Annotated in this window: 215 protein-coding genes, 4 tRNA genes and 1 other RNA gene (1 of these 220 only partly in view); 63 read left to right on the top strand and 157 right to left on the bottom strand. The window is 31.7% G+C overall.

Annotated features, from left to right (window positions below; all coding sequences use genetic code 11):
- On the bottom strand, positions 1-95 hold the 5' end (the start) of the coding sequence (locus tag B4A23_RS13905) for a VIT domain-containing protein (protein WP_291120854.1). It extends 2,842 nt beyond the left edge of the window; 95 of the gene's 2,937 nt are visible here — the first part of the coding sequence; its start codon is at positions 93-95; its stop codon lies off the left edge, out of view.
- Between the two features lie 225 nt (positions 96-320).
- On the opposite strand from B4A23_RS13905, the gene B4A23_RS13900 reads away from it, so the two are divergent.
- The gene (locus B4A23_RS13900; RefSeq protein WP_180905924.1) at positions 321-494 is read left to right on the top strand and encodes a hypothetical protein; all 174 of its coding nucleotides are present in this window, start codon (positions 321-323) and stop codon (positions 492-494) included.
- A 67-nt stretch (positions 495-561) separates the two neighbouring features.
- On the opposite strand, the gene B4A23_RS13895 is transcribed toward B4A23_RS13900, so the two are convergent.
- A complete protein-coding gene (locus B4A23_RS13895; RefSeq protein WP_038337083.1) occupies positions 562-1,536 on the bottom strand; it encodes a PhoH family protein in 975 nt (324 codons plus the stop codon).
- A gap of 76 nt (positions 1,537-1,612) precedes the next feature.
- Between B4A23_RS13895 and B4A23_RS13890 the strand changes: the two genes are divergently transcribed.
- Genes B4A23_RS13890 through gldG form a run of 4 tightly spaced genes read left to right on the top strand, consistent with a single transcriptional unit; the run spans position 1,613 to position 5,443 of the window.
- Entirely contained in the window at positions 1,613-2,455 is an 843-nt protein-coding gene (locus B4A23_RS13890) for an SAM hydrolase/SAM-dependent halogenase family protein (RefSeq protein WP_291065885.1), read from the top strand.
- Positions 2,456-2,495: 40 nt separating this feature from the next.
- Complete coding sequence (locus B4A23_RS13885) at positions 2,496-3,041, top strand: CopD family protein (RefSeq protein ID WP_038337072.1); 546 nt, start codon at positions 2,496-2,498, stop codon at positions 3,039-3,041.
- A gap of 1 nt (position 3,042) precedes the next feature.
- The gene (locus B4A23_RS13880; RefSeq protein WP_291120852.1) at positions 3,043-3,771 is read left to right on the top strand and encodes an ABC transporter permease subunit; all 729 of its coding nucleotides are present in this window, start codon (positions 3,043-3,045) and stop codon (positions 3,769-3,771) included.
- A gap of 4 nt (positions 3,772-3,775) precedes the next feature.
- The gene (gene gldG / locus B4A23_RS13875; protein WP_291120850.1) at positions 3,776-5,443 is read left to right on the top strand and encodes a gliding motility-associated ABC transporter substrate-binding protein GldG; all 1,668 of its coding nucleotides are present in this window, start codon (positions 3,776-3,778) and stop codon (positions 5,441-5,443) included.
- Positions 5,444-5,647: 204 nt separating this feature from the next.
- Here gldG and B4A23_RS13870 read toward each other — a convergent pair whose 3' ends face one another.
- Entirely contained in the window at positions 5,648-5,998 is a 351-nt protein-coding gene (locus B4A23_RS13870; RefSeq protein WP_114999046.1) for a 4Fe-4S dicluster domain-containing protein, read from the bottom strand.
- 62 nt (positions 5,999-6,060) lie between these two features.
- Here B4A23_RS13870 and B4A23_RS13865 point away from each other — a divergent pair, with 62 nt between their 5' ends.
- Positions 6,061-7,122 (top strand): acyl-CoA reductase, encoded by a 1,062-nt coding sequence (locus B4A23_RS13865; RefSeq protein ID WP_291120848.1) that lies wholly within the window; start codon positions 6,061-6,063, stop codon positions 7,120-7,122.
- A 37-nt stretch (positions 7,123-7,159) separates the two neighbouring features.
- On the opposite strand, the gene B4A23_RS13860 is transcribed toward B4A23_RS13865, so the two are convergent.
- Positions 7,160-8,173 (bottom strand): hypothetical protein, encoded by a 1,014-nt coding sequence (locus B4A23_RS13860; RefSeq protein WP_291120846.1) that lies wholly within the window; start codon positions 8,171-8,173, stop codon positions 7,160-7,162.
- A gap of 100 nt (positions 8,174-8,273) precedes the next feature.
- Positions 8,274-10,364, bottom strand: coding sequence for a TonB-dependent receptor domain-containing protein (locus B4A23_RS13855; RefSeq protein WP_291120844.1), 2,091 nt, complete (start codon positions 10,362-10,364; stop codon positions 8,274-8,276).
- Positions 10,365-10,479: 115 nt separating this feature from the next.
- Between B4A23_RS13855 and B4A23_RS13850 the strand changes: the two genes are divergently transcribed.
- Together B4A23_RS13850 and B4A23_RS13845 are read left to right on the top strand one after the other, a co-directional pair.
- On the top strand, positions 10,480-10,914 hold the full coding sequence (locus tag B4A23_RS13850) for a hypothetical protein (protein WP_291120842.1): 435 nt from the start codon (positions 10,480-10,482) through the stop codon (positions 10,912-10,914).
- 2 nt (positions 10,915-10,916) lie between these two features.
- Complete coding sequence (locus B4A23_RS13845) at positions 10,917-11,393, top strand: hypothetical protein (RefSeq protein WP_291120840.1); 477 nt, start codon at positions 10,917-10,919, stop codon at positions 11,391-11,393.
- A 54-nt stretch (positions 11,394-11,447) separates the two neighbouring features.
- On the opposite strand, the gene ftsY is transcribed toward B4A23_RS13845, so the two are convergent.
- From ftsY to B4A23_RS13815, 6 genes are all read right to left on the bottom strand, one after another.
- Positions 11,448-12,410: a signal recognition particle-docking protein FtsY gene (gene ftsY, locus B4A23_RS13840; RefSeq protein WP_114999036.1), complete on the bottom strand. Its 963-nt coding sequence runs from the start codon at positions 12,408-12,410 to the stop codon at positions 11,448-11,450.
- 124 nt (positions 12,411-12,534) lie between these two features.
- Positions 12,535-12,684 (bottom strand): DUF4295 domain-containing protein, encoded by a 150-nt coding sequence (locus B4A23_RS13835; RefSeq protein ID WP_084106961.1) that lies wholly within the window; start codon positions 12,682-12,684, stop codon positions 12,535-12,537.
- Between the two features lie 14 nt (positions 12,685-12,698).
- Positions 12,699-12,881 (bottom strand): 50S ribosomal protein L33, encoded by a 183-nt coding sequence (gene rpmG, locus B4A23_RS13830; RefSeq protein WP_038337065.1) that lies wholly within the window; start codon positions 12,879-12,881, stop codon positions 12,699-12,701.
- A gap of 11 nt (positions 12,882-12,892) precedes the next feature.
- A complete protein-coding gene (gene rpmB / locus B4A23_RS13825) occupies positions 12,893-13,129 on the bottom strand; it encodes a 50S ribosomal protein L28 (protein ID WP_038337064.1) in 237 nt (78 codons plus the stop codon).
- An 82-nt stretch (positions 13,130-13,211) separates the two neighbouring features.
- Positions 13,212-14,867, bottom strand: coding sequence for an apolipoprotein N-acyltransferase (gene lnt / locus B4A23_RS13820; RefSeq protein WP_038337063.1), 1,656 nt, complete (start codon positions 14,865-14,867; stop codon positions 13,212-13,214).
- Positions 14,868-15,009: 142 nt separating this feature from the next.
- Positions 15,010-16,653, bottom strand: coding sequence for a M1 family metallopeptidase (locus B4A23_RS13815; protein ID WP_291120838.1), 1,644 nt, complete (start codon positions 16,651-16,653; stop codon positions 15,010-15,012).
- 615 nt (positions 16,654-17,268) lie between these two features.
- Between B4A23_RS13815 and B4A23_RS13810 the strand changes: the two genes are divergently transcribed.
- The 3 genes from B4A23_RS13810 (at position 17,269) to dnaK (ending at position 20,001) form a co-directional block, all read left to right on the top strand.
- On the top strand, positions 17,269-17,595 hold the full coding sequence (locus B4A23_RS13810) for a tRNA-binding protein (protein ID WP_280045563.1): 327 nt from the start codon (positions 17,269-17,271) through the stop codon (positions 17,593-17,595).
- 11 nt (positions 17,596-17,606) lie between these two features.
- Positions 17,607-17,882 carry a hypothetical protein gene (locus B4A23_RS13805; RefSeq protein WP_286486365.1) on the top strand — a complete coding sequence of 92 codons (276 nt, stop codon included), beginning with the start codon at positions 17,607-17,609 and terminating at the stop codon, positions 17,880-17,882.
- Positions 17,883-18,099: 217 nt separating this feature from the next.
- Positions 18,100-20,001 (top strand): molecular chaperone DnaK, encoded by a 1,902-nt coding sequence (dnaK, locus tag B4A23_RS13800; RefSeq protein WP_291120835.1) that lies wholly within the window; start codon positions 18,100-18,102, stop codon positions 19,999-20,001.
- Positions 20,002-20,163: 162 nt separating this feature from the next.
- On the opposite strand, the gene B4A23_RS13795 is transcribed toward dnaK, so the two are convergent.
- A complete protein-coding gene (locus B4A23_RS13795; RefSeq protein WP_291120833.1) occupies positions 20,164-22,428 on the bottom strand; it encodes an NADP-dependent malic enzyme in 2,265 nt (754 codons plus the stop codon).
- Positions 22,429-22,676: 248 nt separating this feature from the next.
- On the opposite strand from B4A23_RS13795, the gene B4A23_RS13790 reads away from it, so the two are divergent.
- On the top strand, positions 22,677-23,279 hold the full coding sequence (locus B4A23_RS13790) for a hypothetical protein (protein ID WP_291120831.1): 603 nt from the start codon (positions 22,677-22,679) through the stop codon (positions 23,277-23,279).
- A gap of 97 nt (positions 23,280-23,376) precedes the next feature.
- Here B4A23_RS13790 and B4A23_RS13785 read toward each other — a convergent pair whose 3' ends face one another.
- The 5 genes from B4A23_RS13785 to B4A23_RS13765 all read right to left on the bottom strand — a co-directional run bounded on the left by B4A23_RS13785 (position 23,377) and on the right by B4A23_RS13765 (position 32,066).
- A complete protein-coding gene (locus B4A23_RS13785; protein WP_291120829.1) occupies positions 23,377-26,721 on the bottom strand; it encodes a T9SS type B sorting domain-containing protein in 3,345 nt (1,114 codons plus the stop codon).
- Between the two features lie 77 nt (positions 26,722-26,798).
- Entirely contained in the window at positions 26,799-28,094 is a 1,296-nt protein-coding gene (locus tag B4A23_RS13780) for a glycosyltransferase (RefSeq protein ID WP_291120827.1), read from the bottom strand.
- 7 nt (positions 28,095-28,101) lie between these two features.
- Complete coding sequence (locus B4A23_RS13775; RefSeq protein WP_291120825.1) at positions 28,102-30,747, bottom strand: YfhO family protein; 2,646 nt, start codon at positions 30,745-30,747, stop codon at positions 28,102-28,104.
- Positions 30,737-30,994, bottom strand: a complete 258-nt coding sequence (locus B4A23_RS13770; protein WP_114999023.1) for a hypothetical protein — start codon at positions 30,992-30,994, stop codon at positions 30,737-30,739. The genes B4A23_RS13775 and B4A23_RS13770 overlap by 11 nt, the downstream gene beginning before the upstream one ends.
- Before the next feature lies 1 nt (position 30,995).
- A complete protein-coding gene (locus tag B4A23_RS13765; RefSeq protein ID WP_291120823.1) occupies positions 30,996-32,066 on the bottom strand; it encodes a DUF6263 family protein in 1,071 nt (356 codons plus the stop codon).
- Between the two features lie 361 nt (positions 32,067-32,427).
- Here B4A23_RS13765 and B4A23_RS13760 point away from each other — a divergent pair, with 361 nt between their 5' ends.
- Complete coding sequence (locus tag B4A23_RS13760) at positions 32,428-34,821, top strand: TonB-dependent receptor (protein WP_291120821.1); 2,394 nt, start codon at positions 32,428-32,430, stop codon at positions 34,819-34,821.
- A 339-nt stretch (positions 34,822-35,160) separates the two neighbouring features.
- Here the strand turns inward: B4A23_RS13760 and rplQ are convergent, their stop codons facing one another.
- From rplQ to B4A23_RS13580, 36 genes are all read right to left on the bottom strand, one after another.
- Entirely contained in the window at positions 35,161-35,634 is a 474-nt protein-coding gene (gene rplQ, locus B4A23_RS13755) for a 50S ribosomal protein L17 (protein WP_291120818.1), read from the bottom strand.
- A 12-nt stretch (positions 35,635-35,646) separates the two neighbouring features.
- Positions 35,647-36,639, bottom strand: a complete 993-nt coding sequence (locus B4A23_RS13750) for a DNA-directed RNA polymerase subunit alpha (RefSeq protein ID WP_114999020.1) — start codon at positions 36,637-36,639, stop codon at positions 35,647-35,649.
- A 22-nt stretch (positions 36,640-36,661) separates the two neighbouring features.
- Entirely contained in the window at positions 36,662-37,264 is a 603-nt protein-coding gene (gene rpsD / locus B4A23_RS13745; protein ID WP_291120816.1) for a 30S ribosomal protein S4, read from the bottom strand.
- A 47-nt stretch (positions 37,265-37,311) separates the two neighbouring features.
- Positions 37,312-37,701 (bottom strand): 30S ribosomal protein S11, encoded by a 390-nt coding sequence (gene rpsK / locus B4A23_RS13740; protein ID WP_019974178.1) that lies wholly within the window; start codon positions 37,699-37,701, stop codon positions 37,312-37,314.
- Between the two features lie 11 nt (positions 37,702-37,712).
- Complete coding sequence (rpsM, locus tag B4A23_RS13735) at positions 37,713-38,090, bottom strand: 30S ribosomal protein S13 (RefSeq protein WP_038335547.1); 378 nt, start codon at positions 38,088-38,090, stop codon at positions 37,713-37,715.
- 12 nt (positions 38,091-38,102) lie between these two features.
- Positions 38,103-38,219, bottom strand: coding sequence for a type B 50S ribosomal protein L36 (gene ykgO / locus B4A23_RS13730; RefSeq protein ID WP_013598490.1), 117 nt, complete (start codon positions 38,217-38,219; stop codon positions 38,103-38,105).
- Positions 38,220-38,294: 75 nt separating this feature from the next.
- The gene (gene infA / locus B4A23_RS13725) at positions 38,295-38,510 is read right to left on the bottom strand and encodes a translation initiation factor IF-1 (RefSeq protein WP_019974180.1); all 216 of its coding nucleotides are present in this window, start codon (positions 38,508-38,510) and stop codon (positions 38,295-38,297) included.
- 22 nt (positions 38,511-38,532) lie between these two features.
- Positions 38,533-39,903 carry a preprotein translocase subunit SecY gene (gene secY, locus B4A23_RS13720; protein WP_038335544.1) on the bottom strand — a complete coding sequence of 457 codons (1,371 nt, stop codon included), beginning with the start codon at positions 39,901-39,903 and terminating at the stop codon, positions 38,533-38,535.
- Between the two features lie 15 nt (positions 39,904-39,918).
- Positions 39,919-40,374, bottom strand: coding sequence for a 50S ribosomal protein L15 (gene rplO, locus B4A23_RS13715; RefSeq protein WP_114999016.1), 456 nt, complete (start codon positions 40,372-40,374; stop codon positions 39,919-39,921).
- A 30-nt stretch (positions 40,375-40,404) separates the two neighbouring features.
- Complete coding sequence (gene rpmD / locus B4A23_RS13710) at positions 40,405-40,584, bottom strand: 50S ribosomal protein L30 (RefSeq protein ID WP_038335538.1); 180 nt, start codon at positions 40,582-40,584, stop codon at positions 40,405-40,407.
- An 11-nt stretch (positions 40,585-40,595) separates the two neighbouring features.
- Positions 40,596-41,117 (bottom strand): 30S ribosomal protein S5, encoded by a 522-nt coding sequence (gene rpsE, locus B4A23_RS13705; protein WP_114999014.1) that lies wholly within the window; start codon positions 41,115-41,117, stop codon positions 40,596-40,598.
- Positions 41,118-41,133: 16 nt separating this feature from the next.
- Complete coding sequence (gene rplR, locus B4A23_RS13700) at positions 41,134-41,487, bottom strand: 50S ribosomal protein L18 (RefSeq protein WP_180905910.1); 354 nt, start codon at positions 41,485-41,487, stop codon at positions 41,134-41,136.
- Positions 41,488-41,500: 13 nt separating this feature from the next.
- Positions 41,501-42,046 (bottom strand): 50S ribosomal protein L6, encoded by a 546-nt coding sequence (rplF, locus tag B4A23_RS13695; RefSeq protein WP_180905909.1) that lies wholly within the window; start codon positions 42,044-42,046, stop codon positions 41,501-41,503.
- 22 nt (positions 42,047-42,068) lie between these two features.
- Complete coding sequence (rpsH, locus tag B4A23_RS13690; protein ID WP_019974187.1) at positions 42,069-42,470, bottom strand: 30S ribosomal protein S8; 402 nt, start codon at positions 42,468-42,470, stop codon at positions 42,069-42,071.
- Positions 42,471-42,718: 248 nt separating this feature from the next.
- Entirely contained in the window at positions 42,719-43,315 is a 597-nt protein-coding gene (locus B4A23_RS13685; protein WP_291120813.1) for a hypothetical protein, read from the bottom strand.
- Between the two features lie 119 nt (positions 43,316-43,434).
- Positions 43,435-43,704 (bottom strand): 30S ribosomal protein S14, encoded by a 270-nt coding sequence (gene rpsN / locus B4A23_RS13680; protein ID WP_019974193.1) that lies wholly within the window; start codon positions 43,702-43,704, stop codon positions 43,435-43,437.
- Between the two features lie 6 nt (positions 43,705-43,710).
- Positions 43,711-44,274, bottom strand: coding sequence for a 50S ribosomal protein L5 (gene rplE, locus B4A23_RS13675; protein WP_038335516.1), 564 nt, complete (start codon positions 44,272-44,274; stop codon positions 43,711-43,713).
- 1 nt (position 44,275) lies between these two features.
- On the bottom strand, positions 44,276-44,590 hold the full coding sequence (rplX, locus tag B4A23_RS13670) for a 50S ribosomal protein L24 (RefSeq protein WP_038335509.1): 315 nt from the start codon (positions 44,588-44,590) through the stop codon (positions 44,276-44,278).
- A 9-nt stretch (positions 44,591-44,599) separates the two neighbouring features.
- The gene (rplN, locus tag B4A23_RS13665; RefSeq protein WP_019974196.1) at positions 44,600-44,968 is read right to left on the bottom strand and encodes a 50S ribosomal protein L14; all 369 of its coding nucleotides are present in this window, start codon (positions 44,966-44,968) and stop codon (positions 44,600-44,602) included.
- Positions 44,969-44,976: 8 nt separating this feature from the next.
- Positions 44,977-45,231, bottom strand: a complete 255-nt coding sequence (gene rpsQ / locus B4A23_RS13660; protein ID WP_019974197.1) for a 30S ribosomal protein S17 — start codon at positions 45,229-45,231, stop codon at positions 44,977-44,979.
- A gap of 16 nt (positions 45,232-45,247) precedes the next feature.
- Positions 45,248-45,436 carry a 50S ribosomal protein L29 gene (rpmC, locus tag B4A23_RS13655; protein WP_038335494.1) on the bottom strand — a complete coding sequence of 63 codons (189 nt, stop codon included), beginning with the start codon at positions 45,434-45,436 and terminating at the stop codon, positions 45,248-45,250.
- A 22-nt stretch (positions 45,437-45,458) separates the two neighbouring features.
- Entirely contained in the window at positions 45,459-45,878 is a 420-nt protein-coding gene (gene rplP, locus B4A23_RS13650; RefSeq protein WP_038335490.1) for a 50S ribosomal protein L16, read from the bottom strand.
- Positions 45,879-45,914: 36 nt separating this feature from the next.
- The gene (gene rpsC, locus B4A23_RS13645) at positions 45,915-46,637 is read right to left on the bottom strand and encodes a 30S ribosomal protein S3 (protein ID WP_286479878.1); all 723 of its coding nucleotides are present in this window, start codon (positions 46,635-46,637) and stop codon (positions 45,915-45,917) included.
- 4 nt (positions 46,638-46,641) lie between these two features.
- Positions 46,642-47,058 (bottom strand): 50S ribosomal protein L22, encoded by a 417-nt coding sequence (gene rplV, locus B4A23_RS13640; RefSeq protein ID WP_019974201.1) that lies wholly within the window; start codon positions 47,056-47,058, stop codon positions 46,642-46,644.
- Positions 47,059-47,067: 9 nt separating this feature from the next.
- Positions 47,068-47,346 carry a 30S ribosomal protein S19 gene (gene rpsS, locus B4A23_RS13635; protein WP_019974202.1) on the bottom strand — a complete coding sequence of 93 codons (279 nt, stop codon included), beginning with the start codon at positions 47,344-47,346 and terminating at the stop codon, positions 47,068-47,070.
- 3 nt (positions 47,347-47,349) lie between these two features.
- The gene (rplB, locus tag B4A23_RS13630) at positions 47,350-48,174 is read right to left on the bottom strand and encodes a 50S ribosomal protein L2 (RefSeq protein ID WP_038335472.1); all 825 of its coding nucleotides are present in this window, start codon (positions 48,172-48,174) and stop codon (positions 47,350-47,352) included.
- Between the two features lie 15 nt (positions 48,175-48,189).
- Positions 48,190-48,474 (bottom strand): 50S ribosomal protein L23, encoded by a 285-nt coding sequence (gene rplW, locus B4A23_RS13625; RefSeq protein WP_038335466.1) that lies wholly within the window; start codon positions 48,472-48,474, stop codon positions 48,190-48,192.
- Between the two features lie 10 nt (positions 48,475-48,484).
- Positions 48,485-49,114: a 50S ribosomal protein L4 gene (gene rplD, locus B4A23_RS13620; protein ID WP_038335460.1), complete on the bottom strand. Its 630-nt coding sequence runs from the start codon at positions 49,112-49,114 to the stop codon at positions 48,485-48,487.
- Positions 49,105-49,734, bottom strand: coding sequence for a 50S ribosomal protein L3 (gene rplC / locus B4A23_RS13615; RefSeq protein ID WP_026357390.1), 630 nt, complete (start codon positions 49,732-49,734; stop codon positions 49,105-49,107). The genes rplD and rplC overlap by 10 nt, the downstream gene beginning before the upstream one ends.
- A gap of 194 nt (positions 49,735-49,928) precedes the next feature.
- Positions 49,929-52,130 (bottom strand): M60 family metallopeptidase, encoded by a 2,202-nt coding sequence (locus tag B4A23_RS13610; protein WP_291120810.1) that lies wholly within the window; start codon positions 52,128-52,130, stop codon positions 49,929-49,931.
- A gap of 8 nt (positions 52,131-52,138) precedes the next feature.
- The gene (locus B4A23_RS13605; RefSeq protein ID WP_291120808.1) at positions 52,139-53,701 is read right to left on the bottom strand and encodes a hypothetical protein; all 1,563 of its coding nucleotides are present in this window, start codon (positions 53,699-53,701) and stop codon (positions 52,139-52,141) included.
- A 714-nt stretch (positions 53,702-54,415) separates the two neighbouring features.
- A complete protein-coding gene (rpsJ, locus tag B4A23_RS13600; protein ID WP_019974208.1) occupies positions 54,416-54,721 on the bottom strand; it encodes a 30S ribosomal protein S10 in 306 nt (101 codons plus the stop codon).
- Positions 54,722-54,731: 10 nt separating this feature from the next.
- Complete coding sequence (fusA, locus tag B4A23_RS13595; protein WP_180905902.1) at positions 54,732-56,855, bottom strand: elongation factor G; 2,124 nt, start codon at positions 56,853-56,855, stop codon at positions 54,732-54,734.
- Positions 56,856-56,861: 6 nt separating this feature from the next.
- Positions 56,862-57,338, bottom strand: a complete 477-nt coding sequence (gene rpsG / locus B4A23_RS13590) for a 30S ribosomal protein S7 (protein ID WP_019974210.1) — start codon at positions 57,336-57,338, stop codon at positions 56,862-56,864.
- Positions 57,339-57,350: 12 nt separating this feature from the next.
- Complete coding sequence (gene rpsL, locus B4A23_RS13585; protein ID WP_019974211.1) at positions 57,351-57,734, bottom strand: 30S ribosomal protein S12; 384 nt, start codon at positions 57,732-57,734, stop codon at positions 57,351-57,353.
- A gap of 239 nt (positions 57,735-57,973) precedes the next feature.
- Positions 57,974-60,202, bottom strand: coding sequence for a PAS domain-containing sensor histidine kinase (locus B4A23_RS13580; protein ID WP_291120806.1), 2,229 nt, complete (start codon positions 60,200-60,202; stop codon positions 57,974-57,976).
- A gap of 225 nt (positions 60,203-60,427) precedes the next feature.
- Between B4A23_RS13580 and B4A23_RS13575 the strand changes: the two genes are divergently transcribed.
- From B4A23_RS13575 to B4A23_RS13565, 3 genes are all read left to right on the top strand, one after another.
- Positions 60,428-61,072 carry a DUF47 domain-containing protein gene (locus tag B4A23_RS13575; protein ID WP_019974212.1) on the top strand — a complete coding sequence of 215 codons (645 nt, stop codon included), beginning with the start codon at positions 60,428-60,430 and terminating at the stop codon, positions 61,070-61,072.
- 22 nt (positions 61,073-61,094) lie between these two features.
- On the top strand, positions 61,095-62,201 hold the full coding sequence (locus tag B4A23_RS13570) for an inorganic phosphate transporter (RefSeq protein WP_244958006.1): 1,107 nt from the start codon (positions 61,095-61,097) through the stop codon (positions 62,199-62,201).
- 115 nt (positions 62,202-62,316) lie between these two features.
- Positions 62,317-63,414, top strand: a complete 1,098-nt coding sequence (locus B4A23_RS13565; RefSeq protein WP_114999000.1) for an inorganic phosphate transporter — start codon at positions 62,317-62,319, stop codon at positions 63,412-63,414.
- Positions 63,415-63,495: 81 nt separating this feature from the next.
- Here the strand turns inward: B4A23_RS13565 and B4A23_RS13560 are convergent, their stop codons facing one another.
- The 4 genes from B4A23_RS13560 to B4A23_RS13545 are packed head-to-tail and all read right to left on the bottom strand — an operon-like array spanning position 63,496 to position 67,478.
- The gene (locus B4A23_RS13560) at positions 63,496-65,211 is read right to left on the bottom strand and encodes a phospho-sugar mutase (RefSeq protein ID WP_291120804.1); all 1,716 of its coding nucleotides are present in this window, start codon (positions 65,209-65,211) and stop codon (positions 63,496-63,498) included.
- A gap of 9 nt (positions 65,212-65,220) precedes the next feature.
- On the bottom strand, positions 65,221-65,925 hold the full coding sequence (locus B4A23_RS13555) for a GIN domain-containing protein (protein ID WP_180905899.1): 705 nt from the start codon (positions 65,923-65,925) through the stop codon (positions 65,221-65,223).
- A gap of 17 nt (positions 65,926-65,942) precedes the next feature.
- On the bottom strand, positions 65,943-66,905 hold the full coding sequence (locus B4A23_RS13550) for a glycosyltransferase family 2 protein (RefSeq protein WP_286500947.1): 963 nt from the start codon (positions 66,903-66,905) through the stop codon (positions 65,943-65,945).
- Between the two features lie 3 nt (positions 66,906-66,908).
- Positions 66,909-67,478, bottom strand: a complete 570-nt coding sequence (locus tag B4A23_RS13545; RefSeq protein ID WP_180905897.1) for a DUF4199 family protein — start codon at positions 67,476-67,478, stop codon at positions 66,909-66,911.
- A 139-nt stretch (positions 67,479-67,617) separates the two neighbouring features.
- Between B4A23_RS13545 and B4A23_RS13540 the strand changes: the two genes are divergently transcribed.
- The 5 genes from B4A23_RS13540 to B4A23_RS13520 all read left to right on the top strand — a co-directional run bounded on the left by B4A23_RS13540 (position 67,618) and on the right by B4A23_RS13520 (position 73,046).
- The gene (locus tag B4A23_RS13540; RefSeq protein ID WP_286512221.1) at positions 67,618-68,460 is read left to right on the top strand and encodes a hypothetical protein; all 843 of its coding nucleotides are present in this window, start codon (positions 67,618-67,620) and stop codon (positions 68,458-68,460) included.
- 151 nt (positions 68,461-68,611) lie between these two features.
- An RNA gene (gene ffs, locus B4A23_RS13535) (signal recognition particle sRNA small type) lies at positions 68,612-68,710 on the top strand.
- Positions 68,711-68,791: 81 nt separating this feature from the next.
- The gene (locus tag B4A23_RS13530; RefSeq protein WP_221853939.1) at positions 68,792-70,444 is read left to right on the top strand and encodes a CTP synthase; all 1,653 of its coding nucleotides are present in this window, start codon (positions 68,792-68,794) and stop codon (positions 70,442-70,444) included.
- Positions 70,422-72,266: a membrane protein insertase YidC gene (gene yidC, locus B4A23_RS13525; RefSeq protein WP_291120800.1), complete on the top strand. Its 1,845-nt coding sequence runs from the start codon at positions 70,422-70,424 to the stop codon at positions 72,264-72,266. The genes B4A23_RS13530 and yidC overlap by 23 nt, the downstream gene beginning before the upstream one ends.
- Before the next feature lie 213 nt (positions 72,267-72,479).
- The gene (locus B4A23_RS13520) at positions 72,480-73,046 is read left to right on the top strand and encodes an acetate uptake transporter (RefSeq protein WP_291120798.1); all 567 of its coding nucleotides are present in this window, start codon (positions 72,480-72,482) and stop codon (positions 73,044-73,046) included.
- A 66-nt stretch (positions 73,047-73,112) separates the two neighbouring features.
- Here the strand turns inward: B4A23_RS13520 and B4A23_RS13515 are convergent, their stop codons facing one another.
- Complete coding sequence (locus B4A23_RS13515; protein ID WP_180905890.1) at positions 73,113-73,427, bottom strand: GlsB/YeaQ/YmgE family stress response membrane protein; 315 nt, start codon at positions 73,425-73,427, stop codon at positions 73,113-73,115.
- Between the two features lie 119 nt (positions 73,428-73,546).
- On the opposite strand from B4A23_RS13515, the gene glmM reads away from it, so the two are divergent.
- The 4 genes from glmM (at position 73,547) to B4A23_RS13495 (ending at position 78,791) form a co-directional block, all read left to right on the top strand.
- Complete coding sequence (gene glmM / locus B4A23_RS13510; protein WP_180905889.1) at positions 73,547-74,929, top strand: phosphoglucosamine mutase; 1,383 nt, start codon at positions 73,547-73,549, stop codon at positions 74,927-74,929.
- A 92-nt stretch (positions 74,930-75,021) separates the two neighbouring features.
- Positions 75,022-76,401 (top strand): tetratricopeptide repeat protein, encoded by a 1,380-nt coding sequence (locus tag B4A23_RS13505; protein WP_291120796.1) that lies wholly within the window; start codon positions 75,022-75,024, stop codon positions 76,399-76,401.
- Between the two features lie 104 nt (positions 76,402-76,505).
- Positions 76,506-77,099 carry an ACP phosphodiesterase gene (locus tag B4A23_RS13500; RefSeq protein ID WP_291120794.1) on the top strand — a complete coding sequence of 198 codons (594 nt, stop codon included), beginning with the start codon at positions 76,506-76,508 and terminating at the stop codon, positions 77,097-77,099.
- Between the two features lie 63 nt (positions 77,100-77,162).
- On the top strand, positions 77,163-78,791 hold the full coding sequence (locus B4A23_RS13495; RefSeq protein WP_291120793.1) for an acyl-CoA carboxylase subunit beta: 1,629 nt from the start codon (positions 77,163-77,165) through the stop codon (positions 78,789-78,791).
- Between the two features lie 53 nt (positions 78,792-78,844).
- Here B4A23_RS13495 and B4A23_RS13490 read toward each other — a convergent pair whose 3' ends face one another.
- The 10 genes from B4A23_RS13490 to B4A23_RS13445 are packed head-to-tail and all read right to left on the bottom strand — an operon-like array spanning position 78,845 to position 89,400.
- The gene (locus B4A23_RS13490) at positions 78,845-79,420 is read right to left on the bottom strand and encodes a sugar transferase (RefSeq protein WP_291120792.1); all 576 of its coding nucleotides are present in this window, start codon (positions 79,418-79,420) and stop codon (positions 78,845-78,847) included.
- 5 nt (positions 79,421-79,425) lie between these two features.
- Positions 79,426-81,909 (bottom strand): polysaccharide biosynthesis tyrosine autokinase, encoded by a 2,484-nt coding sequence (locus B4A23_RS13485; RefSeq protein ID WP_286486412.1) that lies wholly within the window; start codon positions 81,907-81,909, stop codon positions 79,426-79,428.
- A 2-nt stretch (positions 81,910-81,911) separates the two neighbouring features.
- Positions 81,912-82,697, bottom strand: coding sequence for a polysaccharide biosynthesis/export family protein (locus B4A23_RS13480; RefSeq protein ID WP_291120789.1), 786 nt, complete (start codon positions 82,695-82,697; stop codon positions 81,912-81,914).
- 2 nt (positions 82,698-82,699) lie between these two features.
- The gene (locus tag B4A23_RS13475) at positions 82,700-83,803 is read right to left on the bottom strand and encodes a glycosyltransferase family 4 protein (protein WP_291120786.1); all 1,104 of its coding nucleotides are present in this window, start codon (positions 83,801-83,803) and stop codon (positions 82,700-82,702) included.
- Positions 83,790-84,536 (bottom strand): glycosyltransferase family 2 protein, encoded by a 747-nt coding sequence (locus tag B4A23_RS13470; RefSeq protein WP_291120784.1) that lies wholly within the window; start codon positions 84,534-84,536, stop codon positions 83,790-83,792. The genes B4A23_RS13475 and B4A23_RS13470 overlap by 14 nt, the downstream gene beginning before the upstream one ends.
- Positions 84,527-85,645 (bottom strand): EpsG family protein, encoded by a 1,119-nt coding sequence (locus tag B4A23_RS13465; RefSeq protein WP_291120782.1) that lies wholly within the window; start codon positions 85,643-85,645, stop codon positions 84,527-84,529. Before B4A23_RS13465 ends, B4A23_RS13470 begins: the two co-directional genes overlap by 10 nt.
- A gap of 6 nt (positions 85,646-85,651) precedes the next feature.
- Positions 85,652-86,641, bottom strand: coding sequence for a glycosyltransferase family 2 protein (locus B4A23_RS13460; RefSeq protein WP_291120780.1), 990 nt, complete (start codon positions 86,639-86,641; stop codon positions 85,652-85,654).
- A complete protein-coding gene (locus B4A23_RS13455) occupies positions 86,641-87,705 on the bottom strand; it encodes a glycosyltransferase (RefSeq protein ID WP_291120778.1) in 1,065 nt (354 codons plus the stop codon). The genes B4A23_RS13460 and B4A23_RS13455 overlap by 1 nt, the downstream gene beginning before the upstream one ends.
- Positions 87,706-87,711: 6 nt before the next feature.
- The gene (locus B4A23_RS13450; protein ID WP_291120776.1) at positions 87,712-88,260 is read right to left on the bottom strand and encodes a serine O-acetyltransferase; all 549 of its coding nucleotides are present in this window, start codon (positions 88,258-88,260) and stop codon (positions 87,712-87,714) included.
- A gap of 3 nt (positions 88,261-88,263) precedes the next feature.
- On the bottom strand, positions 88,264-89,400 hold the full coding sequence (locus tag B4A23_RS13445) for a glycosyltransferase (protein ID WP_291120774.1): 1,137 nt from the start codon (positions 89,398-89,400) through the stop codon (positions 88,264-88,266).
- A 71-nt stretch (positions 89,401-89,471) separates the two neighbouring features.
- Here B4A23_RS13445 and B4A23_RS13440 point away from each other — a divergent pair, with 71 nt between their 5' ends.
- Positions 89,472-90,827 (top strand): hypothetical protein, encoded by a 1,356-nt coding sequence (locus B4A23_RS13440; protein ID WP_291120772.1) that lies wholly within the window; start codon positions 89,472-89,474, stop codon positions 90,825-90,827.
- Positions 90,828-90,831: 4 nt separating this feature from the next.
- Here B4A23_RS13440 and B4A23_RS13435 read toward each other — a convergent pair whose 3' ends face one another.
- The 6 genes from B4A23_RS13435 to B4A23_RS13410 all read right to left on the bottom strand — a co-directional run bounded on the left by B4A23_RS13435 (position 90,832) and on the right by B4A23_RS13410 (position 96,490).
- Positions 90,832-91,422: an HAD-IB family phosphatase gene (locus B4A23_RS13435; RefSeq protein ID WP_291120770.1), complete on the bottom strand. Its 591-nt coding sequence runs from the start codon at positions 91,420-91,422 to the stop codon at positions 90,832-90,834.
- Positions 91,422-92,147 (bottom strand): SDR family NAD(P)-dependent oxidoreductase, encoded by a 726-nt coding sequence (locus tag B4A23_RS13430; protein ID WP_291120768.1) that lies wholly within the window; start codon positions 92,145-92,147, stop codon positions 91,422-91,424. The genes B4A23_RS13435 and B4A23_RS13430 overlap by 1 nt, the downstream gene beginning before the upstream one ends.
- A complete protein-coding gene (locus B4A23_RS13425) occupies positions 92,144-93,466 on the bottom strand; it encodes an FAD-binding oxidoreductase (RefSeq protein WP_286486425.1) in 1,323 nt (440 codons plus the stop codon). The genes B4A23_RS13430 and B4A23_RS13425 overlap by 4 nt, the downstream gene beginning before the upstream one ends.
- A complete protein-coding gene (locus B4A23_RS13420) occupies positions 93,456-94,331 on the bottom strand; it encodes a UbiA prenyltransferase family protein (RefSeq protein ID WP_291120766.1) in 876 nt (291 codons plus the stop codon). Before B4A23_RS13420 ends, B4A23_RS13425 begins: the two co-directional genes overlap by 11 nt.
- A gap of 73 nt (positions 94,332-94,404) precedes the next feature.
- Positions 94,405-95,316 carry a glycosyltransferase family A protein gene (locus B4A23_RS13415; RefSeq protein WP_291120764.1) on the bottom strand — a complete coding sequence of 304 codons (912 nt, stop codon included), beginning with the start codon at positions 95,314-95,316 and terminating at the stop codon, positions 94,405-94,407.
- Entirely contained in the window at positions 95,303-96,490 is a 1,188-nt protein-coding gene (locus B4A23_RS13410; RefSeq protein WP_291120762.1) for a glycosyltransferase, read from the bottom strand. Before B4A23_RS13410 ends, B4A23_RS13415 begins: the two co-directional genes overlap by 14 nt.
- A 104-nt stretch (positions 96,491-96,594) precedes the next feature.
- Here B4A23_RS13410 and B4A23_RS13405 point away from each other — a divergent pair, with 104 nt between their 5' ends.
- Positions 96,595-97,110, top strand: coding sequence for a hypothetical protein (locus tag B4A23_RS13405; protein ID WP_291120760.1), 516 nt, complete (start codon positions 96,595-96,597; stop codon positions 97,108-97,110).
- A 43-nt stretch (positions 97,111-97,153) separates the two neighbouring features.
- Here B4A23_RS13405 and B4A23_RS13400 read toward each other — a convergent pair whose 3' ends face one another.
- From B4A23_RS13400 to B4A23_RS13390, 3 genes are all read right to left on the bottom strand, one after another.
- On the bottom strand, positions 97,154-97,804 hold the full coding sequence (locus B4A23_RS13400) for an alpha/beta hydrolase (protein ID WP_291120758.1): 651 nt from the start codon (positions 97,802-97,804) through the stop codon (positions 97,154-97,156).
- Between the two features lie 61 nt (positions 97,805-97,865).
- Entirely contained in the window at positions 97,866-98,630 is a 765-nt protein-coding gene (locus tag B4A23_RS13395) for a TIGR02757 family protein (protein ID WP_291120756.1), read from the bottom strand.
- Entirely contained in the window at positions 98,631-99,305 is a 675-nt protein-coding gene (locus B4A23_RS13390) for an ABC transporter ATP-binding protein (RefSeq protein WP_180905864.1), read from the bottom strand.
- A 291-nt stretch (positions 99,306-99,596) separates the two neighbouring features.
- Here B4A23_RS13390 and B4A23_RS13385 point away from each other — a divergent pair, with 291 nt between their 5' ends.
- The 3 genes from B4A23_RS13385 (at position 99,597) to B4A23_RS13375 (ending at position 104,603) form a co-directional block, all read left to right on the top strand.
- The gene (locus tag B4A23_RS13385) at positions 99,597-102,098 is read left to right on the top strand and encodes a M4 family metallopeptidase (protein WP_291120754.1); all 2,502 of its coding nucleotides are present in this window, start codon (positions 99,597-99,599) and stop codon (positions 102,096-102,098) included.
- Between the two features lie 203 nt (positions 102,099-102,301).
- A complete protein-coding gene (gene sucC, locus B4A23_RS13380; RefSeq protein WP_221853950.1) occupies positions 102,302-103,495 on the top strand; it encodes an ADP-forming succinate--CoA ligase subunit beta in 1,194 nt (397 codons plus the stop codon).
- A gap of 184 nt (positions 103,496-103,679) precedes the next feature.
- Positions 103,680-104,603, top strand: coding sequence for an alpha/beta hydrolase (locus B4A23_RS13375; protein ID WP_291120752.1), 924 nt, complete (start codon positions 103,680-103,682; stop codon positions 104,601-104,603).
- A 56-nt stretch (positions 104,604-104,659) separates the two neighbouring features.
- Here the strand turns inward: B4A23_RS13375 and B4A23_RS13370 are convergent, their stop codons facing one another.
- Positions 104,660-105,040 carry a PUR family DNA/RNA-binding protein gene (locus tag B4A23_RS13370; RefSeq protein ID WP_114998930.1) on the bottom strand — a complete coding sequence of 127 codons (381 nt, stop codon included), beginning with the start codon at positions 105,038-105,040 and terminating at the stop codon, positions 104,660-104,662.
- A 117-nt stretch (positions 105,041-105,157) separates the two neighbouring features.
- Positions 105,158-106,915, bottom strand: a complete 1,758-nt coding sequence (locus B4A23_RS13365) for an ABC transporter ATP-binding protein (protein ID WP_038331126.1) — start codon at positions 106,913-106,915, stop codon at positions 105,158-105,160.
- On the opposite strand from B4A23_RS13365, the gene nusB reads away from it, so the two are divergent.
- The 6 genes from nusB (at position 106,906) to B4A23_RS13335 (ending at position 111,844) form a co-directional block, all read left to right on the top strand.
- Positions 106,906-107,928 (top strand): transcription antitermination factor NusB, encoded by a 1,023-nt coding sequence (gene nusB, locus B4A23_RS13360; protein ID WP_260509518.1) that lies wholly within the window; start codon positions 106,906-106,908, stop codon positions 107,926-107,928. The genes B4A23_RS13365 and nusB overlap by 10 nt on opposite strands.
- A 44-nt stretch (positions 107,929-107,972) precedes the next feature.
- A complete protein-coding gene (locus B4A23_RS13355) occupies positions 107,973-108,464 on the top strand; it encodes a DUF1573 domain-containing protein (protein ID WP_114998927.1) in 492 nt (163 codons plus the stop codon).
- A gap of 24 nt (positions 108,465-108,488) precedes the next feature.
- Positions 108,489-108,845, top strand: coding sequence for a preprotein translocase subunit YajC (yajC, locus tag B4A23_RS13350; RefSeq protein WP_125350678.1), 357 nt, complete (start codon positions 108,489-108,491; stop codon positions 108,843-108,845).
- Positions 108,846-108,915: 70 nt separating this feature from the next.
- Positions 108,916-109,518, top strand: a complete 603-nt coding sequence (gene coaE, locus B4A23_RS13345; RefSeq protein WP_291120749.1) for a dephospho-CoA kinase — start codon at positions 108,916-108,918, stop codon at positions 109,516-109,518.
- A gap of 72 nt (positions 109,519-109,590) precedes the next feature.
- Complete coding sequence (locus B4A23_RS13340) at positions 109,591-111,144, top strand: sensor histidine kinase (RefSeq protein WP_038331121.1); 1,554 nt, start codon at positions 109,591-109,593, stop codon at positions 111,142-111,144.
- Between the two features lie 4 nt (positions 111,145-111,148).
- A complete protein-coding gene (locus B4A23_RS13335) occupies positions 111,149-111,844 on the top strand; it encodes a response regulator transcription factor (RefSeq protein ID WP_019974263.1) in 696 nt (231 codons plus the stop codon).
- A 59-nt stretch (positions 111,845-111,903) separates the two neighbouring features.
- Here the strand turns inward: B4A23_RS13335 and B4A23_RS13330 are convergent, their stop codons facing one another.
- The 25 genes from B4A23_RS13330 to B4A23_RS13210 form a co-directional block, all read right to left on the bottom strand.
- Positions 111,904-112,932: a glycosyltransferase family 2 protein gene (locus B4A23_RS13330; RefSeq protein WP_291120747.1), complete on the bottom strand. Its 1,029-nt coding sequence runs from the start codon at positions 112,930-112,932 to the stop codon at positions 111,904-111,906.
- A gap of 5 nt (positions 112,933-112,937) precedes the next feature.
- On the bottom strand, positions 112,938-113,906 hold the full coding sequence (locus tag B4A23_RS13325; protein ID WP_291120745.1) for a glycosyltransferase: 969 nt from the start codon (positions 113,904-113,906) through the stop codon (positions 112,938-112,940).
- The gene (locus B4A23_RS13320; RefSeq protein ID WP_291120742.1) at positions 113,899-114,459 is read right to left on the bottom strand and encodes an acyltransferase; all 561 of its coding nucleotides are present in this window, start codon (positions 114,457-114,459) and stop codon (positions 113,899-113,901) included. Before B4A23_RS13320 ends, B4A23_RS13325 begins: the two co-directional genes overlap by 8 nt.
- Before the next feature lie 56 nt (positions 114,460-114,515).
- A complete protein-coding gene (locus B4A23_RS13315) occupies positions 114,516-115,523 on the bottom strand; it encodes a hypothetical protein (RefSeq protein WP_291120740.1) in 1,008 nt (335 codons plus the stop codon).
- A gap of 2 nt (positions 115,524-115,525) precedes the next feature.
- Positions 115,526-116,389: a beta-1,6-N-acetylglucosaminyltransferase gene (locus B4A23_RS13310; protein WP_291120738.1), complete on the bottom strand. Its 864-nt coding sequence runs from the start codon at positions 116,387-116,389 to the stop codon at positions 115,526-115,528.
- 12 nt (positions 116,390-116,401) lie between these two features.
- Complete coding sequence (locus B4A23_RS13305) at positions 116,402-117,556, bottom strand: glycosyltransferase family 4 protein (RefSeq protein ID WP_291120736.1); 1,155 nt, start codon at positions 117,554-117,556, stop codon at positions 116,402-116,404.
- Positions 117,557-117,573: 17 nt separating this feature from the next.
- On the bottom strand, positions 117,574-118,428 hold the full coding sequence (locus B4A23_RS13300; RefSeq protein WP_291120734.1) for a hypothetical protein: 855 nt from the start codon (positions 118,426-118,428) through the stop codon (positions 117,574-117,576).
- Entirely contained in the window at positions 118,400-119,419 is a 1,020-nt protein-coding gene (locus B4A23_RS13295) for a glycosyltransferase family 2 protein (RefSeq protein WP_291120732.1), read from the bottom strand. The genes B4A23_RS13300 and B4A23_RS13295 overlap by 29 nt, the downstream gene beginning before the upstream one ends.
- Before the next feature lie 27 nt (positions 119,420-119,446).
- A complete protein-coding gene (locus B4A23_RS13290; RefSeq protein WP_291120730.1) occupies positions 119,447-120,430 on the bottom strand; it encodes a glycosyltransferase family 2 protein in 984 nt (327 codons plus the stop codon).
- 64 nt (positions 120,431-120,494) lie between these two features.
- Positions 120,495-121,457 (bottom strand): glycosyltransferase family 8 protein, encoded by a 963-nt coding sequence (locus tag B4A23_RS13285; RefSeq protein ID WP_291120728.1) that lies wholly within the window; start codon positions 121,455-121,457, stop codon positions 120,495-120,497.
- Between the two features lie 20 nt (positions 121,458-121,477).
- A complete protein-coding gene (gene glf, locus B4A23_RS13280) occupies positions 121,478-122,584 on the bottom strand; it encodes a UDP-galactopyranose mutase (protein ID WP_291120725.1) in 1,107 nt (368 codons plus the stop codon).
- Between the two features lie 75 nt (positions 122,585-122,659).
- Positions 122,660-123,535, bottom strand: coding sequence for a glycosyltransferase family 2 protein (locus B4A23_RS13275; RefSeq protein ID WP_291120723.1), 876 nt, complete (start codon positions 123,533-123,535; stop codon positions 122,660-122,662).
- Between the two features lie 22 nt (positions 123,536-123,557).
- Complete coding sequence (locus B4A23_RS13270) at positions 123,558-124,385, bottom strand: glycosyltransferase family 2 protein (protein ID WP_291120721.1); 828 nt, start codon at positions 124,383-124,385, stop codon at positions 123,558-123,560.
- A gap of 614 nt (positions 124,386-124,999) precedes the next feature.
- Positions 125,000-125,668: an NAD-dependent epimerase/dehydratase family protein gene (locus B4A23_RS13265; RefSeq protein ID WP_291120719.1), complete on the bottom strand. Its 669-nt coding sequence runs from the start codon at positions 125,666-125,668 to the stop codon at positions 125,000-125,002.
- A 513-nt stretch (positions 125,669-126,181) separates the two neighbouring features.
- Positions 126,182-127,273 carry a GDP-mannose 4,6-dehydratase gene (gene gmd, locus B4A23_RS13260; RefSeq protein WP_291120717.1) on the bottom strand — a complete coding sequence of 364 codons (1,092 nt, stop codon included), beginning with the start codon at positions 127,271-127,273 and terminating at the stop codon, positions 126,182-126,184.
- 29 nt (positions 127,274-127,302) lie between these two features.
- Positions 127,303-128,337 (bottom strand): glycosyltransferase family 2 protein, encoded by a 1,035-nt coding sequence (locus tag B4A23_RS13255; RefSeq protein ID WP_291120716.1) that lies wholly within the window; start codon positions 128,335-128,337, stop codon positions 127,303-127,305.
- On the bottom strand, positions 128,322-129,179 hold the full coding sequence (locus tag B4A23_RS13250; protein ID WP_291120714.1) for an alpha-1,2-fucosyltransferase: 858 nt from the start codon (positions 129,177-129,179) through the stop codon (positions 128,322-128,324). The genes B4A23_RS13255 and B4A23_RS13250 overlap by 16 nt, the downstream gene beginning before the upstream one ends.
- 3 nt (positions 129,180-129,182) lie before the next feature.
- A complete protein-coding gene (locus B4A23_RS13245; protein WP_291120712.1) occupies positions 129,183-130,361 on the bottom strand; it encodes a DegT/DnrJ/EryC1/StrS family aminotransferase in 1,179 nt (392 codons plus the stop codon).
- Positions 130,358-131,287: a GDP-L-fucose synthase family protein gene (locus B4A23_RS13240; RefSeq protein ID WP_291120710.1), complete on the bottom strand. Its 930-nt coding sequence runs from the start codon at positions 131,285-131,287 to the stop codon at positions 130,358-130,360. The genes B4A23_RS13245 and B4A23_RS13240 overlap by 4 nt, the downstream gene beginning before the upstream one ends.
- Positions 131,284-132,171 carry a glycosyltransferase family 2 protein gene (locus tag B4A23_RS13235; protein ID WP_291120708.1) on the bottom strand — a complete coding sequence of 296 codons (888 nt, stop codon included), beginning with the start codon at positions 132,169-132,171 and terminating at the stop codon, positions 131,284-131,286. The genes B4A23_RS13240 and B4A23_RS13235 overlap by 4 nt, the downstream gene beginning before the upstream one ends.
- Positions 132,164-132,895 carry a class I SAM-dependent methyltransferase gene (locus B4A23_RS13230; RefSeq protein ID WP_291120706.1) on the bottom strand — a complete coding sequence of 244 codons (732 nt, stop codon included), beginning with the start codon at positions 132,893-132,895 and terminating at the stop codon, positions 132,164-132,166. The genes B4A23_RS13235 and B4A23_RS13230 overlap by 8 nt, the downstream gene beginning before the upstream one ends.
- 4 nt (positions 132,896-132,899) lie before the next feature.
- Positions 132,900-134,144: a polysaccharide ABC transporter ATP-binding protein gene (locus B4A23_RS13225; RefSeq protein ID WP_291120704.1), complete on the bottom strand. Its 1,245-nt coding sequence runs from the start codon at positions 134,142-134,144 to the stop codon at positions 132,900-132,902.
- Between the two features lie 17 nt (positions 134,145-134,161).
- Positions 134,162-135,022, bottom strand: coding sequence for an ABC transporter permease (locus B4A23_RS13220; protein WP_291120702.1), 861 nt, complete (start codon positions 135,020-135,022; stop codon positions 134,162-134,164).
- 60 nt (positions 135,023-135,082) lie between these two features.
- Complete coding sequence (rfbB, locus tag B4A23_RS13215; protein WP_291120699.1) at positions 135,083-136,129, bottom strand: dTDP-glucose 4,6-dehydratase; 1,047 nt, start codon at positions 136,127-136,129, stop codon at positions 135,083-135,085.
- 21 nt (positions 136,130-136,150) lie between these two features.
- On the bottom strand, positions 136,151-137,317 hold the full coding sequence (locus B4A23_RS13210; RefSeq protein ID WP_291120697.1) for a nucleotide sugar dehydrogenase: 1,167 nt from the start codon (positions 137,315-137,317) through the stop codon (positions 136,151-136,153).
- A gap of 247 nt (positions 137,318-137,564) precedes the next feature.
- Between B4A23_RS13210 and panB the strand changes: the two genes are divergently transcribed.
- The 10 genes from panB to B4A23_RS13160 all read left to right on the top strand — a co-directional run bounded on the left by panB (position 137,565) and on the right by B4A23_RS13160 (position 149,344).
- The gene (gene panB, locus B4A23_RS13205; protein WP_038331097.1) at positions 137,565-138,380 is read left to right on the top strand and encodes a 3-methyl-2-oxobutanoate hydroxymethyltransferase; all 816 of its coding nucleotides are present in this window, start codon (positions 137,565-137,567) and stop codon (positions 138,378-138,380) included.
- A gap of 69 nt (positions 138,381-138,449) precedes the next feature.
- Positions 138,450-139,133 (top strand): RluA family pseudouridine synthase, encoded by a 684-nt coding sequence (locus tag B4A23_RS13200; RefSeq protein ID WP_291120695.1) that lies wholly within the window; start codon positions 138,450-138,452, stop codon positions 139,131-139,133.
- 24 nt (positions 139,134-139,157) lie between these two features.
- Positions 139,158-140,018 carry a lysophospholipid acyltransferase family protein gene (locus tag B4A23_RS13195; RefSeq protein ID WP_291120693.1) on the top strand — a complete coding sequence of 287 codons (861 nt, stop codon included), beginning with the start codon at positions 139,158-139,160 and terminating at the stop codon, positions 140,016-140,018.
- Between the two features lie 12 nt (positions 140,019-140,030).
- Positions 140,031-141,023 (top strand): glycosyltransferase family 2 protein, encoded by a 993-nt coding sequence (locus B4A23_RS13190; RefSeq protein WP_291120691.1) that lies wholly within the window; start codon positions 140,031-140,033, stop codon positions 141,021-141,023.
- Between the two features lie 106 nt (positions 141,024-141,129).
- Entirely contained in the window at positions 141,130-141,912 is a 783-nt protein-coding gene (locus tag B4A23_RS13185) for a GLPGLI family protein (RefSeq protein ID WP_291120689.1), read from the top strand.
- Between the two features lie 70 nt (positions 141,913-141,982).
- On the top strand, positions 141,983-142,768 hold the full coding sequence (locus B4A23_RS13180) for a GLPGLI family protein (RefSeq protein ID WP_291120687.1): 786 nt from the start codon (positions 141,983-141,985) through the stop codon (positions 142,766-142,768).
- A gap of 98 nt (positions 142,769-142,866) precedes the next feature.
- Entirely contained in the window at positions 142,867-143,469 is a 603-nt protein-coding gene (pncA, locus tag B4A23_RS13175; RefSeq protein WP_114998876.1) for a bifunctional nicotinamidase/pyrazinamidase, read from the top strand.
- Positions 143,470-143,607: 138 nt separating this feature from the next.
- Positions 143,608-144,384, top strand: coding sequence for a GLPGLI family protein (locus B4A23_RS13170; RefSeq protein ID WP_180905825.1), 777 nt, complete (start codon positions 143,608-143,610; stop codon positions 144,382-144,384).
- 96 nt (positions 144,385-144,480) lie between these two features.
- Positions 144,481-147,228: a TonB-dependent receptor gene (locus B4A23_RS13165; RefSeq protein ID WP_291120685.1), complete on the top strand. Its 2,748-nt coding sequence runs from the start codon at positions 144,481-144,483 to the stop codon at positions 147,226-147,228.
- 94 nt (positions 147,229-147,322) lie between these two features.
- The gene (locus B4A23_RS13160) at positions 147,323-149,344 is read left to right on the top strand and encodes a hypothetical protein (protein ID WP_291120683.1); all 2,022 of its coding nucleotides are present in this window, start codon (positions 147,323-147,325) and stop codon (positions 149,342-149,344) included.
- 40 nt (positions 149,345-149,384) lie between these two features.
- Here the strand turns inward: B4A23_RS13160 and B4A23_RS13155 are convergent, their stop codons facing one another.
- The 3 genes from B4A23_RS13155 to dapF are packed head-to-tail and all read right to left on the bottom strand — an operon-like array spanning position 149,385 to position 152,623.
- Positions 149,385-150,785: an FAD-dependent oxidoreductase gene (locus tag B4A23_RS13155; protein ID WP_291120681.1), complete on the bottom strand. Its 1,401-nt coding sequence runs from the start codon at positions 150,783-150,785 to the stop codon at positions 149,385-149,387.
- 29 nt (positions 150,786-150,814) lie between these two features.
- Positions 150,815-151,837, bottom strand: a complete 1,023-nt coding sequence (gene mltG / locus B4A23_RS13150; protein ID WP_114998867.1) for an endolytic transglycosylase MltG — start codon at positions 151,835-151,837, stop codon at positions 150,815-150,817.
- Positions 151,838-151,846: 9 nt separating this feature from the next.
- Entirely contained in the window at positions 151,847-152,623 is a 777-nt protein-coding gene (gene dapF / locus B4A23_RS13145) for a diaminopimelate epimerase (RefSeq protein ID WP_115001951.1), read from the bottom strand.
- Positions 152,624-152,784: 161 nt separating this feature from the next.
- On the opposite strand from dapF, the gene B4A23_RS13140 reads away from it, so the two are divergent.
- The 3 genes from B4A23_RS13140 (at position 152,785) to B4A23_RS13130 (ending at position 155,406) form a co-directional block, all read left to right on the top strand.
- Positions 152,785-154,302 carry a Do family serine endopeptidase gene (locus B4A23_RS13140; protein WP_291120679.1) on the top strand — a complete coding sequence of 506 codons (1,518 nt, stop codon included), beginning with the start codon at positions 152,785-152,787 and terminating at the stop codon, positions 154,300-154,302.
- 105 nt (positions 154,303-154,407) lie between these two features.
- On the top strand, positions 154,408-154,857 hold the full coding sequence (locus tag B4A23_RS13135) for a hypothetical protein (RefSeq protein ID WP_291120677.1): 450 nt from the start codon (positions 154,408-154,410) through the stop codon (positions 154,855-154,857).
- Positions 154,858-154,923: 66 nt separating this feature from the next.
- Positions 154,924-155,406, top strand: a complete 483-nt coding sequence (locus B4A23_RS13130; RefSeq protein WP_291120675.1) for a hypothetical protein — start codon at positions 154,924-154,926, stop codon at positions 155,404-155,406.
- Here B4A23_RS13130 and B4A23_RS13125 read toward each other — a convergent pair.
- Positions 155,378-155,893 (bottom strand): hypothetical protein, encoded by a 516-nt coding sequence (locus tag B4A23_RS13125; RefSeq protein WP_052217481.1) that lies wholly within the window; start codon positions 155,891-155,893, stop codon positions 155,378-155,380. The two genes, B4A23_RS13130 and B4A23_RS13125, sit on opposite strands and share 29 nt — an antisense overlap.
- Positions 155,894-155,993: 100 nt before the next feature.
- On the opposite strand from B4A23_RS13125, the gene B4A23_RS13120 reads away from it, so the two are divergent.
- Entirely contained in the window at positions 155,994-156,569 is a 576-nt protein-coding gene (locus tag B4A23_RS13120; protein ID WP_286486471.1) for a DUF3575 domain-containing protein, read from the top strand.
- A 38-nt stretch (positions 156,570-156,607) separates the two neighbouring features.
- Here the strand turns inward: B4A23_RS13120 and B4A23_RS13115 are convergent, their stop codons facing one another.
- From B4A23_RS13115 to B4A23_RS13025, 19 genes are all read right to left on the bottom strand, one after another.
- Positions 156,608-157,927 carry a dihydrolipoamide acetyltransferase family protein gene (locus B4A23_RS13115; RefSeq protein WP_291120672.1) on the bottom strand — a complete coding sequence of 440 codons (1,320 nt, stop codon included), beginning with the start codon at positions 157,925-157,927 and terminating at the stop codon, positions 156,608-156,610.
- A gap of 235 nt (positions 157,928-158,162) precedes the next feature.
- Positions 158,163-158,456, bottom strand: a complete 294-nt coding sequence (locus B4A23_RS13110; RefSeq protein WP_038331074.1) for a DUF3467 domain-containing protein — start codon at positions 158,454-158,456, stop codon at positions 158,163-158,165.
- Positions 158,456-162,733, bottom strand: a complete 4,278-nt coding sequence (rpoC, locus tag B4A23_RS13105) for a DNA-directed RNA polymerase subunit beta' (protein WP_286475027.1) — start codon at positions 162,731-162,733, stop codon at positions 158,456-158,458. Before rpoC ends, B4A23_RS13110 begins: the two co-directional genes overlap by 1 nt.
- 62 nt (positions 162,734-162,795) lie before the next feature.
- A complete protein-coding gene (gene rpoB, locus B4A23_RS13100; RefSeq protein ID WP_291059288.1) occupies positions 162,796-166,638 on the bottom strand; it encodes a DNA-directed RNA polymerase subunit beta in 3,843 nt (1,280 codons plus the stop codon).
- Between the two features lie 102 nt (positions 166,639-166,740).
- Complete coding sequence (gene rplL / locus B4A23_RS13095) at positions 166,741-167,109, bottom strand: 50S ribosomal protein L7/L12 (RefSeq protein WP_019974307.1); 369 nt, start codon at positions 167,107-167,109, stop codon at positions 166,741-166,743.
- Between the two features lie 46 nt (positions 167,110-167,155).
- Entirely contained in the window at positions 167,156-167,668 is a 513-nt protein-coding gene (gene rplJ, locus B4A23_RS13090; RefSeq protein WP_052217500.1) for a 50S ribosomal protein L10, read from the bottom strand.
- A gap of 18 nt (positions 167,669-167,686) precedes the next feature.
- Positions 167,687-168,382, bottom strand: a complete 696-nt coding sequence (rplA, locus tag B4A23_RS13085; protein WP_038331070.1) for a 50S ribosomal protein L1 — start codon at positions 168,380-168,382, stop codon at positions 167,687-167,689.
- A 17-nt stretch (positions 168,383-168,399) separates the two neighbouring features.
- Complete coding sequence (gene rplK / locus B4A23_RS13080; RefSeq protein ID WP_038331069.1) at positions 168,400-168,840, bottom strand: 50S ribosomal protein L11; 441 nt, start codon at positions 168,838-168,840, stop codon at positions 168,400-168,402.
- Positions 168,841-168,913: 73 nt separating this feature from the next.
- Positions 168,914-169,462 carry a transcription termination/antitermination protein NusG gene (nusG, locus tag B4A23_RS13075; protein ID WP_038331068.1) on the bottom strand — a complete coding sequence of 183 codons (549 nt, stop codon included), beginning with the start codon at positions 169,460-169,462 and terminating at the stop codon, positions 168,914-168,916.
- A 32-nt stretch (positions 169,463-169,494) separates the two neighbouring features.
- Positions 169,495-169,683, bottom strand: a complete 189-nt coding sequence (gene secE, locus B4A23_RS13070) for a preprotein translocase subunit SecE (protein ID WP_038331172.1) — start codon at positions 169,681-169,683, stop codon at positions 169,495-169,497.
- 15 nt (positions 169,684-169,698) lie between these two features.
- A tRNA-Trp gene (locus tag B4A23_RS13065) sits at positions 169,699-169,769 on the bottom strand.
- A 61-nt stretch (positions 169,770-169,830) separates the two neighbouring features.
- Positions 169,831-171,018, bottom strand: coding sequence for an elongation factor Tu (tuf, locus tag B4A23_RS13060; RefSeq protein WP_038331067.1), 1,188 nt, complete (start codon positions 171,016-171,018; stop codon positions 169,831-169,833).
- Positions 171,019-171,203: 185 nt separating this feature from the next.
- Positions 171,204-171,276 (bottom strand) — tRNA-Gly (locus B4A23_RS13055).
- A 73-nt stretch (positions 171,277-171,349) separates the two neighbouring features.
- Positions 171,350-171,430, bottom strand: a tRNA-Tyr gene (locus B4A23_RS13050).
- A gap of 31 nt (positions 171,431-171,461) precedes the next feature.
- Positions 171,462-171,535: transfer RNA gene (locus B4A23_RS13045), tRNA-Thr, on the bottom strand.
- 130 nt (positions 171,536-171,665) lie between these two features.
- Positions 171,666-171,965 (bottom strand): ribosome hibernation-promoting factor, HPF/YfiA family, encoded by a 300-nt coding sequence (gene hpf, locus B4A23_RS13040; RefSeq protein WP_038331066.1) that lies wholly within the window; start codon positions 171,963-171,965, stop codon positions 171,666-171,668.
- 2 nt (positions 171,966-171,967) lie between these two features.
- The gene (locus B4A23_RS13035; RefSeq protein ID WP_038331065.1) at positions 171,968-172,867 is read right to left on the bottom strand and encodes a tyrosine-type recombinase/integrase; all 900 of its coding nucleotides are present in this window, start codon (positions 172,865-172,867) and stop codon (positions 171,968-171,970) included.
- 82 nt (positions 172,868-172,949) lie between these two features.
- Positions 172,950-173,144 carry a 30S ribosomal protein S21 gene (rpsU, locus tag B4A23_RS13030; RefSeq protein WP_038331168.1) on the bottom strand — a complete coding sequence of 65 codons (195 nt, stop codon included), beginning with the start codon at positions 173,142-173,144 and terminating at the stop codon, positions 172,950-172,952.
- Between the two features lie 68 nt (positions 173,145-173,212).
- The gene (locus B4A23_RS13025) at positions 173,213-174,355 is read right to left on the bottom strand and encodes an acyl-CoA dehydrogenase family protein (protein WP_291120670.1); all 1,143 of its coding nucleotides are present in this window, start codon (positions 174,353-174,355) and stop codon (positions 173,213-173,215) included.
- 238 nt (positions 174,356-174,593) lie between these two features.
- On the opposite strand from B4A23_RS13025, the gene B4A23_RS13020 reads away from it, so the two are divergent.
- Entirely contained in the window at positions 174,594-175,238 is a 645-nt protein-coding gene (locus B4A23_RS13020; protein ID WP_180905816.1) for an OmpW/AlkL family protein, read from the top strand.
- A 98-nt stretch (positions 175,239-175,336) separates the two neighbouring features.
- On the opposite strand, the gene B4A23_RS13015 is transcribed toward B4A23_RS13020, so the two are convergent.
- From B4A23_RS13015 to B4A23_RS12995, 5 genes are all read right to left on the bottom strand, one after another.
- Positions 175,337-176,266, bottom strand: coding sequence for a cation diffusion facilitator family transporter (locus B4A23_RS13015; RefSeq protein WP_291120668.1), 930 nt, complete (start codon positions 176,264-176,266; stop codon positions 175,337-175,339).
- Between the two features lie 58 nt (positions 176,267-176,324).
- Positions 176,325-177,953, bottom strand: a complete 1,629-nt coding sequence (gene pruA, locus B4A23_RS13010) for an L-glutamate gamma-semialdehyde dehydrogenase (RefSeq protein ID WP_291120666.1) — start codon at positions 177,951-177,953, stop codon at positions 176,325-176,327.
- A 113-nt stretch (positions 177,954-178,066) separates the two neighbouring features.
- Entirely contained in the window at positions 178,067-178,786 is a 720-nt protein-coding gene (locus B4A23_RS13005; protein ID WP_282629824.1) for a DUF1003 domain-containing protein, read from the bottom strand.
- A 66-nt stretch (positions 178,787-178,852) separates the two neighbouring features.
- Positions 178,853-181,417: a hypothetical protein gene (locus tag B4A23_RS13000; protein WP_291120664.1), complete on the bottom strand. Its 2,565-nt coding sequence runs from the start codon at positions 181,415-181,417 to the stop codon at positions 178,853-178,855.
- On the bottom strand, positions 181,414-182,403 hold the full coding sequence (locus B4A23_RS12995) for a hypothetical protein (protein ID WP_291120662.1): 990 nt from the start codon (positions 182,401-182,403) through the stop codon (positions 181,414-181,416). Before B4A23_RS12995 ends, B4A23_RS13000 begins: the two co-directional genes overlap by 4 nt.
- A gap of 269 nt (positions 182,404-182,672) precedes the next feature.
- Between B4A23_RS12995 and B4A23_RS12990 the strand changes: the two genes are divergently transcribed.
- Entirely contained in the window at positions 182,673-183,032 is a 360-nt protein-coding gene (locus tag B4A23_RS12990; protein ID WP_291120660.1) for a DUF2200 domain-containing protein, read from the top strand.
- Between the two features lies 1 nt (position 183,033).
- Here the strand turns inward: B4A23_RS12990 and B4A23_RS12985 are convergent, their stop codons facing one another.
- From B4A23_RS12985 to B4A23_RS12975, 3 genes are all read right to left on the bottom strand, one after another.
- Positions 183,034-185,673, bottom strand: a complete 2,640-nt coding sequence (locus B4A23_RS12985) for a DEAD/DEAH box helicase family protein (RefSeq protein WP_291120658.1) — start codon at positions 185,671-185,673, stop codon at positions 183,034-183,036.
- Between the two features lie 22 nt (positions 185,674-185,695).
- Positions 185,696-186,946: a type IX secretion system plug protein domain-containing protein gene (locus B4A23_RS12980; protein WP_291120656.1), complete on the bottom strand. Its 1,251-nt coding sequence runs from the start codon at positions 186,944-186,946 to the stop codon at positions 185,696-185,698.
- Between the two features lie 90 nt (positions 186,947-187,036).
- Entirely contained in the window at positions 187,037-189,451 is a 2,415-nt protein-coding gene (locus B4A23_RS12975; RefSeq protein ID WP_291120654.1) for an alpha-ketoacid dehydrogenase subunit alpha/beta, read from the bottom strand.
- Positions 189,452-189,571: 120 nt separating this feature from the next.
- Here B4A23_RS12975 and B4A23_RS12970 point away from each other — a divergent pair, with 120 nt between their 5' ends.
- Both B4A23_RS12970 and B4A23_RS12965 read left to right on the top strand, forming a co-directional pair.
- Positions 189,572-192,313, top strand: coding sequence for a M16 family metallopeptidase (locus B4A23_RS12970; RefSeq protein WP_291120652.1), 2,742 nt, complete (start codon positions 189,572-189,574; stop codon positions 192,311-192,313).
- A 218-nt stretch (positions 192,314-192,531) separates the two neighbouring features.
- Complete coding sequence (locus B4A23_RS12965; protein WP_280050768.1) at positions 192,532-193,548, top strand: hypothetical protein; 1,017 nt, start codon at positions 192,532-192,534, stop codon at positions 193,546-193,548.
- Between the two features lie 74 nt (positions 193,549-193,622).
- On the opposite strand, the gene B4A23_RS12960 is transcribed toward B4A23_RS12965, so the two are convergent.
- The 5 genes from B4A23_RS12960 to B4A23_RS12940 form a co-directional block, all read right to left on the bottom strand.
- Positions 193,623-195,224: a class I SAM-dependent methyltransferase gene (locus B4A23_RS12960; protein WP_291120650.1), complete on the bottom strand. Its 1,602-nt coding sequence runs from the start codon at positions 195,222-195,224 to the stop codon at positions 193,623-193,625.
- A 129-nt stretch (positions 195,225-195,353) separates the two neighbouring features.
- Complete coding sequence (locus B4A23_RS12955; RefSeq protein ID WP_291120648.1) at positions 195,354-195,965, bottom strand: PepSY-like domain-containing protein; 612 nt, start codon at positions 195,963-195,965, stop codon at positions 195,354-195,356.
- A gap of 79 nt (positions 195,966-196,044) precedes the next feature.
- A complete protein-coding gene (locus B4A23_RS12950) occupies positions 196,045-197,433 on the bottom strand; it encodes an alpha-amylase family glycosyl hydrolase (RefSeq protein ID WP_291120646.1) in 1,389 nt (462 codons plus the stop codon).
- A 25-nt stretch (positions 197,434-197,458) separates the two neighbouring features.
- Positions 197,459-199,114: an alpha-amylase family glycosyl hydrolase gene (locus tag B4A23_RS12945; protein ID WP_291120644.1), complete on the bottom strand. Its 1,656-nt coding sequence runs from the start codon at positions 199,112-199,114 to the stop codon at positions 197,459-197,461.
- 315 nt (positions 199,115-199,429) lie between these two features.
- Entirely contained in the window at positions 199,430-201,607 is a 2,178-nt protein-coding gene (locus B4A23_RS12940) for a glycoside hydrolase family 97 protein (RefSeq protein ID WP_291120642.1), read from the bottom strand.
- Between the two features lie 131 nt (positions 201,608-201,738).
- Here B4A23_RS12940 and B4A23_RS12935 point away from each other — a divergent pair, with 131 nt between their 5' ends.
- Positions 201,739-201,870, top strand: a complete 132-nt coding sequence (locus tag B4A23_RS12935) for a hypothetical protein (RefSeq protein ID WP_286501037.1) — start codon at positions 201,739-201,741, stop codon at positions 201,868-201,870.
- Positions 201,871-201,876: 6 nt separating this feature from the next.
- Here B4A23_RS12935 and B4A23_RS12930 read toward each other — a convergent pair whose 3' ends face one another.
- The 5 genes from B4A23_RS12930 to B4A23_RS12910 all read right to left on the bottom strand — a co-directional run bounded on the left by B4A23_RS12930 (position 201,877) and on the right by B4A23_RS12910 (position 209,589).
- Positions 201,877-203,730, bottom strand: coding sequence for a glycoside hydrolase family 13 protein (locus tag B4A23_RS12930; protein WP_291120639.1), 1,854 nt, complete (start codon positions 203,728-203,730; stop codon positions 201,877-201,879).
- 343 nt (positions 203,731-204,073) lie between these two features.
- Positions 204,074-206,371: a glycoside hydrolase family 65 protein gene (locus B4A23_RS12925; protein WP_291120637.1), complete on the bottom strand. Its 2,298-nt coding sequence runs from the start codon at positions 206,369-206,371 to the stop codon at positions 204,074-204,076.
- 27 nt (positions 206,372-206,398) lie between these two features.
- Complete coding sequence (gene pgmB, locus B4A23_RS12920; RefSeq protein WP_180905799.1) at positions 206,399-207,055, bottom strand: beta-phosphoglucomutase; 657 nt, start codon at positions 207,053-207,055, stop codon at positions 206,399-206,401.
- Positions 207,056-207,060: 5 nt separating this feature from the next.
- On the bottom strand, positions 207,061-208,407 hold the full coding sequence (locus B4A23_RS12915; protein WP_291120634.1) for an MFS transporter: 1,347 nt from the start codon (positions 208,405-208,407) through the stop codon (positions 207,061-207,063).
- 162 nt (positions 208,408-208,569) lie between these two features.
- Positions 208,570-209,589, bottom strand: coding sequence for a LacI family DNA-binding transcriptional regulator (locus B4A23_RS12910; protein WP_286479187.1), 1,020 nt, complete (start codon positions 209,587-209,589; stop codon positions 208,570-208,572).
- A gap of 224 nt (positions 209,590-209,813) precedes the next feature.
- On the opposite strand from B4A23_RS12910, the gene B4A23_RS12905 reads away from it, so the two are divergent.
- From B4A23_RS12905 to B4A23_RS12885, 5 genes are all read left to right on the top strand, one after another.
- Positions 209,814-212,744 carry a SusC/RagA family TonB-linked outer membrane protein gene (locus tag B4A23_RS12905; RefSeq protein ID WP_291120631.1) on the top strand — a complete coding sequence of 977 codons (2,931 nt, stop codon included), beginning with the start codon at positions 209,814-209,816 and terminating at the stop codon, positions 212,742-212,744.
- Between the two features lie 12 nt (positions 212,745-212,756).
- The gene (locus B4A23_RS12900) at positions 212,757-214,379 is read left to right on the top strand and encodes a RagB/SusD family nutrient uptake outer membrane protein (protein WP_286512329.1); all 1,623 of its coding nucleotides are present in this window, start codon (positions 212,757-212,759) and stop codon (positions 214,377-214,379) included.
- 1 nt (position 214,380) lies between these two features.
- The gene (locus B4A23_RS12895) at positions 214,381-215,406 is read left to right on the top strand and encodes a SusE domain-containing protein (protein ID WP_286512331.1); all 1,026 of its coding nucleotides are present in this window, start codon (positions 214,381-214,383) and stop codon (positions 215,404-215,406) included.
- An 89-nt stretch (positions 215,407-215,495) separates the two neighbouring features.
- Positions 215,496-218,300, top strand: a complete 2,805-nt coding sequence (locus tag B4A23_RS12890; protein ID WP_291120627.1) for an alpha-amylase family glycosyl hydrolase — start codon at positions 215,496-215,498, stop codon at positions 218,298-218,300.
- A gap of 92 nt (positions 218,301-218,392) precedes the next feature.
- Positions 218,393-219,427, top strand: a complete 1,035-nt coding sequence (locus B4A23_RS12885) for a sialidase family protein (RefSeq protein ID WP_291120625.1) — start codon at positions 218,393-218,395, stop codon at positions 219,425-219,427.
- A 55-nt stretch (positions 219,428-219,482) separates the two neighbouring features.
- Here B4A23_RS12885 and B4A23_RS12880 read toward each other — a convergent pair whose 3' ends face one another.
- The 4 genes from B4A23_RS12880 to B4A23_RS12865 all read right to left on the bottom strand — a co-directional run bounded on the left by B4A23_RS12880 (position 219,483) and on the right by B4A23_RS12865 (position 222,437).
- Complete coding sequence (locus tag B4A23_RS12880) at positions 219,483-220,199, bottom strand: TIGR00730 family Rossman fold protein (RefSeq protein ID WP_180905791.1); 717 nt, start codon at positions 220,197-220,199, stop codon at positions 219,483-219,485.
- 70 nt (positions 220,200-220,269) lie between these two features.
- Positions 220,270-220,974: a Bax inhibitor-1/YccA family protein gene (locus B4A23_RS12875; RefSeq protein WP_052217477.1), complete on the bottom strand. Its 705-nt coding sequence runs from the start codon at positions 220,972-220,974 to the stop codon at positions 220,270-220,272.
- 67 nt (positions 220,975-221,041) lie between these two features.
- Complete coding sequence (pnuC, locus tag B4A23_RS12870; protein ID WP_291120623.1) at positions 221,042-221,725, bottom strand: nicotinamide riboside transporter PnuC; 684 nt, start codon at positions 221,723-221,725, stop codon at positions 221,042-221,044.
- An 82-nt stretch (positions 221,726-221,807) separates the two neighbouring features.
- Positions 221,808-222,437, bottom strand: a complete 630-nt coding sequence (locus B4A23_RS12865) for a 4'-phosphopantetheinyl transferase family protein (RefSeq protein WP_291120621.1) — start codon at positions 222,435-222,437, stop codon at positions 221,808-221,810.
- Between the two features lie 74 nt (positions 222,438-222,511).
- Between B4A23_RS12865 and ahcY the strand changes: the two genes are divergently transcribed.
- Positions 222,512-223,825 carry an adenosylhomocysteinase gene (gene ahcY, locus B4A23_RS12860; protein ID WP_038331025.1) on the top strand — a complete coding sequence of 438 codons (1,314 nt, stop codon included), beginning with the start codon at positions 222,512-222,514 and terminating at the stop codon, positions 223,823-223,825.
- An 86-nt stretch (positions 223,826-223,911) separates the two neighbouring features.
- Here ahcY and B4A23_RS12855 read toward each other — a convergent pair whose 3' ends face one another.
- Together B4A23_RS12855 and B4A23_RS12850 are read right to left on the bottom strand one after the other, a co-directional pair.
- On the bottom strand, positions 223,912-224,625 hold the full coding sequence (locus B4A23_RS12855; RefSeq protein ID WP_291120619.1) for a hypothetical protein: 714 nt from the start codon (positions 224,623-224,625) through the stop codon (positions 223,912-223,914).
- A gap of 58 nt (positions 224,626-224,683) precedes the next feature.
- Entirely contained in the window at positions 224,684-225,397 is a 714-nt protein-coding gene (locus tag B4A23_RS12850) for a hypothetical protein (RefSeq protein ID WP_291120617.1), read from the bottom strand.
- 146 nt (positions 225,398-225,543) lie between these two features.
- Between B4A23_RS12850 and B4A23_RS12845 the strand changes: the two genes are divergently transcribed.
- Positions 225,544-226,119, top strand: a complete 576-nt coding sequence (locus B4A23_RS12845; protein WP_291120615.1) for a hypothetical protein — start codon at positions 225,544-225,546, stop codon at positions 226,117-226,119.
- Between the two features lie 21 nt (positions 226,120-226,140).
- Here B4A23_RS12845 and B4A23_RS12840 read toward each other — a convergent pair whose 3' ends face one another.
- Positions 226,141-226,767 (bottom strand): hypothetical protein, encoded by a 627-nt coding sequence (locus B4A23_RS12840; protein WP_291120613.1) that lies wholly within the window; start codon positions 226,765-226,767, stop codon positions 226,141-226,143.
- A gap of 160 nt (positions 226,768-226,927) precedes the next feature.
- Here B4A23_RS12840 and B4A23_RS12835 point away from each other — a divergent pair, with 160 nt between their 5' ends.
- A complete protein-coding gene (locus B4A23_RS12835; RefSeq protein WP_291120611.1) occupies positions 226,928-228,253 on the top strand; it encodes a retropepsin-like aspartic protease in 1,326 nt (441 codons plus the stop codon).
- An 18-nt stretch (positions 228,254-228,271) separates the two neighbouring features.
- Here the strand turns inward: B4A23_RS12835 and B4A23_RS12830 are convergent, their stop codons facing one another.
- The 5 genes from B4A23_RS12830 to B4A23_RS12810 form a co-directional block, all read right to left on the bottom strand.
- Positions 228,272-228,862, bottom strand: a complete 591-nt coding sequence (locus B4A23_RS12830; RefSeq protein WP_291120609.1) for a hypothetical protein — start codon at positions 228,860-228,862, stop codon at positions 228,272-228,274.
- On the bottom strand, positions 228,852-229,283 hold the full coding sequence (locus tag B4A23_RS12825) for an RNA polymerase sigma factor (protein ID WP_414647093.1): 432 nt from the start codon (positions 229,281-229,283) through the stop codon (positions 228,852-228,854). The genes B4A23_RS12830 and B4A23_RS12825 overlap by 11 nt, the downstream gene beginning before the upstream one ends.
- Before the next feature lie 77 nt (positions 229,284-229,360).
- Positions 229,361-229,624: a hypothetical protein gene (locus B4A23_RS12820; RefSeq protein ID WP_291120606.1), complete on the bottom strand. Its 264-nt coding sequence runs from the start codon at positions 229,622-229,624 to the stop codon at positions 229,361-229,363.
- A gap of 72 nt (positions 229,625-229,696) precedes the next feature.
- Positions 229,697-230,176 carry a DUF2938 domain-containing protein gene (locus tag B4A23_RS12815; protein WP_291120604.1) on the bottom strand — a complete coding sequence of 160 codons (480 nt, stop codon included), beginning with the start codon at positions 230,174-230,176 and terminating at the stop codon, positions 229,697-229,699.
- Between the two features lie 80 nt (positions 230,177-230,256).
- Positions 230,257-230,664, bottom strand: a complete 408-nt coding sequence (locus B4A23_RS12810; RefSeq protein WP_291120602.1) for an NUDIX hydrolase — start codon at positions 230,662-230,664, stop codon at positions 230,257-230,259.
- Between the last annotated feature and the right edge of the window lie 22 nt (positions 230,665-230,686).

Below are 230,686 nucleotides of genomic sequence, written 5' to 3'. Positions count from 1 at the left end.
ATACGCGGAAATCCTATTCGAATATCTTGCGCATTTATTTTTGTCGAAAAAAGCATTCCAACAAAAACGAAGAAAAAAGAAAATAACTTTTTCATATTGTTTGATTTGTAAGTTAGATGCAACAAATTACAAAAAGGTTGGTTGATGAGAAAAAGTTTTGAGTTTTGAGTTTATTTTAAATTCCTCCTTTCGTCGGAATGACATTTACTTGATTCGTATTATTAAAATTATCTTTCTGAACTTGATTTTAGAATCGAATATTTTTTTACAAAAATCAGAAATAAATCATTATATTTGATTGAATTACAATTTATAATAAAATGAAAAATATATTATATATAACGGGATTAGTTTTAATATTAACTTCAATTTTATTAATCTTAGAATTTTCTGATTCTAATAGAATGAGCTTAATTGCAGGAATGATTTTGCCAATAGGATTAGCATTTAACATTTTAGGTTTTACTTTAAAAACTAATCCACTAAAAGAATAATTTAATATTCTGCCATAAATATTAAATCGAAAAGCCAATTGTTCTTAGAAACAATTGGCTTTTTGATTTATTTTTTAATATCTATTTTCTCTCGCTCTTTATCTTCACTCACTTTGTAAGCTTTCAAGACTTCGCGAACAATTTTGTGTCGAACAACATCTTTATCATCCAAATAAATAAATCCGATATCTTTTACATCTTTCAATATATTAATCGCTTCACGTAAACCAGATTTTTGTTTTGGTGGTAAATCGACCTGACCAGGATCTCCAGTAATAATAAACTTAGAATTTTTTCCCATACGCGTCAAAAACATTTTCATCTGAGCATAGGTTGTATTTTGTGCTTCATCAAGAATTACAAAAGCTCCGTCCAACGTTCGACCACGCATAAATGCTAAAGGCGCAACTTCTATTACTCCTTTTTCGGTATAAGACGAAAGCTTCTCGAACGGAATCATATCTTTCAATGCATCATACAAAGGTTGTAAATATGGATCTAATTTATCTTTCATATCACCTGGTAAAAAACCTAAATTTTCTCCAGCTTCTACGGCAGGACGCGTCATAATAATTCGGCGAACTTCTTTGTTCTTCAACGCTTGTACCGCCAACGCAACAGCCGTGTAGGTTTTTCCCGTTCCAGCAGGTCCAATTGCAAACACCATGTCTTTGTTGTAAACAGTTTGCACTAGCTTTTGTTGATTAGGCGTTTGAGGTTTGATGATTTTACCATTTACACCGTGTACAATAATTTCGTCTTCTTTTTTCATTTGAAGCATTTCATTATTATCTTCGGTCATAATGATTTCGAGTTCGCGATCAGATAGTCGATTGTATTTGTGAATATGCTGAATTACTCGTTGCATTTTTTGGTCAAATACTTTCAGAACATCTTCATTTCCAAATACTGTCAACTCTCTTCCGCGAGCAACAATCTTTAATTTTGGATAATATTCTTTGATTCTTTTTAGATGTTCATTGTTAGCACCATAAAAATCTTGAGCATTAATTTCGGCTAATTCAATATTAATTTCTGTCAAATGAGATTGTTTTTTTGGTTCACTTACACAAAAATAAAGAATAATAAACAATATATTTGCTAATTATTAGAGAATAGTGGCAATTATTACATTAACATCGGATTTTGGAGTCAAAGATTACTTTGTTTCTAGCGTTAAAGGCGCAATTCTAAAGGAATTGGCCGATGTTACAATTGTAGATATTTCGCATCATGTTAATCCTTATGATTTATCTGAAGCTGCCTATATCATTCGTAATTCTTACGAGGAATTTCCTGAAGGAACTATACATATTATTGGAATTAATGCTTTAAGTACGCCTTATCAAAAGCCGATTTGTGCATTAATCAATCATCATTATTTTATTTGTGCAGATAATGGAATTTTATCCTTGATTTGCCAAAAAAATCAACCAGAAGAAATTTACGAAATCACTGCTTATCCAGAAGGAATAGACAGTTTATTTCCAATGAAAAATTGTTTTGTACCAGTTGCGTGTCACTTGGCGCGTGGCGGAGTTCCTGCTCTTTTAGGGAACAAACGTACCGAAATGAAACAATTGAATGAGTTGAAACCAATTTATCGCGATGATAAATTTATCATAGGAAATGTGATTTATATTGATCATTTTGGGAATGTTGTAAGTAATATTTCGAAAGATTTTTTTGATGAAATTGCACAAGACAGAAAATATAAAATTTTGCTTCGTCAGAAAGATTTCTCGATGACCGATATTACTGTTATTTATGAGCATTACAACGAAGTTGTACAAGATTTTAACAAAGAAGTGCAAGCTTTTGGGCGAACATTGTGTTTGTTTAATTCGGCAGGTTTCTTAGAAGTTACTTTATACAAAAGTAATCCAACGATATCAGGAGGTGCAAATCAGTTAATGGGATTGAAGAAAAACGATACAATTACAATTGAATTTGAAAATTAACGCTGAGAAAATTTAGTATTAGAGAGTTTACAATAACTATATGACTTATAATTATTTAATATACAAAGCAATACACGTTATCTTCGTGGTAAGTTACTTTGCTGGTTTATTTTACATTGTTCGTTTGATGATTTATCATACAGAAACGCAACAAATGGAAGAACCAAAAAAATCAATTCTGCAGGATCAATACACCTACATGGAGAAAAAATTATGGAATGTAATTACCGCTCCTGCTTTGGTTATTTTGATTACAATGGGATTGAATATGCTTTACAAAAATCAAGGTTTATTGCATATGCCTTGGATGAAAAGTAAATTGGGGATGATAAGTGTTTTATTAATTTATCATTTTTGGTGCTGGCGAACGTTGAAACAAATTCAAAATAAAGTTTTCAAATACACTTCTGTTCAACTACGAATGATGAACGAATTGGCGACTATTTTATTATTTGTTATCGTGTTTGCTGTGATTCAAAAAACAGATTTTGGTCGAGATTGGTATTGGTCAATTGTCAGTTTCTTTGGTTGTGGTATACTACTTATGCTTATTGTGCGTTTAATTAATCGTAATAATAAAAAATAACATGTGGACAATCTTCAAAAAAGAGTTTTCCAATTTTTATTTAGGCTTCACCGCTTATTTAGCAACCGTAACATTTGTTATCGTTTCGGTTTTATTCCTTTGGTTTTTTGATAACGAATTCAATGTTTTCAATACAGGAAATGCTTCTTTAAGCAGTTTTTTCTTTGTTGGACCTTGGATTTTTCTATTCATGATTCCTGCTTTAACGATGAAATTAATCGCGGAAGAGCAAGCAAACGGCACATTATTGTGGTTATTTACACTACCTATAAAAAACAACCAAATTATTTGGGGCAAATATTTAGCAGTCGTTTCAGTTGTCATTTTTTGTTTGCTTTCAACTTTTTTGTTCACCATTACGTTGCAAGAATTTTTGATGCCTGAACAAGAACTAGATTACGGAACAATTTTTTCTGGCTATTTAGGACTTTTCTTTCTAGGAAGTTTATTCGCCGCAATTGGTTTATTCACTTCATCTATTACCAAAAATCAAGTAATGGCTTATGTTTTGGCGGTTTTCTTTTGCTTCATTATTTTTTATGGATTCGAAAGTTTAGCGTCATATAATTTACTTGGTTCGATGGATTTCTATGTTCAAAAAATTGGAAGTTTTACACATTACAACCAGTTTTTGAAAGGAATTATTGACACACGAGATTTACTTTACTTTTTGATTTTGATTGGAATTCTGAATCAAATTTCAATTGTTAATCTTGAAAATAAAAAATAGTGCCATGAAAAAATTAAACAAAAAACATCTAATTACTTTCATCGCATTTATCGCGCTTTTTATCATCGCTCAATTTGTTTATACGCGAATTGACATGACGAAAGACAAACGTTTTACGTTAACTTCTACAACCGAAAAATTGATAGAAAATGTAAAACAACCGCTTAAAATTGAAATTCTTTTGGGTGGAGATTTAACAGGCGATTACAGAATTTTGAAGAACGAAATTCAGTTTTTATTAGACGAACTTCGCGAAAAAAACAGCAATATTTCTTATTCTTTTGTTGATCCTGTGGATTTAGGACAAGCCGAATTAGAGCAAAATAAATTGGCTCCAGTTCCGATTAAAACCGATAAAGGAATTTTGAATGTTTATCCGTACGCAAAATTAACTTACGGCAATAAATCGACTTATATGGAGGTTTTGGTCAATAATCCTTCTACTCCATTCGAAAAGTTAGCGTTAGCTTCAACAGAAAAATTAGAATATTTATTTGCAGAAAAAATTCAGAAAGCAACCAATTTTGAGCGCAAAAGAGTTGGTTTTATCGTTCATCATGATGAATTACCAGAAGCTAATATTCAAGGATTAGGTTCTGCTTTGTCAGAAAAATATGATGTTGAAATTTATCTAAATCCAATTGCAAACAAATCGTTTACTTTACAACCTTCTGATTTGGATAGTTTGAAACGTTTTGACGCCTTAATTGTCGCTAAACCTACATTACCTTTTTCTGATATGGATAAATTGGTTTTGGATCAATATATCATGAATGGCGGAAAAATGATGATGGCCGTGGAAACTGTCGATGCTGAAATGGATTCTATTTTCCGAAGTGGAAAAATCGTTGCTTTTCCAAGAGATTTGAAGTTAAATGATTTCTTATTCAATTATGGTGTTCGTATTCATCCGGCTGTTATCAAGGATATGAATGGGGCGCAAATTGTTTTGGCTGATGGTGAAACTGCAGGAAATACAAGTTACAATTATTACAATTGGCCTTATTTTGAGTTAGGAATTAAAGGTGAAGAAAACCCAATTACAAGTTCGATCGATCCTGTTTTATTTCAATTTGCGAATCCAATCGAGTTATTAAAAAATCCAAATATTAAACAAACCGTTTTATTAAGTTCTTCTGAACAATCAAGTTTGAAACCTGCATTAAATTATATTCAATTAAACGAAGTAGAAATCGAGAATCCTGAAGAATATAAAATGGGTAAAATTCCGATGGCAGTTTTGTTAGAAGGTAATTTCAATTCGGCTTATGCTTCGCGTTATGAACGTAAGGAATTTCCGAATTTCAAACCGAAAACTACCGATGGAAAAATGATCGTCATTTCGGACGGAGATGTTTTGAAAAATGCTTTGTGGAGAGGAATCCCGATGCAATTAGGAGAAAATAAATTTTCGGTTCGCCCAGATAATCCAGATGGAAAACCGAAAACATATGCTAACCAAACATTTGTAATGAATGCGATGGATTATTTATTAGGTGATTCTGATTTCTTAGCTTTACGTAATCGTAAATTAGAAATTCCGTTGTTAAGTGAAACGACTGTTTTACAAGAAAAATCGACTTGGCAAATGATTAATTTACTTGTTCCAACTGCTATTATTGGTTTATTGGCTGGAATTGGATTTTGGATAAGAAAGAAAAGATATTCTTAAAAAAACGAATTTCGAAGCTCGAGTTTCGAGTTTCGAAAATTAATAAAATGCAATAGGGATTGAAGTGGAAATCCTTTTTTGATAACTGAGCGAAGTCGAAGTTTGAGAAAAAGATTGGAACGAAAAGCCCGCCCGAAGGGATTGCCCAAAAACTAAAAAAACCTCTCAAATTGAGAGGTTTTTATATGTAAAGTTGTGACGATTTTACTCTAAGTGCATAAACGCTTTTTTGCTCAAAAGGCGCTCCTCGCTTTCTACGTGGTTATCATCAGGCACACAACAATCCACCGGACAAACTGCCGCACATTGTGGTTCTTCGTGGAAACCTTTACATTCAGTACATTTATCGGGAACAATGTAATAAACCTCATCACTCACAGGATCTTGCACCGCATCAGCATCAAAAGTTGCGCCGTCTACGTTTACAATTGTCCCGCTAAGAGAAGTTCCATCAGAATATTTCCAATCTACCGCAGCTTCATAAATCGCGTTATTTGGACATTCTGGCTCACAAGCTCCACAATTTATACATTCATCTGTAATAATTATAGCCATTGTATCTGTTTTTTTATTTCCTACATTTGCAACTACAAAATTACATTTAATTTTCAGAAAAAATGACATTTGAACAAAGGATTTCAGCATTTAACGAATTGGGGCAGTTTTTTAATTTTATTATAAATAATGATTCAATTAAAGACACAGAACTGACAGAAAAATTCGAGAATTGGAAAGAAGAAGCTGAATATGCGGTGAGCGATGCAGAAGCCTACAACAATTGGTTTACAAAAGATAATATTACGTTAGCCTTGAAAAGTTGGGCAAAAGCTTTAACGAAAGAAAATTTATTGGCTTGGACGAAAGATTATCCATTTGCTGAAATGCCAAAAAATGTTGGAATTATAATGGCAGGAAATTTACCTTTGGTTGGTTTTCATGATTTGCTTTCTGTTGTTATCTCTGGAAATAATGCGTTGATTAAAACTTCGTCTAAAGATGATAAATTAATCAAATTAGCGATAAAATATTTGTATTCGATTGATGAAAATTTCAAATCGATTATTCAAACTGTTGAACGATTAGAAAATTTTGATGTGGTTATTGCAACAGGAAGCAATAACACAGCACGCTATTTTGAGCAATATTTTGGTAAAGTTCCTAACATTATTCGTAAAAATAGAACTTCAGTTGCTGTATTAAATGGTTCGGAAACCGATGAAGAATTGAAAAAATTGGGTGATGATATATTCATTTATTTTGGATTAGGTTGCCGAAATGTAACCAAACTTTATGTAAAAGATGAAGCGCAATTACCAAAGATATTCGAAGCTATTTTTTCTTGGGGTGATGTGATTAACCATCCTAAATATGCAAATAATTACGATTACAATCGTGCAATATTTTTGTTAGGAAAAGATGAATTTTTAGACAATAATTTTGTTCTAATGAAAAAAGATACAGCTTTACATTCTCCTATTGCAGTTGTAAATTTTGAAGTTTATGAAGATGTGAATGATGTAAAAAATTATTTGATCGAAAATGAGAATCAAATACAATGCGTGGTTGGAAACGATATGAAAGACAATTCGAATTATGTTGAATTTGGGCAAACTCAATTCCCGAAATTAACTGATTATGCCGATAATATTGATACGCTGAAATTTTTGGCGGAGTTATAAAACTAAAAAACCTTCACAAATTTGTGAAGGTTTTTTATTATTCTTTAAAATTTAGTCTTAAATCTTTATATGGATTAATAGTTTTATTAAAACCTTTGAAAGAATTTATACTAAAATCTCCTACTTTCAATTTAATATCAATTTTAACATTTGTTTCTTTACCTAAATCAACATCTAATTTCGAAAACACAGAACTTTCTTTTAATATCCATTTATCTTGATATGGTCTGAATTTATAACTTATTTCTGCTAAACCTGAATATTTATCTTTCACTTGAGTTGCCTTCGAAATAAAATCAATAACTGCAAAAGTAGACTTATCTATTGTTAATAAAACTTGCTTTGTTTCATTTTCTAAAGTAATTACATAAACTGTATTTTCTGAATATTTTGAAACCAACAATTGATTAACAGTATATTTGTTTTCAGAAATATTATTGAGTATTTGTTTTAAATTTTTCCCAATTGAAATATTTTTAAAATAATCACTTAAAACTATATAAACCTTTCTATCTCTTTTTACATCAATAATTTTATTTGGTTCTTTACTTGATTTTATCTTCAAATTATCTTTATTAAATTTAAATTCTAAATCCAAATTAATATACTCTCTTTCTAAACTATCATAATGTACATCTTGAGTAAAATCAACTAAATAATAATACTTTTCGACATTATAATTTGCTTCATAATTATCGATTACTTTTTTCAGAATATCCTCAACTTTTAAATTAGATACAAAAGCCTCTTTTAGTTCAATTACATTAATTTTTTCAAGTTTAACATTCAAATCAGCTTTCAAATCAGCTACTTTAATAATTACATCTTGATAATCTTTTTTGGAAATAATTAATTCATCTTTTCCACTAACATTTGATAAATCTACAACTACCTTCCCTTCCATATCAGAAATGAAATTCTTTGTCGAAGTTTTAAAATAAATATCCGCGTCATCAAGAGGCAAATTATCAAAATCTAAAATTTTAAGATTAATAATTTGTGCATTAAGCGATATTGAAAATAATATAAATAAAAAAAATAATTTCTTCATAAACTTTATTAATTAACTAAATATAAGTTATTTGATTTTAAACAAAAAGTATCATATCTAAAAAGAAAATGATACTTTCTGTAAATAAAATTAACTATAATTAAAATGTCGCTGCTCCTGCAGTTTCATTTTCTAATTTTCGATTGATACTTGTTTTCTTACCTGTAGCAAAATCAAAGCTCAGACCAACGACAAACATCGATTTGTTGTCCCAAATTTTTCCTACACGAGAATAATCCACATATTGTTTATCCATCGTTTTTTGCTTGTAAGTCGATGGCATTCCAATCCAATACATTCCAGTAGAAAAAGTCCAATTATTGTATTTATAACTCGCAAAAGCATGGTTCATGTTTTCTTGTGTATACAACAAAGCTCCGCCCAACGTGTAATACGGAATATTAAATTGATAATCTACACGAAAGTTTTTGTAAACAGATGATAATGCAAAATAATTTCCGATATAATCATTCTTCAAAATTCTACCATCTTTCGTTTTAAAACGCTCTGTTGCTGGAGCTACATTTACTTTAACAGTTAAAATATCTGTTCCAAAAGGTTTAATAGAACCTGTAATTTGAACACCGTAACGTTGCGAATTTTGAGCATTTTCGTACGTTAATTTATACCCTTCTACATTTCCATTAATGATATTTTGCAAATACAATTGATTAATCGGATCTTTTGTATAATGATAAAATGCATTTGTATTTAAATCAAAATATTTTGAATTGAAGGAATAAATTAAATTATTTCCAAAAGATTTCTGAATAGTTAAATACGGATTTCCTTCTTGTGTAATATTTTCCACAACCTGAATCACGTTTTTACTCAATGCCGAATTCCAAGGACTTGTTGGTTTATACGAACTCGAAAAACGTAAATTTTGATTCTTCGCTAATTCATAACCCAATACTAATTTTGGCGTAAACGTCCACGTATCTGTGTTTGTATCTTCATTCTTGTTATGAACATTCGTTAATCCAACACCTAAACGATACGACAGCTTTTTCGATTTTCCAGAATATTCAGAATAGATATATTGTTCTAAATAATTTACTTTATTATTCGAAGGACCATTTAAGTTTTCTAATTTATTATCAATCGAATTATTTGAAATTCGATAACCAGAATTTAATTTTCCTTTCTCGAAACTATGCGTATGCGCTATTTCTCCTACAATTCCTTTTTGATCAGCTTCTAAATTTGTCAAATAATTATATTGTTCCGCACCTGATAAAGTTTCCCATTCGCGCGTTTCATCAATCGATTTGGTTGTATACATTGATCCTACAACATTTAAACTTAACTCATCTTTCTTTCCTAATTTTCTCGAATAATAAAGATCTAATGTTGGTTTTGAATAATTAGAATTAGAATGTTTGTAAGTCGAATGATTCTCTAATAAACTATTTTGATAGAACAAACTTGTGCCATTCGCATAAGCAAAACTCGAACTGATATTCATATCCAACTTTGCTTGAAAAGCATATTTATCCGAATCCGAATTGGTGTATCGTAATGCAATTGTTTGATCCGTATATCCAAAATATTCGTTGCGCTGATTTTCTGTTCTATAATGAATATTATTTAAGTTATAATCATAAATATTCATCGAAGTACGATCTTTATAATCTCTTAGATAGATGTTATACTCTAATCCAAAGTTATTTTTTCCTTTCGTAAAATTCGCATAAGCAGAACCATTTATAAAACCAGTTGTAAATGCCGAAGTAAGATCCGCTCCGTACACATACCCATTTTCTGGATTTCGTGTAATCAAATTCACCACCTGATCTGCACGATTTGCATAACGCGCTGGCGGAATATCAAAATACTCAACACGAACTACATCTTGTGGTTTCACTGCACGAATTTGATTATCTGTTGCCTCAATTCCATTAATCAATAACAAAGTCGTTCCGCCTTTTGTACTCTGTATTGTATTCGAAATTGGATCAACTTGTAATTCTGGCAACGTATTCAACAAATCTTTTGCGTAGCGCGCTTTTTCCAACGCTTCTTTATCAAACGTATAAACTGCTTTGTCCGCAAACATTTTTTTGCGTTGCGATTGAACTAAAACTTCTTTTATTTCAATTGGATTATAGTCCGTTGAATCCTGCTTTTCATCTTGTCCAAAAGCAAAAATCCCTGACAATGTAACGGCAAGTACAAAAAATTTCTTCATGGTTAATTCTTCTATTAAGAGTTAGTGTATATTTATATGACGCATGAAGAACAAATAAGTTACATAAGAATTGTAATTATTTTTGATAACTTTACGCTAAACAAGATTTTTGAGTTTGAAAAAATTATTTCTTTTTATCGCACTTTTTACAAGTTTCAATTTATTATATGCGCAAGAACATGCCGAACGTTCGTTGACAGAATATCGTGTCGAAAGTTTCCAAACATCTTTAGTTGCGAAAAAAATGCTATACGATTGGTTAGGAAAATGGGACAATGTTTTGTACAACGAGAACAATCAACCGTTGTTAGTTTGGTCGAATAAAAATATCATTAATGAAGCCAATGAAACTTTTACTTTGATTGCATCGAGCGTAGAAAATGATGAAGAAATGTACGGAACTGTTCAAGTTTTGACGAGTAAGAAACAAGATGCTTTAGCGAAAGATTCTCCTTTCAGAGAATATTTGAATGAATTTCTAAAAACTATTTCGAAAAAAGAAAACAAAAGCAAAAAGTTTTATAAAGAATATATTAAGGTGATTTATTAGTTATGAATTATAAAATATTGAGCTTCTTAATGATTATTTCCATTAATATTTTTGGACAAGATAGAATTACATCAATGACTTTAGAAAACTCTGCAAGTCATATTATTCCAAGTGGAGTTAAAATTGATTTTACGAATACAACTTCTATGTTTCATCCTAAAGACACAGATAAAATAATTGTCCTTTATACTAAAAGTATGTTGAAAGGAAAAAATGAAGAAAAGAAAATTTTATTGAGTAAAAAGGATTTTGCGCAAATTGAAGATCAGATTCTTGATTTAAATTTTTCAGATTTTATTAAAAATCGAAAAACAATTTCGCTTGATGGATATACTACTAAGTTAAGTATAAACGCTAGTTATGAAGATAATCATACTATTGTTTTAGAAACATCAGATTCTCAATCGAATAAATTACATGCAGTTATTACATTAATTTTAGAAAAACTAAATATCAAAGAAAAAGATTTTTATAGATAAAAAAATCCTTCAAGTTTTCTTGAAGGATTTATATTTTTATAGAAATTAAATTTCTTAATTGTTACGTTTGAAAAAAGAATCGACAAACTCCATTTTATTGAAAGCTTGTAAATCATTGATTCCTTCACCAACACCAATGTATTTTACTGGAATCTGAAATTGATCAGAGATTCCGATTACTACTCCTCCTTTTGCTGTTCCATCTAATTTTGTAACTGCTAAAGAAGAAACTTCTGTTGCTTGTGTAAATTGTTTTGCTTGCTCAAAAGCATTTTGACCTGTAGAACCATCTAACACTAATAAAACTTCGTGAGGCGCATCTGGAATTACCTTTTGCATTACACGTTTTATTTTTGTCAACTCGTTCATCAAGTTAATTTTGTTGTGCAAACGTCCTGCTGTATCAATCAAAACAACATCTGCGTTTTGCGCAACTGCCGACTGAATGGTATCAAATGCAACCGAAGCAGGATCAGAACCCATTGCTTGTTTTACAATTGGCACACCTGCACGCTCCGACCAAATTACTAATTGATCTACAGCCGCTGCACGAAATGTATCTGCTGCACCAAGAACTACTTTAAGTCCTTGTGATTTGAACTGAGAAGCCAATTTACCAATCGTCGTTGTTTTACCAACTCCATTTACTCCAACCACCATAATAACGTATGGTACGTCTTTCTTTGGAATCGAAAAACCGTTTGTATCTTCGATATTGTTTTCGGAAAGTAAGCCTGCAATTTCTTCGCGAAGAATTAAATCTAACTCAGAAGTCGAAACATATTTATCACGTTCTACACGTTCTTCTATTCGACGAATAATTTTGATCGTTGTTTCAACACCGACATCAGAAGAAATCAATACTTCTTCTAAATCATCTAAAACCTCATCGTCTACTTTAGATTTACCTACTACAGCACGACTGATTTTATCAAATAGAGAAGTTTTAGATTTTTCTAATCCTTCATCTAATTTTTCTTTGCTTTCTTTACCTAATATCTTTTTGAACCAACTCATTAATAAGCTAAATTTCTTAAAATTTTGTACGAAGATACATAAAATATAAGGAAATAAAAAAGCCGCCCTGAAAACGAGGCAGCTCAATTAACCTTAAATATTTTTTGTTAAGGAGATGATTTGATTATTTCGTGAAGAAAGAATCTGCTTCATCAGCGTTAACTACTTTTTCAACAAATACGTAAGCTCCAGATTTTGGAGATTTTACCATTTTGATAACTTTGGTCATTTTTTTAGACCCAGTTTGTAGGGTTGCTACCGTTTTCTTTGCCATCGTCTAAAATTTTATTATTTAATCTCCTTGTGAATTGTATACTTTTTCAATACTGCGTTGTATTTTTTCAACTCAATACGATCTGGAGTATTTTTTTTGTTTTTAGTTGTGATATAACGAGACATTCCTGGCATACCACTTTCTTTATGCTCTGTACATTCTAAAATAACCTGTACTCTGTTTCCTTTTTTTGCCATGGTGTCTTAAATTATTTGATTAAACCTTCTTTACGTGCACGTTTAACAGCCTCATCAACTCCTAATTTGTTGATTGTTTTTAAACCGTGTGCAGAAACTCTTAATGTAATCCACTCACCAGTTTCTGGCATAAAAAATCTCTTTTTGAACAAATTCACTTCAAAAGTGCGTTTTGTTTTATTATTAGCATGAGAAACATTGTTTCCCACTAATCTCTTCTTACCTGTAATTTGACAAATTTTTGACATCTTATTTTGTATTGTCCTATTTTAAACGGAGTGCAAAGTAACAAATTATATATTACTTATACAACTCTTTAGGTTATTAATTTTATATTTTTTTCTTATTTTGTTTATATAACAACTTCTGCGCAAGAGTATAAGCCAAGATAATTCCCATTACCAACAGCGCTATCCTCGCGATTACATCGCCATATTTTGTATAAAACGTTAATTCACTATTCATTAAAATTGTACCATTTAAGGCACCCTGCTCTCCATATGGTAAAGACTTCATTATATCTCCTCGCTGATTAACGAAAGCCGAAATACCTGAATTTGCAGATCTAACGATAGCGCGTCTATTTTCAATAGCTCTCAAATTACCATATAATAGTAATTGACGATGACCATCGGTAGAGCCCCACCAAGAATCGTTGGTCATTGTGAATATAACATTTGCGCCTTCTCTCACATATTCTGTCGTATAGTCTCCGTAAATAGATTCGTAACATATAACCGGAGCAACAGTAGCGTTGTTTGTTTTATTCTTGAAAACAGAACGATGAGGTTGAATCCCCAACGTTTTTGTTGTGCCGCCAAAGTTAAGCATAAATTCTCCAATAATTGGCATTAAAATGTTTCGATATGGAAAAATTTCTACTCCAGGTACTAATTTACTCTTATGATAAACTTCTATAGAATCGTTTCCACTTATCTGCAAAGCCGAGTTATAAGCGTCGTACCACGTAATTCCATCTCTCATAACAGAAGCCGTTTCCGATGCTAAAGATTGCATTGGATAAATTCGCATGATAGATGCTCCTGTTACAAAATGTAAATCTTTTTTCGTTTTTGTCCATTGCTGAATGTCTTGTATAATTAAATCATCATACATATTATCAAAAATCAAAGCAGATGATCCAGGTACGGCAGTTTCTGGTGCAACAACAAATTGAGTTTTTGGTTGAATATTTTTCAATGCCAATTGTTTCAATTCGTCATAAATCTGCAAACCATCTTTCATATACTTTTCATTGTATGGATCAAGATCTGGCTGAAGAACTAACACATCAAGCGCTTTTCCTTTTTCTTCGTAATTCGCATAAATAATATAAGAAATACCAATTGGAACAGCGATTAATAATCCCGCATAAATACCTAATTTGTTTAGATATCTCATTTCTTTCTTATTAATATAAGCCGTCAAATAATAGAATACCGTAATATTAACTAACCAAATCCAAAGTGCACCTCCAAAAGTTCCTGTGTACTCGTACCATTGCACCCATTCGTAATATTTTGCAAAACCATTTCCAAGGTTAAACCAAGGCCAAGTGAGTTCCCAATTCAAGGTTAGTTTGTCAAAACTCATCCAAATCGCAGGAAGAAAAACCAATCCATACAGATTACCAGCTTTTGTTTTGACAAAATGATACAACTGAAAAACAATTGACATAAACAAGGAATTTGCCACAACAGGAATTAAATAAGCGCTCCACGAATTGTGCAAATCTCCATTCGCGTCTGTTTCTTGTGCATAATGCAACCACCAAATTACAATCGCATTCCAAATAAAGAAAGCTAAAAACGAAAGTCCAAAAATTTTACGTCCTTTTTTCTTGAATTCTGCGCGTTGCGTAATTTGATGTTCTGCTAACATCAAGGGTACAAATCCTATAAATAATAACAATGGAAAGCCGTGCGATGGCCAACCTGCTGTTAATAATAATCCTGATAAGATTGCGTATGCAATATATTTTTTCATGTCACAAATTTATAATTTCATCATTCAATAACCGATGATATTTGTTTGGAATATTTTATAAATCATTTTGGATGAGAACCTGAAACAAGTTCAGGTAGACTTTCTTTGTCATATTGAACTCATTTCAATATCTCATTCAGTTTTAATATATAATATGCGTGTCAATATAATAATTTGGATTAATTGTTACATCAATCGCTCTTGTAATCGTTGAGTTATTAATCGTTTGCCAATTAGTCGTTGGATTGATTGTTACTTCAGAATCTTTCAAACGTAACGGCATTGCAAATCCATCCACAACATTTGTATAACGATATTCAACTTTATTTCCACTTTGTTTAAGTTCTAAAGTCGGTACTTTAATTGTTCTTAAATATTGATTGAAAAAAGTATTCAAATTTAATCCAGAAAACTTCGCAATATAATTTTCAATTTGCTCTGTAGTTACAGTTTGATGATAAAATTCTTTATTTAATCCACGTAACATTTGTCTAAATTTTTCATCATTATTCATCCAAGTTCTCAACGTGTGAATCATATTTGCACCTTTATAGTACATATCACCACTACCTTCTTGGTTTACGCCATACACGCCGATAATTGGAATATCATTTTGGATTGCCTTTCTCGTTCCACGCACATATTCGCTTGCCGCATCTTTTCCATGATAAGTTTCTGTGAACAACGTTTCCGAATAAGCCGTAAACGCTTCGTGAATCCACATATCTGCCACATCTTTTTCGGTAATATTATTCCCAAACCATTCGTGACCAGCTTCGTGAACGATGATAAAATCCCATTTCAATCCCCAACCAGAACCTGATAAATCTCGACCCAAATAACCATTTGCAAATTTATTTCCGTACGCAATACCAGATTGATGTTCCATTCCCAAATGCGGCGCCTCTACAATCTTGAAAGAATCTTCGTAGAAAGGATAAGGTCCAAACCAATGTTCGAAACTTTTCAACATTAATTTTGCTTGTTCAAATTGCGATTTTGCTTTATCTATATTATAATCTAACACATAATAATCTAAATCCAATTTACCTTTTTCACCTTCAAAAGTATCTTTAAAATTGACATAATGTCCGATATATGGAATAATGTTATAATTATTGATCGGATTGACAACTTTCCATGTAGAAATTGTTTTACCATTTTTCTCTTTCTTAGAAACTAATCGTCCATTACCAACTCCAACCAAATCTTTTGGAGCTATAATTTCCAATTCCATTCCTTTATCTGGCTCATCACCTAAATAATCTTTGTTCGGAAACCAAGCACTTGCGCCCAAACCTTGTACCGCAACAGACATCCAATCGCGACCTTTTTCATCTTTTGCAAAAATCCAACCGCCGTCCCAAGGTGCTCTCACTGCAACTCGAGGATTTCCGTTATATTCTAATTCTAATTGATTTGAACTATTCTTGATATTTTTTCCGACATTAATAAAATAAACATTCCCATCACGTTTGAAATCAGAAATTTTCTTTCCATTCAATTTTACAGCCGAAACCATCATCGGATCTTGTAAATCTATCTGTAACAAATCTGATTGTTGAGGAGCAGTTTTATCAAATATAATTGTCGTTTTTCCTTTTATTGATTTTGACTGATAATCTGGTTCTACACTTACTTTATATTTTTTGACATCCCACCAATTTCGGAATTCATTATTCGTTCCACGAAGCGAATCTTGTCGCGTAAACTCTTGTTTGTTATTAAGTACTTGTGCATTTGTTGTTATCGAGATCAAGCCAAGTAATAGTACTAATTTCTTCATAGTCATTTTTAAAACATATCAAAAATAAGATTATATATTTGATAAATAAGCCAAAAAGCTATGATTACAGAAAAATTTAAAGAAAGAATAAATTATTTAAAAAATAATCACTTAATCGTTGAAGCATTGTACGAAATTTTAGATGAATTGAAATTAAAACATAGCGCTTTTACAGGTTTTACGTTTCGAGAAGAAATCGATCCAAAAGGTTTTTTATTGACTGCAGAAGGCGAAGAAAAAACTGGAATTACGATTCGTGTTCCACGCAATATCTTAGATTTTGATTTAGTATTACTTTCTAATATTTTGATGCACGAAATGGTACATGTTTTTCAGCGTTCGGGCGAAAATCAAATTGAATTGCGAGAAGAACGCGAATGGCAAGCGTATACAGAAATGATTTTTCATAAACGATTTCCAAACGTTCCACCATTGACCGATTTTTATATCAAGCAGTTTAGCGAAAAAGCTTTGACGTATTACAACCGAATGCCTGATGACTTGAAAACGAAATATGCAGATGAAAAAACGGATTTAGAAAAAATTCTACAAGCTATTTACGACAAAGAAAATAAACCAAAAGAAGAACCAAAACCCGAAAATAAGACTGAAACAATTTCTTGGCAAGATTTCGAGAAAGTTGATATGAGAATTGGAACAATTATCAGTGCAAATGATTTTCCGAAAGCAAGAAATCCTGCTTATCAATTAGAAATTGATTTTGGTCCGTTAGGAATCAAGAAAAGTTCGGCGCAAATTACGTCGCTTTATAGCAAAGAAGAATTGATTGGAAAACAAATAATGGCTGTAGTTAACTTCCCGAAAAAACAAATTGCCACTTTTATGAGCGAATGTCTCGTGATGGGCGTTTATGGAAATAATAACGATGTTATTCTTTTGAATCCCGAACGAAAAGTAGAAAACGGAAGTAAAATTGGGTAAGACTATATATTATGACAACTGCTAAAGAAATTATTAAAAAATATAAAATCAAAACTGAACTTGAAAAATCATTTTCAGACTTATTGAATTCAAATAGTTGCGAAGATTTGAATATTAATAATAAAGAGATTTCAATTAACACAGACAATATAAACTACAATAAAACTACTTTAAATTTTCACGTATTTAAAACTCCAATTTTAGAAAAAAATAATGAAGTTGGATATTACGCTCTTGAATATGATTCAAAATTCCAATTAATTGATAATTATTTTGTGATTAATTAGAATTTAACGCTGACATTTTATCAACCAATAAACTGACTTTTTTATCGATAAATAATCAAATCATTCATCATAATCTGACAACATGACATTTTAAAAATTGAGATGTCACCATTTTCTACGTTGGCACAAAGATTGACTATTCTGTTGTAGCATCATTTTTGATGATGTGTAAAAGTTTAAAATAAATCATTAATAATATAAAAAATAACTAAACAATATGAGCAAAATAATCGGAATCGACTTAGGTACAACGAACTCTTGTGTTTCTGTAATGGAAGGTAGCGAGCCAGTTGTAATTCCAAATGCAGAAGGTAAAAGAACTACTCCATCTATTGTAGCATTCGTAGAAGGAGGAGAAATTAAAGTTGGTGATTCAGCAAAACGTCAAGCTGTAACAAACCCAAAGAAAACGATTTATTCTATTAAACGTTTCATGGGAACTAAATTTAATAATGATGCAGATGAAATCGGTCGTGTTCCTTATTCAGTTGTAAAAGGAAACAATGATACACCAGCAGTTGATATTGATGGACGTAACTATACTCCACAAGAAATCTCAGCAATGATTTTACAAAAAATGAAAAAAACTGCTGAAGATTATTTAGGACAAGAAGTATCAAGAGCGGTAATTACTGTACCAGCTTATTTTAACGATGCGCAACGTCAAGCAACTAAAGAAGCTGGTGAAATTGCAGGTCTTAAAGTAGAACGTATTATCAACGAGCCTACTGCTGCTGCATTAGCTTACGGATTAGACAAAGCAAATTCAGATAAAAAAATCGTTGTTTACGATTTAGGTGGTGGTACTTTTGACGTATCTATCCTAGAATTAGGTGACGGTGTATTCGAAGTATTATCTACAAACGGTGATACTCACTTAGGAGGTGATGATTTTGATGATGCAATCATCAATTGGTTAGCTTCTGAATTCCAAGCGAAAGAAGGTGTAGATTTGAAAAAAGACGCAATGGCTTTACAACGTTTACGTGAAGCTGCTGAAAAAGCTAAAATCGAATTATCTTCTTCTGCTCAAACAGAAATTAATTTACCATACGTTACAGCTAACGAAACAGGACCAAAACACTTAGTAGAAACTTTAACTCGTTCTAAATTTGATCAGTTAACAGAAGATTTAGTACGTCGTTCTATGGAGCCTTGTAAAAAAGCGTTATCTGATGCAGGTTTATCAATCAACGATATCGACGAAGTTATCTTAGTTGGTGGATCTACACGTATGCCAAAAATCCAAGAAGAAGTAGAAAAATTCTTCGGTAAAAAACCATCTAAAGGAGTTAATCCAGACGAGGTTGTTGCAATTGGTGCAGCTATCCAAGGAGGTGTATTAACAGGTGATGTAAAAGACGTATTATTATTAGACGTTACACCATTATCTTTAGGTATCGAAACTTTAGGAGGAGTATTCACAAAATTAATCGAAGCGAATACAACAATTCCAACTAAAAAATCTGAGGTTTTCTCAACTGCAGTTGACAATCAACCAGCAGTAACATTAAGAATTGGTCAAGGAGAGCGTCCATTATTCAACGATAACAAAGAAATCGGTCGTTTTGACTTAGTAGATATTCCACCAGCACAAAGAGGTGTTCCTCAAATCGAAGTAACATTTGATATTGATGCAAATGGTATCTTAAGTGTATCTGCAAAAGATAAAGGAACTGGAAAAGAGCAATCAATCAAAATTGAAGCTTCATCTGGATTATCTGATGCTGATATCGAAAGAATGAAAAAAGAAGCGCAAGAAAACGCTGCAAAAGACGAAGAAGCAAAAAATAAAATTGAAAAAGTAAATGCTGCTGACGCATTAATTTTCCAAACAGAAAAACAATTGACTGAGTACGGAGATAAAATTCCTGCTGACAAAAAACAACCAATTGAAGAAGCTTTAGCTGAGGTTAAATCTGCTCACGCTGCTCAAGACGTTGCTGCAATTGATGCATCTATGGAAAAATTAAACACAGCTTGGAACGCTGCTTCACAAGAAATTTATGCTGCAATGAATGAAGGTCAACAAGGTGGTGCGCAAGCTCAACCAGATGCTGATCAAGGTCAAGCAAAAAATGATGGTGTTGAAGACGTAGACTTCGAAGAAGTTAAATAATAGAATTTCATTTATCAAATAGGAAAGCCTCGCAATGCGAGGCTTTTTTGTGTTTATTTTTAAATAAATAGTTTATTAAAAAAAACATCTCGATTTCATACAAAATAAAAAAATCCACCTAAAATTATTTAAGTGGATTTTTTGTATTCTAAACGTTATATTTTACTGATGTTGTTGTGCATCAATCACAGCAATAGTGACCATATTCACGATTTCGCGAACAGTACTATCCAATTGTAACAAATGAATTGGTTTTTTCATTCCGATCAAAATTGGTCCAACCGCTTCTATATTTCCTAATTCTTGTAATAATTTGTACGAAATATTCGCTGATTCAAGATTTGGAAAAACTAACGTATTCGCATGCGTTCCTGCTAATTTAGAAAACGGAAAATTACTTTGTAATTTCTCTTTATTCACTGCGAAATTTGCCTGAATATCACCATCAACAATAATTTCTGGATGATTTTTATGTAAATAATTTACCGCATTCTGAACTTTAGAAACCGTTTCTCCTTTATTTGATCCGAAGTTTGAATAAGACAACAACGCAATCTTTGGTTCAATTTTAAACTTCTTTATTGTTTCGTTAAATTGCAATGTAATGTTAACCAAATCCTCTGAAGTCGGATCTAAATTAACCGTTGTATCACCTAAGAAAACTGGTCCTTTTTCTGTCAACATCATATACATACTCGCAACTTTTTGACCTTGTTCCGCTCCAATTAATTCTAAAGCTGGACGAATCGCTTGCGAATAATTTTTCGTCATTCCCGAAATCATTGCATCTGCATAACCAAACTCAACCATACATGATCCAAAATAATTACGATCTCTCAATAACTTTTTCGCATCAGACTTCGAGATTCCTTTTCGTTGACGTTTCGAATAAATAAAATCAACGAATTGATTGTATCTATCCGAATCTTCTTCGGCGTTTGTATCAACAATTTCAACATCTTCCAAATCCAACATATAATCTTTAATCATTTGTTGAATTTTATTTTTCTTTCCTAAAATAATTGGAATAGCGATTTTTTCTTCCTTTACAATTTGCGCAGCACGAAGAATTTCAAAACGATCTCCTTCAGCAAAAACAACACGTTTTGGATTTGATTTCGCCGTTTGTGTCAAATTACGCATAATCGTACTTTCTTTTCCGATTCGCTTAATCAAAGACAATTTATATGCTTCGAAATCTGTAATTGTATTTTTTGCAACACCAGTTTCTATCGCCGCTTTTGCAACTGCAGCCGAAACCTCTGGTAACAAACGTGGATCGTTAGGTTTTGGAATAATATAATCTTTCCCAAATTTGATTGAATGATTATTGTAAGCTTGCGTTACCACTTCTGGAACTGGTTCTTTCGCCAATTCTGCAATTGCACGAACAGCAGCAATTTTCATTTCCTCATTAATTGTCGTCGAACGAACATCTAACGCTCCTCTAAAAATATATGGAAAACCAAGTACATTGTTCACCTGATTTGGATAATCAGAACGCCCAGTTCCCATAATAATATCTTGACGTGTCGCAACTGCTAAATCGTATGCTATCTCTGGATTTGGATTTGCCATTGCCAACACAATTGGATTTTCTGCCATTGTATTCAACATATCTGCTGACAAAACATCTGCCGCTGATAAACCGATAAAAACATCCGCATCTTTCACAGCATCTGCCAATGTCGAAATATCACGATCTGTTGCCCATTCTGCTTTAGAAGGATCAAGATTATCTCTGTCCGAACGAATAACACCTTTACTATCCAACATCACGATATTTTCTTTCGTTGCTCCTACAGAAATATACATTCCTGTACACGAAATTGCCGCAGCACCAGCTCCGTTCACTACAATTTTGACTTTAGAAATATCTTTTCCTTGTAATTCACATGCATTAATCAACGCAGCACCAGAAATAATAGCTGTTCCGTGTTGATCGTCGTGCATAACTGGAATATTCATTTCAGCTTTCAAACGTTTCTCAATTTCGAAACATTCAGGCGCTTTGATATCCTCTAAATTGATTCCACCAAAAGTTGGCTCTAAAGCTTTTACCGTATTGATAAATTCATCAACATTTTTTGTATCCAATTCTATATCGAAAACATCAATATCAGCAAAAATTTTGAATAGAAGACCTTTACCTTCCATCACTGGTTTTGAAGCTACTGCACCTATATCTCCCAAACCTAAAACGGCTGTTCCGTTACTAATTACAGCAACCAAATTTCCTTTTGCTGTGTACTTATAAGCATTTTCTGGATCTTTTTCAATCTCTAAACAAGGCTCCGCAACACCTGGCGAATAAGCAAGCGATAAATCACGTTGCGTATTCGTAGGTTTTGTAGGCACTACTGCAATCTTTCCTGGTTGACCCATCGAATGGTAATTCAATGCATCTTTCTTACGATTGTCATTCATTTCTCTGTGGTTTATATTTTTTCAAAATAAATTTAGGCAAAATATATTCAACCCACTTATGACAGATGTTAGATTTTTAAAATTTTAGAAAAATTTTTATCAACTTATACTATTTAGTGAATTTATTTTGTGATATTTTTATTTTTTATAAGAATTATGTATATTGTATATAAGTATTAAACGATATTTTTAAAAAATTTTCATAAATGGATGAAATCAAATTTATTCCTTTAATAGAACCTCCTATTTTGAAAGACAATCAAAATGGAAAAATTCTGCAAGAAATTTCATTCAACAATTCTATCGAATGGGATAATTATCAAAAAAATCAAATTGATAAAATTTATACTAACTTTCCTGAACACATTCAGTCTGGAATTTATCAATACAATCTTTTGGAAATATCATTAGCAAATATGGAGAAAATTATAAACCTACATCTTGCTGATACTAAAATAGTAGATTCCATTTCACTTTTTGGTGGATATGCAATTTCAATTAATAATAAAATTGAATTATTCCCGCAATGTTGTGGATTGTTAGAAGAAATTCAGCTTTGGAGAAATATTTTAAACGAAAATTTTTCTAACTTTTATCTAACAGAATGCCATCCAAGTCCTTTAATAACAAAATCTAAAAGTGATATTGTTATAATTTGTGATGATGAAAATGAATCTTTTATACCAATCAATACAAGTAAAGAAATAAGAATAGATTATAATCAAACAAAAAAAGCTTTTTTAGTCTTACTAAATGATTTAAAAGCTTATTCTAATAAGCTAAACAACTTGTCTCATAAATTTGAAATAGATAATTTATCTGATATTATTATTTGGGGTGAAAAGAGCTAAAAGAGATGTTATTGGAAACATAACTTAAATTATTAATTTATAAATAATAAATCCCACTTTTCACAATGTAGAAAGTGGGATTTTACTTCAAAAAAAATTATTTATTTTTAACGGTTATATAACCTGTAATAATTTCTTTATCATTCAATTTTATTCTGTACCAATAACTATCAGAAGGAACTGTAAAACCATTCTTTTTACCATCCCAAATATATTCGTCATTCACAACCTCATCTTTTATAATTGCTCCGTATCGATTAAAGATTTGAACAATCACATTTTTGTAACCTAAAAATTGTGCTCTCCAACTATCATTATAACCATCATTATTAGGCGAAATAAAATTAGGAATTAAGTTTACTAAAAAATCTTTTGTTACTGGAGTACAATTATCAGCCGAAATTACATAAACAGTATAATTCCCTTCTTTTAAAGGTTCAAAGACATTCGAACTTTGCCAATCTACACCATTTAATGAGTATTTATATGGTGGTGCTCCTCCTTCTACAATGATTTCTGCACGTCCATTGACAGTTTTTATCATCATGATATTTGGTAATTGAAAATGAGAAACATTAACATTGTGAACATATGGACATCCCTCTTTTGAAAGAAGTTCTACCCAATAATCTCCCAATCCAACCTCAATTGTCTGTGTTGTTTCACCTGTACTCCATTTATAATCTAAATAATTATTTCCTGCATCTAAAATAGCTTTGGTATTAGGACATATTTTCACATCTTTTAGCATTGCCGAGTATTCTGGAACAGATACAAAAGTATTAATAACAGCAATAGAAAAACATAAACCTTCCTTTTCAAATCTCACATAAAAAGTTTTATTTCTATTTACAACTTGATTAGAATTAATTGAATTTATGTTATTCTCAGCGTCATCGAAGGTTTCAAAAAACTTATAATCATAATTATAATCATTAACAAAATTTACTAAAAGATAGTCATTCAAATTGAATGTATAAACTCCATCAAAATCGTCATCACAAACATCTACATCTAAAACTTCTTGATTAAGTTTTACTTTTTCACCGAATTTAAATTCTAATGTAATAATTTCTGGTTGACAACCTTTCAATGTTTCAATCCTTACGTACACTTTTGTATCAGCTGTAAATATATTTTGAGATGAAATTGTATTCGTATTCCCGTCTAAAGCATCTTGATCATTTAAATAATATTTTACTGTAAATAATTCTCGGTTAGAAAAAATTTGTCGAATAATTTCATCAAGATTAATATTCATTTTGCTTCCACAATATGTAGTTTGATATTTAGTTAAATCAATCTGTGGAAAAGGAAAAAACTCTAATTGTATTTCGGCAATTTCTTTACATCCTGTTTTATTTTTGACAGCTACATAAACTTTCTTAATTGTAGATTCATAATGCTCAAAATCTATTATTTCATTCACTTCATTTTCTGCATCTTCTTTCGTAGGATAATAATTTTTTGTAACATCTGGATGGGAAGTGACATTTGCATCAGATAAATCAAAAATACCTTTATCATTTACATTACATGCAAATACCGTAGCATCATTAACAAAAAGTTCATTAATCAAAATTTTAACGGTTACAATCTCACTATCCTCAAATTTATCAGATCCGTAAATTATATATTTAAATTCATCATAACCTTTTTGCCCTTTATTTGGCGTATAAGTAATAATACCTTTTACAGTGTTAATTGCAACTACTCCTTTTGAAGGATTTTCTACTATCTTGGTTTCATTGAAATTAATCGTTTGGGCAGATTTTGTAAATTTTGGAGTAATATGAATTGGAGCAACTCCACATGTTTCAAATTCTAATTCTGATTCATCAGGACAAGTTCTTAATTTATATTCGTCTTTTAATGGCGGACAAGTACCTATTGTAACTTCTACTGAATAATTTCCTAATCTTGTTGGTTTAAAAGTTACCTCGGTTGCTCCTGGAATAGTAATCCCATCTTCAAACCATTGATATGTTTCGTATATATCTGGAGTGACTGTGAGCGTTACATCAGGAAAACATCCTTCTGCTACAATTTTTGGTTTCGTTGGTAATCCAGCAAAAAAACCACCATATCCTGCAGCATCACTTCCAGCTGTAATTCCTCCTGTAATTGCTTTATCTGATTTGATCGTAATATTTCCTTTGACATTAGGTATACCATATGTCACCCAATCTGTAGTACCTGTCAAATTAAAAGGACCATAATTTGAATTGGGAACTGAACCATTTACAGTAACTACAGCTCCTTTTTCAGTAATCAAATTAAGTTTTGTAGGTATTTTAGTTATTCCTCCTTGATTATTATTCGTGTAAAGAATTGGATTTTCATCAATCAAACCTATTTCATCAATTGATTTTGGTAGAAAACAATTAAGTGCTGGAATAAAATTCATTCCGCCTGTTGCTTCTGTTGATGCATTTTCTGATCCAGCTAATAATTGATAAACATAGGCTTTCTCAGTTGTTTGAATAAATAAATTATAATGATCTTTCCCTTGATTAATATATTTGTAATCTTTAACTACAAAATACTCACCTTCATTTATAGTAGCTAATGGAACTGATTCATTATTGACATAAATCTCTGTATTATCTTTAGTCGCAACCACTATTGCTCCTTCCATATTTTTACCAACAGCTCCATTTCCTTTAACTAATACGAAATCTTTTCCCAATTGTTGAACTGGAACATTTTGATCCATTAAAATATCTGAACTATTAGGAAAATCACCAGCATATTGTCCATTAAAATTACCATTTGTTACTGATATAGGTTTGTCTGATTCAATTTTAGCACCAATAAAACCTTCATAATTCACTTGATAATTTCCACCACCTTCAATAATATAGGATTCACCTTTATTCAAAGTAATATTGAATTCACTCCTTTTTACTCCATCACTAAAAATTACATTAGGATTGAATTTCGAAATTTTCACAACAGTGTTATCCTCTGTAGCTAAAACACTTGTCATAAAGTTCAAAATATCATTGTACGTCGTTATAGGAGCCATAACTGTATAAAACAAATCTCCTATTCCTGCTCTACCTTTAGACGTGATAATTTCTGCATGATTCGCAACAGAAAATCTAAGATTTGCAAAGTACGCGTAATCTGCTTCTAAATACAATCCCATTTTAACGGGTTTATATAAATCAGCAACATCCGAAGTAATTATCAAATTTCTCGGGATAACAAAATAACCTGGATTTCCTTTACTTATTGTTACATTACCTACAACCAAATTATTGTTATAGATTTTAACTTCAAAAGGCGTTGTTTTATTCGTAGATAAATATATTCTTTGGCTTGGATATGGATTTCCTGTTCTATCCATCATTGGTGCAAACCAATGTTTTGTATCAAGTTGTGCAAATGATTGGATGATATTAAGAAATAAAAATAAAATAAGTAAATACTTCTTCATGAATTATTTTTCGATTTAATCAAATATAATCCTTAAACAGAAATATTTACTATATATTGTTAAAACATAACTTTTTATTATGATAATCCTCTCACCACTTCAACCAATTTCTTCGTTAAGTTTTTGCGGTTGAATTGTTGAACTTCGGATTCTTTAGTTTCAAATTTTTGGCTGGGATTTTTCAACCATTGATTGTAAATCGAAAGAATGTATGTTTTAATTTCATTGACTTGTTGATGAGAAAAATAATCGCCCGCTTTTGTTTTTTGAAGTATTTTTTCGACATCAGCATCTGCTGGACCAACCGCTAAAATTGGATTTCCAGTTGCCATATATTCAAATAATTTCCCTGGAATAATTCCTTTCGAAGCAACATTATCAAAATTTGTTAACAACAGAATATTTGCAGAATTAATAGCATTTAACGACTCTTGATGCGAAACATACCCGTGAACAATTAAGTTATTTTGTAACCCTTGTTCAAGAATTGTTTGTTTGACATCATCAGCCAAAGAACCATAAAAATTAAGTTTAAAATCTTCTCGAAACGATTGATTTTCGTTGCCAATTTCAGCTAAAGCTTTCCACAAAGCGATTGGATTTCGAAGCATTTCCAAACCTCCAGAATACGTCAAATGAAAGTGATTTTGATCTTTTTCTGTTTGTTGTTTTACTTCTTCAAAACCATTTGTAATTACTTCTACATGTTTCGCACCAATCTTCTTGAAATTTTCTCCATCAGCATAACTTGTTGCTAAAATAACATCTGCTTTTTGCATCACTTCACGCTCTAAATCTTCGTGTTTTTTTGCAGCCCAAGAAGTTAATTTCAATTCTTTATGATAACTAATTTGAGTCCATGGATCACGAAAATCGGCTAACCATTTGAGATTTGGCATTTGTTTTTTCAACTTCAAGCCAATTAAGTGTAAACTATGAGGCGGACCAGAAGTTACAATCGTATCAATATTTTCTTTCTGTAAAAAGTCTTTTAAATATTCCGCAGAAGGATTTACCCAAAACTTGCGCGCATCTGGAATAAAGAAATTTCCTCGCACAAAAACAGACAATCTCGACATGAAAGATTGATTTTCTTTCTTCTCGAAATGTCCTCCTTTGTAAGCTTTATTTTTTGGATTCAGTTTTTCTGCCAACTGATAAGGTTCCCAAATTTTATTCTTGACGATTTTAACTTTTGGATTAATATCCTTAGTTAAGGTTTCGTCGAGAATTGGATAAGAAGGATTTTCTGGAATATAAACGTAGGTTTCATATCCAAATTCAGGAAGATATTTTGTGAATTTCAACCATCTTTGAACACCAGGACCTCCCGCAGGAGGCCAGTAATAGGTGATGATTAATATTTTTTTCATTCTAAAATTAAGCCTTTTCAGCGGCTAAGTTTAAATTCTCTTTTGTAGAACATTTTTTATATCCCAAATAAATTCCTCCAGCCACAACGATTAAAAGTAAAATATTTGAAACAATCACAATCATATTTCCAGTAGAAATAACTTGTGGTTTAAACTCCATCACGATTGTGTGATTTCCTTTTTGCACAGGAACTGCACGCAAAACATAATTCGCTTTTTCGATCGGAACTTCTTTTCCATCAACCGTTGCAGTCCATCCGTGTGGATAATAAACTTCTGAGAAAACAGCAATTTGATCTGTGTTAGAAGAAGATTTGTACGTCATTTTCATTGGTGAATAATCAACCAATTCAATCTTTGCATTAGCATCTGCCGAAACATTCAAGTTTTTATTCTCAACCAAATCTTTACGTAAAATAACTGTATGATCAATTGGTGTAGAATTTATCGCTAAAATTTCATCATTTGCATTTTCTGTCCACTTAATATTCGATGCTAACCAAGCACTTCCCAAAGCTGTAGGATTTTGCTGTACTTGCGGCTCAGTTGGACTTCCATGAATAATGTATTTCGTATTCATCATATTCAATACATTAATCAAACCTGTTTCATCTTTGATTCCGTATTTTTTCAATTGCGGATCTTGCGAAAAATAGATATCCACAACATCTTGGTATTTTCCTAATTTCGCTGCATGATAACCACCAATTGAAGGAACAAAATATGAAGTTCCAGCTTCATTAAATGTACTCAAAACTGTGTTGTATACACGGAAATGTGATTTATCTTGTTTTGAAATATTTGATAATAAGTTATTCAACGGAACTTTGTAAGCAATTTGCGCTACATTATTGTTGTTCTCTGCTTCAGTTTGCAAACGCGGCGACATTTCTGTTGGGAAAGGATTGTCAACAATGTATTTAGATACAAAATTATCTTCGTTCAAATATCTTTTATTCACCGTAAATCCATCAATAAAAGCCAACGCACCAATCGCTAAAATAACGATAATTTGTTTTTTGATAAACTTGAATAAATATGCCAACAACAAAGCCATTGTGAATAAAACAAAAATCAATGTGCGAACTGTATCCGCTTTAAACATTGCAATTCTATCTTGAATTAATGCTTCATCTAATCGTTTAATTAATCCATCCCAAAGTCCGATTGCATTTGGATTTGCTTGCTGAATTTGTCCGATTAATTGTTCGGTCATTAATTTTTCATTCTCTGACGTAAATGGAAAAATTATTCCACCGAATAAGAAGAATATAATTAGAATTCCGATTGTTGAACCACCAGCTATATAAAGCACTTTCTTTTTGAATTCATCTGATTCGTCAGAATTAAAGAAATAATACAATGTCAAAATTGCTAAGAAAGGCATTGTAAATTCGGCAATCACCAAGATTGATGATACGGCACGGAATTTATCGTACATCGGGAAATAGTCGATGAATAAGTTGGTAACGAAAGGTAAATTTTTACCCCAAGCCAAAATGAAACTTAAAATCGTTGCTCCAACTAACCATTTTTTATAGGTTGCGTATTTTCCACGCACCATAAACATTCCGATAATAAACAAGAAAACAACTACAGCTCCCTGATAAGCGGGTCCAGAAGTTCCTGGCTGATCTCCCCAATACGCACTTCTAGGCTGACTTGCCACAGCTTGAAAAACCTGCTGATTGAACTCATCTTCACCAAGGCTATACTGTGTATTTTGTAATTCGGATGTATAATTCTTTAAATCTTCTGGATTCGTTTGCGAACCACCACCCATCATATTTGGAATAAAAAGATTTAATGTTTCTAATTTTCCATAACTCCATTGTGTGATATAATCGTGATCTAATCCATTCGAATTCTTTTTCAACAACGTCATTTCAGACTTTCCACGCGTCGTTTCTTTACTGTATTCGTAAGTTGACAATAATCGATTTGCATTCAATCCTGCTGCAATAATTACAGCGACAACTACTAATGCAGATGATTTTAAGAAATCTGGTAATTCTTTTTTCTTTAAACTATCAATAAATTGAACGATTGCAAAAACCAACATCGCCAAAAACAAATAGAACGTCATTTGGATGTGATTGGCTTGTAATTGCAATCCCATAAACAAGGTTGTAAGTACAAAACCTGCAATGTATTTTTTGCGATACAATAGAAGAATTCCGGCAACCAAAGGCGCGAAATACCCAATTGTATGTAATTTTCCGTTATGTCCGGCTGCAATTAATTCGAAATAATACGAACCAAATGCAAAGAAAATTGCACCGACTAAAGCGTATTGCCACTTTTTGAAAAGCGTTAAGCCAAGTATAAAAAATCCTGTAAATAACAAGAAAATGTAATCTGCTGGACGCGGTAAAAATCTGAATGCGCCATCAATGGTTTTGATGATATCAAAACTATATTTCGCACCAGTTTGATAGGTTGGCATTCCACCAAACATCGCATCAGACCAATAGACATTTTCGCCTGTTTTCTCTTGATACGTTAACATTTCTTGCGCACTACCTTTGTAGTTGATAATATCAGGCTGAATAACAGATTTTCCCGATAAAACTGGTGAACAATACACCAATGCAATCACTGCAAAAAGCAGCAATGAGATAAGAACGTAGAGTAAATTCTTTTTATTTTTCATCCTTTTTTTCTTCGATTATTTCGTAATCCACCGTTTCGGCGTCTATATTATATTTCGGTTTGTCGAAAGATGTGTTTGGTTTCGATTCGTTGTACGAATCATTTGAGTTTTGGCTCTCATTATAAGCGTTTCTTTGCTGATTAATTGCTTCTTGAAAAACTTTTTTTACAGCAAATACTTTTCTTAAAAATCTAAAAATAGTTAAGAAAATAATACTTAAAACTAGAACCCAAAGAATTGTTTTCATTTTAGTTAACTGTTGTGACAGTTGTAACCGACTCAGTCATCGTTTGTTTTTGACCTTGCGCTTCCACTGTACGTTTTAATGTTTCCTTTTTCGTTAAATTAACTTTGTTGATCCAACCAGATTTAGTATCCAACAAAATTTTTCCATCTACATTCGCACTACTATTCGCAGACATTGTAACACCTTGTTGCGACTCATTACCTTTCAAACTTTGCGTTCCATTTACAGTAATTGTCGTATTTGCAGGCTCAACACTTGCTAAAGTTCTCTTCATTGAAATATTTCCTTTCATTGGACCTTGGTCAATTTTTTGACTATCGCTCCAAGATTCTTTAAGCGCTAAAGTTTTGTTAGGGAAAATATTCATTGTTTCTTCAAATTGAGAAGAAATTGCTTGTTTGTTTAATGAATTATCAATAATCTGCGTAAAGAATTTGAACTCTTCTGCAGAAACTTGTTTCTTCACAGAATTAAGAATTGAAGTTTTGATTCCTTCTAATCCATCAACGCTTACAACTTTTCCTTTCTGATCAACTTTCATTGTATACGTTTTCCCTGTCATCGCTTTGTAAATCGACCAAGAAACCGCAATATCTTTGTTCGCAGGTTTCGCAGCATTTGTATCATACGAAATTGATTTTCCAGATGGATCTGTCATTTTCTCGCTATATTGTTTAGATTTCACTTCTAATGTATACACACCATCTTTGAAATCTTTTACCGTATAATCAATTTGTTTTTTACTTTCGCTTGACATTTTCTGAGATTGTTTCCCATCCGAAGCCGTGTGAGTTGTTTTAATTCCCAACGTCATTGGATAAGTCTTTCCTATCTCTAAATTGTATTTGTATGCATATTTGTCATCTGCACCTTTTGTTATTGCTACAACTTCTGGCTCAGCAGGCTTTTCAGCGACTTTCAAAGAATCTGTTGTTTCCGTTTTGGCAACTGTATCGCCTTTTTCGTTCACAATTAATTCTTTTCCGTCTTTATCTTTTCCTACGACTTTATCATCTTTTTTACATGAAACAACTGCCATTGCGACAGCCATCATGAATAGTAATTTTTTCATATCAATTTTATGTTTGATAATTGGTTTATTGCCAAAATCAATCCAAAAATAAGGATTTTAGTTGATTTTTTAACATTAAGATTTTAAAACAATCATATCTAGAAAATTAGATAAATGAAAAGAATCTTAGTTTAAGAAAATTTAGATTTTATTAACAATTTGACAAATAATCTGACTCATTTTATCAAAAAACAAATCATTCAAACAAAAAAATAAATTTTCAAATAAATTAAAAATACATATACACTTGATTTTAAACTAATTAAATACTATTGTTAATTAATCTAAATAAGTTTGAATAATTCTTTCAAAAGTTTACATTTGTCGAAATTATTTTTATCTAATCTAAATAAAATATAGAATGAAAATTAAATTAAAACTACTGTTACTTTTTCTGCTAACTTCTATTTGCACATTTGCGCAAAACTACGGAATCGTAGAAGGAAAAATTGTTTCATCTGACGGATATCCAGTTGCCGGAATTACAATCAAAATTGGGAAATCCACAAATACTACAATTACAGATGAAAATGGAGAATTTCGTTTCGAGAAATTTCCAGAGGGTCAACATTCTATAACTTTAGAAGGGGAAGGACTAAAAAAACAAACAAAATCTATTGAAGTTCACACAAATGAAGTAAGCGAAATTTCATTTACATTGAACGAAAACATTACTACACTTAGCGAAGTTGTCATTAAAATAGTTGAATCTCCGAATAAAAAACAAGAAAGTATTTTATCTGGTTTGAATGTAAAAGGAATTGATTTACCGCAAAGTTTCCAGATTATTGACAATCAAGTTATAGAACAACAACAATCAATAAAACTGAGTGATGTTGTGAAAAACGTCAATGGTGTTTATGTTGGTTCTGCGCGTGGAGCGGCTCAAGAATCATTTTGGTCACGAGGTTATGATATGTCGAGCAATAACATGTTCAAAAATGGATTCAGATTCAATAATGGGTCAATTCCAGAAGTTTCATCTTTAGAAAGAGTTGAAGTTTTGAAAGGTGGAGCGGCTTTACTTTATGGTAATGTTGCACCAGGTGGAATTTTGAATATGGTTACAAAAAAACCAAAGTTTAATTTTGGTGGAGAAATCAGTATGCAAGCGGGAAGTAATGCTTTTTACAAACCATCTTTAGATATTTATGGACCAATCAATAATAGTATTGCGTATCGTTTTACTGGATCTTACGAAAATTCTGAGAGTTTTAGAAATGATGTAAAAAGAGAACGTTTTTATGTTAACCCATCTTTTTTATTCAAAATTACAGATAAAACTGAACTTGTTTTGCAAGCAGATTATTTAAATGATGATTGGACGCCAGATTTTGGAACGGCAATTATTGGAAAAGAAATTGTTGATTTACCTAGAAGTATGTATTTAGGCGCAACTTGGTCTAATGGTAAAACGAAACAAGCCAGTACAAGTGCTTTGGTTAAGCATAATTTCAACAAAGATTGGCAGCTTAATTTCAATAGCTCTTTTCAACAATATGATAGAGAATCAAAAGGAACGGAACGTATTCAACCAGATGCAAAAGGAAATTGGTCAAGACCATTAGGTCAAAACAAAAACCAAGAACAATTGTACGGTGAGCAACTTAATTTACAAGGAAATTTCAATACAGGAAAAATAAAACATCAGTTATTAACAGGTGTTGATTTTGATTATTCTAGTAGTAAAGCTTTCACTTATGTATTTGATCAAAAGAATTATGGAAGTGGAAATATATTTGACTTTGAAAATTTTGATCAAGGAGGCGCAATTCCAATGGCAAAAAACACAAAAATAGCCTCAACTAAAACAGGACGTTTTGGAGTTTATTTTCAAGATTTAATTTCTTTGACTGATCAATTAAAAGTATTGGCTGGTTTGCGTTGGTCTTGGCAAGAAGCTCAAGTGACGACAAGAGATTTAACGAAAACTCCCGTTGATGTAAAAAAAGATGGAAAACGTGTTGATGAAGCATTTTCGCCAAAAGTTGGTATCGTTTTTCAACCAATCAAAGATATGGCGATTTTTGCTAGTTACTCAAATTCATTCACACCAAACTCTGGTACAACAGTAGATTTAAAAGCAATCAAACCATCAATTATCGATCAATATGAAGTTGGTATCAAAAATGATTTCTTTAGAGGATTGTTATCTACAAATGTTACTTTGTATCAAATCAAAAATAATAATTTAGCTCAAACAGCAGAATTTAAAGCTGATGGAACTCCAAACACAGATTCAACAATAAAAGTGCTTAGTGGCGCTACAAAAAGTAAAGGAATCGAAGTTGATGTAACTGCACATCCAATTATTGGATTGAATATTATGGCTGGATATAGCTACAATGATATGCGCTATACAAAAACATCTGGTTTGAAAGGTAGTTTTGTAGAAGGTGATCGATTAACAAGAACTCCTGCAAATACTGCAAACTTAAGTTTTCATTACACATTGCAAAATGGAGCATTGAAAGGCTTTTCTATCGGTGCGCTCGCAAACTATATTGGTAAACGTATTGGAGGTTGGAATAACCAAATTGATCCTTCTCAACCAAATGGAATTTTGGATAGAGAAATTCCATTATCAGCTTACACAACGATTGATGTATCGGCTGGCTACAAATGGAAAAACTTCTCATTATTATGTAGATTATCTAATATTACAAATGAGTTGAATTACAATGTTCACGAAAATTATAGTGTAAACCCAATTGCTCCAAGACAATTGATGACTACATTAAGATATAAGTTTTAATCAACTTAAAACGGACAAATATCAAAGCCACTCTTCGGAGTGGCTTTTTTTTATAGATCCTCGACAAGCCCGGAAAGACAAACTGAAAACAAAACACCCATCATCCTCTCAAGAAAATGATATTCTGAAACGAGTTTAGAGTGACAAGAGAAACTCTAATTTATCAATACATAAAAATATTATTCAAAATAAATCAACTAATAATGTAGAAAGTAGCTTGAGTGAATAATAAACGTATTTTCAAGCTAAATGAGCTATTCAAAATAAATAATCTTGTAAGATAAAATCCACAAAAAAGCCTCCCAATTTGGGAGGCTTTTTACTATATAATCGAATAGATTATGCTTCTTCTATACTTTCAGTTTCAGCAGCTGGTGCAGCTTCTTCTGTTTTAGTACTTTTTTTACTACGACGTGTAGTTGCTTTTTTCTCTACTTTCGCGTTAGTGTAGATATCATTGAAATCTACTAACTCGATCATTGCAGTATCAGCACCGTCACCTAAACGGAATCCAGTTTTGATGATACGAGTGTATCCTCCTGGACGATTTGCAATTTTAGGAGCTACAGTTCTGAATAATTCAGTTACAGCTTCTTTATCTTGTAAGTATGAAAATACAACGCGACGGTTGTTAGTATCGTCTGTTTTAGACTTTGTCAATAAAGGCTCAACATATGTTTGTAATGCTTTAGCCTTTGCTACTGTTGTGTTAATTCTCTTGTGAGTAATCAACGCTATAGCTAAATTAGATAATAAAGCTCTTCTATGAGAGGCAGTTCTACCTAAATGGTTAAATTTTTTTCCGTGTCTCATTTTTTAATAAAATTATTCTACGTCTAACTTATATTTTGCGATGTCCATTCCAAAGTTAAGACCTTTGCTGTCCACCAATTCTTCTAACTCTGTAAGAGATTTCTTACCAAAGTTTCTGAATTTCATTAAGTCAGACTTAGCGAAAGAAACTAATTCGCCTAATGTTTCAACTTCAGCTGCTTTTAAACAATTTAATGCTCTTACTGATAAATCCATATCTACCAATTTTGTTTTCAATAATTGGCGCATATGTAATGCTTCTTCATCATAAGTTTCACCAGATGCAACTTCTTCCGCTTCTAATGTAATTCTCTCATCTGAGAATAACATAAAGTGGTGAATTAAGATTTTAGCTGCTTCAGTTAAAGCATCTTGAGGTGTTATAGAACCATCTGTTGTAATTTCAAAAACTAATTTTTCGTAGTCAGTTTTTTGTTCTACACGATAGTTTTCAATTGCGTATTTTACATTCTTAATTGGAGTGTAAATTGAGTCAATTGCTATAGTACCGATTGGCGCAGAAGCCTTTTTATTCTCATCAGCTGGTACGTATCCTCTACCTTTTTCGATTGTAAATGTAATTGTTACGTTTACTTTAGCGTCTAAGTTAGCGATAACTAATTCAGGGTTTAAAACTTGGAATCCAGAAATAAATTTCCCTAAATCACCTGCTGTTAATTGATCTTGCCCTGAGATAGTAGCAGTTACAGTTTCAGCATCTGATTCATCAATTTGTTTCTTAAAACGAACCTTTTTCAGATTTAAAATGATCTCTGTAACATCTTCCACTACTCCTGGAATAGTTGAAAATTCGTGCTCAACTCCTTCAATTTTAATTGAAGTGATCGCATATCCTTCTAATGAAGAAAGTAACACTCTACGTAGAGCATTTCCAACTGTAATCCCGTATCCTGGTTCTAATGGACGGAACTCGAATTGTCCGAATTTAGAGTCAGACTCTACTAAGATTACTTTGTCAGGTTTGATGAAATTTAAAATAGTCATTTTATTAGTCTGATTTTAAGGTTTATTTAGAATATAACTCGACGATTAATTGCTCTTTAATATCTTCTGGAATTTGAACTCTTTCTGGAGCTTTTGTGAAAGTTCCTGATTTTTGTTCGTCGTTCCAAATTAACCAATCGTACTCGCTACGTGCGTGTAAAGAGTTTGTGATTGCAGTTAAAGATTTAGATTTTTCTCTAACAGCGATTACATCACCAGCTTTTAATTGGTAAGAAGGGATGTTCACGACTTCTCCGTTTACAGTTACGTGTTTGTGAGATACTAATTGACGTGCAGCACTACGTGAGTTTGCGATACCTAAACGGTAAACTACGTTATCTAAACGAGATTCACATAATTGTAATAATACTTCACCTGTAATTCCTTTAGAAGCATTTGCTTTTTTGTATAAGTTAGCAAATTGACGCTCTAAAATACCGTAAGTATATTTTGCTTTTTGTTTTTCAGTTAACTGAATAGCGTATTCTGATTTTTTAGCTCTTCTTTTGTTAGGTCCGTGTTGCCCTGGAGGATATTTCTTTTTCTCAAAAGATTTATCGTCACCGAAAATTGGTTGTCCAAATTTTCTTGCAATTTTAGTTTTTGGTCCTGTATATCTTGCCATGATTTGTTACTATTAAATATATTAAATAATTAAATTGAGAAAAATGATTATACTCTTCTCTTTTTAGGTGGACGACATCCATTGTGTGGTAATGGAGTAACATCAACGATTTCAGAAACCTCGATACCACCGTTATGAATTGTTCTAATAGCAGATTCACGACCTTGACCTGGTCCTTTCACGAATACTTTTACTCTTCTTAATCCTGCTTCGTATGCAACTGTAGTTGCATCTTGAGCAGCTACTTGAGCAGCGTAAGGAGTGTTCTTTTTAGATCCACGGAATCCCATTTTACCTGCTGAAGACCAAGAGATAACTTCACCGTTTTTGTTAGTTAAAGTAACGATAACGTTGTTAAACGATGCTTGAATATGAGCTTGTCCAGTAGCTTCAATAACTACTTTTCTTTTCTTTACTACTTTCTGATTTTTTGCCATGATCCTATTTATTATTTAGTGGCTTTTTTCTTGTTAGCAACTGTTTTCTTTTTACCTTTTCTTGTACGTGAGTTATTTTTTGTTCTTTGACCACGTAATGGTAAACCTAATCTGTGACGAATACCTCTTTGACATCCGATATCCATTAAACGTTTGATGTTTAATTGGATTTCTGATCTTAATTCACCTTCTACTTTGAAAGTTTCATTGATCGATGCACGGATTGCGTTGATTTCTTCATCAGTCCATTCGCTAACTTTTGTATCTTCTGAAATGTTATTTTCAGCTAAGATTTTAGAAGCACTGCTTCTTCCGATCCCGTAAATGTATGTAAGTCCGATTACCCCTCTTTTGTTTTTAGGTAAATCTACACCTGAAATTCTTGCCATAATTCTAAATAATTAACCTTGTCTTTGTTTAAACTTAGGATTCTTTTTGTTGATCACATACAAACGTCCTTTACGACGCACAATTTTACAGTCAGCACTTCTCTTTTTAATGGATGCTCTAATTTTCATCTTTGTAAATTTATTTATAATCCGATAGAGTTAACGTATATACATTAACTCTATCACCAGTCGTTATTATTTCTTTTAGTATCTGTAAGATATTCTACCTTTCGTTAAATCGTAAGGAGACATCTCTATTTTAACTCTATCACCTGGTAATAATTTGATATAGTGCATACGCATTTTACCAGATATGTTACATGTTACAACATGTCCATTTTCTAATTCGACACGGAACATTGCATTTGATAATGCTTCTGTAATCGTACCGTCTTGTTCAATATGTTTTTGTTTAGCCATAAATCTTTTTAATAAAATCTTATTAGATATCTCTTGAAGTTCTACCTGAAGACATTAAACCATCGTAACGGTGATTTAATAAATATGTATTAATTTGTTGTACAGTATCTAAGATAACTCCCACCATAATTAACATTGATGTACCTCCAAAGAACATTGCTAAGCTCTGTTCTACACCTAATAATTTTACAATCGCTGGCAAAACAGCAAGCAAAGTTAGTAAAATTGCTCCAGGTAACGTAATTTTTGATAAAATTTCGTCTAAAAAATTTGCAGTTTCTTTTCCAGGACGGATTCCAGGGATGATTCCTCCGTTACGTTTTAAGTCTTCTGCCATTTGGTTTACTGGGATTGTGATCGCAGTATAGAAATAGGTGAAGATAATAATTAGTAATCCGAAGATCAAATTGTATTCCCACGTAAATGGATCTGCCATTTTCGCGAAGAATGCTTTTACTGGACTTCCTTCGTCTAGGAAATAGTTTGCCAATGTTCCTGGTAAAAACATAATTGCTTGTGCGAAGATAATAGGCATTACACCTGCTGCATTTACTTTAAGTGGAATATATGAGCGTACAGAGTCTGTAACCGATCTCATATATGAGCTACTTGAAGTTTGCGCTCTTCTTACATATTGTACTGGTACTTTACGCACCGCTGCAACAATCATAATACACATTGCAATAACTAGGATTAACCCTAACATTTCTATCAAGAAGAAAATACCGTTTGAAGGGTCTACTTCAAATGCATTAAATATTGCTTTTGGTAAGTCGGCTAGGATACCAACCATAATTAAGATTGAAATACCGTTACCTATACCTTTGTCAGTAATTTTTTCTCCCATCCACATGGCAAAGATTGTCCCTGTAATCAAAATGATTGTTGAAGGGAACCAGAACCAAAAGTTGGTTGGAGGAATTACATAGATAGCATATGATGAAGTGGGATCGTAAGGTAAAATTTGAGAAGTTACCAATGTAAGGTATGCTGGTGCTTGCACCAAACAAATCCCGATTGTTAACCATCTCGTAATTTGATTTACTTTGTTACGTCCGCTTTCTCCTTCTTTTTGTAGTTTTTGGATGTAAGGTACTGCTAATCCCATCAATTGTATAACAATCGAAGCAGAGATATAAGGCATAATTCCTAACGCAAATACGGAAGCTCTCTTAAAAGAACCTCCGGTAAAAGAGTTTAATAATCCTAAAATTCCTGAATTTGCATTTTCTTGGTCTGCAACAAAACGATTAACCTCGTTAATATCGACACCTGGAAGTGGAATATGAGAACCGAATCTATAAACCAACAATAGAAGGATAGTTACAAGTAACTTATCCTTCAATTCTTTTATGCTCCAGATATTTTTTATGGTCTGTATAAACCCTTTCATCTATAAAATATATTCTTAAGCGTTAACTAATTCTACTTTACCTCCTGCATTCACAATAGCTTCTTGAGCTGTTTGAGTGAATTTATCAGCAGTAACATTAACAGTTGCTTTTAACTCTCCACGACCTAAAATTTTCACTAAGTCATTTTTGTGAGCTAATCCTAACTGAACTAATGTTTCTTTGTTTAAAGTATCTGTAATTTTGTTGTTATCAACTAATTGTTGAATTGTATCTAAATTGATTCCAGTGTACTCAACTCTGTTGATGTTTTTGAAACCAAATTTAGGTAAACGTCTTTGTAAAGGCATTTGTCCACCTTCGAAACCGATTTTTCTTGAATAACCAGAACGAGATTTAGCACCTTTGTGTCCACGACCTGCTGTCAAACCGTTTCCACTACCTTCACCTCTACCTTTACGGAATTTATTTTGTACTGAACCAGCAGCTGGTTTTAAATTACTTAAATTCATTTTTAATAATTTTTAAAAGGTTAAAAGCGATTAAGCTCTTTCTACTACTACTAAGTGTGAGATTTTACGGATCATTCCTTCAATTTGAGGAGTTGATTCGTGCTCAACAACTTGATTCAACTTTTTCAAACCTAAAGCAACTAATGTAGCTTTTTGAGATTTATCACGGTTGATTGCACTACGTGTTTGTTTTACTCTTACTTTGCTCATTTTACTTTTTTTTAACCGTTGAATACTTTAGTTACAGAAATACCTCTTTGACGAGCAATAGTTTCTACAGAACGTAAGCTTAATAAAGCACGGAATGTAGCTTTTACTGCGTTGTGAGGGTTAGAAGAACCTTTTGATTTTGATAATACATCATGTACACCAACTGATTCTAATACCGCTCGTACTGTACCACCTGCAATTACCCCTGTACCTTTAGATGCTGGACGGATGAATACTTGCGCACCACCGAAACGAGCTTCTTGTTCGTGAGGAATTGTGTTGTTAAATAATGGGATACGTACTAAGTTTTTCTTAGCATCTTCGATAGCTTTAGCGATTGCAGAAGCTACGTCTTTAGATTTCCCTAATCCGTAACCTACTACTCCGTTTCCGTCACCTACTACTACGATTGCAGAGAAACCAAATGCTCTACCTCCTTTTGTTACTTTAGTAACACGTTGTACTCCAACTAAACGATCTTTTAAATCTAAACCTGTTGGTTTTACTCTTTCTACGTTTTTAAATCCTAACATAATTTCTTTCTCTTTTTTAGAATTTTAATCCACCTTCTCTAGCTCCTTCAGCTAAAGCTTTGATTCTACCATGATACACGAAACCGTTACGATCAAAAACTACAGTTTCAATTCCTTTTGCAACAGCTTTAGCAGCTAATGCTTTACCAACTGATGCAGAAACTTCAGATTTTGTACCTTCTACAGCAACACCTTTTTCACGAGATGATGCAGAAGCTAAAGTTACTCCATTGTTATCGTCAATAATTTGAGCGTAAATTTCTTTGTTAGAACGGTAAACTGATAAACGAGGTTTAGTTTCTGTTCCAAAAATATTTCGACGCACGCGTCTTTTTATTTTTTGTCTTTTTTCTACTTTAGATAATGCCATTTTTCAATGATTTTTATGCAGATTTACCTGCTTTTCTTCTAATAATTTCTCCTACGTATTTAATTCCTTTTCCTTTGTAAGGCTCTGGCTTACGATAAGAACGAATTTTCGCTACGATCATTCCTAATAATTGATTATCATGAGATGATAATGTAATAATAGGGTTTTTACCTTTTTCTGTTAAAGTTTCAACTTTAATTTCTGTAGGTAATTCAATAACGATATTGTGAGAGAAACCTAATGACAAATCTAATTTTTGTCCGTTGTTAGATGCTCTATAACCAACACCAACTAATTCTAATTGTTTTTTGAAACCTTCTGTTACACCAGTAATCATGTTATTGATTAATGAACGGTATAAACCATGTAAAGCTTTGTTATCTTTAGAATCGTTTGGACGAACTACAGTTAAAACTCCGTCTTCGATTGTTACATCAAATCCTTCTTTTAACTCTCTTGTCATTGTAATGTTGCTACCTTTTACAGTAACTACGTTATCTTTAAATTCAACAGTTGCTGCAGCAGGGATGTTGATATGTGCGTGTCCTATTCTTGACATAATTTCTTAATTTTTTAAAAGATTAATAAACAAAACATAAAACTTCACCACCTACATTCTCTTGACGAGCTTGTTTGTCTGTCATCACACCTTTAGAAGTTGAGATGATAGCAACACCTAAACCGTTTAATACACGAGGTAATTCTTTAGATCCTGCGTATTGACGTAAACCTGGAGTTGAAGCTCTTTTGATTTTACGGATAGCTGGCTCTTTAGTAACTTTGTCGTACTTTAAAGCGATTTTGATTGTTCCTTGAGGTTGATCTTGTCCTTCGAATTTGTAGTTCAAGATGTAACCTTGTTCAAATAAGATCTTAGTGATCTCTTTTTTAATTTTAGATGCAGGGATTTCCACTACTTTGTGTCCTGCCATCATTGCATTTCTAACGCGAGTTAGAAAATCTGAAATTGGATCTGTATACATAAATAATTCTATAGTATAGCGCGTAAGCACTACTTTTAAAATTAAACTTTTACCAAAATGCACTATGCATTTGGGTTGCAAATATATTGCATATTTTTTAATTACAAACTATTAATCTAAATAATTTATTTTTAAAGCGCTAAGCCGTAGTCAAAAAGCTTGTTTGATGAGTTATTATTGAAATTCATTTGATAAAAAATTTATTCAAAACTCATTTTTAAAATCAATTTAGAAATAATCATCTAAAATTATGATTTGGAAACGTTACGTCCAATCACAATCATTTTTAATAAATAGATGACAAAACAAGATAAAGCCAAGGAAATGATTCCAAAGAATATTAATAAGCTTCCGGCAACTTCAAACTTCTTTTTAAAATAGAAATCCCAACTATCCAATAGTTTAACTTCTGAGGGAATAATTGTTTCAATAAAATCATCCGAATCATTTTTGAGTAAATAACTATTATCGCTTGTTTTGATATAATAGTCATTTTTGATTTGCTGAATTTCTTCAACATTTGGTAATTGTTCCTGATCAGTTTCCAAGAAACAATTGTCAGAAGAATCTATAAAACTTAATTTTACATTATCATTAAGTGGAACAGACCAATAATCTCCAATTCCCACATCAACATCTTTGATTGCCGAAACAATTCCGCTACCTATAAGTGCAAAAAAATAGAGACTATAACAAAATACAAAAGGCGATAAAAGAGCAAATACAATTTTTCGTTTCTTCCGATTCTTAGAGAATGCACTAAATATTGTAAATACAAAAGCTAAAATACTTGCTACAATAAAGATGAAAATTAAATGAAATAGGATGACAAATAGTGGTCCCATAAATATATTTAGTCTGATAATATGTTGTGTAAATATAGATAAAGCATGTATTAATACACAAAAAAAAATCCTTACTCAATAAAGAGTAAGGATTTAATATTTCTAAAGCTATTGGTAAATTACCAAGACGCTTTTTTAACACCTGGGATTAACCCTTCGTTCGCCATTTCGCGGAAAGTTACACGAGAGATCCCGAAAGTTCTCATGTATCCTCTTGGACGACCTGTTAATTTACAACGGTTGTGTAAACGTACAGGAGAAGCGTTTTTAGGTAATTTTTGTAATGCTTCGTAGTCACCAGCTTCTAATAAAGCTTGACGTTTCGCAGCATATTTAGCAACTAATGCTTCTCTTTTGCGCTCACGCGCTTTCATTGATTCTTTAGCCATGACTTCTTATTTTTCTTTAGTAAATGGTAATCCGAATTTAGATAATAAAGCTTTTGCTTCTTTATCTGTGTTCGCTGAAGTTACAAAGGTAATATCTAAACCTTGAATTTTCTTGATTTTATCAATATTAATTTCTGGGAAGATAATTTGCTCTTTGATACCTAAGTTATAGTTACCTCTACCGTCGAAACCTGTAGAAGAAATACCGCTAAAATCACGTACACGTGGTAAAGCTGCAGATACTAAACGGTCTAAGAATTCGTACATTTTCTCACCACGTAAAGTTACTTTAGCCCCAATTGGCATTCCTTTACGTAATTTGAAAGCTGCTTCATCTTTCTTAGAAATTGTTCCTACTGCTTTTTGACCAGTGATTAATTCTAACTCTTCGATAGCGTAATCAACGATTTTTTTGTCAGCTGTAGCAGCACCTAAACCTTGAGATAAAACAATTTTCTCTAATTTAGGAACTTGCATAATAGATTTGTATCCGAACTCTTCTTTAAGAGCAGCTACAATCTCTTCTTTATATTTAACCTGCGGACGAGGTGTGTATGTTGTTGTACTCATCTTAGATAGCTTTTCCTGATTTTTTAGCAATTCTTACTTTTTTCCCTCCTTCTTCTTTGATCGCTACTTTCGTTGCTTTCCCAGTTTCTGGATCTACTAAAGCCAATTTACATAAATAGATTTGAGCTTCTTTTTCAACAACTCCACCTTGTGGATTTTGTGCGCTTGGCTTTACACGTTTTTTTGCAATATTAACCCCTTCAACGATAGCTTTAGCTTTGTCAGGGAATACGCGTAACACAGTACCAGTTTGACCTTTGTTAGATCCTGATAAAACGACTACTTTGTCTCCTTTTTTAATTTTTAACTTTGCCATGTTGTTCTATTATAATACCTCTGGGGCTAATGATACAATTTTCATATATTCTTTATCACGTAACTCACGAGCAACTGGACCGAATACACGAGTACCACGCATTTCTCCTTGAGTGTTCAATAATACACATGCATTATCGTCGAAACGGATATATGAACCGTCTTTTCTACGAACTTCTTTTTTAGTTCTAACTACAACAGCTTTTGATACAGCACCTTTTTTAACGTTTCCTGAAGGTGTAGCTTCTTTGATCGCAACTACGATTTTGTCACCTACTGATGCGTATCTTCTTTTAGTACCACCTAAAACGCGGATTACTAATGCTTCACGAGCTCCTGTGTTATCTGCAACTTTTAATCTAGATTCTTGTTGTAACATAACTTATCTTATTTAGCTCTTTCAATGATTTCTACTAATCTCCATCTTTTGTTTTTAGACAAAGGACGAGTCTCCATGATACGCACTGTGTCACCTTCGTTACACTCGTTATTTTCGTCGTGCGCTGTATATTTCTTCGTTTTTAAAACGAATTTCCCATAGAATGGGTGCTTTTGCTTCTTAGTTTCAGCTACAACAATGGTTTTTTCCATTTTGTTTGATGTAACTAAACCTACTCTTTCTTTTCTTAATTTTCTTTCCATCAGTTACAGATTACTGTTATGATTGTTTTTCGTTTAACACGGTATTCAAACGAGCAATTGTTCTGCGTAAGTCTCTAATACCGATTGGATTTGCTACAGGAGAAACAGCGTTTGTCAATTTTAATTGATCGTAGTTCGCTTGTTCTTCAGCTATTTTAGCTTGTAACTCCTCAACACTTAGATTTCTAATATCTGCTGCTTTCATTTTTTCTTAATTTTTGAAATTATTAATTTTGGAAATCACGTGCAACGATAAACTTAGTCTTAACAGGTAACTTCTGAGCTGCTAAACGCAATGCTTCAGTTGCAACCTCTACTGGCACACCTCCTACTTCGAATAAGATACGACCTGGTTGTACAGGAGCTACCCAATATTCTGGTGCACCTTTACCTTTACCCATACGTACCTCTGCTGGTTTCTTAGTAATTGGTTTATCTGGAAATATTTTAATCCATAATTGACCCTCTCTCTTCATGAAACGAGTTGCAGCAATACGAGCTGCCTCGATTTGACGTGCTGTAATAAACGCTTCGTCTAAAGATTTGATCCCGAAAGTCCCGTAAGCTAATTGAGTTCCTCTGTGAGAAACACCTTTCATCTTACCTTTTTGGGTTTTTCTAAACTTTACTCTTCTCGGTGATAACATATCTACTTAATTCTTTATGTTAGTTGTTAAACTAAATTATCGCTTTCTATTATTAGATCTTTCACCTCCTTTTCTGTTGTTTTCAGATTTTTTTTGTTTTTTCTGTAATCCAACTAATGGAGATAATTCTCTCTTACCATATACCTCACCTTTCATGATCCATACTTTGATCCCTAAACGACCGTAAGTTGTATGAGCTTCTGAAATGTGGTAATCAATGTCTGCACGGAATGTAGACAAAGGAATACGTCCATCTTTATAAGTTTCAGAACGTGCCATCTCTGCACCGTTTAAACGACCAGAGATTTGAACTTTGATTCCTTCTGCGTTCATTCTCATTGCTGATTGAATTGCCATTTTAATAGCACGACGGTAAGAAATACGATTCTCAATTTGACGAGCGATACTATCCCCTACTAAGATTGCATCTAATTCTGGTCTCTTAATTTCGAAGATGTTAATTTGAACCTCTTTACCAGTGATTTTCTTTAACTCTTCTTTTAATTTGTCAACTTCTTGTCCACCTTTACCAATAATGATACCTGGACGAGCAGTAGTTACAGTAACTGTAACCAATTTTAAAGTACGATCGATGTAAATACGAGAAACTCCGGCTTTAGACAAACGTGCTCTTAAATAAGTACGAATTTTTGCATCTTCTGCAATTTTATCACCGTAATCATTTCCACCGTACCAGTTAGAATCCCATCCTCTGATGATTCCTAAACGATTTCCGATTGGATTAGTTTTTTGTCCCATATTCTTAATCTTGTACTTTTTGTTTATCTTCTTTAGTTCCTAAAACCAAAGTTACATGGTTTGAACGTTTTCTGATTCTATGTGCTCTACCTTGAGGTGCAGTACGAATTCTTTTTAATTGACGTGCACTATCAACAGAGATTTCTTTTACATATAATCCAGCTTCTTCAACATCAGCTCCTTCGTTTTTGATTTGCCAGTTAGCGATAGCGCTTAATAACAATTTCTCTAAACGGATTGAAGCGTGGTTTTTAGTATATTTTAAAATACCTAAAGCTTTTTGAATTTCAACTCCACGGATAATATCTACTACTAATCTCATCTTACGAGGAGAAGTAGGAACATTATTTAATTTCGCAAAAGCTACCTGCTTGTTAGCTTCTTTGATTCTTTCGTTACTTAATCTTTTTCTAGATCCCATGGCCCTTTACTATTTTTTTCCTTTGTTTTTAGCTCCGGCATGACCTCTAAAAGTACGTGTAGGAGCGAACTCACCTAATTTATGACCTACCATGTTCTCAGTAACATAAACAGGAATAAATTGCTTTCCGTTGTGTACTGCGATTGTTTGACCAACAAAATCAGGAGAAATCATTGATGCTCTTGACCATGTTTTGATCACGTTTTTGCTACCGCTTTCTACGTTAGCAAGAACTTTCTTTTCTAATTTATAGTGGATGAATGGTCCTTTTTTTAATGAACGTGCCATAAATTATTTTTTTCTTCTTTCAACAATATATTTGTTAGACGCTTTCTTCTTGTCACGAGTTTTGTAACCTTTCGCTGGAATACCGTTACGAGAACGAGGGATACCTCCTGTCGCACGACCTTCACCACCACCCATTGGGTGATCTACAGGGTTCATAACCATTGGACGAGTTCTTGGACGACGACCTTGCCATCTAGAACGACCAGCTTTACCAGAAACTTCTAACTGATGGTCTGTGTTAGAAACAACACCTACTGTTGCTTTACACTCCACTAAAATCATTCTTGATTCACCACTTGGTAACTTAACGATAGCATATTTACCATCACGCGCAACTAATTGAGCATAAGTACCTGCACTTCTTGCCATAACTGCTCCTTGCCCTGGACGTAACTCAATACAAGAGATTACTGTACCTAATGGCATGTTTTTAAGCTTCATAGCATTACCTACTTCTGGTTCTACGTTTTCACCTGAAACAATTACTTGTCCAGCTTTCAAACCATTTTGAGCAATAATGTAACGTTTTTCACCATCTTCGTAAGATAATAAAGCGATGAATGCAGTTCTGTTTGGATCGTATTGTACAGATTCTACAGTTGCAGCACCTTCTTTATCACGTTTGAAGTCGATGATACGATATTTTTGTTTGTGTCCACCACCGATATAACGCATTGTCATTTTACCAGTGTTGTTACGTCCACCCGATTTAGATTTTCCTTCAACTAATGTCTTTTCTGGCTTAGCATTTTTATCTACTGCCGCAAATTCATTAACCACTCTAAAACGTTGTCCCGGGGTGATAGGTTTTAATTTTCTTACTGACATTTTTTAATTCTTAAATTATCCGAACAACTCTATTTCTTGACCTTCAGCTAAGCTAACGATCGCTTTTTTCAACTTATTTGTTTTTCCAGTTTGAAAACCTGTTTTTGTGTAACGAGTTTTTACTTTTGGAGCAGATACTAAAGTACTAACAGAAACTACAGATACACCGTAAGTTTTTTCTACAGCTTCTTTAATTTGAATTTTGTTAGCTTTTGTGTCTACATAAAACGAATATTGCCCTAACAACTCACTGTTATTAGTTGCTTTTTCTGAAATTACTGGTTTAATTATGATTCCCATTTTCTTCGTCTTATTTTGTTAAATTTTCTTGAACTGTTGCTAAAGAACCTTCTAAAAATACGATTTGAGAAGCATTGATTAAATCAAATACATTTAATTCCTCAGTTGTAACAACTTTAACTTTTTGTAAGTTACGAGAAGATAAATATACATTGCTATTAGATTCACCTAATACGAATAATGATTTTGTGTTCTCTAATCCTAAATCAGTTAAAACAGTTTTGAACTCTTTAGTTCTTGGTGCTTCGAAAGAAAAGTTTTCAACAACTTTGATTTCATTCTCAGCTAATTTTTGTGATAAAACTGATTTTTTAGCTAATCTCTTTTGTGCTTTGTTTAATTTGAAAGAGTAGTTTCTTGGACGTGGTCCGAAAACTCTACCTCCTCCTCTAAACACTGGAGATTTGATAGAACCAGCACGAGCTGTACCTGTTCCTTTTTGCTTTTTGATTTTACGAGTTGATCCCGCAATCTCAGCTCTTTCTTTTGCTTTGTGCGTTCCTTGGCGTTGAGCTGCTAAATATTGTTTAACTTCTAAGTACACTGTGTGTGTAGAAGGCTCAATTCCGAAAACTGCCTCGTCTAAAGATACTGTTCTTCCAGTTTCTTGACCTTTGATGTTTAATACTACTACTTCCATCTTCTAACGATTACGTATGAATTTTTAGGACCTGGGATAGCACCTTTAACAATTAAAAGATTTTTCTCAGTATCCACTTTAAGTACTTTTAAGTTCTGAACAGTAACTTGTTTACCACCCATTCTTCCAGCCATACGCATTCCTTTGAATACACGAGATGGATCTGAACCAGCACCGATAGAACCTGGAGCTCTTAAACGGTTATGTTGACCGTGTGTAGCTTGACCTACTCCACCGAAACCATGACGTTTAACAACACCTTGGAAACCTTTTCCTTTTGAAGTACCTGTAACACTTACAAATTCTCCTTCGTTGAATAACTCAACGTTAACTTCTCCTCCTAGAGTTAAAGAGTTTACGAATTCTTCTCCGTAAAACTCAACTAACTTTCTCTTTGGAGTAGTTCCTGCTTTTTTAAAGTGACCTTTTAAAGCATTAGTCGTGTTTTTTTCTTTTGCGTCATCGAAACCAAGTTGAGCAGCAACGTACCCATCTTTCTCTACGGTTCTGACTTGAGTAACCACACATGGCCCAGCCTCTACGATTGTCACAGGAATATTTTTCCCGTTCTCATCAAATAAGCTAGTCATCGCGATTTTTTTACCAATGATACCTGACATTTGATTAAAATATGTTAATAATTTGTTTAATATTTCAGAGAATGTGGGCTTTCGACCACTAGAGATCTTCTCTAAAATTAGCATGCAAATGTATGAATTAATTTATAAACAACAAAATTAGTTCTAATTATTTTTATATCAAGTTATTTCAACTTCATTTTAATTAATTTTTTTGAAATAATAAATTTCATATTCTAATTATTCTCATTTATTATTTCAATTTCAAAATTTGCTTTTGACTGAACATTGTTTGCATTTACAGATGTTCTTACACATCTTACAGAGCTAGAATGTCTACTATTTCGATTATTTCTACTTGTAACATCAGTATATTTATCAAAATTCTGGACAAACCAATATTCTGTCTTAAATCGGGCTCCAGACCCAAGTTCATCTTTTTTTGTTTCGTAACCAGCTATGTTAGAGTCGTACAATCCTGCTGGCAACATATTAAAACCTACTTTGTTTATTAACTCTTGCTCTGAATAGCTTCCTGGTCCTTTTCCCCACAAACCGTCTGTAACTTTATCTCTGTCTCCTCCACATTTTAATGAAGCTATTGTTTGAGAATCGTTCAGTTCATAATTTTGTTTTACAAAAAAAATTAAATCTTGCCAATCAGAAGAAGAAGACAAATTCCATCCAGAAGGACATACATTTTTACTAGAAGCAATAAAATAATATTTGCCATAAACTTGCCCTGTAAGATCTGTAGGAACAGCTATTGATTCTGAATCTGCGTAGTTCAAATTTGTCATAAACCAATCTTTGTTTCCATATGTTTTGTACGGATAGATTTTTCCATCTCTTGTATCTTTAAAATCCCCTGTTTTACTTTCGTAATTACAATATTTGTTTTTTGAATCTAACTCATTTGTTGGTTGCAAATCAGTGTTTGTATATGTTTTTATACCTTGTAAAGGTAGAGGTAGTACAGGTAATGGATTAGGAGTGCTATATGGAGTAACAAGATAAAAAACTTCGTCATATGAAGATGGCTGAATATTTCTTTCTTCAATTAATCTATTAATACTTTCTTTATAATATGGATTTAAGCTTTTTAACATTCCCCATTTTTCAAAAGTATATCTTAAATCGTATCCAGTTATTTCTATTAGTTTACTCAATAAATTATATTTTTTTTCATCGTCATCGCTTAAATCTAAATTTTGATTTCCTTGTTCTCTAACAATTCTAGAAAGTACTCTAAAAATATCATTTCCAAAAATAACTCTCAGTTGATCAAAAAAAGAAAACATATCATCACCACTACTTTTCCAATAATTAGGTTCTTCTTTTGGATGAGAAAGCTTATCTATCATATTATCCCAATAAGATTTATTCTTTCTAATAAATGGTGGTAAACCTAATTCTTTATCAAAAACTTCTTTTACATTAACTACATAATAATTTACACTAACCTCCCCCATACTATTTGGTTTCACATTGTTTTGTTGCATTAAGTGTCCATATTCGTGAGCAACACCCCAAGGGTTCCCATACAATTCTGTAGGACTCAGCATTTTTATTATCTGAGAATCTGAATTAGCTACCATTATACGGTAATTTACTGCATTCATTACAACACCATCTCCTAGAAATACTTTACTCTCTGTTACAAAAAGCCTATTGTCAGTACTTGGAAGATGATGCAATGGATTAGGGTCACTATCGCTAAGCCCCATTCCATCCCAAGATATTTTCATTATTCGTTCGTATAATTTTAATAAAAAATCAATATTATTAGGACTGTATTGTTTATCTCCAGGTAAAAGAAATTTCAAAATAGATACCGAAGGAAAAACAAGTATAGAATATTTATTATCTGTCATTATAGCATCAACTTCTGCTGGTGCTTCTTTCATCTGATTAATAAAATCATTTACCGTAGTTGTTCCTTGTATATATAAAGGATGTTTGATATATTCTGTTGTATTTTCGAAACTAATTCTTACTTTACCACTCGGAGTTTTGTTTTCTGAAACGTATCTTATATAAACCATCTTCCCTGTTAGCTGTGGCTTGATCGTATTCACACCTTCGTTTAACGTAAATTTAGGGAGATTCCATTCTTCGCCATCTCTTCCTGGCGTTCCTAATACAATCATAGGTTTCGCACCATCAGTTGGATTGATCAGAGTTTCAACTTTTACAGTCAACGAATTTCCTGCGGGTAAATATATTCCTGATATTGTAAAATCAGCTTGAGGAAATTGAGTTCCTAATCTTTCGCGATCAGTCCATGCACTCAATAATTGTTTTACTTCCACAATTACAGGATCTGTGATGACATTAGCCAATTCTTTATTTTTATTTACTTCAGTTATTTTTGCGTAAGAAAAATTTATAAAGAACAAACAATTAATTAATGTTATAAACTTTAGATATATTTTCATATTTAACATTAACTATTTGTTATTACTAATTTACCATCTTCTACTTTAGCGGTAAAGTTAACTGTTCCATTATATCCTCCTGAGCTACATAACAACCCTGTTGTTGTTATTTTCATCTCTTTATTAGATATTTTTTGAGAAGTAATGGTTGTAATTGCAGTACCTTTCGACGCCACTGTACCACTATCATAATCAAAACCCCAATTGCTCCCTTCTCCTGTTACAAAAAGTTTGAAAGAAATCCTTTGACCGCAACTATCTAATATTCTAACGACCGCACTTGACTCTCCTCCTGATTTTAAGTTAATTGAATTTGTTGATTGATTTGCGGCTAAAGTAACATTCATTTTATTAGAAGATATCGCTACAATATCACCATTTTCATTCGTTGCTAAACTTTCTGCGTTTTTAATATTTGTTAAGCGTAATCCAGAATTACCCTCTGTCCCACTTGTTACTTCCAATTTGTTTCCTGGATTAACCGTTCCCACTCCAACTCTACTGTCTTGTGATTTATCACCATAACTTCTAATAATCATTGTAGATGAATTAATATTATCTGTATTCCTCACTTTAAATGATAGGTATCTGTTCGAATCATCATTAGGTATATTTAAATTTGAAGCACCTACCAAACCTGCTGTGATTTCCGCTACGTTATTTCCATTTTCATGAAATCTCATTCCTCTATCTGTATCCATTCTTCCATAAGTTGTTCCAGACTTAGCTACTTGTAAACTTAAAAGATATTTACTGTCTATTCCTCTATCTCCCTCAATCGATAAATTTTTATCAGTTACTATTTTATCATTAAAGCGTGAATTCCCTATAACATTAAGTTTATAATTAGTATCAGGATTATTTGTTCCTATACCTACACGACCTCCAGCTATCATCATAGCAGCTGTTCCCGAACCTCCATTTGGTTTAGCCTCTGTAGCTGTTGTATAGAAAGCTATTGCAGATTTACCATTTTCATTGTTATCACTTCCTTTTACAGCAAATCTCATCCAAGAGTTAGCATTTTGATTATATAAGCCGAAATCATCATTAACTACTGAAGCATCTCCATTTGTAAGATTCTTAATTTTCATTGTTCCGTTGACATCTAACTGATGAATTGGATTGTCAGTATTGATTCCTACTCTTCCCATTTGATAAATATTTTGCGAACTAGTAGTACCGTTAGCTTCTGCCCCCACAATATTCCAACCTCCGAAAGCAGAAGAATTTCCTTCCATTGTTATCCATTCTTTACCATTGTAATAATAATAACCTTCTTTTGTGATTTTTTTAGTTGAGTCGACAAAGTTGTTTCCTGTCACATTATTTATATATATAATTACCCCTTCTTGATTGGTACCATATGTATTCGCAGGTAAATTTGACAACTCTTGTTTTGTTAGACGTGGAGCTTGAATTCCATAAGGTTGTGGTTCTAGAATCGAGCCATTTTTTTTAGTAGAAACATCCAATGTTGATGTAGGTTTATCTGTGTTTATGCCTATTTGTCCGTAAGAAATTGAAGATAACATTACGACTAAGACAAAACTGAATAAATTTTTCTTCATAGTTTTAAAATTAGTTAACGCAAAGAAAAAATGAAAAAAGGATTTTTCAAAATATTTTACAACATAATTTATTGAATATCAATTTATTCAACGAGTTAATTATTCAATTCTTATGAAATACAACTCATTAAAACTTGTTTATAAATGCTTATTAATTAAATAAGATTTTTATTAAAAACAACTTAGACTTCGACACAGGAAAGAGAAAATATTATTTAGGAAGCAATAATTTTTTTTATAAAAGAGTCGTCAATAACAAATGTTATCTAATGATTCTACAGAAGAAATTAGGATTTTATTACTATAGCAAATGTCAAATTTGGATAATTTTGAATTATTATTATCTAAATTATGAGAAAAAGAGAAAGTAAATAAAGGTTTAAATACTATTTAAGTAATCATGCGATATGATACTAGAAAAAAAACTTTAAACCTATACACAAAAGATAAATTGTGAACGTACTTTTTCTTGTCTTGAAATGATCGAAGATTGGCTATAAACACGAACTTCTTTTTCAAAAGTTCTTGAGAGGTCAAATTATCAACTATAAAACTATTACTAAATAAAATTTAACTTAGTTCTTAGCACAACTAATAATGGATAAGAAATAAGATAAAATTCATTTAACTTTTATCTTATTTCAATATCTATTAATAAAAAAAACCCTGAGATGTGCACGTCTCAGGGTTTATATTTATTTAAAATACAGCTAACTATACTTTAATTTCTACTTCAACACCACTAGGTAATTCTAACTTCATTAAAGCATCAACTGTTTTAGATGAAGAAGAATAAATGTCTAATAATCTTTTGTGAGCTGATAATTGAAATTGCTCACGAGATTTTTTGTTAACGTGTGGAGATCTTAAAACTGTAAAGATTCTTTTGTGAGTTGGTAATGGAATTGGTCCATTAACAACAGCTCCTGTAGCTTTTACAGTTTTTACGATTTTTTCAGCTGATTTATCAACTAAAGAATAATCGTAAGATTTTAATTTTATTCTAATTTTTTGACTCATTTTTCTTGAATTAAGCGTTACCTTTTGCTTTAGCGATTACAGCTTCAGACACGTTTGTTGGTGCTGGAGCGTAGTGATCGAATTCCATTGTAGATGTAGCACGACCAGAAGATAATGTACGTAATGAAGTTACATATCCGAACATTTCTGCTAATGGAACCATAGCTTTAATAACTTTAGCGTTATTTCTATCATCCATTCCTGATACTTGACCACGACGACGGTTTAAGTCACCTACAATGTCACCCATGTTTTCTTCTGGAGTTAAAACCTCTAACTTCATGATAGGCTCTAAGATTTGAGCACCAGCAGCTTTTGCAGCGGCTTTATAACCCATTTGAGCAGCTAACTCGAAAGATAATTGGTCAGAATCCACAGGGTGGAAAGATCCATCTTTTAAAGTAACTTTTAACGAATCCATTTCGAATCCTGCTAAAGGTCCATTCTTCATTGCAGCTTTGAAACCTTTCTCAATAGAAGGGATAAATTCTTTTGGAACGTTACCACCTTTAATTTCAGAAACGAATTCTAAACCTACTTTTCCTTCATCTGCTGGTCCCATTTCGAAAACGATATCAGCAAATTTACCACGACCACCTGATTGTTTTTTGTAAACCTCACGGTGATTAGCTGGACGAGAGAATGATTCTTTGTACTCTACTTGAGGCTCTCCTTGGTTAACCTCTACTTTAAATTCACGTTTTAAACGGTCAACGATGATATCTAAGTGTAACTCACCCATACCAGAAATAACTGTTTGACCAGAAGCCTCATCAGTTTTTACTTGGAATGTTGGATCTTCTTCAGCTAATTTAGCTAAAGCCATACCTAATTTATCAACGTCAGCTTTCGTTTTAGGCTCAACTGCGATACCAATTACTGGATCTGGGAAGTCCATAGACTCTAATACGATAGGTGCTTTTTCGTCACATAAAGTATCTCCTGTTTTGATATCTTTGAAACCTACTGCAGCTCCAATATCACCTGCTTCGATTCTCTCGATAGGCTCTTGTTTGTTAGCGTGCATTTGGAAGATACGAGAAATACGTTCTTTGTTACCAGAACGAGTATTTAACACGTAAGATCCAGCGTCTAATCCACCTGAATAAGCACGGAAGAATGCTAAACGACCTACGAATGGGTCAGTAGCAATTTTGAATGCTAATGCTGCGAATGGCTCATCAACTGAAGGCTTTCTTGTGATAGGCTCGTCAGTTTTTGGGTCAGTACCTGGAATCGCTTCTTTATCACTTGGTGATGGTAAGTAACGACATACAGCATCTAACATGAATTGTACACCTTTGTTTTTGAACGAAGATCCACAAGTCATTGGGATGATAGACATATCTAATGTTGCAGCACGTAATGCAGCGTGAACTTCTTCTTCAGTAATAGAGTTTTCGTCCTCCATGTACTTCTCTAATAAGTTCTCGTCGTACGCAGCTACTTCTTCAATTAATTGACCACGGAATTGTCTTACATCGTCAACCATATCAGCTGGGATTTCAACAACATCAAATGTAGAACCATGATTCTCATCATGCCATACAATTGCACGGTTTTTAATTAAATCTACAACTCCTTTAAAGTCTGCTTCGTCACCGATTGGTAATACGATAGGAACAGCGTTTGATCCTAACATTTCACGTACTTGACGACATACATTTAAGAAGTCAGCTCCTTGACGGTCCATTTTGTTAACGAAACCTAAACGAGGAACTTTATAGTTATCTGCTAAACGCCAGTTTGTTTCAGACTGAGGTTCAACTCCATCTACTGCTGAGAATAAGAAAACTAAACCATCTAAAACACGTAAAGAACGGTTTACCTCTACTGTAAAGTCAACGTGACCAGGAGTGTCGATAATATTAAAGTGGTATCCTTTAGCGTCTGGTAATGGTTTACCTTGTTCTGTTGGGAATGTCCAATCTACTGTTACAGCTGCAGAAGTAATTGTAATACCTCTTTCAGCCTCTTGCTCCATCCAGTCAGTTGTAGCTGATCCTTCGTGAGTTTCTCCAATTTTGTGATTCTTACCTGAATAGAATAAGATACGCTCTGTCGTTGTAGTTTTTCCTGCATCGATGTGAGCAGCAATACCAATGTTTCTTGTGTATTTTAAATCTCTTGCCATCGTGTATTAGAATCTAAAGTGAGAGAATGCTTTGTTAGCTTCTGCCATTTTGTGAGTATCTTGACGTTTTTTAACGGCAGATCCTTCTTCTTTAGCAGCTGCAATAATTTCTCCAGCTAATTTTTGAGCCATCGATTTCTCGTTTCTGTTACGAGAATATTTGATTAACCATTTCATTGCTGTTGAAATTTTACGGTCTGGACGAATTTCCATTGGAATTTGGAATGTAGCTCCACCAACACGGCGAGAACGTACTTCTACGTGAGGCATTACATTAGATAATGCTTCTTTCCAAATGTCTAATGAAGTTTTTTCTGCATCTTCTTTACGAGAATCTACGATTTCTAACGCATCATAGAAAATTTTGAATGCTACAGATTTTTTTCCGTCGTACATTAAGTTGTTTACGAAACGAGTTACTAACTGATCATTAAATTTAGGATCTGGAAGTAAAGGTCTTTTTTTAGCTCTTGTCTTTCTCATCTTACCTTAAATTTATTTTTTAGCATCTTTAGGACGTTTCGCTCCATACTTACTTCTACGTTGAGTACGTCCGTTTACTCCCGCAGTATCTAACGCTCCACGTACAATGTGGTAACGCACACCTGGTAAATCTTTAACTCTACCACCTCTAACCAATACTATCGAGTGCTCTTGAAGATTATGACCTTCACCACCGATGTACGCGTTAACTTCTTTCCCGTTTGTTAATCTAACACGAGCAACTTTACGCATTGCTGAGTTAGGTTTCTTAGGAGTTGTAGTGTAAACACGTGTACAAACACCGCGGCGTTGTGGACATGATTCCAATGCAGCCGATTTACTCTTCTTGGTTAGTTTTTTTCTACCTTTTCTAACTAATTGTTGAATTGTTGGCATACTAATTAAATTTCCTTTTAAATTTGGATTAAACCCATTTTTTGAGCATGCAAAACTACAAAATATTCTATCAAAAAAAAATATTTAGACATTTATTTTGCATTGATTTATAAAATTTTATAATTCGCTAAGTATTTTTTTACAGTATTTTAATATGAAAGAAAGATTTCACCAAGAAAATCAATAATGGTAAAATCTTTTATTTGAAAAATGATAATAATCGCGAATAATTAAAAAAATTATTTAAGAATTGGCAACTCAAAACAGAAAGTAGAACCTTTATGTAATTCTGATTTGACATAGATTTGACCATTACTTTTATTTATGATTTCAGCACAAATAAACAATCCCAAACCTAAACCATTAATTCCTTGTTCATACTCGCTACCTACTCTGAAATATTGATCAAAAACTTGGTGAATTTTATTTTGAGGAATTCCAAAACCGTTATCTTTTATTGAAACTTTTGCAGAACCATCAATCAACTCTAAATTTACTTCTACTTCTTTTGCATTTGGCGAATATTTCACTGCATTGTTAATAAGATTACTCAAAACTTGCCCTATTCTATCTCTATCACCACGTATATATCCAGCACTTTCTTTAGTCAAAATAATTGTATGTGTTTTTGTAGACATCTGCTGCTCTTCTACAATTTCAGCAACCAAATCTTCCATCAAAAAAATAGAATCTTGTAAAACCATTCGTCCACTTTGGATTTTGGTAACATCTAACAAATCTGAAATCAACTTATTCAGTTTATTGATTTGTGTTTCCATTTTCTTAACAACTTCAGCATTTTTTTCATCTCCTTGTTTTCGAAGATTTATTTCTACAGATTGTGCATACAATTTTAAACTTGTCAAAGGCGTTTTCAATTCATGACTAGCTATTCCAATAAAATCGTCTTTTTGTTTCTGTAATTGTTTGAAATCATCAATATCTGTACAAGTACCAATCCAAAGTTCGGTTTCGTCATTATCATTACAAACTCTTTTTCCACGAGCTAAATACCATTTGCTGATATTGGTAATTGGATTCACTAATTGATATTCTACTTCATAAGTAGAATCCTGACGAACTGCATCTATCCAACTATTTCGCACTTTATCAAGAGATTCTGGATGTAATAAACTCCAAAAATTCTTATCCAGATCAATATTATCATCCAATCCAAATACTTCGTACCAATTTCTATTAAAATAAGTCACAACACCATCTTTGTCTGAAGTCCAAACAAATTGAGGCATGAAATCTGCTAATATTTTAAATCGCTTCTCGTTAGCTTCTAATTTGTTTTTATATTCAATTTCATTCGACACATCATAACCTAAAGTCAAAATATATTCAACCTTATTTTCTTCATCTTTGATTGGCTGCAAAATATAATTGACATATTTTATATTTCCATTATTATCTAAAAACTGATGTTCTTTTCTTTCGATTTGCTCACCTGTCTTAAAAACCGATTGCAAATCTTTATAAATAGGTCGATCTTTTATATATGAAACTGTATCTTTTACAGTAGAACCTATTTCGACATGATGCCCCCAAATCTGATCTGTTAGACTATTAGATAATTTATACTCAAAATTTTCTCCTTCTAAAACATTTATTGAAACTGGAACATGTTCTAAAAAAGCTTTTAACAGATTCTCATTTTTTCTAAGCTTTTCACGTGTTTCGATTAAATCAGTAATATCAATTAACGAGATGATGATGGCGACTACTTCTCGATTATTATTTAATTTTGGTCGTAGTAACAAATGCAAAAACTTACTACAAAGAATATTATTATAAAAGTAATCTACTTTAAACTCCTTTTCCTCCTGCTCTACTTTATCAACATATACTTTCTTGTATAATTTCAGGAAATTTTCTGTTTCTAATTCAGGAAAAACAGTAAAAAGTCTATTACCAGAAAGTGAATTTCCTTTCCCTAAAAATTCAACCATTTTTTGATTAGCTACTTCAATTATTGGATCAATTCCAGTTAGAACAATTGTAGAAGCCAATGAATTTGAAACTATGTAATCAAAATTAGTGATAGAATTTTCTAAAGTGTTTTCATTGTAATCTTGATCAACAATCTCTTTTATAGCAACAGAAACCCCTTCTACAGAATTATTATTTGGACTAATAACAGATGAAACAATAATCTCTAAAAAATTAATTTGTCCATTATCTTCATTTTTTAAACCAACAACTTTCATTTCTTTCGAACTATTATTGTAATGATAAACTTTCGTAATCATCGAATAAATTTCGAGAAGCTGAATCTTTTCAAAAATTGATTTTGCAACGTTTCCAATAATACTATTTTGTAAACCTAAAAATTTATAAAAATTGGAATTAGCATAAGACAACAACAATTCGTTACCAGAGAAGTAAGCAAACCCAAGAGGGTTTTGATCAAGAAAATGCGTTGATACAAATTGATGATGATTTTCAGATTGTAGAGGTTTCATTTTATAGTATTACATTAATTTTAAAGTATTCGTTTTTTGTCTATCATAAATTTATCAATTTATAATGAATAAAAGTTAAAAAACTAGTTACTAAATCATTTTTCAATTTTAATTAATTTTAAGCAATTAAAATTGAAAAGATTATCAAGTTTATTTAGTGTAAACATTTATTTAATGTTAATTTTACATTAGAAAAATTAATTTTGCACTTCAAAACATTATTAAATGTCGGTAAACTCATTTTTTAAATTATTTACTCCAAAGGATAAAGTATTCTATCCTTTGTTCGAGGAGGCTTCAAAAAGTTTAATCAAATTAGCTGAATTGTTACACGAATGTGTAAACGCTCCAGTTGAGGAACGCGAAGATTACATCGCACAAATTTCTAAAATCGAAAGTAAAATTGAATATCTTACTCAAAAAACAAATTTAGAGTTAAGTAAAAACTTTATCACGCCTTTTGACAGAGAAGATATTTATCAATTAGTAAAATCTATCGATTATGTTGCAGATAATTTAAATGGTGCAGCGAATCGTATCAATATTTATCAAGTAGATAAAATTACAAAATCTATCCGCAAAATTACAGCTGTTAACTTAGAGGCTTGTCAATTAATCGGTGAAGGAATTGAGCAATTGAAAGATTTGAGAAACGTAAATCGTATTTACGAAATATGTGAACGAATCAATAAATTAGAAAATAAATCGGATCGTATTTTTGATAAAGCGGTTCAAGAAATTTTTGAGAACGAAACTGATGCCAAAAACATCATCAAATACAAGGAAGTTTTATCTTCATTAGAATCTGCAACAGATAAGTGTAAAAGTGTTGCAAATGTATTGGAAGCAGTAGCGGTAAAACACTCATAACCATAACTTAATCTAAAAGATTATGACAGAATTTTTTTCAGCGTTTTCGAGCATGCTTACGTCAACGCCAGGAATGTTATTGATTACTATTATCGTCTTAGCTTTTGTTTTTGATTATATAAATGGTTTTCACGACGCAGCAAATTCTATTGCTACCATTGTTGCTACTAAGGTTTTAACACCTTTTCAGGCTGTACTTTGGGCAGCAGCATTCAACTTTGCAGCTTACTTTATTTCGGTCTATTGGATTGGAGAATTTAAGATTGGTAATACGATTGCAAAATCGGTTAACGAGCATTTTATTACACTAGAAGTTATTTTAGCTGGAATTATCGCTGCCATTTCTTGGAACTTATTAACATGGAAGTTTGGTATTCCTTCTTCTTCTTCTCATACATTAATTGGTGGTTTTATTGGAGCTGCATTGGCTCACGCTGGCGGTTTTTCTGCTGGTGGAGAAGATGTAATTGTTTACAAAAAAGTAATTCCAATTGTTTGCTTTATCGTATTAGCACCATTAATCGGGATGATTATCGCCTCGATATTAACCATCATCACGCTTCATATTTGTAAAAGAGCCAAACCTGCAAAAGCAGAATGGTGGTTCAAGAAATTGCAATTGGTTTCTTCTGCCCTTTTCTCTTTAGGACACGGTATGAATGACGCGCAAAAAGTAATGGGTATTATTGGAGCAGCGGTTATCTTCTATCACATGAATGTCGATTTTGACCCAGCTTATGTACAAGCAGAAGATAAATTCCAATATTTCGTAGCGCATTGGATGTGGGTTCCTATTACATCGTTTGTTGTTATCGCATTAGGTACAATGGGTGGTGGATGGAAAATCATCAAAACAATGGGGTCTAAAATTACAAAAGTAACACCATTAGAAGGTGTAGTAGCTGAAACTTCAGGAGCAATGACGCTTTATATTTCTGAACATTTTGGAATTCCAGTTTCTACAACGCATACAATTACAGGTTCTATTATTGGTGTAGGTTTAACGAAACGTGTTTCTGCAGTTCGTTGGGGAGTAACAATTAGTTTACTTTGGGCGTGGGTTCTTACCATTCCAGTCTCAGCATTATTAGCTGCTTTAATCTACTACATCGTAACATTATTTGTTTAAAAAAAAACAATCAATATCATTAATATTTAGGAGCTTTTATAAGCTCCTTTTTTATTTTTGAAATAATTTTCGAAATTGATAAATGATAAGTTTAAGAAAGTTTTAAATTTGCGCCATGCAATTAACTGTATTATTTATCATTATCGGTTTAGCCATTTTATTTGATTTCTTAAATGGTTTTCACGATGCCGCAAACTCTATTGCAACCGTTGTTACTACAAAGGTTTTAACTCCAATTCAGGCTGTTATTTGGGCTGCATTCTTCAATTTTGTTGCTTTTTTCATTGCCAAATTTATCATTGGAGAATTCGGAGTTGCAGACACAATCGCTAAAATTATCAAAGAAGATGTTGTTGTCGCATTTGGCTCTAATCCATCTGTAGTTGTTATGGCAGCACTTTCTGCCGCTATTACTTGGAATATTTTAACTTGGAAATTAGGAATTCCTTCTTCCTCATCTCACACATTGATTGGAGGATTAGCTGGAGGTGCATTAGCTGCGACAGGTTATGATTTTTCTGCGATTAACAGTACAATTATCTTAACGATTATCGCTTTTATTTTGGTCGCGCCAATTATTGGTTTAGTCGCTGGTAATGTTATTTACATCATCACGCTGAATCTTTGTCGAAATGCAAAACCACATAAAGCAGATGCTTGGTTCAAGAAGTTGCAATTGGTTTCTTCTGCAATGTTGAGTATTGGTCATGGTTTGAATGATTCTCAAAAAGTAATGGGAGTAATCACATTTGCTTTACTTGCCAATCAAACTGCGATTGTTAATACTGATATGAATGATTGGATTTTGAATGATGTTTTCAACTGGAAACATTGGTTCATCACAACAAGTAGTACTGATATTCACGATTGGGTTCCGATTATGTGTTTCTCGGCAATTGCTTTAGGAACTTTAGGTGGCGGAATGAAAATCTTAAAAACGATGGGAAATAAAATTACAAAAATTACTCCTATCGAAGGTTTCACAGCGCAAACCGCTTCAGCTATTACATTATTTTTTACTGAACATATCAAAATGCCAGTTTCTACAACGCACGTGATTACGGGATCTATTATTGGTGTTGGAATGGTAAAAAGAGTTTCTGCTGTTCGTTGGGGAGTTACAATTAGTTTATTATGGGCTTGGATTTTGACAATTCCAGTTTCTGCACTTATTGCAACAGGATTTTATTATCTATTTTCAATGTTTTTCTAACATTAAGATTTAATCATATAAAAAAATGGCTGTCAAAATTGACAGCCATTTTCTATTTATTTCAATATTTATTCTAAATAATTATTTGCTAAAATCTTCTTTCAACAAATCGATTTTCGCTAACAACGCTTGTTGAACAGCTGGATAATCTTCTTTGTTAGAAAGTAGAGCATTTACAGAGAAATAATATTTAATCTTTGGTTCTGTTCCAGAAGGTCGACAAGCTACTTTACTTCCATCCTCTGTATAGAAAATCAATACATTTGACTTAGGTATTTCAATCGCTTTTTCTTCACCAGAAATCAAATCTTTGTCGATAGAAGATTGAAAATCTTTTACACGAACAACTTTAGAACCTGCTAATTCTTTTGGAGGATTCGATCTAAATTCCACCATCATTGTAGCAATTAACTCTGCACCTTCTTTTCCAGGTTTTACAATACTAATTAAATCTTCTTGATATGCTTTCCCGATTTCAAGATAGATTTCCATTAATTTATTGTACAATGAACTTCCGTTTGCTTTTTGTACAGCAGCAATTTCAGAAACCAATAAAGCTGTTGTAACAGAATCTTTATCGCGGATAAAATCTCCAACCATAAATCCGAATGATTCTTCTCCTCCTCCAACAAAACTTTCTTTGCCTTCGAATTTACGAATCATATCAGCAATCCATTTGAAACCTGTTAATCCGACTTTACAATCAACATTAAATTTAGCTGCAATATCATAGAAAATATCAGACGTTACGATTGTCGATCCAATAAATTCTTTTCCAACTAACTTACCTGCTTCTTGCCATTTTTCTAATAAATAATAAGCCAAAACAGTGTTCATTTGGTTACCATTTAATAAAACAATTTCACCTTCATTGTTACGTGTTGCAACACCTACACGATCAGCATCAGGATCAGTTCCAATCACAACATCAGCACCAATTTCATTCGCTAAAGCAACAGCCATAGTCAACGCTTCTGGTTCTTCTGGATTTGGCGATTTTACTGTTGGGAAATCTCCACTTGGAATTGCTTGCTCAGCAACTTGATGAACTTGAGTAAAACCAGCTTTTTCAAAAGCTTTTGGCGTAATTGCAACTGCAGTTCCGTGAATAGAAGTGAAAACAATTTTTATATCTTCTTTACCTTCTTGCGTAAAACTTCCATTTGCTACACAAGCAGCAATAAAAGCTTCATCAATTTCTTTTCCGATATATGTCAACAATGTATCGTTCCCTTGAAATTTGATTTCTTCGACTTTTACATTATTCACTTCGTTAATAATTTCTCCATCTTGTGGCGGAACAATTTGCGCACCATCATTCCAATAAACCTTGTAACCATTGTAAATTGGAGGATTATGAGAAGCTGTCAACACAATTCCAGCATCACAACCTAAATGACGAACTGTAAAAGATAATTCTGGCGTTGGACGAAAAGATTCGAACAAATAAACATTGATTCCATTCGCAGTCAAAACATCTGCAACCATTTTTGTAAACGTATCCGAATTGTGGCGAACATCGTAAGCTATCGCAACTTTTTTCTCTTTATTCGGAAATTGTTGATTGATATAATTTGCTAAACCTTGTGTTGCTGCACCAAGTGTATATTTGTTTAAACGATTTGTTCCAACTCCCATTATACCACGCATTCCTCCTGTTCCAAACTCAAGGTTTTTATAAAAAGAATCGTCTAATTCGGTTGGATTATTATCAATTAAATCTTGAACAGCCTTTCTTGTTTCCGCATCATAAGCGTCAGAAAGCCATAATTTAGCATTATCTAAACTTGAAGTCATTCTTATTTTTTATTTTTTTAGTACTTGGGCACGGTCGGCAATTTTTGTATCCTTATTTGGATCGCCCATAAAATTAACGATTGAGTTTCCTTTTGCAGAACCATAAAGCGTTTGGCGCGCATTGATATCTAACAAAGCATTATCATCAGTTGTGAAATTAGCTTCGTTGACTTCGTATTTGAACAAATTCAATTGTGCTTCGCCATAAGCTTTCACTTTCATAGTTCCAGCAGTTCCTTCTAACATGATATTAGATTGATCTTCCGCTTTTAAATCAAAGTTGTTTGTAATCAAAAAAGTTTGATTAATTCTTGCTTGATCCTTCGCATTCATTGTCAATTTATCGACATTCAATGTTCCAGAAGTTGTCAAAGAAGTTTGTTTATTCACATCGATTTTTTCTAAATCACGCGTCACATAAACATACAAATCATAGGCACTATAATGGTCTACATTTGATTTTTCTTTGATTGTAACCGCATTATTTTTTGCTTCAACTTCTAAATTGTCAATAATATTTTGATGCGATTCTACTTTAACTCCAGATTTATTTCCCGGAACTAAAATAACATTACAATTACATGAAACGCTCAAATCTTTGATATTATCAGCTGTATATTCTTTTTGAGCCGTTGCAGCACCTTCTCCATCAATTGATGAAGAACACGAAGTTGCAACTAAACCTAAAAATCCTAATAAAATTATTTTTTTCATAGTAGTTGGTTATTTAATTAGTTTAAATTCAATTCTTTTTGAACTAAATACAATTGTTTATCGCGATTATTACGAACAATTAACTCGCCCAAAAATCCCGCCAAAAATAATTGCGTTCCCAAAATCATAAAAACTAACGAGATATAAAAATAAGGACTATCTGTAATTAATCTGGCTGTTGTATGCGAAATATAAACTTTATATAATTTCTCGATTCCTAAATAAAATGAAGCAAAAAATCCTAAAATAAACATCAACGTTCCCAATAAACCGAAAATATGCATTGGTTTATTCCCGAATCTTGATGCAAAGAAAAGTGTAATCAAATCCAAGAAACCATTTACAAAACGATTTGCTCCAAATTTTGAAACACCATATTTTCGTGCTTGATGCTTTACCTTTTTCTCAATAATTCTCGAATACCCAGCATTTTTAGCTAAAACAGGAATATAACGGTGCATATCACCATACAGTTCAATATTTTGCGTTACTTCCCAACGATAAGCTTTCAAACCACAGTTAAAATCGTGCAATTTTACACCAGACGTTTTGCGTGCAACACCATTAAATAATTTCGAAGGAAGATTTTTTGTCAATTTATTATCTTGACGATTTTCTTTCCAACCCGAAACAATATCCGCTTTTTGGTTTTTCAGCATTTTGTATAACGACGGAATTTCCTCAGGAAAATCTTGTAAATCTGCATCCATAGTAATCACAACATCACCTTTTACTTCTTTAAAAGCAGCGCTAAGTGCTGGAGATTTACCATAATTTTTACGGAATTTAATTCCTTTCACTTCTGTATTGAAGTTGGCAATATATTCGATAATTTGCCACGAATCATCTGTACTTCCGTCATCAACGAAAATAACTTCGAATGTAAAATCATTCTGTTCACAGACTTTTTTGATTCTGTAGAATAATTCCTCTAAGGAATCTTGTTCGTTCAATAAAGGAACAACAACTGAAATATCCATATGTTAAAAAACACGTTTTTTTAAGAATTGTGAAAACATCGCTGCAATTGCGATGTAGAAAGATAAGAAAATTGAGAATAATCCGAAGAAGTTTTTCACAGTAAATAAATTAAGTGTTTTATAATCATCCGAATTTCTAAATGTTTCGATATCTTTTGCGACTTTTGGATCAGACATATTAGACGTAAAAGTATCTAACAATCCTTGTTTCAAACTATCTTGTGCCCATTCTCCGTAAGTATTGAAGAATACAAAAATAACAATCAAACTCATGATTCCTGCGAAGAAAATTGTATAGAAACCAACTTTGAAACCTTCTTTGAAAGTCATTAATTCTTCTGAAGTTTGATGATTTTTTGCTTTATTTTTCGATAAATTGAAAATTGTTAAGAAACAATATAATGCATATAAAGGTAATACAATAAAACAGCAAATCATAAAGCTGTAAGTGTAATAATCTTTTACAGAAACTGTTCCGTTTAACGAAAAATAAAAGTAAAGTGCGAAAAACAATGCTAATGTAATTGCCGTAAGCACCAAAGAGTTTTTGAAAATTTTATTAAAACTAACCATTCTGCAAAGATAATTATATCCTTTATTCTATGATACATTATTTTATATGATTTAAGGGGATATTTAATTCAATTTTTTGAAATTTATTTTTTTTTGAATATCAAAATTTGTTTATTATTGTTATTAAATAACTTACACTATGAATAACAACTCTTCTACCAACGAAAACACACCTTCTCAAAATCAAGATAACATCACAGATACTGATAATGATGCTGCATTACATAATATTGAATCATCTAAAAAGAAGAAGAAAAAAAATATTATCATAGGAATTATATCTTTCTTAGTAATGATAGGAGTTGGAACTTATTTTTACCTAGACTACAAATCTAATGATACAAAAGTTTATGTTGCGGATGATAACGAAGAAGAAAAAGTAGGAACAATTCCTGACGAATATATATACAAGAAGCACGAAATAGAATATCCAGGAGCATATAATCGTTTTTTCGTAATTGCTGAGTATAAAAACTTACCACTAAATTATCAAAATGGTATTCTAAAATTTTTATCAGAAAATGATAAAGGAGATGAAGGTTTTTCTTTTGTATCAAAAATTCCAAGTAGAGCAAAAAATATTTATTGTTTTGGGAATTTTTCTGGAGAAAACAATGTCGGAAACAATAAAGACATAGCTTTTATTGCAGAATATAATAATTACAAAACTTCTCGATTAGTTATTATGAATGCAAATGGTGATTTATTATTTACAAAAGAATATAGCAGTTTACCAATTATTAATAGTTTTAAGAAAGGTTCAAAAATATATACTGGAGAAAGAAAATTAGTAAAATCTGACTATGATGGAATAATTTTAAAAGAACCTGATACAAAATATGTGATTATTTATGATGGAAAATCTAAACAATTTGTAGAACACTATCAATATACAGAAAATGATTTACGAGAATACAATCACTATTCTGAAGAAGAAGAATGCACCGATTGTGACACTGTAGATACAACTGAATATAATTAAATAAAAAAATCTAAATTAAAGTGACAATTTTGTCACTTTAATTATTTTATAAATATTTCAAAATGAATGAGAAGTAATTCTCATTTCAATAAACTTCAAAAACTTTCCTAAAAACCCTTTTATTTTTACAAAACTTTCTTACCTTTGCATCAGGCAAGTCCTACACAACCAGCTCCTGTTGAATCCTCCAGGACGGGAACGTAGCAAAGGTATACGGTCGTAGCGGTGTGATGTAGATCGCTTGCCTATTTTTATTTCTCTAAATTTCACTCCCACTTTTTTTTACCCCATTATTTATTCGTAAATTTGCAACCATTGATTTAAAGATTCAATGGAAACAAACAAAGCACCAAAGTACATTTTCGTTACCGGAGGAGTAACATCGTCGTTAGGAAAAGGAATCGTAGCATCATCATTAGGAATGCTACTAGAAGCAAGAGGATATAGAGTAACAATTCAAAAATTGGATCCCTATATAAATGTAGACCCAGGAACACTTAATCCTTACGAGCATGGAGAATGTTACGTTACGGAAGACGGTGCAGAGACCGATTTAGATTTAGGACATTATGAGCGTTTCTTGAACCGCGCAACATCTCGTGCTAACTCAGTTACTACAGGTCGTATTTATCAAACAGTTATAGAAAAAGAACGTCGTGGAGATTATTTAGGAAAAACAGTTCAGGTTGTTCCTCATATCACAAACGAAATCAAACGTCGTATCAAATTATTAGGTAATACAGGTGATTATGATATCATCATTACTGAAATTGGAGGTACGGTTGGAGATATTGAGTCTTTACCTTATATCGAATCTATACGTCAGTTAACTTGGGAATTAGGAGAACATAATTCTTCTGTTATTCACTTAACATTAGTCCCTTATTTAGCTGCTGCGGGTGAATTAAAAACAAAACCTACTCAACATTCTGTTCGTACATTAATGGAAAATGGTATTCATGCCAATGTTTTAGTTACACGTACAGAGCGTCATTTACCAAAAGATGTAAAAGCTAAATTGGCTTTATTCTGTAATGTTCGCAAAGAAAATGTAATCGAAAGTATGGATGCAGACACAATTTATGAGGTCCCATTCTTATTACATGAACAAAATTTTGACGAAGTTGTTTTAAAAGGCTTAGATTTGCCAACTGATCAAGAACCAGATTTTACAGTTTGGAACAAATTCTTGTCAAATCATAAAAATCCTAAAAACGAAATCGAAATTGCTTTAGTTGGTAAATACGTTTCGTTACACGATTCTTATAAATCAATTACAGAGGCATTTACACATGCTGCAGCAACATGCGAAACTAATGTAAAAGTTCGTTGGGTGTATTCTGGCGATATTACAGAAGACAATGTTGGAGAGCAATTGAAAGGAGTTTCGGGAATTTTGATCGCGCCAGGTTTTGGAGATCGTGGTATTTTAGGTAAAATAATTGCTGCAAATTATGCACGAAGAAATAATATTCCAACATTAGGAATTTGTTTAGGAATGCAAATTATGGCAATCGAATTTGCGCGTAACGTTTTGGGTTACGAGAAAGCAGATTCAGCAGAAATGGATTTAACAACGCCTTATCCTGTTATCAGTTTAATGGAAGATCAAAAAGATGTTTCGGACAAAGGAGGAACAATGCGTTTAGGAAATTGGAAATGTGAATTAACTCCAAATTCAAAAATTGAGAAAATTTACAACACAACCGAAATCTTAGAACGTCATCGTCATAGATATGAATTCAACAATGATTTTTATGATGAATTTGTTGAAAACAATTTTATTCCAGTTGGTAAAAATCCTGAAACAGAATTAGTAGAAATTTTAGAACATAATCAACACCCATATTATATAGGTGTACAATTCCATCCGGAATATAAAAGTACAGTTGCTTCGCCACATCCTTTATTTATAAGTTTTATCGAAGCTTCTTTATTGAATAAACAAAATGATTTATTAAATGCAACAAGAGAAAAAATTTGATTTTAACCAAACGATTGGTTTTATTTTAATTGCAATTCTTTTTGGCGTATTCTATTTTCTAAACAAGCCTTCGGAAGCGGAGGTCGAAGCACAGAAAAAAGAATTAGTTCAAAAGCAAGAGCAAGCGAAAAAACAGGAACAATTAAATAAAACAGCTACAACACAAGCTTTTCAAACTGTAGATCCTACATTAGCAAAAGATGTTGAAGTTAGTAATGATAAATTAAAAGTTACTTTTTCGCCAAAAGGAGCTCAAATTTCTGACGTACAAATCGTTGGATATACAGCTTACAATGACAAAAAAGATGGACACAAAGATCCTTTACATTTTATAAAAGATGGATCAAGTAAGTTCAACTTATCATTCAAAACAAAACAAGGAGCTGTTCTTAATGTTTCGGATTTAGTATTTGTACCTCAAGTACAGAAAAATGCGAACAATACAATTGTGACGTTTACAGCGAATGCTCAAAATAGTCAAATTCAATACATCTATACATTAGGAGATTCTTATGGTATCGATTTCGAAGTTAAAACGCAAGGTTTATCTAACATCACTTCTGAGAAAAATGTAGATTTAGCGTGGACAATGGATGGTTTCAGTACTGAAAAAGGAAAAGATCAAGAAAAATATTGGTCACATACTTATTTTCAGTTCAAAGGAAACAAAGACATCGAATACGAATTATTTGGTTCTGACGAATGGGAAGAAGAGGAAGCTATTTCTTGGGTAGCCAACAAACAACAATTCTTCGCAACAGTTTTATCAAATGATGAAGGGTTTAAAACAACAAAAGGTGGTTCTAAAAACTCTGATAAAGAGGATTTAACTTATAGTAAACACTATCACTTAAACTCTAAATTAGAGTTGAAAAATAGTGAAATCAATTCTAAATTCACATGGGATTTTATTCCATTGGATTATAAAATGTTGAAAGATTACAACGACAAAGGATTTCAAAACTTAATTGACTTTGGTTGGGGATTATTTGGTTGGTTGAATAAATATTTCTTCTTGAACGTTTTCAAATGGTTAGCTTCTGTAGGAATCACTTACGGATGGGTAATCTTCTTGATGACAATCGTTGTAAAATTGATTTTATCTCCTATTATGTACAAACAATACCGTCAATCTGCATTGATGAAGGTTGTTCGTCCAGAGTTGAATGAAATTAACGAAAAATACAAGGATCCGAAAGATGCGATGAAGAAGCAACAAGAAACAATGGCAATTTATCGTAATGCAGGAATCAATCCATTAGCAGGATGTTTACCAGCATTATTACAAATTCCTATTTTCTATGCGTTATTCCGTTTCTTCCCGAACTTAATCGACTTGAGAGGTGTTCCTTTCTGGTTCGTAGACGATTTAACAGCATTCGATGATCTAATCAAATTACCAGAATGGGTTCCATTCCTTAATGGTCACTTAAGTGTATTCGCTTTATTATACATTGTTGCAATGATGATTTATTTTAAAGTTTCTGGATCTATGGATAACTTCCAAATGCCACAACAAGAAGGAATGCCAAACATGCAATTCATGAAATACATGATGTATGTAATGCCAGTTTTCTTCTTTGTATTCCTTAACAATTATGCTTCTGGTCTATCTTGGTATTATTTAGTATCCAATGCGATTAATATTTTCATCGTGTTATATATTAAGAAATATATGATTCACGAAGCGAAGATTCATCAAATCATCGAAACAAATAAAACAAAACCTAAAAAGACAGGTAAATTTGCTTCGAAAATGCAAGAAATGATGCAACAAGCACAAGAAATGCAAGAGCAACAAAAAAAGAACAAAAAGAAATAATCACATTATATTTCAAATTCAAAATCCGTTAATAATAATTAACGGATTTTTTATTTATTTAAGACAGTAAAAAATTTAAGTATTCAATTTATTACATACCAATATTTTATTCACTTAAAAATACTTTTATAGTGTACGTTATACACTTTTTATGAATAAATTCTTTTTTATTTATTATTTTCAGATTATTATTGTCTCAAAATAATAAATAACATGAATAATATTTACTCAATTAAAGACCAAACAGCAAATCCTGGACCTTTAGGATTATTTGGTTTTGCAATGACAACTGTTTTATTAAACATACACAATGCAGGTTTTTTCCCTGTTAATAGTATGATTATGGGAATGGGTGTTTTCTTTGGAGGTGGAGCACAATTTGTAGCTGGCGTTATGGAATGGAAAAAAGGAAACAACTTTGGTAGTATTGCATTCATGTCTTATGGCGCTTTTTGGTTAACACTTGTATTTACATGGTTAGCACCGATGTTTGATGTAGAAAAACCAGACGGAAATGCGATGGGATGTTATTTAGGAATGTGGGGAATATTTACATTAATCAACTTTTTACAAACCTTAAAAGGCAATTTAGTAGGAAAATTATTATTTGGTTCATTAACCTTATTATTCTTTTTATTGTCAGCAGGTAACTTTACAGGTAGTCAAAGCATTTTACATTTTGCTGGTTGGACAGGAATCATCTGCGGATTTATTGCTTTTTACGAAGCTTCTGCAATTATGATTAATCAGAAATACGAAAAAAACATTCTTCCTTTATAAATAGTATGAATAAAAAAAATCCTTTATCAGAGACTGATAAAGGATTTTTTTTATAATTGTAATGAATTATTTATTAAACATTGGAGCTAATAATTTTTTCCAGATAAATAATAAAATTAATGATCCTAAGATTGAAAAAATCCAATCCAATGGACTGAAAAAACTTACTTCTCCATCATGAGAAATTCCTAAAATTGTACGCATATAAGCTCCTAAATACGCACCAACAATACCTATAAGTGCAGTTACCCAAAATCCTCCCGGATCTTTACCTGGCATTATTGCTTTAGCAATTCCAGCACAAATTAAACCGAACACTAAGTATACCAAAAAGCTCCAAACTCCGGTAATACCTAACATAATAAATGAAGTTGTCATCATAATTAATACTATTTTTTATGGTTTTAAAAATTGTTAAGTAAATCTTAACTAAAATCGTTCCAAAAAGATAAGAAAAGTTTTTGTAATTTGTAAATTTGTAACACTATAAAATAAAATTTATGTCTCTAATCAAATCTATTTCAGGTTTTCGTGGAACAATCGGAGGAAAACCGGGAGATAATTTAACTCCTATAGACGCTGTTAAATTCGCAGCTGCTTATGGAACTTGGCTTAAGAATCAATCAAATCAATCAGAATATAAAGTAATTGTAGGGCGTGATGCTCGAATTTCTGGACAAATGGTTTCTCAATTAGTTTGTTCAACTTTACAAGGATTAGGAATTAATGTTGTCGATTTAGGTTTATCTACAACGCCAACTGTAGAAGTTATGGTGACACATTTACATGCAGATGGAGGAATTATTTTAACTGCTTCTCACAATCCAAAAGAATGGAATGCGTTGAAATTATTGAATGCAAAAGGAGAATTTGTTTCTGCTGCAGACGGTGCACAAATTTTAGCTTTCGCAGATAAAGATGATTATACTTTTGCAGAAGTTGATGATTTAGGTTCTTATGAAACTTTTGATGATGCAATTGATTTACATATCGAGAAAATTTTGGCTTTGCCATTAGTAAATGCAAAAGCGATTCAAGAGAAAAATTTCAAAGTTGCAATTGATGCGGTAAATTCAACTGGAGGAATTGCAATTCCTAAGTTGTTACAACGTTTAGGTGTGATTCATTACGATATGTATTGTGAGCCAAACGGGCATTTCCCACATAATCCAGAGCCTTTAAAAGAACATTTAGGTGATATTTGTAAAAAAGTAATCGACGAACAAGCTGATTTCGGAATTGTGGTAGATCCAGATGTTGACCGTTTAGCAATTATCGACGAAAAAGGTGAAATGTTTGGAGAAGAATACACTTTAGTTGCAGTCGCAGATTATGTATTATCAAAAACACCTTCAGCAACAGTTTCTAACTTATCATCTTCTCGTGCTTTACGTGATATTTCTGAAAAATATGGTCAAAAATATTCACCATCAGCAGTTGGAGAAGTGAATGTTGTAGTTGAAATGAAAAACGTTGACGCTAAAATTGGTGGAGAAGGAAACGGAGGCATTATTTATCCAGAATTGCACTACGGACGGGATTCTTTAGTAGGAATTGCTTTATTCTTGACATATTTAGCTGAACAAGATAAATCAGTTTCTGAAATTAGAGCTTCTTATCCTGCTTATTTTATGGCGAAAAAGAAAATCGAATTAACACCAGAAATCAATGTTGACGAATTGTTAGTGAAAATTCAAGAAGTTTACAAAAACGAAGAAATCAATACTGTTGATGGAGTTAAAATTGATTTCCCTACAGAATGGGTTCATTTAAGAAAGTCAAACACAGAGCCAATTATTCGTATTTATACTGAAAGTACTTCAGAAGAAAATGCAAATAAATTAGCTGATAAAATGATCGAAAGCATCAAAAATATTATCTAAAACAATCTATTTTAATTGTTTAACAAATGTGCAAAACTCTAACAATTCGTTATGATTTTTGCACATTTTATTTTGTAAATTAGTCTGATACTATGGACGAAGATTTTTTTAATAACGAGCTAATTGAAGGTTTTGAGCAAATGCTTGACAATCGTGAATATAAGTATTACGATTCGGAGGATTTGGTCGAAATTCTTGAATTCTATATTGAAGTAAATGATAGCGAATACACAAAACGTGCGCTAGATTTTGCAGAAAAAATGCATCCCGAGAATATAGATATCAAAATCAAAAGAATTGAATATTTTCTTACAATTGAGGATTTAAAAAAAGCTGCAAAACTCATCAAAGATTTAAAAGATTTAGCTGCAAACGAATTAGATTACCTTCTTGTACAAGCGCGATTTTGGGGAATGAAAAATATGCCCCGAAAAGCGATAAGTTTTTATGAAGAAGCTTTGCAAATAGACGACGAAGAAACAGATTTTATTTGCAATTGTATCGGAAATGAATATTTGAATTTAGATGAAGTTCATTCTGCGTTGATTGCTTTCAGAAAAGCATTGAAATTCAATCCAGAAAACGATTATACTTTCTACTCTATTATTCAATGCTACGAAGAAATTCATAATCCTGATGAATGCATCGAATTTTTAAAAGATTTTATTGACGACAATCCATATTCAGAAGTTTCTTGGTTGCAACTTGGTTTGTTGTACAATCACAAAAAAATGTATGACGAAGCTATAAATGCGTTAGATTACGTGCTCGCGATTAATCCTAACTCTATTGTTGGTCATGCTAACAAAGCAGTTTCATTGGAGGAATTAGGAGAATACAACAAAGCAATAGAAACACTAGAAGAAACATTAGAATTTGATGATTCGCCCGCTGTTACGCATATGAAAATTGGTGAATTGTACGAAAAGTTAGAGAAACCACAAAAAGCATTGAAAGCTTATCATATTGCAATAAAAGAAGATCCACAATTGGATAAAGTTTGGGCAAAAGCAGCTTCGCTTTATAACAAATTAGAAAATATTGAAGAAGCCGAATATTACATTCAGCGTGCAATAGAATTAAATGGCGATAGTTACGAATATTATACAGATTCAACTTACTATTTTCTGAAACAAATGAAGTTTGAGGAAGCTATAAAAAACCTTTCAAAACTTGTTGAAATGAAACCTTTAGTATTCAATACTTGGTTTGCTTACGCCGAAACTTTGATTGCCGTTGGAGAATACGAACAAGCCATTGCAGTCTTATTAACAGGCGCTTTGAAGAATTTTAATCGTGCCGAATTTTTCTATCAATTAAGCAATGTTTATTATATCACCGATCAAGATCAATTAGGAAATGAAGCGTTGCAAAATGCATTAAGTTTGGATCGAGATTTAAAAAATTCAATGATTGAATACTATCCGATTTTAGAAGAAAAAATCAATCAAATTTCTGGAAACAACGAATAAAAATATAATTCGTAAGCCATCTTTTTAGATGGCTTTTTTTCTTCACAGTAAAATAACACAGGTTTGTACAAAAAAACTTAACTTTATGAAACTAAACAAGCCTTATGAACTTTGTCGCACATCAATATTTATCCTTCGGAAATCAATCACTTCAGATTGGAAATCTGCTTGGAGAAATTGTTAAAGGAAAACAATATTTAGATTTTCCAGAAGAAATTCAGAAAGGGATTTTATTGCATCGTTCGATTGATACATTTACAGATTCTCACGAAACGGTGAAGAAAAGTTCAAGTTATTTTCACGAAACACAGCACAAATTTGCACCAATTATTATTGATGTGATTTATGATTATTTTTTGATTAAACATTGGAATAATTATTCTGAAACTCCTTTCGAAAAATTTAAAACAGATTGTTATCAATTATTTAAGGATGAATACAATTCGCTTCCAAAAAAACTACAAGAAACCATTTTTTATTTGCTAAAATATGATTGGTTCGAGAATTATTCGACCATAGAAGGCGTTCAAAAAACATTAAAAGGAATCGGAAGTCGAGCAAAATTCGAGAATAATTTACATCAAATCATTCCCGAATTTGAAAAAAATTATGCGAATCTAGAAACTGATTTTCTGTCATTTTTTCCTCAAATCCAAACGCATTGCAAGAACTTTGTATTCGTTGATTCTCAAGTCTAAATTTCATTTTAAGAATTCGATAAAATTCATTAGTTTAGGGCTGTAAACAAACAGAAAACCACAATGGATTTAACTTTTAATAAAAGAGAGGATCATAACAAATTATTACTTTCTAAACTACGCCAAAAACTGAAACAAGTTTACCTTGGCGGAGGTCAAAAAAGAATTGATGCGTTGCATAGCAAAGGAAAAATGTCTGCAAGGGAACGTATTGATTATCTTTTAGACGAAAAAAAACCGAACATAGAGATTGGTGCTTTAACAGGCGATGAAATGTACAAAGAACACGGCGGATGTCCTTCGGGAGGTGTTGTTGTGAAAATTGGTTACATTTCTGGCAAACAGTGTATTGTTGTTGCGAATGATGCAACTGTAAAGGCTGGTGCTTGGTTCCCAATTACAGGTAAAAAGAATTTGCGTGCGCAAGAAATTGCGATGGAAAATAAATTGCCAATTATTTATTTGGTAGACAGCGCAGGTGTTTATTTACCAATGCAAGATGAGATTTTTCCTGATAAAGAAATGTTTGGTCGAATTTTCCGCAATAATGCAATTATGTCATCAATGGGAATTACTCAAATTTCTGCTGTGATGGGAAGTTGTGTTGCTGGTGGAGCATATTTACCAATTATGAGCGACGAAGCGATGATTGTAGACAAAACAGGTTCTATTTTCTTGGCTGGAAGTTATTTGGTAAAAGCAGCTATTGGAGAAGATATTGACAACGAAACTTTAGGAGGAGCAACAACACATTGCGAAATCTCTGGTGTGACTGATTATAAGGCAAAAGATGATAAAGATGCTTTGGATAGAATAAAATCTATCGTTGGTAAAATTGGTGATTATGAAAAATCTGGATTTAATCGAATTGAAGCAGCTAAACCTGCTTTAGATGAGAATGAAATCTATGGTATTTTACCTGAATCTCGTGCTGAGCAGTACGATATGTATGAGATTATTAACAGAATTGTTGATAACTCAGAATTGGACGAATATAAACCTGATTATGGAAAATCAATCATCTGTACGTATGCGCGAATTGATGGTTGGGCGGTTGGAATTGTGGCTAATCAACGTAAAATTGTGAAGTCTAAAAAAGATGGGATGCAGTTTGGTGGCGTGATTTATTCAGATTCTGCGGATAAAGCAACTCGTTTTATTGCAAATTGTAACCAAAAGAAAATTCCGTTAGTTTTCTTGCAAGATGTAACTGGTTTTATGGTTGGATCTAAATCTGAACATGGTGGTATTATCAAAGATGGTGCGAAAATGGTGAATGCAGTTTCTAATTCTGTTGTTCCAAAATTCACAATCATAGTTGGTAATTCTTATGGTGCAGGAAACTATGCTATGTGTGGAAAAGCGTATGATCCAAGATTAATTGCGGCTTGGCCTTCGGCTCAATTGGCAGTTATGGGAGGCGAGCAAGCGGCGAAAGTTTTGTTACAAATAAAAGAAGCGACTTTGAAAGCGCAAGGTGTAGAAGTTGATGAAGTGAAAAAGCAAGAACTTTTGAACGAAATTACAGCAAAATACAATGATGAAACAAGTCCTTATTATGCTGCGGCACGTTTGTGGACAGATGGAATTATTGATCCTTTAGATACGCGTAAATGGATTTCGATGGGTATTGAAGCAGCAAATCATGCTCCGATTGAAAAACAATTTAATTTAGGTGTTATCCAAGTTTAGAAAAACGAAAATATTTTTAAAAATAGAAGAGAATCCTAAAATTGGATTCTCTTTTATTTTTTGAATATTGTTTGAAACATGTAAATCAAATCTTGTTGAAAACTCCAATTCTTTACATATTCTACATTAATTTTGACTTTATCTGGCCAAAGAATTTCATCATTATATTGGATTGGATCATTTACATTGGATAAAATTTCTTCTTCTTTACGATATTTTAATTGAGCAGGACCAGTAATTCCAGGTTTAACTTTCAACATCAATCTATCCTCTCCAACCAATTTATCTGCATAACCAGCAACATCTGGACGAGGACCAACAAAACTCATTTCTCCTTTTAGAATATTGAACAATTGAGGTAATTCATCTAATTTATAATCTCGAAGAATCTTTCCAATTTTGGTAATTTGATGTTGATCAGTTGTTATTGTCGATTTAGAAATTCCTTTTATTGTTCTGATTTTATAAATATTGAAAAAATTTCCATTCTTCCCTACTCTTTTTTGTGTAAAAACACCAAATTGGTTGGTATCAATAGAACTTATGATAATTAACAAAACAATTAATCCCACTAAAAATATTAGTAGGATTAATGCAAGTATATAATCAAATATGTTCTTTAAGATCATTTCAATTAAAAGAATTTACCTTTAATTCGAGAAGCTAAACGTTTTATTTTTCCGAATGATGAATTATCAAAATTCTCATCTCCCGCAAAATATCCGTAGCCGTAACCGTAACCATATCCGTAACCATATCCGTAACCGTAACCATATCCGTAACCGTAGCCAGTTTTAATTTGGAAATCGTTGAATATAATTCCTACATTCGAAACCTCACCTTCATCATATTTATTAGAAATCGCATTGATAAAGTTTTTCTCCGAATAATTGTAGCGAGTTACATACAATGTACAATCTGCATAACGCATCAAATCGTACGAATCTGTTACCAAACCAATCGGTGGTGAATCTATAATTACAAATTCATATTTCTCTTTCAATTCAGTAAATAATTGATCCATTCGTTTACTTAAAATCAACTCTGAAGGATTTGGAGGAATTGGACCTGCTGTAATAATATCTAAATTTGGTAAAATTGTACGTTGCGTAATTTGATTTAACTCTAAATCACCCGCAACATAGTCTGTAACACCTGTCTTATTATTGATGTTAAAATCATCAAAGATTTTTGGTTTACGTAAATCTAATCCAATCAGAACCGTTTTCTTATCCATAGAACCGATTGAACTCGCAATATTCATCGCGTTGAAAGTTTTTCCCTCACCTCCAATAAATGAAGTTACTAAAATCGTTTTATTATGTTCTTCAAGTCCTGGATTCTTATATAAATATTTTAGATTAGAACGAATTGATCTAAACGATTCTGAAATTCCTGATTTTGGATTATTGATTACAACTAAAGGTGAATTATCTCCCAAAGGACCAACTAAACCAATAATTGGAATATTCGTACGACTTGTAATATCTTTTAATACTCGAACTTTGAAATCTAATAATTCTTTAATCACTACATAAATCAAAGGAATTAATAAACCAATTCCCAAAGCTATTAAATAATTACGCTGCGGATTTGGATAAATAGAACCTTGTCCTTGATTTTTAGCTGGATCAATAATTGTGATATCAGATACGATAGATGCTAAAGATAAATCAGTTGTATTTAATTGATTAATTAAAGTTGAATACAATGTACTATTCAATTCAAATCCACGATTTGCTTCAACAAATTCAATTTCTTCATAAGGTAAATCTTTCGCTTTGAATTCAGATTCCGTTAACTTAGCATTAATCATGGATAGATCTGTATTCAACTTTTGTAAATGTGCATTAACTACATTCGAAATATTATTTCTTGTTTTAGCTAATCGACGATCAATTTCTCTAATCTCATCAGTGTTCGCTTTATAAACTTTTAACATTTGCTCGCGCTGATTCTCAAGACCTTCTAATTGATCTACATTCGTCATGTAATAAGACACATCAAGACCAGCAATATTAAGCGCGATTAAATTATCAACACTACTCGATTTTTTAGGCATTAAACGATGTAATGCATTGATTTTCTCTTCTACAGTTACGCGTTCTTTATCTAATTCTGTAAGTTTACTTAAAAGCTCGCCTTTCTTTGTGTCGAAATTATAAACTCCTGTTTTCTTCTGTAGCTCTTGTAAATTGTTTGTTGCACTATCTAGCTTAAGCTTTACAGCTGCAATTCGTTCTTGTAAATATTTACGTGTTTGGTAGGCTGATAAATTTCTTTCTGCTAATTCATTTTCAATTAAAACTTGAATTGAATTGTTTAAAATATCAACTGCTTCATTCAAACTTTCAGCATTTTTTGAAACAGCTATTATACTTGAAATTTTAGATGGATTTGTAACACTAAAATTCTGTACAGCTCTTCCTGTTGCATCTTTGATTGTGACTAATTTAAATGATATTGAGCTTTCAGAAAATGGTACATTTGAACGAGTCAACATGATTTTATAGTTTTTACCTACCATCCATTGATTATAATAACCAATCTTAGGTAAATTCAACTCGTCAGACTTTATAATACTATCTTTAGTAAACTGATATAAAGAACCATTTTTGTTCTCAACTTCAAAATAAAAAGAGTTATGATCTTTAGGTTTTACTTTTACATCAACATATGCAACTTGTTGATGTAATGTATCAATATGAACATGAAAAGGAGCATCTAATTTATATATATTAGATTTTTTTAAACGTCCTTCTTCTGTATAGAATATATAAGATTCTGCTCTTTTTACAACTTTCTCATTATGAATACGAGAAGTTAATGTATACGTTAACCCATCAATTTTATTTGCATTTCCTCCCCAAATAAAGTTAATAGAATTAGAGGCTAATGAATTATTAGCAGAACTATTATCTTTAATTTTAAATGTTGTATTTGCTGTATAAATTTTGTTCAGCTTCCAATTATTAAGATAATATGCCACCGCCAATGCTATTAGCATCGAAATTATATATAATGGCCAAGCATTCAATAATCTTGGTATAAGCCTTTCTACATCAATAAAGTCAGATTGTTTTTTCTTAACTTTTTGATTAATTGTTGTATCTGCCATTATTATATTTTATCAAAGAATAAATAAACTCCTAAAATTGTTGCAATTGCTCCCATTACAGTAGTAACAACAGTAAGAGGATTTAGTCCTACACCCCATACTTTTTCTTTACGAGGATTAACAACAATAATATCATTATTCTGAATCCAATAATACTCAGAATTCATAATAGATTCTTTTGTTAAATCGACATATACCTGCTTTGTCCCATCTAAATCTGTTCTAATAATTCGAACATTTTTTAAATCAGCATAGATATTATTCGTTCCTGATTGGGCAAAAGCATCTAGTAACGTTATATTCTTTTTAGGCGCTCTAAAAACTCCTTGACTTGCTTCTCCTACAATAGTATATTCTATTCCCGCTAAATTTACATCGATAAAAGTTCCCTTTTCATCATAGATTTTATAGAACTCATCTTGAACTTTCTTTCGAGCTTGTTCAATAGTAAGACCTTCTAATTTTATTTTCCCAATACGAGGTAACTCAATTGCTCCGTCTTGTCTTACATACACTCCATTTCCTCCTTGAGTATTATTACCTGAAGTAATAAAATCACTAAGAATTCCCATAGAAGCTCCTGCAGCAGACGAAATATTAATTAAAATTTGATCATTTTTTTGAATATGATATTCAGGTTTTTCAAAAGAAATCTTACCATTTGCATCTAATTTTAAATTAGTATCTGGCTGAATTAGTTGAACATCTTTTAAAGATATACATGAAAACAAATTCATGATTATCAACAAAATAAAAGTTTTGGTTAAAGTTGATTTTAAGTTAAGCATTTTTATAATGATATTTTTTTATTCTTTTTTAATATTACAGCATATCGTAAAGAGACAACAAAACTAATTGATAAAACAATAAAGATCAAAAATAGTTTATTAATTTCAATATTTCTAAAATAATACCCAATGAATATAAAAAAAATGTTAATAAGTACTAATATTATTGAAGTTTGAATATGAGTTAACCCTAATTTTAAAAACTGGTGATGAAGATGGTTTTTGTCAGCCGAAAAAGGACTTCTTTTTCTAAGAATTCGAATTGTAAAAACAGATAATGTATCTACTATTGGAATTACAAAAATAAAAAGAAGTAAAACAGGACCAGTTTTTAATCCTAAACTTGACGTTTCACTAATATATAAAAAACGAATTGCCATAAAAGTCAAAATAAATCCTATAACCATAGAACCAGTATCTCCCATGAATATTTTAAACTTTTTAGACAAATTATACCTTCCAAAACCTATTAAAACAGCTAATGTACTAACAGCTAATATTCCTATTCCATAATCAAATATTCTGTAGAATATATAAACAAAACACAAACTAATTACTATACCAATTCCTGCAGCTAAACCATCAATTCCGTCAATTAAATTGAACGCATTTATTAGTACTATAAATACAAAAATGGTTAAAATAACTCCAATAAAATAAGGAATTTCGTAGATTCCAAATAACCCTGAAAATGACTTAATCATTATACCAGAACCAAAAATAATTAATATTGTACTTATAATCTGACCATATAATTTTTTATCAGGAGCTACAACTAATAAATCATCCATTAATCCAATAAAAAATAATATTGTAATTGCGGATAAAAAGAAAGAATAGTTAACACCTAATTCGGTTGCAAATATCGAAGTAGACACAACAATTCCAAAAAACAAAGCTACACCTCCTAAAGTTGGCACTTTATTTTCATGAGAACTTCTCTCTCCAGGCACATCCATCAATTGTTTTTTATATGATATTCGTATAATTTTCGGAATAGATATTAATGTAATAAATAAAGCAGAAAAAAATGCTCCAAATATATTGACATATAAGGGAGAGATATTTAATGTATATAAATAGTCTAATAATTTAAAGTTTTCCATATTTTTTTATTCCATTAATTGCCCAAAAAAAAGTGTAATAAGACGATTTAAAAAAATTCATTTTTAAATAGTATCTATAAACATTATATTGTTTTTTTGCAATTCGTAATTTATTTCGAGAAACTGAGTTGTTTCTAATTCTATAAATAGCTAAAGATTCATTGATTGCTCTTGCATATTTTATTTTACCTAACAAATCTATCCACATTGCATGATCTTCTCGAAGTTCTACATCTGGAACCGGTATTTTTCCAATTCGTTTTGAATCATATACAGATGTTAACATCGGAATAGGACAATTATATAAAATTCGATTTCGATCTACTTTGTCTACAGCAATAAAATCTGCTAACAATGGTTTTAAATTTTCATCAACCCGCTTATAACTTGAATAAACTAACTCTTCATTATTCTCTATTAAATAATTAATTGTAGTTTCTAAAAAATTAGGCAACCATAAATCGTCACTATCTAGAAATGTTATAAATCTACCTTGTGCTTTATTCAATGCTAAATTTCTAGCATAGGCAGCTCCTTGATTTTTAGATTGAATAACTAATTTTATTCGTTTATCATTAAATGATTGAATTATTTCAACTGATTTATCTGATGAACAATCATCAACAATAATCCATTCCCAATTATTATAGCTTTGAGAATTTATTGAATCATATGTTTCTGAAATATACTTTTCCGAATTATAACAAGGCGTTATTATAGATATTAATTCCATTTCCATATCCCGTAAACAGCTTCTTTATTAAAAATTGTTTTATAATTAGCAAAATTTGATTTATGTGCTTGTTTTACTTGAAACCAAAAAATCAATAAAACAGTATAAGAAACGAAACTTAAGTAAATAAAATTTCGTTTAAACTTATCTCCATTAAAAGTATATACTAATCTACCTACTGTTAATCCCAAAAAAACTAAGTAATAACCTGGTAATCGAATTCCAAAAATTCCTTTACCTAGAAAGAAATAAAGTAAAACTCCAAAAACAAAAAGATTACGGAAATAACAATATAATTTATCTTCTACAGCATATTTGTTATAAATAATAATTGAAAGAATTGAAATAATCTTCACAAAATCACCTACTGCTACACCATCACCTTGATCATATAACTGACTTTGATAACTCTCAAATTTATCTTGCCCAATTGGCATAAAATCCATAATGATTTCTATAATTGAATTTAAACCTGTATAAAACCCTATAATTGAAAACACAACTAACCAGCCTATAAATTTTTCATCAAACTTCATTGGAGCAATCCAATAAGCAAGTAAAAAAACAATTATAGATTCATGAAATTGAAATCCAATTGTAATACAAATCAAAAACTTTATTAGGTTACGATCAATTACATAACGTATAGAATAAAGTGCAATTGCATTTGCTAATCCTTGCCTAATATGTACATGCTCTTCGAACATAAAGTTCGGCATCGCATAAATAAATAATACTAAAAAAGGAAATCCTCCGTATTTATAGAAAGTTGTTGTCTTTAGAATAAGAGAAGTTGTTGCAACTATTAATGTAAGCATCCCAAAATCAAAACCATAATCAACAAGTATTTTATTCAGGCCTAAATATCCTTTCTCCATACCTGCCATATAGGCAAAACGACCAAACTCTGACCAATTTACATAAGCCAATGCATTAAAAGTATCAAAATATGCTACCCAATCAGGGCTCAATGCGTATCCCAATCCAGCAGTTAAACACATTATCACAACAATTAATATATATAATTGTTTACTGACCTTTTTATTAGAAAACTCTAAAAAAGATGCGACAAATAGAAATGCAAATATGAATAAATAAATAAAACTCACTACCGATTAAAATTTAAGTAATAGTTGAGGATAAATCATGGCTAAATGGTAAAAAAATCTTTTTTTCAATGGTAATGAATTTAAATAGTTTTTGTCAAAACGCTTGTAGTTTTTAAGTTCTTTTTTTGTTAAGTTATTTGCCTTTAAAAAGTCATTCAAAACATTTAACATTTTACACTTCAAATTTTTATCTTTCACATAAACCAAATAAGCTAAATACGAATAATAACCTTGTATAATTTGAAAACGCTTTAACTCAGTTGCAAATGTATTGTATTTACTCTGATAAAAATAATTTGTCACCTCATTTACAGCAACAAACATATCCAAACCTTTCTCCGTATGTGTTTTTGTAATAGAATCTTGTCGTTCAAAATACTTATAAAAAGGTTGATTTATTTTAGAAATAATACTCGAATCTAAAACCAATTTCGGAATCAATTCTATATCCTCAAAATGAATTCCTTTTCTAAATAGATGATTCTCGAACAACGATTTTTTGAAGATTTTATTACAAGCAAAGCAACTCATTTCACCAAAAATGGTAAAATCTTCTGCTAAAATTATTTTTTCTGGCAATTGAGGCGATTGCGGTAAATCACGAAATTCTTTACCATTTTCATCAACTTTTACCAAATCACACAAAACAATTTCAGATTCATCTCTTTTCGCCAATTCATACATTTTCTCCAACATCGTTAAATCAATGTAATCATCAGAATCAATAAAAGCAATAAATTCTCCTTTCGCTTTATCAATTCCAAAATTTCTCGCATCACTTAATCCTCCATTTTCTTTCTGAATAGAAATTATGCGCGAATCTTTAGAAACAAATTCATCAATAATTTCTTGAGAATCATCTTTAGACCCATCATTTACAACAATCACTTCAATATCTTTCAACGTTTGATTCAATATCGAATCTAAAGATTTCGAAAGATATTTTTTGGTGTTATAAACTGGTACAATGACTGATATTTTAGGCTGAATTGACATTATATTTTATCAAAAATTGATTCGTATTGTTGAATTATTTTTTCTTTACTAAATCTTGAATGAATACTCGAAATTATTTGTTCTTCTAAATGATTCTCTTGCAAAACTTCTTTTATTTTTTTTGCAAAACCTTTCGAATCTGAAATTGGAAAAATTTCTGCATTAACACCTTCTTGAACAATTTCATTGATTCCTCCAGGACAATTATTTGCTAAACTATAAGTTCCGCAAGCTCCTGCTTCCAACAAAACATTCGGAAAACCTTCGTAACGAGAAGAAAGTACAAACAAATCTGCGTTTTTTAGGTAAACAAATGGATTTGAAACTTTTCCTTTAAACGTTACATTATTCAAACTCAATTTATCTTTTTGTTGAGCTAGCTCATCTTTAAAAGCTCCATCACCAAGAATCGTTAAATGTATATTTTCTCCTTTCAATTCATTCATCACATTTAATAAAAGATCAAAACCTTTTCGTGGTGAAAGATTTCCTATTGCTACAATATTTTTATATCTCGTGTTATATTCTATATCAATATTTTCAGCTTTCAATCGATTAATCAATTCAAAATCCACTGGATTATTGATCTTTACAATTCTATTTTCCGAAATTCTAAAATTCTCAATCAAATCATTTTTCATATCATCACTTTGCGCAATGATTTGATGAAAATTGTTATAAAATCGATAAAAGAATAGAATCTCTTTTCGTTTTACATGTTCAGAAACCACATTTGTTTCTCTTGTGATAAACTTCGTTTTAGGAAACAAAGAAATGATTGGCGATAAAAAAGCTGAAATTTCCCCCCAACCTGTAAAAACAATTTCTGGTTTTAACTTTTTAATCAATGGAATAATTTTGAAAATCGAATAACGAATACGAGAAACGTTTAATTCAATAATTTCAACATCATCTTTCAAATGATTTAAATAATAACCTTCTTTTTTGAACAACACCAATTTTGGACAGAATTTCGTTCGATCCAATTCATTACAAAGCGTTGTAATTACTCGCTCCGCACCACCTTGGTTAAGATCTGGCAATATGAAAAGTATTGTTTTCAAAAAATTTTATTCAATTCTATTATTAATATAACCTTCCGTTGCTTTTTCGTTCGAAATAATTTGCATTGGATTTCCTGTCACAATCGAATTGTCTGGCACATCTTGCGTCACATAACTGTTTGGCGCAATCAACACGTTATTTCCAATTGTAATTCCACCAACGATTACGGCATTTGTACCAACCCAAACATCATCTTTCAAAATTGGAAACCCTTTCGATTTTCCTCTATTTGTCTGACCTAAGGTAACGCCATGTGCAATATTACAATTTTTCCCTATTTTACATTTTGGATTAACGACAACGGTTCCCCAATGTCCTAAATTTAACCCTGCTCCAATTTCTGTTTTTGCAGAAATTTGATAACCATATTTAATCGAATAACGACGCAACAACAAACGATAAACTAAACCTAAAGGATGTTTAGCAGAATATTGTTGAGCTTTTCTTAAACAATAAATAAAACGAAAACCCGGACTCATAAAACCTTTCAAGAAAGGAGAATTTGTCCAATATCCAAAGTTTCGATAAAAATCTTTCTGAATAATTGTTTTCATAATTTAGTTTAAATATTTTTCAATTGAATTTACTGCATTACCCAACTCAAAAGGTAATGTTTTTCCTTCAATGATTTGTTGATATTTATGAGTAATTTCAGGATTTTGAATAAAATATTTCATTCCATCATAAATTGCTTCTTCTTCATTATCGATAATATATCCTAATTCGCCATCATTCAACATTTCTCTAACTCCCGAAACATCTGTTGCTATAATTGGCTTTTCTAAAACCATCGCTTCAAACAAAACTGTTGGGTAACCTTCGTAACGAGAGGATAAAATATAATAATCGGCTTGAACAAAATAGGGATAAGGATTTTCTTTGAAACCAATCAAATGTGCAGTTTCTTCAACTTTTAATTCTTCAACCAATTTTTTAATATTCGGAAAATCGTAACCGTCACCAACAATCCAAATTTGATGTTGAAAACCTTCGTCTAACAATTTGCGATGCGCTCTCAATAGACGATCAAATCCTTTTTGTGGAAAAACTGTTCCAATCGAAACAAATGTTGGTTGATCATTTTTTTTCTGAATCTCACAAGCTTCTAAAGCTGACTTTTTAATTTCATTGACATCAATTGGATTATAAATTCGAACCACTTTTTGTTTTTGTTCATCTGAATTTGCTAAACCTAAAAATAATTGATTAATCTTTTCTGAAATCACTAGAATTTGATCAAACTTGAAAAAGTTTTTCAATTGCACTGTTGTATATTCAGGAATATTCGACAAATCATTGTGAATCCAAACTATTTTTTTAGAAGATTTAATCGGAGAATTCAAGATTTCATCTGCCATTCCATGAATAGCCGCAAACTCTATATCGTATTTTTTATTCGGTAAAATAAATTTGTAAAGCAACTTTGGAAACGATGACAAAATCTTTTGATAAATCACTCGAAAAGCTTTTTGCGGAATATCTTGCGGGCGATTTGTCGTAATCATTTCACCTTTATTCAAATAATAGATATTAATCCAAGACGGCACATCTTTGAGATATTTACCCGAATAAAGATTTAACAACAAATCAATTTCGTATTTTTCTGGTGAAAGATTTTTGAGAAAAGTTACCAATACTTTTTCAGCACCTCCATGACGAAGTGAGCCAATACGTATTAATATTTTCTTTTTCATAGTTTAGGTTTGTGCAAAATTAATAATTTTGTGAAACCTTAAAAATAAATTACTTAAAATAACCTAAAACTATGTTAGAAAATTTTAAATCAGTTCTAAAAACAAGCCCATTCAAAATTATAGGATTATTAATTATAGGATGGATTGTGATGGTTGGATTGAATTATTTTTTAAACGAAAACCATTTTTTTACTGGTTCCAGAATTACTTTTCCAATAAGTGTCGTATATTTTTCTACTATCACTTTTCAAGGTGTCTTATTTTCAATATTTTTTTTATTAACAGGTTTATTCGCATTAAAAAATTATCATCATCTAAGTATTTTAAAATTATTTATTGCTTACATCTTGTTAATAATATTTGGAAACCTAGCTCAAGGTTCAATCCATCAAACTTTTTTAAGATCATTTCTTGATACTGATTTTCAATACTTTCATGATGTAGTTAAAATTAAAAATGGCTATACATTCATTTCAAGTTATAATGAGATACAAGATACTTTAACAATGCATGCCAAAACACATCCTCCTTTTGCTGTTTGGATACAATATATTATTTACAAAATTTTTAACGAGTCAGTACTTGGTTTAGCTATCGGAATGTCTATTCTTTCACTTTGTTCATTTTTTCCTTTGGTAAAAATTATTGATTTTTTCAAAATAGAAAACTCTAAAAGAAATATTCTTCTCTTAATTTTTGCACTTATTCCTGCTGTGAATATTTATAGTATTGTATCAATAGATGCTGTGTTTCTATTTTTTAGTTTAATTTTTTTATATGGAATGTTAATCATATCAAGATCGAATTCTATAAATATTAAAGGAATATTATTAGCATTTATAGGATTTTCTTTAGCAAATAGTATATCATTTAGTGGAACTTTTTTTGCCTGTGTTGCAGCAATATTATCAATATATCAATTAATTATTGAAAAAAATAAATACACAATCATTAACTTTATAATTGTAGGAATCTTATTTCTTTTCTATATTTTATTACTTCAATTAATACTTGATTACAACCATATTGAAGCTTTTTTCAATGCTTCAAAACTTGAAAACCCTAATGGTTTTAGAGGATTTCATCAACCAATTGTTTATCTTTTTACACGTTTAGAAAACATTAGTGAAATATTACTTTTCTTGTCTTTTGGTTTTTTCGCCTACCTATTTACCCCAAAAGTATTTAATCTTAAAAAGAATGAAATTAATTTTTATTTGCCAATAATAGCGTTCCTCTCTTTAATGCTAATGTTTTTGACAGGTGCCTATGGAACAGGAGAAACAGCAAGAGCTTGCCTTTATCTTTACCCTTATATACTTTTACTATTAATCAATGTAAAGGAAGTAAACGTTTTAAAAAACATAGCTTATATTGCTCTTTTACAAACATTCGTAATGCAATTAATAGGAGATTATTTTTGGTAAATGATTAATTAAAATATCTAAAATTAGATTTTGTAGCAATCGAAAACATTGCTTCATCACCTTTTGTGTCACCAAAAGCTATGATTTTATCATATAAAGACAAATCAATTTCTTTCTCGATTCTATTCTTTTTTTCTTGGTAATTACAATTTGGTGAAGCAAATTTCCCTGTAAAAAAGCCTTGTTCATCATATTTTGCTTTGGTACAAATTAGTCCCATTTCATAATAATCAGCAAAAGGTTGAATCCAAAAATCGACTGAAGCTGAAACGATAAATTTGTCATTATAATTACTTAATGATTTTATATATTCATCAGCTTTTGAATAAATTAATTCTTGATGATTTTTTTCGAAATAATTTTGAGCTAATTGATTAATTTCAACATAAGATTTTCCTTTCAAAAATTTCGAAATAAACATTTCTTTCACAAAACCAGCATCAATTATCTTCAATTTTGAAACGATAAATAATGGAATAAATATCAGATAATTAATAAAGTAAACTTTAGGAAAAGAGAATTTTAAAAAATCGAATAAGGTATCTTTACAAGTTAATGTTCCATCAAAATCAAAAAGGTATAAATTGCGATTCATTACATTTTCATTTTTTTGAAAATAAATTCAGGAACATTACGAATTATCATCATAATTCCCCACCATAAAAATGTCACATAAACAACATTTCTCTTTTTGACATAAGCCTTATAAATAATATTAGCCGCTTGATCTGGTTGAGCAGTTAATGGTTTTGGTGTTTCGATATCAGCTGTCATTTGTGTATCCATAAAGCCTGGAATAACCGTCATTACATGAACTTTTTTATGAAATAAATAATTTCTCAAACCATCTAAATAAGCTGTAAAGCCAGCTTTTGCAGATCCATAAATAAAATTGCTTTGACGACCACGTTCACCAGCTACAGACGACAATCCAATGATAGTTCCCGAACCTTTTGCTTCGAATTTCTGCGCAAAATGATTAATTAAGACAATTAATTTTGAATAATTTACTTCTACTATTTGTTTCGTATTCCAATCATCGTATAAACCTTCTTCCGAATTTTTTCCTAAATATCCAGCTGCACAAAACAATAATTCAGAATCGATATGAGAAATTAAAGAATAATCGTTTTCTTTTGTTAAATCGAAATGAACAATCTCGCATTTTTGCTCATATTTTGCATAAAAATGTAGTGCTAATTTCTTTGTTTTTTCGATGTTTGATGTAAATAAATAAACCATCGGAAAACGTTTACCTTCTTTCAAAACCTTTTCTACAAAAGCTATTGCTACATCAGAATTTGATCCTATTACTATCATTTTTGCTTAAATCTATTGATACGTTCGTTTTGCATCGACTCGAATTTTGGAGAATCGATATGTTGTAAATAATCTGTCAAGGCTGGATTGGACATCGCGTCTTTTGTTCGGTAAATATGTCCTCCATAATCCATCACAATTTTATCTAAACTTGCAATTAATTTCTCTAATTTATTGTTTACTTTAAAATCTAAAGCCAAGGTATATCCTTTCATTGGAAACGAATTATAGGCTTTTGGATTATTATCACCAAACAATTTCAATACGACTAAAAAAGAACCATTTCCACTAGCAGCAATTGTTTCCAAAATCTTTCGCATTCCTTCTTTTCCCGTCTCCTTTGGAATCACAAATTGATATTGAATAAATCCATTTTTCCCATAAATACGATTCCAATTATGAACAGCATCTAACGGATAAAAAAATGTTTCGTAATCCACATAATTTTTCAAATGCTTTTTACCTTGTTTATTAAAATATAACCAATTGAAAATCTTGATTGATAAAGGATTTAACGCAAAATTTGGAAAGAAAAATGGAATATTTAAGTTTAATTTCTTCTTAATTTTTAAAGGATTCTTTTTGAATTTTTGAGGTAACTCGTCTAAAGTCGCATGTTCGCCTCGCAACATAATCGACTTTCCTAAAGAAGTTCCTTTTTGTAAACAATCTAACCACGCAACATTATATGTCCAAGATTCAGAAGATTCGAATAGTTCGAAAATTTCATCTAAATTCTTTGCCTGAATTGCTTCATTTCGAATATATGCTGACTCAATTTTTTTCAACATAAATTTAGCAGAAATAACAATTCCTGTCAATCCCATTCCTCCTATTGTTGCCCAAAATAAATCTGTGTTTTCATTTCTAGAACAATGTAAAATATCTCCATTTTCGATCATTAAATCGAAATGAATTAAATGATCAGAAAAACAACCATCGATGTGATGATTTTTTCCATGAACATCTGATGCAATTGCTCCGCCAACTGTAATAAATTTGGTTCCAGGAGTGACTGAAATGAAATATCCTGCCGGAATTGAAACTTCTAAAATATCTGATAATAAAACACCAGATTCAACTTCTATAATGCCATGTTCACGATCAAAATCGATAAATTTATTCCATTTCGATGTTGAAATAATTGTATTTTGTAATGATGCATCTCCATAACAACGACCATTTCCTCTCGCAATAACTTCTTCATTTGAAAGAATTGCTTCCTGAAATTCTAAAATTGTAGTTGGTGAGACAACATTGGATTTTATAGATGGATACAGTCCCCAATTGGTAACTGGGATTAATTTTTTATTTTCCATTGTTAAAATAAATCAATAAAATATAACAGATTCCCCACATTACAATTAAAATTTGTAGAAAATGATCTTTAAAAATCAATTTAGTCGGAGATTCTGTTTTAGCATATACAAACGTCTGTTGCAAATAGCGCAAAACGGCTGCAAAAACAAAGACAAAGGTATAAATAATATAATGGTGAAATTTGGATTGTGTTTCTGGGGAAAGAATAAACATCATGTAACAAATTACAGCGACAGTACATGTTATAGCTAAGGCAGAATTAAGAAAATTGAGATTATATCCGTCTAGCGATTTTCTTGTAATACCTTCGAGTTCGGCGTTGATTAATTCCCCTCTACGTTTTCCTAAAGCTAAAATCAAAGCCAAATCAAAAACCAATAAAATCGTCCAATCTGTCACTAAAATCCCCGTCATATAACCGCCTACAAAAACTCTTAGTAAGAAACCAAATGCTATTATCATCACATCAAGAATTGCAATTTGTTTTAATTTGAATGAGTAAGCTAAATTCATAAAAAAGTAAATTCCAACAAGAATTGCAACCTGTTTATTTCCAAAAAAATAAATCAAAATTGATGTTATAATGACTAAAATAACAAATAGAATTAAAGCATTTTGCTTCGATATTTTACCACTTGCGAGTGGTCTATTTTTCTTTTCGGGATGTCTTTTATCTTTCTCTATATCAACATAATCATTGATAATATAAATACTACTCGCGACAAAAGAAAAAATTAAAAAGCCATAAAACGACTCAATAAACAAATCGATATTCAATAAATTTCCCGAAAAAAATATTGGTAAAAAAACAAATAGATTTTTCACCCATTGGTTAACACGTATAAGTTTTAAATAGTTTAGCATTTACTTTTTCAAAAATGTTCATCATTTTTAATATCTAACTTAAGATATTATTTTATAAAATTACAATTAGTCTTTACTTCAATTTTAAATATAAATACGACAACGGATAAAGCAATATCGACAACAATTTAAAGTACTTCAATCCTTTGTTTATTTCTGACAAATTTCGATGGTTGATTATCGAATAAACTTGATATCCAACCAAATTACGAATTAAAGCTTTTGGATATCCAAATAGTTTTGTTCCATAAGAATTTAGAAAAGAACGATAACCTTCCATCAAACCAAAAGTATTTTTTCCCGTCCAACGTGTATTGGAAACAGAATTAGCATCTTCTTCATCCAAATGATAATTACGAACAACTTTATTCACAAATCTAGTCTTCACTCCATCAGCATCATAGGTATTAAAAAACACTGATTGTGGAATGTAACCTTTGCTTTTATAAGGTGAATAATCAAAGTTTTTCAACAATTGTTGATAAGTCTTTGTTATAAAAATACCAAACTTATCTCCACGCACTTTATACTTGTAACGCATATCGAAAATTGACCCATCAAATCCGTTATTTGGATATTGATTTCCAACAATTTTTCCATCTGTATATTGCGACAATCCCATTACAGAAATGTATTCGTCTTGGTTTTTTATTTTCTCTACCTCATCAAATAATGTTTGTAAAGCATTCTCAGGATAAGAATCGTCTGAATCAACAATCATAAAATATTTAGAAGTCACTTTTTTTATTCCTTCAAAAACAGTAATGAATTTATGTTGATTTTCATTCCAAAAATATTCAATATTAATTAGACCTTCTGATTGGAAATTCTCAACCATTTCTTTGGTATGATCGATAGAACCATCATCCATAATAATCCATTTAAAATCTTTGAATGTCTGATTCTTTAACGAATCATACACACGTGTCAACGTATGCGCGCGATTATAAGAAGGTGTGACAATGGTAATTTTAACCTCGTTCATTCTCTAATTTGATTTGATATTGTTGTTCGAAAATCTCTGTTACTTGATTGTAGATTTTTTGAGAATCAAACTTTTTATAAGATTCTGAAGTATTTTTCTTTATTTCTGTTAATAATTCTGGCTGAGTAAAAACTTTTTTCATTGCTTCATAAATTTCTTCCTCATTATCATTAACTAAAATTCCATCAATTCCATCATCTATCATCTCTGGAATTCCTCCAACATTGGTACTAATTATTGGTTTTTCTAATGCCAAAGCTTCATTTATCACCAAAGGATACGCCTCTGATCTTGTAGGTAAAACAAAATAATCTGCATTTTTTATATATGGATAAGGATTAATTTTTGTTCCTAATAATTTAAAGGATTCATTCAAACTTAATTGATTAATTTGTTCGGTTAAATTATTTTTTTCCTCTCCATCTCCCAAAACAGCAATACTATGTTGAAAACCTTCATTTATTAATTTTTGATGAATATTAACCAAATTATGATAACCTTTTCTACTATGTAAACGTCCTACAGAACAAAAAACTGGCTTTTGAAGCCCTTCATAATCTACAGTAAATTCTAACGCTTTTCTCTTAACCTCATCCGTATGAATCGCATTATATACTACCGAACTACTTGGGTAAGTGACATTGTAAAATTCGTCAATGACATTTCTTATATGAGCCGCACAAAAAATAACGTGATCAAATTTTTTCATTTGATCTATTCTCGATTTTGCTCTTTCTTGGTTTACATCGTATGTAACATCAGTATGAAACCAAGCTATTTTTCTTGAATTTTTATCTGGAGAATTTAATACCATATCAAATTCTATGTAGCTAGAAGCAATTTCTATATCATAATTTTCTGGAACTTTTATTTTGTATAAAATTGACGGAAATTTATCATAAACTTCTAACTTCAATCGTCGCCAAACTAATTGTAATTTCTGTATAAAAGCGTTAGAACTCATCTGTTCTTTTCCTTTTTCTACAACAATTAATTTTACATCAGTAGGAATTTCTTTAATCAATTCGCCTTGATACAAGTTAAGCATCAAAGTAAAGTCGAATTTATCTTTTGGTAAGTTTCGCAACAAATCTAAAACCACTCTTGGAACTCCACCCATTTCTAATGAACGAAGCCTAAAAAGTACTTTTATTTTTCTAGGTTGATTTGACATTTGGTTAGTTTAATAAACAAAAATACAACATTGAGTTTGAATTGAATAATACAACAATCTAAAAACTCATAAAATAATTCTTAATTTTGCAGAAAAAGTAGAAAATGTTCAAAATTGGAACAAAAGTTAAAGTGATAGATGATAATATTTCGGGAACAATTACCAAATTGAAAGGTGATTTTGTTTACTTTAATGATGAGTTTGGTTTTGAATATGAGTATCATCAAGACGAAATCATCAAAGATATTGAGATTGACTATGAAGAATATCGCGACGAAGAAATCAAAGAATTTTCGAAACCAAAGTTTAAAACTTTTCGCAAATCTCATCGTCATCCGTATTTAACGCGAGAAATTGATTTGCATATCGAAAATCTGGTTGATAATTGGCGTGGTTTGGATAATGCGCAAATTATACAAACGCAATTAGATGTTGCTCGAAATGAGGTGGAACGTGCCATGTTCGAAAGTCAAATTCGATTGATTTTAATTCACGGTTACGGAAAAGGAATTCTGAAAAAAGAAATTACCGAATTATTATTTCGTTATACGAATATCGAATTCTATGACGCCTCGTTCAAGGAATATCACGGCGACGCCATAGAAGTTAAATTTATTTAAATATCTTATAATGATGAGAAGCTGAATTAAATTCAGCTTTATGTTAAAATCTTTTGATCCAATCCATCAAATCATAGTAATTTTGAGGAACAATTCCGTGTCCACTTCTGTATTCGTGGTATTCAAAATTAATATTCAAGGATTTTAAAAACTCATCACCCATACGTCCTAGTTCAATTGGTAATACAACATCTTCGGTACCATGCGAAACAAAGAAATTTAAATTCGAAAAATCTTTCGATTGATCAAAATCTCCAATAATTTTAGCTTCAGGATAACCACTTAAAATTGCAACATTTTTAATCTTTTCAGGATTATTTAGCGAAATCGCATAACTCAAAATTGCACCTTGGCTAAAACCCATCAATGTTACATTTGCTGCATCTAAATTCTCTTGATGAACAATTGCATCAATAAATTCAACCAATTTATTACGAGATTCTATTGCTTGCATTTCATCCATCCATTTTTCATTGTTCACAAAATTGATATCATACCACGCATATCCGCCATACACAATATCATGCAACGCACGCACACTTACAATATGCGCATTCTGTGGCAAATCTTGTGCAAACGAAAACAAATCTTCTTCGTTGCTTCCATAACCATGTATCAACACAAAAAGCGGCGTTTTTTCAGTCGAAACAACAGGTAAACGTTCGATATATTTTATTCCATTCAAATCTTTCATACAAACTTATTTTTAGCGAATTTAATTCTAATTTTTCTAAATAAAATTATTTTCAGTTCAGTTAAAACCCTTCGAAAACACCCAAACCAAATAAAGCAAAATCATATTTCACAGGATCATTTGCATCCATTTCTCGCAATTTTGTATCCAGTTCTTTTAATGCTTTTGCATCATTTTGTTTTCGAGTCAGAATATTTAATTTTCGTGCAACATTTCCCGAATGTACATCCAAAGGACACGAAAGAATAGAAGTTGGTATGGATTTCCAAATTCCTAAATCTACGCCTTGTTTGTCATCACGAATCATCCAACGCAAGTACATATTGATACGCTTTGCAGCCGAATTATTCAACGGATCTGAAATATGTTTAGTTGTTCGAGTTGGATGCTCTATTTCAAAAAAAGTTTGTTTGAAATTCGAGATTGATGCTTGCATCGAATCTGAAGTTTGATTTTTTACAAAAACTTGTTCCAATCCGCCATGATTTTGATAAATGTTACGAAGCGATTGCATGAAAAATTTCAAATCTTCACTATTGAATGTTCTGTGAACAAATCCATCCAAATTCTCTAAATGATTTTCAGAGAAATTCATCACAAAATCGTAAGGTGAATCTCCCATTAACTGCATCATTTTATTCGCATTATTGATAATCATTTTACGATTTCCCCACGCAATTGTTGCTGCTAAAAACCCTGCAATTTCAATATCTTCTTTCGCAGAAAATCTATGCGGAATCTGTACTGGATCAGAATCGATAAAGTCTAATGTATTATATTGAAGAACTTTTTCGTCTAAAAAATCCTTTAACTCTTTTTGATTCATTTACATTTCTGTTTGAAAAACTCCATCAGCCATCACCAATTTTCGATCGGTCATGTTTGCTAATTCTTCATTATGCGTCACAATAACAAAAGTTTGCCCAAATTCGTTTCGAAGATTGAAAAATAATTCGTGTAATTCTTCAGCATTTTTAGAATCTAAATTACCAGAAGGTTCATCAGCAAAAACAACTTTTGGTTGATTAATTAGTGCACGAGCAACTGCTACACGTTGTTGTTCTCCTCCAGAAAGTTGATTCGGTTTATGTGTCAAACGTTGCGAAAGTCCTAAATAAGACATTAACTCTTTTGCACGCTTTTCGGCTTCTGCTTTTTTTGTTTTCTTGATAAAAGCTGGAATACAAATATTTTCTATTGCATTAAATTCTGGCAACAATTGATGAAACTGAAAAATGAATCCAATGTTTTCGTTACGAAATTTAGATAAATCGCGATCGTTTAACTTCGTGATATCTTGTCCCGCAATCTGAATAGAAGTATTATATTTCTTTGGCTCAGAACTTTTTTCTAATGTTCCTAAAATTTGAAGCAAAGTTGTTTTTCCTGCTCCAGAAGCACCAACGATAGAAACGATTTCTTTTTCTGCAATCGATAAAGAAACATTTTTTAGCACTTCTAATTCACCAAATTTCTTAACAATATTTTCTGCTTTTATCATGATGTAAAGATATAAATTAAGTACTAAGTCTTAAATAAATAAAATTTTAATTCAATAAATTCATTTTATGTTCTTCTTTTTTTAAAAAAAAAGAGAAATTTAATATCTCAATAGACTTATTTACAATACATTAAATTTCTTAAAATAAGCATTTTATAGCTCAAAAAGAAAAAAAAAATTCGTTATAAAACATTTTAAACTTATTTGTTTTCTAATTATTTTATAGTGTTATAATTTATACTTTTTTTAAGTTAAATTAGTAAAATATTAACATTAAAAACACACAAAAAAATGAAAAAAAATCTATTACTTTTTAGTACCTTATCTATTCTATTTACACATATAGTAAACGCACAAGAGTCAGAAAAACTTTTTGATAAGAATGGAGAAATTTCTTTTATTAAATTATCAGATAAGCAATCTGAGAGTTTATCATCTAAAACCAATAAAAAGAAAGACATTTTTCAGAATTTATTACAACTTAATGAAAATTCTGAATTTGTATCTTTTAATTCTCATACAGATAATAGTGGTTTTGAAAGAGAACGTTTTCAATTATATTACAAAGGCATTCCTGTTGAAAACTCTATTTATATTACACATACTAAGGATAATAAATTAAAAGCATTGAATGGTAAATTCTCAAGAGTAGAAAATCTAGACACAACTCCTACTTTAAGTCCAGAAGATGCTAAAAATAAAGCATTAAATCATCTTTTAAAAAATTATCCAAGTTTAGACTCAAAAAGCATAGATTCATCTATAGAATTAGTTATTCTTGAATCTAACAAAAATCAAAATACAACTGAATATGATTTAGTTTATAAGTTGACTATAAACTCTTTTACTCCTTTAGTTTCAGGAACCTTATTCATAAATGCTAAAACAGGAGAATATGAAAAATTTGAAACAGCAATTTTTCATCAAGGTAAATATAGCCACTCTTCAATTAATGTAAATAAAATATATAATTTAGGTAAAATCACAAACCCACATTTTACTAAAAAACAACAATCTTACAATTCAGTAACTGGCACAGCAGACACTAGATTAAATGGTACTGTAAAAATAAATACAACTTTATTAAATGGAAAATATATTCTTTTAGATTCATCAAGAGGAGGTGGAATATCTACTCTTAATTTACAAAGAACTGCTGATTTAAATAAAATTATAGAGTTTACTGATGATGATAACAAATGGACAAAAGCAGAATATGATAACGTAAATAAAGATAATTCTGCATTAGATGTACATTGGGCTCTAGGGCATGTTTATGATTATTTTAAAACAGCACATAATCGCAATAGTTATGATGGTAATGGTTCTATTTTAAAAGCATATATGCATTATAGACCAGATTCAAGACCAATAGATAATGCTTACTGGAACGGAAATCTCAAAGTTATGCTTTATGGAGAAGGAAATACACTATTTAACTCAATGGGAGCTCTAGATGTAACAGCCCATGAAGTTGGTCACGGTATATCTTTTGGAACAGCTAAATTAAATTACGAAAGAGAATCCGGAGCTCTTAATGAAGGCTTTTCAGATATATGGGGAGCTGTTATAGAAAATTATGTAACAAAATTAACCCCATCAACCTCTAAAAAAACATGGACAATAGGAGAGGAAATTGGTTATAATGGTCCTTTAAGATCTATGAGTAATCCAAAACTATATAACCAACCAGATACTTATGGAGGAAATAAATGGTGGCCTACAGATAAAGTTAACTGTATTACACCTGATGTAAATAATAATGACTATTGCGGTGTTCATAGTAATAGTGGTGTATTGAATCATTGGTTTTATATTTTATCAGAAGGAAAGTCAGGTACTAATGATAAAAATTTCGCATACAATGTAATAGGAATTGGAATAGATAAAGCTGCTCAAATAGCCTATATTGCTCAAACTTCTTATTTAACACCAGATGCAACATTTGCAGATGCAAGAATAGCAGCAATTCAAGCAGCAAAAGACAAATACGGCGTAGGTGTTGAAACCAAAGCAGTAGCCGATGCTTTTGATGCTGTTGGAGTTACTGAAATCCCTAAAAACACAACATATTGTTCCGTAAAAGGAAATGTTACTTCCGGATATATTTATGGTGTAGGATTAAGAGATAAAAATGCAACAACATATAATCTATTAAACTTTGCTTCAGGTAATAATAATGGATATGGAGATTATACAAATAAAATCATTCAACTTTTAAAAGGAGGTTCTTACATATTAACAATACAAGGATTTTATAACTCAAATTATAATATAGCATATCCACATGGATATAGAGCTTGGATTGATTATAATGGAGATAATAACTTCTCTGATGATGAGATAATAGGCTCTGTAAACTCAGGAAATTCATTAAACAAATTTGACCTTCCATTCACAATACCTCAAACTGTCAAATCAGGTAACATAAGAATGAGAGTAGGAATGAAATATAATGCTACACCAACAGCGTGCGAAACAAATTCTTTCTACGGAGAGTTTGAAGATTACACTATTAGCATCCCTACAATTGGAGCTTCATTTACTTCATCTTTAGACGCTGTAAAAAGTAGCCTTTCTATTTATCCTAATCCAGTAGTTGATAATTTATACATATCTGGTACATTAAAAGGCCATACAACTTATACTATTTATAATTCTCTTGGTCAAATTATAAAATCTGGTACTATTTCATCAGAATCTATAAATGTAAGCTCATTGACAAAAGGTGTTTATAACATCGTATTAAAAAATGATGAAATATCAAACTCATTAAAATTTATTAAAAAATAATTATTATATTAATAGTGTATAAAATACCATTCAAAAATTATATAACAATTGTTTTGACTTTTTAAATCATTAATATTCGTATCTTGTAACCTTTAAATAAACAATATTAATCACTTTTTTAGCATAAGCTGATAAAATTAATATGGCAAAATTTAGAATACATCAACAATATTTTTATTTTTGTAATTGAAAAATCAAAAAAAATGAATCTTCACGAATATCAAGGAAAAGAAATTCTTAGTAAATATGGTGTAAAAGTACAACGTGGTATCGTTGCTACTACACCAGAAGAAGCTGTAGAAGCTGCTAAACAATTAACAGAACAAACTGGTACAGGTTGGCATGTCGTAAAAGCACAAGTACACGCAGGTGGTCGTGGAAAAGGTGGTGGAGTAAAACTTGCTAAAAACTTGGACGAAGTTAAGGAAAAAGCAAACGAAATCATCGGAATGCAATTAGTTACGCCTCAGACTTCGGCTGAAGGTAAAAAAGTTCATCAAGTTTTAATCGCTGAAGATGTTTATTATCCAGGTGAATCTGAAACTGAAGAATACTATGTTTCTGTATTGTTAGATCGTGCTACTGGTAAAAACATGATTATGTATTCTACTGAAGGTGGAATGGATATCGAGGAAGTTGCTGAGCACACGCCAGACAAAATCTTTACAGAAGAAATTGATCCAGCTGTAGGAATCCAAGGTTTCCAAGCGCGTAAAGTTGCTTTCAACTTAGGTTTATCAGGAAACGCTTTCAAAGATGGTGTTAAATTTATCACTGCTTTATATAATGCATACGTTGCGATTGACGCTTCTATGTTCGAGATTAACCCAGTTCTTAAAACATCTGACGATCAAATTATCGCTGTAGATGCTAAAGTATCTATCGATGACAACTCATTGTTCCGTCATCCAGATATCGCTGCTTTACGTGATACAAGAGAAGAAGATCCAACAGAAGTTGAAGCTGGTGAAGCTGGATTAAACTTCGTAAAATTAGACGGAAACGTAGGATGTATGGTTAACGGAGCTGGTTTGGCAATGGCAACTATGGATATCATCAAATTATCTGGTGGTAATCCTGCAAACTTCTTAGACGTTGGTGGTACTGCTGATGCTGAGCGTGTAGAAAAAGGTTTCCGTATTATCTTAAAAGATAAAAACGTAAAAGCTATCTTAATCAACATTTTTGGTGGTATTGTACGTTGTGACCGTGTTGCTCAAGGTATTTTAGATGCTTACAACAATATGGGTGACGAAATTAATGTGCCAATTATTGTTCGTTTACAAGGAACAAATGCAGAAATCGCTAAGAAAATGATTGATGAATCAGGTTTCGCTGTTCACTCTGCTATCACATTAAAAGATGCTGCTGATAAAGTAGAAGAATTAGTAGGTTAAGATTTAACTTATTTACAATATATTAAACCTCTCAAAGGATTTCTTTGAGAGGTTTTTTTTGTGTGATTTTATTGTCATTCTAAACTTGTTTCAGAATCTCACAAGAATAAATTCAGCTCGACATTTTGTAATTAAATAATTTTACTAAAATTGATTATTTTTGAAGCAATTAACACATTCTTAAATGAAATTATTTCTAGTTGTATTTAGTTTTCTTACAAGTTTATTAAATGCTCAAACTATTTATTCTAAATCTTATGGAGATAAAACAAATCCTGCAATTATTTATATTCATGGAGGTCCGAGAGGAAACTCTACTTTATTTGAAGGAACTACTGCTCAAAAATTAGCAAATAAAGGTTATTATGTAATTGTATATGATCGACGAGGAGAAGGAAGATCTAAAGATGAAACTGCAAATTTTACTTTTGAAGAATCTACAAAAGATCTAAATAACATCATTAAACAACATGATTTATCAAAAATTACTTTAATTGGTCATAGCTTCGGAGGAATCGTATCTACTTTTTATACCCAGAATAATCCTGAGAAAGTTGATAAATTAATACTAGTTGGCGCTTTATTTTCACAACAAAAAACGTATAATCATATTCTTAAAACTGTACACAAATTAGCTAAGAATAAAAATGACAAGGAAACTTTAGAAGAAATTGTTGAAATAAAAAAGTTAAACAAAAAGAGTGCAGAATATAGAAAGAGATGTTATGATATTGCTTCAAAATACAATTTTTTCGATATCCCTTCACCAACTAAAGAATCTGAAAAAATTAATCAAGAATATAAAGAAAGTGTATTTTCAAAAAATAATATTCGTAACGATTCAGCGCCAATCATATTTTACAAAAATGAAAAAAATGTAAATATTAATACAGAATCAATTCTAAAACATATTAAAAAAAATAATGTAAAATTATTTGCTATTTATGGAAATCAAGATGGTATTTTTTCACAGAAACAATTGAACAAGATGAAGAAAATTACTGGAGATAATAATTTTTTCCCAATAGAGAATTGCTCACATTATCCATTTGTAGATCAACAAACTATTTTTATCAATAACATTATTAATATTATGAATTCAAAATAAAAACCTCCGCTCAATAACTTGAGCGGAGGTTTCTTTTTACGCATATTTAGTAAAGTCTATATATCGTCAAAATCGATATTGGTAAAAGATTCAACTTGCGTTTCTTCTTTACTCACAACTTTATTTTTTGGATCAAAATCTTTTTGATGTCTTTCCGAAATTACCTCTTGTCCTTTTTGTGCAAAAACAAAATCGGTCGTTTCGTCTAACATATCTTTGAAACTTTCAAAATCTTCTTTGTACAAGTAGATTTTATGTTTTTTGTAATACACATTTCCATCGTCCTGCGTATTTTTTTTACTTTCTGTAATCGTCAAGTAATAATCACCTGCTCTTGTTTCGCGGACATCGAAAAAGTAAGTTCTTCTTCCAGCCCTTAATACCTTTGAAAAGACTCCTTCTGCATCCACCTTTTCTTGGTTTTCAAAATCATTCATAAGTCTAAATAGAGTTTAATTGTTAAATGTTTCCTAACAAATCTAAAAAAAATTAAGAAAACAACAACATTTTAAACAATTATTTTCTATTAATTTATTAAATCTCTATAAATAAACTTAATCTAGCAGTTGTTTATTGTACAATTCATAATAATAACCATGCTTATTTAATAATTCGCTGTTCGAACCATTTTCTAAAACATGACCATCTTCTAAAACCAAAATCTGATCAGCGCGCTTTGCAGAAGACACACGATGCGTAATAATGATGGTTGTTTTACCATTAATTTCAGAAGATAAATTATTTAAGATTTGTTCTTCAGTTTCTGTATCTACAGCTGATAAACTATCATCAAAGATTAATATTTGTGGATCATTTACCAATGCACGAGCTATAGAAACACGTTGTTTTTGACCTCCAGAAAGTGTTACGCCACGCTCACCAACAACTGTTTCGTAACGTTCTTTAAATCGATCAATATTATCATGAACAACTGCTTTCTTTGCAAAAATTTCAGCCGTTTGCTCATCTGTATCATCAGAACCAAACAAAATATTATTGGTTAGCGAATCCGAGAAAAGGAAAGCTTCTTGCGGTACATAACCAATTTCTTCTCGAATAGATTCTACATTAATATCATGAATATTTTTACCATCAATCAAAATTTCACCAGAAGTTGGTTCCAACGAACGTGCAACCAATAAAGCAATTGTCGATTTTCCTGAACCTGTTTTTCCAAGAATCGCTAAAGTTTCACCTTTATTAATTTTGAACGAAACATTATCCAACGCTTTAATTCCTGTGTTTTCGTAGATATACGTCACATTCTTAAATTCGATTGTTCCTTCTACTTCGTGATTAACTAGCTGTTTTTCTTTTACATCAGTTTCAGCATTCAAAAATTCGTTAATACGAAACATCGACGCTTCTGCACGCTGTACAACCATCGTAATCCAACCTAAAGAAGTAAATGGCCAAATTAACATATTTAGATAAAGGAAAAATTGAGCAATAGAACCAATATCCATCGTTCCCTCTATATATTTTACTCCTCCTAAATACAGAATCACCAGGTTACTCACCCCAACTACAACAACCATCAATGGTCCAAAAGCTGCCTGAATTTGAGCTAAATTAAGCGCACGTTTCTGATATTCGTCTGCTTCAACTTCGTATTTAGATTTTATAAATTCTTCTGAATTGAATGATTTTATCACGCGAATTCCAGCAAAAGTATCTTGTACAGATGACGAAATCGTAGATTGTTGTTCTTGTACGCGCTTACTTTTCTTGTTAATATTTCGGGCAACATTATAGATTAACAATGATAAAATAGGCAAAGGAGCCAATGTATAAAGCGTTAATTGCTTATCAATTTGCAACATAAAATACGCAATGATCACAACTCGCGATACCAAATCAATCGGATACATAATTCCAGGTCCAAGATACATACGCACCAATCCGACATCTTCGGTAATACGATTCATCAAATCGCCCGTTTTGTGTTTTTTGTAAAAGGACAACGATAATTTTTGATATTTATCGTAAATCACATTTTTCAAATCGAACTCAATATAACGCGATGCTACAATAATCATTTGTCGTGTACCAACCGTCAAAACTCCTCCTAAAACTTTAAAAAAGAAAAAAGCCAAACTGGCATACATCAAACCATCTTTCAAAAGATCGAGGTTATCTGTTCCTTCTTTCTTAAAATTTCGTAGCAATTCTTCAACTGTATTGATTGCTTCTCTAATATATGTAACGGAATAAACCTGCACCCAATTGGCACAAATCGTAAAAATGAAGCCCAAAAAGATTCTCCATTTATACTTCCATAAAAATTTATTTAACTTTTGTAATGATTTCACAAAACAAAATTACATTCTTTTTTTTACCTTTGCATCAATTTATTAGACGTTATATCATTGAAATTATGTTGGGAAGAAGACAACTACGCGAAAAAGTAATGCAGAATATCTATGCTTACAATAGTTTAGGAACTGAAGGCGAAGAAAGAGCGGTCGAGAAAAATATGATGAAAAGTATCGATCAAATCTACGATTTGTACATTTATCTCCTAAATTTGATTAAAGTTCAAAAGGACATTGCAGAGCATAAAATTGAACTTGCAAAATCAAAAAACTTTCCAACCCAAGAAGATTTAAATCCAAATTTAAAATTTGTTCAGAATAAAATATTCAAAATTATTGAACAAAATCTTGAATTATCTCGTTATTCAAATGACAACAAATTTTTACTTTGGGATATTTATGACTCTTATCCAAACAATATTTTTAAAAATTTGACAGAAAGCGAATTGTACAAAACGTACATGAGCAGTGACAAACATTCTTTTGAGGAAGACAAAGAATTTATCTTGAACTTTTTCGTAGAATTTATTGCTGAATATGAAGATTTGCACGATTACTTAGAAGGAATTCAAATCACGTGGGCAGACGATGTACATATTGCAAATGCGATGGTGCACACAACGATAAAATCGTTCCGTCAAAATAGTTCTCCGTTGATTTCTTTGTTCAAAGTTTACAAAGATTTAGATGACAAAAAATTTACTGAAGAATTATTCCGTAAAACTATTCGTCACCAAGTAGAAACAAGAAAAATCATTGACGAAAAAGCTCAAAACTGGGAATTAGATCGTATTGCGACAATCGATTTGATTATTTTAGAAATGGCTTTGACAGAATTTTTATATTTCTCAAATATTCCTGCAAAAGTTACAATCAACGAATATGTGGAATTAGCGAAAAGTTATTCGACAGAAAAATCGCGTGTTTTTGTTAACGGAATCTTAGATAAAACATTAAAAGAGTTAAAAGACAATAATAATTTACCAAAATACGGTAGAGGTTTATTATAATCACTATTTTTTCTTAATTTTGACTAAGACAAATAATTATAAAAATGAAAAGTAAATTATTTATTTTAGGTGCATTTGCATTATCATTCGCAATCAGCTCTTGTGGAGAGAAAAAAGCTAGCGATAATTTTACAGCAGAAGAAACAGCTCAACAAGCTGAAAATGTTGTAGATCCAGCTACAGCTCCAGTTTTAACATTAGCAGAAGCGAATCACGATTTTGGAGATGTAAAAGCTAACAATAAAGTAGAAACATATATCAAGTTCAAAAACGATGGTAAATCTCCATTAGTTATTCGCGATGCGTCTGCAACTTGTGGTTGTACTGTTCCTGAATTCCCTTCTACTCCAATTGCAGTAGGAGCTACAGATTCTATCAAAGTTGTTTACACAGCTGGAAACATGAACGGAAAACAACAAAAAACAGTAACTTTAGTAACAAACACAACAAATGGTCACGAGAAATTTGACATTTCTGCAAACGTTGTTGGAGCTACTGCAAATGATCAAAATGCGCAACAAGCATTTGGACAATAAGTATTAAATCGATAAAATATAAAAATGATTCAAACAATCTTTTTACAAGCTGGTGCACAAGGCGGAGGAATGTCTATGCTTTTGATGTTCGGAGGGATGTTCGTAATTATGTACTTTTTCATGATTCGTCCTCAACAAAAGAAAGCGAAACAAGAAAAACAATTTCAAACGGATATCAAACGTGGTGATCAAGTTGTAACAACTTCTGGAATTCACGGGAAAATCAACGAAATTTATGACGACGCTGTTATCATCGAAACTGGTGCTGGAAAAATTAAATTTGAAAAGGCTGCAATTTCTCGCGAATTAACTGCTGCACGTTATTCAAAAACGACTGACAAAGCTGAAAAATCAGAAAAAGCAGTAGAAGAAAAAAACTAAGTTTAAGGTTAACATATATTTAACTGATTGCCGAAGGAATTATTCTTCGGCATTTTTTTAACTTCAAACCATGAAAAACAACCAACCTTTTGTAGCAGGAATTACTGGCGGAATAGGATCTGGCAAAAGTACAGCAGCAAAATTCTTCGAAGAATTAGGTATTCCGGTATATAATTCTGACACAAGAGCGAAAACGATTCAGAATGAAAACTCTGAAGTAAAAGTTAAAATTATTGCGGCTTTTGGTGAAGAAGCTTACAATGAAAATGGTTTGAATAAACCATTTATGTCAAAACAAGTTTTTCAGAATAATGAAAAATTGAAGCTACTAAATTCAATTGTTCATCCAGCAGTTTTCCAAGATTTTGAAGATTGGAAAAAAGCTCAAAAATCGGACATTGTAATGAAAGAAGCTGCCATTTTAATAGAAAGTGGTAGTTACAAAGATTGCGATGTTGTGATAAGTGTAGTGGTCGATATAGAAACGCGAATTGCACGAACTATAAAAAGAGATGGTTTATCACGAGAAGAAATTCTTGCGAGAATAAACAATCAGATTTCGGACGAAGAACGAATTGCTAAATCAGATTTTATCATTGATAATAATGGCGATTTAGCTCACTTGAAAAATGAAGTGGAACAAACGTTTATCAAAATCAAAAAAATGATTTAATCGTCCAAATTTTAACAAAAAGATAGAAATTAGAAAAGATTAAACTATTTTTAATCATTCAATAAAAAATAAATGAAAAAAGGATTTTATAAAATCTTAATCGTTATCATGAGTGTTGCGCTTATAGGATTGATAATCATTCAATTCTATTGGCTAAACTTGACAATTCAGAACGGTACAGACAGTTTTAACAACAATGTGTACCAAGCGATGAATTATACAACTGAGAAAATAAATAAAAACGAATTAGAGCGTTATTATAAGAAATTTAATAATATACAATCTGATTTAAAATCAAATAAAGATAAACCGCAAGTTGTAACCAATCAAGTCATCAAAGATTCGCTTGGTGTTACGTACGCTTATGTAACGCGCTATGTGGTCGAAAAATCGATGTTGCCATCATCAGGAAAATACAATGATAGCTTAACGAAAGCGAATATTTATTCGCAAGAACGCGTTTTCAAAATAGACAAAGATTCTTCTGCAAGAGGAATTCCAAATCTGAATTTGAATTTTGAACACGCTTTACAAGACGGAACATTTACGCTGGAAAGTGCTGCGCGTTGGGATGCTGGTTCTACGCCAATCGACAAACGTGTGAATTATGCGATGTTAGATTCGATATTGAAAAACGAATTACGCAACAGAGGAATTCATCAAGCAATGCCAATTTTGGCAGTTTTGAAAAAAGATTCGACAGAAACAAATGTCAAATCAAAAGATTTCGATCGTAATAAAATAGAGTTTATGGTTCCACTATTTTTGGATAGAAAGGATCATATCGAATATTATTTGGCAGCGAATTTTGTTAACCGAAATTTAGCCATTGTTGCGCCAACAGTTCCAGTTATTTCGTTGACATTTATCTTAACCATGATTATTATTACGGTTTTCTCCTTGTCAATTTATTACATGCAATTGCAACGCAAAAGTTCAGAAATCAAGACAGATTTCATCAATAATATGACGCACGAATTCAAAACGCCTATTGCAACCATTAATATTGCGTCTGATGCATTGCGTAATGAAAAGATATTTACTGATCCCGAAAAGGTGAAATATTATGCCGATTTGATCAAACAAGAAAACAAACGTATGAATGCTCACGTTGAGATGGTCTTACGAATGTCGAAGCTTGATCGCAATCAAATGGATATGAATTTTCAGGAAGTAAATTTGAATGGCATTGTACAAAAAAGTGTTGAGCCGATAAGATTTATTGTAGAAGAAAGAAATGGTACAATATTTGAAGAATACAATGCAGAACAATCATTTGTAAAAGGAGATCCGTTCCATTTAGAGAATATCGTTATTAATGTATTGGATAATGCTCGAAAATACTCTCCAAACACACCGGAGATTAGAGTAAAAACATACAACAAAGACAACAATTTTTTAATTGAAATTTCTGATAAAGGAATGGGAATGTCGCAAAACGTTCTGAAAAAAATATTTGAACAATTTTATAGAGAAGAAACGGGAAATATACACAATGTAAAAGGTCATGGACTTGGGTTGGCTTATGTCAAAAAAATCGTTCAGCTTCACGGCGGACAAGTTTGGGCAGAAAGTTCGGCAGGAAAAGGAAGTACTTTTTTCATTAAAATTCCTCTAAAATCATAGATCAATGAGTGATAAACAACGATTACTTTTAGTAGAAGATGATCCAAGCTTCGGAAGTGTATTAAAGGATTATTTGGTTATAAACGATTTTGACGTAACGCACGCAATCGACGGTGAGGATGGTCTTGCCAAATTTAAAGAAAGTGATTATGATCTATGCATCCTTGATGTAATGATGCCTAAAAAAGATGGTTTTACATTAGGAAAAGAGATCAAAGAACTAAAAAGTGAACAACCAATTATATTTTTAACAGCGAAAAACATGCGCGAGGATGTTTTGAATGGTTACAAAATTGGAGCAGACGATTATGTCTTAAAACCATTTGATTCGGAAGTTTTATTGTACAAAATAAAGGCTGTTTTACAACGTAATTCTGGCGAAGAAGAAAAATTTGAACAAGAAGATTTCAAAATTGGTAAGTTTACGTTCAATGCAAAATTGAGACAATTAATTTACGATGGTAAATCACAAAAACTTTCGCCAAAAGAAAACGAATTATTACGTTTATTGGCAGTTTACAAAAATGATTTAATGCCTCGTGAGATTGCCTTAACACGTATTTGGCATGATGATAATTACTTTACATCACGTTCTATGGACGTATATATTGCGAAATTACGTAAGTATTTGAAGAAAGATCCAGCAGTAGAAATCGTGAATATTCACGGTGAAGGATTCCGACTTTTAATTCAGGAATAAGATTAATCTTTATAGAAAAAACCTCAATTATGTTGAGGTTTTTTTGTAGAGTTATATTTTTAATTATCGACTTCTGCTCCTAAATTTCTATATTGTTGACGAAATTTTTCAGCCCATTTAAACCATTCATCATATTGTGCATCAGGATGATTTTCTTTATCTAAAAAAGATTTGATATAATCATCAGAAAAATCTTTTGGATAATTTTGCATGGCGTCAAACTCTTTATTTAACCAAGCTTCGTTCAAAATATAATTCATTCGATTCACATCAAAATGATTTCCATACTCGTGATATGAACCTGTTGCAGATGATTTGAAAGTCGTTTTCAAAACCTCTTGATTGGTTCTTGCAAAAATTGCATTTTTATTTTTGTGACACCATGCAGCTGCATTTCTCAATTGTTGTTTCTCATCCACTTTACCTTTCGCATCTTCCCAAATCGAAAGCCAATACTCTTTTTGGTACAAACCCATTAAAATTGAGTTTAAAGACCAATATTTTAGTTTAGTTTTATTATCAACCAAACCTAATTTATATAAAATTGTAAAAAATTTGTATTTATTGTACATAAACAAATCCATTACAAACTTATTTGAAGTAAATAATTTTTGAGGTTGAGCTTGATTTAGGTCATCTGATAATTTATCTATTATCAAATTTTTGTCATCCGAATAATTTCCTAACCAACCCAACTTTAATAACGGAATAGAAAAAGATTTCATTTCGCTTACAACCTCATCAATGTTGATAGGATTGGTAAACCATACATCATCTTCCGTTACCAAAACATAATCTGACGAAGATTTAACTTCATTAAACCACAAATCTGTTGGAATTGTAAAACCATCAATTTTATTACCCTTTAAAATATTATCTTCAATAGCTTTTATTTTATCTTGATATTGACTCGAAGTAATAATTTTAGCATTTGGAAATTTTGATTTAGTAACTTCTAAATATTTTTTCGGCGTACCATCATCTAAAATTTTAATTTCAAAATTACCTTTAACACACGCATAAATTGAACTTAAACAACGCTCCAAGTAATAAGGCCGATTGAAGGATTTTATGATAATTGTAGTCATTTAGTCTATTTTTTTATCAAATACTTTTTTACAACAAATGGTAATATATTTAATAATTGATACTTTAATAAACTTTGTTTAGGATATTGAAGTTTTATTTTTCTCAAAAGTATATCTGTTTCCTCTATTGTATTGAAAATAATTGAAGATTTTAAGGCAAAAACTAAATCTTGTAAATTGTTATTATAATCCAAACTTAATATATCAATGAAATCATTTGGTTCAAATTGCGAATAACTATCAAAACCTTTTGTCACATTTTCATTGTAAAAACTTCTGATCTTTTCTACAAATAACCACCTTACAAATTTGTTTTTTTTTCTAGAAATAGACGTTTTTAGAATTCGATATTTTAATAATACCTCATTTAAATTAGCAAATTTCCTCCCCGCAAAAATCATATTGAAATACATATCATAATCTTCGCAGAAAAGAGCTTTATTACGATATCCTTTTGTTGATTCCTTTCGAAACATTATTACAGGATGATAAAGAGATATTTTCTTAGGCATTCTTTTAACAATATCATTATGATGAGGAATTGCCTTCCATATTTCTATATGTTGATCTCTTTCATCAATTAATTCTATACTTGCTCCAATAAGATCTATAGCAGGATTATCATTCAGAAAATTAATTTGCTTCTCAAATCTAGTATTAGAAGATATATCATCTGCATCCATCCGCGCAATGTATCTTCCATTAGCTTTTTCAATTCCTATATTAAGGTTTTCAATAAACCCAGCAGTTCCTTTATTTTCTAGTTTCTTTATTAAATTAATCCGAGAATCTTTAGAAGCATAATCTTCAATAATCTTTAAACTGTTATCAGTAGAACAATCTTCAATAATAATAAATTCAAAATCAGTAAATGTTTGATCAAGAATTGACTCAATTGCTTTATTTAAGTACTTTTCCGCATTATAAACTGACATTACAACAGAAACAACCGGAGTTTTACTTGCTTCACTCATTCGAAATTATTTTGTGTTCTTGCTTATTCACAATAATAGAATTTGATGGAACATCTTTATGAATAACACATCCTGCACCTATTATTACATTATCTCCAATTGTAACATCTTTTAAAATTACAACATTAGCTCCAGTCCAAACGTTATTACCAATTTTGATAAAACCTATATTAAAATCTGTTTTAGACACACTAAATGGTTCTTTTGTATATTGATGATTATGATCAAACAACTTCATTCCTTCTCCTAAAATACAATTTTCACCTATTGATATCTCTCCTAAGCAAGAAATTGTTGCTCTTGTTATATAAGTATTTTTACCAACAAAGAATTTGGCATCACTTTTTATTGTCAAATAGTTTGATTCGTTCATTGTAACGTTATCTTCTATTTCAATAATAGCCTTAGGAGAAATATCATAGTAATAATTATTTCCTAACTTAAAATCTGATGCTATTTTTGAATTAGAATTTTGTTTGAAAAGTTTGTAGGCTTGTTCTCTTTTAGCTTTTTCAATTAATTTATCAAGAAATAATAAAATTTTATAAAACATATTTTTAAAACTATTATATATAATACTAAGATAATATTAAAGATCGAATTGTATAGTTAAGAATTTTTATGCATTTCTATAAATCCTTCTGTCCATTTTTTCCACTTATCTGCAAATAATGTACTTTCATTATCTCTCAATAATTCATATATATATTCTACAGAAAAATCATTTGGGTAATTTTCATAAGAATTAAATTCATTTTTATACCATAGTTCATTTAAAATATAATTAAATTTTATCAAGTCTAAATTTTCTTCAATATTAAATGAATTAAATGATGCAGATGATCGATAAGAGGTTTCCATCACACGATTAGTCATTAATGTATACTTATAATCTCCTTTATGTTTAAAAGCCCAATCTACGGCATTTTTCAACTGTAATGATTCTATTACACGCTTATATTTATCCTTCCAAAGAAACTGTAAGTAATCTTTACGATACATCCCCATCGGAATATCATACATCACCCATAGTTGCATTATCCATCTTTTAGGTAAAAGATTAAATTTTTCTAAAATAACCCTACCACTAAAAGTATTGTTTAATAATAAGTTATAAAACTTTTTAGATCTAAATATAAAATTAGGATTATGATATGAAATAGTATTTGTAAGATTTTTATGAGGAATAATATCTGAATCTTTTTCTAAAATTCTACCCAATTTTAAGATATGAATATCATATCTTTTCATTTCCTCTATATAAAATAACATATCAAAATTATCAATAAACCAAACATCATCTTCTGTTAAGATCAGTATGTCTGAAGATTTTTCGATTGCATTAAACCATAACTCTGTCGGAATACGAATATCATGATATTGTTCAACTCCTTTTAAATGCCTATCTATTTTTTCAATTTTCTCATTTCGATAATTAGAAAATTCAAACTTTACATATGGATATTTTTCTTTTATTTTATCTAAGTATTTTTGAGGTGTTCCATCATCTAAAATGATTATTTCAATATTATTCGCATCATTTACCTTCTCGTAAATACTTTGTAAGCAACGATCTAATAAATATGGTCGATAATAGCTTTTTATAAGAATATTCATGATCATTTATTTGAATGTTTTGGAGCTATATGGCTAAATAATTGTTCCCTTAATAAAGAACTACTTTTTATTTTTCTAGCAAAAAAATAATCTTTTAAAGATATCAATTTATCAAAATCTGTCATATCCAAAAATGCAGGATACCCACCTCTACCAGAATCCCAATCATAATATCGTAGATTTTTACAAACAATACTGTTAACTAAAGGTGAGTTCAATAATATTGTTTGAAAATAAAATTCTTCAGAACAAAAAGTATATTTGAACCTAGTTAATATATTTGTATCAGGGTAATTAATAACATATTCCAAAGCATTTCTATTAAGACTCCAGTAAGTAGAACCTGCATATACCTTTTGAGGAAAACTCTTTGAATATGATCTATTAATTTTATATTTACGTTGTAATCTAACTATTATAGATAAATAATATAATTGTTTTTCAATTTTAGCATTAAAATAATCATAAAACTGAAAAGTATTTAATCTATCAAACCAAACATCATGAACATCTGTAACTTCAAAATAGTCTAAATAATTTTTTGACTGATCTAATGCTAAAAATTCTTTAACTGATTTTATAGGAAAGTCCTCTCCTGTTATCAAATGAAAAAAAGTATTTTCATTATTTTTCAAAGCTTCTTTTGATAAATGTAAAATTGCCTTTAAATGGTTAAAACCTCCCCAATTAACTTTATATTTTTTAGACACAAATACATTATCAAATCTATCCAAACCTTCTGTACTTAGATTACTTTTTTTATCAATATGAATATAAAAATTAAAATTTTCCCCAAACAATGTTATTAGTGTTGATAATGTATTAACTTCCTTATATGCTGTAATAAGTATTGCCTGTTTTTTCATAAGCATATTATATTAATCCCTAATTTTAATAAACATATCCTCCCAAATCATCATAATATTATCAAGTTGATAACGCTGAGATACTTTAATAGCCTCTTCCGACATTTCTGTTCTCAATTGCTTGTTCAATATTAATATTTTTAATTTTTCTGCAAATTCAGTTACATCAAAAGGTCTAACAAGAAATTTTTTTAACTCACTATCCCCCATCATTTGTTTTGGTCCATTTTTACATTCAAAAGCCACTGGAACCAATCCGCAAGAAAGTGCTTCTATAAGCACTAATGGAAATCCTTCGAAACGAGAACTCAAAGCAAAAATGGAATGTTCAGAAAACACTTGATTTATATCTTTTCTTGGTTCACAAAGATTGATACTGTTTCCTAAACTCAATTGTTTAATTTGTTTTATCAAGTCTTCCTCTAATTCTCCAGATCCATAAATATCTAATTTCCAATCAGGAAAATCATTATTCACTATTGCCCAGGCATCAATTAAATAATTAAATCCTTTTTGATATGTAAAACGTCCAACTGCTAATACTTTTTCTATAGAAGAATCTGTTTTAATTGGGGTAATTGTGATAGGATTTGGAATATTGATTACATTGTTAAAGTAATTACTCCATTCTTCATCATCTTGTTGAGTAAGGACAATTATTCTATCATATTTATTCAACGTTTTTTGGAAAAGCTTCGTTTGTATCTTCATCCTTATATTTCGTAAAGACCATTTTGCTTTTAACTTTTTACTAAGCGGTGTTATATCAAAATGAAAATGATATTCTAAGATTTTTTTACTACCGTCATTTATTAATGGTAAAAACTTGTGTTCTGCACCGAAATACATTGATATCGCAATATCAGTTGGATTCTTATAAAGATATTCTTCAACTTTTTGACGATAAGTTTGCATAAAGTTTCGATAGCGTTTTCTTTTTTCCCAATAATTTAGACCTTTAAGGTTTGGAGTAGGATCTTGAATATTAAAATGTACAAATTTTATCTTTTTACTAAAATCAAAAAAAATAGGATCATTAAATTGACGATAGGTAATAATGGTAACTTCATGATGGAGAACATCAGCTAAATAATTAGCTTTCACATTCAGCATTCTTTCTGTACCAGCAGAATCTTTTAGATTTGGAAAAAAATAGACAATTTTCATAGGTTTAATTCTTAGATTTATCTATAATTTTTTAAAACAGGTAAAAGTTTTTTGTATTGAAAGATATGTTTATGGTATTTTAAAATTATTGGATGAAAAATTTGAACCAAATAAAAATAAGGAATATTACTTACATTTTTTGAACCTACTTGTTCATAATAGTCATATAACTGATCCATTCTACAATAAACTTCATTATACCATTCAGTAGTTATTGGACTATAAGCTTTACATATAAACCCACAATTTCCAATTAATAAAGGTGTGTGTTTGACTAAATCAGTATGTAAACTTTTTTCAGAAGTCATTAATAAATCATAATCTTCATAATCCTTATTTTCAATAAATCTATGTTCAGCTGGAGCTAGACCTCCATTTAATAGCTCTTGATATCCAATAACATATTTATCACTATTATTAAGTTTTTCAAAAGCAGGTTTCCATGAATGCTTAAAAGGTTTAATATCTGCATATCCTCCTCCATAATGATGCATAAAATAACATCTTAAATAATCTGAACGCATCGTTAAACTTAATAGCTCATAACCTTCATGTAATGGATAATTTGGCTTTATATATTGAGGAAGTATCTCTGGTGTTATTAGTTTAACTGGTACACCTGCATTCTTTTCCAATTCAATCAATGCGTTTTTACGGTTTTCTGTCAAAGGGTTATCTCCAGTCCAAAAACAGTAAATTACTTCAGGAGCTTTTTCACCTAAAGAATTGGTTTCACAAGAATTTACCAAGAAACTATGAGGATATTTATCTTTAGAAAAAGTATAATTATATCTTCCTTGTTTAATATTCAACACACTTTGGTAAATATTTGGAAATAATTTTCTAATTTTTAAGGCTATTTGGTTGAACATAATTATTTTTTCTTAAGGTTTTAATTAAAGGTATATTTTTTATTCTGTACTTTATATAATGCCTGTAGAGAGAATATACATTAGTTTCTTGAAACATTGCTGTGTCTAAAATGCTTTTAAATCCAATTCTTAAAGATTCTATCACAGAATGATCTTTAGCCCACCAATCTAACATTTCTCTTTTTTTTATTTGAAGTTTTTCTTGCTCTAGACCAAGCATATTCAAAGTTGAAAAAATGACATTTGTACGCTCTATAAGTCCATTTTCTTTATTTTCAATTGTAGGATAACTCCTTGTTGACTGAACAGAATATCTAAAGTAATTTAATTTTTCATTTCCTCTAAAATAAACATATACATCCTCTTCTGAAAGAAGAATATTCCAAAACAACCAATCTCCTGCTTTTTTATAATTCAGAATTCTATCAATATGCTTTTTACCTAAATCTTTCTTAAAAACTACACTACTAGCATTTACAATTAAACATTTATTTAGCATAAAGTCCTTGACATAATCTATTCCTTTATAATAGTGATTATTCTTCCAAAGAGTTGGATGAGATTGCTGTGTATATTCTTCAAAAGTGTCTACAATTTCAATTCCATGTTCATCAACATAATACATATCACTATAAGCCACTGCAACATTTTCATTTTCAGAAAATATAGGAATCATTTTCTCTAAAAAAGTAACATCAGCCCAATCATCACTCTCTGCTATCCATACCAAATCTCCTTTTGCAAGTTTCAATCCTTTCTTCCACTGTTTAAAAGGACTACCATTATTTTTTTTATTATAAATTCTATGAATTATTCTAGAATCCTTATAGCTATCTAAGACTTCTATACTATTGTCTTGTGATAAATCATCTAATAAAATAACTTCAAAATTATTATACGTCTGATTAAATATAGAATCAAGTCTTTGATTTAAAAACCTAGCATGATTGTAATTCGGAACAATAACAGTAACCAATGGATTTACTAACATTTTATTTATGATTAAATTCAAATAATATTATTTTTTCCAAATAAACGAAGTATATCTAAAAATAAAGTATGGCATTATATTATAATACTTTATCATTTTACTTTGAGAAAAGTCTTTGTAGTTATCGGTCTTCTTAACAAATTTATGCCATTCTGCTAATTCTTTATTTGCCTCAGAAAAAGACATATGATGAAGAATTCTGTAATACATTTCCATTAATATTTTCAAAGATTCAATCGTAAAAGTATTTTTACTCTTTGATAAATTTGATTTGTTTTCTACATATTTTTGATAATAATATCTAATCACAGTTTCTACACTTTTTCTATTTTTTCGAATACTTTCAGGAGCAATAGTTTGTCCATCTCTTCCGATAAAGTAACGATACAGTTGCAAATTTGTGTAATATAAATCTTTTCCAAAAAATAATGGAATCGAGGCAAAAAGTGTATCAGTATAAAAAACTTTTTCAGGAAAATCAATTGCAGCCTTTCTTAATACTTCTGTTTTATAAGCCAAACGATGCATCACAAAAACATCATCTTCCAAAGTATTTATATCTTCATCAAGTTGATAGACTTGATTATTTTTTAGCTTAGGAAGTGTCTGAAGTTCTGATCGATTCTCAAAAACAAATTCCTTTACAAAATCAGTCACAATTACATCATTATTGATTGATTGCAATTCATGAACAAATTTTTCAAACTCCTTATTATCATACCAATCATCAGAGTCTAATACTTTGCAATATTTACCTTTCGCTTCTGCTATACCTCTTTTCAGAACAGAACCATAACCACCATTCTCTTTGTTAATTACAACAAATGTTTGTGAATATTTTGCTTCGTATTCTTGTGCTATTGTTAGGGAATTATCTGGGCTTCCATCAATAATCAATAGTATTTCAACTAAAGAAAATAATTCTTCTTTTATAATCAGAGAATCTAAGCACTTACGTAAATATTCTTGGGTATTATAAATAGGTATTATGAGGGTTAATAATTTATTCATGTTTAAGTTTTTAGAACGTTAATAGCATTTTCAAATTATTCTACAATGCAAAATAAAGAAATTTTTATGATGAAAAATATTTCAAAAATAATTTCCAATAAAAAGGATATTTGTATTTATCTTCTTCTAATATTTCTTCAATATATTCTTTAGGTGGCTTTACTAAATGTATCGAAAATAAAAATTTATAAAATAATCTTTTACTTATTCTAGTAGAATTCCATGGTTTTGCTTTAGATGAAAAATGATATATATAAAATTTTATATCTTGTTCATTTTTTTTCTTAAATAATCTTGAAAAACTATCTTTTAACACGTAACTATAAGTAATATTTAAATCATCTTGATAAACAGTTAAGTAATTGAATTTCTTTGAAAGTATTTTAGTTTTTCCATTACGACCTATAACTGCATTCATAAGATCCTGATCATGATTAATCGGTTTTTCAATTGTTTTTATTATTTCAATAAACTCATTCTCAATCCCTAATTCTATTATTTTTTTTACATTAAACAATGCTACTCCAGCATTAATATATTCATCTGGTTCCTTTAACTTTAAAACGTTATAAAAATAATTTTTAGAGAAATTTGGATAATCATTTTTTACATATTCACTAGAATAATCAGTTACTCCCATCAACAGACAATTATCAAAATCAATTTTTAAAAATTGTGATATATCTCTATCAATAATTAAATCACTATCCAAATAAAGTACCCTTTCGTAATCTTTAAAAAGTTTAGGTATATATAATCTATAATAAGTTGAATTATTAAGATGAGCTTCAGTATGTAGATTTTCATTTTTAATTTCATTTAAAAAAATAAAGTCTATTGAAAAGTTTTTATAACGACTTATCCATTTATTAATTATTCTCTGATTTTCATCACTAATATCTTCAGTAAGAATAAACAATTTATAAAGAATATCTTTTCTAGAATTGGAAATTATAGATGCTATTGTTACACTAGTATATTTTAAATAATTATTGTCAGTTGCAAAAACAATTGGAAATATATTCATTTGTAAAGATTGTTATTATATTAATTTTGGATTTTAACGACTTCTAAAGCTCTTGCTACTACTTGATGCATATCGTAATATTTGTATTCTGCTAATCTTCCTCCAAAAATAACATTTGGTAATTGATCTGCTAATTGTTTATATTTTTCATAAACGATTTGATTTTTTTCATCATTTATTGGATAATATGCTTCTAGACCTTTGGTCATATCTTGCGGATATTCTCTTGTAATAATAGTTTTTGGTTGCGTTCCAAAATCAAAATGCTTATGTTCTATAATTCTCGTAAACGGAATTTGGCTTTCTGTATAATTAACTACTGCATTTCCTTGGTAATTTGGTTGATCTAAAATCTCATTTTCAAACCGTAAACTTCTGTAATCCAAATGACCGAATTGATAATCAAAATATTCGTCAATTTTACCTGTGTAAACCACATTATTTGCAAGTGAATCCAAGTTTTCTTTATCTGAAAAATAATCTACATTTAGCTTTACCTCAATTCCTTCCAACATTTTTTCTACAAGAGCAGTGTAACCACCAATTGGAATTCCTTGATAAGTATCGTTAAAGTAATTATTATCAAATGTAAATCTAAAAGGTAAACGTCTTATGATGAATGCTGGAATTTCTGTAGCTGGTCTTCCCCATTGTTTTTCTGTATAACCTTTTATAAGTTTCTCGTAAATATCTTTTCCTCCTAAAACCAAAGCTTGTTCTTCCAAGTTTTTAGGTTCTGTAATATGTTTGTATTCTGCTCTTTGTTCTTCTATTTTCTCATAAGCTTCTTGCGGAGTTTTTACCCCCCAAAGCTGATAAAACGTATTCATATTAAAAGGAAGATTATACAATTCTCCTTTATAATTTGCAATCGGAGAATTAGTATATCGATTAAATTCTACAAAAGAATTGACATAATCCCAAACAACTTTATTACTTGTATGAAAAATATGAGCGCCATATTTATGCACATTGATTCCTTCAACTTTTTCAGTATAGACATTTCCCGCGATATGATTTCTTCGTTCTATCACCAAGCATTTTTTACCTTGCTTTGTCATTTCGTGCGCAAATATTGCCCCGAACAAACCACTACCTATAATTAAATAATCGTATTCTTTTTTCATAATTGTGCTATGTTATTATAAAACTACCTTTTTAACTACTTTCATATATAAAAATAATTTATTTTACAGTACTTATTAATTAAAAATCTTGTACCTATACATTAACCTTACAAACTTGTCTAAAAAAGGATATCGATTATATAAAATTTTATTCTTTTGTTTTTTATTCAAATTTTTATTGAATTGTTGAACAAGTAATTGATCTATAAACTTACTTTCATCAATTCTTGAATTCTCATTAATAGTTGAAGTCTGATTATTGTGTATTCTAAATGAAATTAGTTTTTTGTTAATAAGCCCAATATCTGTATGGATTAGAATTCTTAAATAATATTCTATATCTAACATTTGTTTTAACTCTGTAGAATATTCACCTATAGTATTATAAAGCTTTTTACTAAATAGCGAAGTAACGGGCTCACCTAAAAAATTATATGATAACTGATATTTTGAACCAAGTCGATATAAATCTTTTTTCCCAAATAAATAAAAATCGTCAAATTCTAAATTTATTCCTTTTTGTAAATCGCCAAATTTAGTCAACCAATTCTCTGTTTCTACTAAGCCAAAATCTTCACTTATAATTATTCTTTTACATAGGACAATATCTAAATTATGAGATAAAAGATAATATAGCATAATTTCAATGCAGTTAGATGCAAGTAAATCATCTTGAAATAAAAATTTTATGTATTCTCCATTTGCTTTTGCAATACTATTATTCCAATTAGATCCAATACCTGCAGGTTGATGTGAGAATATATAAACCGGAAAATTAACTTCGTCTTTAAATACTTCACATATTTCCCTAGTCTTATCCGTAGAAGAATCATCAGAAATAATGACTTCTATATTCCTATAAGTTTGTTTTTTTATAGAATCTAAAGCTTCTTGTATATACTTTTCACCATTATAGGTTGGTATACAAACGGAAACAAGTGGATTATTCATGTTTATTTATTTTTCTAAAATATTATAAATTAAATAACTTTAGTATTCGATTCATATATACAATTCTTTTACTTCCTAGTATTTTTTTTAAAAGCTCATTCTCTTTTTCTACATATTTCATTCTTTGATATAATTGTTGATAAGGTGTTTCTAAATTTTCAACAAAAAATAAAATATGTTTAACATAGATATAATTAAGTAATTCCTTCTTTTTCGTTACTTCAGAATGCAAAGTATTAGTCATCGATTTTTCCTTAATTCTGTAATAAAATAATACTTTAGAAATTCTATAACATTTTGATTTTTTATTAATAATGCTAATCCAAAACTCCCAATCTTCGTATCCGTGTATTATACTTTCATCATAACCTTTAACTTTTTCCCAACTTGATTTTCTATAAAATGCTGAACAAAAAATTAAATTCTGAATAGCAAATTCTTTTAGTGAAAACTCTGGTAATTCCCATTCTCCTGTTCTATCACCAAAAAATTCCGCTTCACAATAAATAATCGTATAACCACTGTTAAATTGTTGAGAACCTAGTTCTAAATATTGAGAACCTATTTTATCATCACAATCTAATGGTAAAATCCATTCTCCTTTAGCTTTTTCAATTCCTGCATTTCGGGCAGAAGACAAGCCTCCGTTTTCTTTTTTGAGATAGATAAAGCGTGTATCTTTTTCTACCCAATGTAGTGCAACTTCTTCTGTATTATCTGGTGAACCATCATTTACAATAATACATTCCCAATTTTGATAGGTTTGGTCTAGGACTGATTGTAGGCATTCGTCCATATAAATAGACTGATTGTAGCAAGGAACAATAACCGAAATAAGAGGTTGTTGCATGATGTGTGTATTAAGTATTTCTAATTTAGGTTGTTTACAAAGTTACTTCATTTGTAAGAATATACAAGTTATTATTTGATGATCTCTTCCATTCTATTTTTTTTAATTGTATTTATAATACAAAAGCTATTTTTTTCATTTTCATACAGATAACTTAACATTCTCCAGTTTTGAAAAAAATAATATAATGCTAATCTAGTGCATTTATTTGTTTTGCATAATGAAGTACATTTTCTTGATCAAGTATTTCATTTTAAAAATGTAAACTTTTATAATTTAGTTATCCAAATTTATAATCAAAAAAGACATCGATAGGTTCTATTTAAATTATTATCTAAACAAATTCAAAACCAACATTGCGTCACTATGTCAAACAAAAAGATACCTTTTAATACCTATTTAATTGTAAATTATTCTAGAAAAAATATTTTTCAAAAATTGAATATTGAGATCATTCAGAAGATGCTATATTAAATTGAGTTTTTCGTTTTATGTAAGAGTAATACATTTTCCCTGCTGTTCAACTAACTTACTTTATCCTCCACAAGATTCTCTTCAAAAAAATATCTTTTAAAAAGAGAAATTACAATAGCTAATTTGTTTGAAGAATCTATTTAATAATACTTTTCTATTAATTGAAATAAATAATCTTTTTTCAATTTTGTAGCAAACTTATAATCTAACTCATGTACATCTATTGAGTAATGTTCGCCTTTATTCTCTATTATTTTCTTAGTGGATTGAGCATAAATCTTTTCTAAAGCTTCTATTATTTCAGGAATATTAAAATTCTCTATGTATGCTACATTGATGATTTTATTCCAATCTTTAGAAAAGATATATTTTAAGGTAATATTTTTTACGTCTTCTACATCAATTAAATTACGTGTTGCGTGTTGATGAATAACAAGGTCTTGTTTATTCAAAATTTTTTTTGATAAATAGTTCATAAGCAAATTCGGATTTCCTCCTCTTCCAACAGCATTACTAACTCTCAAAATAAGATAATGTTTAGCTCGTTGTTTAATTAACTCTTCGATATGTAGTTTATGAAGTACATACGGTGAATTGTACTTCGAAGAATCATAAATAGAACATGTGCTGAAGTATATAAAAAGTTTTTCGGAATTATTTGCTAAAGTTTCCTCAACTAAATTTTGTTCTCGTAGAAATTCCTTCATTCTAGTTTCAGAAGAATTAGAAACGCCTGAAGCAAAAAAAACAACTTCATCCAAATCTACTTCTGTAAATAAATTTGCAATTAATCCTCTACCTATTATCATTCTAATAATTATTAATTAATTTACGAATATACAAACAAGAAACAAAGTATAAGTTAAGCCACATTTTTATAAATTATATTTTATTAATCAAACTCTTCTGTCGGAATGAAAAATTATTTCAACGACCGCTCTATTGCTTTTTAGGATATCTCATTCAAGCACGGCTTCTTTTTATTTATGCTTTAATTAATAAATCCTTTCTTGCTCTGCTGTAAGCTTTAAATTTCCTTTGCCTAGGATAACCATCAGATCCTAATTCAGAATATACTTTGCGCCATTTGTAACGTACAACTAGCCATTATTGTTAATCAGAAACATTATTTCTTTCAAAGTTTAATTCTGGTGCTCTGATTTTAAAGTAGACAAATAAATCTTGAGGTTTGATTTCATATTTTAAAATTAAGGTTTTTATGCTTAAATTATTCTTGAAATTAAGTTAGGATATTCATTTTATCAACTATATAAAGATAACAAATACAGCTATTTTCACATATATTCTTGAAAAGATCTTGACTAAAATTCCACATTATTTAATTTAATTTCATTTTCAAATAATTTGATGTCACTTTGTATCATTTCTTTACAAAGCATATTAACATCATATTTCGGAATCCAGCCTAATTGAGTATTCGCCTTAGTAGGGTCACCAATTAACAAATCTACTTCCGTTGGTCTATAATAATTAGGATCAACTTTTACGACTTCTTTACCAATTGGTAGCTGGTATTTTGAATCGGAACAAGATTTAACTAGTGCTACTTCGTGCTCTGCTTCACCTACAAAGTCTAATTCAATGCCTAATTCGGAAAAAGCCATTCTTACAAAATCTCTAATATAAGTTGTTTTTCCTGTTGCAATAACAAAATCTTCTGGCTTATCTTGTTGTAATATTAACCACATTGCTTCGATATAATCCTTCGCATGTCCCCAATCTCTTTGAGCATTTAAGTTTCCTAAGTATAGAACATCTTGTAAACCTAAAGCAATTTTGGCAGCAGCCATAGTAATTTTACGGGTTACAAAGGTCTCTCCACGACGAGGAGATTCATGATTAAATAGAATACCATTACAAGCGTACATACCGTAAGCTTCTCGATAATTAACGGTTATCCAATACGCATATATTTTTGCAGCACCATAAGGTGAACGCGGATAGAAAGGGGTTTTTTCTGATTGCGGAACTTCCTGTACTTTACCATAAAGTTCGGATGTTGAAGCTTGATAAATTCTAGTTTTATTTGTCAATCCTAAAATTCTAACAGCTTCCAAAAGTCTAAGAGTCCCTATACCATCTGTGTTTGCAACATATTCTGGCAAATCAAAACTTACTTTTACATGACTCATCGCTCCCAAATTGTAAATTTCGTCAGGTTGAATCTCCTGAATAATTCTAATAAGATTGGTAGAATCTGTTAAATCGCCATAATGAAGTTTAAAATTGACATTTTCTTCATGTAAATCACGAAATATATGATCTATTCTTTGAGTATTAAATGAGGATGCTCTTCTCTTTATACCATGTACTTGATAACCTTTATTAAGTAAGAACTCTGCCAAATAAGAACCATCTTGTCCTGTTATTCCTGTTATTAATGCTACTTTCATAGTTTATTTTGTGTAACGTATTTTTCGGATTAGCTGCATGCTTTTTTTCCAACAATAATTTTTCCAACAATTTTTAGGTTGTATGTTATACTTTTATTTTTTATTAATTCACTTTTATGCTTTAACAAAAACAAATAAAATTTAAAACTATCTTTTTCTGTTTTATCATATAATGCAAATAGGCGTTCGTGAATTATTTCTTTCAATAAGTTAACATCATAAAATTGTTTCTTTTGATTTACAATCTCTAATTCATTAGCGAATAATACTAATGACATAAACTCATTTGATTCTAATTTTCGAACAAAAGTTTGAAAAATTGCTTCACTATATTGTACAAAAAGAGGGTTTTCATCAAATCCCAAATATGTTAATTGATTTTGAATTACACGCTTTGAACCTATAGATTGTGTATCACTTTCTTTTATCGACATATTATCACCATGAAATCTATAATCCAATAGCGATTCCTTGATATTATAAAACTTTGTTATCCTCAATAATCTCGACCAAAACTCGTAATCTTCTGCTGCTTGATAGTTAACATCATATCTTAAATTTTGAATTGCTTTTTTTCTTAATAACACCGTTGGATGTCCAATAGCACAATAACCCAACATAGCTATTTTTATCTGTTCAGGATTTTCTGGATGCTCTATAACTCTATCTCGTGCACCCCCTCCAAAAAATTTAAACCAAGTACCACAAACACCAATTTCGGGATGATTATCGAGTATATTGACTTGCTTTTCAAATCTTGTTGGCAAAGCAATATCATCTTGATCCATTCTTGCAATATATTCTCCTTTACAAATATCGAGTCCTTTATTTAATGTTTTTATTAAACCTAAATTTAACTCATTTTTGACATAAACAATGCGAGAATCTGTATTAGAAAGAATAACATTTTCACTATTATCAGTAGACGCATCATTAATAATAATAAATTCAAAGTTCGAAAAAGATTGACCTAGTATACTATCAATAGCCGTCTGAAGGAACTCTGCTCCATTGTATACTGGCAATAAAACTGATATTTTAGGTAATTTTATATCCTCAACCATGATTCAGGAATTATATCATCTGATTTGTGATAGTCTACATTAAACCATTTTCGCGGGGCAATAACTATTTTTTCTTCATTTTTATTTAACCAAGCTCCCCACCAACTGAAACTGCTATTAGCAATGATATTATGCTTACAAGCACTCATCAACTTTATGTCTTCATAATTGGTAGAAGCGTCTGTAAAATCTACAAAATGAATCTCTTCTTCAATTATAATATTTTTTTTAGCCCATTCTATATCATCCGAAAAAATGAAAAATACAGGATGATCTACGAATTTTTTAATGTGTGCTATAGCCTCTTGGTAATAATTTAAATTACATGTCCCGTGTACCGAATTAGCCTCTGGATTTGTAACGTAATCGCCACGTCTAATATGCAAAGAAACAGCATTGACGATTTCTATTTTTTCTAATAATTCTTTAGTCTGAAATTGTAAAGGCGTCATTACTTCAAAGTCTTTACAGATTTCTGCTCTATATTTTGTAAAATATTTTTCTGACTGAAAATAGCCTTTTAAATATATATTTTTTGCTTTAATATCAAAAAGAGAAGCATCATAATCTAGTCCATTTTCCTGATACAGCGTATATATTTTTTGTTTTTTTGTAAATGCTTTTATTTTCTCAGAGATACTTTTGGGATCCAAGACAATGTCGTTCTTCAGTTCATTCTTCAAGATATTGAAATGCTTAAGAGAATAACTATGAAGTTTATAACTTTCAAACTGTCTTTTATCAATTAAAAAATTATCATGACGATGCAATGACATAGCTTTTGCTACAGCATATTGAAACATCTGGTTTCCCAATCCTCCAACAAGTTCTACGGCAATCATTGTTTATCTATTAAGAAGTAATTCTTCAAAAACCACAAGATCTTCCTCTAACAATTCTGGGTAATTCCCACAGTAAAAACCATTATTATGCATCATATCAGCACCAGGCATATCGTAAATCTCTTTAACATATTTTTGGTAGAATGGTTGACTTTGCATATTCCCAGCAATCATAGGTCTAATTTCTACTCCCGCATCAATAAATTTCTGAATATAATGTGTTCGTAACTCTGGTGTTTTACATACAAATGGAAATGCAAAAGTGGAAAGCACATTTATATGATCATGATTAAGTATTAAGAAATCTGGATTTTGCTTTACAACACTCTCAATTCGCAAATAATTTTGTTCACGAGACTGAATGTTTTTCTCTAAAAATTGCATTTGATATTGTCCTAGAAAACCTGTTATTTCTGTTGGTCGAAAATTGAATCCCAAATCATAAAATGTATACTTAGCTTCAAATTCTGATTGAATTCCGAATTGTGATCTCCATTTCTGTTGTTGTTTTGAATTTAGATTTCTATCCCAACCGTTAGCTCTTACAATACGTAGCATTTCTGCATATTCATCATCACTAGTGCATACCATTCCTCCTTCTATTGTACTCATATGATGTGCAACGAAAAAAGAAAAGCTAGCTCCAAGTCCAAAATTCCCAGTTTTACCTTCTGGTAATTGCGTCCCTAAAGACTCGCAATTATCTTCTATTAGGATGATATTTTTTTCTTCACATATTTCTTTAATACGTTCAATATCTCCCGTAAAACCTAATATATTTGTGATAAAAAGTGCTTGTAAATCTGTTGTTTTAAGTCTATCTAATAAGTCTTCAGAAGTTGTATTGATTACATTAGGAGTTACATCAATTACAACTGGAGTCATATTCATTTGGATGATAGGCATTGTGTTAGTAGACCAAGTTAATGCCGAAAATCCAATTTTATCACCATCTTTTAATTTGCCTAAATTTTTTAAAGCTTGTAACATCGCAAGGTTAGCACTCCCTCCACTATTGAAAAGTATGGCATGTTTGCATTCTTGATATTTTGCAAATTTTTTTTCAAACTTCTCACATTCCACGTCCATACTCAATCGATTAGCATGTAAAATAAATTCGGCCAACGCTTTTTTTGTTTCAATTTCGTTTAAAAAAGCTTTACGCATTAATGGTATTCTCATTTCTTTTTTTCTTTATAGCTATTAATAACTTCTTCTATGCCTTGCTCTAGGGAAATTAAAGGTTCAAAACCGGTTTTCTTCATCTCACTTACATCCATACATTTTCTCAACATGCCATCTGGTTTTGAAGAATCCCATAAAATTTCCCCTTCAAACCCTACTTTTTGAGCGATTATTTCTGCTAATTCTTTTATACTAATATCGTTACCTGGTCCAATATTGATAAACTCATAGGAATTATAATTTTCAAACATATATAAAATTGCTTTTGCACAATCTGCTACATTCAAAAATTCTCTTCTAGCAATTCCTGTTCCCCATAAAGTAACAGTTGGTTTCTTTTCTTCCTTTGCATCAACAAATCTTTTTACAAGGGAAGATAAAACATGTGCATGTTCTAAATCAAAACTATCATTAGGCCCATATATATTACTAGGCATAAGACTTATGCTATTAAAACCATATTGTTTATTATATGTTTCCAACAATTTTATCCCTGCTATTTTACCAATTGCGTAACCCTCATTAGTTGGTTCTAAATTTCCTGTAAGAAGGTATTCCTCTTTCATAGGTTGAAGAGTCTCTTTCGGATAAATACAAGAACTTCCTAGAAATACAAATTTTTTGGTTCCATTTTTATAAGCTGAGTGAATAACATTTGCTTGCATAATCATATTATCATATAAAAATGTAGCTGGATGATCTATATTAGCTTTAATACCACCAACTTTTGCTGCGATATGAATCACATATTCTGGCTTTTCTTTTTCAAAAAACGATTCGACTGCTTGTTGATTTGTTAAATCTAATTCAGCATGTGTTCTTGTGATAATATTAGTATAACCTGCTTCTTCAAATAATTTTAAAGTCACACTTCCTAACATTCCACGATGTCCCGTTATATAAAGTTTTGAAGTTTTATTCATTTTTTAACTGCCAATTTTTTTATTCTTTTTAAAAATAACTTTATAAACAATAAATTAATATCCTTTGGTAATGCTCCTTTATACCCCAAATTTCTTATATCTTTTTTATTTTGAATATTAAAACGTTTCAATAAGTCGTATGAACTTTTTTTAAGACTTGAATCTTTTAGTTTCTTCACACCCCATTTCTGAAGTAAATAAAAATATTCTGTAATATTTATTCTAATATCATTCTCAACCTCTCTCGTTATTTGCGTATTACTTATTCCTATTGTTATTGCCTCTTGTTCATTATAAGCTAACTTAGCATTTTGAGATAAGATCTGTATATAAAAATCTATATCAACAAACCAAATCGTTTCTTTATCGAAGAATAAATTCTCATTTTTTCTAAAAATAGTCGCACTCGGAGCTCCTATAAAATTCCCTTTTAATAAATCAATAGGAGTATTTTCAAAATGTTTTATTAAAGAATGTTTTGGTTTATTATAATTTATTATTTTATTATTTATAACATCAAAATTTATTGACGAAACAAATGCCAATGAACTTTCAGGATTATCTTCAAGTAATTTCACTAAAATAGCTAAAGAATTTTCATCTGTAAACCAATCATCATGATGTAAAATCTTGATAATATCAGTATTCGCTTTTCTAATACTTTCGTTCCAATTCTCTGGTGATCCTAATTGTATTTTGTTTTTATAATAATGTATTTTATCACAACAGATATCGTTTATATACATACATACGTCCAAATTATTAGAATCATCAGTAATAATAATTTCATAATCTTGAAAAGTTTGTATAAAAATAGATTCTATACATCTTTTTAGAGATTCAACATTGTTGTACGCTGGTATACAAATAGATAATTTAGGCATTTTTTCTAGCAATACATATTACAAACTCTTTATCTTCCAAAGTTTCGAGGATTGTATGTGTTTTATAATTTTGATAATATTTTTTTTCAAGAATAAATCCTGTTTCAGTTAACCATTTTGAGATTTTATCATCACTAATTTCAAATGTTAAATGAAATCCAAGCTTCTTTGCATTCTCAGACTCTTCTTGCATATAAGGTACTGAAAAATATAAATAACCATTTGGTTTTAATGCTTCAAAATATAATTTTAATAAAGTATAAATATCTTCTTCTTTAAAATGTTCTATTGTTTCAAAAGATATAATGTTATCAAAATAATTCTTATAATCCAACTGCAATAAATTTAAATTTCGAAAAGTAATATTTTCTAAAGAGTTGTATCTAATACTAATTTCATCAATAACTTTTTTGTTTAAATCAATACCTATTACCTCTTTTGCTTTTTTAGATAATATAGCACTACCATACCCCGTTCCACATGCAAAATCACCACAAATACTTTCTTTTTCTATTTGTTCAAAAGCAAATTCATACCTTTTATAATGATTTATTTGGTACATATCTAAATTTGATATATCAAAATTATTATCAAATTTAAAATCAACCCTTTCTCCTCCATCACCTAATGGATTATTTTTATCAAAGTTGTATTCAATTGATTCTTGTTTTGGTTTATTTCTTTTTATTACTTTCAATAAAAATTTTTTCAATAAAGTTTTCATAATTTTATATCCATTTTTGTTTTAATATTACACTTCCTTGTGACTCTTCTGGAATAATTTTAATATAATCTTCATCAAAAGCCTCAACCTTCATTAACAATCCTTTATCGTAATAATCAAACACCTTTTCTGGAGTACCTATATAAATTTCTAAATTATAAACACCTAATTTTAAAGGAAATTCAGAAATAATACAGGATATAATATTATCTCCTGATTTTAAATTATATTTTTTATTAAATTGTAATGAAAAAGGAGTTAATATTCTTGTTCCAGCATGATCATTAATACCAATACCTATAACTACATCTGTTAAATTTTCTTTGGAAAACACATTAATTTCAAACCTTATTTCAGCTCCACAAATAGCTCCTAATTGATTATTTGAATATATCTGCAAATTTTTCAAATACACTTTTTTATAATCATTTGGAATAACATTTTCAGATGAAATATTCATTGATGAATATAGAGATATAACTTTAGTTATTGTATCAGAACATTTCATCTTTCCATTTTCAAGAAGAATACCATAATCACATAAGTTTTGAATCGCTGCCATATTATGGCTCACAAACAAAATAGTACGACCTTCTCCTTTGGTTACATCACCCATTTTCCCGAGACATTTCTTTTGAAATTCGGCATCTCCAACAGCAAGAACCTCATCAACAATCAGAATTTCTGACTCCAAATGCGCAGCAACAGCAAAAGCAAGACGAACATACATTCCAGATGAATAGCGTTTTACTGGTGTATCTATATAACGTTCTACACCTGCAAAATCAACAATTTCATCGAACTTACGTATAATTTCTTTACGTGTCATTCCAAGAATAGCCCCGTTGAGATAAATATTTTCACGACCTGTCATTTCAGGATGGAAACCTGTACCAACTTCTAACAAAGAAGCAATTCTTCCTTTGTATTTTATAGACCCTGTTGTTGGCTTTGTAACGCGAGAAAGTAATTTCAACAATGTCGATTTACCTGCTCCATTGCGACCAATAATCCCAACAGCTTGTCCTTGCTCTATTTGAAAGTTAATATCTTTTAGCGACCAAACGTAATCAGAATCTCCTTTTTGTGTACGATCGTTAGTTTCACCAATCTTAAGAAAAGGATCTTCTTGTCCTCTTATATTTGCCCACCAACGTTTGATATCATGCTGCAATGTCCCAGTTCCGACCTCTCCTAAACGATACTGTTTTGAAACATTTTCAACATCTAAAACTATATTTTTTGACATAATTAAATTCTAAAAAATTAAACAGTATCCATAAATGATTTTTCAACTTTATTGAAAATCAATGCTCCAATAACTAAAAGAACAAAAATTACCAACGTTGAATAACCTAATAATCCAATTGTAAAATCTCCTTTACCTAAAAATCCATATTTGAAACATTCAAAAATTCCTGTTAAAGGATTTAATTCAACTAACCATCTGTATTTATCAGGAAAAGATGATAAAGGCATAATTACTGGTGTCGCGTACATTGCCAATGAAACTCCAAATCCTAATAACATATTCACATCTTGATATTTAGTTGTCAAAGATGATAAAATCATTCCTGTTCCTAGCGCAAATGCAGCCATTAAAATAATTAAGAATGGTGTTGCTAATAACCACATATTTGGTTCTATAGATGCACCAGTAAAATAATAATACAACACAACTATAATAAATAATGTGAACTGAACAGCGAATCGCATTAAGTTAGACGTTACAACAGAAAGCGGCATGACCAAACGAGGAAAGTAAACTTTTCCAAAAATAGAAGCATTCCCTCTAAAAACAGAAGCTGTTCCTGTAAGACAAGATGCAAAATAATTCCATAGAGTAACACCTGCCAAGTAAAAAGCCATTTTTGGAGTTCCATCAGTTGATAAACCTGCTACATTTCCAAAAATAATGACATACATTACAGTAGTAAAAATGGGATTGATAAAAAACCAAATTGGCCCCAATATAGTCTGTTTGAAAGACGTAATAAAATCACGTTTCACTAACATATAAACCAAATCTCGGTAACGCCAAACTTCTTTTAAATTTAAAGAAAATAAACTATTTTTTGAAGTAATTACGTTAGACCAACTTTGATTTGTTTCTGAGTTTAAACTCATAAAATAAATAAATTTAGGTTGTTTAAAATTTTAGGTTCTTTTTCCAGAACCTAAAACTATTTAATTATATTGTTTTTCGTAATAATTTTGGTAATCTCCAGATGTTACATTGTCTAGCCATTCTTTGTTTGATAAAAACCAATCAATTGTTAGACTCAAACCTTGTTCAAACGTCACACTTGGTTTCCAGCCTAATTCTTCGTTGATTTTAGTCGCATCAATTGCATAACGTAAATCATGTCCTGGACGATCTTTCACAAATGTGATTAATTGTTCTGAAGTTCCCGCTTCTTTACCCAATTTTTCGTCCATTTGTTTACACAATTCTTTTACCAAATCGATATTTTTCCATTCGTTGAAACCTCCTACATTGTAAGAACCTCCATTTTTTCCTTCATGGAAAACTAAATCAATCGCTTTTGCATGATCAATTACAAATAACCAATCGCGCGTATATTTTCCATCTCCATAAATTGGAAGTGGATTTCCATTCAAAATATTATGAATACACAACGGAATTAATTTTTCTGGAAAATGATTTGGCCCATAATTATTCGAACAATTTGTCATCACAATTGGTAAACCATAAGTATCATGATATGCTCTCACAAAATGATCTGAAGATGCTTTTGATGCCGAATATGGTGAATGCGGATCGTAAGAAGTTTCTTCCGTAAAGAATCCTTCATCACCCAAAGCTCCAAAAACCTCATCTGTCGAAACATGATGAAAACGTTTTCCTTCGAAATTATTGTTCCAAATCGTTTTTGCTGCATTCAATAAGTTTACTGTTCCAATCACATTCGTCATCACAAATTCTAACGGATTTGCGATAGAACGATCTACGTGAGATTCAGCAGCTAAATGAATAACACCATCTGGTTGATGTTTTTCAAAAACTTCTAATATATGTTTTGCGTCAGTAATATCAGCTTTTACGAATTCGTAATTTGATTTACTTTCGATATCTTTCAAATTCTCTAAATTTCCAGCATACGTCAATGCATCAAGGTTTATAATCTTCGTTTCAGGATATTTTAAGACAAATTCTCTTACAACGTGAGAACCGATAAATCCAGCTCCACCTGTAATTAAAATAGTTTTCATAGTATTTTATAGTTGTTATTTTTAATCGTTTCCAAACAAATCGCGCGTATAAACTTTCTCTTTCACGTCAGCCAATTCAGGTGCATTTCTATTCGAAATAATCACATCACATTCTTGTTTAAAAGCTTCAAAATCACTCATCACTTTCGATCCAAAGAAAGAATCTTCTTTCAGAACTGGTTCATAAACCACCACTTCAATTCCTTTTGCTTTGATACGTTTCATTACTCCTTGAATCGCAGATGCTCTAAAATTATCCGAACCTGATTTCATAATTAAGCGGTAAACACCAACTTTCTTAGGATTTTTAGCGATGATAGAATCAGCAATAAAATCTTTTCGCGTTCTGTTTGCATCAACAATTGCTTGAATAATATTATTCGGAACTGCATCATAATTAGCCAATAATTGCTTCGTATCTTTTGGCAAACAATATCCACCATAACCAAACGATGGATTGTTGTAATGCGAACCGATACGAGGATCTAAACCAACTCCTTCGATAATTTGTTTACTATCCAAGTTGAATGTTTGTGCATAGCTATCTAACTCATTAAAATAAGCGACACGCAAAGCTAAATAGGTATTCGAAAATAATTTGATTGCTTCTGCTTCGGTTGAATGTGTAAACAACGTCGGAATATCTTTCTTAACTGCTCCTTCTTTTAACAAATTCGCAAAAACTTCTGCTCTTTCGCTTTGTTCACCAATAATAATTCTTGATGGATACAAATTGTCGTATAAAGCTTTTCCTTCTCGCAAAAATTCAGGAGAAAAAATAATATTTTGATATTCTAATCGTGATTTTAAATCTTCAACAAAACCAACTGGAACTGTCGATTTTATAATAACTACAGCATTCGGATTATATTGTTTGACATCCTTTATAACCGATTCTACACTTGATGTATTAAAATAGTTTGTTTTTGGATCGTAGTCCGTAGGCGTTGCAACAATCACATATTCTGCATTTGTATACGCAGTTTCTTTGTCTAAAGTCGCAAGAAAATTAAGCTCCTTATTCTGCAAAAAATCTATAATTTCTTTATCTTCAATTGGAGATTTTTTTGCATTGAGCATTGCAATCTTTTCTGGAACAACATCTAACGCCACTACCTCATTATGCTGAGCCAATAAAATTGCGTTAGACAGACCAACGTAGCCTGTTCCCACTATTGCTATTTTCATTTTTGGTTATTTAAAATTAGTTTAAGAGAACAAATTTAGTGAAATTCTCTCAATTCGAACACCAATTTACTAAAAATGAGCAAATAGACAATTATATTTACGTTTATAAAATTGTAAAAATTGTTATTTCATTTTTAACTAACCGTTTATCTTCTTCTTCATTTGTCAAACTGGAAAAAATTTCAGTCAAAATTAGTTCTGTCTTAATATTCAAATTAACTTTACAAAAGTTAAAAATATAAACGTAATGTCTGTAAATAAAGAAATCAAACGTATCACTACCGAAACTGTGCGTAACATGAAATTTACCGGAGAAAAAATTTCGATGTTAACGGCTTACGATTTTACAATCGCTTCGCTTGTAGATGCGGCTGGAACTGAAGTTATTTTAGTTGGTGATTCTGCTGCTAATGTAATGGCTGGTCACGAAACTACTTTACCAATTACTTTGGATCAAATGATTTACCATGCGCAATGCGTGGTTCGTGGAGCTAAACGCGCTTTGGTTGTTGTTGATTTACCTTTCGGAACTTATCAATCTGATCCGCAAAAAGCCTTAGAATCTTCTGTTCGAATCATGAAAGAATCTGGTGCACATGCGATCAAATTAGAAGGTGGAAAAGAAATCGAAGAATCTATTCGTCGTATCGTAAATGCTGGTATTCCTGTTATGGGACACTTAGGTCTTACGCCACAATCTATTTACCAATTTGGTTCATATAAAGTACGTGCAAAAGAAGATGCGGAAGCAGAAAAATTAATTAGTGATGCTAAATTATTAGAAGAATTAGGATGTTTTTCATTAGTAATGGAAAAAATTCCAGCTGATTTAGCTGCTAAAGTAACAGCCTCTGTTAATATCCCTACAATTGGAATTGGAGCAGGAGCTGGTTGCGACGGACAAGTTTTAGTTGTACATGATATGTTGGGATTAAACAACGAATTCAAACCAAAATTTGTTCGTAAATATTTAAACTTAGAAGATCAAATTCATCAAGCTGTTGGACAATATGTTGCTGATGTAAAATCGGGCGACTTTCCAAATGTGAATGAACAATATTAAATTTTAGTTGAAAGTTTTGGGTTTTGAGTTTCTTCTCATAACTCAAAACTCATCACTTAAAACTCAAACATGAATCCAGAAATTTTATTCGAAGATAATCATTTGTTAATCATCAACAAAAAAGCAGGCGAATTAGCACAAGGAGACGAAACAGGCGACATTCCTCTTATCGATAGTCTAAAGAACTATATAAAAGAACGCGATAATAAACCTGGAAATGTTTTCTTAGGGTTGGTGCATCGTTTGGATCGTCCAACTTCTGGTGTGTTGATTTTTGCTAAAACTTCGAAAGCTTTAACACGAATGAACGAAATGTTTCAGAAACGAAATATTGACAAAGTTTACCGTGCTATTGTACAAAGCAAACCACCAAAAGACTTCGAAAGATTAGAACATTATCTAAAGAAAAATCCTAAAAATAATAAAACAACAGTTTATTCTAAACCTACTGCTGATGCAAAAAAAGCAATTTTAGAATACACTTATTTAGGCGCTTTAGATTCTTTTCATTGTGTCGAAGTGAAGTTATTTACAGGTCGTTCGCATCAAATTCGCGCGCAACTCTCTTCTGTTGGTTGTCCTATCAAAGGTGATTTGAAATACGGTGCGAAGCGTTCTAATCCTGACGGAAGCATTTGTTTACATGCGCATCGCATTACATTTGAACATCCTGTCAAAAAAGAAGAAATGACAATTGTAGCTCCAGTTCCGAAAGATGCAATTTGGCAAGCAACGAACAAATTTAATTCGTAAATTTGTCGCTTATTTGTTTGTCAAATGAATAGCATTTTTTATTTCATAATTTATCAAATTTCACGTTTACCTCTTTCGGTTTTATACAGATTCTCGGATTTTCTGTTCTTTCTGTTGTACACGGTTATTGGTTATAGAAGACGTGTCATTAGAACAAATTTAGAAAACTCTTTTCCCGAAAAATCTCAAGAAGAAATCAAAACCATTCACAAAAAATTTTATGCAAATTTTTGTGATTATTTAGTTGAAACTTTAAAAAGTTTTTCTATTTCTCAAGAAGAATTGGACAAACGATTTACATATTCTAATCTCGACATTTTTAATGAAATAAAAAGTGAAAAACGAGATGTCATGATGATGTGTGGGCATATTTTCAATTGGGAATGGTTTATTGGAACGGTAAAACATTTACCAACAAAAGAAAGTGCAGCCGTTTATCATAAAATTAGAAACCCTTTTTGGAACTATAAAATCAACGCTATGCGTGGTCGTTTTGGTACAAAAGCATTAGACATGAAAGATGTGTTGCGTTTTATGATGAAAGCTCCAAATGATGGAGAATTAGCCTATTTATTTGTCGCAGATCAAAGTCCAAAACAATCGGCTGTTCACTATTTTATTGATTTCCTCAATCAAAGAACACCTGTTTTTAATGGTTTTGATAAAATTGCACGCCGCAAAGACATGGCTGTTGTCTTTTGTCAAACCGAGAAAATAAAACGCGGTCATTATCACACAACTTTTATTCGACTACAACCTCAACAAGAAAAATTTGAAGAAAATGAAATTGTTCATCAATTTTTTCATCATTTAGAACAAACCATTCAACAACATCCAGATAATTGGCTTTGGAGCCACAAACGTTGGAAATATGCCGATTTGTAATTTTAAATATTCATGAAAACAGCAATTGCAATCCTAAATTGGAATGGCGAAAAATTATTGCCTCAATTTTTACCTTCGGTTATTAACAATTCTAAAAACGCAACAATTTATGTAATTGATAATGCGTCGACTGACAACTCTATCGAATTGTTGACAACTCAATTCCCTTCTGTCAAAATCATTCAGAACAAAGGAAATTATGGTTTTGCACAAGGCTATAACGAAGGTTTAAAAAAAATTGATGCAGAATATTTCTGTTTATTAAATTCGGATGTCGAAGTAACTAAAAATTGGATAGAACCAATTGAAAAATTATTTGACAACAATCCAGATATCGCCGCAATTCAACCCAAAATATTAGACTACAAAAACAAAGAATATTTTGAATATGCCGGTGCTGGAGGAGGTTTCATTGATAAATTTGGTTATCCATTTTGTCGAGGACGTGTTTTTTCAACTTTAGAAAAAGACAATGGACAATACAACGATACCACACAAATTTTTTGGGCTACGGGTGCTAGTTTATTCATTCGAAAAAAAGATTTCTTTGAACAAAATGGTTTTGACGAAGAATTCTTTGCACACATGGAAGAAATCGATTTGTGTTGGCGATTAAACAATGCTGGGCGAAAAATTTATTATTGTGGAGAATCTACTGTTTATCATTTGGGCGGAGCAACTTTGGATAAAGCCAATCCAAAAAAATGGTATCTAAATTACCGAAATAGTTTGTGGATGATGCTTAAAAATCTACCTACAAACAAACTTTTTCCGATGCTTTTCACTCGTCTTTCTATGGATGGAATTGCTGCTGTTGCCTTTTTACCAAAACAAGGACTTCCACATGTTTGGGCTGTTTTCTTATCACATATGCATTTTTATTTTGGTTTTATAAAAATGTATAAAAAACGTCAACAACATCAAATTAAAAATTATTCGGATAAAGAATTATTGCCATTTCAGTATTTCATACAAAAACGTCAGTACTTTAAGGATTTAAAATAATCTGTCTTCAAATATTAAATCATTTCTTAAAATTTATATAAATTTTTAATTCTATTATTGTAGAATATAAAAATATTACTATCATTGTAGAACAAATCAAACTACAATGAAAAAAATAGTTACATTATTTACTTATTTCGTTCTACTTACCACTATTTCTTTTGCACAAAAGCTTGAAGTGAATTATCAAGAGATTGTAAAAGTAAATGCAGAAGAATTTAAAGGTTCTGTAAAATTTTCTACAAATGGTAAAGAAAGCACAATTCCGACCGATGTTTACAATGACATGATTAAGAATATGCAAGAGCCAAAAGATTTTATCTTAACAATCAATGAAAACGAATCATCTTATAATAAAGTCGAAAAAATAGATAATCAACAAGGAGGAAATGGAATGAGAGTTTCGATGAGTTTTGGAGATTCAGGAAATGGTTTATTCAAAAATTTAACTACAAAAAATTATTTGAAAAGTGTAAAATCATTTGACAAAACTTATACAATAAAAGATAAATTAACCGAATACAAATGGCAATTAACACGCGAAACAAAGAAATTAATTGGTTTTGATGTCAAAAAAGCAACCGCAATTGTAGATAGCACAACAACTGTAACTGCGTGGTATGCTCCAAGTATTGCAATAAAAGATGGACCTGGAATTTACAATGGTTTGCCTGGTTTGATATTAGAAGTCGAAATCAAAAACTCAAAAAATAAAGGAATCGAAAGTAGCACTATTCGTGCAACAGAAGTCAAAGAAGTCCCAAATCTAAAACCAATTGAAAAGCCAAAAGATAAAAATACAATCACCAACGAAGAATATAAAGCGTTAAGTGAAAAAGCAATGGAAAGGCTAAAACAGATGAGCTCTGAAGGTGTTAGTAAGGATTAAAGAAAATATTTTCATCCTTCATTAAACATTTTATACTATTTCTTGTCTAAAAGCTATAATCACATTTAAAATGAAAAAAATAATTTCAGTTTTTGTTTTACTATTTAGTTTTTCGGCCTTTGCGCAACAAGAAAAAGTAGAAATTTCGTACACAACGCGTATTATTTTGCCAGACGATTTTACGTTTCAACCTCCGGGAGGTGGCAATGGACGTACGATGTCAAAAGAAATGCAAGAGCAATTCAAGAAAAATATTCAAGAGCCGCAAGAAGCTAAGTTGACTATTTTGGAAGATGAATCTTTGTATAAAATGGTTGAAAAAATATCAAACGATCAAAGTCAAGGAATAAGAGGTCCACGTGGAGGCGGAATGCGAATGATGTCGATGAATGGAGATAATATTTATAAAAATAGTACAAATCATTTGCTTTTAAAAGAACAAAACATGATGGGAAAAAGTTATGTTGTAAAAGATTCTTTGCAAAATTTTGATTGGAAATTAACACGCGAAACGAAAATAATTTTAGGGAATGAAGCTAAAAAAGCAACCGCTATTATTGATAGTGTTCAAACAACAGTTTGGTACATTCCAACATTGAAATATAAAACTGGTCCAGAAAATTATTGGGGATTACCAGGTTTAATCGCAGAAGTACAAACAGAAATTAACAGAGGAATGTTTAAAGGTTCTAAAATTATTTCTTTGACAGATATCAAAACATCAACAAATACAAAACCAATCGAAAAACCAAAAGATAAAGGTGCTATTTCGCAAGCAGAATTTGATAAATTAATGCAAGAACAACGCTCACGTTTCGAAGAAATGAGAAATTCTGGTGTAAATAAACGAGATTAAGGTTTCTTAAAATTCGATTAATTTTCATAAAAATTGGTTCAATTTCATATTATAAAACTTATATTTAATTCTAAATTAATCTTAAGAAATAAAATACTATGAAAGCTTTAATCATCGTAGATATGCAGTACGATTTTTTACCAGGAGGTTCGTTGGCTGTGAATGATGGAGATAAAATTATCGAACGCATAAATAAATTGCAAGAAAAGTATGATGTTGTTGTGGCAACGCAAGATTGGCATCCAGCAAATCACAAAAGTTTTGCTTCGCAACACACAGATAAACAACCTTTTGATGTAATCGAATTAGGTGGAAATCGTCAAGTTTTATGGCCAGATCATTGTGTACAAGGCACTAAAGGAGCAGAAATACACAAAGATATCAAGCAAAATAAAATAAGTGCAATCATCCGAAAAGGTATGAATCCAGAAGTTGATTCGTATAGTGCTTTTTTTGATGTGAATAAAAAGAATCCAACAGGGCTAAATGGATTTTTGAAAGATCATAATGTAACAAGTGTATACATATGCGGTCTAGCAGCTGATTATTGTGTGTATTATACGGCAAAAGATGCTTTGGCATTAGGTTATACGACATATATTTTAGAAGGAACAACAAAGGCTATTAACCAAGAACTTTTTGATGAATTGAAAGAAGATTTTATCAAAAAAGGAGGAAATGTCTCGACGTATTTATTATAAAAAAAAATAAATCGCTAGATAAAAATGTCATTTGAAAATCCTTAACTTTTTGAATGACATTTTATTTTTAGAATAAATTCAAAAAATATCTGTAACATTAGTCTACAAAAGCAGACTAATTAGACAAATACAACAATTATGAAAAAAGCAATCTTAACATTTGCCTTAGGAATTATCACAACTACAGTTTCTATCGCACAAGACAATAAAACACAAAATATCGATGCAACTTATGTTTGCGAAATGAAATTGGATTATGACAAAACAATGGCACAAGTTCCTCAACAATATCGTTCACAAGTTGGCCCAATGTTGAAAGCTGAAATTGACGCTGGTGTTTTCATGAACTATTTCTTAAAAAGTAATTCAAAACAATCAACTTTTGTATTAGAACAAAAAGTAGGAAATGCTCAATCTCAAGGAGGAATGATTGCTCAACAAATGGCAACTTTCGATAATAAACCAACTTATAAAGACTTTACTGTAACTCCAAATTTGTATTACAAAGAAGTTGATATGGGGACAAAACAATATTTGATTAAAGATCAAATTCCTGATTACAAATGGAAAATTTCTCGTGAGAAAACTGATATTGCTGGATATAAAGCAACAAAAGCAGAAGGTGTTATGATGGATTCTATTCCTGTAACGGCTTGGTTTGCTCCAGAAATTCCAATAAAAGATGGACCAACTTCTTTAGCTGGCTTACCTGGTTTAATTGTAAAAGCTCAATTTGATTACCAAGGAACAACAATGATTTTCACATTAAAAGAATTAAAACTTTCGGATAAAGAATTAAAAGTTAACATTCCTACAAAAGGTGAAACTGTAACGCATAATCAATTCATGAAAATTATGGAAGATATGCAGAAAAAGATGAAAGAAATGATGAATAGCGGTGTAGACACCCAATAATTCATTAAACAAAATATAAAACACATCTGTTTCTAACACATAAATAGATGTGTTTTACAAAAAACTCTATTTTGAGTCATCAACTAAAAAATACATATGAAGAAATTACTCTATCTAATTTTATTTACTTCTGCTGCTCAAATCTCATTTGCACAAGAATGTAAATTGAAAGGATCTGTTGCAAATGATACTGGAATTCCTGTTACAGATGCTTCTGTCTCTATTTTTGATAGTAAAAACGAAGGAAAAGGTTTTGTTTTTACAAGTAACATGGGTGAATTTGAATTCAAATTGCCATGTGGACAAAAATATGATATCGAAATTGAGCAAGCTGGTTACGAAACATATGTAGAAAATGTTGATTTGACTGAAAATGTCAACAAAAAAATAAAGCTAAAACAAGGAAAAGAAATTTCTTTAAAAGAAACAATTATAAAAGCTCAACAAGCTATCAAAGTAAAAGGTGATACAATTGAGTTTGATGCAGATTCTTTCAAAGTTGGAAATGAGGAAACATTAGAAGATATCCTTAAAAAATTACCTGGAATTGAAGTTCAAAATGGAAAGGTAATGTACAAAGGTAAACCTATGTCGCAAGTAACAGTTGGTGGACGTGAAGTTTTGGGTGGTAACGAAAAATTATTGAACAAAAATTTACCTTCGGATGCAGTTTCTAAAATTCAATTGAATACTAAGTTCAAATCAAATCCTTTTGCTTCTTCCTTACAAGAAGATGACGAACAATTCTCGTTAAACATCGAACTAAAAGATGATATGAAACGTCTTGCATTTGGTAATGTGACGTTAGGTGGAGATGCGGACAAACATACAGATGCGCAAGCAAAGATTTTCTATTTCTCAGAAAAAACGGACGGAACTTTAATCAATGATTTTAATACATTCGGGAAACAAGTTTTTGATCAAGATGATTATATGAGCTTCTTTGGTGGGTATTCTGAATTTAATTCTGAAGGAAGTATTTATTCATTAAGAGGAAATTCGAACAATCTAAACCTGATGACAAAAAATGATGCGCCGATTATGAATACCTATAATGGTGCTGTGCATTTTGGTGTTGAACCAAATAAGAAATTAAAAATCTCTGGTTTTGGTTTACTTAATACCAATAATATTCGTTACAATTCTAAATCTGAGCGTTATTACAATAACATCGAAACACCTTATACAACTGTTGATCAAGAACAAAATAAGAGCAATATTTTGATGGGAATGTCGCGTTTGCGTTTAGATTATAATCCGAATGATAAAGGACAAATTAAATATCGCTTAAATTTTAATTATTTGGATAGCGAAAACGAGCAATTGGTTGATAGCTATTATAATGATCAAAAAAATAGCTTTAGAAATGTAAATTCTGAACAAAAGAATTACTCTTTATCACAAACTTTATCTTACATCCGTAAAGTTGGACGCGATGATAATGTTGGTTTATATTTCCGTCATCAATATCAAAAAGATACGCCAGATTACAATGTTTTATCAACAGCAAATCCGTTCTCATCTTTTAATTTGTTCAAAAATTTATCTCAAGTAAATAATCAATATAATATCAATCAAGATCAAAACTTTGTTTTGAATACTGTTCAATTATATGGAATCTACAATCACTTGTTGACAAATACATCTAATCTTAAAGTAAAAGTTGGAACAAATTTTAGTACACAAGATTTTGAGAATAAAATCTATGATTTTCAGAAATTAATGAATGATAATTCATTAATCAGTAATACAGATTTAGATTACAACGAGACCTTTGCTGATGTAACGTTGACAAAGAAACTAGGAAACTTTCAAGTAGATGTGGGAGCTGGAGTTTCGTTCTTTAATGAGAAATCGAAATACCAAGATGGTGAAAAACTAAATCGTTCGGAAACGAAATTTTTACCTCACCTGAATTTGCAATACAAGTTCAACAATGCAACAAGTGTTCGCGCTAGTTATACACAAAACTATAGCTATCCGTACACAAAAGATTTTAATGACTCGTACACTATTCAAAGTTATCAATCGATTTTCTATGGAAATAGAAACTTAAGACAAGCTTTGACACATACAGCAAGTCTTAATTTTAGTCATTTTAACTCGTTCACATTCTTTAATATTTTTGCGAATTTGAGTTATACGTTACAAGAAAAAAGTATACAAACACAATCTGTTTTAAACCGTGATTTTATCATCTCTGGAAACGATACAATTGTAAATAACTATCAATTCAATACCTTAATTAATTCTGGTAATAACCAAGAAACTTATTCAGGATATTTCATGATTGGGAAGCGTTTTGCTAAATGGTACAATGCACGATTAACAGGGAATATTTCTACTTCTAATTATTATACAATTACAAGAAATATTGAATACAAAAATGGTGTTGTAACAAATGATCAATTAAACAATGTAAACAATAAAAGTTTTAACCAAACTTATAATTTAGAGAACTCGTTTACATTCAAAAAGAAATTTGAATTGAAGGCTGGGGTTAATTTAAACCTAAGTAAATATCAATCATTATCTGAACAGAAATTTACGAACTGGCGTCCATACGGGGAAGCTGCTTGGTCCGCTACAAGTAAATTATTAGTTCAGACCGATTTCTCTTATCGTTTACAATACCGCGATGGAGTAGAAATAAACACAGCAAAAGAGTGGAATGCTTCTGCACGATATAATATTGCGAAGAAAACTTATTTAACTCTTACAGGTGGAAACTTATTAGGAAACAACGTAATTGTTTCGAATGGATTTAATGATAACTACATATCGACTACAACTAAAAATGTTTTGGGAAGATATTTTATCGTGAGTTTACGATATAAGTTCTAAATCATAAAATTTATCTGAACGCGTCTACTTTGTAGACGCGTTTTTTTTATAAATAATTTTTGTACTTTTAATCCAATCAACTAAAAATAAATAGATGGAAAACCATACTACCGAAATTTATAAAATTATTCAACCTGAAAATTGGACAAAGAGTTTAACAGACGAACAAATTATTGAACTTTCTAAAGAAACTGATTTCTCGAAAAATATTTTAGATGAAGGACGAGATTATTGTTACTTTTTGGACAAAAAATTTTATGTAACACGTGAAAAACATATCGAGTATGTTAACATGTCTTACACCTTAACTGATCCTGCAAATTTAGAAAAGGCTTCTACATTCGATACAATTGTCGAAGAAAACGAAATTTATTTGATTCATAGAATTTCTGTGATTCGTGATGGAGAGTTAATTGATAAAATAGCAGATATCACTGTAAAAGTTTTGGATAACGAAAATGATAGCGGTTCTGGCGTAATCAACAAAAGCAAAAAAATTAATATTTCGATCAAAGATTTACGTTTGTACGATATTCTTGTATTGGAAGATGCAAGAGAAAAAGTATTTACTGATAAAGACTTTGTTCGCAAAGAATACAGCCGTTATTTATGGGTTAGCCCTGATTCGTATTGGGCATATGGAAATTATACGTTCGAATTAATCAATGAGCGTGATGATGAATTTGTTTACAAGAAAAACTTCTTCCGTGACGAAAATGGAAATGTAATCGAAGCAGAAACAGGAACAATTCCTTCTGGCGGTTCTTTCGTTTTTGAGTTAGTAAATTATCTTAATCCAACAGATCCAAATCGCGAGATTTTTCCTTACATCGATTTTGCAACAAAAAGCACCTGGGAAAAGCTTTCAAACTTTATTTCGACTTATTACGAAGAAGTGATTAACAAAGCTAATCTTGAAAGTTTCGCACCAAATCTAATTGAAAAATTAAATGAATTTTCTGACATCGAAGATAAAATTGAATATGCGATAGAATATGTTCAAAACCATATTTATTATATCTACAATGCTGATGAAATGAGTGGTCACAAACCTCAAGAAGCAGAAGTAACTTATGCAAATAAACAAGGAGACTGTAAGGCAAAATCTATTTTATTGAAAGTTATTTTTGATTATCTAGGATTAGAATCTTCAATCATTTTACTGAATTATAATACCGATTTCTATTTCAAATATTATCTCCCATCGTTGTTGGCTTTCAATCATGTGATTGTAAAAGTGAAACATAATAATGAGACATATTACGTTGATGCAACAATGCGTAATGAGTATGGTTACTTAGAAAATAGAAGCTTTATTTATTTTGCGCATTATTTAGAAATTAAACCAAATCAGACCTTACAAATTCGTGAACCTTACAAATTTCCTAAGTTTTGTATAGATGAAAAAGTCAGTGTAGCGGCAAAAGGAAACGAAGGTTATTTAGAATCTGAATCGATTTATCGTTACAATCGTGCAAATAATATGCGCCGATATTTCAAGAATACCAACAAGCGAGAAATTATTGATAGTTGGAATAGTTTCTTTTATTATGCCTTAAATTATAGTGCAGATCGCCCTGAAATGGATTTGAGAGAAATTTTTAAAGACACTTCTATTGAAATTGTTTCGGATGATAAAAAGCTGAACGAATTAACGATAAAATATAAAGCACGAATCGAGAATCCATATTTTAAAGATAAAGTGACAAATGAACGCTTCTTGATGTTCTTTGATCGAAATATCCCGAAGAATAATGTGAGAGATTTTATTCACGAAGACGCAAGTTTTTGGCATAATTTCGATAGTGAAAAGTATGAAATCAACTTATCAACCGATCAAAAAATTGATACAAAGGAAAAGTATACGATTCAAGAATCGACGATTAATGATAAATATTTCACCTACTCAAGTAGAAAGAAAATTACAGCAAGTGGAGGAAGTGCTTACATTGAATACAATCCTTCGACGAATCATGAAATTACGATGGAAAATTTCGAGGAATTCCGAAATAATCATTACACAATTGCAGATAGTAATTATGGTTTAGGTATTGATATTATCGAATCAGGATTAATGAATATGCTAAAATTTAAGATGAAAAAAGCTTTCAAATAATCAATCAAAAACTCCTGAAAAATATTTTTCAGGAGTTTTTTTATTTTATCACTTGTGGATAATCAAACAAATTATTTGGATCATATTTCTTTTTCAACTTTTGCAAACGAACCAAATTATTTCCGAAATAAGCATTATTCGCATCAGGAAAATTGATATCTGGATAATTTCGGTATTGTTTTACATTTCCAAGATTTCTTAACAATTGTTGCACTTCTTCAAATGATTTCGTCAACTTTTCTTCTTGCGAAGGCAAATCCCAATATGCTTGTAATTCGCTCAAATAATTAATATCACGATGTGGATAAGCAGAATCTGAAGCTTTGACTTCATTGATTTTTCCACCCAAAGTATTTATCTGATAAATCATTCCTTTAGAAGCAACAACTTTTGCAAAAATATCTTCCAAACCTTTTTCTATATCTTCAATTCCTGTGTACAAACCAGCCGAAGAATTTTTGAAATAAATTGGTTCTGTTACACCATAATAATTTTTGAGTGCAGCAGCCAGATTTCTATTTTTCATCGGTTTGTAATCATTCGCTAGAGGAATTAAACTCGAAAATATTTTCTCAAAATCAGTTTGATTTGCTGCAAAATTGGTAAATAAAATCGTTAAAAATTTTCCATTCAACACAAAAGCCGAAAAAGCTTCGTTGGGTAACTTTTCCGTTGTTTGAAACCAAAGCCGAATTAATTTAACAAATTTATCAGAAGTCAAATTATTAAACTTCATACGATATCCACTGAAAGATTGTGGTGCTGGATAAGTTTTGAAATGTAATTCTGTCACAACACCAAAATTTCCATTTCCGCCTCCTTTACACGCCCAAAGTAAATCTGGATCTTTATCAGAATCGATTATATTTCCTTTGTAATCGATCATTTTTACACGAAGCAAATTATCACAGGTCAAACCATATTTCCGACTAAAAAAACCGTAACCACCGCCCAAAGTCAAACCACCTACAGCGACCGTTCCACACGAACCAGCTGGAATAATTCTTTTCTTAGGTAAAAAATTCGCATAGATTTCTTGCAACAAACAGGCTGGTTGTAATTTCACTTTATTCTCTTGCAACCACGTAATTTTGTTCATCAATCCAAGATGAATCAACAATCCGTTATCAACATTCGAAAAACCTTCAAAACTATGTCCTCCACTTCGAATGGCAATTTTTAGTTTCTTTTCGTTTGCTAATGCAATTGCTTTTTTAATTCCAGTTTCCGATTTACAAACTGCTATAATCTTCGGGAATTTCTCAATTCTTTTGTTGAATGATTTTCGGTATTGATCATACTTTTCATTATCTTTTGTCAATATTATTAAATCATCGTCCAAAAAATCATCAAACGAATAAAAAGACATAAAAAAAATTCCTAAACTACCTGTACCAAGCAGTTTTAGGAATTCTCTTTTTGTATAATTTAGTTGTTTCATCGCTAAAATTGGTTTAGCTAAAGATACAACTATTTGATATTATTCTCTTTTAACCAGTTTCTATAATTCTCAGCATTTTTCAAATGTTCCTGATAATCATTGGTATAAATGTGGTAACCTGGTTTTTTAGGATCTGCAACAAAGAAAATAAAATCGTGATTTGCTGGTGATAAAACCGCATCAATTGCTCCTAAATTTGGTAAACAAATTGGTGCTGGTGGTAAACCTTTGTTACGATAAGTGTTGTACGCATTCGAAGACCACGTCCATTTTTTGTACACACGTTGCACTTTTTGATCCCAACCATTTTCCATTTTGTACGCATAAATAGAAGTTGGATCGGCCTCTAAACGCATATCTTTCGCCAAACGATTCATATATGCACGTGCAACTTTTTGTTGTTCATCCATATTATCAGACGATTCCAATTGCACAATAGACGCCAAAGTTGTCACTTGCAAAGGTGTCATGTTGAGCGCTTTTGCTTTTGCCAAACGATCTGCATTCCACACTTTGTCATGCTGCGCTACCATTTTGTCTACAAACTTTTCTGGTGTTAATCCCCAATACACGAAATACGTTTCTGGAATAAAATATTGTTTAACTGTTTCGTCGTTTAACGTTGTATCGTTTTTTTCTTTCACAAAATCCCGAATAGCCGTCAAAACTTCGATAGAGTCCATATCAATCTGTTTGGAAACAGATCCCGCCAAATGATAAATTGTTGGTTCATTTTTGATACGAAGCTTCACTTCTTCTTGCTCTCCACCTTGTAAACGATCAATAATATCGCGGTTAGAATCTGAGCTTGAGATTTTATATTTTCCAGATTTTATCGTTGCTGGATAATCTGCATCTTCTGCATACTGTTTGAACAATTTTTCATCCTTCAAAAATGGTTTTAAAGAATCTAAAACTTGTTCAAATTTAGCTCCACGAGAAATATAGATATAACCATCTTTGGTTGCATTTCCTTTGAAACCGTCTATAAATGTACATCCTACAAATGCGAATGAACAGATTAATATTAATACTAAATTTAATTTTTTCATTGGATTGAATTAAATTTCAATTTCACCTTCAAAAACTTTTACTGCTGGTCCATTTAACCAAACATTGACAAAGTTATGATTATTTTCTTCAAAATTTACAGATAAATCTCCACCCATCGCTTTTACTTTGATATCTTTTTTGTCTACCAAATTTTTGACATAAGCAGAAATCGCTGCAGCCGTAATCCCAGTTCCGCAAGCCAAGGTTTCGTCCTCTACTCCACGCTCATACGTACGAATTGTAAGACTATTATCTGGCATTACTTCAACAAAATTTACGTTAGAACCTTTCTCAAAATAAGGCGCACCGTTACGAATTGCTTTTCCTTTTTTGTAGACATTAATATCTTTTACATTCTCCACAAATTCTACGTGATGCGGCGAACCTGTGTTCATAAACAAATATTTGTCGTGATCTTCCACCTCATTTACATCAATCATCTGTAAACGAATAACTTCTTGATCTACGATCCCATGATGCAAACCATCAATCGCATTAAATGTCATTTTGTCATTGGCAACATCCAAATCATTAGCAAATCGAATAATACAACGTCCTCCGTTTCCGCACATTGTACTTTCATTTCCATCCGAATTGAAATACACCATTCTGAAGTCTGAATTTTCATCATTTTGTAACAAAATCAAACCATCAGCTCCTATCCCAAAATTACGATCACATAGCCTATTAATCAATTCTGTAGAGATTGGAAACGTTTTTTCTCGATCATCAATCATGACAAAATCATTCCCAGCTCCTTGATATTTATAAAATTTTAATTTCAACTTCTTTAATTTTAAACAAAGTAAAGACATTTTTGTCACTCTTAACTAATGTTATAAAAGATTTATAATATAGTGTTAACATGCGTTAAACGGTTTGAAATGTTAAAATTTTGGTCTTAAATTTGATTTAATCTAAAACATTAAAAACTTATATAATAAAGATGAAAAAATATACAGGATACTTATTAGTTGGATTAGTGAGCTCTATGACAACTATGGGAGGTTTTTATTTGATGAACGAAAATGGAAGTAATCCATTTATTACAAATGCAAATCATCAGAAAAACGGAGACTTTGAGTTTGTAGATTATAAAGGAAATTATGGCTATGATGCGCCAAACTTTGTGCAGGCATCTAACAAAGCAGTACATACGGTTGTGAGTATCAAAAATTATTCGAATCAAAGACAGCAACAACAGCAACAAATGTTCGATCCTTTTGATTTCTTTTTTGGTCAACCAGAACAACAACAAAGAGGAAGACAACAACAGCAACCAGATCAAGATCAACCATCTGGAATGGGTTCTGGTGTAATTATTTCTCAAGATGGATATATAGTTACAAATAATCACGTGATACAAGGCGCTTCTAAAATTGAAGTGACTTTGAATAATCAAAAAAGTTATATTGCTGAATTAGTTGGAACTGATCCAAGTACGGATATTGCCTTATTGAAAATTAGTGAAAAAGGTTTACCATTCACAAAATTTGTCGATTCTGATGCCATTAATGTTGGAGATTGGGTTTTAGCAGTTGGTAATCCATTTGGATTGACTTCTACTGTTACAGCAGGTATTGTTTCGGCAAAAGGTCGTAGCATTAATATTTTAGGTAAAAATTCTGAATCACCAATCGAGTCATTTATTCAAACCGATGCAGCGATTAACCCAGGAAACTCTGGTGGTGCTTTGGTGAATGCAAACGGAGATTTAATTGGTATTAATACAGCTATTTCTTCACCAACAGGAGCTTATTCTGGTTATGGATTTGCTGTTCCTGCAAACTTGGTGAAAAAAGTTGTGGAGGATATTAAATCGTACGGAATTGTACAACGTGGATATTTAGGTATCAAAGGTTTTGATTTATCGAATGAAGATGCTGTAAAACAATACAACAAACAATTCAAGAAAAATATTAAAACCGATAATGGAGTAATGGTAACTGAGTTGGTTGCAAAAGGATCTGCAATTGATTCTGGAATCGAAGAAGGCGACATCATTACAGCTGTAGATGGAAAACCAATTACATCTTTCTCATCGTTATCATTCATCGTAGGTAGCAAACGTCCTGGTGACAATGTTGCGCTTACTGTAAGACGTGGAAACTCTGAGAAAACATACAACATTACATTGAAAGATGCTAAAGGAAGCACTAAAGTGAGAAGCAAATCTGACTTAACGCCAACTGAAGTTCTTGGTGCAGAATTTGAGCCATTAACAGAACGTCAAAAAGATAGTTTCGGAATTAATTATGGTGTCATGGTAAAACATCTAGATAATGCAGGGAAATTAGCTGCTGCAGGTGTTCAAGAAGAATTTATTATCTTATCGATCAATGATAAAAATGTAAGTTCACAAGACGATATCGAGAAAATCTTAAAAAATTATAAAGGTCGCGTATCAATTAAATTTGCAGATTATTACGGACGAATCTATACAAAAGGATTCACGATGGATTAAAATTTTGAGTCGATTTTAAATTTTAATAAATCATTATAAATAGCTACAACAAGATAAGTTGTAGCTATTTATCTTTACACTAAATTTAATTTCAAAACCAAACGTATGACTTTAAAGAAAATCAGTACAATCTTCATTCTTTTCTTCTCCTCTTTTGCATTCAGTCAAAACTTATTTGGCGTTTCAGGAAGTTATTCTAATCAATCTGGGAACTTTGCCAAACTAGGTCTGTTTTACACATTTGGATTAGGTGACACATTTCTTACTCCACGAATAGACGCCAACGTCAACATGGCTTATATGCGAGATAATTTCCATGTCATTCCAGAAATTGGCGTTACAGGATTTCTTGCTTCGAGTGGATCATACATTTTTCCTTTTGTGGAAAGCGAATTTACTCCTTACACCATTACTCCAAAAATTGGATTAACATTTATGACTTTGATCGATTTTGGGATTGGATATGGATTTAGTATAAATGAAAAAGATAATTTCAAACCGATAAAAGGTTTTCAATTTTCTGCTGGAATTAATATTCCTTTCAATTGGAATTAGAGAAAGTAAAAACGACGAAAATTTATTTTTTTGGAAGAAAACTAAATAATTCATTAATTTTATCACATGAAAAAGTTCATCGCAATCTTTGTTTTTATCTTTAGTTTTCAAGCGAAAGCACAACAAAATTTAACCGATTATTTTACGATTAATCTTGGTTATGAATATTGGAATGGAAATTACGGAAAAGTTGGAACAGATTTGTTCTTAGTACAAGATAACAACAATATTTTGACGTTTAGCGCCAATGCAAATTTGGGTTATATGAAAGATAAATTTCGTGTAATTCCAGAAGTTGGAGCTGGATATATGTTCAATTTTCACAACAATGCAGGTGATCCTTATAGTTCAAATTTTAGCTCTGCTTTTTATGTTATTCGCGCCGAAGTTTCTCCATGGACAATTACTCCAAAAGCTGGTATTGCAGTTTTGAGCATTGTAGAGTTAAATGCTGGTTATTCTTTCGAGTTTAGAGAAAATAAAAATTTTAAAGATATGAGCGGTTTCCGAGCTGGATTAACTATTCACTTGCCGACTCAGCTTTTTTAGCATTTCTAATACTTTTACGCAATTCTTTCAAACGAATATATAAATCTGAAGTCGACGCATTTTCTTCAATCGCATTAAAAATAAAGACACCTTTATCGATATAAAAGAAAATAATTGCTTCGTGATCAGCAACTTTAAAAGCATTTGTAATCCCATTTATCTTGTTCTCAACCCAAGATAATTTGCATGTTTTCAAATCAAAAATATGATCTTCGTTGCCTAAAATATCTTTGAAAATTAATTGATCTCCTTGTACATATAATACACCACTTCCCTGAAAAGATTTCATTTTAAGAAATCTCCCTTGCGGACGTCCAATATTGTAACGCACAACAGCTTTTAAGTCTACCTGATCTGGTAAACTTTTCAGCGTATGTTGTTCATTTTTCTCTCTGACTTTCGCATCAGATACGGCAATAACAAAGAATATCGAAACAAAAATTCCGAAAATCAAAAATATAATTAGGATTGATATGATTGGTGCCATAATGTACTTAAATGTTAAGTAAAGTTATAAAAAAGCTTGAATTAACATCTAAATAAACCATTTTTTTTACCTTAGCTTCGCAAACTGATAAAAATTACGAATGAATAAATTAATTTGGCTATTATTTCCTGCTTCAATCTTTGCTCAAAAAGGAGAAACGCAAATAAAAGCTAATGCCTTAACAATGCCACTTGCGATGGTAAATCTTGGTGTAGAGCATGCACTTACAGATAAAATAACTTTACAAGCTGACGGTTTCATCTCTCCTTGGAAATCATTTGCGGGAAATCATTTACAAATGTACATGGCTTTTGGTGAAGGTAGATATTACTTTGATAAATCTTTTAGTAAATTTTATATAGGTCCAAACATTGGAGTCGGTTTCTTTGATATCCAAAAATGGAATTATTGGAATACAGATAAATACCAACGTGGCTTTGCAATTTTAACAGGAGCTACAATTGGATATCAAGTCAAAATCAACGAACATTGGGGATTAGATGTTTTTGTTGGAGGAGGACACTCTCAAGGAAATTACAAAGGTTATTATAAAGAAGATTCTCCTAATTTCGGACGGTATGATTCTGCGCAATCATTCAACAAAAGTGGTGAATGGATTCTCTACAAAGGCGGCGTAATGCTCACTTATAAATTTAAACGAAAAAAATCCAACTAAAATTAGTTGGATTTTTTATATCTAGTATTATTCTACTATTAAACAGGCGTATTCATATCGAAAGCCTCAAGATATTCGGCAACACGTTTTACAAACATACCTCCTAAAGCACCATCCACAACACGGTGATCATATGCATGAGATAAGTACATTTTGTGACGAATTGCAATCATATCTCCCTGTGGAGTTTCGATAACAGCAGGTTTTTTCACAATTGCACCAACAGCCAAAATAGCGACTTGTGGTTGAGGAATAATTGGTGTTCCTAATGTATTTCCGAAAGAACCAATATTTGTAATTGTGTATGTTCCTCCTTGGATTTCTGCGGGTTTCAATTTATTGTTACGAGAACGATTTGCTAAATCATTAACCTGAGAAGCTAATCCCGCTAAATTAAATTGATCCGCATTTTTGATAACAGGAACAATTAAATTTCCACTTGGTAAAGCAGCCGCCATTCCAATATTGATATTTTTCTTTTTGATGATTTTATCTCCATCAACCGAAACATTAATCATGGGGAAATCTTGAATTGCTTTTGCTACAGCTTCAATAAAAATTGGCATAAAGGTAATTTTCTCACCATGTTTCTTCTGAAACTCATTTTTATTTTTATCTCTCCATAACACAATATTCGTCATATCAACTTCTACGAAAGACGTTACATGAGGAGCAATTTGTTTTGCTTGTAACATATTTTGCGCAATAATCTTACGCATTCTATCCATTTCGATGATTTCATCACCTTCACCAACAGAAATAGGCGCAGATTGCACTTGTGGTGCTTGAGGTTGAGCAACTGGTGCAGCAACAGAAGTCGTAGCAACTGTTTTCGCTGGTTGATTACCTCTATTTTTAACGAAATTTAAAATATCATCTTTCGTTACACGTCCGTCTTTTCCAGAACCTGAAATTTGATCTAACTCAGCCTGAGAAACACCTTCTTCTTTCGCAATAGATTTTACTAAAGGAGAATAAAATTTATCATCAGACGAAGTAATAACCGTTTCAGTTTTGATTGTTGCAACTTCAGCCTCGATAGATTTTGCAGCATCAGCAATTTCTTGGTCGCTATTTGTATCTACTTCTTCTGCCGAATCAGCTTGTTCTACAACTCCATCAACAGACAAAATTGCGATAGGCTCACCTACTTTTGCAATTCCATCTACCGGAACTAAGATTTCTTTTAAAACTCCCGCTACTGGCGAAGGAACATCAGAATCTACTTTATCAGTTGCGATTTCTACAACCGATTCATCTTCACTAATCGAATCACCAATATTCTTGATCCAATTTGTTACAGTAGCTTCCATTACACCTTCTCCCATAGAAGGTAGAATTAATTTATAGTCAGACATTCTTGTGTTATTTGCTAAATACAAATCTAAACATTTTTTCGATTCAAAAAAATACTGTTAAACAGATTAATGTATTTTATTTTTAAACTATTCGTATTAATATCTAAAATAATTATCAATTTAATAATTGATCTAACGTTTATAAGATTATTTTTAATGATTTGATAGTTTTGACTGCATAAAAAAATCCCCCAATCTAAGATTGAGGGACTTTTTGAAATATTAAGAATGATTCTTAAGCTTCGTAAGTTGCAGTACCGTTGTTTACTTGAGGTTCTTTGATTTCACCAAAGCTTTTCTCGAAGTTAGTTACGTTTTCTGCTAACGATTGAGATAATTGTTTTGCTTGTAATGGAGACAAAATAATTCTTGATTTTACTGATGGTCTAGCACCTGGTAAAAATTGAACGAAATCTACAACGAACTCAGATGGTGAGTGGTTGATGATTGCTCCTGTAGCATAAACACCTTGAGCTACTAATTCGTTTAACTCAATGTTTAATCCTTCGTTTTGTTGATTTTCTGACATTATAATTCTTGTTTTGCGTTTATTAATTCCTCGTATTCACGGTTAGATCCTACGATGATGTTTTGATACTCTTTTAATCCAGTTCCGGCAGGAATTAAGTGTCCAACAATAACGTTTTCTTTTAATCCTACTAAACCGTCTACTTTACCAGCTACAGCTGCTTCGTTAAGAACTTTTGTAGTTTCCTGGAACGATGCCGCAGACATGAAAGATTTAGTTTGTAAAGACGCTCTTGTAATACCTTGTAAAACTGCTTCTGCTGTTGCAGGTAAAGCTTCACGAGCAGTTACTAAGTTTTTGTCTTCACGTTTTAATTTAGAGTTTTCGTCACGTAATTCGCGAACTGTGATGATTTGTCCTGCACTTAATGTGTCAGAATCACCAGCATCTTCTACCACTTTCATTCCGAATAAACGATCGTTTTCTTGCATGAAATCGTCTTTGTGCTCTAAACTATCTTCTAAGAATCTTGAATCTCCTGAGTCTACAATACGAACTTTACGTAACATTTGACGTACGATAATTTCGAAGTGTTTGTCATCGATTTTTACCCCTTGTAAACGGTATACATCTTGAATCTCGTTTACTAAGTATTCTTGAACCGCTGTTGGTCCTAAGATTCTTAAAATATCTTCTGGTGTAATTGCTCCATCTGATAAAGGCTCACCTGCACGTACGAAGTCATTTTCTTGAACTAAGATTTGTGCTGATAATTTAACTAAGTAACGACGGATTTCACCATTTTTAGATTCAACGATGATTTCACGGTTACCACGTTTTATTTTACCGAAAGATACAACTCCATCCATTTCACAAACAACTGATGGGTTAGATGGATTACGAGCCTCTAACAACTCTGTAATACGAGGTAAACCTCCTGTAATATCGCCAGATTTAGCTGACTTACGAGGAATCTTAACTAAGATTTTACCTGCATTAATTTTTTCACCATCATTTACCATTAAGTGTGCACCTACTGGTAAGTTGTATGTTTTTTCTTCACCATCAATCGTGATAACTCTTAACGCTGGAACTAATTTTTTATTACGTGATTCAGAAATAACTTTTTCTTGGAATCCTGTTTGCTCATCGATTTCAATTTGGAAAGTTACCCCTTGCTCTAATTGTTCGTACTCAATTTTACCAGTAGATTCCGCGATGATAACCCCATTATAAGGATCCCAACTTGCAATCTCTTGACCTTTTTGAACTTTAGCTCCGTTTTTAACAGATAAGATAGTACCGTAAGCGATGTTAGTTTGTTGACGAACGTTTCCTAAATCGTCAATTACTTTCATCTCTGTAGAACGAGAAACAACTGTATCTACTTTGTTACCTGCATCATCTGTCGATTCAACAGTACGTAAGTCATCAAATTCAACTGTACCATCAACTTTAGCATTAATTGTATTTTGCTCAGAAACGTTACCCGCAGTACCCCCAACGTGGAAAGTACGTAATGTTAACTGTGTACCAGGTTCACCAATAGATTGTGCAGCAACTACACCAACTGATTCACCTTTCTGAACACCTTTACCTGTAGCTAAGTTACGTCCGTAACATTTAGCACAAATTCCAGTTTTCGCTTCACATGTTAATGGAGAACGAACCTCTACATTTTCAATACCAGCTGCTTCTAAAGCATCACCAACATCTTCTGTAATAATGTTACCAGCAGAAATGATTAATTCACCATTATCTGGGTTGTAAATATCATTTAATGAAGTACGACCTAATACACGAGAAGATAAACTTTCGATGATTTCTTCTTTTTTCTTAAGTGCTGTAACTTCTAAACCTCTTAATGTACCACAATCTTCGTGCATTACGATAACGTCTTGTGCAACGTCAACTAAACGACGAGTCAAGTATCCAGCATCGGCAGTTTTTAAGGCAGTATCGGCAAGACCTTTACGCGCACCGTGCGAAGAAATAAAGTACTCTAAGATAGACAGACCTTCACGGAAGTTAGAGATAATTGGGTTTTCGATGATATCCCCACCAGTAGAACCAGCTTTTTGAGGTTTAGCCATCAATCCACGCATACCTGATAACTGACGAATTTGCTCTTTAGATCCACGTGCTCCAGAATCAAGCATCATGAATACAGAGTTAAATCCTTGTTGATCTTCTGTCATACGTTTCATTACAATTTCCGTTAATGTTGCGTTTGTTGTTGTCCAAACATCAATAACTTGGTTGTAACGTTCGTTATTTGTAATAAGACCCATGTTATAGTTCATCTTAATGTTCTCAACTTGGTTGATCGCACCAGAGATAAGGTCTTTCTTTTGTTCTGGGATTAAGATATCTCCTAATGAGAATGATAAACCACCCTCGAAGGCATTACGGTATCCTAATTGTTTCATATCATCTAAGAAAGCAGCCGTTGTAGGGAAATCTGTAATCTTGATGATTTTATTAATAATTGTACGTAACGATTTTTTCGTTAATACTTCATTAATATAACCTACTTGTTTCGGAACGATTTGGTTGAATAACACACGTCCTACTGAAGTTTCGATTAATTGATTTTCTACTAACTCCTCTCCTACACGAATTGTTCCTTTTACACGAATTGGCGCGTTTAAGTCAACAGCTCCTTCGTTGTATGCAATTTGAACTTCTTCGTCTGAATAGAAAGTTAATCCTTCACCTTTTACTGTAAATTGGTGGTCAGTACGACGAATTTTCGTCATGTAGTAAAGACCTAAAACCATATCCTGAGAAGGTACAGTAATTGGAGAACCATTAGCAGGATTCAAAATATTTTGAGAAGCCAACATTAATAATTGCGCTTCTAAAACAGCTTCTGGTCCTAATGGTAAGTGAACAGCCATCTGGTCACCATCGAAATCGGCATTGAAGGCTGTACACACTAATGGGTGTAAACGAATTGCTTTACCTTCGATTAATTTCGGTTGGAATGCTTGGATACCTAAACGGTGTAACGTAGGGGCACGGTTTAATAAAACTGGGTGACCTTTGATTACATTTTCTAAAATATCCCAAACAACTGGCTCTTTTCTATCGATAATTTTCTTAGCCGATTTAACTGTTTTTACAATTCCACGCTCGATTAATTTACGAACTACGAATGGTTTGTATAATTCAGCTGCCATATCTTTTGGTAAACCACATTCGTGTAATTTAAGTGTTGGTCCAACAACAATTACAGAACGAGCAGAATAATCCACACGTTTACCTAATAAGTTTTGACGGAAACGACCTTGTTTACCTTTTAATGAATCAGATAATGATTTTAATGGACGGTTACCATCAGCTTTTACAGCAGATGCTTTACGTGTGTTATCGAATAATGAATCAACCGCTTCTTGTAACATACGTTTTTCATTACGTAAGATTACTTCTGGCGCTTTGATCTCCATTAATCGTTTTAAACGATTATTACGGATAATTACACGACGATATAAATCATTTAAATCTGATGTTGCAAAACGACCACCATCTAATGGAACTAATGGACGTAATTCTGGTGGAATAACCGGAATAACGCGCATTACCATCCATTCTGGACGGTTTACGTGGTGCATATTTGACTCACGTAACGACTCAACAACCTGTAAACGTTTTAACGCTTCTGTACGACGTTGTTTAGAAGTTTCGTTATGTGCTTTGTGTCTTAATTCGTAAGATAACTCATCTAAATTGATACGAGATAATAGGTCTTCTAATGCTTCAGCACCCATTTTCGCAACGAATTTATTCGGATCTGTATCTTCTAGATATTGATTCTCGATTGGAAGAGTTTCTAAAATATCTAAATACTCTTCTTCTGATAAGAAATCTAATCTATTTAATTCTTCACCTTCTGGTCCTTTTGCGATACCTGCTTGAATCACTACATATCTTTCGTAGTAAATTACCATGTCTAATTTCTTAGATGGTAATCCTAAGATGTAACCAATTTTGTTTGGTAATGAACGGAAATACCAAATATGTGCAATTGGCACAACAAGATTGATGTGTCCAATACGCTCACGACGAACTTTCTTTTCAGTAACTTCAACCCCACAACGGTCACAAACGATACCTTTATAACGGATTCTTTTATATTTTCCGCAGGCACATTCGTAATCTTTTACAGGTCCAAAGATACGCTCACAGAATAACCCGTCACGCTCTGGTTTGTGCGTTCTATAGTTAATCGTTTCAGGTTTTAAAACTTCACCTTTAGATTCTTGAAGAATCGATTCTGGAGAAGCTAACCCGATACGGATTTTTGAGAATTGACTTGTTTTATTTTTTGTTGACATATAGAAATGTATCTAACAATTATATTATTATAACGAAAAAGGTAGAATAATAGGTTGCCCTATTATTCTTCCAAGTTTATGTCTAATCCAAGACCTTGTAATTCATGTAACAATACGTTAAATGATTCTGGAATACCAGGTTCTGGCATTGGCTCTCCTTTTACGATTGCTTCGTAAGTTTTCGCACGTCCAATTACGTCATCCGACTTAACTGTTAAGATTTCGCGTAAGATATTAGATGCACCGAATGCTTCTAATGCCCAAACCTCCATCTCTCCGAAACGTTGTCCACCGAATTGTGCTTTACCTCCTAATGGTTGTTGAGTAATTAATGAGTATGGTCCGATAGAACGCGCGTGCATTTTATCATCAACCATGTGTCCTAATTTCAACATGTAAATCACCCCTACAGTAGCTTTTTGATCAAAACGTTCTCCAGTGTTACCGTCATATAAATATGTTGTACCGTGTTTTGGAATACCTGCTTCTTCTGTGATGCGATCGATATCAGCGATTTCAGCACCGTCGAAGATAGGTGTAGCAAATTTTTGACCCATTTTAAGTCCAGCCCATCCTAATACCGTTTCATAAATCTGACCGATATTCATACGAGATGGTACCCCAAGTGGGTTAAGCACGATATTTACTGGCGTTCCGTCTTCTAAGAAAGGCATATCTTCGTCGCGAACGATACGTGCAACAATACCTTTGTTACCGTGACGTCCTGCCATTTTATCCCCTACTCTTAGTTTACGTTTTTTCGCAATGTAGATTTTCGCTAATTTAACGATACCTGCAGGTAACTCGTCTCCAACAGAGATTGTAAATCTTTCGCGGTTAAGTGCTCCTTGTAAATCGTTGTATTTAATTTTGTAATTATGTAACAATTCTTTTACTAATTCGTTCTTGTCCTCGTCTGTTGTCCAAAGAGATTCTGCTCCAGTTAAGTTTAAGAAATCTTCAACATTAGATAAGATTTTTTGCGTGTATTTTACACCTTTCTTGATCACTTCTTCGTTCAAGTCGTTGTAAATACCTTGAGAAGTTTTTCCGTTTAATAAAACGTATAATTTCTCTAATAAAATCTCTCTTAATTCGTTGAATTTAACGTCGTACTCAGCTTCTACACTATCAATGATAGCTTTGTCTTGAGAACGTTTACGTTTATCCTTAATACTACGTGAGAATAATTTTTTGTCGATAACAACACCACGTAATGATGGAGAAGCTTTAAGAGAAGCATCTTTTACATCACCTGCTTTGTCACCAAAGATCGCACGTAATAATTTTTCTTCTGGAGTTGGATCAGACTCTCCTTTTGGAGTAATCTTACCAATCAAGATATCACCAGGTTTTACTTCTGCTCCGATACGGATCATACCGTTTTCGTCTAAGTCTTTTGTAGCCTCTTCCGAAACGTTAGGAATGTCTGAAGTTAATTCTTCCATACCTAATTTTGTATCACGTACATCTAATGAATACTCATCGATGTGGATAGATGTAAACCAGTCTTCGCGAACAGCTTTCTCAGAGATTACAATGGCATCCTCGAAGTTGTACCCCTGCCAAGGCATGAAGGCAACAACCATGTTACGACCAATTGCTAATTCTCCTCCTTCTGTTGCATAACCTTCAGATAAAACTTGTCCTTTCTCTACACGATCACCAACTTTTACAATTGGTTTCAACGTAATTGTAGTTCCTTGATTCGTTTTTCTGAATTTTGTTAAATTATATGTTTTCTCAGCAGTATCGAAGCTTACTAATTCTTCATCTTCTGAGCGATCATATTTAATTGTTATAATGTCAGCATCAACATAAGTTACTGTACCTTCACGTTCTGCATTTACTAAGATTCTTGAATCTTTTGCAACTTGTTTTTCTAATCCAGTACCTACAATTGGTGCTTGAGGTTTTAATAATGGAACTGCCTGACGCATCATGTTCGATCCCATTAACGCACGGTTGGCGTCATCATGCTCCAAGAAAGGGATTAATGATGCTGAGATAGAAGCAATCTGGTTAGGTGCAACGTCGATTAAATCAACTTCTGCTGGTGTTACAACAGGGAAATCCCCATCTTCACGAGCAGTTACACGTTCAGTAGCAATAGTACCATCGTCTGTCATGTCGATATTGGCTTGAGCAATTACTTTTGATTCCTCCTCTTCCGCAGTTAAATAGATTGGTGCTGATTCGACGTCCACTTTTCCATCTTCTACTTTTCTGTACGGTGTTTCGATGAACCCTAAGTTATTAACTTTAGCGAATACACATAATGACGAAATCAAACCAATGTTTGGTCCCTCAGGAGTTTCAATTGGACATAAACGTCCGTAATGAGTGTGGTGTACGTCACGTACCTCGAATCCCGCTCTTTCTCTTGATAAACCTCCAGGTCCTAATGCTGATAAACGACGTTTGTGTGTAATCTCTGATAATGGATTTGTTTGGTCCATGAACTGAGATAACTGGTTCGTTCCGAAGAATGAGTTGATAACAGATGATAATGTTTTAGCATTAATCAAATCGATTGGTGTAAACACCTCGTTGTCACGAACATTCATTCTTTCGCGGATAGTTCTAGCCATACGAGCTAAACCTACTCCGAATTGGCTAGCCATTTGCTCACCTACCGTTCTTACACGACGGTTAGATAAGTGGTCAATATCATCCACCTCTGCTTTAGAGTTGATTAATTCGATTAAGTATTTAATAATCGAAATGATATCTTCACGAGTTAATACTTGTACTTCCTCGCTAATGCTTAAGCCTAATTTTTTATTTAATCTGTAACGACCTACTTCACCTAATGAATAACGTTGATCAGAGAAGAATAATTTGTCAATAATTCCTCTTGCTGTTTCCTCATCTGGTGGCTCAGCGTTACGTAATTGTCTATAGATGTACTCTACTGCCTCTTTTTCAGTATTAGTAGGGTCTTTTTGTAAAGTATTATGGATAATTCCATAATCAGCAGAATTGATATCTTCTTTGTGTAATAAGATCGTCTTAACACCAGAATCTACGATTTGATCGATGTGATCTTTCTCTAAGATTGTTTCACGGTCTAAGATAATTTCATTACGCTCGATAGATACAACTTCTCCTGTATCTTCATCTACGAAATCCTCGTGCCATGTATTTAATACACGTGCAGCAAGTTTACGACCTACAACTTTCTTTAAATTAGCTTTATTAACTTTTACTTCTTCAGCTAAGTCGAAAATTTCTAAGATATCTTTATCTCTTTCGTATCCGATAGCACGTAATAAAGTAGTTAATGGTAACTTTTTCTTACGATCGATGTAAGCGTACATTACGCTGTTGATGTCTGTTGCGAACTCAATCCAAGATCCTTTGAAAGGAATGATACGAGATGAGTACAATTTTGTACCATTCGCGTGGAAAGATTGTCCGAAGAATACCCCAGGAGAACGGTGTAATTGAGATACAATAACACGCTCTGCACCATTAATAATGAATGATCCTGAAGGAGACATGTAAGGAATTGTTCCTAAGTATACGTCTTGCACTACAGTTTCGAAATCTTCGTGTTCTTCGTCTGTACAGTACAATTTAAGACGAGCTTTCAATGGTACGCTGTACGTTAATCCCCTTTCGATACACTCATCAATTGTGTAACGTGGTGGATCTACGAAATAATCTAAGAATTCTAAAACAAACTGATTGCGAGTATCCGTAATTGGAAAATTCTCAGCAAATGTTCGGTAAAGACCTTCATTTTTTCGTTGGTCAGGTCTTGTTTCCAACTGGAAAAAATCTTCAAACGATTTGATCTGAATGTCAAGGAAATCTGGGAACTGAGCGACTGCTTTTGCAGAAGAGAAGTTCAATCTTTCTTTTTTCTCAGTCGAGTTGCTTAATGTTGCTTTAGTGGCCAATTTCGAATGAATTTTGGTTTATATAATGACTTTATGCGTAAAAAGGTTTAGACCTAACACGTTCTGTGTTAGGTCCAAACCTATATTTTTGAGTAATAAAAATTACTTCAATTCTACTACTGCACCAGCTTCTTCTAGCTGTTTCTTTAAAGCTTCAGCTTCATCTTTAGAAACTGCTTCTTTAACTGTTGCTGGAGTTGAATCTACTAAATCTTTAGCTTCTTTTAATCCTTTTCCAGTTAATTCTTTAACTAATTTAACAACTGCTAATTTAGATGCACCTGCTTCTTTTAAGATTACGTCGAATTCTGATTGCTCTTCAGCAGCTTCACCTGCTCCACCTGCAGCAACAACTACAGCAGCAGCAGCTGGTTCGATTCCGTACTCATCTTTTAAGATTGTAGATAATTCATTAACTTCTAAAACTGTTAAGTTTACTAACTCTTCAGCTAATTTTTTTAAATCTGCCATTTTAATGCTTTTTGTTTTTTAAACTTTTATTTGATATGAGTGTGTCTTATTCTTCTGAAGCTCCTTCTTCTGCTTTTGCAGCGTCTTTGTTCTCTAATTGAGAAACAACAGTTTTGATTGGAGATTGAAGTAACATAATGATGTCTGCGATTAATTCTTCGCGAGATTTCAATGCTACTAATTGTGGTAATTTGTCATCACCTACGAATGTATTATCTTCAATCCAAGCTCCTTTTAAAATAGGTTTTTCAGATTTTTTTCTGAAAGTATCGATTACTTTAGCTGGTGCGTTACCAACTTCAGCAGTCATTAATGCTGTATTTCCTTTTAAAGATCCGTAAAGCTCTTCGAAGTTTTTGTCTTCGATTTGCTCCATAGCTTTCTTTAATAAAGTGTTTTTTACTACGCGTAAAGATACATTGCTTTTGTAGCAAGCTCTTCTTAATTCAGTAGTATTAACAGCGTTTAATCCGTCGATATCTGCTAAGTAGATGATTTTTGCTTCTGCTAATACAGCTTGCAATTCATCTATCATATTTGCTTTATCTTGTTTTGTCATTGCCATAATCTACTAATTTTAAGCGTTTACACTTTTTGGATCTACTGATACACCTACAGATTGAGTTGTAGAAAGCGTGATGCTTTTTACATATGTTCCTTTAGCAGCTGTTGGTTTTAATTTAATTAAAGTTTGAATTAATTCATTCGCATTTTCTTTAATTTTATCAGCATCGAAAGATACTTTACCAACTGCAGCGTGGATGATTCCGTAACGGTCTACTTTGAAGTCGATTTTACCTGCTTTTACTTCAGAAACGGCTTTACCAACTTCTAAAGTTACAGTACCTGATTTTGGGTTAGGCATTAATCCACGAGGTCCTAAAACACGTCCTAATGGTCCTAATTTACCCATAACTGCTGGCATAGTAACGATAACGTCAACATCTGTCCAACCTTCTTTAATTTTTTGTAAGTATTCGTCTAATCCTACATAATCAGCACCTGCTGCTTTAGCTTCTGCTTCTTTGTCTGGAGTAACTAATGCTAATACTTTTACATCTTTACCTGTTCCGTGTGGTAATGAAACTACACCACGAACCATTTGGTTAGCTTTCTTAGGGTCTACACCTAAACGAACTGCTATATCTACAGAAGCATCAAACTTAGCGTAGTTAACTTCCTTTACTAATGATGATGCTTCATCAATAGAGTAAAGTTTGTTTTTTTCTACTTTAGCTAATACCTCTTTTTGTCTTTTTGTTAACTTTGCCATTTCCTAAAATGTTTTAATTATTCTGGAGCTTGCCCACCTTTTACAGTTATACCCATAGAACGTGCAGTTCCAGCAACCATTTTCATAGCAGATTCAACAGTAAAACAGTTCATGTCCGCTAATTTGTCTTCAGCAATAGCTCTAACTTGATCCCAAGTAACAGTACCAACTTTTTGACGGTTAGGTACACCTGATGCTTTTTTCAATTTCGCAGCTTCCATTAACTGAATAGCAGCTGGTGGAGTTTTAATTACGAAATCGAATGATTTGTCTTGATACACAGTAATAACAACTGGTAACACTGCACCTTGTTTTTCTTGTGTACGTCCATTAAATTGTTTACAAAACTCCATGATGTTAACACCTGCAGCACCTAAAGCTGGCCCTACTGGTGGCGAAGGATTTGCTTGTCCTCCTTTAACTTGAAGTTTTACAACTTTTTCAATTTTTTTTGCCATTTTTTTAATTCTTAAAATTAAGCGTTATGTGGAAGCAGCCTAAATTTCTACTTTTAATTTGTTGATAAATTGATTATGCAATCTTTTCAACTTGGTTAAAACTTAACTCTAGTGGTGTTTTACGTCCGAAGATTAAAACCATCACTTCAAGTTTACGTTTGTCTTCAATGATTTTCTCAACTGTTCCGTTGAAGCCATTGAATGGTCCATCGATTACTTTTACAGTTTCTCCTACAATGTAAGATATACCTAAGTTTGTATCGATGTTTTCTGCTAATTCGTCAACTTTACCTAACATTCGGTTAACTTCCGATTGTCTCATTGGTACAGGATCACCTCCTTTCGTTGCACTCAAAAAGCTAATTACACCTGATGTATTCTTTACCATGTGAGGAATCTCCCCTACAAGTTCAGCTTCTATCATGATGTAACCAGGAAAGTGTACTTTTTCCTTTTGATATTTTTTACCGTTACGGATTTGAATCACTTTTTCCATAGGAACAACAATTTGTCCTACATAATCATTCAAATTTTGGTACTGAATTTCTCTTTCAATATAATCCTTAACTTTTAGCTCTTGTCCAGCTACAGTCTTGATTACATACCATTTCTTTTCACTCATGATTCTAATTACTAAACGGGATATTTTACAAACTAAAAAGCGCCGTAGATAAAGTTAAGCACTTGTGTGAATAATGTATCTACCGCATATAAAAATATAGCTAACAAAACTGTAGCTATTGCAACAATAATTGTGTCTCTTTGTAGATCTGAGAATGATGGCCATGTTACATGATCTTTAAATTCTACAAAGGAATCTTTAAAATATTGTACGACTTTCATATCGTTTTCATTTAGCACGGGCACAAGGATTCGAACCCTGATCAACGGTTTTGGAGACCGCTATTCTACCATTGAACTATGCCCGTAGAATAAAAAGAGTGGTAATCATTGAAGATTACCACATCTTCTATATTATATTTTGACTAATTAGTCTAAAATTTCAGTTACCTGACCAGCACCTACTGTACGTCCACCTTCGCGGATTGCGAAACGTAAACCTTCGTTTAATGCGATTGGTTGTAATAATTCAACTGTAATAGTTAAGTTATCTCCTGGTAAAACCATCTCAACTCCTTCTGGTAAGTTGATTTCCCCTGTTACGTCAGTTGTACGTACGTAGAACTGTGGACGGTAACGGTTGTGGAATGGAGTGTGACGACCACCTTCTTCTTTAGTTAAGATATAAACCTCAGCTTTGAATTTTTTGTGTGGTTTAACAGATCCTTGTTTCGCGATAACCATACCACGACGGATGTCAGTTTTATCAACACCACGTAATAATAAACCTACGTTATCACCAGCTTCACCTCTATCTAAGATTTTACGGAACATTTCAACACCTGTTACAGTAGAAGTTAATTTTTCTTCTCCCATACCAACGATGTCAACTGGATCCCCAGAGTTAATTACACCAGCCTCGATACGTCCTGTAGCAACAGTACCACGACCTGTAATAGAGAATACATCCTCTACTGGCATTAAGAATGGTTTATCTTGATCACGAACTGGTTGCTCGATCCACTCATCAACATTGTTCATTAAGTTCAATACAGTTTCAACCCATTGAGGCTCACCGTTTAATGCACCTAAAGCAGATCCTTGGATAACTGGAGTGTTATCTCCGTCATATTCGTAAGAAGATAATAAATCTCTTACTTCCATTTCTACTAACTCTAATAACTCAGCATCGTCAACCATATCAACTTTGTTTAAGAAAACAACGATACGAGGAACGTTTACTTGGCGACATAATAAGATGTGCTCACGAGTTTGAGGCATTGGACCATCAGTAGCAGCTACTACTAAGATACCACCATCCATTTGAGCAGCTCCTGTAACCATGTTTTTTACATAATCCGCGTGACCTGGACAGTCAACGTGTGCGTAGTGACGGTTAGCAGTTTCATACTCTACGTGAGATGTATTAATTGTAATACCACGCTCTTTTTCTTCTGGAGCATTATCGATTTGATCGAAAGCTTTTGCTTCTGAATAACCAGCATCAGCTAATACTTTAGTAATCGCTGCAGTCAAAGTTGTTTTACCGTGGTCAACGTGACCAATAGTACCAATATTTAAGTGCGGCTTATTACGGTTGAAAGTTTCCTTTGCCATTTTACTTTTTATTAATTTCTATTGTTATACTTAAATTAAAAAAATAACTTTAAATTATTTTCAAGTGTAAAAATACACTTTTTGATTTATATAAAGATATTAATTTTTGACTCGCGTTAACCTTGGTTTAAATGAGTTTCAACAACTACTTAAAAGATTAACTATACTGGACGAACCAGAATTTGAGCGGGAAACGGGACTCGAACCCGCAACATTCAGCTTGGAAGGCTGACGCTCTACCAATTGAGCTATTCCCGCATTCACTTCTAAAAAGCTTTGCAAATTTAAAGATTAAATCCTAAACCACAAAAAATTTTAAAAATTAAGTTTGTGGGGAGAGCAGGATTCGAACCTGCGAAGGTTACCCAACGGATTTACAGTCCGTCCTCGTTGGCCGCTTGAGTATCTCCCCGCCTTACTTTTTTGTTCTTCTAAAAACTTTGAGCCGATAGAGGGACTCGAACCCACGACCTGCTGATTACAAATCAGCTGCTCTAGCCAGCTGAGCTACATCGGCATTTTTGTTTTTAAAAGCGTTATTTAAAAGAACAGTCCGTTAAATATGTTTGTTTAACGGACTGCAAATTTACGTTGTTTTTTGAATTAACCAAATTTTTAGGTTCTTTTTTTAGTCAATTCGTTATTTTTTATCTTTCGCTAATCTTTTCTTTTTTTCTGATAATTAATTTTTTTAATGTATCTACCGCCAAATCAATACATTCCTCAAAAGACTGTCCTGTTTTACTCACAACAATGTCATCTCCTGGTACTTCTAACTTAATATCAACTGTCTTGTTATTTTTTTCTGCAGTATTCTCTAACTTAAAAGAAACATTCGCTGCAATGATTTTGTCTGACAAAGTTTCTAATTTTTCTAATTTTTTCTCTAAATACTCCTCTAAACCTGGTTTAGTATTGAAGTTTACTGCTTGAAAGTTAATTGTCATAATTACTCTTTTTTGTTCTCACGCGGGTGAGCTTTGTTAAACACTTTTTTTAAATTTTCTATACTCCCATGTGTATAAATTTGAGTCGATGACAAACTTGAATGCCCTAAGATATCTTTTACCGCATTCAGATCTGCTCCGGAATCTAACATATGGGTCGCAAATGAATGCCTCAGCATATGAGGACTTTTTTTATGTTTTACGCTTATAAGACTAAGATAGTATTTTACTTTCGAATAAACAAGATTATCATACAAAGGTTTTCCTTTTTCTGTTACAAAAACATTTGTACATTGTAAGGTAATTTCGTTATGTTTTCTGGTATTGTAATTCGCCAAATCTTCTAACAGAAAGGTCGAAATAGGAATTATACGTTCTTTGTTTCTTTTTCCAAGAACTTTTATAGAAAGTGTATTCGGATCGATATCATTTTCTTTCAAACCAATTAATTCGGCACGTCGAATTCCTGTTTGATACATTACATCAATCATTAACCGATCACGTAAACCTTCGAATGTATCTGGAAAAAACTCATCATTATTCAACAAATCATTCAACTCTGCTTCTGTAAATGGCACCAAAACCTGTTTATTTTGTTTGAGTGAATGAATTTGTTCGATTGGATTAATGGTAAGATGATTTTCTTTGATCAGATATTTATAAAACGTCCGTAAAGCGCTCAATTTGCGATTAACCGTTTTCTCAGACTTTTCTAATTCTGATAAATGCATCACAAATGCACGAATATGATTTTTTGTTGCAAGTTGTATTTCCGACGAATTTTCTTCTTGTTGATAGAACTCAACAAAATCGTCCAAATCTCTTTTGTAGCTGGTGATTGTTAGCGTAGAATAGTTTTTCTCGAGCGCTAAATAATCTAAGAATAGTTGAATAAATTCCATAAAAAAACCTATTCATCAAAGTTACAACTTTAATAAATAGGTCAACAGAAATTAATTTCTTTATATCGTTTAAAACGGCAATTTATGCTTCCTCCTTTTCGATTAAGGCTTGTTTGTAGATTGCTCTACTCATCTTAATTCTATTTGTAACAGAAGGTTTTGTAAATTGTTGACGTGCTCTTAACTGACGTACAACACCTGTTTTATCAAATTTTCTTTTGTATTTTTTTAGAGCTCTTTCGATTGACTCTCCGTCTTTTACTGGTATAATCAACATAATTTTATCTATTTCTTTTTGAGATGGCAAATATACAACTCTTTAGTAATTAAACAAATCGTTTTGTATTAATCTTTCAAAATATTTCTTCCAATCACTAATTTTTGGATCTCCGTTGTCCCTTCACCGATTGTACACAACTTAGAATCTCGATAGAATTTCTCTACTGGGAAATCTTTTGTATATCCGTATCCACCAAATATTTGAACTGCTTCGTTCGAGATTTTAACACACGCTTCCGATGCATAATATTTTGCCATTGCACCTTCTGTTGTCATTGGTTTTTTATGATTTTTTAAATAAGATGCTTTACGAATTAATAATTCAGAAGCTTCGATTTCTGTAATCATTTCAGCCAATTTGAAGTTAATTGCTTGGAAATTTGCAATTGCAGTTCCAAATTGATGACGCTCTTGTGCATATTTCAACGCTGCTTTGTACGCTCCTTTCGCGATTCCTAAAGATAAAGCAGCAATCGAGATACGACCACCATCTAAAACCTTAAGCGCTTGTTTGAAACCATCACCAACATTTCCTAAACGATTTGCATCCGAAACACGTACATTATCAAAGATTAGCTCTGCTGTTTCCGAAGCACGCATTCCTAATTTATTTTCTTTTTTACCCGATGTAAAACCTGGCGTTCCTTTTTCTATTACAAAAGCCGTCGCGTTATTTTTCGCTTCTTTCTCTCCTGTTCTTGTCATCACAACCGCAACATCACCAGAAATTGCATGCGTAATAAAGTTTTTCGCACCATTAATTACCCATTCGTCACCATCTTTTACAGCTGTTGTAGACATTCCTCCCGCATCAGATCCTGTATTATGCTCTGTTAATCCCCAAGCACCAATCCATTCCGCTGTTGCTAATTTTGGTAACCAACGTTGTTTTTGCTCTTCTGAACCGAATTCTAAAATATGATTTGTACAAAGTGAATTATGTGCCGCTACAGACAAACCAATAGAAGGATCAACTTGCGAAATTTCGTCTACAATAGATACATATTCATCATATGACAAACCACTTCCACCATATTCTTCTGGGACAACGATTCCCATGAATCCCATTTTTCCAAGTTCTTTGAAAACTTCAACTGGAAAAGTTTGAGCTTCATCCCACTCCATTATATTCGGCTGAATATATTGTTTTGCAAAATCTCTTGCCGATTGCGCGATTAATGATAAATTTTCATTTTCTAAGAAATCCATTTTTTTGAGTTTTTTTGTTTTTTTATGACTTTCCTCCAAAAGTAATAAATTTCTATTAAGTGAAAAGTTTTTCTTTTACGATTATTTTTACTCATTAAAAATAATTGACTATCAGCGTGTTTAAGTTAATAATATCCTAAAAAAAAACAAATGTTTAAAGTCATTTTCGGAAATGATATTTGACATTTTAATTCGGATAAATTAATCCGAATTTTGTTTCAGAAATAAAATAAACATTATGAAAAAAGGACTATTAATATTAGGAGCAATCCTTACATCAGCAATCTCATTTGGACAAGAAGCAGGTGAATTGCATATGCGCGTAAGAGCAACAGGTGTAGTTCCTATGGAAGATGCTAAAATTGAAGCTATAGGCGGAAATGTAGCGGTTACAAATAATCTTATTCCAGAAATCGACTTTACTTATTATATTACAAAAAATATCGCAGCCGAATTAATTTTAGGAACATCTAAACACGAAGTTGTTGCGGTAAATACTGCATTAGGAAATTTAGATTTGGGACGAGTAATGTTGTTACCTCCAACTCTTAATGTACAATATCATTTGTATCCAACCAAAAACCTAAAACCTTATGTTGGTGCAGGAATTAATTATACAATCTTCTATGATCAAGGGCAAGGAAAAGGTAGAAACGCAGCTGTAACTAGTGTAGATTACAAAAACAATGTAGGTTTCGGATTTCAATTAGGATTTGATTACAAAATCAATGATAAATTATACTGGAACGTAGATGTTAAAAAATTGTACTTGAATACTGATGTTACAGTTGGTGCAGCTTTAGACAAACAAGTTTATGTGCCAGCAGATGTAGATCTTAATCCTTGGTTAATCAGTACTGGTATTGGTTTCAAACTATTCTAAAATCGACCTTTTATATATATTATGATTTTTTATTAACCAACTAAAAGATCAAAAAGAGAAGCAATTGCTTCTCTTTTTTTATTTAATATGATTTATTTTTACTCCTCCACTCTTTTATCTTCCATGTGATTTGTTCGAAAATATTCTCGAACCGAAACAAAAGTAGGTTCTATATGCACCAAAACATCTTTTACTTGCGGCATTTTAGCTTGTACAGCATCTTTCAGATCATGACTAATTTTATGTCCTTCCACTACCGAAATAGTTCCATCGACTATTGCATGTAAATCCACATAATAATTCATTCCATTCTTACGCACATTACATTTTTCAGTCGCCATAACACCAGGAACATGTGAAGCGATTTCTCTAATTTGCTCAATTTCACTTTCGTACAATTGCTCATCCATAATTTCTCCCAACGCAGGTCGAAGGATTTTGTATGCATTATATAAAATAAAACTTGAAGCAAAAAGCGCAGCAACATCATCTGCTGCCTCCCAACCTGGTCCCATTACCAACGAAATCGAAATTCCGATAAACGCCATTAATGATGTAATTGCATCCGAACGATGATGCCAAGCATCTGCTTTTAGAGAAGAACTATTTGTTTCTACACTTTTTCGCATTACATACTGAAACGATAACTCTTTGAATAAAATAATTCCTCCAAGAACTAACAATGTAAATGGTTTGGGTTGATGATGCGGTGTAATAATATTGGTAATACTTTCTTTTGCAATGATAATCGCAGAAACAATAAGGAAAGTAACCACTAAAAATGTGATTAACGCTTCTGCTTTTCCGTGTCCGTAAGGATGATTTTCATCTGCAGGTTTTGCAGAATACTTTAGTCCAAAGAAAACAAATATAGAAGAAAAAACATCTGCCGAAGACTCGATAGCATCTGCAATAAGTGCGTAAGAATTCCCAAAATAACCAGCTAAAAACTTAATTCCAGCCAAAGAAGCGTTTCCTACAATACTAAAAATCGAAGCTTTGATTGCTTTTTCCGAATTATCATTCATACCAAAAAAATAAGCCCTACAAATGTAAGGCTTATTCTAATTTTATATCTCGAAAATATTATTTTTCTAAGAATGGGTATTTGTAATCTTTTGCAGGAACAAATGTTTCTTTGATTGTTTGAACAGAAGTCCAACGTAACAAGTTCATTGCAGAACCTGCTTTGTCATTTGTACCAGAAGCACGCGCTCCACCAAATGGTTGTTGTCCTACAACTGCACCTGTTGGTTTGTCGTTGATGTAGAAGTTTCCACAAGCATTTTTCAATGCTTTAGCAGCTAATTCTACAGCAGCACGATCTTTCGCGAAGATTGATCCTGTTAATGCGTAAGCAGAAGTTTCGTCAACTAATTTTAAAGTTGCTTCGAATTCATTTTCATCATAAACATAAACTGATAATACAGGGCCGAAGATTTCTTCTACCATTGATTCATATTTAGGATTCGTTGCTTTGATAACTGTTGGTTGAACAAAATATCCAACTGAATCATCATAAGTACCACCAATTACAACTTCAGCTTCTGAAGATGCTTGTGCACGATCGATATATGCTTTAGATTTTTCGAAAGAGTTTTTATCAATAACAGCTGTCATGAAATTAGAGAAATCCTCTGGAGATCCTAATGTAACAGTTTCTAACATTTCTTTCATTTGTTTCTCAACTTCGTTCCATAAGTTAGATGGAATGTAAGCACGAGAAGCAGCAGAACATTTTTGTCCTTGGTATTCGAATGCTCCACGAACTAATCCTACAGCAACTTCTGTTGGACAAGCTGATTTGTGAACTATTACGAAATCTTTTCCTCCTGTTTCTCCAACGATACGTGGATAAGTTCTGTAATTATTGATGTTATCTCCAATTTGTTTCCATAAAGTATTGAAAACTTTTGTAGAACCTGTGAAGTGTAAACCTGCGAAATCTTTGTGTTCTAAAACTGTTTTTGCAGTTTCTGCTCCATCAGTTAAGATCATGTTGATTACACCATCTGGTAAACCAGCTTTTTTGAACACTTCCATTGTTACTTTAGCAGCTAAAGTTTGTTTATCAGAAGGTTTCCAAACTACAACATTCCCCATCAAAGCCATACAAGATGGTAAATTACCAGCGATTGCAGTAAAGTTGAATGGAGTAATTGCGAAAGTAAATCCTTCTAATGGACGATAATCTACACGATTCCAAATTCCTGGAGAAGAAATTGGTTGATCTGCATAAATTTCTGTCATGTATTGTACGTTGAAACGTAAAAAGTCAATCAACTCACAAGCTGAATCAATTTCTGCTTGCATTGCATTTTTAGATTGACCAATCATTGTTGCAGCATTCATTTTTGCACGGTAAGGACCAGCAATCAAATCTGCAGCTTTCAAGAATATTGCCGCTCTATCTTCCCAAGGCATTGCAACCCAAGCTTCTTTCGCTGCCAAAGCTGTATCAATAGCTTTTACAACATCTGCTTGCGTACCTTCGTGGAAATAACCAACAACTTTTTGGTGATCATGTGGAGGACGAATTTCTTTTTTATTTCCTGAAAAAATTTCTTCAGAACCAATGTATTGAGGAACTTCTGTTACCTCGTTAAACATTTTTTTGTATGCGTCTAATAATTGCGCACGCTCTGGCGTACCAGGAGCATATGATTTCACCTCTTCGTTAACAGCGTGAGGAATTTGAGCAAATGATTTTGACATTTTGATTATTTTGTTTGTTTATACTTTTCAAAGTTCAAATTTAAGAAAAATAAATGGAAATGTTTCAGTTCAGATAATTAAGTCTTTTACCACTTTAGACATAAAATTATCCATTATTCTTCCTTTTTATTTTCTTTTTTATCTTTTGTATGAAGAATTTGATTTTCGATATTTTCTAAATATTGAATCTGCATTTCCTGTATTTCTAATAATTTTTTATTCTGATGAACCAATAAATGATCTATTTTTTCACTTAATAATTTTATTTCCAATTCAGCTTTCAAGTTAATTTTATAATCATGTTCGGCTCTATCACGATCTTTATCTTCTTGACGATTTTGACTCATCATAATAATTGGTGCTTGTATTGCCGCTAAACAAGACAAAATCAAATTGAGTAAAATAAATGGATAGGGATCAAAACCTTTGTTGTGCAACATCCAAAAATTAAGAAACATCCAAGCCAATAAGAAAATAAAAAACGAAATAATAAATGTCCAACTTCCACCAAAAGATGCTACTTTATCTGCGATTCTATCGCCTGTTGTCAATGGTTTTGATGAATTTTCTTTTATATTTTCAGAAAGAATAGAATTATCACGAATCGCTTCCACTACATCTTGATCCAATTTTTCCATTTCACCTTTTTCTTGCGAAATCAAATTTGCAAAAAATTGACGACGGTATTTGTTCAATACTTTTATCGAAACATAATCTTCTTCGGTAATTGCTGGATAATCTTGCTCAATCAATTTAAAAATCTCTTGCTGAATTTCTTTTCCTTTTACAGCTTCGTAGCGATTAATTGGTTTTTGAGTTACAAAACATTTCATAATAATCTATTTTAGTCAAAAATCACATAACAAAAAACGCTCCTAAAATTAGAAGCGTTTTAATTATTAAAAGTTATTCGTGTAATAATCGAAATATTTACAATTTGATTTTATTTCTTGATATGTTTTTGTATCCGAATATTGTTTCAAATTTTTAAAATTAGAACGATAATTTGCCACTTTAAACGCTAAAATCTTCTCTTCGTTATCATATTGATTTTCGTACAAACGTTTCAACACAGGATCTTTTGCATTATAAAATCTTCCTTGTTCATTCTTCGACAATGCAAACAAAATTTGCGCTTTCATTTCTTTGTCTTTTGTCGAATCAAATGCTTTTTTCAAATAATTTTCTGAAGGCGTAAAATTATCTACGTAATTTCCTCCCCAACCAAAACTTTTGTAAAAGAAGTTGCTTGTTGCTTCATACTGATCGCCATAATTATTAAATTTTGGTCCATTATAATTGTTTCGATCAAATGTCAACAAATAACGATAATAGCCCAAAGTCGTCGTATTGTAGAAGAAATTCCCCAACAAATAATTCGCTTTTGCAGCTTCTTCGGTATTTTTCTTTGCTATTTTATTCAATTCAATCATCGCATTTGTCAATTCTAATTTTGACATTTTTGGTTTGATAAATTTGAATTCATTCAAATATGGTGTTGCAATCACTTGATTTTCGTCACAATTAAAACATTCAATCTTATTATAACCAAAAATTTTATTCGGAATATTATGATAGCCATCAAACTGATTTTCTACCCAAGTTTTGCTCTCTTTTTCTGTTGTATAATCGTAATCATAAACAAAATAAGCACTTTCTGAGGTATGATATTTTTGATCAATCTTCTCAAATTCTTTTTTTGCCAAATCAAATTTCATTTCACCTAAATACAATGTTCCTTTGAAATCGGCTAAATAATCAGATAATTTGAACTGAATATCCGTCGATTTTTCGGTTCTCCAATCCCATGAACTCGATTTTACTTTTGCATTAATCAAATACTTTTCGAAAGCTGTTTTATTCGATTTTTTATCCAATTTATCCAAATCATTTATAATCGCCCAATCCGGATTTGTGCCTAATTGTGTAATTTCATTGTGAATCAAAAATGCTTTTCCTTTGTCGCCTTGCAGAAAATATCGATTTGCCAAAACATCTAAAATCACATTTTTCAAGTTCATTTTTTGATCATCTTCATCCGAATAATCATATACATCTTCTGGCAATTTTGGATACTCATAATTCAAAATCGACGCATATTTTTGCATCAATTGATTCTCGAAACTATCTGAAATTTTCTTTTGTTCGAAAATCTCTAATAAAATTTCAATCACTTTTTTCTGTTGTTGAAACTCTTTCGATGTTGAATTTACTTTGGCTAAATACGTTTTTGTTTCCGAAAAATTTTTGTTCAATAAATTAAGATATGCCACCGATAAATTCCAATATTCTTTATCATTAGCTTTTGTTGCTTGCGATTTTGCCAATGAAATTAATTCATTAATCTGAATTTCATCTTTCGAATTTTCATCAGAACTTCCATAATAATCGTTATTCGCTTTTACAGGCAAGTACAAATCCGTGTATTTTTTTCGCACTTGCGACGAATCCCAATAATAATTTTCAGGATTTTGTTGCAAATATTCGCGCTCAATTAAATTGATAGAACGTGCAAATAAAATTCTTGCTTGTGGAGCATTTACATCATTAGCAATAATTTTTTTTGCAGGCGCCAACGGATTCGAAAAATCGTTATAACCAATCAACAAATACAAATCATTTTTTTCTTGAATCGTTTTGGCATTGGCTAACATTTTCTCATAATTCAAATCTTCTGTCACGCGCATCGATTGATAAGCACTCATTTTTCGATCATTTGAATGAGAAAAAACTTCGAAAAAGTCATAATTCGCCTGAATATAATTTCCAAGTGCACGTTCTGCTCCACCTTTTTGATCTAATGCATAATAGTACATCGAATTTTTAAGTCCTTGCGACGCCACATACATGTTAAAATAATTGATGGCATCTTTATATTCATGGAAATAATGGGCAAAACGCACCAATTGATAACCATAACGAGTTTTTAATTCTTTGTCCGTTTCTGCATTCCAACTTTTCTTTAGAACCTCAAGAACTTTTTTATAATTTAGATTATTGACATTTTTCTCTGGACGATCGACATACGACCATTCTCCATTATCGATGTAATAAAAAGCCATGTAAGGCTCTAGGTACTTAGCATACGACAGATAAAGTAAACTTTGTTTATTCTTTTTTACCCAATCTGTTGTCGCAAAATTATAGTTCGCATTGGATGATTTTCCATTCTTTATCATCAAATCAATTTCTTGTTTCGATGCTTTAAAAACCAACTCATACGCCTTTTCATAGCTAATTCCCAACGTTTTTTGCCAATCCAAAATATTTTCATTCTTTTGATTTGCATCCATCGTATAATATGGATTATCCAACGTCATCAAAAATGGCTGATATTGCGGTGCTTCGCTTAATGTTTGCGAAAAAAGATTGTAGTAATAATAATCTTCTCCACCTCCATCAGCACACGCAAATGCTTTGGTCAAACCAAAAGTTAGGCATAAAGTAAGTACTATTTTTTTCATAATTGTGTTGGTATTGTTTTCAAAAATTTTGAGTCTAAATGATAATAAATCAAGCGATAATTGTAAGATAATTTTGTATCGATAAATGATTTTGTTTCAACTAATAATTCGGGAGAAATCGTTTCAACTTTTATTGTAAAACCTTTGCTCACATAAAAATTTCGAACAAAAAAATCATCTTCCACTTCATAAAATCCATTTCTGATTTTCTTTACAGGTTTTCCTATCAAATCTTGCTCCGAAAAGGAATTGATTAATTTTATTCTTCCTTGATGATTTGTCAAAATTGCCCATGAATAAATTGGCAAAGCAACATCTAATTTGATTGGATAATCGTTTAAATTCTTCAAATAATCTTTCGCTATTTTCAAATCTAAAATCGAATTATTTTCAGATTGATCGGTTGGATTTTCGGTTGCATAACACATCAAAACCATTTTATCCAAAGGCGGAATACCTTCTTGATCTTTAAATTTAACTTGATGCAAACGCAAAGTTGCCGAAAGTTTTTTGCCCGAAATATGTTTCAATTCTGACAAAAACGTAAAATAATTTTCGCGCGTAGATTTTGTCCAATCGCAATCTATCTGAATTTCTTTGAAGTTTTTCAGATTTCCTCTTTCAGCCGTTTCACTCAAAAAATTATACACATCTTTTGCTAAAACTTTCACTTGATCTTTTGAAGTATTCAGAAATGTTTGATTGGTAATAAAAACCGTCGGAATATAATTGACGTTGAGTTTCGTTGCATCAAAATTTTGAATAATTCCAACCGGAGAAATTTTATTCAGTTTTTTATCTACATCAAAAAATCGAACGTAAACATTTTCCACTTTCAACGAATCAACCGCTTTTTTTTCTGTTTCGTTTACCGAATAATTACTTCGCCAATAATAAAAATCAATCGGCGACTTTTTGGTTTTGGAAGTACATCCAACCAAACTAATTATCGTAAATAGTATTAAAAATCTGAATAAAAATTTCATACTCAAATTTAACTCAAAATCTACAAAACACAATCGATAAAAATAGTGAGATTTTATCAAATTAATTGTCGAAATTTATCCTTCATAATATTTAACTTGATTAAACTTTTTAAAAAATCACCACATAGATATATAGAAATAGTTAAATATTTAATTTAGAAATCAGTAGTTTGCTCATAGTTTTTCATCTTTGATGAAATTACTATACATTTAATCTTATTTACTTGTTAAAAATCTATATATCAATATTATAAAATAAATTTAAAAAAATGAATGATAAAAATTTTCAGCGTGTAATCGAAATGTCATTTGCGAGTGTTTATCCACATTATATCACGAAAGCAGAAAAGAAAAACCGAACAAAAACGGAAGTTGACGAAATTATTTTTTGGTTGACAGGTTATACTGAAAAAGATTTGGAAGAAATTTTAACCAATAAAACCAACTTTCAAGATTTTTTTGAAAATGCACCAAATTTTAATCCAAATGCAGCTAAAATAAAAGGTGTGATTTGCGGTTATCGTGTGGAAGAAATCGAAAATCCATTGATGCAGAAAATTCGATATTTAGATAAATTAATCGATGAATTAGCCAAAGGAAAAACGATGGAAAAGATTTTGAGAAGTTAGATTATTTCCACTTTTTGATATGTTCAATTGGTTGCTTTAACTGAAAACTTAATGATTTCATTTTCGCTTTTATCAACTTTTTTCGTCCATAATAGCTTCTTGTGTAATGCAATTCTGCATCGCCTACAAGTTGCAACCATTGTTGATGAAAATATTCGGCCTTTTTCTTGTGTTGACCAATAATTTCGGGAACCGAATGATAATCTCTCTGTTTGAAAAGCTTCATCAACACACTTTTTCGTTCGATAAAATAACGTGGATTATCAATTGGATTTAAAATATTTTCGAGCGAATCTAAAAAAATCGCCTTATCATAAGTTGTTGCCGACAATAAACTACACGATATATTTCCCAATTTATCAACAGTTGTTAAAATATTTGTTTCTCGCAGTTCATCAGACAATAAATTAAAATGTTGCAAAGTATTGAATAACGCAACAGCTATTTTCTGAAAATCTTTGGTGATATCTCTATATTGAATATAAAGTTTGATGTTTTTGTAAAAATTAACTCCGAAATACACAATTCCGACCGTTGAAAGAAATATTATGGTTGAAAGAAAACTTCTTTTCGACATCGAAAATAAAAGTGTTCGGACACTTTCTTCGAAAAAGAAAACGATAAAAGAGATGAATGAAAGAAGCAAACTTGTTGTTAAACTTTTTATCGACTTCGAATAATACAAATGTTTTGAGAAATTATATTCTTTTTCTCCGTCATAAAAATACTTTAATTCATTATCAATTTTTGTTCCTTCGGCAATAGAATTTGTCCAAGAATCTCTAATTTGAACATCATTTTTACTCCATTCTATCGTTTGCTGATTGTAATTTTCAATAGATCCCTCAGTAAATTGTTCAGGAAGATTCAGACGAGAAATACCATTCGAAATCGTGTTTTCCTTTTGCGAAATTCCAACAAAAGCCTCAAATCGTTGTTTCATTTTATCCAAATCTCCACCGCCATTTTGCGCAAATAAATCCAACGTAACCAAATGCCAAACGTTACTCACTTTATTTGGATCATCAGAATTTACACGGATTGCACGCCCACGCATCTGATTTGACGTTACAAAAGAACCTACATTACTCGCTAAAATCAAACTATTGATACTTGGTGCATCCCAACCTTCGCCCAAATAAGCGCGAGTTCCGACAATTATTTTGATAAAACCTTCATTGAATAATTTTGTTAAAACAGTCAACAAATTTCCTCTTGAATTATCTTCTGCAACAACTTCGAAAAAATTATCATCGAACATCACCGATTTGAACTGAACCACTTCTGTCTTGTCTTTGAACTGATAAATTAATTTTGGAAGAATTGTTTTCGAAACGATTACCATCGAACCTGTAATAATCGCAAGATGTGGAATTATTTCTGAATTTAGATTTCGAAGTTTTTCGAAAATTGGAAAAACACCCAACTTTATTTTACTTGGCTCATTCTGTAAATTATCCGAATAAAATTCTTTTCGAATGTAATCCGTCAAAATCACCATGTGCAACTTATCGCCCAAATGTTGGTATTCTGACTTTACAATTTCTGCAATGCTATCAATCTTTTTTACACTATTTATCAGCGAATTTTTAACTTTTTGATTATAATGTAACGTAACTTTTTTCTGATCGATTGCTCCGATTCGTTTTAAATTCGTTAAAAATGGTTTCAAAAATTTTTCGTGTTTCAAATAAAATTCTTCATCTTTAAACAACAAATAATTGAACATACATTCTGCCCAATAATAATTGAAAGGCGGAAAATCTATCGTTTCGTTTTCTAATAAATCCAAATGCTGAAAATCCAATGGCGTATCAAACGATTTCAGATAAATCACAAAAGACGCATACGCATCAAAATCTGCATAAATTTCGTCGAAACAACTTGCGGGCGTTTTTATAAAATCTAACGTCAAAACAAATTCATACAAAGCTGTATTTTCTTTAACTTCTTGAAAAAAAGCTTCTACTTCTTCAATATTTTTGGAAATAATTTCACTCTCGAAATTTGTAGGAAATGAGCACAACAACAAATCTTGATGTGGACACAAATCTTTTTGTTTGACCAATTCTGGAACAGAAATTTCGCAATCAATCGGACCACAAAAAGTGAGATAACGATTCCATTCTTCTTTCGCAACATCAAAAGGCGGCGTAGCAGTTAACGCAACAATCTTTGGTGATAATTCACTTTTGATTTTATTGAGACTTTTCCACCATTCATTTTTTAGATGATGCGCTTCGTCTACAATCAAAGTTTTGACGTTATTTTCTTTTAATAATTGAATCAAAGATTGTTCGTCTTTCATCATCGAAGCATGCAATCCCTGATAAGTAGAAATGGTAAGAAATTTTGGTTGATGAATATCCATCGAAATCCAATCGACTTCCTTATTATCAAGAAAAAGCTCAATAAATCGATCTTTCCATTGATTACGAATCGCTAAAGTTGGTGCTAAAATAAGCGTAGGCTCATTAATCCGAAGCATCACTTCCAATCCCAAAACCGTTTTTCCAGAACCAGGCGGTGCTACAACATTAAGATGCGCATCTTCTAAATGAAATTCTAATTCATCTAAAACTCGCTGTTGATAATCGCGCCAAGAATACTTAAATTTTATAGGTTGAGTGTTGAAAGTCATGATTGATAAAAAACTGAATTATTTATCTCCTCGAATTTCCAGTTCCATATCCCATCAACACATCGTATCGTTGTCCCCAAGGGCGATAGTAAAACAACGCTTGATATTGATTTTCAGTTTGCCAAAAACTTCCGCTCACATAACTTGGATCGATTTTACCTGTTTTGGTATTTTTTACGACATATTGATAATTGTAATAACCTTGTTTCAAAAATAATTCGGTTACCCAAAATCCTGCATCGTCTTTTTCTAATTTCGAGTTATCGTCAATTTCCCAATTATTAAAAGCTCCCACAACATACGGAACGTATAATCCATTTTGATCTTCGAAAGCGTCTAAGGCAAAATAAACCCACGAATAATCTGCTTCAGAATTTGCTGCATATTCGTTTCCATAACGGTTATTTCGGATATAAAAATTTCCATTAATGTCTGGATAATCATCGTATGGTAAATTATACTTCGGAATATCTGCACGCAAAACAGTATGGTAAACACTATCTTTTCTGAATGTTTTTTCTGTTGTTAAACTCGGAACTTCTAAATTTTTGTTATCAAACCAATTATATTCGGCACCACCGTCAAACAAAATATTGGTATCATTATATGTTAACTGATTTGGTCGAGAAAAAGATGGTTGATTGACAAAATAACCTTCATTCCAATTGTTATTTTTCATCAAAAATAATTTTGCTCCATCTGGAACTTCAGTCAAGTTTTGTGTTCCACTCGAAACTTGAACTTGTAAACGCTGATTCAATTCTTTTATCGTTGGATTATTGTAACGAGAAACCATCACGCCAACATCTGCAATTGGTTGATAAACCGCAAAACGTTTCGTGAAAATTGGATTCGAATCATTTTCTAAATACACTTTCAACACATAATTTCCAGGCAATTTTACATTCATTTGCTCATTCGGAAATTGAATTTGATAATTGGTATATTTTTGATACGTATTGAATGAATTTTTATATGTTCGCGCATAATCAGCATTAACACCATTTAGAAATTCGGTTTGAAAAATATTCGATTCAGACCAATCTGCATTTCTATGTTCAATAGAATATTGATAACGCTTATAACCTGCACTGATATCATCAAAAAGAAAAATTAATCTTTCGCTAGAACCTAACTTGATAATGGGTGTATTATCGTTTGTTTGCGGGTTAAAAACTTGAACCGTCTTGATATTTTTCGGAGGAATTATATCCTGAAATTGTCCAAAAAGAACAGAAGTCAATAGACAAAATATGATCGAATAAAATTTCATTTTCATTATAATTTTGATGGTTAAAAATACAAAAAAAGCGCATGCCTTTTTTGAAAAAGACATACGCTTATATAACTCTAAAATTTTTTTTTAGTACAAAGCAGGAAACTCATTTGGTTTCGCTTCGCGCATCAATTCATAAACTTGTTCTGTAATATCATCAACAGAAGGTTTTGAGAAATAATCTCCATCAGTCGCATACGCAGGACGGTGAGCTTTCGCTGTAATCGTCAATGGTGCGCTATCTAATGTGAAATATCCACCTTGTTTCTCGATAATTTCTTGTAGTAAGAAAGCACTTGCTCCTCCTGGAACATCTTCGTCTACAATAACTAAACGATTCGTTTTGTTCAAACTTTTCGCTACATCAGCATTAATATCGAAAGGCAATAAAGATTGTGCATCAATTACTTCAACAGAAATACCTAATTGCTCCAATTCTTTCGCTGCATCCATCACAATTCTCCAAGTAGAACCGTATGTTAACAACGTTACATCTTTTCCTTCTTTTGTAATTTCTACTTCACCAATTGGCGTTGTAAATTCACCTATATTAGTTGGTGCAGGCTCTTTTAGACGATAACCATTCAAACTTTCTACAACAATCGCAGGCTCATCTGCTTGCATCAATGTATTGTAAAAACCTGCAGCTTTTGTTAAATCACGCGGAACTAAAACATTCACGCCACGAACCAAATTCAAGATTCCTCCCATTGGCGAACCTGAATGCCAAACACCTTCTAAACGGTGACCACGCGTTCTGATAATAACAGGCGCTTTTTGACCTCCATTCGAACGATAAAGCACAGTTGCCAAATCATCAGAAATTCCTTGTAAACAATAAAGGATATAATCTAAATATTGAATCTCTGCAATTGGACGTAAACCACGCATCGCCAAACCAATCCCTTGACCAAGAATTGTTGCTTCTCGAATTCCTGTATCCGAAATACGATCGATTCCATATTTTGCTTGAAGACCTTCTAAACCTTGATTTACATCACCAATGTTTCCCGCATCTTCACCAAAAACTAATGCCTTTGGATATTTTTCGAAAATTTTATCAAAGTTATCACGAACAATTACACGACCATCTTCTAACGCTGGATTTTCTCCAAACTCAGGTTTTACTTGTGGAACTTGAGTTGCAGTACCAGAAACTAATTTAGTCGAATAAATTTCTTCTTCGCGTTTCATTTTAACATCTAACCAAGAAATTAATTCAGTTTTAGAAGTTAAATTTTCTGAACGAGTTAAACGAATAACTTTACGAACAGCTCCATAAACATCACGTTTAAAAGGGCTTTTCTTTGATTTTAGATTACTAATTTCAATATTGATAAAAGCTCCGTTTGCACTTTCTGAAGCAACTTTAGTCAATAATTCTAACGTTTCATTTTTCAAATCCAAAATTGGATTCAAATAATCGTCCCAACATTGTTTTTGAGAAGCTTTAACTTCAGCTTTAACATCAGCTTCTAATTGATCCAACTCTTCCGCAGAAATAATTGCTTCCGAATGATCTGCAAATGCTAAAATATATTCACGGAATTTTGTGATTCCATCAAATTCTTTTTCCCAAGTCAAACGCTCCTCTGATTTGTAACGCTCGTGCGAACCAGAAGTTGAGTGACCTTGCGGCTGCGTACATTCTTGCACGTGTACAATACACGGAATGTGATGCTCACGCGCAAATCTTTCTGCGCGTGTATAAGCTTCAATCAAAGCAGGATAATCCCACGCTTTAACAGTAATAATTTCGTAACCTCTTTCCTCTTCCGTTCTTCCGAAACCTGATAATAATTCAGAAAGATTCGATTTTGTACGTTGAAATTTAGCTGGTACAGAAATTCCGTAACCATCGTCCCAAATAGAAACAACCATTGGCACTTGCAAAACTCCACCTGCATTTATAGTTTCCCAAAAATGACCTTCAGAAGTACTTGCATCTCCAATTGTTCCGAAAGCAATTTCATTTCCGTTTACAGAAAATTGTTGATCTTCGTCTGATTGAGGAACATTTCTAAAATATTTTGAAGCTTGTGCTAAACCTAACAAACGTGGCATTTGACCAGCTGTTGGCGAAATATCAGCACTCGAATTTTTTTGTTCTGTTAATTTTTTCCAAGAACCGTCTTCATTTAAAGAACGTGTTCCGAAGTGAGATGTCATTTGACGACCTCCAGATGAAGGTTCTTTCTCTAAATCTGTTAAAGCATATAATTGTGCAAAAAATTGTTCAACAGTTAATTGACCAATTGCGAACATAAATGTTTGATCGCGGTAGTATCCAGAACGGAAATCTCCATTTTTGAATACTTTTGCCATTGCAATTTGTGGTAATTCTTTTCCATCACCAAAAATTCCAAATTTTGCTTTCCCAGTAAGTACTTCTCTTCTCCCTAAAAGACTTACTTCGCGAGACATAAAAGCCGTCTTGTAATCATTAATGATTTGACTTTTAAACTCTTCGAAAGTAATTTTATTTACCTCTTTTGTTTCCATTTCTTTTGTTTGTTGCATCACAAATTTAACAAAAGATTTGTAACTTACACCATACAATTTGCGTCTAACGAATAGATTATAGAATTGTATCATCCAATTAATAACTATAAAAATAAATACATGAAAAAAACTTTACTGAGTATATGTCTGGTTTTTGCCTTTGCAAATTCACCATACTTAATGGCTCAAACGAAATCTGGAAGCGCAACTTTTGTGACGCAAGTAGAAGGAATCAAGGAATACAAACTACCAAATGGATTACAAGTTTTATTAGTCCCTGATCAATCGCAAAGTAATGTTGTCGTAAATATTGTTTACAATGTTGGTTCTAAACACGAAGGTTACGGCGAAAAAGGAATGGCGCATTTATTAGAACATATGTTGTTTAAATCAACAAAAAATTTAGGCGATATCAAGAAAATGTTATCTGACAAAGGTGGACGCGCAAATGGAACGACATATTATGATCGTACAAATTATTACGAAGTTTTCCCATCAAGCGATGAAAATTTACGTTGGAGTTTGGAAATGGAAGCTGATCGAATGATTAATGCAACCATTAAACAAGAAGATTTGGACAAAGAATTTTCGGTTGTGCGTAATGAATTTGAAATTGGTGAAAATGACCCGTCAAGTGTTTTAATGGAACGTGTTATTTCTGCTGGCTATTTATGGCACAATTACGGAAAATCTACCATTGGATCTAAAGAAGATATTGAGCGTGTAAAAACACCACAATTGCGCAAATTCTACGAAAAATATTATCAACCAGATAATGCAACTTTAATTATTGCTGGAAAATTTGACGAGAAAAAAACAATGGAATATGTGAATCAGTATTTTGCTTCGATTCCAAAACCAACGCGTGTTTTAGATGAAATTTTAACAGTTGAACCAGCGCAAGATGGTGAAAAATTTGTTGAAGTAAAACGTGCAGGAGATTCACAATCTGTTGGTGTAATGTATCACGTTGCAGCATATAGCGATAAAGATTATGCAGCGATTGATGTTTTAAATAATATTTTGACTTCAGATCCTTCGGGATATTTGTACAAATCTTTGGTTGATACGCACAAAATTGCTTCTATTTGGGCGTATAGTCCAGAGGTTCGCGATGCGAGTTTCTTCTATATCGGAACTGAAATTCCAAAAGAGAAAAATATCGAGCAAACGAAAAATGATATTCGTGCAGAATTAGACAAAGTTGCTACAATTAATTATACTGATCAAGATGTGCAACGTGCGAAAGCAAGTATTGTGAAAAACATCGAAAACCAAAAAAATAATACGATTAATTACGCCATTGGTTTAACAGAAATTGTTGGTGCTGGTGATTATCGTTTAGGTTTCTTGTACCGCGATAATATCGAGAAAGTAACCAAAGAAGATGTAAAACGTGTTGCTGAAAAATATTTTAGAGCGAATAATAGAACAGTAGGAACTTTTATTCCGACGAAAGATGAAATTCGTGTAAAACCGACTGAATTAACGAATAAACAAATCACAGAATTAGTTTCGAACTACAAAGGTCGTGCAGTTGAGAAAGAAGCAAAACCATTTGAAGCTTCGATCAAAAATTTGAAAGCTCATTATGCAGAAGGAAAATTGAACAATGGTCTAAAATATGGAATCATCGACAAAGAAATTAAAGGTGAAAAAGTAATTCTTTCGTTTAATTTACCTGTTTCGAATGAAAAAGATTTGGCAAATAAAGGAATGATCGGTCAATTAACAGCTGAATTGTTAATGTCTGGAACGAAGAATCTAACAAAAGAACAAATCAAAGATCAATTAGATGCTTTAAAATCTTCGATTGGATTTAGATTTGGAGGACAAAATTTATCTGTAACAATCAACACATACAAAAATTCATTAGACAAAACTATGGATATTGTGCGTCAAATCATTACAGAACCAACTTTCCCAGAAGCTGAATTAGTAAAATCTGTGAACGAATATGTAACATATTTAGATGCAAATACAAACGATCCGCAAGCATTAGCCTTCAACGAAATTAGTCGTTTAACATCTAATTACCCTAAATCTTCTATTTTCTACACGGCTTCTTTTGCTGAAACGAAAGATGATTTGAAGAAAATTAAACAAACTGATTTAGTTGATTTTTATAAAAATATTTTAGGTGCGCAAAATGGCGTTGTTTCTATTGTTGGAACAAATGACAAAGCGAAAGTTGAAAAGTTATTGAACGATACTTTTGGTAAATGGAACAGTAAATCGAAGTACGAAAAAGCATATCCAACTTTTACAGCAACGAAAAAAGAGGATAAACTTTATAACATTCCAGACAAAGAAAATGCAGCAGCAGTTGGGTCAATTAACTTCAAAATGAATCGTGAAAGTGCTGATTACGCCGCAATGGTTATGGCAAATGAAATGATTGGAAGTGGAGGATTTTTATCTGCTCGTATTCCAATGCGATTAAGAGAAAAAGAAGGAATCAGCTACGGCGCAGGTTCTTATGTTTCGATTCCAAGCGATCCTAAAAACGACGTTTCTTCTTGGGGATATTATGCATTCTTGAATCCAACAAAACGTGAAGCGGTTGAAAAAGCATTGAAAGAAGAAGTTTCAAAAGCATTAAAAGATGGTTTCACAGCGGACGAATTGAAAACAAATATTGTAAGTTGGAAAAACGGACGTACGACTTCCTTGGGAACTGACGGAACTTTGTTAGGCTTATCGAATGGTTATTTATTAAACGGAATTACATTTGATGAATTTGATAATTTAGAGAAAAAAGTAGATGCATTAAATGTAAACCAAGTAAACGAGGTTTTCAAAAAATACATTTCTTTGGACAAATTGACTTCTGTTTACACAGGAACTTTTGATAAAAAATAAATACAATTCATCAAAATAGAAAGAAAGCTTCAGATTATTCTGGAGCTTTTTTTATGATTTATTTAGAATAAAATTCTGCATGATTATTCATTTTCGGTCTAAAATGTGAAAAATTTTGTTAAAAAACCCTCATTTTAACATCATCCTAAGTTTTTGGCATCATAATTTCTTAACACTAGAAACAATAAAAAAACAATTAACCTTAAATAATAATTCATATGCAAGGATTAGAAGAAAACAATCAACCAACAAACAAAGGAAAAAACGGTTTAGTAGTTCCTTTGGCATTAGTCGGAATCTTATTAGCAGGAAGTGTAGGATATAATATTTATCAAGCAAACCAAATCGGGAATCTTGAAAAAAATGAATCTTTAAATTCTCAAATCCTTAAAAACGAAACGGGTCAAAAAGATCAAATTCGTAAACAATATGATTCGATTTTAAACGACTATACACAATATAAAGCTCGTATCGAAGATCGTAACAATTTATTGGGCGATAAAGAAAATATGATTCAGTTAAAGAATCAAGATATTCAAGAAATTCTAGATAAAGACAACCCTACTGCAGAAGAAATGAATCGTGCGCGTAAAATGATCAACGATTTAGAAGGAAGTGTAAAAAATTACAAATCTGAAGTTGCGCGTTTACAAAAAGAAAATGCAATTCTTGTACGTAGTGTTGACGAATTAAATAATAAAAATTCTGCTTTAACAACAGACAACAACAATTTAAGAGAAAACAATAAAGAGTTAACATATAACTACGAAACAGAAAAAAGTGTTCGTCAAAAAGACAATGCAATTTCGAAAGGAAAGATTAATGAATTAAGTTCAACTTTATCTGTTTCTAATCAACAAATCAAAGGAATTCGTGTAAGAAATAGCGGAAAAGAAGTTGAAAAAACACGTGCAAAACGTATTGATAAAATTCGTGTTTCTTTTGATGTAGATCGTAATTCGAGAACGGAATCTGGAGAGAAAAAATTATATGTTGCTATCTATAATCCTGATGGAACTTTAGGAAGATATGGAAATGCACAAGGTGGACAAATTGAATTGAGATCTGGAGATACAGTTAATTTCTCTGATGCAATCAACTTTAATTACACAAACGGACAAACAAAAAATATTACGTTTGATTGGGAAAACGAGGAATTCCAAAAAGGAGTTTACACGTTCAATGTTTACGAAAATGGATTTAAGATTAGTCAAGCAAAAATAACCCTAAACTAATTATTGATACAAGACTAACCAAGAAAGCTCAGCAATTGCTGAGCTTTTTTTTGATTTAATATATTTTTTAAATATTATCGTTTCAAAAGATTAATACTAACAGTTGCCAATTCGTTGTTTGGATATTTTTTGAATAATGTTTTATCTGGAACCAAACCAGTTTCTTGACAAATACGATGAAAAACATCTACTTCCACAATATATTGATCCGAGAATCCATGCGTCGCATCATACGCTGTTGCAGGCGTATTTCCTAAATTCTTCGCCGTTAAATCTGGAGAAATCGTATGTAATTCGATCAACAACAATCCAAATTTATCTAAATAAGGCGCCCATTTTTTAAGATGATTCAATAAGTTTTGTTCCACATCATTGTTTGATAATCGTTTTCCTCTAAACGCAAAAGCTCCTGTAGAAGCACTAATTCGATTTGTTTTGACATCTTTTACATCTTCCCAAATTCGATTATGATCTAAAAATGTTCGGATATTTAATAAATCACTCAACTCTATTGAATAATCATTTTTCAAATCCGTTGCCAAACGATCTGGATCGCCAATATCGCCCCAAATCACTTTTGCCCAAATATCATTTTTAATTAAATTGGCACGCGTCACTTTCAATGCTGCTTGATTATAATCTGCACCAACCAAGAAAATCGGATATTCGTCTAGATGTTTTCCGCGTAAGGTTTGACGTTCTATGACATCATACAAATGTTGCAAAAGCGCTCCATTTCCACATCCCATATCCAAAATCCCTTTCGGTTGCTCTTCTATCGGACGATTAAAAATATCTACAATAAACTCATCAATCACTTTGAAATAAGTGGAATGCGCTCCTCCACTACCCCAAACATTCATTTCGCGATTCACATGTTGCTCATCTTCACCATCGGTAATTTCACGCAATTTTGTTGGCGAACCGAAAAGTAAATCATTCAACTTTGCAAACATTGGTAAATAAGAAACTGTAACACCATACGATGTTGCACGACGCGCAAAAAACAATCCTATTTCAGTGAATTTATAGTTTTTTTCGTGTTTAGTAAACCAACCTAATTCGGTTAATCTTTCCAATATTTTTTCGAAAGTTTGTGGATTTTTGTGAAATTCATCTGGATTGAAAGAGGCTTCCATAAAGTATTTATGAAACAAACCGCTCATTCCCATTCGCACAATAATTGGTCCAACTAAAACGCCTTCGATATGTTTGGTAATTTGATAATGCAAAGGTTTTTCAAGAAACTCTTCGTCATCAGCAGTCATCAAATAAGTTTTATATTTATCAAATAATTTGATCCATTTTTTACAAAACTCATCCGAAAAATCATGTTGATTGATTACCTCATTTTCTGCCAAAAAAACAGCTAAATCATGGTAAATATCAATATTAGTAAATGCGCGATCCGAATATTTATTGGTTTGAATTTCGACATTATCTTTCGCATTGTCCACCGAATATTCTAACATATTCTGCGAAGCCAATACACGCAAAGCAACATTTAGATAACCTTCGTTTGCCTGAAATTCTTTTGTCAATTCTTCTAACTGTATAGTTTTGTGCTCGACAATGTAATGCAAAGCTCCTTTTTTAGCCAAAGCGCTCAATACAGGAGCCGTTACCAAACCATCGAGATGTCTAAAAATTAGCGATCTCAAATATTTTTTATCCATTTTGGTTGATTTTTTCTACTATAAATATATTGAAAATTGCGAAAAGTTGATGTGAAGGTTATTGTAAAATTTTAAAAATAAGAAATTAAAAAAAACCTCATCTATTGATAAGGTTTTTGATTTATGTGATTAATCAATTTTGATAAAATTACCATTCAGATCAAATTTTAAATCGACATTATTTTGTAACAATTCTACTTTTATTTCTTTATCTTTTGTATCCATTTCAATTGATTTCGCATCAATTTTAGGATATTTAGTTTGAAGATATTTTTGAATATTATCTGGAAAAAATTTAATCGGAATCGCTTTTCCTAGACCATTTTTCACCTCCTTCCAATCTCCATTATCTGTAAATTCTATTTTTGTTCCGTCTTTCAATTGAATATTATATGTTGTGATATTGCGTTCAACTTCTTTTATCGCATTCACGAACTCCATATTACCAAAGTTTTTTGAAACAAAATTTTGTGCATTAACAGGCAAATTATTTGCTGAAATAACGGTTTCATTCGGGTCAATATTTACCGTTTTTTGTTGACCATTATCTTGCAAAACCATATAAGAATTAGCTGATGTAGATGATTCAGGCTTATTTGCAATATCGTTTTCCGAAACAATTGGCTGCTCTGCAACTTCTGTTTTACTTGTTTCTACTTCTGTGTTTTCTGTTTTCTTCGATTCGCACGAAGATAAAACTAAACTTAAAATGGCGGTTGTTGATAAAATTATTTTTCTCATGATTTGGATTTTAAACGTTTATCAACAAGCATTATACCATAAAAAAAACTGGTTAAAAATTTAACCAGCTTTTAAGAATTTATTTTTTCTTCTGAACTAAAATCAGGTACTCCCAAGGTTTTAATTTCAGTTTTGTTGTTGCATCAAATGTGACATCTTCGTTGTTCATAAAGTTTTTGTACACCCCATTGATTGGAACTGTAATTTCTTTATTTGTTTTCGTAAAATTCGCAATAAAATAAGCTTCTGTCGTATTTTTTTGACGCTTGAACGCTAAGATAGATTTATCATCAGATGTTTTCAAACGTTCGTAAGAAGCTGCTTTTTTCGCTCCATTAAACGCTTCATTTGTGATTTTAAGTTCTCCTAACTTTTCGTAAACGCCACGCATTTTTGAAGTTGGATTACGATCAATAGAATCTTTAACAAAGAATTTTAAACGACGATTAAAATCTTCTTCTTGTCCATTATAAATCAACGGAATTCCTGGTAAAGTATATGTTAATGCAGCAAATGTTTCCACCGCATCACCCATTCTTTCATATTCAGTTCCAGCCCAAGAATTTTCGTCATGATTTGATGTGAACAATAATTTATAATCATCGGCTTGCCATTTTTTCGGAATCGAATCCATGTACGCATCAATCGCAGAAACGTTTTTCTTACCTTTTGCAATATCATTCATGATATGATGAATTTCCCAACCATAAGCGGCATCGAATGCATTATTTGCTAACAAATCAGGCTTCTCTGTTTCACCTAACATAAAAATTTCACGACCATTTGCCAATTGTGGTTTTGCTTCATTCCAAAAATCTGTCGGAACTTCGTGCGCCATATCACAACGGAAACCATCAATTTTGAAATCATCTAACCAATATTTCATATCGGCAATCATCTGTTTGCGCATTTCTTTGTTATCGAAATTTAGCGCCACAACATCCGACCAATCGTAAGGAGAATGCATTTTCCCGTTCTTATCTTGTTCGTACCAATCGGGATGTTGTTTTACCCAAGGATGATCCCAAGCCGTGTGATTCGCAACCCAATCCAAAATCACATATATTCCGTTTTTGTGCGCTTCATCAACTAATTTCTTGAAATCTTCGGCATTTCCAAATTCTGGATTGATTCCTCTATAATCTTTGATCGAATAATACGAACCTAAACCTTCTTTTCGATTTTCTTCTCCAATTGGATAAATAGGCATAATCCAAAGGATTTTAACACCTAATTTCTTGATATTAGAAATCTCTTTTGTTACCGCCGCAAAAGTTCCTTCTGGTGAAAACTGACGAACATTCACTTCATAAATCACAGAAGTTTCTGCCATATCAGCCGTAAAAGGCAAAATACTTTGTTCTTTCCTTTCAGTTTTAACGTCTTCTGACTTTGTTTCCTTTTTGCTTTCACAACTTGTTAAAAACAAAGTTGTCATCAAGGTTAAACCAACTATTTTTTTTATCATTTTTCTTCTATTACTTCTCAAAAAACTAATTCACTTTTTCCAATAATACAATATTGGAAGTCGTATTCAATTCTAAATTTCCGTTCACAACTTTTCCAGAAAAACCTGAATAAGCATCGCGAACTTTGGTACCATCTTTCCAAACAGAACTTACATTAATTGTGTTTTCACCAATTGGCATTTCCAAACCAATCACCACTTCGTCTGTCTTATATTTTCTTGTAAAAATATACGGAGAATTTTGCAAATCTGTTTGATTTCCTGCTCCAACCGCTGGATGATTTCGTCTAAATTGTCCTAATTTTTGGTAATGATTCAATAATAATTCCGTTTCTGAATTTGGTTTAATATCTTCCCAATTCATATTCGAACGAAGATTTGCATCTCCATCAACACCTTCAACCTCTAACGGACGAGCCGTTTCGTCTCCATAATAAATTTGCGAAATTCCTGGCGCCAACAACAATCGAGTTCCTGCGTTCCAAGGATTTTGACGATCTTTATCAAAAGGCGAACCATCATCGTGCGATGTAATGTAGCTCATCACAGACTTTCCTTTCATCTTGTTTTGAAGAATATCATTGTATCGATCAAAAACCGTTTGATTGGATTCTTTTTGAGTTGAACGCAAATCGAAATTGATTAATGCATCAAATCCATTCTCGAAATAATTAACTGTTTTATCAGGAAAATTATATTGTTGACCATCATTAATTGAATATCCATAAACTTCTCCTAACAAGAAAAACTTGTTTTGATCCAATACTTTTGTAGGATTATTCGCTTTATATTCAGCAAACGCATCTTGACAAATTTCCTCGAATTTCTTCCAAACATTTTCTTCCGTATGTTTCACCGTATCGACACGATAACCATCAATTCCATACTTACGAATATAGTCTGAAAGCCATTTCATAATGTAATATTTCGGTGCTTTTGGAAGATTATATTTCGCGAAAAAAGCATTCAATTCAGCAACTTCTTTGTCCAAACGACCTTCTTGCGACCATTTTGCTAACAATTGCGGAGGCAACATCACATCATTTTCTGATTCCGTTAAAACGTCTGGAAGATTTTTCACCAACGTACATTCTATCGTCGTTTTGTAAGACTCATAGGTACATTGTGGAGAAACACGAACCCAATCAGCTGGAAAAACACCGTCCGAATTTGTGACTGGACCTGTGTGATTAATCACCGCATCCAACATAATACGAATACCTTTCGCATGCGCTTTATCAACCAATTCTTGCAACTCTTTTTCAGTTCCCCAGTTTTTATCAATCGACGTCCAATCTTTTGTCCAATAACCATGAAATCCATATGTTTTTCCTTGTCCTTCATCTACAAAACCGTGAATTTGCTCTACAATTGGTGTCATCCAAATCGCATTAACTCCTAAATCTGAAAAATAATTATCTTCTATTTTATTGATTACTCCACGAAAATCTCCTCCTTCAAAACCTCTTAATTTAGACGTTTCAGCAGTTCTTCCATAGTTGACATCATTCTTTTTATCTCCATTCTCGAAACGATCGGTCAACAAAAAATAAATATTTGCACCATTCCAAACAAATGGTTGTTTTTCTGAATGATTTGCCTGCGTAGCTTGTATTGTTGTTTTTGAACAAGAACTTAAAAACAATGAAGCTATTCCTAACGTGAAAAGTATTTTTTTCATAATTATGTTTTTATGATTTAATAAGAAACTGAATTAATTTCAGCTTTTCATTCTACTTTATGTCATCATGAAATGAATTCAGGATGACTTTCTACAATCATATTCATTTTTGTCTTGACACAAAAACGAATCAAAAAAGTCAAGGCGGTAAATCTATTTAACTAAAAATTTAAGCCGTTTCGAGAATGATTTAAAAATTCGCTATCGCTCATTAAATCATTTTTCCTCTTCACTTATTAAATTTTATTTACGTCATAGATTTAATGCCATTTTTAAATACGTTTTCAGAATAAACTTAAAACGTATAAATAGAACTTACTTGATTTCTTTGATACTGATTGCAAAACCTCCTCCAGCTTGAGATGTTAAATCTAACACAGATTTTGAATCAACCTTTTTTGTTTCGATTTTATAGGCTTGTGGATTTGTTTTGTAATGCGCATCTTTTGCATCAGCATAGATTTTCGCTTCGTATTTTTTCCCTTTATCTAAGAAATCTAATTTTATTTTCGTTGAACGAGGCGTTTCTCCATTTACATTTCCAACAAACCAATTGTTCGAGTTTTTGTCCTTACGTACAATGGTTAAATATCTTCCTGGTTCAGCTTCTAAATAGTTAGAATCTTGCCAATCTACAGGTACATCTTTGATGAATTGAAATGCATCAGAAAATTGTTTGTAATGCTCGATAATATCAGCAGCCATTTGCAAAGGTGAATACATTGTCACATATAAAGCCAACTGATTTGCAATCGTAGAATTAACGTGAGAATGATTGTTTGGGTTTAATTTTTTCACATCCATTTCGAAAATACCAGGCGTGTAATCCATTGGTCCACCTAAAAGACGCGTGAAAGGTAAAATCGTTACGTGATTTGGTTTAGAACCTCCAAAAGCTTGGTATTCTGTTCCACGCGCAGATTCGTTTCCGATTAAATTTGGCCATGTACGCGCAACTCCTGTAGGACGAACTGCTTCGTGTGCATTAACCATAATTTTATATTCTGCCGCTTTTTCGATTGCATATTGATAATGATTAATCGTATTTTGGCTGTAATGATAATCTCCACGAGGAACGATATCACCTACATATCCACTTTTTACAGATGTATAACCGTTATCATTCATGAATTTATAGGCTTTATCCAAATGTCTTTCATAATTACGAATAGAACCCGAAGTTTCGTGGTGCATCATAATTTTTACACCTTTTGATTTTGCGTAAGCGTTTAACATTTTTACATCAAAATCTGGATAAGGCGTTACAAAATCGAACACATAATCTTTGTGATTACCGAACCAATCTTCCCAACCTTCGTTCCAACCTTCAACTAAAACAGCATCAAATCCGTTTTCTGCAGCAAAATCAATGTACTCTTTTACATGTTCATTATTTGCTCCATGTTTTCCGTTTGGTTTCGCATTTTTATAATCGGTTACACCTAATTGTACTGTTGGAAAATCATCTGTATATGCCCAAGAACTTTTTCCTGTAATCATTTCCCACCAAACACCAACGTATTTTACAGGTTTGATCCAAGAAGTATCTTTAATTTTTGAAGGTTCATTTAAATTATAAACCAATTGCGGACCTTTGAAAGCAACTTCTCGTGCATCATCACTCGCAATAATTGTACGCCAAGGCGTATTGAAAGGTGCCTGTAAATAACCTTTATCACCCAAAGCATCAGGAGTCAACCAAGATTCAAACGTTAATGTTTTATCATCTAAATTTAAACTCATTGCAGGATAATTAATCAACGCTGCTTCGTGTAAATTGATGTAAAGTCCATTTGTTGCTTTCATCATCAAAGCTGTTTGTACACCTGTTTTTGAAAAAGCTTGTTGAGATGCATTTCCAATATAAGCTTTATCAAATAATCCTCTAATTTCCGATAATTTAGATTCTGTGTAATCGTATTCTTGCGTATCGTAATCACCAGGAATCCAAAAAGCTGTATGATCTCCCGCCATTGCGAATTGCGAATGCTCTTCTTTGATGACAAAATATTTCAAATTCTTTTGTTCTGGAAACTCGTAACGGAAACCTAAACCTTCATTAAACAAACGAAAACGAATAATCATTTGTCTATCTGTATTTGGTTGAGAAACCGTCACCGCTAATTCGTTGAAATTATTTCTGATTTTGTCTACTTCTCCCCAAACTGGTTTCCAAGTTTCATCAAAAGTTGATGTTTTAGTATCAATAATTTTGAAACCTGATAAAAAGTTAGCGATGTCTTTTGCGCGTTCATCTTCTACTCGATCTTGCACTGCAAAATCCATTTCTTTGTGTTTTGTTTTAAACTCAAAACCTAAATGACTTGGTTTTACAACATCTTTACCTTTGTACTTTAACTGATAAGTAGGTTTTCCATCTTTAGACAAAGAAAAATCCATCACAAAATTTCCGTTTGGAGATTTCAACTCTTGTCCATAAACCATATTCATCATCGCGATTCCTAACCCCAGTATAAACTTAAAGTTTTTCATATTTCTTGTTTTTGTTTTATTGTCTGTTATATGCTTTACGCCTAATGCTTAAAAGCTATAAATTACTTGTCAAGCTGAACTTGTTTCAGCTTCTCATCCTCTACTTTATGTGATCCTGAAATAAATTCAGGATGACTGTTTCATTCGTCATTTCGAGTGATTCTGATAAGAATTATATCGAGAAATTAGACGAATATTCACATCTTACTTCTCGATACAAATTTTCTCCATTACATTTCGAAAATTTACTCGAAGTGACGTGAAACTTACTACTTTTTAAGTTCAATGATCATCGAAGATTTACCATCTATTGTGATTTCTCCATTTGTATGGATTGGTAAAACTTTGTCCGAAATAATATCTTTTCCAGAAGTAAATCCGTTTAATGATTCTGCAAAACGATCTAATTTGAACGTTTGTTTTTCTGGATTTGCATTCAAAATAACCATTACAGATTCGTTTTCATTGTATCTGAAATACACATAAACATTACTCTGTGGCATGTAATGTTTTGTTTTCCCTGAATGAATAACTTCTTTATTTTTTCGCCAATTGAAAAGTTTTGCTGTAAAATCGTGAAACGTTTTTTGCTCCGTAGTTCTTCCTTCATTTGTAAAAGCCGATTGTTTATCTGATTTCCAACCACCAGGAAAATCTTGTCGAATTGCCGCATCACCTTTACTTTTATCTCCTCGCATCCCGATTTCAGAACCGTAATATACTTGAGGAATTCCACGGACAGTCGAGATTAATGACAAACCAAGTTTATAATCATTCACATCTCCATTCATAATTTCGTTCCAACGCTCTGTATCATGATTTTCCATAAACACAAACATATTGTTGACATTTGGATACAAGAAATCATTGGTAAATGAATTGTACAATTTAATCATCCCTTTGTCCCACGATTCTTCCTCCTTGATCGCTTTTGGTAATTCTGAAAACAATGGAAAATCCATTACCGAAGGTAAATACGAGTTATAATTGTCTATTTCAGCAATTTTAGAATCTTTTTGCCAATACGAAATATGCGCAGGTGAGTGCATCCAAGCTTCTCCAACAACATTGAAATTTGGATATTCTGTCGTAATTGCTTTCACCCATTTCGCCATTCCTTCTTTGTCATTGTACGGATATGTATCAACACGCATTCCTCCTAATTCTGCATATTCTATCCACCAAATTGCATTTTGTGTCAGATAATTTAACACCAACGGATTTGATTGATTCATATCTGGCATTGTATAATCAAACCAACCATTCAACGCTTCTTTTTTATCTACTTCTGCAGCGTTTTTATCAAATTGAGTTGTTGTACGATAATTGGAACGACGGAAACCATCTTTTCCTCCAGGAAATTTGTGAATCCAATCTTGTGAAGGTAAATCCTGAATCATCCAATGCGAAATTCCCCAATGATTTGTCACATAATCTTGAATCAACATCATTCCTCGTTGATTTAATTTTTGTGATAATTCGCGATAATCTTCATTGCTTCCGTAACGTCCATCAATCTTATACAAATCAGTTTGTGCATAACCGTGATAGGAATGTTGTTTTTCATTATCTTCATTAACAGGTGTTAACCAAACCGCTGTTGCGCCAAGATTTTGTAAATAATCTAAATTGTTAATAATTCCTCGCAAATCCCCACCATGACGACCATCTGGAATAGAACGATTCGCTTTATCTGTTAACTCTTTCTTCGAATCATTGCTTTCATCACCATTTGCGAAACGATCTGGCATGATCAAATACACCATATCTTTTGACGTAAAAGATGAACGATTTGCAGAATTTGGTTGACGATTTTTTAACTCGTACGTATACGAATCGACAATTTTATTTTTGTTTTTGATGTTAATTTTGAACGATGATTTGTTTACTTCATTCGTATTAATCGTTACAAAAACATAATTTGGATTTTCAGTTTTCTGTAAATTTTGAATTTTTACATTATCCGATAATTCAATATTGTATTTACTAATATCTTTTCCATAAACCAGAATTTGAACTTCTGGATTTTTCATTCCTTTCCACCAAAACATTGGCTCAACTTTTTGAATTTGAGCAAACGCAAATGTTGATAGGAAAGATGATAATAATAGTATTTTTTTCATGTGCTTTGTTTTTTTTTAGATTCCTCCATTCGTCGGAATGACATTTACTTTACTACATTAATGAAATTGTCATTCTAAGTTTATCGAAGAGCCTTTTTAATTCTCTGCCGAGCTGAATTTGTTCCAGCTTCTCATTCTCTACTTCATGCGATCCTGAAATGCTCTGTCAAGCTGAACTTGTTTCAGCTTCTCATTCTCTGCTTTATGTGATCCTGAAATGAATTCAGGATGACTTTTTTTAAATACGTTTTCAGAATAAACTTAGAACGTAGAACTTAAAATCTACTACTCTAAATAAAAATACCCTGAAAACCGAAGCCTTCAAGGTATTAGATTCCCTTTATTAAATCGAAGGCTGAACAACTACTTTCTGGTCGAAAACATAAACCTCTAAAGGTTCTGTTCCTTCTAATTCAAATGTTGTTTCTCCTTTATTTACAATAACTTTTAGGATTTGATGACGGAAATTTATTTTGAATGAAAATCCTTCCCATTGTTGTGGTAAACGTGGCTCAAAATACAATTGATCGTTTTTGACACGCATTCCACCAAATCCTTCTACGATCGACATCCAAGTTCCAGCCATAGATGTGATGTGCAATCCTTCGTGAACTTCTTTGTTATAATCGTCTAAATCTAAACGAGAAGTTCTCAAATAAAATGTATATGCTTGTTCCATTCTTCCTAACGTTGCCGCTTGGATAGAGTGAACACAAGGCGATAAAGATGATTCGTGAACCGTTAATGGTTCGTAAAAATCAAAATGTTTTTCTAATTGATCTTTCGAAAATTGATCTTCAAAATAATAGAACGATTGTAAAACGTCTGCTTGTTTGATATAAGCCGAGCGTAAAATTCTGTCCCACGACCATTTTTGATTAATTGGACGTTCTTCTTTTGGTAATTCAGAAACAGGTGTTAAATCCTTATCCAAGAAACCATCTTGCTGTAAATAGATTCCTAATTCTACGCTGAAAGGAAAATAAATATTCGCCGCAACCTCTTTCATCTCTGCTAATTCTGCATCAGTAATATTTCTCTTTGCAGCAATTCGAGCAAAATCCTCTGGATAATTTGTTTTGACGTTTTCAACTTGTTCCAACAAATAATTCATGCACCATTGTGCACAATAATTTGAATGGAAATTGTTGTTAACGTTATTTTCATATTCGTTAGGTCCCGTAACACCTAACATCACATATTGTTTTTTATCGTTTGACCAATTCACACGTTGTTTCCAAAAACGTGCAATTCCTAATAAAACTTCTAAACCAGCCTCTGGAATGTAGGTTTGATCTCCCGTAAAACGAACATAATTGTAAATCGCAAATGCAATCGCTCCATTTCGATGAATTTCCTCGAATGTAATTTCCCATTCGTTGTGACATTCTTCACCATTCATCGTAACCATCGGATACAAAGCTGCACCTTTGTTGAAACCTAATTTTTCTCCATTTTCAATCGCTTTATCCAATTGATTAAAACGATACATTAATAAGTTTCGCGCAACTTCTTGATTTTTTGTCACCATATAAAATGGTAAACAATATGCTTCTGTGTCCCAATATGTAGAACCTCCGTATTTCTCTCCTGTAAAGCCTTTTGGACCGATATTTAAACGTGCATCTTTTCCAGAATACGTTTGATTTAATTGAAAAATGTTAAAACGAATACCTTGTTGCGCTTTCGTATCACCATCTATCGTGATATCAGCCATTTCCCAAATCTTCGCCCAAGCTTCTTTTTGGTTTATTAACAATTGTTCATAACCTTGTTCATTTGCTTGAGACAATACATTTTCGGCAGCCTTAATTAATTCATTTTTAGGATGATTTGTCGAAACTACATAACCTCCAAATTTCTCAATTGTTGCTGTATCATTCGCTTTCACCTCAACTTCGTATGTAAATTCTACTTTTGTTTCAGTTTTAACAGCGTTTGTTAGCGCGATTTGTTGATAACTTCCATTTATTAAGATTTTATTCTGCATAAATGTTACGACTTCAAAATGAGTTTTGAACGTACGCGCTTGCACGAAACCTTGTTCACCTTTAATTTCAGAAGAAATTGGTTCCCAAAAAATCTCTTCCCAGTTTGCATCTTCGTTTTTTACAGCTGCATCAACATAAGGTTTGAAGACAATTTTTGCATCACCATTGATTGGTTTGATATCATATTTAATTGCTCCTAATTCATCTAAATCAGCAGAAAGAAAACGTCGAACAAAAACCTCAATTTCTAATCCGGAAGGTAAAATTGCCATAAATGAACGATCCAATAAACCTTCTTTCATGTTCAATTCGCGACGGAAATTTTTAACTTCTTTACAAGTGTTTAAATCAAATTTTTCACCGTTAATTTCGATGTCAATTCCAATCCAAACTGGCGCATTTAATACTTTTGCAAAATACTCTGGATAACCGTTTTTCCACCATCCCACTTTTGTTTTGTCAGGATAATAAACACCGGCAATATAGCTTCCTTGAAATGTATCGCCCGAATAAAATTCTTCGAAATTAGCACGTTGCCCCATTGCTCCATTTCCGATAGAAAATAAACTTTCAGACGATTTTACACGATCTTTTTCAAACCCTTCTTCGATAATTGACCACGCATTCGGGATGATATAATCTTGATTCATTTTGTTTGTTGTATGTAGTTTGTATAATTATTGATTGATTAATTCGACCAAGAAATCTGTTGAGATTTCAGTAAAATTATTAAAGTTGTATTTTGCTTCATTCAAAACCGAAGATTCTCCAATTCCGATGCTTGTCATTCCTGCAACATTTGCTGCTTCAATTCCTGCAACAGAATCTTCAAATACAATTGAATTTTCATTCGTTTGATTCGCTTTTTTGGCTCCTACAATAAAAACTTCTGGATCTGGTTTTGCATTAGAAACATCGTTTCCGTCCACGATATCATCGAAATAATTTAGAATATTAACTTTCTCTAAAATTGGACGCGCATTTTTAGAAGCCGATCCCAAAATGATTGGTTGATTGTTTTCTTTTAGAAAGTTTAAAACTTTCATAACGCCTGGTAAAATTTCAGAATCATCCATCTTATCGATGTATTCTAAATATTCTTTGTTCTTCTGAACTAACCATTCGTTTTTCTGCTCATCAGAAGCTTCAACATTTCCCAATCCAAGAATAATTTCTAATGATCTCACACGAGAAACACCTTTCAACAATTCGTTGTGTTCGTGCGTAAAATCGATATTTAGATTATTCGCTAATTTTTTCCATGCTAAATAATGGTACTTTGCAGTGTCGACGATGACACCATCTAAATCAAAAATAAATGCTTTAGTTTTCAAAATGATTATGCTTTGATTGGTTCATCCACATCTTTTACACGCGTTACAAAAAGTGCTGCAATAATTAGCGCAACACCACTGGTAACAATGGCATAGATTGGATTATCGTGATATAAATATTTTACAATTGGACCGCCCAAAAGAGCGTTAATGATTTGAGGCATACAAATGAAGAAATTAAAAATTCCCATGTAAACACCCATTTTTTTCGCTGGAATTGCTCCCGCTAAAATTGCATAAGGCATCGATAAGATACTTGCCCAAGCGATTCCTACTCCGATCATGGAAAGGATTAATAATTTTGGATCGTGAATAAAATAGATTGAAATTAATCCTAACCCTCCACAAACCAATGAAATAGCGTGTGTAGTTTTTCGTCCAAACTTTAAGGCGATTGCAGGTAAAAAGAAAGCGAAAATTGCAGAAATACCGTTGTAAACTCCGAAGATAATTCCAACCCAGTCTCCTGCTTTTTGATATGTTTCTGAATGTGTATCACTCAATGGTAAACCATAAACATGATGAGCAATAGCTGGCGTAGCGAATACCCACATACCGAATAATGCAAACCACGTAAAGAATTGTACCAAACCTAATTGTTTCATCGTTTTTGGCATATTTCCAAAATCAGTAAAAATCTGTGTTAAGCTTGCTTTTTCTTCAACAATTGGTTCTCTACCTTCTGCTTTTTCGAAAGCATCTAATTCTTCTGGCGAATATTCTTTTGTTGTAAAAATGGTGATTAAAACGGTTACAATAATTGCAATTGCTCCAATAATGAAAGATAAAATTAAGTGAAACGGAACTTCTCCTTCCGCGGCAACACTTGATACACCAAACCAGTTGCTCAAAATATAAGGTAACCACGAACCGACAACAGCTCCTAAACCAATAATTACAGTTTGAATTGAATATCCTAATGTACGTTGATCCGAAGGCAACATATCTGCTACAAATGCACGCATCGGTTCCATGGCAATATTGAATGAAGCATCCATTATCATCAAGAATCCAGCACCCATCCATAATGCAGGCATCAATGCCGTAAATGCACCTGCTTGTGGCATTAAGATTAATCCGAAAGAAGCCAATAAAGCTCCTACTAAAAAGTATGGTTTTCTTCGTCCAAACTTAGACCAAGTATTATCTGAATAATGACCAATAATAGGCTGAACAATCAATCCCATTAACGGTGCAACAATCCAAAACCAAGACAATTCGTGCACATCGGCACCAAATGAACTTAGAATACGGCTCGCATTTGCGTTTTGCAATGCGAAACCCATTTGAACTCCTAGATATCCGAAACTTAAATTCCAGATTTCAAGAAATCCTAATCTACGCTTTCCCATTATCGTAATTTTTTTATGTATTTTACGATAAGCGTTTTATGCTTATCAAAACTATATTTTTGTAATTTGAGAAGTAAAAATATGTTTTGATTTGTTTACAATGTTAAAACTTTTTTTTGGGATTATTGCAACTGTAACAATTATTTAACCAAAAAAAACTTACTAAATCGTTGTAGTTTCTCGGTGTAATAATTCAGTTCCGACAACTTCGGTAATGTAATGTTCATGTTCGTTTTCTGACTCTAATTTTTGAATCAATAAACGCGCTGCAATCTCACCCATTTTGAATGCATTTTGTTTGACTGTTGAAATGCTTGGAATTGAGTTCTTGGAAATTACACCATCTGTAAAAGCAATTAAATGTAACTCTTCTGGCACTTTGATTCCTTTTTTCAATGCAGCTCTCAACACTTTTACAGCATATAATTCGTTTACTGCCATTACAGCGTCAAATTTATTTTTTTCAAAAAATTCATCAATCATAGTGTCCAACTGACTCTCGTCTTCTACACGCAAAATCAAGTTTTCGTCAACTTCAATTCCATTCGCTTCTAACGTTCTTTTATACCCTTCGGTTCTCAAGCGTCCGACACTTATATAATCTGGCGTCGTAATAAAGCCGATTTTCTTGCGTCCTTTACTTATAAAATATTGAATTGCTTCTTGTGTCGCAAGTACGTCATCAATAATCACTTTATCAGTATAAACCTCGCGTGTTACACGATCGAACATCACAACTGGCATTCCTTGGTTGATAATTTCTTTGATATGATGATAATCTTTTTTGGCTTGAGTTTCTTTCGAAAGAGAGATTACAAATCCATCTATACTACCCGCCGCAAGCATCTCCATATTAATCACTTCGCGTTCGTACGACTCGTTTGACAAACAAATTAATACATTATAACCATATTGATTTGCTAAATTTTCGATCCCACTAATTACCATTGCGAAAAAATCGTGAACGATTTCGGGAATAATTACGGCAATGGTTTTCGTTTTGCGATTCTTTAGACTTAATGCAATATTATTCGGTTTGTAGTTATATAATTTTGCAAATGCTTGAATCTTTTGTTTCGTTGCAGCACTAATCTCTTCGCTATTTTTCAACGCTTTAGAAACCGTTGATATCGAAACATCTAACTCTTTTGCAATCTGTTTTAATGTCAAATTCTTTTTCATAATCTTCTTTCTACCTTAACCATCAATCTTATTCTACTAATTTCCGCCTTTTTTATTAAAAATTAACATGCACTAACAATTAATTTAATTATTTATTAACACGAAAACGTTTTCGTTTAACTAGTCGGTGTATTACATACACAATCAATCAATTAAACGACTTACATTTGGTAATGAGAAGTAAAAATATAAATTAATAATTAACGAAACAAAACGAAAAATATATGAGGATTTTAAAACAATCTCTTCTAGCATTAGTTTTATCAAGCCCTGCTATTTTATCTGCACAAACTGCGATAAAAGGAACAGTACAAGATAGCGCTAATAACACGGTTTTAGCTGGTGCAGATGTTTCGAACATCACAACAGGAGAATCGACAGTTTCTGATGAAAAAGGAAATTTTACATTAGAAGCGAACGATGGTGATATAATTGTTATCAGTTTTTTTGGTTATGACGATCAAGAAATAACTTTTGCGGGACAAACGCAATTACAACTTCGTATGTCTAAAACGACAGAAAACTTGAAAGAAGTTGTTGTAATTGGATATGGTACAGCAAAAAAAGAAGATGTTACAGGTTCTGTAAATCAATTAAATTCAGAAGATTTCAACAAAGGATCAATCACTTCTGCGCAAGAATTAATGACAGGTAAAATTGCTGGTGTTGTGGTAACATCTAGCGGTGGAGCTCCTGGTGATGATCAAAAAATCTTAATTCGAGGAAATAGTTCTATTTCCTTAAACCGAGAGCCTTTATATGTTATTGACGGCTTACCTATTTCGGATGAAAAAATTGGAGGATCTCGTAATCCATTAGATTTCTTAAATCCTAACGACATCGAGACGATGACTATTTTGAAAGATGCTTCTGCAACTGCTATTTATGGTTCTCGTGCTGCGAATGGTGTTGTTTTAATTACAACTAAGAAAGGAAAAGGGAAGCAATTCAAATACAGCTACAACTCTACAACTTCTGTATATGACCCTATCAAAATGGTTGATTTGATGAATGGAGACGAATTTAGAGCTCTTGTAAATCAACACGGAACTGCTGATGATATTGCAAAATTAGGAAATACAAATACTGATTGGCAAAAATTAATCTACAAAACAGCTGTTGGTTTCGATCACAATTTTAGTGCAGTTGGTAAAATAGGTGATTTTATGCCTTCTCGTTTTTCTATTTCTAATACAAATCAAGATGGTATCTTAAAAGGAGATAATATTAACCGCACAACTTTAAGTGTTAATCTTAATCCTTCTTTCTTGGATGATCATTTAAAATTTGAAGTGAATGCACGTGGTTCATATATCGAAAATATTTTTGCAAATAGAGATGCTATTGGAGCAGCTTTAGAGTTTGATCCTACTCAATCTGTTTACTCAAGCGGAATCAATTCTTGGCAAGGATACAATGTTTATACACAATTAATTGACGGACAATATTTCTTAAGAGATTTAACTCCAAATAATCCAATCGCTTTGTTGAACGAAGTTAGCGATACTTCAGAAACAAGACGTTTTGCTGGAAATGCAAAAATGGATTATAAATTACATTTCTTACCAGATTTAACTGCTACTGTAAATGTTGGTTATGATATCACAAACGCGAATGGCAGAAAAGTAACAAATTATGCGTTACCAAGTAAAAATACAAAATGGGATGGTTCTTATTCTAACTTCAGCAACGAATTCTCGAACAAATTATTAGATGCTTATTTAACGTATAATAAATCTTTTGGTTTATCAACATTAAATGCTGTTGCTGGTTACGGATATCAAAAATTTGGTTTTGATAAATTCTCTTTCGATTCAGAGAAAGCTGAAATTGGTCAAATTGCAGCAGTTGTAGACAAATATGAAAGTGTATTATTATCTTACTACGGACGTATTAATTATAACTACGATAATCGCTATATCTTAACAGCAACATTACGTGCAGATGCTTCTTCAAAATTAAATCCAAATGATCGTTGGGGATATTTCCCTTCTGCAGCTTTTGCTTGGAATGTAGCAAACGAAGAATTCTTGAAAGGAAATTCTACACTTAGTGATTTAAAATTACGTGTTGGTTACGGACAAGTTGGTAACGTAAATGGTTTAGAAGATTATTTATTCTTAACACGATATACACAAAGTTTGTCATCAGCGCAATATCAATTTGGAGATAAATTCTACCAAGTTTATCGTCCAGAAAAAGTTAATCCAAACTTGAAGTGGGAAATTTCCAACACCTTAAATATTGGTATTGATTATGCCTTATTCAAAAATAGAATTTACGGTAGTTTAGATATTTATCAAAAGAAAACAAAAGACTTAATTGCCGAAGTTTATGTAGATCAGTTTACCAATTTCTCTAATAAAATCAAACAAAATATTGGAGATATGGAGAATAAAGGTGTTGAATTTAGCATCAATGCTGATATCATCAAATCAAAAGATTTTGATTGGTCATTAGGCTACAACATCGCCTACAACGACAATAAAATTGTCAACCTAAAAAATGACAATTATGTTGGAGGAATTGATGGAGGAACAGGAATCAATATTCAAGTTCACAAAGAAGGTCATACACCATTTTCATATTTAGTTTACAAACAAATTTATGATGCAAATGGAAAACCTATCGAAGGTGCTTATGCAGATTTGAATAATGATGGTGTTATCAACGAAGACGATCGTTACTTACACAAAAGTCCATTTGCTGATGTAACAATGGGTTTCAATACAAGATTTAGATACAAGAACTGGGATCTATCTGCAACAGCTCGTGCAAGTATCGGAAACTATGTTTACAACAACGTGGCATCTGCAAAAGGTTATTTAGCTAAAGCAACTGGTAATGGACAAGGGTATTTATCTAATGTACACAGAGATTATTACAATACAGGTTTTTCTGCTATTACTGCAACAAACTTAACAAGTGACCATTACATCGAAGATGGATCTTTCCTTAGAATTGATAACATTACATTAGGTTACAATCTAAAACAAGCAATAAAAGGAATGGATGTTCGTCTTTACGGAGCTGTTCAGAATGTTGCTTTATTTACAAACTATGACGGAATCGATCCAGAAGTTTTTGACGGAATCGATAGAAACTTTTATCCAAGACCAAGAACATTCGTCTTTGGTTTAAATGTTAACTTCTAAAAAAGTATAAAAATGAAATTAAACATATTCAATATTAACAAAATAGCATTAATTGGAATCTTTTCATTATTCACCTTAACATCTTGCCATGATGATTTGAATTTAGATCCAATTGATCCTGATATGGTAACAGAAAATCAAGTTTTTTCTAATCCTCAAGAAGCAAAAGCTGCGTTAGGTAAAATTTACGCTTCTCTTTCTCTTACAGGACAAGAAGGTCCTGCAGGTCAACCTGATATTGTTGGAGTTGACGAAGGTACTTCTCAATATACACGTTTGATGTTTTATTTAAATGAATTAACAACTGACGAAGCAATTGTGGGTTGGGGAGATGCTGGATTACCAAACTTACACGCAATGGATTGGGGAGCAAGTAATCCTTTCGTAGAAGCAATGTACTTTCGTTTAGCACAAACCGTTTCTTTCTCTAACTCTTTTATTGAAAAAGCAGAAAAATTAGCAGAAACTGATGCAGAAGTGAAAAAATTTGTTGCTGAAGCTCGCTTTATTCGTGCTTATGCATATTACAATTTAATGGATTTATATGCAAATGTTCCTTTGGTTACAAAAATATCATTAGAATTACCAAAACAAAGCAATCGCCAAGAGATTTATACTTTTGTAGAATCTGAATTAAAAGATCTAGAAACTCAATTAGCAGATGCAAGAACAAACGAATATGGACGAGTAGATAAAGTTGCAGCTTATGCATTATTATCTCGCTTGTATTTAAATTCTGAAGTATATGTTAATCAAAACAAATACAAAGAAGCTGCAGAATATTCTAAAAAAGCAATCGAATCAGGATATGTTTTAAACACTGTTGACAAAAACAATAACGGTTCTGCATACGACGAATTATTCTTAGCCGATAATGATACAAATGGAGCGCAAAACGAAAATATTTTTGCAATCAATTTTGATGGTCGTTATTCTACAACTTATGGTGGAGCAACATTTATTGTAAAATCAAAAATTGGTGGCACTATGGCTCCTGCAGATTTCGGTGTAAATGGTGGTTGGGGAGGTCCTCGTACTACAAAAGCATTAGTAAACCAATTTTCAAGTGCGGTTTCTCAAAGTAATTCTGCCGGCAATCCAACTGCATGGAAAGATAAACGTGCAATGTTTCATTCTGATGGACAAACTTTCGAAATCGAAACTGTTTCTGAGTTTAAACAAGGATATGCTATTACAAAATTCTCAAACAAAAAATCTGATGGTAAAAATGGTAACAACGATACTGGAGAACATGCAGATGTAGATATTCCAATTTTCCGTGTTGCAGAAATGTATCTTAACTATGCAGAAGCTGCTTTGAGAGGAGGTGGAGACACTGGTGTTGCCTTAACTTATATAAATAAATTGCGCGAGCGTGCTTACGGAAATACATCTGGAAATGTAACCTCTATTAATTTAGACTTCATTTTAGCAGAACGTTCTCGCGAAATGTATTGGGAAGGAACTCGTAGAACGGATCTTATTCGTTTCAATCGATTCACAAATAATTACAACTGGCCTTTCAAAGGTGGAATTGCAAACGGAATGAATGTTGATGCTCACAGAAATATCTACCCAATTCCATTTAATGCTTTAGCTGTAAACTCTAACTTAACTCAAAATCCAGGTTATTAAGATGAAAAATTTTATAAAATATATTTCGTTAGCTTGTGCGAGTATTTTTGCCTTAAGCGCATGTAACGATGATGAAGATATCATCAAATTAGATCCTTCAACTTTTGTTGCACCGAAAGTAGAAACGCCTGCTTCATCAACAATTGAATTATTAGAAGAAAATGCTACAAATACAGCAATGACGTTTAATTGGAGTGCTGCAAATTATGGAACAAATACTCCTCCTAAATATGAATTACAAATTGATATAAAAGGAGATAATTTTAAAAATCATCAAGTTCTTACTTCAACTTCAACATTAACTGCTGATGTTACCGTAAAAGAATTGAATTTAGCGGTTATTGCTTTAGGATTAGAACCTTTTAAAGAAGGAGAGATAGAATATCGTATTGTTTCTACAGTTGGTACTCCTGGTTCTCAACAATTAATTTCTAATGTCAATATATTGAAAATAACGCCATATCCAACAGATTTATCTACAAATTGGGGTGTTGTTGGTTCTGCTACTCCTAACGGTTGGGACGGGCCAGATGTTCAATTTTGGAAAACTGATGTTACAAATGTATTTGTAGCGTACACAGATTTAAAAGGTGGTGAAATCAAATTCCGTCAAGACAACAAATGGGAGCTAGATTATGGTGGATCTAATGGAAAACTTGAAAAAGGAGGTAAAAACATCGCAGTAGATGCTGGTACTTACAAGATAACTATGGACTTAACAAATCTAACTTATAAATTAGATAAATATTCTTGGGGATTAGTAGGTGACGCTACAGCAAACGGATGGGATGGTCCAGATCAAAAATTATCTTATGATGGTGCTTTAGATGCGTGGACTATTACTACAACATTAAAAGATGGAGAATTTAAATTCCGTTTAAATAATGATTGGGGAACAAACTATGGTGGTACAAGCAACGCAGGTGAGCTAACAGATAAAGACGGAGCTAACATCAAAATAAAAGCTGGAAAATATAAAATCACAGCTAATTTCACGAAGAAAACTTATACAGTAGAAGCTCAATAAAATTTTTTCTCATCAACAATTAATTTTTTAAAAGCCATTAAAATTCAATTACGTTTTTTAATGGCTTTTTTTCTAAAACCACACAAAACATGAAAAACATTCTATCTATTTTGATGCTTTTAATGGTAATATCTTTTACCAAATCACAAATTACAACAGCTCCTTCACCGCCCGAAGCAAACCAAGCTGTTGTGATAAACTTTGATAAAACAGGAACAGGTCTTGCCAATTATTCGGGAGATATTTATGCGCATACAGGCGTAACTATCGATGGAAAACAATGGGAAAATGTAATAGGAAGTTGGGGAAATAATACGACTCAACCCAAATTAAATTTCGTTTCTGGATCAACCTATAAATTAGAAATTCCTACATCTATTTATCAATTCTATGGAGTTGATACTTCTAAAAATATTACTGCAATAAATATTGTTTTTAGAAGTGCAGATGGAAAACAACAAACTACGGATCTTTCTATTTCGGTAGGTTCTTTCAAAGTTACTTTAGCTAATCCACTAGAAAATTCAATTACAAATGTTTCTTCAGGATCAAGTTTTAACATCAAAGCGACAGCTACAAAATCTGCTAATTGGACATTAACTACCAACGGAACTCAAATTGATGCTTTGAGTAATTCAACATCTTTTGATAAAAATTATACCATTTCACAAAATCAAAATTATATGTTGAATGCTACTTTTAATGGTCAAACAATAAGCAAATCTTTTACAGTTAATATCAAACCAACAGTGAAAGATGTAGCAATTCCGACCAATTTGCAAGAAGGAATTAATTATTTGGCTAATGATTTTTCAAAAGCATATTTGGTTTTGTATGCACCACAAAAAGAATTTATTCATGTAATTGGAAGTTTCAATAATTGGCAACTTTCTGATCAATATGTAATGAATCGTGACACGACTAACAAAGATTTATATTGGATAGAATTATCTAATCTTAAAGCTGGTGAAATTTATACGTTTCAATATCGTACAAGTGATGGAATCAAAACTGCCGATCCTTATTCGACTTTAGTTTTATCGCCTTATGACGATCCGTATATTACCGCAGTAACTTACCCAAATATGCCTGTATATCCTACTGGACAACAATTTGAAGTTTCGGTTTTACAAACAAATCAAGCAAAATACAATTGGAAAGTTTCCAATTTTGCTCGACCAAATAAAGAGAATTTGATGATTTACGAATTATTAATTCGTGATTTCAATTCGACAAAAACATGGCAATCTTTAATTGATGATTTTGATTATTTCAAAAAATTAAACATCAACGCTATCGAAGTGATGCCTGTCATGGAGTTTGAAGGAAATATTTCTTGGGGTTATAATACAGCCTATCATCTTGCTTTGGACAAAGCTTACGGACCAGCAAATAAGATGAAAGAATTCATCGATTTGTGTCATCAAAATGGAATTTCAATCATTTTAGATGTTGCTTTAAATCACGTTTATGGTCGTTCTCCGTTGGTTAGAATGTGGATGAATGATCCTGATGGAGATGGTTATGGAGAACCAACAGCTACAAATCCTTACGTTAATCAAACCGCAAAACATAGTTACAACGTTGGTTACGACTTGAATCATCAACTAACGCCAACTCAAAATTATGTGCAACGTACATTAAAACATTGGATTGAAGAGTTCAAAATTGATGGTTTTAGATGGGATTTAACAAAAGGATTTACACAAAATTGTACGCCTTCTGATGAAACTTGTACAAACGGATATCAAGCTGATCGTGTAGCAATTTTAAAAAAATATGCTGATATGCAATGGACAATTGACCCAAATTCTTACATCATTTTTGAGCATTTAGGAAATAATGGATCAGCGCAAGAAGAAACAGAATGGGCGAATTATCGCATTAACGAAGGGAAAGGAATTATGCTTTGGGGAAAAGCGACAAACAATTTCAATCAGAATACAATGGGATATGCTTCAGATAGTAACTTTGATTGGTTGAAACATACTGTAAAAGGTTTTACGAAAAAACATTTGGTTGCTTACGCAGAAAGTCATGATGAGGAAAGAATGATGTACAAAAATTTACAATATGGTGCATCATCAGGAACTTATAATGTAAAAGATTTAAAAACTTCTTTAGAAAGACAAAAAGCTCTGGGTGCTGTTTTGTTTACGATTCCTGGTCCTAAAATGTTGTGGCAATTCGGAGAATTAGGATATGATTATTCGGTTAATCATTGCGAAGATGGTACAAATAGTGACGGATGTCGCACCAATCCAAAACCTATTCCAAGCGAAATTGGTTATTTAACAAATACTGATAGAAAATCTGTTTATGATGTTTGGTCTAAAATTATTGGACTTAAATTAAACAACAAAGTTTTCGAAACTGATAATTATACGATTACATCTGGAGATTTAAAACCTCGCATTCAGATTACAAATAATTTATTATCATCGTCTGATTTATATGAAGTTATTGTGATTGCAAACTTCACTACAAGTACTCAAGCAATTGCGCCACTTTTTCCATTTGTAGGAAATTGGTACAATTTAATGGACGAAACAACGCTGAATGTAACCAATACAAATTCATCGTTTACAGTTAATCTGAATCCAGGTGAATTCAGAATTTTCGGGAATGCAAAAGCAAATTTATCAACAGACAATATTGAGATTAATTCAGAAAAAATTTCTATCACTCCAAATCCAGTTTCTTCCTCTTTTTCATTAAATATTAATTCAGAAAAAGTAAAAATTTATGATTTAACAGGAAAACTGGTCAAAGAATTTTCAGGAAAATATTCAGCGATACATCAATTTAACATCAAGGAATTACCAAAAGGTATTTACATTCTTGACATTGAAACAAAAAATCGAAAATCGTATGCCAAACTGATTAAAAATTAATTTTTAAAAAAGCCATTAAAATTCGTTTTAATGGCTTTTTCATTTTCTCAAATCGTTGAAAAATCTATAACTTGTCGGTTAATTTACACACCATGACAAAAAAGAAAATTCTACTTACCATTTTTTCCTTCGCTTATACGCTAGGATTTGCCCAAACCAACAAACAAGTTTTATTTACAAGCAAAAATCAATCGAATGTCAAATGTTATCGCATTCCGAGTATTATTACATCAGCAAAAGGAACATTGATTGCAGCGATTGACGAACGTGTTCCAAATTGTGGCGATTTGCTTTACAATCCTGATATCAATATTGTAATTAGAACAAGTGATGACAAAGGAAAAACATGGTCAGAAATCAAACGAATTATTGATTTTCCTGATCAAGAATCTGCTTCTGATGTATCGATGGTTATGGATGAAAAGACAAAAGAAATCTATCTTTTTTACAATTATATGAATCATAAAATTGCAAAAAATGAATTCCGATTACATTTTGTAAAAAGTGCTGATAATGGAGAAACGTGGTCAAAACCTGTTGACATTACAGATCAGATTACACCTACAGAATGGAAAAAAGATTTTAAATTCATTACTTCTGGTCGAGGTGCCTACACAAAAGAAGGTTGGATTTTGAATACTTTGGTTCGATTGAAAGATGGTGTTTATGTATTCGGAAGTAAAGATCATGGGAAAACGTGGGAACGAATTTCGAGTGTTGCGGAAAAAGCGGATGAAACAAATATTGTACAGCTTCCAAACAAAGATTGGATGTTGAATGCACGTATTCAGAATGCTGGTTTCAGAAAAATATTTATCTCGAAAGATCAAGGAAAAACGTGGACGTCTAAAATGGAAGAACAATTAATTGATCCAACTTGTAATGCTTCTACATTGGTTTTAGGAAAAGATATTGTGTTTAGTAATTTGCATGATCCGAAAGATCGTCAAAACTTGGGATTGAAAGTAAGTAAAGATCAAGCGAAAACATGGAATTTTATAAAAACAATAGAACCAAATTCTTCGGCTTATTCCGTTTTAACAAATATCTCAAAAAATAAAGTCGGAATTTTTTATGAAGCTGATGATTATCAAGATATGGTTTTTGAAGTAGTTGATTTAAAATAAATTCAATCATAAAAACATAAAAAAAACCTCATCCATTGATGAGGTTTTTCGTTGCTTAAAAATTAAGCTTAATATTATATTTTTCGTAGAAATTCTCGATGTGAGCAACTGCTTCTTCCGCTGTATCAACCAAACGGAAAAGATCCAAATCTTTCTCAGAAATATAACCTTCTCTCAAAACTGTTTCTTTGATCCAATCAATCAAACCTGACCAATACTCAGTTCCAACTAACACAATCGGGAAACGTCCTGTTTTCTTCGTTTGTACCAATGTCATCGACTCAAATAATTCGTCTAACGTTCCGAAACCTCCTGGCATTCCGATAAATCCTTGCGAATATTTCACAAACATTACTTTTCGTGCAAAGAAATAATCAAAATTAATTTCATATTCACGATCGATATATTTGTTCAATTCTGTTTCGAAAGGCAACGTAATTCCCAATCCAACAGAAGTTCCTCCACCCTTTTGCGCTCCTTTGTTTGCAGCCTCCATAATTGCAGGACCTCCACCAGTAATTACACCAAAACCAATCTGCGTTAATCGGTATGCAATGTCTTCTGCTAATGCATAATATGGATGATCTGGAGAAGTACGTGCCGAACCAAAAATAGACACACAAGGTCCTATTTTAGACATTACTTCGTAACCATTTACAAATTCTGCCATAATCTTGAACAACGCCCAAGAATCATTTATTCTAATCTCGTTCCAATCTTTTGGTCGAAACGGAGATTGTATTCTATCGTCTTCCTTTTCTTTATCTGTCATAGTATTTTAAATAAAAAAACCGCAACAAAAATGCTACGGTTCAATATACAAATTTATTGTTTCTTAATGATTAATCTCTACTCATAAAAATTCTCAAAATATACCAAAACAATAACATTAATGAAGCAAATAACGACAATGCCGCTGCAACATATTGTTGTGTTCCGAACTCATATTTTAATTGGTGAGTGTTGTACAAAATTGCTCCACCAGCCAAGGCGCACATTCCAACAGAGAACCATAATCCTAAATCGAACCCGAATAACATTCCTGCAATAATCAATCCAATTGCTAAGAAAAATCCTATAGTTAATGCTCCTCGTAAAATAGAGAAATCTGCTTTTGTTAAAAATACAATAGCCGATAATCCTACAAATAATCCGCCTGTTACAACGGCTGCTTGTTTTATCACATAAGTTCCGCCATAATATAATGCGATGTAAAGCATTGGCACAAAGATTAAAGCTTCTGCAACTATGTATAAAAAGTAGCCTAAATATTGTTTAGATTTTGAAATCGATCCGTACGCCATTTTTTGTGCAACCCATGTGATTCCCATGAAACCTGCTAATAAAATAAGCCAAAGATATCCAGAAGTTAAACTTAACATAAAGCTGACTAATGCTTCTGATTTTAACATCAAAGATTCGATTAAAACAAATACCAAAACTCCTCCAGCAACGTGTCCGTAAGTATGTTTATAGAAATTTGCCCTTTCTACGCTTGTTGCCTCTGCAACCAATTGGTTTTGTTGATATACGTGTTGATTTTCCATATTCGTAATTTTTATAGGTTTTTCAAATTCAATTTATAAGGCTAAAATACTAATTTTAAATTATTTCTTAGCTCACTATTTTCTGTGAATTTTTGGCTGATTTTATCCAATCGATTAATCCGATAAATGATAAAATCAACAAGACAATATATTGCACCGAAGTGATAACTGCTCCTTTGTAAATCATTAATGGAATCATGATTAAATCGCCGATAATCCAGAAATACCAATTATCAATTTTTCGTCTTGCCATCATCCACATTCCAATCAAAAAAATAGCAGTTGTCGAAGCGTCTACAAAATCAATTTTGGAATAATGTAATTTGCATTGATTGATAAAATTAACATCAAACCCGTTTTGAATGACTGGACGGAAATAATAAATCGTCAAAATAAAGATAAAACTCAACGCGAAAAGTAACGTTGCATACAAATATTCTTTCTTCGTTGCCCACGAAACATCTACATGTTTATGATCGGCTTCGAGATTTTTTTGCCACAAAATCCAACCATAAATTGCCATTGAAGTATAGTAAACATTAATAATCGTTTCACCATATAATCCCCAATTAAAAAATAAATAAATGAAAATAAATGTTGAAATAATTGTAGTTGGATAAACCCAAATATTGCGTTTATAGGTATAATAAACCGAAATAATTCCGAACAATGTTGCTATCGTTTCTAGCAAGATATTCAACGTAGAATAGGTTTTGTAAGGCGCAAGGATGTAATCAATAAAATCGTTCATTCTTAAGTTGTGAGTTAAAAATAATTCTTTCTAAATCGTAAATCAAAAATCTAAATTCGTAATTCTAATTTCTAACTTTTACTTATTCATAATCCAACACCCAAACCAAATAATATTCACCAATCATTCTATAAAATGCATGATATTTACGAGATTTTACATCATCCGAAATCCAACAAATAAATTGTTTATTCTCTACTAATTCAAATTCTTCTGCACGATAATGATTCAAAAAATTCCAAAGATTACCACCATTCAACTTGTACAAACCTTCTTTCATTCCCCAAATTATATGCAGATATTCAGTCTCGTGCTCTTGAGGAATCCAAGCTATTTCATCTGGACGCGCAAATTTATGTTTGATGTTCAAAATTTTTCTTGGTCGAGCCAATTCAATATCAATCCCAATATTATATTCGCTCACGCCAACAGAAACCAATCCATAAGAATGTGTAATGGAAATTTCTTTGTTTGTAGGCAAAAAAGGTTTTCCACGTTCGTCATAATTTACATCATAATCCAAGTCCAATTTCTTTAGACAAGCGCGCAAACCAAGATATTCTCTGGCCTGTTTAGGTCGAAGATTATTATATTTTTCTATTCTATAATCCTCTAAATGAAGATATTCTAACAATTCTTCATTCGATTCTGTTACATTCCACGTAATAATGCGGGTATGTTTAAAATCGTTAATATAATCGATAACGGGCATTTTATTAATCGAAATTTGTTTGTAAATTTGTTCCTTATAAACTTTAAAAAAAAGTTAGTTAAATATATCAATTGATGGATACAAAAACGCAATACATTCCATACAAAGTTAAAGATATTTCTTTAGCTGAGTGGGGAAGAAAGGAAATTACGTTGGCTGAGGCAGAAATGCCTGGGTTGATGGCTATCCGTGAAGAGTACAAAGCTGCTCAACCTTTGAAAGGTGCTCGCATTGCGGGTTGTCTACACATGACAATCCAAACTGCAGTATTAATCGAAACGTTGGTTGCTTTAGGAGCTGATGTTACATGGTCGTCATGTAATATTTTCTCTACACAAGATCACGCTGCTGCTGCAATTGCTGCTGCGGGGATTCCTGTGTATGCTTGGAAAGGGATGAACGAAGAGGAATTCGATTGGTGTATCGAGCAAACATTATTCTTCGGAGAAGATCGTAAACCATTAAATATGATTTTGGATGATGGTGGAGACTTAACGAATATGGTGATTGATCGTTACCCAGAATTGGTTGCTGAGATCAAAGGATTATCAGAAGAAACAACTACGGGTGTACACCGTCTTTACGAAAGAATGGAGAAAGGTACATTGCCTATGCCTGCAATTAACGTAAATGATTCTGTAACAAAATCTAAATTCGACAACAAATACGGATGTCGCGAATCTGCAGTAGATGCTATCAAACGTGCTACTGACTTGATGATCGCTGGTAAACGTGTTGTAGTTTGTGGATTTGGTGATGTTGGTAAAGGTACAGCGGCTTCTTTCCGCGGTGCTGGAGCAATTGTTACAGTAACAGAAATCGACCCTATTTGTGCTTTACAAGCATCTATGGAAGGTTACGAAGTAAAAAAATTAGATACAGTGGTTGCAAACGCTGATATCGTAATTACGACTACTGGTAACTTTGGAATTGTACGTGCAGAGCATTTCGAGAAAATGAAAGACAAAGTAGTTGTGTGTAACATTGGTCACTTCGATAACGAAATCGATATGGCTTGGTTAAACGGAAACTACGGAAACACGAAAGAAGAAATTAAACCACAAGTTGACAAATACAACATCAACGGAAATGACATCATCATTTTGGCTGAAGGACGTTTAGTTAACTTAGGTTGTGCAACAGGACACCCTTCTTTTGTGATGTCAAACTCTTTCTCTAACCAAACTTTAGCTCAAATTGAGTTGTGGACAAATTCGTCAGCTTACAAAAATGAAGTATATACTTTACCTAAGCATTTAGATGAAAAAGTTGCAGAATTGCATTTAGCTAAATTAGGAGTAGAATTAGAAGTTTTATCTCAAGAACAAGCAGAATACATTGGTGTAACGGTTGAAGGACCATTTAAACCAGAATATTATAGATATTAATTAATTTTAATTCAAAATTTTTATTTGAAAAAAGAAAAAAGCACTTAACTATATGCCCTCGCCCTGAACAAGCGAGGGCTTTTTTGTTAGTCTTTTTCTACGTCCTCATTTTCATCTCTACGAATTAATTTCGGTGATGTTTCAACTGAACTTGTTCTTTTTGGTATCATTTTTATATAATTCTTTGCTTTTGTTTCTTTTATATTTATCAATACATAAAGTAATTCTTCTTTCGGTGATTTTTTATTAATTATTTTACCAATCATCTTCGCTTCTAACACCAAAAATCCTTTAAACTGATAATATAAAGGGCTTCCTGACAAATCATTTAATTTTGTCAACCAAACCGAATAGTTATATTTATCATCTTCAAACGTATATTCTTTCGCATCCAAATCCAATATTTTCTTTGTATTACCTGTCGGAGAGAAAGCAGGTTCTTTTATTAATAATTTTAATGGAATTTCAAAATGCTCAAAGTTTTCATAGCTCAAATTATTTTGATAATCATTTAACAACCATTCTGGTCGTAAAGGACGATCACTACCTACATCTCCTTGACCATTACTTATTTTTTTTGGTGTTTCTATCAAACTGAAGTCTTTTCCTACATAAAGTTCAGTCGTTTTTTTAGTACTTGCACTTTTGTTTAATTCATCAAGATTAATATCAAAACCTTCAATGGCTTCTTTCGGAAATTCTACTTTACGATGAACATCATAAGACAGTTGGTAATCTTTGTCTTGCGCAAAAAGCGAAATAGTTAAAATGGAAAACAATAATGATAAGTAATTTTTCATAAGAAATGTTTTTTGTTGATTTTAAGATAAATATAATTAAAAACCATATACACAAATGTTAATCTCTTTCTACGCCTCTAGAATCTTCTTTTAATTGTTCCATTTTTTTATTATACTCCAATATAGATATAGATTTTTTCGGAATTATCTTGTTGAAATTAAAATCTTGTTTTTTAATTTCTTTCAAAACATAAAATAATTTACGTTCACCACCTTCCTTTTCATACGCTTTATCATTTATTGACGCTTCCAACAAAACATATCCATTAAATTGAAAATAGATCGGGCTAACGGTTATCTCATTTTGTTTTGCCAACCAAAAACTATAAGTATAATCATCATTTTCATAGGTAAACTCTTTCGCTTTAATACCAAGAATCGTTTTCGTATTGCGTGTAGGTCTGAGTTGTAAAGTAGAAACAGAATCTTGAACATATAAGTTTTGTTTCTCCTCAAAAGTTAAATTATTTTCAAAATCAATTAAAAACCATTTCGGCAAAGGAGAACTACCTGAGAAAAATCCTTCTTGAGAATTATTTACTTTCTCTAAAATTTTTATCAAAGAATTCGTTCTGTTTACAATAACTTCAATTTCATATGATCTATTTTTAGATTCTTCAAATATTTTAGCAAATTCAGGAGAATTATTCACTCTCTCAAAAGTTGTTAACTTTCCTTTCTGATGAAAATCGTACAAAAATCGATAAGTTTTCTCTTGCGCAAAAACTGCACTCGAAAATATAATTAAGGTTAGTATTAATAATTGTTTCATTTTTTGTGATTGATTTTGAACATCTAAAATAAGTAATTATTTCATTTAAAATTTGTTAATCTTATTCTTCAAACTAATAAACTAATGCTTAATCATTTTTAAAATATTATCTTTAAATCATTATTGAATAATTTTTATTACTGATTATGATTAAAAAATGTTTACAACTTGGATTCGTTTTAATTGGTTGTTCTTCACTTTTTGCACAAACTGAAAAACCTTCAGAAATATTCTGGAAAAATCTAAAAAAACATTGCGGTAAAGCTTACGAAGGCAAATTGCCCGAACATATTACGCGCGATGATTTTGCGGGTAAAAAATTAACCATGCATGTAAAAAGCTGTTCTACAAACGAAATTAAAATTCCGTTCAATGTTGGTGATAATTATTCGAGAACATGGATTTTGACTAAAAAAGATGGAATCATCACGCTAAAACACGATCATCGTCACGAAAATGGAACTTCGGAAACAATTACATTTTATGGAGGAACAAATACAAATTATGGTTTCAAAGATTTTCAGATGTTTCCTGCCGATCAAGAAACTGCAACCTTAATAGATTATGCTTCTACAAATATTTGGTGGATTACCTTAGATGATAAAACGTTTAGTTACAATTTGCAAAAAGCAGGTTCTAAAACACCTTTCAACGTCTATTTTGACTTGACAAAAGAAATTGAAACTCCGCCAGCGCCTTGGGGTTGGGGAACACCACGATAATAAAAGAGCTTTTCAGCTCTTTTATCTTTTTATCAAAATATCAGCATTGATTGCAGGCGTAATTCCTAATGGTGTTTTCATCCATACATCAGAATCAGTCGTTTTATATAAACATTTAGCCAGCAAAGCTCCACTAAAATAAATTGGCTTTTCAACTTCTGTTAATAATTCTACTTTAATGAAAAAATCATCTTGATATTTAATATTCAAATCACGTAAATCCATCGAAAAGACATCATTCTGTTGATATTCTTTTTTTACAACAACTTCAAAAGGTTTCTCTAAAATTGATTGAGCTGGTTTCCCATTATTCATTGCCGTTAAATCAACTTTCAAAAGAATAGAATCTATTTTTAAACTATTGCTAAAATTGAAATTAATACGTTGAAAAGTGAATTCTTTTTTAGGCGCATTTATTGGAATTGCAAATTCTTTGGTAAACTTAGGAAGTGAATCTTTACTAAAATTAATATCAGCCGTTAATCCGATTAAAATTGATTTCGTCTTGGTATCCGAACCAACACGTTTCAATCGAAATTTGCTTTTATCATACAAAATCGTTTCATGTAATTCTATCGTATCTTTTTTATAATCTTGTGCATTTGCAAACGTTATAAAACATAAAAAAAGAAAGTAAATTTTTGTCATCTATTTGGTTTTTAAATCATTTATCAATTTTATAAAATATAGATGTTCAAAATTCACAAAGGTTACACAATAACATGTTAAAGTTTTAATTCTAACATTAAGAATAATCTTATTATCACATCATTTTTTTTGCATAATTTTAATAAAAACTGAAATTTGAATGAAAATTAGATTATTACTTTCAATAATTTTTGTGTTTACTTTTTTACTAATTCATGCACAAAAAAAGGAACTTTCTTTAGCCGAAAATGTAAATAAAGAAACTATCTCATTTCAATTTATCAAGAATTTAGTTTTTGTTCCAATTACATTTAATGGTCATCAAATGAATTTCATTGTAGATTCTGGTCTTAAAGAAACTATTTTATTCAGCCAATATGACAAAACAATTAACAAAAACAATATTCGCCAAATTAATTTAAAAGGTCTAGGAAAAGATAATGCTGATACCAAAGGATTTTTTTCATCAAATAATCAAATCGAGATTGGTAAAAATTATTCTTCAAATAATATGGATATTATCGTGATACAAGACGAGAATTTCAACCTCTTTTCTCGATTAGGAATTGAGGTTCATGGAATAATAGGTTCTGAATTTTTCAAAAACTATCCAATTCAAATAGATTATGCAAAAAGAAAAATCACCATTTATAAATCGATTCTTGAACTTAAAAAATTAAAGAAATTTCAATCAAATCCATTAGAAATAAGTCCAGAAATAAAGCCTTTCACAACTGTTGATTTTACGCATCAAACAACTTACACAAATCAAAAAATGTTGATAGATATCGGAAATAGTGATGGTTTATGGCTTTTCGAGAATCAAATTGAGAATTTAGCACCTTTACAACATGTATTTTCGGATGAATTGGGCAAAGGTTTTAATGGTTCTATTAATGGTAAACGTGGGGTTATAGATGCTGTAAACTTAAATAAATATAAACTTAATCAACCTTTAATTGCCATTCCAGATATCGAATCAATCCAATATATTAACTTTAAAAATAATCGAAAAGGCTCTCTCGGAAATGAAATTTTGAGAAGATTTACAATTATTTTAGATTATAAAAATCAATTGTTTTATTATAAACCTAATCGAAATTTCAAAGATGCTTTTCACTACAATAGAAGTGGATTAACGATAATTCACGATCAATTTGAATGGAAAAAAACATCGGTTGGAATGACATTTAATACAAACGATATTGATAAAGATAATGGTACTACAACGCAAAAAATGAATTATCAATTTGAAATGAAACCTGTTTATAAAATAGAAGTGGTTCGTAAAAAATCGAATGCAGATTTAGTGGGTTTGAAAGCAAATGATATACTTACAAAATTGGATGGAAAACAAGTGAATAAAATGAGTTTAGATGATATCGAAAAATTTATGATTAAAAATGAATTTCAGCAAATTTCTGTAGAAATCCTCCGAAATAATGTTCCAATGAAATTTAAGTTTATCCTCGATATTCCGTACTAAAAAAAGAGTAACTTTTGGTTACTCTTCTAATTGATGTAATATATTTTCTAATTCTACCAAATTCTTTTTATAATAAGTAGAAATCCACCATTTTAATAATAAAACGCAAATTAAAACATAGAAAAATAGTGTAAGAAAAATATAAAGATAAAACTGAAATTTATAAACAAATTGCAACGAGTTTGGATGTTGTATGTACGAAACACCAATAATCATCAACATTAAAATACAGATCATGTACGAGTAAATACTGTAAATATCAATCGCAGATTTATAATTGTAGTAAAACCAATTGATGTTCTTTAATGAATTATATTCCAGATGATATGATCGTTTATAAAACTTGAAAACATAAATAAACGGCACCAAAAAAGTCAACGAAACACACAACAATGTCCACCAAATTGTTGGCGTATTTGCATCAAATAAGAAAGGAAAAGTATATAAAAACAATAATCCTAATAATTGAAAATAAAACTCTTGTTTCAATGTTTTTCTTACTTTATCAATAATGGTATTTGCTTCTTGATTAAGCTCAAGATTTGGATCAATTTTCACTTCATCTGAAGATTGATTGTCCCATTGTTTTTGTAATTCATCAAAATTCATAACCGTATTTTTTTATGATCATTTGTATTTTTTCTTTCGTTCTGTTCAATTTCACACGTGCATTTATTTCCGAAATTCCCAAGTTCATACTAATTTCCTTGTGATTTTGTCCTTCCAAAAACAGAAAAATCAATGCTTTTTCTACTTTATTTAATTCATGAACTGCTTTATAAAACAATTCGAGTTGCGTTTCTTTTTCACCAGAATCTACCTCATCTACTTGATCAATATTTTCTAAAAAAGTATGACGATCTGTTTTCTTTTTTTCTTTCTTGAAAAAAGTTAACGCCGTATTTAGCGAAACGCGATACATCCATGTCGAAAATTGTGCATTTCCTTCAAAACGATCAAAAGATTTCCATAGTTGCAAAACAATCTCTTGTATCAAATCATTTTGATCTTCAGAATTATCCATATACATACGAGCGATTTTGTATAAAATCCCTTTGTGCTTATCGATTAATTCTAAAAAAAGAGTTTGTTTAGCTTCCAAAATCGTTACTTTATTTTTTTCAACGCAACTTGTTCATCATCGATAAATAAAATACAATTGACTCCGAAAAATTCTTGCAAAATATTTACTTTGATATTTAACTTTTCATCTTTAGAATTTTTTAAATGCCCCGTTAAAATTGGTGCAGAAAAATAGTTAATTTGATAATCTTGTAATTTGTCATTCACAAAAAGTTTATCACCAGAAAACCAAGTATTCTCAATTCTGATAACATTATTATCAACTGTTGTTTCCCAAATAGATTTCATCGTTTAATTATTTTAGTGTTTACTAGTAAGTAGGAAAAAAGTAAAAACGTTACAAACTTTTTTGAAAAATATTTAGAATAGAGAAAGAATTAATGCAGAAATATATAAGCCAAAACCAAAAATAAGATGTGTGAGTAAACTGCGAAAACGCATTACATTTGGCGACGGAAGTTTTGAAGATGCAATTCCAAGCCCAAATGCTGGTTGCATAATAAAAAAAGGTGCGACAATTGTAAATAATCCTACAAATAAAGCAGGAAAAATTGTAGGATGATTTAACCATTCTACCCCAAAAATCACGACTAATAAAATAGAAAATGTAATTCCGATTAAGTAATGCGCCAACCAACCGATAAAAACTTCATTTTGAATTGGTTTTGAATCAAATATTTTATCATGCGTAAACTTTCTACTTGCAAAATGTCCAATCCAACGGCCTACAAATCTATAATCCAAAGATTTAATATTGAATAATTTCAAAATAAAAGCCCAAATATCCATCACAATTGTTGCTCCAAAGCCAACCAATATTGTTTTTATAATTATCTCCATCATTTATTTTTTTAAATAAAGATAGATTATTTTTTAATTAATGCAATATAATCGCATTAGTGTGTTTCAAAAATATTTGCTTAAAATTCCATTTCTATCCAAATGGGTAAACTAAATTCTTCTAATAAATGAGCCAATTGAAATTCTTTGTAGTTTTCTTTCGTTATCCACTCCATTTCTTCTATCTCAGAAGCGATTTTAAGCGTTTCTAATGATTTTAATTTAACATGAAATACATTTGCATGAACTTTGGTATTCTCTTCGTTAACGGCAATAGAAGTGTGTTGCCCTAAAAATGAAACATCGTGATGTAGAATATCAACATTAATCTCTTCTAAAAATTCGCGTCGAAGCGTTGTTAATAATTCTTCATCTTGCTCTCGTTTTCCTCCAACCATCTGAAAAAATTTTGATTTCTTTTTTCGGACAGCTAACATTCTACCTATTTCATCTGTAACCAAGGCGTTCACCAAATAAATATAATTCATTGTTATGCGTTATGCGTTATGC

This window comes from Empedobacter sp. UBA7248 (assembly GCF_002472945.1).
Lineage (GTDB): Bacteria > Bacteroidota > Bacteroidia > Flavobacteriales > Weeksellaceae > Empedobacter > Empedobacter falsenii_C.
This window is presented reverse-complemented; position numbering and strand designations above follow the sequence as displayed.

Coding starts and splice junctions, on each gene's coding strand:
- B4A23_RS13900 (WP_180905924.1), top strand. CDS start 321: ATGAAAAATATATTATATATAACGGGATTAGTTTTAATATTAACTTCA.
- B4A23_RS13885 (WP_038337072.1), top strand. CDS start 2,496: ATGACTTATAATTATTTAATATACAAAGCAATACACGTTATCTTCGTG.
- B4A23_RS13880 (WP_291120852.1), top strand. CDS start 3,043: ATGTGGACAATCTTCAAAAAAGAGTTTTCCAATTTTTATTTAGGCTTC.
- gldG (WP_291120850.1), top strand. CDS start 3,776: ATGAAAAAATTAAACAAAAAACATCTAATTACTTTCATCGCATTTATC.
- B4A23_RS13870 (WP_114999046.1), bottom strand. CDS start 5,998: ATGGCTATAATTATTACAGATGAATGTATAAATTGTGGAGCTTGTGAG.
- B4A23_RS13865 (WP_291120848.1), top strand. CDS start 6,061: ATGACATTTGAACAAAGGATTTCAGCATTTAACGAATTGGGGCAGTTT.
- B4A23_RS13860 (WP_291120846.1), bottom strand. CDS start 8,173: ATGAAGAAATTATTTTTTTTATTTATATTATTTTCAATATCGCTTAAT.
- B4A23_RS13855 (WP_291120844.1), bottom strand. CDS start 10,364: ATGAAGAAATTTTTTGTACTTGCCGTTACATTGTCAGGGATTTTTGCT.
- B4A23_RS13845 (WP_291120840.1), top strand. CDS start 10,917: ATGAATTATAAAATATTGAGCTTCTTAATGATTATTTCCATTAATATT.
- ftsY (WP_114999036.1), bottom strand. CDS start 12,410: ATGAGTTGGTTCAAAAAGATATTAGGTAAAGAAAGCAAAGAAAAATTA.
- B4A23_RS13835 (WP_084106961.1), bottom strand. CDS start 12,684: ATGGCAAAGAAAACGGTAGCAACCCTACAAACTGGGTCTAAAAAAATG.
- rpmG (WP_038337065.1), bottom strand. CDS start 12,881: ATGGCAAAAAAAGGAAACAGAGTACAGGTTATTTTAGAATGTACAGAG.
- rpmB (WP_038337064.1), bottom strand. CDS start 13,129: ATGTCAAAAATTTGTCAAATTACAGGTAAGAAGAGATTAGTGGGAAAC.
- lnt (WP_038337063.1), bottom strand. CDS start 14,867: ATGAAAAAATATATTGCATACGCAATCTTATCAGGATTATTATTAACA.
- B4A23_RS13815 (WP_291120838.1), bottom strand. CDS start 16,653: ATGAAGAAATTAGTACTATTACTTGGCTTGATCTCGATAACAACAAAT.
- B4A23_RS13805 (WP_286486365.1), top strand. CDS start 17,607: ATGACAACTGCTAAAGAAATTATTAAAAAATATAAAATCAAAACTGAA.
- dnaK (WP_291120835.1), top strand. CDS start 18,100: ATGAGCAAAATAATCGGAATCGACTTAGGTACAACGAACTCTTGTGTT.
- B4A23_RS13795 (WP_291120833.1), bottom strand. CDS start 22,428: ATGAATGACAATCGTAAGAAAGATGCATTGAATTACCATTCGATGGGT.
- B4A23_RS13785 (WP_291120829.1), bottom strand. CDS start 26,721: ATGAAGAAGTATTTACTTATTTTATTTTTATTTCTTAATATCATCCAA.
- B4A23_RS13780 (WP_291120827.1), bottom strand. CDS start 28,094: ATGAAAAAAATATTAATCATCACCTATTACTGGCCTCCTGCGGGAGGT.
- B4A23_RS13775 (WP_291120825.1), bottom strand. CDS start 30,747: ATGAAAAATAAAAAGAATTTACTCTACGTTCTTATCTCATTGCTGCTT.
- B4A23_RS13770 (WP_114999023.1), bottom strand. CDS start 30,994: ATGAAAACAATTCTTTGGGTTCTAGTTTTAAGTATTATTTTCTTAACT.
- B4A23_RS13765 (WP_291120823.1), bottom strand. CDS start 32,066: ATGAAAAAATTACTATTCATGATGGCTGTCGCAATGGCAGTTGTTTCA.
- B4A23_RS13760 (WP_291120821.1), top strand. CDS start 32,428: ATGAAAATTAAATTAAAACTACTGTTACTTTTTCTGCTAACTTCTATT.
- rplQ (WP_291120818.1), bottom strand. CDS start 35,634: ATGAGACACGGAAAAAAATTTAACCATTTAGGTAGAACTGCCTCTCAT.
- B4A23_RS13750 (WP_114999020.1), bottom strand. CDS start 36,639: ATGACTATTTTAAATTTCATCAAACCTGACAAAGTAATCTTAGTAGAG.
- rpsD (WP_291120816.1), bottom strand. CDS start 37,264: ATGGCAAGATATACAGGACCAAAAACTAAAATTGCAAGAAAATTTGGA.
- rpsK (WP_019974178.1), bottom strand. CDS start 37,701: ATGGCAAAAAATCAGAAAGTAGTAAAGAAAAGAAAAGTAGTTATTGAA.
- rpsM (WP_038335547.1), bottom strand. CDS start 38,090: ATGGCAAGAATTTCAGGTGTAGATTTACCTAAAAACAAAAGAGGGGTA.
- ykgO (WP_013598490.1), bottom strand. CDS start 38,219: ATGAAAATTAGAGCATCCATTAAAAAGAGAAGTGCTGACTGTAAAATT.
- infA (WP_019974180.1), bottom strand. CDS start 38,510: ATGGCTAAACAAAAACATATTGAACAAGACGGTACGATTACAGAAGCA.
- secY (WP_038335544.1), bottom strand. CDS start 39,903: ATGAAAGGGTTTATACAGACCATAAAAAATATCTGGAGCATAAAAGAA.
- rplO (WP_114999016.1), bottom strand. CDS start 40,374: ATGAATTTAAGTAATTTAAAACCAGCTGCTGGTTCAGTACAAAATAAA.
- rpmD (WP_038335538.1), bottom strand. CDS start 40,584: ATGAGCAAAGTAAGAGTAAAACAAACACGTAGTGCAATCAACCGTGAT.
- rpsE (WP_114999014.1), bottom strand. CDS start 41,117: ATGTTAGGATTTAAAAACGTAGAAAGAGTAAAACCAACAGGTTTAGAT.
- rplR (WP_180905910.1), bottom strand. CDS start 41,487: ATGGCATTATCTAAAGTAGAAAAAAGACAAAAAATAAAAAGACGCGTG.
- rplF (WP_180905909.1), bottom strand. CDS start 42,046: ATGTCAAGAATAGGACACGCACATATCAACATCCCTGCTGCAGCAACT.
- rpsH (WP_019974187.1), bottom strand. CDS start 42,470: ATGTATACAGATCCAATTTCAGATTTTCTAACTCGCGTTAGAAATGCA.
- B4A23_RS13685 (WP_291120813.1), bottom strand. CDS start 43,315: ATGGGACCACTATTTGTCATCCTATTTCATTTAATTTTCATCTTTATT.
- rpsN (WP_019974193.1), bottom strand. CDS start 43,704: ATGGCTAAAGAATCAATGAAAGCGCGTGAGCGCAAAAGAGAAGCATTA.
- rplE (WP_038335516.1), bottom strand. CDS start 44,274: ATGAGTACAACAACATACACACCTCGTCCGCAGGTTAAATATAAAGAA.
- rplX (WP_038335509.1), bottom strand. CDS start 44,590: ATGGCAAAGTTAAAAATTAAAAAAGGAGACAAAGTAGTCGTTTTATCA.
- rplN (WP_019974196.1), bottom strand. CDS start 44,968: ATGTTACAACAAGAATCTAGATTAAAAGTTGCAGATAACACAGGAGCT.
- rpsQ (WP_019974197.1), bottom strand. CDS start 45,231: ATGGAAAGAAAATTAAGAAAAGAAAGAGTAGGTTTAGTTACATCAAAC.
- rpmC (WP_038335494.1), bottom strand. CDS start 45,436: ATGAAAGCAGCAGATATTAGAAATCTAAGTGTTGAGGAGTTACAAGCT.
- rplP (WP_038335490.1), bottom strand. CDS start 45,878: ATGTTATCACCGAGAAGAGTAAAGTTTAGAAAAACCCAAAAAGGTAAG.
- rpsC (WP_286479878.1), bottom strand. CDS start 46,637: ATGGGACAAAAAACTAATCCAATCGGAAATCGTTTAGGAATCATCAGA.
- rplV (WP_019974201.1), bottom strand. CDS start 47,058: ATGGGATCTAGAAAAAGATTAAGTAACGAAAGAATCAAAGAAGCTAAC.
- rpsS (WP_019974202.1), bottom strand. CDS start 47,346: ATGGCACGTTCATTAAAAAAAGGACCATTCATCCACTATAAATTAGAA.
- rplB (WP_038335472.1), bottom strand. CDS start 48,174: ATGTCAGTAAGAAAATTAAAACCTATCACCCCGGGACAACGTTTTAGA.
- rplW (WP_038335466.1), bottom strand. CDS start 48,474: ATGGGAATCATAATTAAACCAGTAATTTCAGAAAAAGCAACTAATAAC.
- rplD (WP_038335460.1), bottom strand. CDS start 49,114: ATGGAAGTAGTAGTATTAAACATCAAAGGTCAAGAAACTGGAAGAACA.
- rplC (WP_026357390.1), bottom strand. CDS start 49,734: ATGTCAGGTATCATTGGTAAAAAAATCGCGATGACTAGCTTATTTGAT.
- B4A23_RS13610 (WP_291120810.1), bottom strand. CDS start 52,130: ATGAAAATATATCTAAAGTTTATAACATTAATTAATTGTTTGTTCTTT.
- B4A23_RS13605 (WP_291120808.1), bottom strand. CDS start 53,701: ATGAAGAAAAATTTATTCAGTTTTGTCTTAGTCGTAATGTTATCTTCA.
- rpsJ (WP_019974208.1), bottom strand. CDS start 54,721: ATGAGTCAAAAAATTAGAATAAAATTAAAATCTTACGATTATTCTTTA.
- fusA (WP_180905902.1), bottom strand. CDS start 56,855: ATGGCAAGAGATTTAAAATACACAAGAAACATTGGTATTGCTGCTCAC.
- rpsG (WP_019974210.1), bottom strand. CDS start 57,338: ATGAGAAAGACAAGAGCTAAAAAAAGACCTTTACTTCCAGATCCTAAA.
- rpsL (WP_019974211.1), bottom strand. CDS start 57,734: ATGCCAACAATTCAACAATTAGTTAGAAAAGGTAGAAAAAAACTAACC.
- B4A23_RS13580 (WP_291120806.1), bottom strand. CDS start 60,202: ATGAAACCTCTACAATCTGAAAATCATCATCAATTTGTATCAACGCAT.
- B4A23_RS13575 (WP_019974212.1), top strand. CDS start 60,428: ATGTCGGTAAACTCATTTTTTAAATTATTTACTCCAAAGGATAAAGTA.
- B4A23_RS13570 (WP_244958006.1), top strand. CDS start 61,095: ATGACAGAATTTTTTTCAGCGTTTTCGAGCATGCTTACGTCAACGCCA.
- B4A23_RS13565 (WP_114999000.1), top strand. CDS start 62,317: ATGCAATTAACTGTATTATTTATCATTATCGGTTTAGCCATTTTATTT.
- B4A23_RS13560 (WP_291120804.1), bottom strand. CDS start 65,211: ATGACTTCAAGTTTAGATAATGCTAAATTATGGCTTTCTGACGCTTAT.
- B4A23_RS13555 (WP_180905899.1), bottom strand. CDS start 65,925: ATGAAAAAAATAATTTTATTAGGATTTTTAGGTTTAGTTGCAACTTCG.
- B4A23_RS13550 (WP_286500947.1), bottom strand. CDS start 66,905: ATGGATATTTCAGTTGTTGTTCCTTTATTGAACGAACAAGATTCCTTA.
- B4A23_RS13545 (WP_180905897.1), bottom strand. CDS start 67,478: ATGGTTAGTTTTAATAAAATTTTCAAAAACTCTTTGGTGCTTACGGCA.
- B4A23_RS13540 (WP_286512221.1), top strand. CDS start 67,618: ATGAATAACAACTCTTCTACCAACGAAAACACACCTTCTCAAAATCAA.
- B4A23_RS13530 (WP_221853939.1), top strand. CDS start 68,792: ATGGAAACAAACAAAGCACCAAAGTACATTTTCGTTACCGGAGGAGTA.
- yidC (WP_291120800.1), top strand. CDS start 70,422: ATGCAACAAGAGAAAAAATTTGATTTTAACCAAACGATTGGTTTTATT.
- B4A23_RS13520 (WP_291120798.1), top strand. CDS start 72,480: ATGAATAATATTTACTCAATTAAAGACCAAACAGCAAATCCTGGACCT.
- B4A23_RS13515 (WP_180905890.1), bottom strand. CDS start 73,427: ATGATGACAACTTCATTTATTATGTTAGGTATTACCGGAGTTTGGAGC.
- glmM (WP_180905889.1), top strand. CDS start 73,547: ATGTCTCTAATCAAATCTATTTCAGGTTTTCGTGGAACAATCGGAGGA.
- B4A23_RS13505 (WP_291120796.1), top strand. CDS start 75,022: ATGGACGAAGATTTTTTTAATAACGAGCTAATTGAAGGTTTTGAGCAA.
- B4A23_RS13500 (WP_291120794.1), top strand. CDS start 76,506: ATGAACTTTGTCGCACATCAATATTTATCCTTCGGAAATCAATCACTT.
- B4A23_RS13495 (WP_291120793.1), top strand. CDS start 77,163: ATGGATTTAACTTTTAATAAAAGAGAGGATCATAACAAATTATTACTT.
- B4A23_RS13490 (WP_291120792.1), bottom strand. CDS start 79,420: ATGATCTTAAAGAACATATTTGATTATATACTTGCATTAATCCTACTA.
- B4A23_RS13485 (WP_286486412.1), bottom strand. CDS start 81,909: ATGGCAGATACAACAATTAATCAAAAAGTTAAGAAAAAACAATCTGAC.
- B4A23_RS13480 (WP_291120789.1), bottom strand. CDS start 82,697: ATGCTTAACTTAAAATCAACTTTAACCAAAACTTTTATTTTGTTGATA.
- B4A23_RS13475 (WP_291120786.1), bottom strand. CDS start 83,803: ATGGAAAACTTTAAATTATTAGACTATTTATATACATTAAATATCTCT.
- B4A23_RS13470 (WP_291120784.1), bottom strand. CDS start 84,536: ATGGAATTAATATCTATAATAACGCCTTGTTATAATTCGGAAAAGTAT.
- B4A23_RS13460 (WP_291120780.1), bottom strand. CDS start 86,641: ATGTCAATTCAGCCTAAAATATCAGTCATTGTACCAGTTTATAACACC.
- B4A23_RS13450 (WP_291120776.1), bottom strand. CDS start 88,260: ATGAAAACAATTATTCAGAAAGATTTTTATCGAAACTTTGGATATTGG.
- B4A23_RS13445 (WP_291120774.1), bottom strand. CDS start 89,400: ATGAAAAAGAAAATATTAATACGTATTGGCTCACTTCGTCATGGAGGT.
- B4A23_RS13440 (WP_291120772.1), top strand. CDS start 89,472: ATGTTAGAAAATTTTAAATCAGTTCTAAAAACAAGCCCATTCAAAATT.
- B4A23_RS13435 (WP_291120770.1), bottom strand. CDS start 91,422: ATGAATCGCAATTTATACCTTTTTGATTTTGATGGAACATTAACTTGT.
- B4A23_RS13430 (WP_291120768.1), bottom strand. CDS start 92,147: ATGATAGTAATAGGATCAAATTCTGATGTAGCAATAGCTTTTGTAGAA.
- B4A23_RS13425 (WP_286486425.1), bottom strand. CDS start 93,466: ATGGAAAATAAAAAATTAATCCCAGTTACCAATTGGGGACTGTATCCA.
- B4A23_RS13420 (WP_291120766.1), bottom strand. CDS start 94,331: ATGCTAAACTATTTAAAACTTATACGTGTTAACCAATGGGTGAAAAAT.
- B4A23_RS13415 (WP_291120764.1), bottom strand. CDS start 95,316: ATGAACGAGGTTAAAATTACCATTGTCACACCTTCTTATAATCGCGCG.
- B4A23_RS13410 (WP_291120762.1), bottom strand. CDS start 96,490: ATGTCAAATCAACCTAGAAAAATAAAAGTACTTTTTAGGCTTCGTTCA.
- B4A23_RS13405 (WP_291120760.1), top strand. CDS start 96,595: ATGTTCAAAATTGGAACAAAAGTTAAAGTGATAGATGATAATATTTCG.
- B4A23_RS13400 (WP_291120758.1), bottom strand. CDS start 97,804: ATGAAAGATTTGAATGGAATAAAATATATCGAACGTTTACCTGTTGTT.
- B4A23_RS13395 (WP_291120756.1), bottom strand. CDS start 98,630: ATGAATCAAAAAGAGTTAAAGGATTTTTTAGACGAAAAAGTTCTTCAA.
- B4A23_RS13390 (WP_180905864.1), bottom strand. CDS start 99,305: ATGATAAAAGCAGAAAATATTGTTAAGAAATTTGGTGAATTAGAAGTG.
- B4A23_RS13385 (WP_291120754.1), top strand. CDS start 99,597: ATGAAAAAAAATCTATTACTTTTTAGTACCTTATCTATTCTATTTACA.
- sucC (WP_221853950.1), top strand. CDS start 102,302: ATGAATCTTCACGAATATCAAGGAAAAGAAATTCTTAGTAAATATGGT.
- B4A23_RS13375 (WP_291120752.1), top strand. CDS start 103,680: ATGAAATTATTTCTAGTTGTATTTAGTTTTCTTACAAGTTTATTAAAT.
- B4A23_RS13370 (WP_114998930.1), bottom strand. CDS start 105,040: ATGAATGATTTTGAAAACCAAGAAAAGGTGGATGCAGAAGGAGTCTTT.
- nusB (WP_260509518.1), top strand. CDS start 106,906: ATGATTTCACAAAACAAAATTACATTCTTTTTTTTACCTTTGCATCAA.
- B4A23_RS13355 (WP_114998927.1), top strand. CDS start 107,973: ATGAAAAGTAAATTATTTATTTTAGGTGCATTTGCATTATCATTCGCA.
- yajC (WP_125350678.1), top strand. CDS start 108,489: ATGATTCAAACAATCTTTTTACAAGCTGGTGCACAAGGCGGAGGAATG.
- coaE (WP_291120749.1), top strand. CDS start 108,916: ATGAAAAACAACCAACCTTTTGTAGCAGGAATTACTGGCGGAATAGGA.
- B4A23_RS13340 (WP_038331121.1), top strand. CDS start 109,591: ATGAAAAAAGGATTTTATAAAATCTTAATCGTTATCATGAGTGTTGCG.
- B4A23_RS13335 (WP_019974263.1), top strand. CDS start 111,149: ATGAGTGATAAACAACGATTACTTTTAGTAGAAGATGATCCAAGCTTC.
- B4A23_RS13330 (WP_291120747.1), bottom strand. CDS start 112,932: ATGACTACAATTATCATAAAATCCTTCAATCGGCCTTATTACTTGGAG.
- B4A23_RS13325 (WP_291120745.1), bottom strand. CDS start 113,906: ATGAGTGAAGCAAGTAAAACTCCGGTTGTTTCTGTTGTAATGTCAGTT.
- B4A23_RS13320 (WP_291120742.1), bottom strand. CDS start 114,459: ATGTTTTATAAAATTTTATTATTTCTTGATAAATTAATTGAAAAAGCT.
- B4A23_RS13315 (WP_291120740.1), bottom strand. CDS start 115,523: ATGAATATTCTTATAAAAAGCTATTATCGACCATATTTATTAGATCGT.
- B4A23_RS13310 (WP_291120738.1), bottom strand. CDS start 116,389: ATGAAAAAACAGGCAATACTTATTACAGCATATAAGGAAGTTAATACA.
- B4A23_RS13305 (WP_291120736.1), bottom strand. CDS start 117,556: ATGAAAATTGTCTATTTTTTTCCAAATCTAAAAGATTCTGCTGGTACA.
- B4A23_RS13300 (WP_291120734.1), bottom strand. CDS start 118,428: ATGTTCAACCAAATAGCCTTAAAAATTAGAAAATTATTTCCAAATATT.
- B4A23_RS13295 (WP_291120732.1), bottom strand. CDS start 119,419: ATGTTAGTAAATCCATTGGTTACTGTTATTGTTCCGAATTACAATCAT.
- B4A23_RS13290 (WP_291120730.1), bottom strand. CDS start 120,430: ATGAATAAATTATTAACCCTCATAATACCTATTTATAATACCCAAGAA.
- B4A23_RS13285 (WP_291120728.1), bottom strand. CDS start 121,457: ATGAATATATTTCCAATTGTTTTTGCAACTGACAATAATTATTTAAAA.
- glf (WP_291120725.1), bottom strand. CDS start 122,584: ATGAAAAAAGAATACGATTATTTAATTATAGGTAGTGGTTTGTTCGGG.
- B4A23_RS13275 (WP_291120723.1), bottom strand. CDS start 123,535: ATGAATAATCCACTTGTTTCCGTTTGTATACCAACCTATAATGGTGAA.
- B4A23_RS13270 (WP_291120721.1), bottom strand. CDS start 124,385: ATGCAACAACCTCTTATTTCGGTTATTGTTCCTTGCTACAATCAGTCT.
- B4A23_RS13265 (WP_291120719.1), bottom strand. CDS start 125,668: ATGATAATAGGTAGAGGATTAATTGCAAATTTATTTACAGAAGTAGAT.
- gmd (WP_291120717.1), bottom strand. CDS start 127,273: ATGAAAGTAGCATTAATAACAGGAATAACAGGACAAGATGGTTCTTAT.
- B4A23_RS13255 (WP_291120716.1), bottom strand. CDS start 128,337: ATGGTTGAGGATATAAAATTACCTAAAATATCAGTTTTATTGCCAGTA.
- B4A23_RS13250 (WP_291120714.1), bottom strand. CDS start 129,179: ATGATTGCCGTAGAACTTGTTGGAGGATTGGGAAACCAGATGTTTCAA.
- B4A23_RS13245 (WP_291120712.1), bottom strand. CDS start 130,361: ATGAGAATACCATTAATGCGTAAAGCTTTTTTAAACGAAATTGAAACA.
- B4A23_RS13240 (WP_291120710.1), bottom strand. CDS start 131,287: ATGAATAAAACTTCAAAACTTTATATAACGGGACATCGTGGAATGTTA.
- B4A23_RS13235 (WP_291120708.1), bottom strand. CDS start 132,171: ATGCCTAAATTATCTATTTGTATACCAGCGTACAACAATGTTGAATCT.
- B4A23_RS13230 (WP_291120706.1), bottom strand. CDS start 132,895: ATGAAAACTTTATTGAAAAAATTTTTATTGAAAGTAATAAAAAGAAAT.
- B4A23_RS13225 (WP_291120704.1), bottom strand. CDS start 134,144: ATGTCAAAAAATATAGTTTTAGATGTTGAAAATGTTTCAAAACAGTAT.
- B4A23_RS13220 (WP_291120702.1), bottom strand. CDS start 135,022: ATGAGTTTAAACTCAGAAACAAATCAAAGTTGGTCTAACGTAATTACT.
- rfbB (WP_291120699.1), bottom strand. CDS start 136,129: ATGAAAACTATTTTAATTACAGGTGGAGCTGGATTTATCGGTTCTCAC.
- B4A23_RS13210 (WP_291120697.1), bottom strand. CDS start 137,317: ATGAAAATAGCAATAGTGGGAACAGGCTACGTTGGTCTGTCTAACGCA.
- panB (WP_038331097.1), top strand. CDS start 137,565: ATGTCTGTAAATAAAGAAATCAAACGTATCACTACCGAAACTGTGCGT.
- B4A23_RS13200 (WP_291120695.1), top strand. CDS start 138,450: ATGAATCCAGAAATTTTATTCGAAGATAATCATTTGTTAATCATCAAC.
- B4A23_RS13195 (WP_291120693.1), top strand. CDS start 139,158: ATGAATAGCATTTTTTATTTCATAATTTATCAAATTTCACGTTTACCT.
- B4A23_RS13190 (WP_291120691.1), top strand. CDS start 140,031: ATGAAAACAGCAATTGCAATCCTAAATTGGAATGGCGAAAAATTATTG.
- B4A23_RS13185 (WP_291120689.1), top strand. CDS start 141,130: ATGAAAAAAATAGTTACATTATTTACTTATTTCGTTCTACTTACCACT.
- B4A23_RS13180 (WP_291120687.1), top strand. CDS start 141,983: ATGAAAAAAATAATTTCAGTTTTTGTTTTACTATTTAGTTTTTCGGCC.
- pncA (WP_114998876.1), top strand. CDS start 142,867: ATGAAAGCTTTAATCATCGTAGATATGCAGTACGATTTTTTACCAGGA.
- B4A23_RS13170 (WP_180905825.1), top strand. CDS start 143,608: ATGAAAAAAGCAATCTTAACATTTGCCTTAGGAATTATCACAACTACA.
- B4A23_RS13165 (WP_291120685.1), top strand. CDS start 144,481: ATGAAGAAATTACTCTATCTAATTTTATTTACTTCTGCTGCTCAAATC.
- B4A23_RS13160 (WP_291120683.1), top strand. CDS start 147,323: ATGGAAAACCATACTACCGAAATTTATAAAATTATTCAACCTGAAAAT.
- B4A23_RS13155 (WP_291120681.1), bottom strand. CDS start 150,785: ATGAAACAACTAAATTATACAAAAAGAGAATTCCTAAAACTGCTTGGT.
- mltG (WP_114998867.1), bottom strand. CDS start 151,837: ATGAAAAAATTAAATTTAGTATTAATATTAATCTGTTCATTCGCATTT.
- B4A23_RS13140 (WP_291120679.1), top strand. CDS start 152,785: ATGAAAAAATATACAGGATACTTATTAGTTGGATTAGTGAGCTCTATG.
- B4A23_RS13135 (WP_291120677.1), top strand. CDS start 154,408: ATGACTTTAAAGAAAATCAGTACAATCTTCATTCTTTTCTTCTCCTCT.
- B4A23_RS13130 (WP_291120675.1), top strand. CDS start 154,924: ATGAAAAAGTTCATCGCAATCTTTGTTTTTATCTTTAGTTTTCAAGCG.
- B4A23_RS13125 (WP_052217481.1), bottom strand. CDS start 155,893: ATGGCACCAATCATATCAATCCTAATTATATTTTTGATTTTCGGAATT.
- B4A23_RS13120 (WP_286486471.1), top strand. CDS start 155,994: ATGAATAAATTAATTTGGCTATTATTTCCTGCTTCAATCTTTGCTCAA.
- B4A23_RS13115 (WP_291120672.1), bottom strand. CDS start 157,927: ATGTCTGACTATAAATTAATTCTACCTTCTATGGGAGAAGGTGTAATG.
- B4A23_RS13110 (WP_038331074.1), bottom strand. CDS start 158,456: ATGTCAGAAAATCAACAAAACGAAGGATTAAACATTGAGTTAAACGAA.
- rpoC (WP_286475027.1), bottom strand. CDS start 162,733: ATGTCAACAAAAAATAAAACAAGTCAATTCTCAAAAATCCGTATCGGG.
- rplL (WP_019974307.1), bottom strand. CDS start 167,109: ATGGCAGATTTAAAAAAATTAGCTGAAGAGTTAGTAAACTTAACAGTT.
- rplJ (WP_052217500.1), bottom strand. CDS start 167,668: ATGACAAAACAAGATAAAGCAAATATGATAGATGAATTGCAAGCTGTA.
- rplA (WP_038331070.1), bottom strand. CDS start 168,382: ATGGCAAAGTTAACAAAAAGACAAAAAGAGGTATTAGCTAAAGTAGAA.
- rplK (WP_038331069.1), bottom strand. CDS start 168,840: ATGGCAAAAAAAATTGAAAAAGTTGTAAAACTTCAAGTTAAAGGAGGA.
- nusG (WP_038331068.1), bottom strand. CDS start 169,462: ATGAGTGAAAAGAAATGGTATGTAATCAAGACTGTAGCTGGACAAGAG.
- secE (WP_038331172.1), bottom strand. CDS start 169,683: ATGAAAGTCGTACAATATTTTAAAGATTCCTTTGTAGAATTTAAAGAT.
- tuf (WP_038331067.1), bottom strand. CDS start 171,018: ATGGCAAAGGAAACTTTCAACCGTAATAAGCCGCACTTAAATATTGGT.
- hpf (WP_038331066.1), bottom strand. CDS start 171,965: ATGACAATTAACTTTCAAGCAGTAAACTTCAATACTAAACCAGGTTTA.
- B4A23_RS13035 (WP_038331065.1), bottom strand. CDS start 172,867: ATGGAATTTATTCAACTATTCTTAGATTATTTAGCGCTCGAGAAAAAC.
- rpsU (WP_038331168.1), bottom strand. CDS start 173,144: ATGTTGATTATACCAGTAAAAGACGGAGAGTCAATCGAAAGAGCTCTA.
- B4A23_RS13025 (WP_291120670.1), bottom strand. CDS start 174,355: ATGGATTTCTTAGAAAATGAAAATTTATCATTAATCGCGCAATCGGCA.
- B4A23_RS13020 (WP_180905816.1), top strand. CDS start 174,594: ATGAAAAAAGGACTATTAATATTAGGAGCAATCCTTACATCAGCAATC.
- B4A23_RS13015 (WP_291120668.1), bottom strand. CDS start 176,266: ATGAATGATAATTCGGAAAAAGCAATCAAAGCTTCGATTTTTAGTATT.
- pruA (WP_291120666.1), bottom strand. CDS start 177,953: ATGTCAAAATCATTTGCTCAAATTCCTCACGCTGTTAACGAAGAGGTG.
- B4A23_RS13005 (WP_282629824.1), bottom strand. CDS start 178,786: ATGAAATGTTTTGTAACTCAAAAACCAATTAATCGCTACGAAGCTGTA.
- B4A23_RS13000 (WP_291120664.1), bottom strand. CDS start 181,417: ATGAAAAAAATAGTACTTACTTTATGCCTAACTTTTGGTTTGACCAAA.
- B4A23_RS12995 (WP_291120662.1), bottom strand. CDS start 182,403: ATGAAATTTTTATTCAGATTTTTAATACTATTTACGATAATTAGTTTG.
- B4A23_RS12990 (WP_291120660.1), top strand. CDS start 182,673: ATGAATGATAAAAATTTTCAGCGTGTAATCGAAATGTCATTTGCGAGT.
- B4A23_RS12985 (WP_291120658.1), bottom strand. CDS start 185,673: ATGACTTTCAACACTCAACCTATAAAATTTAAGTATTCTTGGCGCGAT.
- B4A23_RS12980 (WP_291120656.1), bottom strand. CDS start 186,946: ATGAAATTTTATTCGATCATATTTTGTCTATTGACTTCTGTTCTTTTT.
- B4A23_RS12975 (WP_291120654.1), bottom strand. CDS start 189,451: ATGGAAACAAAAGAGGTAAATAAAATTACTTTCGAAGAGTTTAAAAGT.
- B4A23_RS12970 (WP_291120652.1), top strand. CDS start 189,572: ATGAAAAAAACTTTACTGAGTATATGTCTGGTTTTTGCCTTTGCAAAT.
- B4A23_RS12965 (WP_280050768.1), top strand. CDS start 192,532: ATGCAAGGATTAGAAGAAAACAATCAACCAACAAACAAAGGAAAAAAC.
- B4A23_RS12960 (WP_291120650.1), bottom strand. CDS start 195,224: ATGGATAAAAAATATTTGAGATCGCTAATTTTTAGACATCTCGATGGT.
- B4A23_RS12955 (WP_291120648.1), bottom strand. CDS start 195,965: ATGAGAAAAATAATTTTATCAACAACCGCCATTTTAAGTTTAGTTTTA.
- B4A23_RS12950 (WP_291120646.1), bottom strand. CDS start 197,433: ATGATAAAAAAAATAGTTGGTTTAACCTTGATGACAACTTTGTTTTTA.
- B4A23_RS12945 (WP_291120644.1), bottom strand. CDS start 199,114: ATGAAAAAAATACTTTTCACGTTAGGAATAGCTTCATTGTTTTTAAGT.
- B4A23_RS12940 (WP_291120642.1), bottom strand. CDS start 201,607: ATGAAAAACTTTAAGTTTATACTGGGGTTAGGAATCGCGATGATGAAT.
- B4A23_RS12935 (WP_286501037.1), top strand. CDS start 201,739: ATGACTGTTTCATTCGTCATTTCGAGTGATTCTGATAAGAATTATATC.
- B4A23_RS12930 (WP_291120639.1), bottom strand. CDS start 203,730: ATGAAAAAAATACTATTATTATCATCTTTCCTATCAACATTTGCGTTT.
- B4A23_RS12925 (WP_291120637.1), bottom strand. CDS start 206,371: ATGAATCAAGATTATATCATCCCGAATGCGTGGTCAATTATCGAAGAA.
- B4A23_RS12915 (WP_291120634.1), bottom strand. CDS start 208,407: ATGGGAAAGCGTAGATTAGGATTTCTTGAAATCTGGAATTTAAGTTTC.
- B4A23_RS12910 (WP_286479187.1), bottom strand. CDS start 209,589: ATGAAAAAGAATTTGACATTAAAACAGATTGCAAAAGAGTTAGATGTT.
- B4A23_RS12905 (WP_291120631.1), top strand. CDS start 209,814: ATGAGGATTTTAAAACAATCTCTTCTAGCATTAGTTTTATCAAGCCCT.
- B4A23_RS12900 (WP_286512329.1), top strand. CDS start 212,757: ATGAAATTAAACATATTCAATATTAACAAAATAGCATTAATTGGAATC.
- B4A23_RS12895 (WP_286512331.1), top strand. CDS start 214,381: ATGAAAAATTTTATAAAATATATTTCGTTAGCTTGTGCGAGTATTTTT.
- B4A23_RS12890 (WP_291120627.1), top strand. CDS start 215,496: ATGAAAAACATTCTATCTATTTTGATGCTTTTAATGGTAATATCTTTT.
- B4A23_RS12885 (WP_291120625.1), top strand. CDS start 218,393: ATGACAAAAAAGAAAATTCTACTTACCATTTTTTCCTTCGCTTATACG.
- B4A23_RS12880 (WP_180905791.1), bottom strand. CDS start 220,199: ATGACAGATAAAGAAAAGGAAGACGATAGAATACAATCTCCGTTTCGA.
- B4A23_RS12875 (WP_052217477.1), bottom strand. CDS start 220,974: ATGGAAAATCAACACGTATATCAACAAAACCAATTGGTTGCAGAGGCA.
- pnuC (WP_291120623.1), bottom strand. CDS start 221,725: ATGAACGATTTTATTGATTACATCCTTGCGCCTTACAAAACCTATTCT.
- B4A23_RS12865 (WP_291120621.1), bottom strand. CDS start 222,437: ATGCCCGTTATCGATTATATTAACGATTTTAAACATACCCGCATTATT.
- ahcY (WP_038331025.1), top strand. CDS start 222,512: ATGGATACAAAAACGCAATACATTCCATACAAAGTTAAAGATATTTCT.
- B4A23_RS12855 (WP_291120619.1), bottom strand. CDS start 224,625: ATGAAAAATTACTTATCATTATTGTTTTCCATTTTAACTATTTCGCTT.
- B4A23_RS12850 (WP_291120617.1), bottom strand. CDS start 225,397: ATGAAACAATTATTAATACTAACCTTAATTATATTTTCGAGTGCAGTT.
- B4A23_RS12845 (WP_291120615.1), top strand. CDS start 225,544: ATGATTAAAAAATGTTTACAACTTGGATTCGTTTTAATTGGTTGTTCT.
- B4A23_RS12840 (WP_291120613.1), bottom strand. CDS start 226,767: ATGACAAAAATTTACTTTCTTTTTTTATGTTTTATAACGTTTGCAAAT.
- B4A23_RS12835 (WP_291120611.1), top strand. CDS start 226,928: ATGAAAATTAGATTATTACTTTCAATAATTTTTGTGTTTACTTTTTTA.
- B4A23_RS12830 (WP_291120609.1), bottom strand. CDS start 228,862: ATGAATTTTGATGAATTACAAAAACAATGGGACAATCAATCTTCAGAT.
- B4A23_RS12825 (WP_414647093.1), bottom strand. CDS start 229,283: ATGTATATGGATAATTCTGAAGATCAAAATGATTTGATACAAGAGATT.
- B4A23_RS12820 (WP_291120606.1), bottom strand. CDS start 229,624: ATGAAATCTATTTGGGAAACAACAGTTGATAATAATGTTATCAGAATT.
- B4A23_RS12815 (WP_291120604.1), bottom strand. CDS start 230,176: ATGGAGATAATTATAAAAACAATATTGGTTGGCTTTGGAGCAACAATT.
- B4A23_RS12810 (WP_291120602.1), bottom strand. CDS start 230,664: ATGAATTATATTTATTTGGTGAACGCCTTGGTTACAGATGAAATAGGT.